Origin of the sequence: Streptomyces sp. NPDC001663, assembly GCF_042893105.1 — a bacterium.
In the GTDB taxonomy this organism is placed as follows: Bacteria; Actinomycetota; Actinomycetes; order Streptomycetales; family Streptomycetaceae; genus Streptomyces.
In genome coordinates this window covers 466,251-694,107 of the sequence record NZ_JBIAUR010000001.1, presented here as the reverse complement: position 1 = coordinate 694,107, position 227,857 = coordinate 466,251, and the positions used below count along the sequence as shown (strand labels likewise).

Here is a 227,857-nt window from a genome sequence, read left to right as displayed (position 1 = left end):
GGGGCGATCTTCGCACCGAACCTCGCGAGCAGCGCCGGCAGCAGTGTCAGCGCGGCCAGCATGTCGATGACCACGACCGCCGCCACGGCCAGGCCCATGCTGCGCAGGAACACGCTGGGGAAGACCAGCAGTCCGGTCAGGCTGACGGCCACCGTCAGCCCGGAGAACAGCACGGTCCGCCCGGCCGCGGCGACCGTCCGGTGCACGGCCTCGGTGACGTCCGCGGTGTGCCGCCGTTCCTCGCGGAAGCGCACCAGCATCAACAGGGCGTAGTCCACGGCCAGTCCGAGCCCCAGCATGGTGGTGACCTGGATCGCGTACACCGAGATGTCGGTGACCTGGCTGAACCCGAACAGCGCCAGGAACGCGCCCGCGATCCCGCTGACCGCGATCACCAGCGGCAGCGCTGCCGCGCGCAGCCCGCCGAACACGACGAGCAGCAGGGCGAGTACGACGGGCAGGGAGATCAACTCGGCGTTCTTCACGTCCTCCTGGGCCCGCTCGCCGAGCTGCTTGCCCAGCAACGGGCCGCCGCTGACGTGGACTTCGGGTGCGTCGATCTGCTTGATGCGGTCCGCGGCCGCGTCCACGGCCTTTTCCTCGGCGTCGTCGTCGAGGCCCCCCTTGAGGGTGACCGGGACGATCAACGCCCGTCCGTCCTCGGCGGTCAGGCCGCGGGTCTTGTACGGGTCCGGCACGGCGGCGACCCCGGCGATACGGCGTACGTCGGCAACCGCCTTCTCCACCTGGCCGCGCAGCCCGGGGTCGGAGACGGCGACGCCCTCGACGACGGCGGTGATCGACTCGCCCGTCGGGTCGACGCGGTCCAGGTACTCGGCGGCGTGCTCCGACTCGGTGCCGGGGACCTCGGGCACGTTGTCGGAGAGCCGCCCGAAGACGCCCGTACCCAGCCCGAAGCCGAGCAGCAGGAAGAGCACCCACAGAAGGATGACGGTCAGCGGGCGGCGGGTCGCCGTCCGGGCGAGTGAGGAGAGCACGGTGCCTCCCGGCGAGTCGTCGGTTCTCAACGCCCTCAGACTCGTGCCGGGGAGGGTGCCGCCGGATCGCCGGAAGGAGCGGTTTCCAGGCCTCGGTCGTGCGGGGGAGGCGGCGGCTCGGCTCACTCCTGAGAGGGAGGCGGCGGGAATCCTGCGAGCCATTGCCGGGTTGACCGAGCAAGGAAGCCGTGATCATGGAGGAGCCCGTATGTCCGAGGAACCCGCTGTCCGCGAACTCCGTCTCGTCGTCACGGCGCCCGACTACGACGAGGCCCTGCGCTTCTACCGCGACGTCCTCGGCCTGCCCGAGCGCGCCGCGTTCTCCTCGCCCGACGGCCGCGTCACCATCCTGGAGGCGGGCCGGGCCACCCTGGAGCTCACCGACCCGAACCACGCCGCCTTCATCGACGAGGTCGAGGTGGGCCACCGGGTGGCCGGACACATCCGGGTCGCCTTCCAGGTCGCCGACTCCACCGACGCCACGGCCCGCCTCGCCGCCGCCGGGGCCGAGGTCCTCGCCGAGCCGACGCGCACCCCGTGGAGCTCCCTGAACTCCCGCCTGGAGGCCCCGGGAGCCCTCCAGCTGACCCTCTTCGAGGAACTCGGCGGCTAGGAGGTACCGGGCGTCACGAGCCCCGTCTCGTACGCGCAGATCACCGCCTGCACCCGGTCCCTCAGGCCCAGCTTGCTCAGCACGTTGCTGACATGCGTCTTGACGGTGTGCTCGCTCACGAAGAGCGTCGTGGCGATCTCGGCGTTCGACAGCCCGCGGGCCAGCATCCGCAGGGTCTCCACCTCGCGCGCGGTCAGGGCGTCCAGCCGCTCGGGGGTCACTTCGGTGGTGGCCTCCTCCCGGCGGCGCTTCACGATGTCCGCGACCAGCCGCCGGGTCACCGTCGGCGCGAGCAGGGAGTCGCCGGCCGCGACGACCCGTACGGCGTGCACGAGGTCGTCGCGGCGCACGTCCTTCAGCAGGAAGCCGCTCGCGCCCGCGTACAGCGCTTCGTAGACGTACTCGTCCAGGTCGAACGTCGTCAGCATGACGACCTTGCAGCAGGACTGCGCACACACCCGCCGGGCCGCCTCCAGCCCGTCCATCACCGGCATACGGATGTCGAGCAACAGCACGTCGGGCGTGTGCTGTTGGACGGCGGCGACCGCTTCGGCGCCGTCCCCGGCCTCGGCGACCACCTCGATGTCCTGCTGCGCCTCGAGGATCATGCTGAAGCCGCTGCGGACCAGTTCCTGGTCGTCGGCGACGACCACCCGGATGCTCACCCCAGCGCCGCCTGCCGATCGGACACCGCGGGCAGGCGTACGAGGACACGGAAGCCGCCGTCCGGTCCGCGCCCGGCCTCCGCGCTGCCCCCGCACGCGGCGGCCCGCTCCCGGATGCCGATCAGCCCGTGCCCGCCGCCCGGTGCCGTAGGGCCCCGTCCGTCGTCCGTCACCGTCAGGGTCAATTGGTCCTCATCCCAGTCGAGTTCGACGGTCGCGCAGGAAGCGTACGCATGCTTCACGGTGTTGGTCAGGGCCTCCTGCACCACACGGTAGGCGGCGATCTCGGCGTCCGCGGGCAGGGGGCGCGGCTCGCCCGTCGTACGCAACTCCACGCGCAGACCGGTGGATTCGGCGACCTGGCGCACCAGAACAGGCAGCGCCGCCACGCCCGGCTGCGGTGAAGTCCCGTTGCGCTGCTCCTCCTTGAGGACGCCGAGGATGCGCCGCAGTTGCGCCATCGCGTCGCGCCCGGCCGCCGCGATCGCGTCGAACGAGGCCTCCGCGCGCTCCGGATCACTGCGCACGACCACGGGACCGGCCTCCGCCTGGACGACCATGAGGCTCACCGCGTGCGCCAGGATGTCGTGCATGTCCCGGGCGATCCGGGCGCGTTCCTGGACGATGGCCCGCGCCGTGTCCGCGGCCCGCTCCCGCTCCAGGCGCCGGGCCCGGTCCTCCAACTCCGCGGTGTAGGCCCGCTGGACGCGGGCGAGCCATCCGAGTGCGTAGGCGCAGGCGATGCACAGCAGATGGAAGGCGTACTCGAAGGGCCTGGCGTGCTCCTTGTGCTGCATGGTGACGGAGACCCCGATCACCCACCCGACCAGCATCATGCGCCGCTGCCAGGGCAGGCCGCGGGCGGCCATGGTGTAGAGGACGACCAGCCCGCCGTACATCACGTCGGGTGGCGGCGCGTGGTAGACGGCCATGGCGGGCGTGGCCGCCGACACGGTGTAAGCGGTCGCGAGCGGCGCCCGCCGCCGCCACACCAGCGGCACCGCCGTGGCTGCACCCAGCAGCCAGCCCTGCCAGGTGAGCCGGTCGTCCCCCTCGTCGGGGAAGAGCCACTGCAGCGAGACCGCGAACAGCACGAGCGCGGCGAGGGCGGTGTCGACGACGTACGGATTCGCCGTGCGCAGGCGTGCGGCGACCTGCGTGAACCAGGGCGGCGGGGACATGGGCGGCTCCTGAAGGAGAGAACCGTTCCAGTATCACGAGCGTCCCGGGGACCTGCCTCGCCGGTGAGAGGGATATCCGGTGCTAGTCAGCGGAGCACAGCGGACCGGCCCCGCTTTGTCACCCTTTAACTATCAGTGCTCACCTACTCGTCCGTAACCTCGCGGCTCCCACTCACCGTGCAGAAGGGACTTTGTGATGGTGAAGAGGAGAGCCGCACTGCTCGGGGCCGGAGCACTCCTGGGCGGGCTGTTGGCCGTGCCGGCCGTGACCGCGTCGGCCGGGACGAGCGGGTCGTGCACCGACGCCGACGCCGCGATCTACCGGCCGCCGGCGACCGCGAGCGCCGCACCGGGCGAGGTCGTCGCCTGCCGCCGCGTCGACTCGCTGCCCATGATCGGCACCGGCACCCCGGTCGACGCCTGGAAGGTGCAGTACGGATCCACCGACGGCCACGGCCGCAAGGACACCGCCGCCGGCACCGTGATCGTGCCCCGGGAGGCGTGGCAGGGCACGGGCGAGCGGCCGCTCGTCGCGTTCGTGCCCGGCACCCTCGGCATCGGACCGCAGTGCGCCTTCTCCAAACAGCTCGCCGGCCAGTACCAGGACGCCTACGAGGGACCGAACATCGCCGCGCTGCTCAAGGCCGGCTTCGCCGTCGCGGCCACCGACGGCGCCGGCTACCTCGACGGCCAGGTCCACCCGTACGTCTCCGGCGCCGACGCGGGACACGCCGTGCTCGACATGGTGCGCGCCGCGACCAGGCTGCCCGGCAGCGGAGTCGGCCCGGAAGCACGGGTCGGGATCTGGGGCTACTCGGAGGGCGGTTCGGGGAGCCTGTGGGCCGCGCAGCTCGCCAAGTCGTACGCACCCGAAGTGCACGTCGTGGGCGTCGCGTCCGGCGGTGTGCCGGGCGATCTGAAGCAGGTCGGCAACTCGCTCAACGGCGGGGCGTTCGCCGGTTTCCTGGTGGACGCGGTGATCGGTCTGTCGGTCACCCACCCGGACATGCCGTTCGACGGACTCCTCAACGACACGGGACGCAAGGCGGTCAAGGACGCCGAGTCGCTCTGCGCGGTCGGCACGGTCGCGCGCTTCGCGGGCGCCCGCGTCGAGAACTACACCAAGGACAGGCTGACCCTCGACCAGCTCTACGCCCTGCGCGGCCCCGACGGCACCACCTGGGGCCGGATAGCCGACGGCAACAAACTCGGCGTCGGCGTGGGTCGGTCGGGTTCCGGCGCCCGCTACGAGATCGGCTTCCCGGTCCTGCAGTACCGCGGCATCTTCGACGAGGTGATCCCCGCCGAGACCGGCCAGGGCACGCGCCGGGCGTACTGCGACGCGGGGATAGCGACACAGTGGAAGTCGTACGCCGGCGACCATCTCCTCGGCGACCCGCAGTCGATCGGCGACTCGGTGACCTGGCTGGCCGACCGGTTCGCGGACAAACCGATGCGCGGAAACTGCTGAGCAGTCCCTACGGCACCTTCGCCGGCCGCCACCCCAGCGCCCGCGAGATGCCGAGCGCCGCAAGCCGCACCGCGGGCACCAGCACCGGTACCTGCGCGTCGGCTTGCGGCACCACCACCGACACCGCGGCGAGAACCGCCCCGCCCGGCCCTCGTACCGGGGCGGCCACCGACAGGGCGTCGTCGGTGACTTGACGGCTGCTCACGGCAACTCCCGTGCGCCGCACGTCCGCCAGCACCCGGCGCAGCCGTACCGGCTCGGTGATGGTGTACGGCGTGAACGACGCGAGCGGGCCCGCGCAGTACTCCTCCTGGAGGTCCGAGTCGGAGTGCGCGAGCAGCGCGAGTCCGACCCCGGTGGCGTGCAGCGGCCAGCGCGCCCCTACGCGGATGTGGACGCCGACCGCGCTGCGACCGGAGATCCACTCGATGTAGACGACCTCCCCGCCGTCCCGTACTGCCAGCTGCACGTTCTCGTGGGTCGCCTCGTACAGGTCCTCCAGATACGGCAGCGCGAGCTGCCGCAGCGCGAGGCCGCGCGGCGCGAGTGCGGCGACCTCCCACAGCCTGAGCCCGACGTGATAGACGCCGGAGTCGTCCCGCTCCAGGGCGCCCCAGTCGGTCAGGGCGCCCACCAGCCGGTGCGCGGTGGTGAGGGTGAGTCCGGCCCGGCGGCTGATGTCCGTCAGGGACAGCGCCGGGTGCTCGTGGTCGAACGCGGCGAGCACGGCCAGCAGCCGGTCGGGCGCGGAGCGGACGGTCATCGCCGGGTGCCTCCCCCCATCAGCCGAGCCCGTCCTCCGCGATGCGCAGCAGCAGGGCGTGCAGGGACTCGCGCTCGGCCGCGTCCAAGGGGCCGAGGAGTTCGTTCGTCACGCGCAGGCCGGCCTCGTCGGTGTCGCGCAGGAAGGCGCGGCCGTCCTCGCTGAGTACCACGATGCGGCTGCGGCGGTCGTCGGGGGAGGGGCGGCGCTCGGCGAAGCCCAGCTTCTCCAGGTCGTCGACCAGGCCGACGATGGCGCTCGGGTCGTAGCCGAGCCGGGTGCTCAGCTCGCGCTGCAGGGCACCGTCGGAGGTGGCGAGGAAGCGCAGCACCGCGTAGTGGCGCAGCCGCAGCCCCGACTCCTGCAGGAACGTGTTGAACAGCTGCCCGGAGCGCAGCCCCAGGCGGTACAGGAGGTAGCCCGTGTCGGCGTGCAGCCCGCGCATCCAGGGCTCGTCCGCGTCGATCCGGGCTGCGTTCGTGGCGTGCTGGCGGGTGATGGCGGGCTCCCTGGTCTCGGCCCCGGAGGGCGAAGTGCTTCGTGCAGATTCCAGCATGTCTCACCCGTAGGTCATCAACAACTATTGACGTCAACAATTATTGCTCTTAGCTTCGATCTCGAAGCCGCACCACCCGCATCAGCTCGTGAAGGGACCCACCCGTGTCCAGCATCGATCTCTCCGGCAAGGTCGCCGTCGTCACCGGCAGCGGCCGGGGCCTCGGCCTCGCCTACGCGCACGCCCTGGCCGCCCACGGCGCGTCCGTGGTCGTCAACGACGTCGACGAGGCCGTGGCCGAGGCGGCCGTGAAGTCCATCACCGAGGCGGGCGGCACGGCCGTCGCCGAGGTCGTCCCGGTCGGCACGACCGAGGCGGCGGACCGGCTGGTCAACAGGGCCGTCGAGGAGTTCGGGCGGCTGGACATCCTGGTCACCAACGCCGGCATCCTGCGCGACAAGGTGCTGTGGAAGATGACCGACGACGACTTCGACGCGGTGATCACCACCCACCTCAAGGGCACCTTCACCTGCGCCCGCGCCGCCGCGGTCCGCATGCGCGAGCAGAGCGAGGGCGGCACCCTGATCCTGGTCGGCTCCCCGGCCGGCCAGCGCGGCAACTTCGGGCAGACGAACTACGCCGCCGCCAAGGCCGGCATCGCCGCCTTCGCCCGCACCTGGTCGATGGAGCTGGGCCGCGCGAACATCACCGTCAACGCGATCGTGCCGGTCGCCGCGACCGCGATGACCGAGACGATCCCGGCCTTCGCGCCGTACGTCGAGGCCCTGAAGAACGGGCAGCCCTTCCCGGACTTCCTGCGCAAGGGCGAGGGCTTCGGCACCCCGGAGGACTGCGCGGCCCTGGTCCCCTTCCTGGCCTCCGAGGCCGCCCGCTCCATCACCGGCCAGGCCATCGGCATCGGCGGCGACAAGGTGGCACTCTGGTCGCATCCGCAGGAGATCAAGACGGCGTACGCGGACGGCGGCTGGAGCCCCGAGACCCTGGCCGACGTCTTCCCCACCTCGGTCGGCGCCGAGCTGCAGAGCGTCGGCATCCCCGCCCCGAAGTTCCCGGAGGCCTGACCATGACGACGACCCTCAACGTCGAGGAACTCGTCGCGATCGACGTCCACACCCACGCGGAGGTGTCCTCCAAGGGCCACTCCTCCCTGGACGACGACCTGCACGACGCCTCCTCCGCCTACTTCAAGGTCGAGGGCAAGCGGAAGCCGACGCTTCAGGAGACGGCCGCCTACTACCGGGAGCGGAAGATGGCCGCCGTGATCTTCACGGTGGACGCCGAGTCCGCGACCGGCACCCCGCCCGTCCCGAACGAGGAGGTCGCCGAGGCCGCGGCCGCCAACTCCGACGTCCTCATCCCCTTCGCCTCCATCGACCCCTTCCGCGGCAGGGCGGGCGTGAAGCAGGCCCGCCGTCTGGTCGAGGAGTACGGGGTGCGGGGCTTCAAGTTCCACCCGAGCATCCAGGGCTTCTTCCCCAACGACCGCTCGGTGGCGTACGACCTCTACGAGGTGATCGAGGAGACGGGCACGATCGCCCTGTTCCACACGGGCCAGACGGGCATCGGCGCCGGAGTCCCGGGCGGGGGCGGCATCCGCCTGAAGTACTCCAACCCCCTCCACGTGGACGACGTGGCCGCCGACTTCCCGCACCTGAAGATCATCCTGGCGCACCCGTCCTTCCCCTGGCAGGACGAGGCCCTCGCCGTCGCCACGCACAAGCCGGGCGTGCACATCGACCTGTCCGGCTGGTCGCCGAAGTACTTCCCGCCGCAGCTCGTGCAGTACGCGAACACGCTGCTGAAGGACAAGGTCCTCTTCGGCTCCGACTTCCCCGTCCTCACCCCCGACCGCTGGCTCGCCGACTTCGAGAAGCTGCCGATCAAGGACGAGGTCAAGCCGAAGATCCTCAAGGAGAACGCCGCCCGCCTGCTCGGGCTGACCAAGCCATAAGGGGCCGGACATGCGCAATGAGGGACTGGGGTCGTGGCCCGCACGCCGGGCCCGCAAGACCCCGCACCGCACCGCCCTGATCCATGGCGGCACCCCGCTCACGTACGCGCAGCTGTACGACCGAACCACCCGCCTCGCCCACGCCCTGCGCGCCCGGGGCATAAGGCGCGGCGACCGCATCGCCTACCTCGGCCCGAACCACCCCTCCTACCTGGAGACCCTGTTCGCCGCGGGCACGCTCGGCGCGGTCTTCGTACCGCTCAACACCCGCCTCGCGGGCCCGGAGATCGCCTTCCAGCTCGCCGACTCGGGCGCGAAGGCCCTCGTCTACGGGCCCTCGCACACGGGCCTGGTCGCCGGTCTGCCCGGCAACACCGACGTCCGTGCGTACGTCGAAGTGGGCGCCGACTACGAGGAGGCGGTGGCCTCCGCGGCGACCGACCCCATCGACGAGCCGGTCGTCCCCGACGACACCTGCATCATCATGTACACATCGGGGACGACCGGCCGCCCCAAGGGCGCGATGCTCACGCACGGCAACCTGACCTGGAACGCGATCAACGTCCTGGTCGACACCGACCTGATCGCCGACGAACGCGCCCTGGTCTCGGCCCCGTTGTTCCACACGGCGGGCCTGAACATGCTGGCCCTGCCCGTGCTGCTGAAGGGCGGCACCTGCGTCCTGGTCGAGGCCTTCGACCCGAACGCGACCTTCGACCTGATCGAAGAGCACCGGATCACCTTCATGTTCGGCGTGCCGACCATGTTCGAGCAGGTGGCCCGGCACCCGCGCTGGCCGGACGCCGACCTGTCGTCGTTGAGGATCCTGACCTGCGGCGGCTCCCCGGTCTCGACACCGCTCATCGCCGCCTACCAGGAGCGAGGGCTCACCTTCCTCCAGGGCTACGGCATGACGGAGGCGTCCCCCGGCACGCTGTTCCTGGACGCGGAGCACGCGGTCAGCAAGGCCGGTTCGGCGGGTGTGCCGCACTTCTTCAGCGACGTTCGCGTCGTACGGCCGGACTTCGCGCCGGTCGACGTCGACGAGACCGGCGAGGTCGTGGTCCGCGGACCGCACGTCATGCCCGGCTACTGGGGACTGCCCGAGGAGACGGCCGCCTCCTTCGCCAACGGCTGGTTCCGCAGCGGGGACGCGGCTCGGGTCGACGAGGACGGTTACGTCCACATCGTCGACCGCATCAAGGACATGATCATCTCCGGCGGCGAGAACATCTACCCCGCAGAGATCGAGGACCTGATCCTCTCCCTCCCCGACATCGTCGAGTGCGCGGTCATCGGCGTACCGGACGAAAAGTGGGGTGAGGTGCCGCGCGCGGTCGTCGTGCCCCGCGAGGGCGCCTCGGTCGACCCCGACGAGGTGCTGGCCTCGCTGGCCGGACGCCTCGCCAAGTACAAGATCCCGAAGTCGGTGGTGCTCGCGGACGAACTCCCGCGCACCGCCTCCGGGAAGCTCCTCAAGTCCCGCGTGCGCAAGCGCTACGGCACGAACTGACACCCTCAAGGAAAAGGTCACTCATGAGCGTCACCGTCAACGGCATCGAGGAACTGAAGAAGCTTGCGGGCAGCGACCTGGGCACCAGCGAATGGATAGAGGTCACCCAGGAGCGCATCAACACCTTCGCCGACGCCACCGGCGACCACCAGTGGATCCACGTGGACCCGGAGAAGGCCGCCGAGGGCCCCTTCGGCGCCCCGATCGCCCACGGCTACCTCACCCTCTCCCTCTTCATCCCCCTGTTCACCGAGCTGCTGGACGTCCAGGGCGTCACCACGAAGGTCAACTACGGCCTGAACAAGGTCCGTTTCCCCTCCCCGGTGAAGGCCGGCTCCAAGATCCGCCTGGTCGGCAAGCTGGCGGACGTGGAGGACGTGCCGGGCGGAGTGCAGATCACCGTCGACGGCACCATCGAGATCGAGGGCGGCGCCAAGCCGGCCGCCGTACTGCAGAGCCTGTCCCGCTTCTACGCCTGATCGGCGCGGACCGGCACCACATCGAGAAGGCGTTTCGCGGCGTCCTGCGCGAGCGGCGTGAGCCGGTCGTGCACCGTCCGGAACGTCTTCTCGGCGTGCTCGGCCGGCCAGTCGTCCGGCAGGTGCCGCACCGGCAGCCGCGGATCGCGGCGGATGATCCGCAGCCACTCCATCTGCAGGCGCAACCGCAGCGCGAGCGCCTCGTCGGGGTCCGGCAGCCGTGTCTCCCACGGCTGCCAGCGTCGTACGAACTCCTTGTAGCCCGCGGCGAGTTCGGTCAGCTCCCAGGTCTCCTCGATCATCGCGCCGATGTCCGTGCCGGCGTCGGCGTGCGCGCGGAAGACCTTCACATGGGCGGCGAGCCCGAGCTCGGTCACCAGCTCCGACACGTCGACCTCGCCCGGCGCGATCCACAGGCCGCCGAACAGCGGACCGAAACCGCTCCAGGTGAGCTTGGAGCGCAGGTCGTGGCGCTGGCGCTGCCAGGACTCCGGGAGGGAGAAGCCGAGCAGGGTCCAGGTGCCGTCCCAGTTCCGGTTGACGGCGCCGGTGTGCCAGATGCGGCGTTCGCCGTCACGCAGCACCGCCGTCGAGTGCTCGGTCAGGCCGAAGTACATCCTGCGGCCCTCGCGCTGCCGGCGCAGCAGCCCGCGGTTGACCATCCGGGTCAGTGTCGAGCGGGTCGCCTGCTCGCCGACCCCGAGGCGCTCGAAGACGTCGATCACACTGCCCGAGTACACGCAGACGTCCCGCCCGAGCACCTGGTCGCCGAGGAAGGTGAGCAGAAGGGACTGGGGCCGCAATGACTCTTCACCGGTCATGCGGCCCACCGTACGACGCGTCCGATCAGTTGGTGACTTGCCGGTACGAGTACACGGTCGTCGCCAGCGCGCATGCGCCCGGCGGGATGACCTCCGCCCGCAGGGTGCCGGTCTTCACCTCGTAGTCGACTCCCTCCGCCTCGAAGGTGCCGTCCGTGCACAGGCTGCGCTGCGGCAGGCCGAACAGGGCCTTCACCGAGCCGGTGATCGGCTGCCCGTCCAGCTTGTGCGGGAGGTCGACCTGGAGGAGCGGGCGGCTGAACGGGAACAGCTGACCCGAGGCGTCGTCCGAGGCACACACCAGCCGGGTGCCCGTCACGAAGTCGCAGCCCTGGATGTTGCGCACCGGCTTGTCCAGGGTGATCTGCCAGGCCTCCTTCAGATCACCGCCCTTGGGCGGGGTGGACGGGTTGAGCAGCGGGGCGGGAAAGACCTGGAGTCTGTTCTGGTCGCCCCACTCGCCCGACACCAGCCACTGCGCGTCGGGCGAGACGGTCGCGAAGGAGTTGTTGACCTTCTCGCCCGGGTTGAGCCGGTGCACGTACTCATAGCGCTTCCCGGCCGGTGTGGTGACCGCGAACATCTTCGACGTGGCCGCGTCGGCGCCCTGGTAGGCGTCGAAGGTGTAGCCGCGCGCGATGTCCGGGTCACCGACGTGGTTCCAGCCCTTGATTCTCAGGTCCAGTGGGATGTCGGCGAGGCCGCGGTGGAGGAGCGAGCCGTTCGCACGGCTCGCCAGCCCCTGTCCGCCGCCCAGCGTGTCCGTGTACGACGTACCGGTCTGCACCCAGTGGGTTTCGCCGGATGCGAAGGCGCTGGAAGCGCTGAGGGTCAGAGCACCGAATAACGAGGCCAGAAGGACGAGATGACGCTTCATCAGGCACCTGCCACGTCGACGAATACGGGGTTCGAATAGAACCACGTATCCGCCCACGGGTCACCGTTTCCGGGCTCGTGCGGAATCGGCCCGTTCGGGTCGATCGAGGCACCCAGATAGCCCGTGCCATGGCGCTTGCCGTCGCTGCCGCGCAGCCGGACGTAGAAGGACTCGTCCCCAGCGGTCAGCGGGATGCGCAGGGTGTACGTCCCCTTCCGGCCGGACACGTCCTTCGTCTGTACGACCTTGGTGTCGGGCGCCTTCCACGTGTCGCGGTCGGTCACGGTGCCGCGCACCGCGCCCCGGATCACGTCCACGTGCGCCAACTCGGGCAGGATGCCCTGGGGGTTGGCCCGCGAGGCGGTCGTGACGGTGACGTAGAGCGTGATCTTCTCGCCCTTGCGGACACGCAGCCGCCCGCCCAGCGTCACGCCCCGGCCGGCGTCGCAGTCCCGCTTCAGCCGGACGTCGAGTCCGTCGAGCAGATGCCCGTGGTCGAGCCAGACGCGGCCGGCGCGCAGGCCCGCCATCACGGCGCGGTAGCCGTAGCGGGTCACGCCGACGTGGGTGCGGCTGAACTCGCCCGGCCAGAAGTCGCTGCCGGGCTGCGGGGTGTCGGTGTTGACCGGGTCGGGGAGCTTGCCGGTGTTGTCGAAGTTCTGCCCGGCCGGCCAGTCGCCGTTCTTCCAGGTGTCGAAGACGGTGCGGTGGTTGTCGGAGTTGGTGGTGATCGTGAACAGCCGGCCCTCGGCGAGCATCGAGTCCCACAGGCCGCCGACGGTCGCGGTCGCCCAGTCGAAGCCGCCGTAGGTGAGGTAGGCGTCGGCCGGGTAGCCCGCCCAGGACTGTGCGGACGGCTTGTTCTCGTACTCGCCGCGGATGGAGGTGGAGCTGCGCCAGCCGGGGATCGCCGCGCCCTGGGCGCCGGGTGCGCCCTCCATGCCGATCATGATCTCGGGGGCCGCGTCCCGCCAGTTGCGCATCTCGTGCGGGGAGTCGATGCCGAGGCGCAGGGGGTGGTTGGCGAGGACGAGGACGTCGTCGACGTAGCCCGAACGGCGCTGCTCGGCCAGCCACTTGATCGCCTTGACGGCGTGGGCCTCGTTGCGGGCGGTGTCCGTGCCCGTCGCGGAGCCGTCGGTGTAGCCGAGGAGCTTGCCGTCGTAGGCCAGCTCGAACCGGGTCAGCAGGTCCGTCTCGCCCGGACCGGGCGCGGCGAAGACCGTGCAGTGCTCGGCGGCCGGGATGTACCACTCCAGGCCCTGGAAGATCAGCTGGCGCGGGTTCTCGGCGCGGGCCTTGAGGATCTCCTTGTGCTCCAGCGCCGCGCCGTAGTAGGCGTGCCCGAAGTTGGAGTGCTCGTTGAACACCATCCAGTCCAGGCCGTACTTGGCGGCGGCCTGGGCCTGCTGGCTGAACGTGTACTTGGCGTCGTGGCTGTAGACGGAGTGCACGTGGTGGTCGCCGACGAGATAGGCGAGGCGCGGGTCGTCGCCGCCGAAGCCCCGGTCCGGGGTGGCGGCGAGCGCGGGGGTGGCCGCCGACCCGAGGGCGAAGGCGGCGCCGAACAGGCCCGCGCGGCGCATGAGTTGGCGTCTCGACACGCCCTGTGCGTCCAGGGCCGCGGGAGAGACGGACGGGTCGGCCCAGGCGGGCAGCTGCTGCTCGGTCATGATCTTTGGGAGTCCTCTTCGAGGCGTCAGTGGTTCATGAAGGAGGTGACGGGCAGCGCCCGCGAGACGATCCGGACGTCGCCGAGGCGGCCGTGCAGGATCTGGTCGATCTTCCCCGCGTACTCGTAGCCGCCGAGCAGCCACGGCAGCCCGACCGAGGTGATGCCGATCGCGGAGGCCTTGGGGTTGCGGACGACCGGGCAGCCCTCGACGTACAGGGTCGTGTGCCTGCCGTCGTTGACGACCGCCAGGTGCCACCAGGTCTCCAGCGGGGTCTCCTGGCCCCAGTTGGTGGCGATGCCCTCCTGGTTGAGCGGGCGCATCGCCCACTGCGGCTCGCGGTCGTTGGACAGCGACAGCGTGGCGATCGGCTCGTCCGGGTCGTCGGCGGTCTTGCCCGCGGCCCCGCCCGTGCCGGTGCGGCTGACGACGCCGGACCAGGCGTTGTGGTCGGGGTCCCAGTCGGCGGGGAGGCGGTAGAACGCCTCGATGGTGTAACCGCCCCTGAACGTCGCCGAGTTGAGCGGCGCCCCGTCGACCGTCTTCAGGTACGCGCCCTTCAGCGGCGACTTGTAGCCCCGGAACTCCAGGCTGCCGTGGCCGGGTTGGTCGGGGTGGTGGTCGGACGACCAGTTCAGGGCGCCGCCGCCCACCGTGACCAGGGCGAGGTCGTTGCCGCGCCCGGACAGGTCACGGACGGTGCCGCTGACCGCCGCACCGTCGTCGTGGCCGTCGAAGCGCCAGTAGGCGACCGTGCCGGGGATGACGACCTTGGACGCGGGGCGGGCCGGACGGGCGGGCACCGGGGCGAAGCCGGCGAAGCGCTTCTCGAAGTCGATCTCCACCGAGAAGCGGTCCGCGTCGCCGCTGAGCTCGATCTCCTGCCGCTCCAGCTCGTTGATGCCCTTCGCGGCCCTGCCGAGGATCCACGGGGAGATCGTCTCCACGTCGATGACGCCCCGGTCCAGGTCGAAGCGGTAGAGGCGGATCATCGCCGCGCCGCCGAAGTAGCGGTTCTGGTAGTTGGTGAGGTGCAGGTGCACCTCGTTGCCCGCCGCGTTCTTGCGGGTCGCGCGGCCGGCGGGCCAGTAGTGGCCGTTCAGGGTGAGGAAGATCTGGTCGTGGTCCTCGACCAGCTGGTCCCACAGCTGCTGGCCGTACGTCGACAACTGGTCGTCCTCGAGGACCAGTTCATGCGTGGTGAGGATGACGGGCGTCTTCGGGTGCTGCGCGAGGACGTCCTTCGCCCAGGCGTACCCCTTCGCCGACAGCCGCCAGTCCAACGCGAGCACCAGCCATTCGCGGCCCGCCGCCTTGAACAGGTGGTAGGTGTTGTAGCCGTCCGAAGAGGCGCCGCCGAAGGTCGACCCGCCCTTGAACCGCTGGGGTCCGAAGGCGTCCAGGTACGGCGTCGAGCCGCGCTGGTCGTCCGTCGACGACCTCACGTCGTGGTTGCCGGCCAGGACGCTGTAGCCCACGCCCTTGCGGTCCAGCAGCCCGAACGCCTCGCTGATCGCGGCGAACTCGTCCTTGGCGCCGTTCTGGGTGAGGTCGCCCAGGTGGGACAGGAAGACGATGTTCTCGTCCTTGCCGTGCTCCAGCAGGTAGCGCAGGGACGCCTCGACCGGCGCCTTGTCGATGCTGGGCCCGTCGAAGAGGTACTGGGTGTCGGGCATCACCGCGAGCGTGAAGCGGCGGCTGTCGGCGTCCGGCCGCCAGCTGCTCCTCTCGGCCGCTTCCGCTGCGGCCGGCAGCGCGACGCCGGCTGTGGCGGCGGTTGTGGCGGCGGCGCCGAGCAGCGCGGTCGCGCGCAGGAAACTGCGTCTTCCGGCACCGGCCTGGGCGGCCTCGCCCTGGTTGTGGTCATGCGAAGTGCACACGTGTGCTCCGTGGGATGTGACATGTCACATGTGACATACGACAGGAAGGCGGGGGGTTCTACAGAACGCGCAGGGTCCAGCTCCAGCGATGGACGCCCGGTGCGATCCGGTACTCGGGAAAGGTGTCGGGCCCGCACGACGCCGTGCCCAGCCCTCGGTGCGCCGCGTCGATGTGCACCACGCACCCGGAGCGCGGCACCAGCTCGTCATGGTGCGAGGTGGCCGTCAGATCCTCCGCGCGATGCCGGGTGACCGAGACCTGGCGCGGTTCGTCCAGCACGACCGCGAGACCGGTGGCGTCCGGCGCCGACAGCGTGAAGTGCCGTACGCCGTGCCGGCCGCCGCTCTCCTGCGGACGCAGGTAGGGGGTGAACAACTTGTCTACGGGCAGGGCGTGATGGCCGACCGGCGCGCCCGCGCTGCGGTCGGGATACGACTCCCAGGGGCCCTGCCCGAACCACTCCAGCAGATCCAGCCCCGACACCGTCTCGAAGACCGTGCCGACCCGCGCCACGTCGTCGAACTCGTCGGGCAGCTCGGCCTCCTCGTCGATCAGGATGCCGCCCTCGACCGGCGTGAACACCTGCCGGTGCCGTACGACGCCGACCGTGCCGGCGTACTCGGCGTCCACCGTCACCCGGCCGCCGTCCTGCCGCACCGACACCGCCTTGCGGACCAGCGAGTCCAGCCCCCAGGTCCGCCAGTGCACCGCCATGCCGCCGAGCTCGTCGTTGTCCGTGGGCGCACGCCACAGGGACAGCGTGGGGGCGGCGGTCAGCAGGGGGTGGACCAGGAGGCCCTCGTCGTCGAGCTCCACGGCGCCGTCCACGGGGACGTCCCAGGACACGGAGGGCCCGCGCAGCCGGACCTGCGGTGCGCACACCTCGGTGCCGCGCGGCGCCCACGGCTGGTCCTCCGCCGTCGTCACGCGCAGCGTCAGCCAGGCCTCGCCGCCGTCGCGGGGCAGCTCGAAGGGGAGCGGCACGGCGGCCGTCTCGCCGGGCCGCAGCGCGGGCAGTTGGGCGGGCGCGGTCAGCGTGCGGCCGTCGGCCAGGGACAGCCGCCACTCGCCGGTCAGCCAGTCCAGGCCCCGGAAGTGCTGGTGGTTGCCGAGGACGATGCCCTCGTGCTTGAAGCACTCGATGCGCACCGGCGCCGCGATCTCCCGGTGCTCGTACAGCGCCGGCTTCGGGGTGCGGTCGGGGAAGACGACCCCGTCGGCGATGAACGCGCCGTCGTGGATGGTCTCGCCGAAGTCGCCGCCGTACGCCCAGCGGTGGCCGGGCGCGGCGACACCGTTGTCATACAGCCCGGCGCCCGCGCGCCCGACCGGTCTTCCGTCGCTCACGCGTTGCAGAATTCCGTGGTCCCAGAACTCCCAGATGAACCCGCCCTGAAGACCTGGCGTTGACTCGATGGCCGCCCAATGGTCCGCGAGCGTGCCGTTGCTGTTGCCCATCGCGTGCGAGTACTCGCACTGGATGAGCGGCCTGGTCTGCTCGCCCGACAGGGCGTGCGCGACACAGTCCTCCAAGGGCGCGTACATCGGGCAGGCGATGTCGGACACGTCGTCGGTCGCCGCCCAGTCGAGCTTGGCCGCACCTTCGTACTGGATCGGCCGCGTCGGGTCGTGCCGCCGCACCCAGCCCGCCGCCGCGTCGTGATTGGCGCCGTAGTCCGACTCGTTGCCCAGCGACCAGATGATGATCGACGGGTGGTTCTTGTCCCGCAGCACCATCCGCGAGACCCGGTCCACGAAGGCGTTCAGATAGCGCGGGTCGTCGGCGATCTCGTGCGCGTGGTCGTGCGACTCGATGTCGGCCTCGTCGACGACGTAGAAGCCGAGCTCGTCGGCGAGGTCGTAGAGCGTCGGGTCGTTCGGGTAGTGGGAGGTGCGGATCGCGTTGAAGCCGAAGCGTTTGAGCAGGATCAGGTCGGCGCGCATGTCGTCGTACGACACCGTGCGGCCCGTCAGCGGGTGGAAGTCGTGCCGGTTGACGCCCCGGATGAACACGCGCTCGCCGTTGACGAGCAGGTCCCGTCCGACGATCTCGACGTCGCGGAAGCCGATGCGGTGGTGGGAGGAGTCGGCAACGGTGCCGTCCGCGCGGTGCAGACGGACGGTGAGGTCGTACAGCTCGGGCGTCTCGGCGTTCCAGGTGCGCACCTCGGGGACGGTGGCGTGGATGCGGGCCTCGCCGAGGAAGTCGGAGACGCGGTCGTCCTCGGCGTTGGCCCGGTCGAACTCCCGGTCCTGCACGAGGAGTTGACCCTCGAGCTCGCCGCTGACATACCACCCCTCGGGCAGCGCCCCGCGCGCGTCCCGCACCTGGCAGTCGATCCGCAGCTCCCCGTCCTGCCGCGCCCGCACGGTCACGTCGGCGAGGTGCAGGGGATCGCCGGCGTAGAGCAGCACCGACCGTGTGATGCCGCCGTGCCACCACTGGTCCTGGTCCTCGATGTGCGAGGCGTCCGACCACTTCACGACGGTCAGGCGTACGACCGACTGCTCACCGGGACGCACCACGTCCGTGAGGTCGAACTCGGCGGCCAGATGGGAGTCCTTGGAGATGCCGACGGGCCGCCCGTCCACATGCACCAGCAGCACGCTCTCGGCGGCCCCGACCTGCAGCACGATCCGGCGTCCGGCCCACTCGACGGGGACGTCCACCTCGCGCTCGTAGACGCCCGTCGGATTGGCGGCGGGGGAGCCGGGCGGGAACTCGGGGAACGGCATACGGACGTTGGTGTACTGCGGCAGGTCGTCGGTGCCCTGCAGGGTCCAGACGCCGGGGACGTGCGCCGACGACCAGTCACCGCCGACCGGCGCGTCCGGAGCAGGCAGCAACTGGAAACGCCAGTCGCCGTCCAGGGAGAGGGCTCCGGAGCGCCGGTCGACGGCGTTCATGGGCAGGCGCCCGAACGAGGTCAGTTCGGGGGCCGCCCAGGGGCGCAGGGCGAGGAGTGCGTCGGTCATGACCCTTCCGAAGTGGATGGTGGTGTGCGGGAGTCGGAGCTGAGGAGGACGCTGCCCTCGAGGCCCCAGACGGGGTCGACGGTGATGCCGAGACGGTCCAGAACGGTGGGGGCGATGTCGATGAGGCGAGGCGTGTCCAGCTGGGTGCCGCCGGGGACGCCGGGCCCGGCGAGGACGACGAAGACCTCTCGCTCCGCCCGCGTGTCGCCTCCGTGGCCGCCGTTGTCGAGATGCCCGTGGTCCGTGGTGACCACCACGGACCACTGTTCGTCGGCGCGGGCGGGGTCCGAGCGCCGGGCGTCGATCGCCTCCAGCAGCCGTCCGAGATGGGCGTCCTGGGCGAGGAGGGCGTCGTCGTAGGCCGGGCTGAGGGGGCCCGTGGCGTGGCCGGCCTCGTCGGTGGCGCCGAAGTACACGAAGACGACGTCCGGGTCGTCCTTGGTGAGCCAGCGCAGGGCGGTGCGGGCGACGCTGCGGTCCGCGGACCGGTAGCCGCGGAACTCGCCGTTGTAGCGCACACGCCGGCCGATGGCTCGGCCGAGAGTGCCGCGGCGGACCAGTTCCGGCCAGGACACCGCGGCCGCGGTGCGCAGACCGGGCCGCGTGCCGGCGGCGCGGCTGAGGAAGTCGGGGTAGCGGGCGTAGTCGGCACCGGCGAAGTCGTTGCCGGTCACCCCGTGACGGTCGGGCCAGACCCCGGTCAGGATGCTCGACCAACCGGGGCCGGAGTCGGTGTAGGCCATGCTGGTCGACGGCCCGTTCCCGGCCTGGCCGTCGACCTCGCCGTAGGGCAGCAGACTGGTGCCGAAGGCGCCCGCGGCCATCAGGCCGTGCAGCACGGGTGCCGTGGACGGTGAACGGGTCAGCCGGTCGAAGCGCAGCCCGTCCATCCCCACCACCAGCACCTTGCCGCGCCCGGGCAGTCCTCCGCCGGCTTGCGTCACTGTGCACCTCCCTCTCGCGATGCCGGTTTCAGCTGCCCTGTACCGCTCCTTCGGTGGCGCCCGCGATGAACCCGCGGGCGAAGATGCTGAACACGATGACCAGCGGAAGCGCCGCCATCAGCACACCCGCCATGACCATGCTGTAGTCGGTGGTGTGGCCGACGTTGAGCTGGGCCAGCTCCACCTGCAGCGTCACATGGCCGGGGTTGGTCAGCACGACCAGCGGCCAGATGTAGTCGTTCCAGCAGTTGACGAAGGCGTAGATGGCGAGGAACGACAGCGCGGGCCTGATCATCGGCAAGGCGATGTTCCAGTACTGGCGGAAGAACCCGGCGCCGTCGATGCGCGCGGCGTCGAGGAGTTCGTCGGGTACGCCGTTCTGGATGTACTGGTGCAGCCAGAAGATGCCGAAGGCGTTGGCGAGGGACGGCAGGGCCAGCGCCTTGAGCATGCCCACCCAGCCGATCTTCGACATGAGGATGAACTGGGGCAGGATCGCCAGCTGCAGCGGCAGCATCATGAACAGCAGCAGCGTGCCGAAGAGCAGCTTGCGCCCGGGGAAGTCGAACTTGGCGAAGGTGAAGGCCGCCAGCGAGTCGACGAACAGCACCAGGACGGTGGTGACGGTCGCAACCATCACCGTGTTGAGCATCGACCCGAAGAAATCGATGGTGTTCAGCACATGCCGGATGTTCTCCAGCAGATGGGAGCCGAAGGTGAACTTCGGCGGGCTCTTGTAGATGTCCTGGGTGGTGTTGGTCGCCATGACGATCGTCCAGGCGAAGGGGAAGACCGAGATCAGGACGGCCACGACGAGGATGATGTGCGCCGTCAGGCCCTTGGGGCGGCGCAGCCTCCTGCTGCCCGTGGCCGGCCGAGCGGTGTCCACTGCCGTCATGCCTTCCTCCCTCGTGTGGTGATGCGCCAGTTGACGGCGACGAGGATGATGATCAGTACGAAGAAAGCCCACACGATGGCCGCGCCGTAGCCGTAGTCGTTGTTGAGGAAGGCCGACTGGTAGAAGTACAGCAACGTGGTCAGGCCTGCCTGGCCGGGGCCGCCGAGGTTCGCGTTGGCGGCGTTGCTGCCGAACAGGACCTGGGGTTCGCTGAAGCTCTGCAGACCGTTGATGGTCGAGATGATGACGGTGAACAGGATGATCGGCCGCATGATGGGGATCGTGATCTGGAAGAACGTGCGGATGGGTCCCGCACCGTCCATCTTCGCCGCCTCGTAGATCGAGTTCGGTATCGCCTGCAGACCGGCCAGGTAGATGATCATGTTGTAGCCGGTCCACTGCCAGGTCATCAGCAGCGCGATGACCAGCTTGATCAGCCACGGGTTGCTCAGCCACGGAACCGGCGAGATGCCGACCATGCCCAGGATCGCGTTGACCAGACCGAAGTTGTTGCTGAACACCGCGCCGAAGAAGATCGCCACGGCGACGATCGAGGTGACGTTCGGGACGTACAGCGCGATGCGGTAGAAGCCCTTGAAGCGGCGCACCGAGTGCAGCAGCGTCGCCAGCATCAGGGCGCCGAAGAGGGTCGGCACGGTGGACAGCACCCAGATCACCAGGGTGTTGCGGATCGACAGCCAGAAGACCGGGTCGTCCCACAGGAACCTGAACTGCTGCAGGCCCACGAACTGCATGGTGCCCATGCCGTCCCAGCGCTGGAAGGCCAGATACAGCGAGTAGAAGACGGGGAAGAAGGAGAACGCGGCGAAGATCAGGTAGAACGGCGAGATCGCCAGGTACTGCCGCCAGTACGACAGCGGCCCGCGCCGCCTGGGCCGAGCGGAGCCCGCGGGCGGTGTGCGCCGCGGGCGGAACCGGGCCGGGCCCGGCCCGCCGAGGCGCTGTGGCACCTCGGCGGAGCCGGTGACCGGAGGGGACGACACCTCAGCTCACCCCCTGCCTGCGGGCGATCTGCTTGGCCTGGCTGACCGCGTCCTTCCAGGCGTCGTCGGGCTTCTTGCCCTTGGCCTCGATGTTGGTCAGTTCCGTCTTGTAGGGGGCCATCACAGCGGCGTCGGCCGGGGCCTCGTACGCGATCGGCACGGCCTTGGCGGCCGGCCCGAAGACCTCGATGATCTTCTGTCCGCCGAAGAAGGCGTCGGGGCCCGTCATGGCCGGCATGGTGTAGGCGGCCGGGGCGGCGGGGAAGATGGCGGCGTCGGTGAAGCCGCGGGCGTCGTTGGCGGGGCTGAGGATCCAGCTGATGATCTTGAACGCCTCTTCGGGGTTGCGGCACTGCTTGGGCAGGGCCAGGTACGAGCCGCCCTGGTTGGCCGGTCCGACGGGCATCGCGCACACCCGCCACTTGCCCTTGGTCTGCGGAGCGGCCTGCTCGATGTCCAGCGCGTGCCAGGCCGCGCCGAGCTCGGTGAGGAGGGTCTTGCCGACGGCGGCGTTCCAGGTGTTGTCGTTGATCTTGGCGTCGAGGCCGAGGGTGTAGGGGCGCACCGACGTGGTCCATGCGGCGCGGATGTGGTCCTGGTCGCCGATGAAGTGGTTGTTCTTGTCGATGAACCGCTCGGTGCCCTGGCCGACGGTCATGTCGAACATGGAGCCGATGTTGTTGACCAGGTAGGTGCCGGGGTTCTTCTTCTGCAGCTCGGTGCCGAGCGTGAAGTAGTCCTCCCAGGTCTTGACCAGGGCGGCGACCTTGTCGGGGTCGGTGGGCACCCCGGCCTTGGCGAAGAAGTCCTCGCGGTAGAAGAGTGCGGTGGGGCCGATGTCGATCGGGAAGCCGATCTGCTTGCCGTCCTCGGTCTGGGCGAGCTTGGTCTTCCAGTCCAGGTACTGGGACGAGAGCTTCTTGAAGCCGAGGTCGTTCAGGTCGAGGAAGCGGTCGGCGTTGGGCAGGAAGGACGCTATGTCCTCGCCCTTGATGCCGGTGATGTCGGGCACGGAGGTGCCCGCGGCGATGGTGGTGGTGAGCTTCTGCTTGAAGTCGCCGCCGATGGAGGCGGAGGTCAGCTTGACCGTGCTGCTGAAGTGGGTCTTCGCCTCCGCGACCACCTTGTCGCTGAGCGCGCCGCCCCAGTACCACAAGGTGAGGTCCTTGCCGTTCTTGGTGCCGCCCGATCCCGAGCTGCCGCCGCATGCGACGGTCAGGCCGGACGCGGCCGCGGTGAGCGCGGCGGCCTGGAGGAAGCCTCTACGAGAAAGGTCCACGGGTCACTCCTGTTGTTCCTGTTCGAGGTGCTGAGGGGCTTGAGGGTCAGTGCAGCCGGTCGGAGGCGCGTGGGCCGACGAGCGTGTGAGGGGCGGGCGGGGTCACCGGCGCGTACCGCACCGGCGGGCCGACGTTCACCGGGAGGCGGTCCGGCAGGAAGCCGTATGCGTGCTTGAGGTCGGGGTCGGTCAGGGAGTGCCACCAGCGGTCGACGCCGTACCAGCCGGGGGCGGCCAGCGCCCCGCCGTGGTGCCGGACGGACAGGCCCGCGGCGAGGACGGCGAACCGCAGCCGTTCCTCCAGGGGCCAGCCGCCGAGCGAGGCCGCTACGAAGCTCGCGCCGAAGACGTCACCGGCGCCCGTCGCGTCCAGGACGTCGACGTCGAGGGCCGGGACCTCCGCGTACTCGCCCGTCACCTGGTCGACGGCGACCGCGCCGTCCCCGCCCCGGGTGACCACGGCCACCGGCACCAGCTCGGAGAGCGTGCCGAGAGCCGCGACCGCGCTGTCGGTGCGGGTGTAGGCCATCGCCTCGGTCTCGTTGGGCAGGAACGCGTGGCACAGCTTCAGCTGGTCCAGGAGGTCCGTCGACCACTCCTGGGTGGGGTCCCAGCCGACGTCGGCGTAGATGTGCGTGCCGTTCGCGGCGGCCTTGGCGAGCCACTCGCGGGGTTCGGCCTCGATGTGCACGAGGGCCGTGCGCGCCTCGGGCGGGTCGCCCATCAGCGCGTCCTGCGAGTACGGGGGTTCCTGGCCGTGGGTGACGAGTGCACGGTCGTTGCCGTGCGCGAGCGAGACGGTGACGGGGGTGGGCCAGCCGTCGGCGGTGCGGGAGAGCGAGAGGTCGACGCCTTCCTGGTCGTCGAGGACGTCACGGCAGTACTCGCCGTAGAAGTCGTCGCCGAAGACCGTGGCCAGCGAGGTGCGCAGGCCGAACCGGGAGGCGGCCACCGCGAGGTTCGCGATGCCGCCGGGGCCGCAGCCCATCCCGCCCGTCCAGATCTCCTCACCCGGTGTCGGAGGCTTTCCGAGCCCGGTGAGGACGAGGTCGTAGAAGAGCAGCCCGGTCAGGAGCACGTCGGGCCTGTCGTCGTCCACGCGAACAGCCTCTCGTCAAAACTCGTCATTTTCGATGACGGGAATCGTGCGCTGATCCACGAGATTGGTCAATACCCGAGCAGAAGTGAGCATGGAAATGATTGAAGATGACGAGTAGTGTGCAGCGCGTGCTGGCAGAACGACGACACCAACTCATCCTGCGGGCCCTGCGCTCCGGCGGTCCCGCGGCAGTGACCGACCTCTCAGAGCAGCTGGGTGTGAGCCCCGCCACGATCAGGCGCGACCTGGTCAAGCTCGAGGAGGACGGCCTGCTCACGCGTGTGCACGGCGGCGCCGTCGTGGAGGAGGGCGACCAGCCCTTCGCCGAGGTCGCCGAGGTGCGCGTGTCCGAGAAGGACGCGATAGCCGAGCGCGCCGCGGCGATGGTCAGGGACGGCCAGTCGGTGCTGCTCGACATCGGCACCACCGCCTACCGCCTGGCCCGCCAGCTGCACGGCCGCCGGCTCACCGTGATCACCAGCAACCTGGTGGTCTACGAGGAGCTGGCGGACGACGAGGGCATCGAGCTGGTGCTGCTCGGCGGCATGGTCCGCCGCGAGTACCGCTCCCTGGTCGGCTTCCTCACCGAGGACAATCTGCGTCAGCTGCACGCCGACTGGCTCTTCCTCGGCACCAGTGGAGTGCGCCCCGGTGGGCAGGTGATGGACACGACGGTCGTCGAGGTGCCGGTCAAGCGCGCCATGATCAAGGCGAGCGACAAGGTCGTGCTGCTCGCCGACGCGGCGAAGTTCCCGGGTACGGGGATGGCGAAGGTCTGCGGTCCCGAGGACCTGGACGTGGTGGTGACGAACGCGTCGGCCGATCCGGCGACCCGCTCCTCCCTGGAGGAGGCGGGCGTCGAGGTGGTCGTGGCAGGAAAGGTGCAGGCGTGAAGCTGACGATTCTGGGCGGCGGCGGGTTCCGGGTGCCGCTCGTGTACGGGGCGCTGCTGGGCGACAGAGGCGAGGGCCGGGTCACCGAGGTCGTCCTGCACGACCTGGATGCGGGCAGGCTGTCCGCGGTGACCCGAGTCCTCGCAGAGCAGGCCGCGCAGGTCGCCGACGCCCCCGAGGTCACGGCGACGACCGACCTCGACGAGGCCCTGCGCGGCGCCGACTTCGTCTTCTCCGCGATCCGCGTCGGCGGCCTCGAGGGCAGGGCGAACGACGAGCGGGTGGCCCTGGCGGAGGGGGTCCTCGGCCAGGAGACGGTCGGCGCCGGCGGCATCGCCTACGGTCTGCGCACCGTCCCGGTCGCCGTCGACATCGCCCAGCGCGTGGCCCGGCTCGCGCCCGACGCCTGGGTCATCAACTTCACCAACCCGGCGGGCCTGGTCACCGAGGCCATGTCCCGCCACCTCGGCGACCGCGTCATCGGCATCTGCGACTCGCCGGTCGGCCTCGGCCGCCGTATCGCCCGGGTGCTCGGCGGGAACCCGAAGGAGGCCTGGATCGACTACGTCGGCCTCAACCACCTCGGCTGGGTCCGCGGCCTGCACATCGCAGGGCGTGACGAGCTCCCGCGGCTGCTCGCCGACCCCGACCTGCTCGGCTCCTTCGAGGAGGGCAAGCTCTTCGGCGTCGAGTGGCTGCAGTCCCTCGGCGCGATCCCGAACGAGTACCTGCACTACTACTACTTCAACCGCGAGGCCGTCCGCGCCTACCAGCAGGCCGAGAAGACCCGCGGCGCCTTCCTGCGCGACCAGCAGGCCCATTTCTACGAGGAGATGCGCAACCCCGGCGCCCAGGCGCTCGACGCCTGGGACCGCACCCGCGCCGAGCGCGAGGCGACGTACATGGCCGAGAACCGGGAGACCGCGGGCGCCGGCGAACGCGACGCCGACGACCTCTCCGGCGGCTACGAGAAGGTCGCCCTCGCCCTGATGCGGGCCATCGCCCGCGACGAGCGCACCACCCTGATCCTCAACGTCCGCAACCGCAGCACCCTGTCCGTACTGGACACCGAGGCCGTCATCGAGGTCCCGTGCCTGGTCGACGCCAACGGCGCGCACCCGGTCGCCGTCGCCCCGCTGCCCGACCACGCCACCGGCCTGGTCTGCGCGGTGAAGGCGGTCGAGCGCGAGGTGCTGGCGGCCGCCGAGTCCGGCTCCCGTACGACCGCCGTGAAGGCGTTCGCGCTGCATCCGCTGGTGGATTCCGTGAACGTGGCCCGACGGCTGGTCGAGGGCTACACCGACGTCCATCCCGGGCTGGCGTACCTTAAGTAGACGCGCCGCCGGAAAGCGCTTTCCCCCTCTCTCGGCTCCCTGGTTTTCTGGAGACTTCCCATGCACGACGAACGCCGCCGGATCGAGGAGCGCGCCGAGCGCCTCCACAACCAGCGCATCAAGCCCGCGATCTACGCGGCCACCGTCCCCCTGACGGTCGAGGCCTGGCAGGCGCCGGGCGAGCCGGTCTCCTTCGAGGAGGCCGCGGCCGCCCCGTACAAGCCCTTCGCGATGGACACCCCGTGGGGTCCGCCCTGGGGCACGACCTGGTTCCGGATGCGCGGGCAGGTGCCCGCCGAGTGGGCCGGCAAGCGCGTCGAGGCGGTCATCGACCTCGGCTTCGTGGGCGACTGGCCGGGCAACCAGGCCGAGGCCCTGGTCCACCTCACCGACGGCACCCCGCTGAAGGCGGTCAACCCGCTCAACCAGTACGTGGCCATCGCCAACCCGGCGACGGGCGGCGAGGAGATCGACTACCTGGTCGAGGCGGCCTCGAACCCGGACATCCTGGCCAACAACTTCTCCGAGCCCACGCTTCTCGGCGACGTCCTGACGGCCGGCGACAAGCCGCTCTACACCTTCCAGCGCGCCGACCTCGCCGTCCTGGACGAGGAGGTCTGGCACCTCGACCTGGACCTCCAGGTGCTGCGCGAGCTCATGGTCCATCTCGCCGAGCACGAGCCGCGCCGCCACGAGATCCTGCACGCCCTGGACCGGGCCATGGATGCACTGGACCTGGACGACGTCTCCGGCAGCGCCGCCGCCGTCCGCGAGGTGCTCGCCCCCGTCCTGGCCAAGCCCGCGCACGCCAGCGCCCACACCGTCTCCGGCGTCGGCCACGCGCACATCGACTCCGCCTGGCTGTGGCCCATCCGCGAGACCAAGCGCAAGACCTCCCGCACGTTCTCCAACGTCACCTCGCTCGCCGACGAGTACGACGACTTCATCTTCGCCTGCTCCCAGGCCCAGCAGTACGAGTGGGTGCGCGACAACTACCCCAAGGTCTGGGCGCGCATCCAGGAGTCCGTGAAGAAGGGCCAGTGGGCGCCGGTCGGCGGCATGTGGGTCGAGTCCGACGGCAACCTGCCCGGCGGCGAGGCCATCGCCCGCCAGCTCGTCCACGGCAAGCGGTTCTTCATCGAGCACTTCGGCATCGAGACCAAGGGTGTCTGGCTGCCGGACTCCTTCGGCTACAACGCCGCCTACCCGCAGCTCGCCAAGCTCGCCGGCAACGAGTGGTTCCTCACCCAGAAGATCTCCTGGAACCAGACCAACAAGTTCCCCCACCACACCTTCTGGTGGGAGGGCATCGACGGCACCCGCATCTTCACCCACTTCCCGCCGGTCGACACCTACAACGCCCGCTTCAGCGGCGAGGAGATGGACCGCGCGGTCCGCAACTATGCGGAGAAGGGCGCCGGTACGCGCTCGCTGGCCCCCTTCGGCTGGGGCGACGGCGGTGGCGGCCCCACCCGCGAGATCATGGAACGCGCCCGCAGGCTCGCCGACCTGGAGGGCTCGCCCAAGGTCGTCGTCGAGCATCCCGACGAGTTCTTCGCCAAGGCCCGCGCGGAGTACGAGGACGCCCCGGTCTGGAACGGCGAGCTCTACCTGGAGCTGCACCGCGCCACCTACACCTCCCAGGCCCGCACCAAGCAGGGCAACCGGCGCTCCGAACACCGCCTGCGCGAGGCCGAGTTGTGGGCGACGACGGCCGCGCTGCACGCGCCGGGCTACTCCTACCCGTACGAGAAGCTCGACCGGCTGTGGAAGACGGTCCTCCTCCACCAGTTCCACGACATCCTGCCCGGCTCGTCGATCGCCTGGGTGCACCGGGAGGCGGAGGCCGAATACGCCCGTGTGGCAAAGGAGTTGGAGGAGCTGACGGCCGAGGCGGTCGCCGCGCTGGGCGGTGGCTCCGCTCGTGTCTTCAACACCAGCCCGTTCGACCGGGCCGAGGTCGTGCGTACCGCCGAGGGCGCGCCGGCCTACGTCGAGGTGCCCGCGAGCGGCAGCGCTGTCGTCGGCGCCGAGCCGGTGCCGGACCCCGTCACGGTGAGCGGCCGGGTGCTCGACAACGGCCTGGTACGGGTCGAGGTCGCGGAGGACGGCACGCTGGCCTCCGTGCGCGACCTGCGTGCCGGCGGCCGTGAAGTCCTCGCGGACAAGGGCAACCTGCTGCGCCTGCACACCGACCTCCCGAACTACTGGGACGCCTGGGACATCGACAAGCACTACAAGAACCGCTACACGGACCTGCTGGATGCCGAGTCGGTCACGGTCGTCGAGGAGGACCCGCTGCTCGGCGCGATCCGCGTGGAGCGCAGTTTCGGCAAGGGCTCGAAGCTCACCCAGACGATCACCCTCCGGGCCGGCAGCCCCCGTATCGACTTCGAGACCGACATCGACTGGCACGAGGCCGAGAAGATCCTCAAGGCCGGCTTCCCGGTCGACATCCGCGCCCCGCACTCCTCCGCCGAGATCCAGTTCGGCCACATCCAGCGGCCCACGCACACCAACACCAGCTGGGAGGCGGCCCGTTTCGAGGTCTCCGGCCACCGCTGGGTGCACATCGCCGAGCCCGGCTACGGCGTCGCGGTCATCAACGACTCGACCTACGGCCACGACGTCTCCCGCACGGTCCGCGAGGACGGCGGTACGACGACCCGGGTCAGCCTCAGCCTGGTCCGCGCCCCGCGGATCCCGGACCCGGAGGCCGACCAGGGCAAGCACCGCTTCACCTACTCCCTCCTGCCCGGCGCGAGCATCGACGACGCGATCGCCGAGGGCTACGCCCTCAACCTCCCGCTGCGGCTGGCGGATTCGGCGGGTGCGCCGGAGCCGGTCGTCTCGGTCGACGGCGAGGGCGTGACGGTCGAGGCGGTCAAGCTCGCGGACGACGCCTCCGGCGATGTCGTCGTACGGCTCTACGAGTCCCGCGGCGGCCGCGCGACAGGCGTGCTGCGCACCGGCTTCCCGCTCGCGGGCGCCCAGGTGACCGACCTGCTGGAACGCCCGCTGGAGGACGCGGAGATCGCCGATGGCGGTGTCTCCGTCGTGCTCCGTCCCTTCCAGATCCTGACGCTCCGTCTGCGGAGGGCCTGACCCGTGGCCATGCAACCCTGGTTCACCGACGCCAAGTTGGGGATCTTCATCCACTGGGGCATCTACGCCGTGGACGGCGTCCAGGAGTCCTGGTCGTTCTACGACGACATCGTGCCGCACGACCAGTACATGTCCCAGTTGGAGCGCTTCACCGGCGCCAAGTACGACCCGAAGGCGTGGGCCGACCTGTTCGCCCGCGCGGGCGCCAAGTACGCGGTCCTGACGAGCCGTCACCATGACGGCGTGGCCCTGTGGGACACGGAGTACGGCGACCTCAACCTCGGCAAGGACTACCTCGGCCCCTATGCCGAGGCCCTGCGCGAGAAGGACCTCAAGGTCGGCTTCTACTACTCCCACTCCGACTGGAACCACCCCGACTACGCGTCAACTCGCAAGCCGGGCCGCCCGCCGGAGCAGGAGGACAACCGCTACTCCGAGGTCGCTGCCGAGGACGAGGACCTGGCGGCCTGGGAGCGGTTCATCGCCTACCGCGACGGCCAGATCCGGGAGTTGGCCTCGCGCTACCGGCCCGACCTGATGTGGTTCGACGGCGAGTGGGACCGCAGCGAGGAGCAGTGGCGCATCCCGGAGTTGGCCGCGCTGATCCGGTCGTACGTCCCCGACGTCGTCTTCAACGCCCGTATGCTCAGCGAGGGCGACTACGCGACTCCGGAGCAGGGCGCGCCGATCGTGCCGCCGGAGGGCCCCTGGGAGCTGTGCCTGACGATCAACGACTCGTGGGGCTACCAGCACCAGGACCACAACCACAAGTCGCTGTCCCAGCTGATCCGTTACTTCACGGAGACGATCGGCGGGGGCGGCAATCTGCTCCTCGACGTCGGCCCCATGGAGGACGGCACCATCCCGCAGCCGCAGGTCGAGCGGCTGGAGGGGCTGGGGGAGTGGATCCGGGGGCACGCGGAGGCGGTGTACGGGACGGTGCGCGGCCTCCCGGCGGGGCACCACTACGGGCCGAGCACCCTCTCCGCAGACCGCCGCACGCTCTACCTCACCCTGTTCGACATCCCGCGAGCCGAGATCGGCGTCCGGGGCCTGGCCACGGGGGTCCGCAAGGTCAGGGTGGTGGGCACCGGCACCGAGCTCGGCCACCGGGTGGTCGGTGGGCTGCACGACGCGGTGGGTGTGCTGTGGATCGATCCTCCGGCGGAGGCGGACCTGGACCCGTACGCCACCGTACTGGCCGTCGAGTTGGACGGGGAGCTGGAGCTGTACCGGGGGTCGGGTCGCTTCTGACGGCCACTCACATGTAGCCGTCCCGGCTCTGGTCGCGCTGCCGACGGGCTTCCCCGCGGGTTCGTACGAACTCGGTGAGGGGAGCCCGTAGCGCGTAGATGGCGACCAGCGCGGTCGCGACACCGCTTGCCGTGATGAGCCAGTCGTTCATCGAGTCGATGCGGTGCGACCACGTGTTGTGCACGGTCAGATGGATCTTGATCGGGGGGTGCAATGTGTCCAGGGCAAGGTTCGAATCGCCCTGGTACGTCGTGACGGTGAGCGCGAGGTCGTAGTCGCCCGGCTCGTCGGCGGAGACGCTCCACTGCCACGCCGCGTCCTCGCCGGGCTGGGCGATGGCCTGTTCGGACCCGTCGCCCAGCAGCACGATCCGCACTTGCCTGCTCCCGGAGGCGAGCGTGGCACCCTCTTCTCCGCCCACCTGGAACGCCCGGGTCACCAGGGCGGCCTGCGCCGCCCTGCCCGACTTCTCTCCCCGCGCGGTGAGCCGTACGTCGTAGGTCAGGCTCTCACCGACGTTCACGGAGACGGCGGGGTCGTACGCGAGGGATCCGTCGAAGAGGTGCTTGCGGTCGTTGACGATCGAGGCCTGTAAGTCCGCCTGCCGGGGCCGCTGTTCCACGTCCTCGGGCCCCTTGTTCGCGCCGTCCGGCACACCACAGGAGGCGAGGAGCGCGACGAAGCCGAGAGCGAGGAGGAACGACAGACACCGGCCTGCAGTGGTGACCCTTCTCCTCACTCCTGCGCCGCCCCCGTATACCGTGCCGTCGAGCCGCGGGAAGGCCCCCGCGGCGGGTCGGTTCAAGATTCTTCCCGCCGCGGGGGCCCGGGCGCCAGCCCTTCTTCCAGCCTCCTCAGTTGCTCCTCAGCCGGTGAACCCGGCCGTGATCGAGGTGAACTGCCAGTTGTTCTGGCTGATTCCGGAGCAGTTGCTCACCACGCCGCCGCCCGGGCACGGCCGGTCGCGGTTGACCGACCAGAAGGCGAGACGGGCGATGTGGTGGCTGTTGGACCAGTCCTTGATCTGGGTCCAGATCGCCGGGGTGGTGTTCTCCTGCTGGTCGGACAGGCCGTTCATGCCGGAGATGCCGATGTGGGAGTACGCGGTGGCGTCGTCCCAGCCGAACGTCGACTTCAGCTTGGCCTTCAGCCCCTCGGCCGCGTTGACGGTGTTGCCGTACATGTCGGAGCCGCCGCCGAAGTCGAACGGCATGATCGTGAAGACGTCGATGTTGGCGCCGAGCGACTGGGCCTGCTCGATGAGCCGGTTGCCGTAGTACGTCGGGCCGGTGGTGGACGTCCCGAAGGTGACGATGGTCTTCAGGCCGGGGTTGTTGGCCTTGACCGTCTTCAGGGCGGTGAGGATCTTGGCCTGTACGGCCTCGTTCTCGAACTCGTCCGTGTTCTCGATGTCCATGTCGATCGCCTTGAGCGAGTAGGCGTCGATCACCTTCTGCAGGGCTCCGGCGAGCGCGCTCGCGGAGGAGCAGTTGGCGCCGAGCTTGCTGCCCTGCCAGCCGCCGAACGACGGCACGATGTCACCGCCGGCGGAACGGATCTGGTTGATGGCGGTCTGGTCGACCCCACCGGTCAGCGCCCGGCTGCCGTCCCAGGCAGGGGTGCAGCCACCGGAGTCGAGCACGAACGCCATCGTGAACCACTTGATGCCGGTCGCGCTCATCACGGTGCTCGGACTCGGCGGATCGCCCCAGCCCTCGTACAGATACGGCGCGGCCTGCTTGAAGCCGGTCCCGCCACCGCCGCCCGCGTCGGTCGTCACGGACACGGAGTTGGAGGCGCCGGAGGTGTTGCCGGCTGCGTCCCGCGCCTTGACGGTGAAGGTGTAACTCGTGCTCGGCGAGAGCCCGCTGACCGTGGCCGAAGTACCCGACACGGTAAGGACGTTGTTGGAGCCGCTGTAGATGTCGTAGGACGTGACACCCACGTTGTCCGTCGAGGCGTTCCACTTCAGCGACACGCTCGACGACGTCTTGCCCGTGGAGGCCAGCCCGGTCGGCGCGGTCGGCGCCTGAGTGTCCGAGCCGCCACCGCCGCCGGGCCCGTCGAGGCTGATGTCGTCGGCGTAGTAGGTCCCCTGGGCGTACCAGCCGTGGACGTAGATCGTGGCGCTGGTCTGCGAGGCGCCGGTGGTGAAGGAGACCGACAGTTGGCTGTACGCCGACGGGGAGGTCGTCCAGGTCGAGGCGCCGCCGCTCACGCCGAGGTAGACGTAGGAGCCGCGCACCCAACCGGTGAGGCTGTACGCGGTGTTGGGCTGCACGGAGACGGTCTGCGTGCACTGGGCGTTGTCGCTGTCCGTCACCGCCCCCCGCAGGGCCTTGGAGCCGCCGTGCACGGGGGAGGAGACGACCGAACCGAGGTTCCCGGTGCAGGACCAGGGCGACAGGCTGCCCGACTCGAAGCCGGGATTGGTCAGGACGTTGGCCGCTTGGGCCGTACCCGGAAGGGCGATGGCTCCGGCGAGCGCGAGTGCGGCGGAGCCGAGCAGTGCGAGTAGCCGACGTCTGGAACGTCTGAGTGTGTTGCGCACGCGATCTCCCTGAAGGAATGGGGGTGTTCGGGAGTGCAGAGAGAAGTGCAGAGAGGTGCGCAACCAAGTTGGTATGGACCAATTCCGATGTCAAGATGCTGCGGCGAAATTGGTCCAGACCTCGTTCGGAGCCGGGGCTGCTCAGAAGGGGAATCGCTGCATGGACAGCGCCCGTGCCTCCTGCCTCCGTTCGCCACCGCCCCAGAACTGGTCGATGACCACGCCGATGAGCTCGTCCGCGCAGAACACGGGCGCACCGAAGATCTCGTCCTGCGCCCTCCATCGATGGTCCACCGGGACCTTTATGGTCATGGTGACGGCGTTGGGGCTGTACAGGGACGCCTCGGTGGTGACCTGCGCGCGCAGACCACCGTCCTCGTCCACGGCCTGCGCAATCCTGACCGCGCTGTCCCGCGGCGGGAGTTGCACCTCGCTGATGCGCAACTCGCGGACCGCCGGGCTCGGTTGACGGGAGCCGATCCGCAGCAGCGCGCAGCGCACCGCAGGATTCGGGTAGGCGCTGACCGTGCCGCGGCCGGGATCGTTGTCCCACGGCTGCTTCCAGACCAGTTCGGCAGGTTGCCAGTCGAGTGAGTGCGTGGCCGCGGGCGAGGACTGCCCGACGTAGAGCTGGGCGTCGGACTGCCTCGCGGTGTCCGTGACGGCGGTGAGGACCAGGCCTTCACGGACGAGTAGACCGGTCCAGAAAGGCCTGTCGTGAGCTGCCCTGGCGTGGGGGACGCCAAGATCCCGGTCTCCGAGGCGAGCCCTGACCGCCACGATGCTCTCCACGTACATGTCCGTCCCCCTCACCCGGAGCCCGCGCACCTTCGACGCGCGAACCCCGGGCGGGGTTCCGGCAGTTGGGTGGTTACGCGGGTGCGGCGGCGGGGGTGCCGGCCTCCGCGGCGGTCTCCTGGACGGGCTCCGCCGTAGGTGCCGGAACGGCGGGCAGCAGGGTGCCGGCCTCCGGCTCCTCCATCCGCTGCTGCGGCAGCGAAACCGCGCGCAGCGGCCGAGGTCCGGAAACCACCGTGTAGTCCTGCCCGAGGAACGGCGGCGTCATCTCGCCCGGGTCCTCGCCCAGCGCCAACTGCACAGCCGCCCAAGGGGCGTTGACCCCGCACAGGGACAGCTGGTGCAGCCCGCCGGCGGGTCGCGTGTTGACGTCCATCAGGACCGGGTGGTCACCGAACATCCGGAACTGGATGTTGGACAGGTAGTGCAGCCCGAACCCCTCCGCGATCCGCCGCGCCGGCTCCAGCCACTGCTCGTGCAGCGTGAACCCGCGCCGACGGCCGTTCTTGGTACGGCCGATGGCGAGCCGCACCCGGTTGTCGGGGCCGGTGAGGCAGTCCACCGACACCTCCGGCTGCTCGAGCCGCGGCATCACGATCCAGTCGACCGGCTCGTCGGCCTGCTTCAGCGCCTCCACGACCAGATCGAGCGGCACGTACGGGCTCGGGAACCCGTTGAGGTGAACCATCGAGAAGGGGGCGCGCGTGATCACACGGAAGCCCACCCCGCCCGCACCGGACGCCGGCTTGAAGCACGCCTTGTGCCCGCCCGCCTCCAACTCCTCCACGGCGGCGACGAGTTCGTCCGCGCCGCGCACCCGCCACCACGACGGCACCGGCACGCCGATCGCCTGCACGGCCTCGTAGGCGATCACCTTGTCCTCGAAGACGGCCACGCCCTCCGGCGGCGGCGCCAGCAGCGCCGTACCGATCGCCTCGAAGTCCGCGCGGTGCGCCACGATCGCCGACTGGTGCAGCCGGGGCACGAACACGTCGATACCGCGGCGCCGGCACTGGGCGAGGGCGTACTCGACATACCCGGCCGGGGACAGGCCCTCCGGCTCCAGCTCGGCGGTGTCGGCGGCGGCCAGCACGGGGGAGTCGGCGTCCCCGTGCGTCGCATGGATCTCCACGGCCCGATCGCTGGGATTTCGCCGCAGCTGATCCATGAAGAACACGTTCTCCGCGTACGTGCGGTTGAGCCAGACGCGTACGCGAGAGACCATGCAGGGCCGTCCTTTCACGGTTCGCGGGCACGGCAGAGCAGCCCGTGCCCGGGCAGGGGAGTTTGTGGGTCACCAAACCGCCCCTGTGTGAAGGGAGTTCGTCTTCGTGGCGGTGGTGTTAGGGCGATCATACGGCTTCCGAGGGGCCGCGCGTGCAACGTACGTGTTACGGATTTTCCGGTCCGTCGGCCTCCTGGCCCGACCCGGGCGGGGTCGCCTTGTCCCGGAGCCGTGAAATGTGCTGTCGTGTTCCCCGTCCGTGAGTGCGCAGGGCGGACGGGCAGGCTGGGCGGAGGGGGCGAGAGGTGACGTCGACGGCCGGTGGGACCGGACAGCTGCTGGCCATCAGCGATCTGCACATCGGGTACCCCGAGAACCGCGCCCTGGTCGAGCGCATGCGCCCCGAGACGGACGACGACTGGCTGCTCGTCGCCGGCGACGTCTCGGAGAGAGTCTCCGACATCCGCTGGGCCCTGAAGACCCTCGCGAGCCGCTTCCGCAAAGTGATCTGGGCGCCGGGCAACCACGAACTGTGGACCCACCCGAACGACCCCGTCACCCTCCGCGGCGTCGCCCGCTACGAGCACCTCGTCGCCCAGTGCCGCGAACTCGGCGTGACGACGCCCGAGGACCCCTACCCCCTCTGGGAGGGCCCCGACGGCCCCGTGGCCGTCGCACCGCTCTTCCTCCTGTACGACTACTCGTTCCTGCCGGAGGGCTGCACCACCAAGGCCGAGGGGCTGGAGTACGCGCACGGCACCGGCATCGTCTGCAACGACGAGTTCCTGCTGCACCCCGACCCCTACCCGTCCCGCGAGGCATGGTGCCGGGCCCGGGTCGCCGAGACCGAGCGCAGGCTCGCCGCACTGCCCGACGACCTGCCCACCGTCCTGATCAACCACTACCCGCTGGACCGGCACCCGACCGAGGTCCTGTGGCACCCCGAGTTCGCCATGTGGTGCGGCACCGATCTGACCGCCGACTGGCACCGCCGCTTCCGCGTCGAGACCATGGTCTATGGACACCTCCACATCCCGCGGACCACCTGGCACGAGGGCGTCCGCTTCGAGGAGGTGTCCGTCGGGTATCCCCGCGAGTGGCGGAAGCGGCCGCAGCCGCCGGGGCGTCTGCGCCGTGTGCTGCCTGAGGAGGTCGGGGTCGGGTGATCGAGGAGCTGCTGCCGGACGAGGTGGTGGCCGTGGAGGTGCACGGCGACGACGGGAGCGAGCCCGCGCCGCTGTACCCCGAGGAGGCGGCCGTCGTCGCCCAGGCCGTCGAGAAGCGCCGCCGCGAGTTCGCCCTCGTGCGTGCCTGCGCCCGGCGCGCCATGGACAAGCTCGGCGTCCCGCCGCAGCCGCTGCTGCCCGGCGAGCGCGGCGCACCGAGCTGGCCCGCCGGGCTGGCCGGCAGCATGACCCACTGCGACGGCTACTGCGCCGCCGCCCTGGTCCGCGCCGCCGACCTGGCCTCCCTCGGCATCGACGCCGAACCCCATCTGCCGCTCCCGGAGGGCGTCCTGGACGCCGTGTCCCTGCCCGCCGAGGCCGTCAGGCTGAGCCGCCTGGCGGCGGACCACCCCGCGGTCGCCTGGGACCGGCTGCTGTTCAGCGCCAAGGAGTCCGTCTACAAGGCGTGGTTCCCCCTCACCGGCCTGTGGCTGGACTTCACCGAAGCCGACATCGAGCTCTCCGTCGCCCCCGGCGAACGGCTGCACGGCACCTTCCACGCCGAACTCCTCGTCCCGGGCCCGCTGGTGGGCGGCCGGCGCCTCGGCCACTTCGAGGGCCGGTGGACCGTCCAACGCGGCCTGGTGGCGACGGCGGTGACGGTGCCGCACACCGCCTGAACTCCCGGTCCTCGCCCGTCATGGCTCCGGGCACCACATCTGCAGCAGCCGGAAGAACTCCTCCTCGTTCCCCGTCAGTCCCGCGTCCGCCAGGGCCTGTTCCGCCTCGGCGAGCACGGAGGGCGGCACGACAGGTGGTCGTGCGGTGCCGGGCGGGCCGTCGAAAGCGGCTCGTACGGTGTGCAGCAGCCGCAGGTAGGCCTGTACCGCGGTGCGCTCGCGATCGGTCAGTACGGCAGTGGGCATCGGTCGGCTCTCCCCGTCTCGGCGACTTCGGTCACGCACCCGAAAAGGGGCGCAACTCCAGCTTGCCGCCCGCCACTGACAATCGGCTGTGACCACGGGCGGCGTCGCCCGCTTAGCGGAGGCGAAACGTCCACGAAATCCCTTGTGGGAAAGCAGTCCTACGCTGGAAGGGAAGGGCTTTCGGCCGCTTCGGCGGCCATGGAGCGGGGAGGCAAGTGCGTGGTCGACGTCCCGCACCGCCGTCCCGGGCGCGCCGTACGGCTGCGTCCGGTGGGCGACGGTGAACTCGAGTTGCAGTACCGCGTGGTGCACGGCTACCGGCGTGCCTTCCGCATGGCCGGCGAGGGACCGGCGCTGGTGCTCATCCACGGCATCGGGGACTCCTCGGCGACCTGGGCCGAGCTGATCCCCGACCTCGCCCGCACCCACACCGTGATCGCCCCCGACCTGCTCGGCCACGGCGCCTCCGACAAGCCGCGCGCCGACTACTCGGTGGCGGCGTACGCGAACGGCGTGCGGGACCTGCTCACCACGCTCGGCATAGAGTCCGCGACGCTGGTCGGGCACTCGCTGGGCGGCGGCGTGGCCATGCAGTTCGCCTACCAGTTCCCCGAGCGCACGGAACGGCTCATCCTGGTCAGCGCCGGCGGCGTCGGCCGCGAGGTCAACCCCATGCTGCGGCTGGTCTCGCTCCCCGGCGCCCACCTGATGCTGTCCACCCTCCGGCTGCCCGGCATGCGGCTCCAAGTGAGCCTGGCGATCCACCTGATGAAGATGCTGGACACCGACCTCGGTCTGGACGCCCGCGACCTGGTCAACCTCGTCGACGCCCTGCCCGACGAGACCTCCCGCAACGCCTTCATCCGCACCCTGCGCGCGGTCGTCGACTGGCGCGGACAGGTCGTCACCATGCTCGACCGGTGCTATCTCACCGAGGGCATGCCGACCATGCTGCTGTGGGGCGACCGGGACAGCGTGGTGCCCGTACGGCACGCCTACGGGGCGCACGAGGCGATGCCGGGCAGCAGGCTGGAGATCTTCGAGCAGGCCGGCCACTTCCCGTTCCACACCGACCCCGCGCGCTTCGTCTCCCTGGTCGAGGAGTTCACGGCGACCACGGCCCCGGCCGACTGGAGCCGCGAACACTGGCAGGAACTTCTGGTCGAGGGCCGTCCCGGCACCAGCGCGGGACGGCCGGACACGGCGCGTAGTCGGGCGGTGGAGCGGGATCTGCGGGAAGCCAGTGAACGCAGTGCGACGTGACATGGCACTGTGCCGCCGGTGCAGTGGTATGTCACATACCACTGCAGCCCCGACCGCCCCGCCCTCAGCCCTGCGACCCCAGATACCCCAACGAAGCCTCGATCCGCCCCGCCAGATGATCCCTCTGCACCGGCCCCCGCAACCCCGACCCCGCCAGCCACGTACGGCACTTGCTGGCCAGCAGCAGGCCGAACGTCTCGGCCTCCTGCTCCTCGGCGAGGTCGAAGCGGCTGCGGGCGGCCACCCTGCGAACGGTGGCCCCCAGGTCCGCGTCTTCGCTCAGCAGCCGGGCCGCGACCCTGGCGCCCTCGACGTGGTGGCCGCAGTGCCCGGCCTTCATGTGCCACAGCTCGTGGCCGAGGATCACCAACTGGTGGTCGGGCGCGGTCCGTTCCTCGATCACGACGAGGTCCTGGTCGGCCATGTCGAGCCACAGCCCGCTCGCGGTGCCGCTCGGGAAGGCCGCCGTACGGAAGTGGACGGGCCGGCCGCGGCGTCTGCTCATCGCGGCGCACAGGGCGCCGTAGAGGGCATCGGGCCGTGCCGGTGCGGAGAGGGTGAGCTCCGCGACCAGTTCGCCGCACAGGCGGCGCATTTCCTTACCGATGCCCACAGTTCTCCCCAGGCTCACGACTCGGGCCGCTTGACGCTTTCCAGGAGCATGTCCAGCCACTCCGCGACCTTGTCGCGGTGCTGGTCGGTGGGCAGTTGGGCGGCCCGCCAGGCGATCCCGCGGACGCCGTGGTCCTGCAGCAGCCGCTCCAGCGGGTCGTCGGCCACGGCGGCGGCCTCCCGTTCGGCAAGCCTTTGCAGGAGTTCCTGCTCCACGCCCTGCAGGGCGCCGGTGAGGGCCTCGGGGTCTTCGGCCGTGAGGAATCCGGCGTGCACCCGGAAGAAGCGCTGGATGGCGTCGCAGTGCTCCATGGTGGGGCGCCGGTCGCCGTTGATGAGGGCGCCGGCCTGCTGGCGGGACATGCCCGCGCCGTCGGCGATCTCCTGCTGGGTGTACTTGCGCCCGTTGGGCTTGAGCCGGGTGCGCCGCAGCAGCTGCAGTCGCTGCAGGAACCGTGCCTGGACATCGGGCTCGCCCGCGGGGCGGCCGCTCAGCAGGGCCTTGGCCACGGGCTCGGGGACGCCGGAGGCGGCGGAAAGACGGCCGGTGTCGAAGACCTCCGCGTGCGGCACGCCGAGCCGGTCGGCGAGCGCGGTGACGCGAGCGACGGCGGCCGGCAGCGCCGCGGTCGTCCCCGTGGTGCCCGGACTCTCGAAGCCATCCGTCACCGACAGATCTCCCACGTTTCTCACAGGCTTTTCACAAGCGGTTGCCGTGAACTCGACGGAGATTACCGGGTAGTTCGAACTCACATCCAGGTGTCGCCACAACTGTGGCCAATTTCAGCCGTCAACAGGCACGAAATGCCACGATAGTTGACACGACTCGCGTCCGGGCCGCAGGATCAAGGCGCCGCGTGAAGGCCGCATAGGCAAGAGGGGTGACCTCCCGATGGCGTATCAGGCAGGAGGGCAGCGGTCGGCACCGCGGCCCGTCCCCGAGAGTCTCGAGGCCCAGGCGTATCTACAGGACTACGCGGCCCTTCTGGAGTCGGTTCCTTTTCCCTCCGTCGTCCTGGACCACCGTTGGGACGTCGTTCTCTCGAACAATGCTTTCGCGTCACTTTTTCGCGAAGTGGGCCCGCATCCGACGGCCATGCCGGGTGACAACTTCCTGAGATTCGTGCTGTTCCACCCGGATGCGGCCACGGTTCTCGGTGAGCACGAGTCGAGCTGGTGTCTGCCCGTGCTGGCGCACTTCGCGGCCGCGGTGGAGCGCTACGGCCACGACCACGGGCTGCAGGCCATCCGCCGGGACATCGCCCAGGACCCGATCATGGAGGCCGCCTACCGGCAGGGTCTGCCGCACTGGATCCGTGCGGTCGGCGAGCAGGCCGTGGAGCACGACGGCGCCGTACGACCCCTGCTGCACCCCGATCCGCGCTGGGGTGCCACCGACTGCCGGGTCGTGGACGAGACCCCGAGGACCCTGCGGGACATGGGGTACACGCGGATGACGCTGGTCCTGCGAGACCGGCCCCCGGCTCGCCGGACACGGCATGCGGCAGCACACCTGAGGGTGGTTCCGGCCCCCGGGAACTGACCCGTACCGGCGTCGGCGTCAACGCGCGGAGACCACCAGCACGAGCGGGATGTCCCGGCAGGGGACCAGCCGCAGTCCGCGGTACCGAGCGGGCCGCCCACGTTCCAGTACGGCCGCGAAGTCCGGCCCTTTGGTGAGGGATCCGGCGAGATGGGCGGGGTCGGCGGAGGCGGTCACCCGTCCGCGGGCGTTCACCAGATGCGCCGGTCCGGGCAGCCGGCGCAGCATCGGCATCACGGCCGCCTCGAAGTGCCGTAGATACACATCGGCCGCGGCCACCCCGGCGAACCGTCCCTGCATCGCGACCGGCGCGGACAGCGTGAGGCTGTACTCGTCGGAGCAGAGGTAGTCGACGTAGGGTCCGGCCACCGCGCGCTCGCCGGTGTCGCGGGGGAGGGCGAACCAGTCCCAGTGCGTGTAGTCCGCGTACGCCGACTGCTCGGGATCGAGGTCGAGCAGCAGCGGCCGTACGTCACCGTCCGAGCCGCTCTGCCACCACTCCAGCCAGGCCGGTACGTCGGTGAGTAGCCCCGGTGCGGCGACGAAGCCGACGCCGGACACCAACTCGTTCCGGGCGAGGCGCAGATGGAGCCCGGGGCGCAGTGCGGCGAGGTCCACGGTGGCGGGGCGGCGGCCCTCGGCGGCCACCCGGGCCAGCAGGTCCGCCGTGTCGGCGCGGGTGGCGGCGACGGCGTCGAAGACGCTCTCCAGGGCGGAGCGGACCCCGGCCGCGACCGACTCCTCCGGTGCCGTGCCGACTGCTGCCGTCGCGAGGCTCATGGCTGCCCTCCAGCGGACGGGGACCGGACGCGGCGCGAGCGTGGACTCCGTGGCTACAGGGTCAGGCGCAGAGTGATGAGCCGCGCCGTGGAGTCCTGGACGCACCGCTCGGCCAGTTCCCTGGCCGTTTCGTGGGCCCCATCCTGCACGGCCGAGATTACGGAGCGGTGACGGTCTGCCACCTCTTCACGATATTCGTCGTCCCCGAGCACAAGACACAGCAGCGCCCCGATCTCGGTCTGCAGCGCGACCTGTTCCCGGGTGAGGCGCGCCGACTGCGCGGCGGCGGCCAGCTCCACGTGGAAACGGCCGTAGACGCGACTGCGTGCCGCCGCGTCCTCCGCGTGCGTCAACTCCTCGGCCGTACGGCGGAGTTGTACGAGGTCGTCCGGTTCCGTGCGCTCGGCGGCGAGGCGGGCCGCCGTACCGGACAAAGCGGCCCAGTGGTCGCCGAGGTCGCGCAGTTCCTCGGTGCTCCAGCCGCGCAGGCGCGCCCTGAGGCGGTCCTCGCCGGGGACCTCGGGGAGGGACACGAAGGAGCCGCCGCCGCGGCCGCGGCGGGTGGTGACCAGGCCCTGCTGGCGAAGGGCCATGAGCGCCTCGCGCAGGGTCACGGTGGACACCCCGAGCTGGCCGGCCAACTCGCTCTCGCCGGGCAGCTGCTCCCCGTCGGCGAGCAGTCCGAGCTCGATGGCGTCGCCGATCCGGCGGACGACCGCGTCGACGCGCGCCCGGTTGTCCACCGGGGTGAAGACGGCTCTGCGCGCGCCGCCGTTCATCTGCTGCTGCTTCACGGCCATCACCTCGTGCATTGACTCAAGCTTTACCCTAAGGGGGCCTTGAGCTTTGAACTATGACTTCATATCTTTCCGTGCAACGTAGCAACGTACGAGAACGCCAGAAAGGTTCCCGTCCATGGAGGGAATTGCGATCCGGCTGCAGGATCTGCGGAAGTCGTTCGGGGAGACGACCGCCGTGGCCGGGATCGACCTGGAGATCCGGGACGGCGAGTTCTTCTCGATGCTCGGCCCCTCCGGCTCCGGCAAGACCACGGTCCTGCGCATGATCGCCGGGTTCGAGATCCCCACCGCGGGCCGCATCGAACTGGCCGGCCAGGAGGTCACCGGCCTCGCCCCCTTCGAGCGGGACGTGCACACCGTCTTCCAGGACTACGCGCTGTTCCCGCACATGACCGTCGAGCAGAACGTCGCCTACGCCCTCAAGATCCGCAAGGTGCCCAGGGCCGAGCGCCTGGTCCGCGCCCGCAAGGCCCTCGCCGAGGTCCGCCTCGAGGGCTTCGGCAAGCGGCGTCCCGCCCAGCTCTCCGGCGGCCAGCGCCAGCGCGTCGCCCTCGCCCGCGCCCTGGTCGGCCGCCCCCGTGTGCTGCTGCTCGACGAACCGCTCGGCGCCCTCGACCTCAAGCTGCGCGAGCAGATGCAGGTCGAGCTGAAGGCCCTGCAGCGCGAGGTCGGCATCACCTTCGTCTTCGTCACCCATGACCAGGAGGAGGCCCTGACGATGAGCGACCGCATCGCCGTCTTCGACCAGGGCCGCATTCAGCAGGTCGGCACCCCCGCCGAGATCTACGAACGCCCCGCGACCCCCTTCGTGGCGTCCTTCGTCGGCACCTCCAACCTGCTCGAGGGCGAGTCCGCCCAGCGCGTCGTCGGCAACCCCGGCATCTACAGCATCCGGCCCGAGAAGATCCGCGTCCTGAAGGAGTCCGCGGAGGCCGACCAGCCGGACCACGCCACCGCCACCGGCACCGTCGCCGAGGTCGTCTACCTCGGGGACGCCACCCGCTTCCTGGTCGACCTCGACGCCGGCGGCCGCCTCACCGCGCTCCAGCAGAACCTGGAGACCTCCGCCGAGGACGTCGCCGCCTACCGCGGCACCCGGGTGCGACTGCAATGGCACCGCCGCCACACCGTCCAGGTCCCCGACACCCGCTGAAGCCCTTGTCCCGTAGGGAGAACGTCGTGCGCCCCACCCGAATGCTCCAGGTCGCGGCTTCCGCAGCCGCCCTGCTCCTCGCCGCCACCGCCTGCGGATCCTCCGACAACGGCGGCGGTTCCTCGGCCACCGGCCTCAACCCCCCTGATCTCAAGGCGCAGTCGAAGCTCGGCAAGTCCGAGGGCAAGGTCAACCTGATCGCCTGGGCCGGCTATGTCGAGGACGGCTCCAACGATCCCAAGGTCGACTGGGTGACCCCCTTCGAGAAACAGACCGGCTGTCAGGTCAACTCCAAGGTCGCGGCCAGCTCCGACGAGATGGTCAAACTGATGAAGACCGGCGAGTACGACGCCGTCTCCGCCTCCGGAGACGCGTCCCTGCGCCTCATCGCCTCCGGCGACGCGGCCCCCGTCAACACCAAGCTCGTACCCAACTACAAGGACATCTTCAGCGGCCTGAAGAACGGCAGTTGGAACTCGGTCAAGGGCCAGATGTACGGCATCCCGCACGGCCGCGGCGCCAACCTGCTGATGTACAACACGCAGAAGGTCACCCCTGCGCCCACCTCCTGGTCCGCCGTCTTCGACGACGCCTCGAAGTACAAGGGCCACGTCACCGCGTACGACTCGCCGATCTACATCGCCGACGCCGCGCTGTATCTCAAGGCCACCAAGCCCGAGTTGAAGATCAAGGACCCGTACGCCCTCGACCAGAAGCAGTTCGACGCCGCCGTCGCCCTGCTGAAGAAGCAGAACGCGGACATCGGCGAGTACTGGAGCGACTATCTCAAGGAGATATCCGCCTTCAAGAGCGGCGACTCCGTCGTCGGTACGACCTGGCAGGTCATCGCCAACCTCACCGCCGACGAGGGCGCCAAGGTCAAGGCCTTCGTGCCCAAGGAGGGTTCGACCGGCTGGTCCGACACCTGGATGATCTCGGCCAAGGCCAAGCACCCCAACTGCGCCTACCAGTGGATGAACTGGATCGTCTCCCCGAAGGTCAACGCCCAGGTCGCCGAGTACTTCGGCGAGGCGCCCGCCAACTCCAAGGCCTGCGAGCTGACCAGCGACAAGAACTTCTGCAACACCTACCACGCGGCCGACGAGAGCTACTGGAAGAACATCGCCTTCTGGAACACGCCCATCGAGCAGTGTCTCGACGGCCGCACCGACGTCAAGTGCGTGCCGTACGCCAAGTGGGTCCAGGCCTGGACCGAGATCAAGGGCTGAACCCGACATGACCGTCTCCGCGCAGGCCGCCGTTCGGGACTCCGCAGGACCCGTACGGCGGCTCGCCGGGGCGCTGCACCGCCGCCCCCGGCTCAGGCTGACCCTGCTGCTGACCGCTCCGCTGCTGTGGCTGGCCGTGCTCTACCTCGGCTCGCTCGCCGTGCTGTTCGTCTCCGCGTTCTGGACGACCAACTCCTTCACCTCCGAGGTCGTGAAGGTCTGGTCGACCGACAACTTCCGCGAGCTGTTCACCACGCCGGTCTTCCGCCAGGTGATCCTGCGCAGCGTGGTCGTGGCGCTCGCGGTCACCGCCCTGTGCGTGGTGATCGCCTTCCCGGTCGCCTTCTACACCGCACGCGTGGCGAAGCCGAGGTGGCGCCCGCTGCTGGTGGTCGCCATCCTCACTCCGCTGTGGGCGAGTTACCTGGTCAAGGTGTACGCCTGGCGGCTGATCCTGTCGGAGGGCGGGCTGGCCGACTGGATGCTGAAGCCGTTCGGGCTGAGCGGGCCCGGCTTCGGCCTCCCGGCCACCGTCCTGACCCTGACCTACCTCTGGCTGCCGTACATGATCCTGCCGATCCACACAGCGCTGGAGCAGCTGCCCGCCAACTTGCTTGACGCATCTGCCGACTTGGGCGCCAAGGGCTGGCGCACCTTCCGGTCGGTGGTGCTGCCGATGGTGCTGCCGTCCGTCGCCGCCGGATCGATCTTCACCTTCTCGCTCAGCCTCGGCGACTACATCACCGTGCAGATCGTCGGCGGCAAGACCCAGCTGATCGGCAACCTCGTCTACTCCAACATCGAACTCAACCTGCCCATGGCCGCCGCACTCGGCACCGTCCCGGTCGTCGTCATCGTCGTGTACCTGCTGGCGATGCGCCGCACGGGAGCGCTGAGCAGCCTCTGAAAGGCGGTGGTATGTCACATGCCACTCTCCCGCTCCGCGCGCATCGCGCTGCGCATCGCCGCCGGACTCGGCTTCGCCGTGATCTACGTCCCGCTGCTGCTCGTCCTCGTCAACTCCCTCAACCCGGACCGCAGCGCGAGCTGGCCGCCGCCGAGCCTCACCGTCCACTGGTGGTCCGTCGCCTGGCACAACGCCGGGGCGCGGGAGGCCCTCTGGGTCTCCGTCAAGGCGGGTCTCGGCGCCACCGCCATCGCCCTGGTCCTCGGCACGCTGATCGCCTTCGCCGTGGCCCGCCACCGGTTCTTCGGCCGGGACGCCATCTCCTTCGTGGTCGTCCTGCCGATCGCCCTGCCCGGCATCGTCACGGGCATCGCCCTCAACTCGGCCTTCGGGACCGTACTTGCGCCGCTCGGCGTGGGTCTCGGCCTGTTCACCGTGGTCGTCGGGCATGCCACCTTCTGCATCGTCGTCGTCTTCAACAACGTCGTCGCCCGGCTGCGCCGCACCGCCGGCTCCTACGAGGAGGCGGCGATGGACCTCGGTGCGAACACCTTCCGCGCGTTCGCCGACGTCACCTTCCCGCTGGTGCGCTCGGCGCTGTTCGCGGGCGGACTGCTCGCCTTCGCGCTCTCCTTCGACGAGATCGTGGTGACGACGTTCACGGCGGGGCCGGGCATCGAGACACTGCCGATCTGGATCTTCAACAACATGACCCGGCCGCAGCAGGCGCCGGTGGTGAATGTGGTGGCGGCCGTGCTCGTGTTGCTTTCCGTGATTCCGATCTACGTGGCTCAGCGGCTGTCGGCGGACACGGCGACGGGGAGTCGGGTGTGAGCCGGCGCGCAGGGGGTGCGCGCACTGTTTCCAGGATCAGTGGTATGTGACATAGTACTGGCGTGAGTCAGCCACTGACCTGCGATGTCGTGGTCGTCGGAGCCGGCATGACAGGCGCCGCCTGCGCCCTCTACGCGGCCCGCGCCGGCCTGGACGTCGTCGTCGTGGACCGCGGCCCCGTGGCCGGCGGCACCACCGGGGCGGGGGAGGGCAACCTCCTCGTCTCCGACAAGGAACCCGGCCCGGAGCTCGACCTCGCCCTCCTGTCGAACCGCCTGTGGCACGAACTGGCCCTGGAATTCGGCGAGTCGATCGAGTACGAGGCCAAGGGCGGCGTGGTGGTGGCCACTTCACCCGGCGGCCTCGCCACGCTGGAGGACTTCGCCGACCGGCAGCGAGCCGCCGGAGTCACCGCCACCTCGGTCGCGGGCGACGCCCTGTACGAGCTCGAGCCCCATCTCGCACCCGGCCTGCCCGGCGCCGTGCACTACCCGCAGGACGCCCAGGTCATGCCCGCCCTGGCCGCCGCCCACCTCCTCCGTGTCTCGGCTGCGCGTCTGTTCACCGGCCGGACCGTGACGGACGTCCTGCGCACGGCCGACGGGACGGTACGCGGGGTGCGCACGGACCGGGGTGACATCCACAGCCCAGCCGTCGTCAACGCGGCCGGCACCTGGGGCGCCGACCTCGCCGCCCTCGCGGGCACGAGCCTGCCCGTCCTCCCGCGGCGCGGCTTCGTCCTCGTCACCGAACCGCTCCCGCGCATGGTCCACCACAAGGTGTACGCCGCCGACTACGTGGCCGACGTGGCCAGCGACTCGGCCGCGCTGCAGACCTCGCCGGTCGTGGAGGGCACGGCGGCGGGGCCGATCCTGATCGGCGCGAGCCGCGAACGGGTCGGCTTCGACCGGTCCTTCTCGCTGCCGGCCCTGCGGGCCCTCGCGGCGGGCGCGACCCGGCTCTTCCCCTTCCTGGCCGACGTCCGTGCCATCCGCTCGTACGCCGGCTTCCGCCCGTACATGCCGGACCACCTGCCCGCCATCGGCCCCGACCCCCGCGTCCCCGGCCTCTACCACGCCTGCGGGCACGAGGGTGCGGGCATCGGACTCGCCCCCGGCACCGGCCACTTGATCGCGCAGACGCTGACCGCGAAGACACCGGACCTGGACCTGGCCCCGTTCCGCCCCGACCGCTTTCCCGAGGAGGTCACGTGAGCTCCCCACTGGACCTGGCGCGGGCCCGGCCGGGCCCGGCGTTCACGGTCACGCTGGACGGCCGCGAGATCGAGGCACTGCCCGGACAGACCGTCGCCGCCGCGCTCTGGGCGGCCGGCATCACGTCCTGGCGCACCACCCGCGGCGAGGGACGCCCGCGCGGTGTCTTCTGCGGGATCGGCGTCTGCTTCGACTGCCTGGTGACGGTCAACGACCGCCCCAACCAACGGGCCTGCCTCGTCCCCCTGCAGCCGGGCGACGCCATCCGCACACAGGAGGGGACCGGCCACGATGACTGACCGACCGCACCTCGCGGTGATCGGCGCGGGCCCCGCGGGCCTCGCCGCGACCCTGGCCGCCGCCGCGCACGGCGTCCGCGTCACGCTGCTCGACTCCGCCGCGGAGGCCGGCGGCCAGTTCTACCGTCAGCCCGCCACCGAGCTGCACGCCCGCCGCCCGCAGGCGCTGCACCACGAGTGGCGGACCTGGGAACGACTGCGGGACGGCCTCCGAACCCACCTACAGGCAGGCGCTGTGAGTCACTTGACGGACCATCACGTCTGGTTCGTGGAGCGGCGGCCCGACGGCGTCACCGCGCACGCGCTGCTCGGCCCCGAGCAGGAGGACCCGGTGACGGTGCACGCTGACGCCGTGCTCCTCGCCACCGGCGGCTACGAGAAGGTGCTGCCCTTCCCCGGCTGGACCCTCCCGGGCGTCGTCACCGCGGGCGGTGCCCAGGCCATGCTGAAGGGCACGCTCGCGGTCTCTGGTCGCACCGCCGTCGTTGCCGGCACCGGACCGCTGCTGCTGCCGGTCGCGACCGGCCTCGCCGCGGCGGGAGTGGACGTGGCGGCGCTCGTCGAGTCCACCGACCCCAAGGCCTTCGTACGACGGACCCGGGCGCTGGCGGCACAGCCGGGCAAGCTCGCCGAAGGGGCCCGGTACGCCGCCCGGTTGGCCCGCCACCGCGTACGCACCCTCGCCCGGCACACCGTCGTCGAGGCGCACGGCAGCGAACGCCTGGAGGCGGTGACCGTCGCCGCCCTCGACGCCGAAGGGCACATCCGGCCCGGCACCGAGCGCCGCATCCCCTGCGACACCCTCGCCGTGGGCCACGGCATGCTCCCGCACACCGATCTCGCCGAGACCCTCGGCTGCCGCCTCGACGGCCTGAACGTCCACGTCGACGACGAGCAGCGCACCGACGTGCCCGGCGTCTGGGCCGCCGGGGAGACCACCGGCATCGGCGGCTCGGCCCTCGCCCTGGCCGAGGGCCACATCGCCGGACGCTCGGCCGCGGCCCGCCTCCAGGGCACCGCACCCGACCCGCACGCATGGGCCACGGCCGCCAGGTCCCGCACTCGGCTGAGGGAGTTCGCCACCGCGCTCGACTCCGTGTACACCCCGCCCGCCCACTGGACCGAGCAACTCACCGACGACACCGTCGTCTGCCGCTGCGAGGAGGTCACCGCAGGCGCCCTCCGCGAGGCCGTCGCGGACCTCGGTGCCGGCGACGTACGCACCGCGAAGCTGTTGACCCGGGCCGGCATGGGCTGGTGCCAGGGCCGCATGTGCGCACCCGCGGTCGCCGCACTCGCCGGGTGCCAACTCACCCCGTCCCGGCGGCCGTTCGCGCGCCCCGTACCCCTCGGCGTCCTCGCCCGCGAGCACACCCACCCCACCGATGGAGGCCTCTCATGACCGACCACCGTCCCTGGCGCGGCGTCCTCGTCGCCACCGCGCTGCCCCTGAACGACGACCTCTGCGTCAACTACGACCGGTACGCCGAGCACTGCGCCTGGCTCGTCGAGAACGGCTGCGACGGTGTCGTCCCCAACGGCTCGCTCGGCGAGTACCAGGTGCTCACCCCCGAGGAGCGTTCCAAGGTCGTCGAGACCGCCGTCGCCGCGGTCGGCGGACAGCGGGTCATGCCCGGTGTCGCCGCGTACGGGTCCGCGGAGTCCCGCCGCTGGGCCGAGCAGGCGCGGGACGCGGGCTGTGCGTCCGTGATGCTGCTGCCGCCCAACGCCTACCGCGCCGACGAGCGTTCGGTTCTCGCCCACTATGCCGAGGTCGCGAAGGCGGGCGTGCCGATCGTGGCGTACAACAACCCGATCGACACCAAGGTCGACCTCGTTCCCGAACTCCTCGCGAAGCTCCACGGCGAGGGGTACATCCACGCCGTCAAGGAGTTCTCCGGGGACGTCCGCCGCGCCTACCGGATCGCCGAACTCGCCCCGGAACTGGACCTGTTGATCGGCGCCGACGACGTCCTGCTGGAGCTGGCGATCGCGGGCGCGAAGGGCTGGGTGGCCGGATACCCCAACGCTCTGCCCGCCGCGAGCGTCGAGCTGTACCACGCGGCCACAGACGGCGATCTGGCCACCGCGAACCGCCTCTACCGGCAGCTGCACCCGCTGCTGCGCTGGGACTCGCAGGTCGAGTTCGTGCAGGCCATCAAGCTCTCGATGGACGTGATCGGACGGCACGGCGGCAAGGTCCGGCCGCCGCGCATGCCCCTGCTGCCCGAGCAGGAGGCCGCCGTCCGGGCCGCCACCGAGAAGGCCGTCGCCGCCGGACTCGCATAACGGAGGAACGACCATGCGCAGCAGACTCGTCCTGCACGCCGTCGACTCGCACACCGAGGGCATGCCCACCCGTGTGATCACCGGCGGGATCGGCACCATCCCCGGCGCGACGATGAACGAGCGACGGCTGTACTTCCGCGAACACCGCGACGACATCAAGCAGTTGCTGATGAACGAGCCGCGCGGCCACTCCGCGATGAGCGGCGCGATCCTCCAGCCGCCGAGCCGGCCGGACTGCGACTGGGGTGTCGTCTACATCGAGGTCTCCGGCTATCTTCCGATGTGCGGTCACGGCACGATCGGCGTCGCCACCGTCCTCGTCGAGACCGGCATGGTCGAGGTCGTCGAACCGGTCACCACCATCCGCCTGGACACCCCGGCCGGGCTCGTCGTCGCCGAGGTGGCGGTGGAGGGCGGCGCGGCCAAGGCGGTGACGTTGAAGAACGTGCCGTCGTTCTCGGTCGCGCTCGACCGCAAGGCGACGTTGTCCGACGGGCGGTCAGTAACATATGACATGGCATACGGCGGCAACTTCTACGCCATCCTCCCCCTGGAGCAGTTCGGCCTCCCCTTCGACCGCTCCCGCAAGGACGAAATCCTCGCGGCGGGGCTGGCGTTGATGGACGCCATCAACGCCGACGACGAACCCGTCCACCCCGAGGACCCGTCCATCCGCGGCTGCCACCACGTCCACCTCTACGCCCCCGGTTCCACCGCCCGCCTCTCCCGGCATGCGATGGCCATCCACCCCGGCTGGTTCGACCGCTCGCCCTGCGGCACCGGGACGAGCGCGCGCATGGCGCAGCTGCACGCACGCGGCGAACTGCCGCTGCACACCGAGTTCGTCAACGAGTCGTTCATCGGTACCCGCTTCACCGGCCGGCTGCTCGGCACGACCGAGGTCGCGGGCCGCCCCGCCGTGCTGCCCAGTTTCACCGGCCGCGCCTGGATCACCGGAACCGCCCAGTACCTGCTGGACCCACAGGACCCGTTCCCGGCGGGATTCGTGCTCTAGGCGGCCCCGATAATGTCCGGTGACCCAAGGAGGACGATCACCATGGCCGTGCGGAACCGACCGGCTCTGCCTCATCTCGGCGGCAGGAAACCCAACTTCCGGGAACGGCTCGTGGACGTGCTGCGGGCCGCGCTGATCACCGGTGAACTGCGCGCCGGCGAGGTGTACTCGGCGCCGTCCCTCGCCCCCCGCTTCGGGGTCTCCGCGACCCCGGTGCGCGAGGCGATGCTCGAGCTGGTGAAGGAGGGCATGGTCGACATCGTCCCGAACAAGGGCTTCCGGGTCACCGAGGTCTCCGAGAAACAGCTCGACGAGTACACCCACGTCCGGTCCCTGATCGAGATCCCCACGACCGTCGCCCTCGCGACCACCGCCGACCCCGATGACCTGGAGGCGCTGCGCCCGCTCGCCTTGGAGATCGTCAGCTCGGCCGCGAGAGGCGACCTCATCGACTACGTCGAGGCGGACCTGCACTTCCACTCCGGTCTGCTCGCCCTCGCCGGCAACGAGCATCTTGTGGAAGTCGTACGGGACTTGCGGCGCCGTTCGCGGCTGTACGGACTGACCGCCCTGGTCGAGGCGGGGCGGCTGGACGCCTCCGCCAGGGAGCACCTCGAACTCCTCGACGCGCTGCTCGCGCGGGACGAGACGGCCGTGCGCGAGGTGATCACGCGGCACCTCGGCCACGTCCGCGGTCTGTGGGCGGCCCGCAGGGAAGAGTGACGCATCTACGCAAGCGGCTTGCGTTTCTTGCGCTATTCTTGCGGTCATGACGCGACGACTTGCTGAGGTGGCGAAGAAGGTCGGGGTCAGTGAGGCCACGGTCAGCCGGGTGCTCAACGGCAAGCCCGGGGTCTCGGACGCCACCCGGCAGGCGGTGCTGTCCGCGCTGGACGTCCTCGGCTACGAGCGGCCCACGCAGCTGCGCGGCGAGCGCGCTCGGCTCGTGGGCCTCGTCCTGCCCGAGCTGCAGAACCCGATCTTCCCGGCGTTCGCCGAGGTGATCGGCGGTGCCCTCGCCCAGCTCGGACTGACGCCGGTGCTGTGCACGCAGACCAAGGGCGGCGTCTCCGAGGCCGACTATGTGGAGCTGCTGCTGCAACAGCAGGTCTCCGGCGTCGTGTTCGCCGGCGGTCTGTACGCCCAGGCCGACGCCCCGCACGACCACTACCGGCAGCTGGCCGAGCGGAACATCCCGGTGGTGCTGGTCAACGCGTCCATCGACGACCTCGGCTTCCCGGGCGTCTCCTGCGACGACGCGGTGGCGGTGGAGCAGGCCTGGCGGCACCTCGCCTCGCTGGGACACGAGCGGATCGGCCTGGTGCTGGGACCGGCCGACCATGTGCCGTCGGCGCGCAAGCTGGCGGCGGTGCAGGCCATGGGGGAGCTGTCCGACGATCACGTCGTCCGGGCCATGTTCTCGATCGAGGGCGGTCACGCGGCCGCCTCCCGGCTCATCGACCGGGGTGTCACCGGCATCATCTGCGCCAGCGACCCCCTGGCGCTCGGCGCGATCAGGGCCGCCCGCCGCAAGGGCCTGGCCGTCCCGTCCCAGGTGTCGGTCGTCGGCTACGACGACTCGGCGTTCATGAACTGCACCGAGCCCCCGCTCACCACCGTCCGCCAGCCCATCGAGGCCATGGGCAGGGCGGCCGTGGAGTTGTTGAACACGCAGATCAACGGCAGTGCCGTAACCCCCGAAGAGCTGCTGTTCGAGCCCGAGTTGGTAGTCAGGGGGTCGACCGCACAGGTGCCTCGTTCCTGAGATCCAGTCATCTGTCAAATAATTTCAGATTGCGCGCGACATCTTGCGGACCGATGTCGTCGGTGCTTGAGTGTGCCCCGCCCACCGCTCCTGTCCAGAGGGGTCCACCGATGAGAAGCACCGGGTTCCGCCGTACCTTCGTCGCGCTCAGCGTCTGTTCTCTTGCCCTCGCCGCGTCCGCCTGCGGGTCGGGCGACGACGACTCGGCGAGCGGCAAGACCCGCATCACGGTCAACTGCATGCCGCCGAAGAGCGCCAAGGTCGACCGGCGGTTCTTCGAGCAGGACATCGCCTCCTTCGAGAAGCAGAACCCGGACATCGACGTCGTCGCCCACGACGCCTTCCCCTGCCAGGACCCCAAGACCTTCGACGCCAAGCTCGCCGGTGGGCAGATGGAGGACGTCTTCTACACGTACTTCACCGACGCCAAACACGTCGTCGACATCAAACAGGCGGCCGATCTCACGCCGTACATCAAGGAGTTGAAGAGCTACGACACCATCCAGAAGCAGCTGCGCGACATCTACACCGTCGACGGCAAGGTCTACGGCATCCCGCGCACCGGCTACTCGATGGGCCTGATCTACAACCGCAAGCTCTTCGAGAAGGCCGGACTCGACCCCGACCAGCCTCCGGCCACCTGGGACGAGGTCCGCGCCGACGCCAAGAAGATCGCCGCACTCGGCAACGGCACAGTCGGATACGCCGACTACAGCGCCCAGAACCAAGGCGGTTGGCACTTCACCGCCGAGCTCTACTCCCAGGGCGGCGACGTCGTCGGCGCCGACGGCAAGAAGGCCACCATCGACACCCCCGAGGGCCATGCCGTCCTGCAGAACCTGCACGACATGCGCTGGACCGACAACTCGATGGGCAGCAAGCAGCTCCTCGTCATCAACGACGTGCAGCAGATGATGGGTTCGGGCAAGCTCGGCATGTATCTGTCCGCGCCGGACAACATCCCGATCCTGGTGAAGGAGAAGGGCGGCAGCTACAAGGACCTCGCCCTCGCTCCGATGCCCGGCGGCAAGGGCACGCTCATCGGCGGCGACGGCTACATGTTCAACAAGCACGACACGCCCGCCCAGATCCGCGCCGGCCTGAAGTGGCTGGACCACATGTTCCTCACCCCGGGCACGGGCTTCCTCGGCGACTACGCCCGCGCCAAGAAGGCCGACGCCCCGGTCGGCCTGCCCGAGCCGCGCCTGTTCACCGGCGCTGCCGACGCCAAGGACCAGCAGGTCAAGAAGGCCAACGCCAATGTGCCCGTGGGGAATTACCAGTCCTTCCTCGACGGCAACCACGCCCTCCAGCTGAAGATCGAGCCGCCCGACGCCCAGCAGATCTACTCCGTCCTCGACGGCACCGTCTCCGCCGTCCTCACCAAGAAGGACGCCGACATCGACCAGCTGCTGAAGGACGCCTCCGGCAAGATCGACAGCATCCTGGCGCGGGGCTGACGATGACGAAGACGGCCGAGCGGCAGTCGGTCGGCAAGGTCGCCGTCCACCCCGTTCAGGCGCCGCCTCCGGCAGGGGACCGGAGGCGGCGCCGCCTCGCCGACCAGGCCCGTGCCTATGCCTTCCTCCTCGGCGGCCTGATCTGCTTCGCCCTGTTCTCCTGGTACCCGGCGATCCGCGCGGTCGTGATCGCCTTCCAGAAGTACACGCCGGGCGCACCGCCCGAGTGGGTCGGCACCGCCAACTTCACCCGTGTCTGGCACGACCCGGAGTTCAGCGCAGCCTGGCGCAACACCCTCACCTTCACGCTCCTCGCCCTGCTCATCGGCTTCGCGATCCCGTTCGTGATGGCCCTCGTCCTCAACGAACTCCGGCACGCCAAAGCCTTCTTCAGGGTCGTGGTCTACCTGCCGGTGATGATCCCGCCGGTGGTCAGCGCACTGCTCTGGAAGTGGTTCTACGACCCCGGAGCCGGCCTCGCCAACGAGGCACTGCGCTTCCTGCACCTGCCGACCTCGAACTGGTCCAACGGCGCCGACACCGCCCTCATCTCCCTTGTCATCGTGGCGACTTGGGCCAACATGGGCGGCACCGTCCTGATCTACCTGGCCGCCCTCCAGTCCATCCCCGGCGAGCTGTACGAGGCGGCAGAGCTGGACGGCGCGAACCTGCTCCAGCGCATCCGGCACGTGACGATCCCGCAGACCAGGTTCGTCATCCTGATGCTGATGCTGCTTCAGATCATCGCGACGATGCAGGTGTTCACCGAGCCGTTCGTGATCACGGGCGGTGGTCCGGAGAACGCCACGGTCACCGTCCTCTACCTGATCTACAAGTACGCCTTCCTCTACAACGACTTCGGTGGCGCCTGCGCGCTCAGCGTGATGCTTCTCGTGCTGCTCGGCGTGTTCTCGGCTCTCTATCTGCGGCTCACGCGCACCGAGGGGGACGTATGAGCACCCGGACCCTCGTCTCGCCGGCGACCCTGGCCCGCCCGCGCGGCAAAGCCGCTTACTGGACGGTGTTCACCACCGTCGTCCTGCTCTTCGCCCTCGCCTTCCTCTTTCCCGTCTACTGGATGGTGACCGGCGCGATGAAGTCGCCGGACGAGGTGGCGCAGACGCCGCCCACCGTCATTCCCGAGCACTGGCACCTCGGCGGCTACACCGACGCCTGGGACCTGATGCAGCTGCCGCAGCACCTGTGGAACACGGTGGTCCAGGCTGCCGGAGCCTGGGCCTTCCAGTTGGTGTTCTGCACGGCCGCCGCCTACGCCCTGTCCAAACTGCGGCCCGCCTTCGGCAAGTTGATCCTCGGCGGCATCCTCGCCACGCTGATGGTCCCGGCCCAGGCCCTCGTCGTACCGAAGTACCTGACCGTCGCCGATCTGCCGCTGATCCACACCAGCCTGCTCAACGACCCCCTCGCCATCTGGCTGCCGGCGGTCGCCAACGCCTTCAACCTGTATCTGCTCAAGCGGTTCTTCGACCAGATCCCGCGCGATGTGCTGGAGGCCGCCGAGATCGACGGCGCGGGGAAGCTGCGCATCCTGTGGTCGATCGTGCTGCCCATGTCGCGGCCGGTGCTCGGCGTCGTGTCGATCTTCGCCCTGGTGGCCGTGTGGCAGGACTTCCTCTGGCCGCTGATGGTCTTCTCCGACACCGACAAGCAGCCCATCAGCGTGGCACTCGTCCAGCTGTCGCAGAACATCCAACTGACCGTGCTCATCGCGGCGATGGTGATCGCCAGCATCCCGATGGTCGCCCTGTTCCTGCTCTTCCAGCGGCACATCATCGCCGGGATCAGCGCGGGCAGCGCCAAGGGCTGACGCCCTCCCTCCGACAGAAAGGCAAGCACAGTGGGACAGCCCCGCCATGCCCTCAAGGAGTGGTGGCGCTCCGCCGTCATCCACCAGGTGTACGTCCGCAGCTTCGCCGACGGCGACGGCGACGGCACCGGCGACCTCGCGGGCGTCCGCTCGAAGCTGCCGTATCTCGCCGAACTCGGCGTGGACGCCCTGTGGTTCAGTCCCTGGTACCTGTCGCCGATGAAGGACGGCGGCTACGACGTCGCCGACTACCGCGCCATCGACCCGGCCTTCGGCACGCTCGCCGAGGCGGAGAAGCTGATCGCCGAAGCCCGGGAGCTGGGCATCCGCACCATCGTCGACATCGTGCCCAACCATGTCTCCGACCAGCACCCGTGGTTCAGGGCCGCGCTCGCCGGCGGCCCGGAGCGCGAGCTCTTCCACTTCCGGCCCGGCCGCGGAGTGCACGGCGAACTCCCGCCCAACGACTGGACGTCCCAGTTCGGCGGCCCCGCCTGGACCCAACTGTCCGACGGTGCCTGGTACTTGCACCTCTTCGCCCCCGAACAGCCCGACCTGAACTGGGCCCACCCCGCCGTCCGCCAGGAGCACGAGGACATCCTGCGCTTCTGGTTCGAGCGAGGTGTCGCCGGAGTACGCATCGACTCGGCCGCACTCCCCGCCAAGGACCCCGCCCTGCCGGACTTCGTCGAGGGCCGTGACCCGCACCCCTACGTCGACCGCGACGAACTCCACGACATCTACCGGTCCTGGCGTGCGATCGCCGACGAGTACGACGGTGTCTTCGTCGGCGAGGTCTGGCTCCCCGACAGCGAACGCTTCGCCCGCTATCTGCGCCCCGACGAACTGCACACCGCCTTCAACTTCGCCTTCATGACCTGCCCTTGGGACGCCGACAGGCTGCGTACGTCCATCGACGAGACGCTCGCCGAGCACGCACCCGTGGGCGCCCCCGCCACCTGGGTGCTGTGCAACCACGACGTCACCCGGACGGTCACCCGCTACGGCCGTACGGACACCGGCTTCGACTTCGCGACCAAGGCCTTCGGCACCCCGACCGACCTCGCCCTCGGCACCCGGCGTGCCCGCGCGGCCGCCCTGCTGTCGCTCGCCCTGCCCGGCGCCGTCTACGTCTACCAGGGCGAGGAGTTGGGGCTGCCCGAGGCCGAGATCCCCCGCGACCGCATCGAGGACCCGATGCACTTCCGCTCCGGCGGCACCGACCCGGGCCGCGACGGCTGCCGGGTTCCCCTGCCCTGGGAGGCGGACGCGCCGTACTCGGGCTTCGGTTCCCGCGCGGAGCCGTGGCTGCCGCTGCCCGAGGACTGGGCGTCGTACGCGGTCGACCGGCAGGCCCAGGACCCCGGTTCGATGCTGAGCCTCTACCGTACGGCGATCACGATCCGCCCCGTCTTCGGCGACGGCCCGCTCACCTGGCTGCCCGCACCCGACGGCGTCCTCGCCTTCGCCCGCGCCGAGGGCGCCGTCCTGTGCGTGGTCAACCTCGCGGAGACTCCGGCCGACCTGCCTCCGCGCACTCAACTGCTCCTCGGCAGCGGCCCGTTGACCCCGGACGGCCGTCTGCCGAAGGACACCGCGGTCTGGCTGCGCGCCTGAGCGCACACCACGTCCGCGCCCCACCGCACCACCCCGCTATCCCCGCACCCCCACCCCGAAGGGATCAGCACATGCACAGGTCCAGATCTGTCAGGCGCATGCCAGCAGTCGGCGCGGTCGTCGCTCTCTCCGCCGGCATGGTCGTCACCCTCGCCCCTGCCGCCCACGCAGCCTCCGGCGCCACCCTCCCCTTCACCTCCGTCGAGGCCGAGTCGGCGAGCACCACCGGCACCAAGATCGGCCCCGACTACACCCAGGGCACCCTCGCCTCCGAGGCCTCCGGACGCCAGGCGGTACGGCTCACCTCCGGCCAGCGCGTCGAGTTCACCGTGCCGCGCGCATCGAATGCCGTGAATGTCGCCTACAGCGTCCCGGACGGCCAGTCCGGCACGCTGAACGTGTACGTCAACGGCACCAAGCTCGCCAAGACACTCCCGGTGACCTCCAAGTACTCGTACATCGACACCAGTTGGATCGCCGGCGCCAAGACGCACCACTTCTTCGACAACGCCCGTCTCCTGCTCGGCCAGAGCGTCCAGGCGGGCGACAAGGTCGCCTTTGAGTCGACGGGCACCCAAGTCACCGTCGACGTCGCCGACTTCGAGCAGGTGGCCGCGGCCGCCACCCAGCCCGCCGGCTCGGTCTCGGTCGTCTCCAAGGGCGCCGACCCCAGTGGCAGCGGCGACTCCACGCAGGCCTTCCGGGACGCGATCTCCGCCGCCCAAGGGGGAGTGGTCTGGATCCCGCCGGGTGACTACAGGCTGACGTCCTCGCTCAGCGGCGTGCAGAACGTCACCCTCCAGGGCGCCGGCAGCTGGTACTCGGTCGTGCACACCTCCCGCTTCATCGACCAGTCGAGCTCCTCCGGGGGCGTCCACATCATGGACTTCGCGGTGATCGGCGAGGTCACCGAGCGCGTCGACTCCAACCCGGACAACTTCGTCAACGGATCGCTGGGGCCGAACAGTTCGGTCTCCGGCATGTGGCTGCAGCACCTCAAGGTCGGCCTCTGGCTGATGGGCAACAACGACAACCTGGTCGTCGAGAACAACCGCATCCTCGACACCACCGCCGACGGCCTCAACCTCAACGGCAACGCCCGCGGGGTCCGCGTCCGGGGCAACTTCCTGCGCAACCAGGGCGACGACGCGCTCGCCATGTGGTCGCTGTACTCACCCGACACGAACAGCAGCTTCGAGAACAACACCATCTCGCAGCCGAACCTCGCCAACGGCATCGCGATCTACGGCGGCACCGACATCGCGGTGAAGAACAACCTGGTCTCCGACACCAACGCCCTCGGCAGCGGCATCGCGATCTCCAACCAGAAGTTCCTCGACCCCTTCTCCCCGCTGGCCGGCACCATCACGGTCGACGGCAACACGCTCGTGCGCACGGGCGCGATGAACCCCAACTGGAACCATCCGATGGGCGCGTTGCGCGTCGACTCCTACGACAGCGCCATCAACGCGACCGTCAACATCACCAACACGACGGTCAGCGACAGCCCGTACAGCGCCTTCGAGTTCGTGTCCGGCGGCGGACAGGGCTATCCCGTCCGCAACGTCACCGTGGACGGTGCGACCGTGCGCAACACCGGCACGGTCGTCGTCCAGGCCGAGGCCCAGGGCGCGGCCACCTTCCGCAACGTCACGGCGACGAGCGTCGGCGCCGCCGGCATCTACAACTGCCCCTACCCGGCGAGCTCGGGCACCTTCACCCTCACCGACGGCGGCGGCAACTCCGGCTGGAGCAGCACCTGGTCGGACTGCTCGACCTGGCCGCAGCCCGGCCAGGGCAACCCCGACCCGGATCCGAACCGCAACCTGGCCAAGGGCCGCCCGGCCACCGCGACCGGCTCCCAGGACGTCTACACGCCCGGCAAGGCGGTCGACGGCGACGCCAACAGCTACTGGGAGTCCACCAACAACGCCTTCCCGCAGGCCTGGACGGTCGACCTGGGCTCGGCGTACGCGGTCCGGCGGCTGGTGCTGAAGCTGCCGCCGTCGTCCGCCTGGGGTGCGCGCACGCAGACCATCACGGTGCTGGGCAGCACCGACGGCTCGAACTACTCGACCGTGGTCGGCTCCACGGGCTACCGGTTCGACCCGGCGACCGGCAACACGGCCACCGTCTCCCTGCCCGACGGCACCAACCTGCGCTACCTGCGTCTGTCCGTGAGCGCCAACACCGGCTGGCCCGCAGGCCAGTTCAGTGAGGTGGAGGCGTATCCGACTTCGTGACCGCGTCCTGCACGTCCCCGCGCTTCGCCGCCTGGATCTGCTCGTACACATGGGTCCGCAGCTCGGCGAAGCGCGGGGCGACCCGCGTGTGCAACTGGTCGCGCTCGTCGGGCAGATCTACCTTCAGCTGCTCCTGTACGACGGTCGGGGAGGCGGACAGCACCACCACCCGCTCGCCCAGGTACACGGCCTCGTCGATGTCGTGCGTGACGAACAGGATCGTCATACCGCGCTCCCGCCACAGCCGCCGTACGAGATCCTCCAGGTCCGCGCGTGTCTGCGCGTCGACCGCCGCGAACGGCTCGTCCATCAGCAGGACATCGGGCTCGTACGCCAGCGCCCGCGCGATGGCGACACGCTGCTGCATACCGCCGGACAGTTGCCACGGGTAGGCCCCCACGGCGTCCGCGAGCCCGACCGATTCCAGCGCGTCCGCGACCAGCTCCTTGCGGCGGGACTTGCTCAAGTCCTTCTGTTTCAAGGGGAGTTCGACGTTCTCGCCCACCCGCATCCAGGGGAACAGACTGCGCCCGTACTCCTGGAAGACGAAGGCCATCCCGGGCGGCGGGCCGCTCACCGGCTTTCCGGCGAGCTGCACTTGGCCGGACGTCGGTGCGAGCAGTCCGCCGACGCACTTCAGCAGGGTCGTCTTGCCGCAGCCCGACGGGCCCACGAGGCAGACCAGTTCGCCCGCCTCGACCGTGAAGGTGAGGTCGCGCACCGCCTCCACACGGCGGCCGGACCCCTCGTAGACCTTCCGCAGGCCGCGTACGTCGAGCATGGACCGCCCTTTCACGAGGACCGCCGGGTGGACGCGCGCAGTCCGTGGTACCAGCCGAGCACCCGGCGCTCGACGACCTGGAACACGACGGAGAGCAGGAACCCGAGCAGACCGAGGACGAGGATGCCGGTCCACATGCCGGGTATGGCGAAGCTGCGCTGGAACTGGACGACGGTGAAGCCGATGCCGTTGCTGGCCGCGAACATCTCGCTGATGACCATCAGGATGATGCCGATGGACAGGGCCTGGCGCAGGCCCGCGAAGATCTGCGGACTCGCCGAGCGCAGGACCAGGTTGCGCAGCCGGGCGACGCCCGTGATGCCGTAGGAGCGGGCCGTCTCCAGCATCACCGAGTCGACCGCGCGCACCCCCTCGACCGTGTTGAGCAGGATCGGCCAGACGCAGCCGCTCGCGATCACGACGATCTTCATGGTGTCGCCGATGCCCGCGAACAGCATGATGATCGGCACCAGCACGGGCGGCGGCACGGCCCGCAGGAACTCCAGGACCGGTTCGCACACCGCGCGCACCCGCCGGTAGGAGCCGATGAGCGTGCCGAGCGCGACGCCGACGACGGCCGCCGCCGCATAGCCGGCCGAGAGCCGGAGCAGACTCGGCCACACGTCCGTGCGCAGGCGTTCGGCCGTCCAGACGTCCGGGAAGGTGTTCAGGATCGTGCGCAGGGGAGGCCAGAAGGGGTCGGTGCTACCGTCGGACGCGGCCCACCACACGGCGACCAGGATGGCGGGCAGGGCGACCACGAACAGCAGCCGCAGCAGCAGACCCCTCACACCGCCACCTCCCCGCGCACCGACTGGTGCCACGCCAGAGCCCGCCGCTCCACCGTACGCGCGCCGACGTTGATGAGCAGCCCCAGCAGCCCGGCGACCACGACGAGCGCGTACATCTCCGGCACGGCCTGCGAGGTCTGCGCGACCGCGATCCGCGCACCCAACCCCGGTGCACCGATGACGAGTTCGGCGGTGATGGCGAGGATCAGCGCCACCGCCGCGGCGAGCCGCACGCCCGTCATGACGTACGGCAGCGCCGTCGGCCACAGCACATGGCGCACCCGGGCCCAGGTGCCGAGGCCGTACGAACGCGCCGTCTCCTCGGCGACCGGGTCGACGTCCTGGACGCCGTACAGGGTCTGGATGAGGACCTGCCAGAAGGAGGCGTAGACGACGAGTAGCAGCACCGACTTCAGTTCGGTGCCGTACAGCAGCACCGCCAGCGGGATCAGGGCGACCGAGGGGATCGGGCGCAGGAACTCGATCGTCGAGGCCGTCGCCTCGCGCAGATACGGCACGATCGAGATCACCACGCCGCAGGCGACACCCGCGCCGACCGCGATCGCGAGGCCGATCGCCCAGCCCGTCAGGGTGTCGCCGAGCGCCGTCCAGAACGCGCCGTCGGTGAGTTCGTCCCACAGGGCGGAGGCGATACGGCTGGTCGGCGGGAAGTAGGCCTCCTTGACGAGGCCGAGCCGCGGCACCGCCTCGCCCAGGGCGAGGAAGGCCGCGAGCCCGGCCGCACCGAGTGCGGCGTTCGCACCCCTCACGGCAGCAGCGCGTCCAGGTCGGGCGACTTCTTGAAGAACCCGAACTCCTCGCCCAGCTTCGCCTGCGTCTCGATGGAGGCGCGGTTCGGCTCGGCCGGCCACTTCGGCAGGGTGATATCGGCCAGGAGCGACGCCGGGACCTTCGTGTACGTGGCGACGATCTCGCGGGCCTCGTCCGGGTGGGCGTTCGCGTAGGCGAGGGACTCGGCGGTGGCCTGCTGGAACTTCTTGACCACGGCCGGATTCTTCTGCGCGTACTGCTGCGACGTGAAGTACATGCCGACGGTGAGGTCGGGCGCCACGTCGACGAACGAGGCGGCGATCTCGCGCCCGCCCTGTTGCCTGATGGTGGTGAGCGCGGGTTCCACGGCCAGGGCGGCGTCGATCTGCCCCTTGTCGAGCGCTGCGGGCATCTGGTCGAAGGGCATCTCGACGAGCTTCAGCTTGTCCGGGTCGCCACCCGCCTTCTTCACCGACTCCCGCACCGACAACTCGGCAATGTTCTTGAGGGTGTTGACGGCGACCTTCTTGCCCTCGAGGTCCTTCGCCGTCCTGATCGGGCTGTCCTTCTTCACCAGGGTGGCCACGAAGTCCTTGCCGGCGACGCCGGTCGAGGCGTTGCCGTTGGAAATCGCCTTCAGGGCCACGCCGTTGGACTGGGCGACCATCAGGGAGAACACATTGGAGAACCCGAACTGGTTCTGGCCGGAGGCCACGGCGGGCACTATGGCGGCGCCGCCCGCGGCGAACGACACCGACAGTTTCAGGCCCTGCTTCTTGTAGAAGCCCTTCTGCTGGCCCAGGAAGAGGGGGGCGACATCGACGATGGGGATGAGCCCCACCTTGACCGTGGTGGTGCCACCGGACGACGCGCTCCCGCTCGACGAATCGTCATCGGACGAGCCGCAGGCCGTCGCGGCGGACAGTAAGGCGCCGGCAGCGAGACCGGCGAGCAGACGACGCATGGCTCCTCCTGTGCAGACAACGGTGTTCCGACAGGCTGTGCGCGCACCGCACAGTAATGCCCAACTGGCGTGCAGGGAACCTAGAGCCACACATCCTGCGCGGTCAATGGCTCGGCTGACGAAATTGTTGACACTTTGGAGGAGCCTTGCGGCGGGCGCGTCAGAGGTCGAGGACGAGCCTCCCTCCGCGGCAGCGGGACACACAGATCATCATCGTCTCGCCGGCCTCCCGCTCCTCGTCGGTGAGTACCGAGTCCCGGTGGTCCGGGGTGCCTTCGAGGACGTCGGTCTCGCAGGTGCCGCAGGTGCCCTCGGTGCAGGAGAACAGCACCTCGACGCCTGCGGCGCGCACGGCGTCGAGCACGGAGACGTCCGGCGTGACCGTCACGGTGCGGCCGCTCTGCGCGAGCTCGACCTCGAACGCGCTGTTCTCGCCCACCTGTTGGGCCTTCGGGGAGAACCGCTCGACCCGCAGCCGCTCGGCCGGGCAGCGCCCCTCGACCGCGTCCAGCAGCGGCCCGGGACCGCAGCAGTAGACGAGCGTGCCGTCGGGGATGGCGTCCAGCACGGAGGCGAGGTCCAGCAGACCCGTCTCGTCCTGCGGGGCGACGGTCACCCGGTCGCCGTACCGCCCCAACTCCTCGGTGAAAGCTATGGAGTTGCGGGTACGGCCGCCGTACAGCAGCGTCCACTCGGCGCCCGCAGCCTCGGCCGCGGCCAGCATCGGCAGGATCGGGGTGATGCCGATACCGCCCGCGATGAAGCGGTAGCGAGGTGCGGACTCCAGCCGGAAGTGGTTGCGCGGCCCGCGCACCCGCAGCTTGTCGCCCGGCCCCAACTGCTCGTGCACATGGGCGGATCCGCCCCGCCCGTCCGGCTCGCGCAGCACCGCGATCCGCCACACCGAGCGGTCCGCGGGGTCACCGCACAGCGAGTACTGCCGCTCCAGCTCCGGCCCGAGCACGACGTCGACATGGGCGCCCGGCTCCCAGGCCGGCAGCTCCTCGCCGAGCGGGTGGCGCAGGGTGAGGGCGAGCACGCCGTCGGCCGCGAACTCCCTGCGGTCGACGACGAGTTCGGCTTCGTACACGCTCATGAGCTGTTTCCTTGAGACTCGTGCCCTCGCGGCTGGTGTCCTTCGGGGTGGGCGAGCATCCACTCCCACATCTCGATCGGGTCCTGGGCGCTGTGCTCGGCCCCGCAGTGACAGGTGCCGTGCAGGATGTCGGTGCCCGGCAGCCAGTCGATGCGGTAGATCTCGCCGGTGGGGCTGCTGCTCACAGGACCTTCTCCACGGGCTTGTCGCCCTCCTCGACGAGGCGGGTGAGGATGCGGCGGGCGGCCAGGCCGCCGGTGTCGATGTTGATGCTCAGCTCCTGGTAGCCGGTGCGCTCCGTGCCGAGCGTCTTCTGCAGCAGGTTGAGCGCGTCGACGTCCTGCATGACAACGGTGTGGTTGTTGCCCCTCAGGAACTCGGTGACCTCGTCATTGTCGGTCGCCCAGTCGCGGGAGACCATCCAGAAGTCGTACACCTTGCCGTCGGAGGACGGCGTGATCGCGTACGTGATCTCGGTGTGGAAGCCGTTCGGGTCGCTGCCGTCGGCCTCCGGCAGCACGCCGACCGGCGCGATGCGGCTGTGCAGCAGATACAGGCAGGGGGCGTGGTACTCGATGTCCTGCCAGCGGGTGATCCGGCCCTCGATGCCGGTGGACTTGGCGTAGAACGGCGGGCACTCGGCGTCGTCCATGTGCCGGCTGACCCGCACGATGCCCGCGCCCTCGTCGACCTCGGTGGTGATCGGCGTCTCGGCGACCTCGGGGGTGCCGATGTAGCCGCCGTGCAGATAGGTCTCGTGGGAGAGGTCGAGGAGGTTGTCGACCAACAGGCCGTAGTCGGCGTCGATGGGCTCCATGCCACGGACGGTGACCCAGCCGGGGGAGTCGAGGTGCCCGGCCCGCGGAATGGTGTCGGCGTCGGCGAGCGCCGGGTCGCCGATCCACACCCACACCAGGGAGTCCTGCTCGACCACGGGGTACGAGGCGACCCGGGCGGTGCGCGGGACGCGCTTCTGACCGGGTACGTACACGCAGGTACCCGTCGTGTCGTACGTGAACCCGTGGTACCCGCACACGAGTCGGTCGCCGTCGAGCCGGCTCGGCTTCTCGTGCAGCGGGAACCGGCGGTGCACACAGCGGTCGGCCAGCGCGACCGGGGTGCCCTCCTCCTCGGTCCGGTAGAAGACGAGGGGCTCACCGAGGATCGTCCGACCCAGCAGCTCCTCGCGCCCGACCTCATGGCTGTAGGCGGCGACGTACCACTGGTTCCTGGCGAAGGCAGTGATGTGAGGCATGGCGATCCCGTCCCTGAGAGCGGGGCGTCGTCGCCCCGCGTGCCGTGGTTGGATTCAGATTCGTGACGGGGGACACAGCCCGGCAAGGCCGCTTCCGTCAGACGGAAGGGTCGGCCGGCCGGGTGCTGCGCAGATAGGCCAGTACCGCGAGCACCCGCAGGTTCACGTGTGCCCGTTCGTGGCTTTCCGGGTGGGGCAGGCCGAGCTTCTGGGAGATCGAGGTGACGCGCTTTTCGATGGTCTTGAGGCTGTAGCTGAGCCGCCCCGCGATCGCCCCGTTGGACTGACCCTCGGCCATCAGCGCCAGGATCTGCCGCTCCACCGGGAGCAGCGGCGCCAGCGGATCCGACGTCCGGGGACGTGTGAGCACGCGCTGGACGACGTCCGGATCCACGACGACCTCGCCCGACGCCACCCGCTTGATGGCGTCGACAAGCCGGTCCGCGTCCCGCACCCGGTCCTTGACGAGATAGCCCACCGCCTGGTCGGCCGCCGTCAGCAGGCGCATCGCGTACGAGGTCTCGGCGTAGTGCGAGAGCACCAGCAGACCGACGGAGGGATGGTCGGCCCGGATCCGCTCCGCGGCCTGCAGGCCCTCGTCGCGATGGGTCGGCGGCATACGGATGTCCAGCACGGCCACATCGGGTGGATCGGCGGCGACGGCCTGCAGCACCTCGGGCAGGGAGGCGACCTCCGCGGTCACGGTGAAGCCGCGCGCGGTGAGGATCTCGGCCAGCATCTGCCGCAGCAGCCCGGAGTCCTCCGCGATCACGATCCGCATGGCAGCTCCGCGACCAGACGGGTGCCCGCACCGGGCGCACTGTCCACGCGAAGCCGTCCGTCGAGCGCGCCCACCCGGTCCTCCAGTCCCCGAAGTCCCGTGCCCCGTACGGGATCCGCGCCGCCGACGCCGTCGTCGGCGATCTCGACGAGCAGCCGGTCGGGGCCGTCCGTCACCTCGACGCGCACCTGGGACGCGTGCGCGTGCTTGTACGTGTTGGCGAGGGCCTCGGTGATGATGAAGTAGACGGCCCGTTCCAGGTGTTCGGGCCTGCGACGGTCGGGAATCTCCGCCAGCAGGGGCAACGGCGCGCGCTCCGCCAGCGCTTCGACGGCGGCCGCCAGCCCCTGTTCCGCGAGGGCCGGCGGATGGATCCCCTCGGCCAGCGCGCGCAGTTCGGCCAGGACCTCCGTCAAGTGGGCGGCGGCACGGGCGAGATCGGTCCGCTCCCAGTCGTCGTCGGCAGCTGCCGGAGTCCCCCGGGCCCGGTCCACCAGCATCGAGATGGCCAGCAGCTTGTGCTGGACGCCGTCGTGCAGATCGCGCTGGATGCGCCGCCGTTCGGCGTCGGCCGCCAGCACGACCCGGGCCCGCGAAGCACGGATCTCCGCCAACTGGGCGCGTTGCGCGGCCAGCAGCCGGGCGTTGTCCAGGGCGAGTCCGGCCGCGGCCAGCACCGTGTCGACCAGCGGCCGCTGTTCACGCAGCGCCGGATCGTGGACGACGAGCGCGAGCGGCTCGCCCCGCCGGACGACGGGCGTGACACAACGGCCGTCCCGCGGCGCGGTGTCGGCCCTCGAGCCGTCCGCGCGCACATAGCGAACACCCGGATGCTCCGGTGCCTCGGGGCGCGGGAACCACAGCTCCAGAGCGGGGTCGCCGAGCGCCTCGGCGATGGCCGCCCGTACGTCCTCCGGCTCGGCGGACTCCTCCAGTCGTACGACGAGATCGGCGACCCGCACCCGGGCCATGCGCACCCGCACCAGCCCGCCCGCCAGCGCGACCGGCGTGACGATCATGCCCACGGCGTACCCGAAGAGCGTGAGCCGCTGTACGGCGTGCGGTGCGTCGAGCATCGCCGCGACCGCGCCCGCGGCGACCACAGCGCCCAGCGCAAGCATCGTCATCCACACCGGTGCGTACGCGCGCCGCACGGGCCGCCCGGCCGTGGACCAGCGGCGCACCACAAGCGCGGCGGTCAGTACGGTCAGTGTGAACACGAGGACGCTGCCGATAGGCGCCCAGACCGAGTAGCGCGCGTGCGGATCGCCCCACATCTGCGGCTGCGGCGGGTACTCGGCCGCGTACCGCACGCCCTGGGTCACCAGCGGCATGGTGTACAGCAGGGCGACCACCCAGCGCTCGTACCGGTTGTAGAGCCGCCCGGCGGGCAGCGCCAGCACCAGATGGCCGATGGCGGCGTACGTGAGGTGGTAGCCGCAGAAGCCGATCGCGAACAGCACGGCACTGTCGCTGAGTTGAAGGTCGCCGATGTACCACGTGAAGCCGACCAGGATCATCAGCGGGCCGGTGCCGTTGGCCGGCCTGCGCAGTCGCAGCACGACCCCGCACACCACGAACGACACACCGGCCAGCTGCACCGGAAGCCACAGCCACGGCGGATAGGGCGCGACACGCCAGGTGATGACCACGGCTGCCGAGGCGACAAGAACCCCCGCCACCCCCAGCGCCACGGGGGCGAGCGACCGGCTCGGATCCCGGTCCTCCCCCCATGGCCAGGCAGTGGCGGCTGTCGGGACGACGCCTGCCGCCGGCATGCCCTCCATTGTGCCGACCGGAGGGAAAACCCGCCGCCCTTCGGAGGGTTGACCCCGCAGAGACGCAGGCGGGCCGCTGCCAGTCTGGGACTGCACCACCGCACAGCACACAGAACACCACGGGGGAGAACCAACCATGCGAGTCAAGCTCTTGATGGTCTCGGCCGGCGCCGCACTGGTCATGGCACTGACGGCCTGCGGCAGTCCGGACCCGGACAAGCCGGCCGACCCGCCCGGGATCGCACAGGACGACCCGGGCGACGGGGGAGCGGACACGTCGTACGACGAGGGGACGGGGGACGGCGATGCGCCGTACGGCGGCTCGGGGGACGCCGACTCGTCGTACGGCGTGCCCGAACAGCAGGTACCGGACGAGTCGCTGGGCGAGGAGCTCGACGACTTCTACCAGCGCCAGCAGATCGAGGACGACCTCGACGTCGACCCTCAGGGCCTCTCCGACCACATGTACGACAACTTCCAGCACAACATGGGCAATTACCAAGGCTGGTGACCGCTGCGCCGGCGGTCTCCAGGCCCGTCCCAGGTCTGGAGGCCGCCGATGCCCGCACCGCAGGCGGACGAGCCCGGACAGCCCGGCACCGCCGAACTCCTCGAACTGATCGCCCCGGCCCTGCTGCCCGGTGAAACGGTGCGGATCCGGCTCTACGGGGCGGTGGTACCCCACGCTCTCGCCGGTGCCCTGTGGGGCAGCCGGTCACGCTGGGGTACCTTCGCGCGCCGACGGTCCCGGCCGGTCTTCCTGGCGCTCACCCAGCATCGCCTCTTCCTGCTCGGCCCCGGGCCGCCGCACTCGGGTTGGGCCGACCCGGCCGGGAGCGTGCTGGTGGAGGCGTTCCGTGTCGGCAGGGGCGGGACTAGCAGGCTGCGGCTCCGACGTGTGGCCGCACCGGAGCGGCCCGTCCTGATCTGCGTCGAGGCCCGCTGGCGCACCCAAGCGGCACGCCTCGCCGCCGAGTTGCCGTCCGCGACCCCCTTCACCCTGCCGGACTGAGTCGCGCCGCACCTCACGTACCGACGACTTTCACACAGACGCCACCAGACCCTTCCCTGACGTTTGGTGCTCTTGGAACACTCGCTCCGCGCGCAATCCGTCACATCCGGCCGGCCGAACACCCTCAAGGCGAGAGGTCCTTCACCCATGCCCGAAGTCAACCGGCGCCGATTCCTGCAGGTCGCGGGCGCGACCACAGCCTTCACGGCACTGTCCAACAGCATCCAGCGTGCCGCCGCGCTGCCGGCGAACCACCGCACGGGGTCCATCGAGGACGTCGAGCACATCGTCGTCCTGATGCAGGAAAACCGTTCCTTCGACCACTACTTCGGCACACTCAGAGGCGTCCGCGGCTACGGCGACCCGCGCCCGGTGACCTGGCCGAACGGCAAGGCCGTCTGGCACCAGACGGACGCGAACGGCAAGGAGATCCTGCCCTTCCACCCCGACGCCGACGACCTGGGCATGGCGTTCCTCCAGGACCTCCCGCACGGCTGGAACGACGGACATGCCGCCTTCAACGGGGGCAAGTACGACAAGTGGGTCCCGTCCAAGGGGTCCACGACGATGGCGTACCTGACCCGTGACGACATCCCGTTCCACTACGCGCTCGCCGACTCCTTCACCATTTGCGACGCCTACCACTGTTCGTTCATCGGCTCGACCGACCCGAACCGCTACTACATGTGGACGGGCTACACGGGCAACGACGGTCAGGGCGGCGGCCCGGTCCTCGGCAACGACGAGGCGGGCTACGGCTGGACGACCTACCCCGAGCGGCTGGAGAAGGCCGGCGTCTCCTGGAAGATCTACCAGGACGTCGGCGACGGCCTCGACGCAGGCGGCTCCTGGGGCTGGATCCAGGACGCCTACCGCGGCAACTACGGCGACAACTCGCTGCTGTACTTCAACCAGTACCGCAATGCCCAGCCCGGCGACCCGCTGTACGACAAGGCCCGCACCGGCACAGACGCCCGCAAGGGCGAGGGCTTCTTCGACCAGCTGAAGGCGGACGTCAAGGGCGGCAAGCTGCCGCAGATCTCCTGGATCGTCGCCCCCGAGGCCTTCACCGAGCACCCCAACTGGCCCGCCAACTACGGTGCCTGGTACATCGCCCAGGTCCTCGACGCGCTCACCTCCTCGCCCGAGGTGTGGGCGAAGACGGCCCTGTTCGTCACGTACGACGAGAACGACGGCTTCTTCGACCACCTGGTCCCGCCGTTCCCGGCCGGCTCCGCGGCGCAGGGCAAGTCCACGGTCGACCCCGCCCTCGACCTGTTCAAGGGCGACAGCAGCCACCCGGCCGGTCCCTACGGACTCGGTCAGCGCGTGCCGATGCTCGTCGTCTCGCCCTGGAGCAAGGGCGGTTACGTCTGCTCCGAGACGCTCGACCACACCTCGATCATCCGGTTCATGGAGCACCGCTTCGGCGTGCACGAGCCGAACATCTCGCCCTGGCGGCGCGCCGTCTGCGGCGACCTGACCTCCGCGTTCGACTTCTCCCACAAGGACACCAAGCCGGTCGCCCTGCCCGGCACCGACGGCTACCAGCCGCCGGACCACAACCGCCATCCCGACTATGTGCCGACCCCGCCGGCGAGCGGTGTCCTGCCCAAGCAGGAGCGCGGACTGCGCCCGGCGCGGCCCCTCAAGTACGCGCCGTACGTGGACGGTTCGGCGGACACGGCCGCCGGGAAGTTCACGCTCACCTTCGCCTCGGGGGCGAAGGCCGGCGCCGCCTTCCTGGTGACCTCCGGCAACCGCACCGACGGGCCGTGGAGTTACACCACCGAGGCCGGCAAGACCGTCGCCGACACCTGGAACTCGGCGTACTCGAAGGGCTCGTACGACCTGGCCGTGCACGGCCCGAACGGCTTCCTGCGCGTCTTCAAGGGCAACAACAAGACCGCCGGGCCCGAGGTCACCGCCCGCCACAGCGGCGACGACATCGAGCTGACCTTCACCAACAAGGGCTCGGGCACGGCCCGTCTGAAGGTGTCCGGCGGCTACGGATGCAAGCCGCAGACCATCACGGTCCGCCCCGGCGCCACCGTCAGGCACACCGTCGACCTCGCCGCGAGCCGGCGCTGGTACGACCTCACCGTCACCTCCGAGGCCGATGCGGCGTTCCAGCGGCGATTCGCCGGACATGTCGAGAACGGGCGGCCCGGGGTGAGCGACCCGGCGATCATCTCCCGGTGAAATGGGGAGTAAATCCTGGTGAATACCGTGTCGCAGGGGGTGGTCAGGGGTTGGTGGGGCCAGGGTAGTGTGCCCCGGTGACCACGCAATCGAACACACCTGCAGGCTGGTACCCGGATCCGCACGGAGCGCCCCAGACCCTCCGCTACTGGGACGGCACCCAGTGGACCCAGCACACCAACCCGGACCAGCAGCAGGCGCAGGCTGCCCAGCAGCAAGTACCGCAGCACGTCCCGCAGCAGGCCGCGGGACCCGACCTGCGGGTTCAGCGTCAGGTGCAGCAGGAGGCCGGGGTCGCCGCGGGCGGCCCCGGCGGCGGCACCCTGTTCAGCGAGCCGGTCCTGGTGGTCAACCAGAAGGCCAAGCTGATCGAGGTGACCAACGAGTACAAGGTCATGGATCAGAACGGCAACCAGATCGGCTCGGTCACCGAGGTCGGGCAGAGCGCGCTGAAGAAGGTGCTGCGCTTCCTCTCCAGCCTCGACCAGTTCATGACGCACAAGCTGGAGATCCGCGACGCCTACGGTCAGCCCCAGTTGCTGCTGACCCGGCCCGCGAAGTTCTTCAAGTCCCGGGTGATCGTGTCCCGTCCGGACGGCTCGCCCGTCGGCGAGATCGTCCAGGAGAACATGATCGGGAAGATCAACTTCGCGATGAACGTGAACGGCCAGAAGGTCGGCGCGATCAAGGCGGAGAACTGGCGGGCCTGGAACTTCGCCATCGTGGACCACGCCGAGAACGAGGTCGCCCGGATCACCAAGACCTGGGAAGGCCTCGCCAAGACGATGTTCACCACCGCGGACAACTACGTCCTGCAGATCCACTACCAGTTGCCCGAGCCGCTGCTGAGCCTCGTCGTCGCGACGGCCCTGACCGTCGACACGGCACTCAAGCAGGACTCGCGCGGCCTCGGCTGACCCTCGGGGTCCGACCGTCACAGCGCCGTGAGGTGCCCCGGCTCCGGCTGTCGGGGCACCAACGGGTTTTCCAGCAGCGCCGTTTCGGGCTCCAGAGCCAGTACGGCCGCCACCGGGTGCTCCTCGTCCACGAGGGCCACCTCGGGCGTCGCCCGGGTCAGCAGCACCACGCCCCAGGACGCCAGTCCCGCTCCCGCGAGCGCGAGGAGCACGCCGGCCGCCCCGCCCTGCAGCCGCTCGCCGAGCAGTGTGAGTCCGATCACCGCGGCGGCCATCGGGTTGGCCAGGGTCACCATGGCGAGCGGTGCGCCCAGGCCGCCCTGGTAGGCGGTCTGCGACAGCAGCAGTCCGCCCGTCGCGAAGGCCGCGACCAGCAGTGCCACGCCGATCACCTGCCAGCTCAGCAGCGAGCCGGAGCGGTCCGTCGCGGCCACCGTCACGGTCTGCGTGAGCGCCGAGGCGACACCGGAGGCGAAGCCGGACGCGCTCGCGTGCCGCAGCCCCGGCCGGGCTCCGGGCCGGGCCAGCATGCCGATCAGCGTCGCGGTCACGCCCGCGACCGCCAGCGCCTGGGGTGCGCTCAGCACCGTCTCGGGCGCGTGCCCGGACGCCGTGACGAGGATCGCGGACAGGCCGAGCAGTGTGAGTGCGGTGCCCCGCCACTCGACCGCGCTGACCTTCCGCCCGGCGATCCGCGCCCCCATGGGCACCGCCGCGACCAGGGTGAGCGCACCGAGCGGCTGCACCACGGTCAGCGGACCGTACTTGAGGGCGACGACGTGCAGCAGCGCGGCGGACGCGTTGAGCAGGACCGACCCCCACCAGGCGCCCGCCTTCAGCATGTGCGCCAGGCCCGAGCCGGGGTTGCGGGAGGCCAGCCGCTCCTGGGCGACCGCGGCGGCCGCGTAGGCCACGGCGGAGAACAGGGACAGGGCGACGGCGAGAAGGGTGGCGCTCATCGGCCCGCTCCTACCAGGACGTTGTCTTCGGCGACGGGGGCGAGCTGCTCGCTGCCGCGCCCGGCGGTGGTGACCGTGCGGTGCGGCCGGTGGATCAGGGCGAGGGCGGCGCCGAGCATGGCGGTCGCCACGATCGCGTCGAGCCAGTAGTGGTTCGCCGTGCCCACGATGACCAGCAGCGTCACCAGCGGGTGCAGCAGCCACAGCCAGCGCCAGCGGGAGCGCGTCGCCGCGATCAGGCCGATCGCCACCATCAGGGCCCAGCCGAAGTGCAGCGACGGCATCGCCGCGAACTGGTTCGAGAGGTGGTCCGAGGACGGCGGCCCGTAGACCGACGGGCCGTACACGTGCGCCGTGTCGACGAGCCCCGTGGCGGCCAGCATCCGCGGCGGCGCCAGCGGGAGGACGAAGGGCAGCACCAGGGCCGCGGAGGTGACCATGGCGAGAACCCTGCGGGCCCACACGTAGTGCGCGGGGCGCCGCAGGTAGAGCCAGACCAGGAAGGCCGCGGTGGCCGGGAAGTGCACCGTCGCGTAGTAGGTGTTCGCGATGTGCACGAGCATGTCGCTGTGCAGCAGCACCGACTGCACCGAGCCCTCGCCGGGCAGATGGAGCGTCCGTTCCAGGTCCCACACACGGTGCGCGTTGTGCAGCGCCTCCCCGGTGTGGCCCGTCGCCAGTTGGCGGCCGAACTTGTAGACGAGGAAGAGCCCTGCGACGAGCAGGAGCTCACGGACGACCGGAGGCCGCGCTATCGCGCCGGTCTCCCCTTCTGCTGTTGCAGGCTCGGTGCGGGCATTCATCCCCCGGCCCCTTCGCTGACGTGGTGCTTGTGCTGGTGCGAGTGATGACTCGGGCCGTGGCCCGAACTCATCGGTACGCGTCCGTCCCGAAACGAAAGCGTTCCGATACGGCAGTGTACCGATACGCCGACGTTCCGGTACACTGGCGTATCGATTGAGGTACGACACACTGGAAGCCGGGAATAAAGCGCGAATAAAGCCGGCACTCGGAGTGAGGGAGAAGAGCAGATGACGTCGCAGGCCGCGGACGGACCGGAGACGGTCGCCGCCTCGCGCCGCTCCAAACTCACGCGCGAGCGTGAGCAGGAGTTCTTCGACGCCGTGCTCGAGCAGATCCGCGAATGCGGATACGAGGCCGTCACCATGGAGGGAATCGCCGCCAGCACCCGCTGCAGCAAGTCCACGCTGTACCGGCAGTGGAAGACGAAACCCCAGTTCGTGGTGGCCGCCCTGCGCTCCCGCCGCAAGGCCCGCTTCGGTGGCATCGACACCGGATCGCTCGCGGACGACCTGCGTGAGGCGGCACGCGCGGTGGGCCGGTGGTCGACGAACGACACCAAGCTGCTGCAGGCCCTCGGGCACGCCGTCACCCAGGACGTGGAGCTCGCGAAGGCGCTGCGGGAGGCGCTGGTCGACCCGGAGATCGCCGCACTGAAGGAGATCCTGCGCCGCGGGGTCGAGCGCGGCGAGATCGTCGCCGACCATCCGGCGCTGGAGTACATCCCGGCGCAGATGTTCGGCGTCGTACGCGCCCGCCCCGTCGTGGACGGCGAGTACGCAGACCCGGACTACCTGGTCCGTTTCGTGGAGGCCGCCGTGCTGCCGGCACTCGGTCTCAGCTGAGAATCAGGCCGCCGTCCATGGGATGACTGGACGGTGACCTGCTCGCGCCGCACCGTGGGGACGGGGGCGGCGCGCACCCCCCGGCCGGGTGGGGCTCCTCTTGAGCGGAGAGGCGCCCCACCCGGCCGACAGGTGTTCAGACCTTCTGGCCGTTGCCGCTGCCGGTCGACACCTTGATGCCCTGGGTGATCGTGTCGATGATCGACTGCTTCTCGCCGACGTCGACGCCGAAGCGGACCACGACGATCTGCGAGGACTCGGCGGGGGACGGGAAGGCGAGCGACTCGACATAGCCATCGGCGCCCTTGCTGGTGATCGCCTTCCAGCGGACCAGGTAGCCCTTCTGCCCGGCGACGGTCACCGCCTTGGAGTCCAGCACCTGGTGCGAGGTGATCGAGCCGTATGTCTTGCCGCCGTAGGACTGCTCGGCGTTCGCCTCGATGTCGGCCTTCGCGACCGCCTCGGCCGTGCTGCCCGCAGTCTTGAGGACCGCGGCCAGGGTCGACGATGCGCCGCCCTTGGTGCAGGTCTGGGAGGTGTCGCCCGGGCACTTGTAGGAGTCGTTGGACGTGACCTGCGCGCCCGCCGCGTACTCCTGGCCGTACCAGTCCTGCGGGATCGGGATGCTGATCCCGGACAGTGCGTCCGTCACCGAACCGCTCTCGATCTTCGGCGCCTCGGACTGGCCGGGAGCGGGCGACTGGGAGCCGCCCGAGCCCCCGGATCCACCGGACCCGCCGTTGCCGCCGGGACCGCCCTGACCGCCGCCCGAGCCGCCGGGACCGCCCTGGCCGCCGGTGCCGCCCGGCCCCTGCTGCGAGGTGGCGTTGCCGCCCGAACTGTCGTTGCCCGCCAGCGCGTACACACCCACACCGATGCACGCGAGGACGACCACCGCCGTGCCGACGGCGATGCCCGTGCGCAGACCGCGCCGCGGAGCGGCCGGCGGCTGGGCGGGAAACCCCGGGTACGTCGGATAGGCCGCATACGCCGGGTCGGCCGGACCGGCCCCGGCGGTCGGCGCCTGCGCCGGGGGACCCCATACGGCGGCCGAGCCCGCGGGACGGGTCTGCTCCGTCCATGCCTTGCCGTCCCACCAGCGCTCGGTGGCGGGACCCTCACTTGTCTGCCCGGGGTCGGGATACCACCCGGGAGGAGTCACCTGCGTCATGCCCCCACCGTATGAGGCGTCGGTGAAAGAGGGATGAGAGGATCCCGGTCTCAGGCCACCACCAGCCGTTTCGGCGGATTTGCACCCGGCGCCGGCAGCCGCAGCCCCGCCCGGCCGGGTGTGATCGAGCCGAGCACGCTCGCATGCCGCGCCCCGGTGCTCGCAGGCTCGGTGCCCGCCAGACCGTGCGCGGTCAGAAAGCCGAGCACGGCGAAGGCGTACGCCTCCTTCGCGTCCGACGCCAGCCCCAGTTCGTCGGAGGTGCGCACCGCGACCCCCGGCAGCCGCTGCCCCAGCATCCCCATGAGCACCGGGTTGCGGATCCCGCCGCCGGAGACGATCACCTCGCTGGCGCCCAGCGCGCGCACCGCGTCCGCGACCGTGCGGGCGCTGAGCATGGTCAGGGTGGCGACCACGTCCTCGGCCCTGAGCGTCCCGAACCCGGCCAGCGCGTCCCGCAGATAGCCGAGGTGGAACAGCTCCTTGCCCGTCGTCTTCGGCGCGGGCAGCGCGTAGTACGGCTCCTGCAACAGCCGCTCCAGCAGCGGCTCGTGGACGGTGCCGCGAGCGGCCAGCGCGCCGTCGACGTCGTACGCGAACCGTCCGCCGCTGAACCCGCTCGCCGCCGCGTCGATCAGCGCGCACGCGGGCCCGGTGTCGAAGGCCGTGCCGTCCGGTGCGGTGAGGTTGGCGATGCCGCCGAGGTTGAGGGCAATTGGGGTGCCCGGACGGCCGCGCAGCCACAGCAGGTCGACCAGGCTGACCAGGGGCGCGCCCTGACCGCCGGCCGCGATGTCGCGCGGCCGGAAGTCGGCGACGACCGGCAGCCCGGTCGCCTCGGCGATCCAGGCCGGCTGCCCGAGCTGCAGCGTGCCGTGCACCTTGCCGCCGTCGGCCCAGTGGTAGCCGGTCTGTCCGTGCGAGGCCACCAACTCGGCCTCCCCGTGGCACAGTTCGCGGTCGGCCCGGACGGCCGCCGCGGCGAAGGCCTGCCCGATCTCCGTGTCGAGCCGGCACACCTCGGCCAGCGAGGTGGCCGACGGCGGCAGCGCGGCCCCGAGCGCCTCCCGCAGCTCCTCGTCGTAGGCCTCGCTCACCATCCCGAGCGGCTTCAGTACGAGGCTGTCGTCGGCGAGGCTCAGGTCCGCTGCCGCCGCGTCGATGGCGTCGCAGGACGTGCCCGACATCAGGCCGATCACCCGCATGCGCTCAACTCGCTTTCCGTTTCGGTGCCTTGGTCAGGGCGAGCACGCTCACCGCACACGTCGCCGCCGCGTAGTACCCAGGGATGTCGACGTTCCCCGTCCGCTTCACGGTTTCCGTGATGATGAGCCCGGCACAGCCCGAGAACACGGCATTCGACAGGGCGTAGGCGAGTCCCAGGCCCGTGTAGCGCACGTTCGTCGGGAACAGCTCCGAGAGCATCGCCGGTCCCGGACCCGCCATCAGCCCCACCACGGCACCCGCGCCGAACACCGCGGCGCCCTTCACGGCGTGCGAAGTCCCGCCGTCCTGAAGGAGGTTGAGCAGCGGCAGCGCGAGCACCACCACGAGCAGCGCGCCCGTCAGCATCACCGCCCGCCGCCCGACCCGGTCGCTGAGCAGCCCCGCCGGCACGATCGTCACCGCGAAGCCCAGATTCGCCAACACGGTGGCGATCAAGGCCTGTTGGAAACTCGCGTTCAGCGTGCTCTGCAGATACGACGGCAGCACGACCAGGAAGGTGTACCCGGCCGCCGCCCAGCCCATGATCCGCGCGGCACCCAGCGCGATCGCGCCGACGACCTCGCGCACCGGCGGACGTACGACCTCCGCCTCCTCCCGGAACGCGGGCGTCTCCTCCAGCCGCAACCGCAGCCACAGCGCCGCCAGTCCCATGGGCAACGTCAGCAGGAACGGCACCCGCCAGCCCCAGTCGCCCAGTTGCCGCTCGGTGAGCACGGTGGCCAGCAGCGCGGCCACCCCCGCCCCGCCCAGCAGCCCCAGCGCCACCGTGAACGACTGCCACGACCCGTACAGCCCGCGCCGGCCCGGCGGCGCGAACTCCGTCATCACCGCCACCGCGCCCCCGAACTCCCCGCCCGCGGACAGCCCCTGAAGCACCCTCAGAAACGTCAGCAGCCACGGGGCCAGGGCGCCGACCGTGGCATACGTCGGCAGCGCACCGATCAGCGTCGTCGCACCCGTCATCAGCAGGATCACCAGGATCAGCACCGGCCGGCGCCCGATCCGGTCGCCGAGCCGCCCGAACAGGGCCGCCCCGACCGGCCGGAAGAAGAACGCCAACGCGAACGACGCATACGTCCTCACCAGCGCCTCGACCTCGCCGCCGCCCTCCGGCGTGAAGAACCGCGCCGCGATGACGGTCGCGAAGTAGCCGTAGACCCCGAACTCGTACCACTCGACGAAATTGCCCACCGAGCTCGCCGCGAGCGCTCTTACCGCAGACGGCTCCCGCGTGGCCCGGCGTTGTCCGGAAAACAGCGTCATTTCAGCGCCTTTTGACTGTCGGTCACCTTCACACAGGCAGATCACAGGCCTGGCGCGTCGCCCGCCCGAACTCCCTGTCACCCATCACGGCAACAGGTACCCGGACCGGCCTCCACTTGCGCAATCGGGCCGCTACGCTCGAGATCTGTACGTCGTTCGGGCGACTTGGGGAGGTAGCGGGATGACGGAGGTCAGGCCCACGGAGGCCGCCTCGGACTCCCTGTGGGAGCGCGAAGAGGAAGTCGCCGCCGTCGGGCAGGCGATCGACACCCTGTGCGCCGACCGCTCGTCCTCGGGCAGCCTGCTGATGGTCCGGGGCGAGGCGGGACTCGGCAAGACGGCCCTGCTGGCCGAGACCCGCCGCATCGCCGAGCGCCGCGGCTGCACGGTCTGGTCGGCCCGCGGCGGCGAGACCCTCAGGTCCGTCCCCTTCAACGTCGTACGGCAGTTGCTGCAGCCCGCACTGGTCTCGCTGATGCCCGAGGAGGCCCGTGAGTACCTCGGCGACTGGTACGACATCGCCGGCCCCGCCCTCGGCATAACGGAACCGGGCGAGCGCCAGGCCGACCCGCAGGGCGTGTGCGACGGCCTCGTCGCCGCCGTACGCAGGCTGGCCCGGCGCGACTGGCCGCTGGTCCTGCTGATCGACGACGCGCACTGGGCCGACCAGGAGACCCTGCGCTGGCTCGCCGCCTTCGCCGAGCGGCTCGACGACCTGTCCGTCCTGGTCCTGGTCGCCCGGCGGCCCGGTGAGGTAAGCGGCGAGAGCGCCCGCCACCTCGAGGCGATCGCCGCCGCCGCAGGGCGCCCCGACGCCACCCTGAGCGCCCTCACCCCGGACGCCACCGCCGGCCTCACCCGCGCCACCCTGGGCCCGCACGCCGACGCCCCGTTCTGCCGCGAGGTCTGGGCCGTCACCGGCGGCAACCCGTACGAGACCGTGGAACTCCTCGCCAAGGTCCAGGACAGCGAACTGGAGCCGACCGAGGGCGCCGCCGCGGAACTGCGCGCCCTGAACCGCTCGGCCCGCGGCGGCGGCCTCGTCGCCCGCCTCGAGGAACTCGGCATCGACGCCACCCGGTTCGCCTGGGCCGCCGCGATCCTCGGCACCGGCATCTCCGTCGGCCTGGTCGCCAAGCTCGCCACCATGGGCCACGACGACGCACAGCGCTGCGCCGAACTGCTGCAGGGCGCCCGCATCCTCACCGAACCCGACCCGGCCAGCGCCCAGGCCGACACCGGCGACCTGGAGTTCGTGCACCCGCTGATCGCCTCCGCCGTCTACAACTCCATCCCCGACGCCCTGCGCACCGCCATGCACGGCATCGCCGCCCAGGTCGTCACCGACTCCGGCCTCGGCGCCGCCATGGCCTCCCGCCACCTCCTCCAGGTCCACCCGGACGACGACGAGGAACTCGTCGAGCAGCTGCGCGAGGCAGCCGGCGAACACCTCGCCGTCGGCGCCCCCGACGCGGCCCGCCGCTGCCTCGAACGCGCCCTGCTGGAACCGCCCGTACCCGAGGCCCACGCGCAGGTCCTTTACGAACTCGGCTGCGCCACCCTCCTCACCGCGCCCGCCGTCACCATCGACCACCTGCAGACCGCGCTCGCCATGCCCGGCCTCGACGGCGACACCCGCGTGGACGCCGTCTTCCGCCTCTCCCAGGCGCTCCTCCACAACGACCAGCTGGAGGAAGCGGTCCGCACCGTCGAGGCGGAGGCCGCCCGGCACGAGCAGGGACCCGCCAAACTCCGGCTCCAGGCCGTGCACTTCATGTGGGAGGGCATCTACGCCGGCGAGGCCATCTCCCCGGGCCGCTCCGAGCGCCTCACCGCACTCGCCGCCACCTGCACCGGGCGCAACAACTCCGAGCGCGCCCTGCTCATGCTGCGCGGCTTCGACGCCCTGATCCAGGGCGAGAACGCGGAGGAGGTCGTCGAAGCCTGCGACCGCTCCCTCGTCAACGGCCGCCTCGCCCCCGGGCTCGGCTGGACCGACACCGAGTGGGGCATCGAACTCCTGCTGATGCTCGCCAACTCCTACGCCTACACCGACCGCCTCGACCGCGCCGAGAGCCTCTACAACGAGGCCCTGCGCGCCTACGAGTCGGCCGGCTGGAGCGGCGGCCACCTCGCCCTCGCCCATGCCTACGTCGGCCTCGGGCACCGCAGGCGTGGGCGGCTCAGGGACGCCGAGTCCTCCCTGCGGGAGTCGCTGCGCCTGGCCGAGCGGGTCGGGCGCGGGCTGCCGCTGTACTGGACGGCGACCTGCAACCTCGTCGATGTCCTGCTCTGCCGCGGGCATGTCGACGAGGCCTGGGCGATCGCCGAGCAGTATGGCTTCGCGCCGCCGTACCCCTCCACGATCGTGATGCCGGATCCGCGGTCCGTGCGTGGTCGGCTGCTGCTCGCTGTCGGCCGTACCCAGGAGGGCATCAACGAGCTGGAGGAGGCCGAGAAGGCGGCGGCCGCGCGCGGGCATCACAATCCGGTGGTCGTGCCCTGGGCGCTCGACCTCGCCCGTGCCCTCGCCACGGAGGATCCGGCCCGGGCGGGGCGGCTCGCCGCGGATGCGCGGCGGCAGGCCGAGCGGTTCGGTACGGATACCGCCATCGGGGAGGCGCTTCGGTGTGCTGCCGCGTTGGAGACGGGGCAGCGGGCCGTTCGTCTGGCGGCTCAGGCCGTTGCCTACCTGGAGGCGTCGCCCTGTCAGTACGAGCATGCGGCGGCTCGGGTGGAGTACGGCATCGCTGCGCGGTCGGTTGCCGAGCTCAATCGGGGGCTTGCGCTTGCTCGGTCGTGTGGGGCGGACGGGTTGGTGGGGCAGGCTCGAGAGGTGCTCGAGAATGGGCGGGGGTTGCGCTGAGATTGACCGGTCGCGCAGTTCCCCGCGCCCCTGAAAGCCAAAAGCCGCTACAGCGCCAGGAGTTGGTCTGTGACCGTTGACAGGCGTTTCTGTACCTCGCGGTCGTACGTTGCCTCGTGTGCTCGTGAGCGACTTGTGCCGTCGAAGTAGCCGCCCGTTCCCAGGTCCTGGGTCGCCAGGGCCAGTACGCCAGGGGCGCCGTCCGCCACCGTGTTCCAGGGGGTCACCCCGCCCTCTCGGACCATCGCGGTGTCCATGAAAGTCGCCGGGTGCAGGACGTTCACCGCGACGCCCGTGTCGGCCAACTCCTCGGCCAGGGCGAACGTATGGGCCGCCAGGGCGAACTTGGCGCGGCGGTAGGCCGCGAAGCCGTCGTAGGCGCGGCGGAACTCGATGTCGTCGAAGTCGAGGGGGTCCTGGCCCACCGAACCCACGTTGACGATTCGGGCCGGTGTGTTCGCGCGCAGGACGGGCAACAGGGTGCGGGTCAGTACCACCGGTGCCAAGTAGTTGACGGCCAGGCGGAGTTCGTGGCCGTCGGTGCTCAGCTCGCGGCCCGCTCCCGGCGCGCCCGCTCCCACGCCCGCGTTGTTGATCAGGACATCGAGGTCGGGGTGTGCGTCGGCCACGTGCGCGCCCAGTTCGCGCACCTGCGTCAGCGAGGCCAGGTCGGCGACGAAGCCCTCGGCGTCGCCCTCGGTGCGCAGCTCCTCGACCAGCTGCTGCGTACGGCGCGGGTCGCGGCCGTGCGCGAGGACGACGTGGCCGGAGCGGACCAGTTCGAAGGCGACGTAGCGGCCGAGACCGGAGGTGGCGCCGGTGATCAGAATGGTGGACATGCCTCCACCGTAGGCACGCGGCGGAGGCATGTGCGAGGTGCTGCTGAAGCTACTACCAGCAGGGTCACCCTTCCGCTTCGGCCTCTTCCGCCAGGACGCGCTGCGCAGCCGCGAACGCCGAGTTCGCCGCCGGTACCCCGCAGTACACGGCCGTCTGCAGCAGCACCGCGCCGATCTCCTCGGGCGTGAGGCCGTTGCGCCGGGCCGCCCGGACGTGCATGGCCAGCTCGTCGTAGTGGCCGTGTGCGACCAGCGCGGTCAGTGTGATCATGCTGCGCTCGCGGCGGGAGAGCGTCGGGTCGGTCCAGATCTCGCCCCAGGCGTAGCGCGAGATGAAGTCCTGGAAGCGGGCGGTGAAGGGGGTCTGGCGGGCCTGGGCCCGGTCGACGTGCGCGTCGCCGAGCACCTCGCGCCGCACCTCCATGCCCCGCTTGGCGCCTCCGTCGAGGTGCGCCCGCAGCGCCGTCAGTACGGCCTCGGGGCACTGCGCGGGCGCCAGGTGCGCGCAGCCCGGAAGCTCGACGAGCGTGGCGCCGGGCACGGCGTCCGCGATCTCCCGCAGATGCGGGGGCGGTGTGGCCTTGTCCTCGCGGCCGGCGATCAGCAGTGTGCGCGCGGAGATCTCCGGGAGCCGGTCGCGCACGTCGAAGGCGGCCAGCGCGTCACAGCAGGCGGCATACGCCTCCGGATCGGCGTCCGCCTGGTCCCGGACCAGCTCCGGCACGGTGAAACCGGGCGTGAACCAGCGGGCGGGGGCGCTCTCCACGAGCGTGCCCAGGCCCTCGCGCCGCACCAGCTCGGCCCGCTCCTCCCACGGCTTGGACCCGTTGAAGTGCGCCGACGAGCAGATCACGGCCAGTGACGACACGCGGTCCGGGTGGTGCAGGGCGAGATGCAGACCGACGCCCCCGCCGAGGGACACACCGGCGTATGCGAACCGCTCGATGCCCAGCGAGTCGGCGAGCGCGAGCACCAGGTCGGCGATGTCGCCGATGGTGGCACCGGGCTTGATCAGTCCGGGCGCGGATCCGCCGTGCCCCGGCAGGTCCCAGCGGACGACCCGGTGGGTGATGGACAGCTCGGGCGCCACCTTGTCCCACAGGGCGTACGACGTGCCCAGCGAGGGCCCGAGCAGCAGCGGGGGAGCGGAAGAGGGCCCCTCGGCACGGTGGTTGAGGAGTGTGTCGGTCAACGTCGCTCCAGGGCACGGTCGGTGAGGGCTCCGGCGGAGCCGGTGTATCGGGCGGGGTCGGTGAGCTCGTCGAGGTCGAGGTCCTTCAACTCGGACTCTTCGGCGAGGAGTTCGGCCAGCGAACGGCCCTCGGTGTAGGTGCGCTTGGCGAGGTCGGTGAGCAGAGCCTTCGCGCGGGCGCGGCCCAGCACCGGGGCCAACTCGGCGGACAGCCGCTCGGACACGATCAACCCGTGGGTGCGGCCCAGGTGTTCACGCATGGCATCGGCGTGGACCCGTAGTCCCTCGGCGAGTTCGGCGGCGTCCCGGGCGGCCCCGCCGACCAGCCGCAGCAGATCCCTCAGCGGCTCCCACTCGGCGTGCCAGGCCCCGGCCGGCCGCTCGTCCTCGGCGGCCAGCGACCCGTACAGCGTGGCCGCGAGCTGCGGAGCCCGCCGGGCAGCCGCCGCGATCAGCGTGGACCGTACGGGATTCGCCTTGTGCGGCATGGCCGACGAACCGCCGCCGCTGCCCTCCGCGACCTCGGCGATCTCGGTACGACCGAGGACCAGCACGTCCGCGGCCGCCTTGCCCAGCGCCCCGGCCGCGAAGGCCAGGCACCCGGCGAGATCGGCGATCGGCGTGCGGAGCGTGTGCCAGGGGAGCGGCGACTCCTGAAGCCCGAGTTCGCGCGCGAAGGCCGCCGTGAGCGCCTGTGCGTCCGCTGCGCCGTACACGGTGAACGCCGCCAACGTCCCTGCTGCACCGCCGAGTTGGGCGGGCAGCGAGTCCCGTACGGCCTTGATCCGGTCCCGGGCGTCGAGGGCGAGCGACCGCCAGCCGGCCGCCTTCAGCCCGAACGTCGTCGGTACGGCGTGCTGGGTGAGCGTCCGCCCCGGCATCGCGGTGTCACGGTGGTCGGCGGCCAGCCGGGCCAGTGCTCGTTCGGTACGGGCGAGGTCGGCGAGGATCAGGTCCAGGGTGCGCAGGGCAACCAGCATGGTCGCCGTGTCCATGATGTCCTGGCTGGTCGCGCCCCGGTGGACGTACGGCCCGTACTCCTCGCCGACCGCCTTCGTCAGATCGGCGACCAGCGGGATGACGGGATTGCCGCCGCCGCGGGCGCGCTCGGCCAGCGACCGTGCGTCGAAGCGGGCGGCGTCGGCCGCCTCGGTCACCGCGGTCGCCGCCTCGGACGGCGCGAGGTCCAGGGTCGCCTGGGCGCGGGTGAGTGCCGCCTCCGCGTCGAGCAGGGCCTGCAGATAAGCCCGGTCGCCGGTCGCGGAGGCGGCGGGGGAGCCTGCCCACCCGGGGGCGAGCAGGCCGGTGTCGTCGGAATCGACAGAAGTCACTGGAACTCCAGGAAGACCGTCTCGCCTTCGCCCTGAAGGCGGATGTCGAAACGGTATGTGCCCTTGCCGTCGTCCTTCGCGATCAGCGTGTCGCGTCGCTCGGCGGCCAGCCGGGCGAGCAGCGGGTCGGCGGCCAGCGCCGCTTCGTCACCGGGCAGGTAGATCCGCGTGTACAGGTGCACCAGCAGCCCGCGCGCAAACACGCACACGCTGATGTACGGCGCGCTCTGCCCTCGGGCGCCGGGCCGCAGCGTACGCGCGTACCAGTGGCCGTTGGCGTCCGTCTGGATACGCCCCCAGCCGGTGAACTCCACGCCGTTGCGGCCCAGGTAGCCGCCGCTCGCCGGGTCGCGCCGGATCGAGCCGTCGACCTGCGGGAGGTTGCTGTCGGGGTCCGCGCCCCACAGCTCGACGAAGGCGTCCGGCAGCGGATTGCCCTCGCCGTCGGTGATGTACCCCTGAACGGTGATCGTGTCCGGGTGGCCGACCGGGGCGATGTCGCCGCCGCCGGGGAAGGGCAGGGCGTGGCCGTAGAAGGGGCCGACCGTGTGCGACGGGGTCGGGAGCACGGTCTCCGGGCGGCTCGTGTCGATCTTCGTCATGGCAGGTCAGCGCCCTTCTTCGATCCAGGTGGCGTTCGGCCCGTCGAGCACGATGTCCCAGTGGTAACCCATCGAGAACTCCGGCACGGACAGGTTGTGGTCGTACGTCGCGACCAGCCGCTGCCGGGCCGCGTCGTCCGTCACCGACTGGATGATCGGGTCGTACGGGAACAGCGGGTCGCTCGGGAAGTACATCTGCGTCACGAGCCGCTGGGTGAACGCCGTGCCGAAGAGCGAGAAGTGGATGTGCGCCGGCCGCCAGGCGTTGAGGTGCTGACGCCACGGGTACGGGCCGGGCTGGATGGTCGTGAACTCGTACTGGCCGTCGTCGCCGGTCAGCGTACGGCCGACGCCGGTGAAGTTCGGGTCCAGCGGGGCGTCGTGCTGCTCGCGTTGGTGGGCGTATCGACCGGCCGAGTTGGCCTGCCAGATCTCGATGAGCTGACCGCGGATCGGACGGCCGTCGCGGTCCAGCAGCCGCCCGGAGACGGTGATCCGCTCACCGATCGGCTCTCCGTTGTGCTGTTTGGTGAGGTCGTTGTCGATCTCGGTGATGTCGCGCTCGCCGAAGGCGGGGGAGGCCAGCTCCACCAGCTCCGGGTCCTTGCTGACGTCGATCGAGATCGGCGGCTGCTTGGGGTGACGGAGGACCGAGGAGCGGTACGGCGCGTAGTCGCGGCGTGGCTGGTGCTCGACGGGCGCGCCGTCGGCGATGCGCTTCTCGTACGCGGCGTGCTCGGCCGCGATCTCCTGGTCGATGTCGTGCTGCGTGAGAGTCATGGGGATTCCTCGGGGGTCTTAACGTTCGAGGACGAGGGCGAGGCCCTGGCCGACGCCGATGCAGAGGGTGGCGATGCCGACACCGCTGCCCTTGCGGTCGAGTTGGTGGGCGACGGTGCCGGCGAGGCGGGCACCGGAGGCGCCCAGCGGGTGGCCCAGCGCGATGGCGCCGCCCTGCGGATTGAGGATGGCCGGGTCGAACTCGGGCCATTCGGCGACGCAGCCCAGCACCTGGGCGGCGAAGGCCTCGTTGAGCTCCAGCACGTCCAGGTCGGCAAAGGTCTTGCCGGCCTTGGCGAGGGCGCGGTTGACGGCCTCGACCGGGGCCAGCCCGAAGTAGTGCGGGTCGAGGGCGTTCACGCCGGTGGCGGAGATACGGGCGAGCGGCTCGCGGCCGGTGGCGCGCAGGCCCTCCTCGTCCACGAGCAGCAGGGCGGCCGCGCCGTCGTTGAGCGGGGAGGCGTTGCCGGCCGTCACGGTGCCGTGCTCGGTGCGGAAGGACGGCTTGAGCCTGGCCATCGCCGCCAGGGAGGCGTCCGCGCGGACGGATTCGTCGGCGGCGACGAGCACCGGGTCGCCCTTGCGCTGCGGCACCGGCACGGGTGCCAGTTCGGTGTCGAAGAGCCCGGCCTCCTGGGCCTTGGCGGCCTTGTGGTGGGAGGCGAGGGCGAACTCGTCCTGCTGCTCGCGGCTGATTTTGTGCTTGTCGGCGATCAGTTCCGCGGACTCGCCGAGCGGGATGGTCCACTGCGGGTCCATCTTCGGGTTGACCATGCGCCAGCCCAGGGTGGTCGAGTACAGCTCGGCGTGGGCGGCAGGGAAAGGCTTGTCCGACTTCGGCAGGACGTACGGGGCGCGGGTCATCGACTCCACCCCGCCGGCCACGGCGATCGAGGCGTCGCCGACGGCGATGGCGCGGGCGGCCTGGATGACCGCCTCCAGGCCGGAGGCGCACAGCCGGTTGACCGTCACGCCGGGCACCGAGGTGGGCAGGCCGGCCAGCAGGGCGGCCATGCGGCCGACGTTGCGGTTCTCCTCGCCGGCCCCGTTGGCGTTGCCGAAGTACACGTCTTCGATCCGGGACGGCTCCAACTGCGGTGTTCGGGCGAGGAGTTCGCGGATCGCGTGGGCGGCCAGGTCGTCCGGGCGGACCGAGGCCAGGGCGCCGTTGTAGCGGCCGATCGGGGTGCGCACCGCGTCGACGATGTAAACCGTGTTCACAGCAGGCCCTCCGCGACAGTCAGCTTGGCGTCGGTCTTGGCGATGACCTCGTCCACGGCCACCCCGGGCGCGACCTCGGTCAACACCAATCCATCTTGTGTCACGTCGATCACGCCCAAATCGGTGATGACACGGTTCACACACGCCTTGCCGGTGAGCGGCAGCGCACACTCCTCCAGGATCTTCGGCGAGCCGTCCTTCGCGGTGTGCGTCATCACCACGATCACCGTGCGGGCCCCGTGCACCAGGTCCATCGCGCCGCCGATCCCCGTGATCAGCTTCCCGGGGATGGCCCAGTTCGCCAGGTCTCCCTTCGCGGACACCTGCATCGCACCGAGCACCGCGACATCGATGTGCCCGCCGCGGATCATCGAGAACGACAGCGCGGAGTCGAAGAAGGAGGCACCCGGCAGGACGGTCACCGTCTCCTTCCCGGCGTTGATCAGGTCCGCATCGACGGCGTCCTCGGCCGGATACGGGCCGGTGCCCAGGATGCCGTTCTCCGACTCCAGGATCACCTCCACCCCCGGCGGGAGGTAGTTGGGGATCAGCGTGGGCAGGCCGATGCCCAGGTTGACGTACTGCCCGTCCGCCAGCTCGCGCGCGGCCCGCGCGGCCATCTGTTCGCGTGTCCAGGCCATCAGCTGCTCACCGTCCGCTGCTCGATCTTCTTGTCGGCCGCCTGCTCGGGCGTCAGGGCGACCACCCGCTGCACGAAGATGCCCGGCAGGTGCACCGCATCCGGATCGATCTCACCCGGCTCCACGAGTTCCTCGACCTCGGCGATGGTCACCCGCCCGGCCATCGCGGCCAGCGGGTTGAAGTTGCGGGTGGACTTGTTGAACACCAGGTTCCCGTGCCGGTCCCCGCGCGCCGCCCGCACCAGCGCGAAGTCGGTCCGGATGCCCCGCTCCAGCACGTACTCGGTGCCGTCGAACTCCCGCACCTCCTTCGGCGGCGAGGCCAGCGCCACCCCACCGGAACCGTCGTAGCGCCAGGGCAGGCCGCCCTCCGCCACCTGCGTCCCCACCCCGGCCGGGGTGAAGAAGGCCGGGATCCCCGCCCCGCCGGCCCGCAGCCGCTCCGCGAGCGTGCCCTGCGGGATCAGCTCCACCTCCAGCTCCCCGGCCAGGTACTGCCGCGCGAACTCCTTGTTCGCCCCGATGTAGGAGCCGGTCACCCGGGCGATCCGCCCCGCCGCCAGCAACACCGCAAGCCCGGTCTCCATCGCCCCGCAGTTGTTGGAGACGACGCCGAGGCCGGTCACCTCGCGCTCGTACAGCGCCTGGATCAGCACGTTGGGTACACCGCTCAGCCCGAATCCGCCGACGGCGAGTGTCGCGCCGTCCGGCACATCGGCCACCGCCTGCGCGGCTGTGGCGACCACCTTGTCCATCCGTGAAGCTCCATCCCGTCCGAGCGCCCGGCCTCAATGAATTAATCAGGGCACTGAGTATTTCGGTGAAGTTTCCTTCACGCTGCCACTGGAAGGGTGTGACGTCAAGACCCTATGGAAGTGCAAGGTCAGCGATGTGTGCAGGGCTGCAGACAGTCCAACGGCCGACAGGTATCGTTCAGTGCACCGACCAATTCGACCGCAGGGAGCGCACATGGCAGCGGTGGACCTCACCACCCACCCCGGGCATCTGGCCCGGCGGCTGCAGCAGGCCCACTACCTGCTGTGGAACACGATGGTCTCGGAGGAGATCACCTCGCCCCAGTTCGCGGTCCTCAACGCGCTCGTCGCCGAGCCGGGCCTGGACCAGCGCACGGTGGGGGAGCGGGTGGGGCTCGACCGGTCCACGATCGCCGAGGTGATCAGCAGGCTGGGCAGGCGCGGCCTGCTCGACAAGGTGCGCGACCCGCAGGACGGCCGCCGTTTCCTGCTGCGCCTGACCGACGAGGGCATACGCACCCACCGCAAGCTGACCGTGCGCACGGCCCGGATGAACCAGGTCTTCCTCGCGCCGCTGTCCGGCGACGAGCAGGCGGTGTTCTTCGACCTGATCCGGCGGGTCGCGGACGCGGCCGAAGGGCTCCGCAACCCGGCGGAACCCCTCGTGGCGCATAGGTGAGCGCGCAGCGGTGAGCACACCGGGGTGATCAGCCTGCCTTCGCCAGCACCACCCACACCTGCCCCTTCGCGAAGTTCACCGGCTTGCCGTCCGGCGTCGTGAAGTCCGTCCCGTCCGTTGCCTGCTCCCGCTTCCAGTCGACGTCGTAGACCCGCCCGTCGCGCAGGACCTCCGCCCTCCCGGACCCCACCGTCTCGGTGTACGGCGTGTTGTTGCCCAGGAAGTCGTGGAAGTCGGACTTGCGCACCTTCACGTGCTGCACGACGACGGTCGCCGGTGCCACCTCCTTCCCGTCGGGCGACACCGTGGGTGTCCCGTCCATCGCGACCAAGTAGCTGTGCTTGGTCGGGGACCAGGTGAAGGTGAAGCGGGCCGCCGGGAAGCGGACCGTGCGGCTGGTCTCCGGTTTGCCGCCCGCGGGTGCGGCGCCGTAGTGGAAGCCGTTCGTCAGGGCGGCCGCGCCAGGGGGCGACGACATCAGTCGGGCGGGGCGCAGGTAGAGGTTGTGGGGTGCGGCCTTGTCGGTGCCGCGGAAGTAGGCGTCGGACGCCTTGCCGGGCGGCTCCGCCTGCAGCGGGGCCCTGTCGATGAGTGGCAGCAGTTTGCCCTGCGCTCCGGAGAAGGCGAGCGTCGGGTCGTCGTACTGGCGCAGCAGCTCCAGATCCGACTCGCGGGCGCTGCGTACCGGCCCGACGACCTGGGGCAGTGTCGTCGCGTACACCGCCATCAGACGGCTGAGCCCGCCCTCGACCTGCTCGGCGTAGACGACGTCCGCCGTGTTGAGCCCGGTCTGGGGCCGGGCCGCGGGTGCGTTGTCGATCTTCACGGCGAGCACGGAGGCGCCGGTGGGGCTCTGGTCCGGGACGGGCGTCTGCAGCCGGCCGCGTCCGTCCTCCGCCGGGCCGTTCCCTCCCGTGCAGCCCGCGGCCAGGGCGGCCGTCATCGCGGCGGCCAACAACGCCACCGTCATCGACGCCCGTCGCGGGCGTGCCTTGCGTCGCGTGCTCACCTTGGCCATCACATCCCGTGTCAATGATTGTGCGCTTATTCGTTCATTGATGGCCATACCCGCTCGGTTCTGGTTGCGCGCGTTGAATCCGCGGATCCGGCTCTCATCCCCGCTTCGGCTCGGGGCGCTCGGGTACCCGGGCGGCACCGCAGGACCGGACGCACCGATGCGACGGAGGGAGCGTCACGCGATGAAGGCTGTGACCTGGCAGGGCAAGCGGGACGTACGGGTCGAGGACGTGCCCGATCCGAAGATCGAGGAACCGACCGACGCGGTCATCCGGATCACGTCGACGGGGCTGTGCGGTTCCGATCTGCATCTGTACGAGGTGCTCACCGCGTTCATGACGCCGGGGGACATCCTCGGACACGAACCGATGGGCATCGTCGAGGAGGTCGGTGCCGGGGTGCCGGACCTCGCGGCGGGCGACCGGGTCGTCGTGCCGTTCCAGATCGCCTGCGGCGACTGCTGGATGTGCCTGACCGGGCTGCCCACACAGTGCGAGACCACGCAGGTGACCAGCGAGGGGATGGGTGCCGCCCTGTTCGGCTACACCCGGCTGTACGGCGCCGTACCGGGCGCCCAGGCCGAGTATCTGCGGGTGCCGCAGGCCCAGTTCGGCCCGATCAAGATCCCGGAGGGGCCGCCGGACGACCGCTTCCTCTACCTCTCCGACGTGCTGCCCACCGCCTGGCAGGCCGTCTCCTACGCCGGCATCCCCCAGGGCGGCAGCGTCGCCGTGCTCGGCCTGGGACCGATCGGCGACATGGCCTGCCGTGTCGCCCAAGTGCGGGGCGCCGGGCGCGTGTTCGGCGTGGACCTGGTGAACGCGCGGCTGCGCAGGGCGAAGTCGCGGGGTGTGGAGGTGTACAACCTCAGGCACTTCGACAACGAGAAGGAGCTGATCGAGGCGATCCGCGACGAGACCGACGGCCGCGGCCCCGACGCCGTGATCGACGCGGTCGGCACCGAGGCCCACGGCAGCGCTGCCGCCCGGCTGGCCCCCCAGCAGGCCTCGGCCCTGCTGCCCAGGAGGATCAGCGGACCGTTCGCGGAACGCTTCAGCGTCGACCGGCTCGCCGCTCTCCACACCGCGATCGAGCTGGTGCGCCGCGGTGGCACGCTCTCGCTCACCGGTGTCTACGGCGGCATGGCCGACCCGCTGCCGATGCTGACGATGTTCGACAAGCAGATCCAGATCCGGATGGGTCAGGCCAATGTCCGCCGCTGGAGCGACGACATCCTGCCCTACCTCACCGACGAGGACCCGCTCGGCGTCGACGACTTCGCCACCCACCGGCTGCCGCTGACGGACGCCCCGCACGCGTACGAGATGTTCCAGAAGAAGCAGGACGGCGCGGTCAAGGTGTTGATGCACCCTTGAGCCACCCCTGAGCCACCCCTGAGTCAGGGACTCCCGAGGATCTCGTCCAGGTCGTAGCGCACCGGCTCCTCCAGCTGGCCGTACGTGCAGCTCGCCGGGGTCCGGTCCGGGCGCCAGCGGCGGAAGCGGGCCGTGTGCCGGAACCGGGCCCCGTTCTCCATGTGGTCGTACGCCACCTCGGCCACCCGCTCCGGCCTGAGCGGCACCCAGGACAGGTCCTTCTTGCCCGACCAGCGGCTGGGCGCGCCGGGCAGCCGGGCCGTCTCGTGCGCGGCCTCGTCGGACCAGGCCGCCCAGGGGTGCCCCTCGGCGTCCTCCATCCGCAAGGGCTCCAGCTCCTCGACCAGCTCCGCGCGCCGCTTCATGGGGAACGCCGCCGACACGCCCACGTGCTGCAGGGCGCCCCGGTCGTCGTAGAGCCCGAGGAGCAGTGAGCCCACGATCGGGCCGCTCTTGTGGAAGCGGTAGCCCGCTACGACCACGTCCGCCGTGCGCTCGTGCTTGATCTTGAACATGGCGCGCTCGTCCTGGAGATAGCGCCCGGTGAGCGGCTTGGCGATGACGCCGTCCAGGCCCGCCCCCTCGTACTGCTCGAACCAGCTCTGCGCCACGTCGATGTCGGTCGTCGCCGGCGCGAGGTGGACGGGCGCGGTGACGTCGGCCAGCGCCCGCTCGAGCAGCGCTCGCCGGTCGGTCAGCTCCACGTCCAGCAGTGACTCGTCCGCCAGCGCCAGCAGGTCGAAGGCCACGAAGGACGCCGGGGTCTTCTCGGCGAGCATCCGCACCCGGGAGTCCGCCGGGTGGATGCGCTCGGTGAGCGCGTCGAAGTCGAGGTGGCCCTCTCGGGCGATCACGATCTCCCCGTCCAGCACACACCGCTCGGGCACCCGCTCCTTCAGAGCTACGACGACCTCGGGAAAGTACCTGGTCAGCGGCTTGCCTGTGCGGCTGCCCAGCTCGACCTCGGACCCGTCACGGAACACGATCGCCCGGAACCCGTCCCACTTCGCCTCGTACTGCATGCCCGGCGGGATCTTCGCCACCGACTTGGCGAGCATCGGCTTCACGGGAGGCATCACCGGGAGATCCATGCTTCCGATTCTGCTCGCATACACCACTTGTCGCCCGGTATGCGAGGTTTACGAGGTGTGCCTACCGTTGCCGTATGGGTGAAGCGGTGGAACTGGAGGCGGGCGGCCGCACGGTCCGGCTGTCCAGCCCGGACAAGATCTTCTTCCCCGAGCGCGGTTTCACCAAGCTGGACCTCGCCCGGTACTACATCGCCGTGGGCCCCGGCATCCTGCGCGCCCTGCGCAACCGGCCCACCACCCTGGAGCGCTACCCGGACGGGGTGAACGGCGAGAACTTCTTCCAGAAGCGGGCGCCGAAGAACATGCCCGACTGGATCCCGACCGCCCACATCACCTTCCCTTCCGGCCGCAGCGCCGACGAGATGTGCCCCACCGAGGAGGCCGCAGTCCTGTGGGCCGCCCAGTACGGCACGCTCACCTTCCACCCCTGGCCGGTGCGCCGCGACGACGTCGACCGTCCCGACGAACTCCGCATCGACCTCGATCCGCAGCCCGGCACCGACTTCGACGACGCCGTACGGGCCGCTTTCGAACTGCGGGAGGTGCTGCGGGAGTTCGGCGACCTGCGTGGCTTCCCCAAGACCTCCGGCGGCCGCGGGCTGCACGTTTTCGTGCCGATCGAACCGCGCTGGACCTTCACCCAGGTCCGGCGCGCCGCCATCGCGGTGGGCCGGGAACTGGAACGGCGGATGCCGGAGCAGGTGACCATCAAGTGGTGGAAGGAGGAGCGCGGCGAACGCATCTTCGTCGACTACAACCAGACGGCCAGGGACCGCACGATCGCCTCCGCCTATTCCGTACGACCCCGCCCGCACGCCCCCGTCTCGGCGCCCCTGAGCTGGGACGAGGTCGGCACCGCGCACCCGCAGGACTTCGACATCGCGACCATGCCCGCGCGCTTCGCCCGACTCGGCGACGTGCACGCGGACATGGACGACCACCGCTTCTCGCTGGAGGCGCTGCTCGAACTCGCCCGCCGTGACGAGCACGACCACGGCCTGGGCGATCTGCCGTATCCGCCGGAGTACCCGAAGATGCCGGGCGAGCCCAAGCGGGTGCAGCCGAGCCGGGCGAAGAAGGAGGCGCCCCCGGCGAAGACCGAGGCGCCTCCTCCGGACGCTACAACTCCTTGATCCGGATGTCCCGGTAGGAGACCACGTCCGTCGTGCTGTGCACCTGCAGTCCGATGTAGCCGGAGGCGAACCGCCGCCCGTCCGTGCCCGGGTCGTCCGAGCGCGGCGGGTAGAAGACCTGGCCGCCGATGTTGTCGAACTCGTTGATCAGCACGCCGTTGCGGTAGACCGAGTAGTGCTGGTCGACCACACGGATCTCGTAGTCGTTCCAGGTGCCCTTCTGGGTGACGCCGGCACCGGCGAGCCCGACCCGGTCGAAGCCGTAGATCGAGCCCGTCTTGTACATGTCGCCGTCGGGCCGGTCGAGCACCTGCACCTCGTGCCCGTACTTGATGGCGACCCACTCGGGCCGTGACTCCTCCGGGTGGTCGTGGACCCACGGGAAGTGCACGAGCACACCGGAGTTGGCGTTCCCGGTCCCTGGTGCGTCGTCCCGCCACTGGAGCTTCAGCGAGAAGTCGCCGTACTTGCGCTGCGGGAACCACAGCATGCCCAGGCCGTCCTTCGCGGTGCCGCTGGTGATCGATCCGTCGGCGTTGAGCCCGAACGAACCGCCGCCCACCTGCTCCCACTTGGCGAGGGAGTCCGCGCTGCCGTCGAAGATCTTCCGGTAGCCCTCGGTCTGGCCGGGCTTCCCGATCCCGGACTGGCGGGCGGCCTTCTGGATGGCGTCGTACTCGCGCTGGTCCACGACGCCTTCCTTCAACAGCCGGTCGAGGACCGTCTTCACGTGCTTGAGGAACAGCGCGTGGGACGTCCACTCCTTCTCGTCCTCGATCAACTCGTTGATACGGCAACGGTTGTTGGCGACCCGGTTCGGTACCCCCGAGTCGACCGTGCCGACGATGACCGTCAACCGCTCGTCGTATTCGGGGCAGTTGGGAGGCGGCACCGGGCTCGACACCAGGGTGAAGCTCACGGTGCGGGCCGAGGCGGTGTTGCCCGCCTTGTCGGTCGCCCGGTACGCCACCGTGTGCGCGCCCGAACGGTCGACGATCACCGGGGCGGTGTAGGCGAGGTATGGTCCGCCGTCGAGCGAGTACTCGATGCGGTCGACACCCGACCCGCCCTCGTCGGTTGCCGTCACGGTCACCTTGGCGCTGCCCACATAGGCCCCGTCGGAGTTCTTCGTGCCCTCGACGGTCACCCCCGTCACCGGCGGTGTGGTGTCCTGCGCGGGCGCCGACACGACCGTGAACCCGACGCTCTTCTCCGCGGACACGTTGCCCGCCTTGTCGGTGGCCCGGTACTTCACGGTGTGCGAACCGAGCTGATGCACCATCACGGGGGCGGTGTACGGGGTCCAGGCCCCGGAGTCGACCGCGTACTCGATCGTGTTGACCCCGGACCCGGTGTCGGAGGCGGCGACGGTGACCGTCGCCATGTCGAGGTAGGCCCCGTCGGCGTTCCGTTCACCGCTGACCGTCGCCGAGGTGTCCGGCGCGGTCGTGTCGTCCGACGGCGGCGCCACGACCGTGAACCCGACGCTCTTCTCGGCCGATACGTTGCGCGCCTTGTCGATGGCCCGGTAGCGCACCTTGTGACTGCCGACCTGATCGACGACGACCGGAGCGGTGTACGGCTGCCAGGCGCCGTCGTCCCCCATCGCGTACTCGACGCGGTCCACGCCGGAGCCGCCCGCGTCGCTCGCGCTGATCGCCACGCTCGCCGAACCGACGTACTGGCCCTGCGAGTTCTGCGTGCCGCTCACGGCGGCCGACGTCTCGGGAGCCGTCGTGTCCTCGCCGCCGCCCTCGGTCACGACCAGGGTGCCCTGCATCTGCCCGTGGCCGGGGATGGTGCAGTGGTAGAAGTACCGGCCGGGCGTGAGCGTGACCTCGGCGGTGTGGCGGCCGCCCATGTCGTCGTTCGGGTTGGCGAGGATGTTCAGCTGGACGTCGTTGTTGTACTCGGGGTCGGACGTCACGAACGTCAACGTGTGTGGCATTCCGGTGGTGTTGCCGGTCGCTGCGCTGTTCTCGAAGACGATCGTGGCCGTGCCCGCGACCGCTGTCGTGGGCGCCGAGAGGTACTTGGTGATGTCGTCACCCGCCGTCCAGGTGAGCACCTGGGCCGCGGCCCGCGTGGGCTGTTCCGGCTGCGCGCCGGCCGTCGTCTGCAGCCCCAGCATCATCAGTACGGCGGCCAACAGGGCCGTCAGGACTCTTCGTTGCCGCATCACTGCCCTCCCCTCGCCAGCTGGTCGGCGGCAGGAGTCGGCCCGCCGCCGGTGTAAGTGACCCGCCACAGCGCCGACTTGGCGTCCGAGGTGAAGAAGCCGCGCCCGTAGTCGAGGACGTACAGCGCCCCGTCCGGACCGAACTTCCAGTCCATGAGGTTCTTGATGCCGTCGTTGCCGATCGGCACGATCTTCTTCAGCGTCTCGGAGTGGACCGGCAGTCCGCCGTCGCCTTGAGTCTTCGGATCGGTGATGACCGCGTTGCGCGGCTGGTCGGCGTCGTAGAAGTCGCCGACGAACCACTTGCCGTCCCAGTACGAGGGCCATTTGGTCTCACTGGTGCTCGCCGCGTCGTAGCGGTACACCGGTCCGTTCATCGCCGCCTGGCCGCCGCCCTTGAGCCACGGCAGCAGATAGGTGGCTTCCGCCTGCTTGTACGAGGGGATGCCGTTCGCGTCGCGCGGGTAGTCCGGGGCGCCGCCCTGGGGCGAGTACCAGATGTTGTTGCCGGTGACCGGCGGGAGGTTGACGAGACCGTCGTTGTTCGGCGACTCGTTCTTCGGGTGATCGCAGTCGTACCAGCCCAGCGGCTTCGAGGGATCCGGGAGATTGCGGTCCCGGTAGGGCTGCTTGTTGCCCATGCAGTACGGCCAACCCCGGTTGCTCGCCCTGGTGATGGCGGCGAACGTGTCGTACTTGGCGGGACCCCATGTCGTGGAGGGCGCCGAGGCGTCGGGACCGACCCAGCCCGCGTACAGGACGTCGGACTTCTTGTCGACGAAGATCCGGGCGGGGTTCCTGACGCCCATCACATAGATCTCACCGCGCGTCTTGCCGCCGCCCTCGTCGGTCTCCTTGCCGGTGAAGAGGTTGCCCTCGGGGAGCGTGTACGTCCCGTCGGCTTCCGGGTGGATGCGCAGGATCTTGCCGTTGAGGTTGTTGGTGTTGCCGGCGGTGCGGCGCGCGTCCGCGAAGGAGACGCCCTTGTAGCTGGGCTGCGGGTTGTTGCCGGAGTAACCGTCGCTGAAACCGCTGGAGTTGTTGTCGCCGGTCGCGATGTACAGGTTGCCCCTGGAGTCCCAGGTCATCCCGCCGCCCGCATGGCAGCAACTGTGCACCTGCACCGGCCACTTGAGCAGCACCTTCTCACTGCCCAGGTCCAGCTTGTTCGTGGCGAGGTCGAGCGTGAAGCGGGAGACCCGCCGCTCGGCCATCTGTGTGTCGCGGTTGAGCTGCGAGTGGGGTGTGTAGTGCAGGTACACCCACCCGTTCTGCTCGAACTTCGGGTCGAGCTCGATACCGAGGAGTCCCTCCTCGACCTTGGTCAGCTCGTCGCCGCCGCCCTTGTTGCCGAAGACGGTCAACTCGCCTGCCAGAGTGACCTTCTTGGTCTTCGGGTCGTAGACGTGGATCTGGCCCTTGCCCTTGCCGACGTCCGGGTTGTTCCAGTCGGTGACGACCGGCTGGGAGGAGTCCGCGCCGCCGCGGCCGATGTAGAGCACACGTCCGTCGGGCGCCGTCACCAGGCCGTGCGGCTCGCCGATCTGGTCGTTCTGGCCGGGCTGGTTGGGCTGAGTCAGCCGCTCCGCCTTGTAGTTGGCGTTGATCGTCGCCTTGCAGTCGGCCTGCACCAGCCGCGTCGTCCACAGCAGCGCACCGCGCAGATGGTCGCGGAAGTCCGTCTCGTCGTACGAGGACACCGTGCCGCCCATGCCCGTGTAGAAGGACCGACCGCCGTCGTAGTCCCGGCACCAACTCACCGGATGATCCCAGCCGTTGGCGCTCGCGCCGGGCTTGTAGGTCGACTCGCGCACCCGCGCCACGGTGTGCACGTCACCGGACGGGTTCTTCGCCCAGTTGAACCACTGGTCGGGTCGCTTCCACTGCAACGGCAGGCTCTTGGTCGCCGGATGCTGCCGGTCGCCCACCTCAACCACCGCACGCTGTACGTCGGTTGGACTGGAGGCTGCGGGCCGGGCGCCGACCAGACCGGTGAACCAGTCGGAGTACGGCTCCGCACGTGCCGCGTCATGGATGCCGACGAACCCGCCGCCGGCCTCCATGTAGGCCTCGAGCCCCGCCTCCTGCTCCGGATCGAGGACGTCTCCGCCGCCGGTCAGGAACACGATGGCGTTGTAACGCCCCAGCCGGGTCTCGTCGGTGAAGACCGAGGCGTCGTCCGTCGCCTCGACCTTGAACCGCTGTTTCTCGGGCCCCGTCAGACCGATCTTCTCGATCGCCTCGACACCGGCGTTCACGACCGGCGACTCGTCCCCGGCCGCCGCGGAACCGTAGAAGATCAGCACCCGTACATTCGCGCCGCCCGGCGGCGACTTGACGGACATCGTTGTCAGGGATGGTTCCGGGGCCGGGCGCGCGTTGGCGACGGGACCCGAGAGCAGTCCCGCCCCCAGGACCCCCGCCGTGACGGTGGCCGCCCAGGCCCGTCTTCTCGCTTTTCCTGTGCTCAACCCTCGTAAGTGCATGGGCACCTCCTCGGTCACAGCAACAACGCCAAGGAAGCTAGACCCCTTTGCGTGACTCGCCAATACCTATGACCGCAATGGCACAAACTTTGTCCTGTGTGTGGATAAACCGCCTCGAGGCCGGTACCGTCTCACAGGTTCATCACAGGTACGTCTCCGCAATTCCCGTATCGACGTGGGGAGTTCTGCATGGACAGACGCCGATTCGACCGGCGGCACGTGCTGTTGGGCGGTGCGGCCGTCGCGACATCGTTGTCCCTGGCGCCGGAGGCCGCGAGCGCGTCCGCTCCGGCGAGGACCGCGCCGGCCGGGGGAGAGGTCAAGCGCGTCAAGCTGTACGCCGAGAAGCTCGCCGACGGGCAGATGGGCTACGGCCTGGAGAAGGGCAAGGCCTCGATCCCGGGGCCGCTCATCGAGCTCAACGAGGGCGACACGCTGCACATCGAGTTCGAGAACACGATGGACGTGGCGGCGAGCCTGCACGTCCACGGGCTGGACTACGAAATCTCCAGCGACGGAACGAAGTTGAACAAGAGCGACGTCGAGCCCGGCGGCACCCGCACCTACACCTGGCGCACCCATGTTCCGGGCCGGCGGTCCGACGGCACCTGGCGGGCGGGCAGCGCCGGCTACTGGCACTACCACGACCATGCGGTCGGCACGGAGCACGGGACCGGCGGGATCAGGAAGGGCCTGTACGGTCCGGTGATCGTGCGCCGCAAGGGAGACGTACTGCCGGACACGACGTACACGATCGTCTTCAACGACATGTCGATCAACAACAGGCCGGCACACTCCGGGCCGAACTTCGAGGCCACGGTGGGCGATCGGGTCGAGTTCGTGATGATCACCCACGGCGAGTACTACCACACGTTCCACATGCACGGTCACCGCTGGGCAGACAGCCGCACGGGCATGCTGACCGGCCCCGACGACCCGAGCCAGGTGATCGACAACAAGATCGTGGGTCCGGCGGACTCCTTCGGCTTCCAGGTGCTCGCGGGGGAGGGCGTCGGGGCGGGCGCGTGGATGTACCACTGCCACGTCCAGAGCCACTCCGACATGGGGATGGTCGGGCTCTTCCTGGTGAAGAAGGCGGACGGCACGATTCCGGGGTACGAGCCGCACGAACACTGAGAGCGCTCTCTCCATGCTCGTCCGCCCGGGGCTATCCTGATCCGCACCCAGGCAGGAGGAGCCCCAAGTGACCGACACCGCACCGCGCCCCACACTGGAGGCCGTGGCTGCCCGGGCGGGCGTGTCCCGGGCCACCGTCTCCCGGGTGGTGAACGGCGGTGACGGGGTGCGTGAACCCCTCGTCGCACGGGTGCGGCGCGCGGTGGAGGAGCTCGGATACGTGCCGAACCAGGCGGCGCGCAGCCTGGTGACCAGGCGGCACGACGCCGTGGCCGTGGTCATCGCCGAACCGGAGACCCGGGTCTTCGCCGACCCCTTCTTCGCGCTGCAACTGCGGGGCATCAGCAAGGAGTTGACCGCCCACGACAACCAGCTCGTGCTGCTGCTCACCGAGGGCCGCGACGACCACGCCCGGGTCGGCCGCTATCTCGCCGGAGGCCATGTCGACGGCGCGCTCGTCTTCTCGCTGCACCTCGACGACCCGCTGCCCGGGCTGATCCAGCACGCCGGTGTGCCCACCGTGTTCGGCGGGCGGCCCGGCTGGAGCGACGGCCGCAGCGGTGTGGTGTACGTCGACAGCGACAACCGCGGCGGTGCCCGCGAGGCCGTGCGCCATCTCGTCGGGCTCGGCCGCACCCGTATCGCGCACATCTCCGGCCCCCTCGACCAGACGTCCGCGGCGGACCGGCTCGACGGCTTCCGGGACGTCATGGTCGACGCCGACCCGCGGCTGATCGTCGAGAGCGACTTCACGCCGGCGGGCGGTGAGCGGGCGATGCGGGAACTTCTCGGCCGCCGGCCCGACCTGGACGCCGTGTTCGCCGCCAACGACCTCACCGCCGCGGGTGCCCTGCGGGTGCTGCGCGAGCAGGGGCGGCGCGTGCCCGAGGACGTCGCCGTGATCGGCTTCGACGACATGCTGCCCGTCGCCGAACAGGCCGACCCGCCGCTCACGACCGTCCGTCAGGACATCGAGGAGATGGGCCGGCTGATGGCCCGCCTGCTGCTGCGCCGCCTCGACCGCCGCAACGCCGGCCCGGACGCCGGAGACGCACCGTCCAGTGTGGTCCTGCCGACCACGCTGGTACGGCGCGTCTCGGCGTGAGCGCCCCCCTGACACCCCTCAGGTCTGCGGCGGCGCGCTCTTGATGATGGCGAAGCGGGCGCCGTACGGGTCGGCCAGTTTCGCGAAGCGGCCTACTCCCTCGATGTCGGTGGCCGGGACGCGGACCGTGCCGCCCAGTTCCTGTGCCTTGGCGACCGTGGCGTCCGCGTCGGTGACCTCGAAGTACGGCAGCCAGTACGCGCTGTCCTCCGACGGGTCGTCGACCAGCGGGACGACGCCGCCGAACATGGAGTTCTCGTCGCCCCCGGCGGGGTTGAGCGTGGTGTACGTGCCACCCGGGAAGGGCACTGCCGCGGTCTCCAGGCCGAGCGTCTCGTGATAGAACCAGGCGGCCGCGGCGATGTCCGGTGTGTAGAGCTCCACCCAGGACAGGGAATTGGGTTCGTTCGCCACGTCGACGCCCTTGGTCCGCCCCGGCTGCCAGATGCCGAACGGCACGCTCGCCTTGTCGGCGAGGATCGCCATGTGTCCCTCGCCCATCACGTCCATGGGCTGCATGAGCACGCTGCCGTGCGCCTGCTCGGCCGCCTTGGCGGTGGCTTCGGCGTCCGCGCTCTGGAAGTACACGGTCCAGGACGGCGGGCCCTGCTCTGGCGTGGTCTGCATGCCGCCGGCCACGGTCTTCCCGTCCAGCTGGAAGAAGCCGTAGCCGCCGGCATCCGGTCCCGCCGACTGGAACCGCCAGCCGAAGAGACCGCCGTAGAAGGAGATGGCGCCGTCGATGTCGGATGTGCCGACGTCGATCCAGTTCGGCGCGCCGTTGACGAAACGGGTGGTGAGCATCGTTGCCCTCCTCGGAAGGGTCCCGTTGTCTGCACTGCCGAGTCTTGCACCGCCCACTGACAATCGCTGCCGGAGCGTCATGGGGGACTGGAGGGACCTTCTTCCGCGCGCCGCCGTGCGCCGCCGGGCGCGTGCACGTCACCATCAGGGTGGCCGGGGGCCCCGGGGAGCGGCGTTGATCGCGCGTTGATCGAACGTTTTTCGCCGCCCGGCACGATCTCGCCCATGCACATCGACACGATCACCCCGGCCGACCTCGCCTGGCAGGCTCAGGCGCTGTGCGCGCAGACCGGGGCGGACTTCTTCTTTCCCGAGCCGGGCAGCTCGGTGCGCGAGGCGAAGCGCATCTGCGGCCTGTGCGAGATGCGCCCCGCCTGCCTGGAGTACGCCATGCAGAACGACGAGCGCTTCGGCGTCTGGGGCGGCCTGTCGGAGAAGGAGCGGCTGGAACTCAGGCGGACTACGCACTGACGCGCAGCGCCCCACAGCGCGAGGAGCCGGCCCGGCAGCCCTCAGGCCGCCCATGGAGTGCCCGGTCAGGACCCTGCGGTGCCGCTGCCCCCGGCCGACCCCGTCACGGTCTCCTCGACGGCGTCCGTCAGGCTCCCGCCCGCGCCGCCATCCGCGCCTTGCGTGCCGCGAGCTTCTCGTCGAACTTCAGGGCCTCCGCGTCGAGGCCGCCCATGTACAGGCCGAGTTCGTCCTGGGCCTTCTGCCCCTCGGGGCCGAGGCCGTCGATCTCCATGACCTTCAGGAAGCGCAGGACCGGCTGCAGCACGTCGTCGTGGTGGATGCGCATGTTGTAGACCTCGCCGATCGCCATCTGCGCGGCGGCCCGCTCGAAGCCGGGCATGCCGTGGCCGGGCATCCGGAAGTTGACGATCACGTCGCGCACGGACTGCATGGTGAGGTCGGGCGCGAGCTCGAAGGCCGCCTTGAGGAGGTTGCGGTAGAAGACCATGTGCAGGTTCTCGTCGGTCGCGATGCGGGCCAGCATGCGGTCGCAGACCGGGTCGCCCGACTGGTGGCCGGTGTTGCGGTGCGAGACGCGGGTGGCGAGCTCCTGGAAGGCGACGTAGGCGACGGAGTGCAGCATCGAGTGGCGGTTGTCCGACTCGAAGCCCTCGCTCATGTGGGCCATGCGGAACTGCTCGAGCTTGTCCGGGTCCACCGCGCGCGAGGCGAGCAGGTAGTCCCGCATCACGATGCCGTGCCGGCCCTCCTCGGCGGTCCAGCGGTGCACCCAGGTGCCCCAGGCGCCGTCGCGGCCGAAGAGCGAGGCGATCTCGTGGTGGTAGCTCGGGAGGTTGTCCTCGGTGAGGAGGTTCACGACCAGGGCGATGCGGCCGAGCTCGGTGACCTTGGACTGCTCCTTGTCCCAGGCCTCGCCGTCCTCGAAGATACCGGGGAAGTTACGGCCGTCCGACCAGGGGACGTACTCGTGCGGCATCCAGTCCTTGGCGACCTTCAGATGCCGGTTGAGTTCCGTCTCGACCACTTCTTCCAGTGCGTACAGCAGCTTGGCGTCGGTCCAGACGGCGGGGCTACCGAGGTGCGGGGAAGTGATCGTCACGGGATCTCCAGGGGGACGAGCAACAGAAAGGGACAAACCGGCGAGCGGTGCCGGAACTTACGCAAGCGTAGGCTACGAAACCGTAGGTTACGTTGCCGTAGGTTAAGTAGTGCGTAAAGATCCCTGATCAGGCCACGTTTCCTGGGGCTTCCAAGGACATGCCGGAAGCCCCAGGACCCGCAGGTCCCGGGGCTGAAAGGGTGATCCGCTCGCTCGTCAGGCGTACAGATCCCTGAGGCGCACCGAGAGGCATGTCACACAACCCTCGAGCTTCTCGAACTCGCTGATGTCCACCACTACCACCTCGAAACCGAGGTCGGTCAGCAGCTCCGCCGACTTCGGGGCGCTCGCCGCCATCAGCAGCTTGCTGCCGCCCAGGAGCACCACGTGGGAGCCGGCCTCCTCGGGCACCGACAGGAAGCGCGGGAACAGCGAGGGCCGGTCCACCTTCGGGATGTGCCCGATCACGGTCCCGTCGGGCAGCGCGGTGACCGCCGACTTCAGGTGCAGCACCTTGCTGACGGGTACGGCGACGACCTGCGCCCCCAGCGGCTCGAAGGCGGCCCGCAGCTGCTGGACGCCGGCCGCGTTGGTACGCCCGCCCCGGCCGACGTAGATCGTGTCACCGACCTTCAGCACGTCGCCGCCGTCCAGGGTGCCCGGCTCCCAGATCCAGTTCACCGAGCAGCCGAGGCGGGCGACGGCCTCCTCGACGCCCACCGTCTCGTTGCGCCGGGAAGAGGCGCCGGGGCGGGTGATCAGGGCGACGTTCTTGTACATGACCACGGTGTCCTCGACGAACACCGAGTCGGGGCAGTCGTCCTCCGGATCGACCTCGACCGTCTCCCAGCCGTGCTCGCGCAACGCCTCGACGTACGCCTCCCACTGCTCGACCGCGAGCTCGGCGTCGACCTTCTCCCGCTCGATGTGGGTGACCAGCCCTTCGGCGAGGCGGGGGCTCGGGCGGCGGACGAGGGCCTTCTTGCTGGGCACGAGGGGGACTCCGAATCGAAGGGACGGCAGACCGGGCGCCCGTGAAACGACGCCCGGTCCGCCATCATGCAGCGCCGATCCACGACGACAAAACCCTCGTTGCCCAGCTGTGGCCCTCCTGAGATGCGCTACCCGATCTCCTCCGGGGCCGTTTCGCTCAGTTCGCCGTCCAGCAGCAGCCACCGTGTGATCCCGATCGACTCCAGGAACGGCAGGTCGTGACTGGCCACGATCAGCGCCCCCTCGTACGACTCCAGGGCCGTGGTCAGCTGCCGCACGCTCGCCATGTCCAGGTTGTTCGTGGGCTCGTCGAGCATGAGCAACTGCGGGGCCGGCTCGGCCAGCATCAGCGCGGCCAGGGCCGCCCGGAAGCGTTCGCCGCCGGACAGGGTCGCCGCCTTCTGGTCGGCGCGGGCGCCCCGGAACAGGAAGCGGGCCAGCCTCGCCCGGACCCGGTTGTTGGTGGCGCCCGGCGCGAACCGGGCCACGTTCTCGGCGACCGACAGCTCGCCGTCGAGCACGTCGAGCCGCTGCGGCAGGAAACGCATCGGCACGTGCGTGCGTGCCTCGCCCGACACCGGCGCCAGCTCTCCGGCGATGGTGCGCAACAGCGTCGTCTTGCCCGCGCCGTTGCGCCCGATCAGCGCGACCCGCTCCGGTCCGCGCAGATCCAGCCCGCCCGCCACGCGCGCGCCGTACGCGAGCTCCAGGTCCAGCAGGGTGAGTACCTCACGGCCCGGCGGTACGGCCGTGTACGGCAGGTCCACGCGGATCACGTCGTCGTCCCGTACGGCGTCCACCGCCTCGTCGAGCCGTTCCTTCGCCTCGCTGAGCCGCTCCTCGTGCATGATGCGGTGCTTGCCCGCGGACTCCTGCGCCGCACGCTTGCGTGCCCCCATGACGATCTTCGGCTCGCGCTTCTGGTCCCACATCTTCTGCCCGTACCGCTTGCGGCGGGCCAACTTCATCTGGGCGTCGGCCAGTTCGCGCTTCTGCTTCCTGAAGTCGGCCTCCGCGACCCGCACCATCCGCTCGGCCGCCTCCTGTTCGGTGGCGAGCGCCGCCTCATAGGCGGAGAAGTTGCCGCCGTACCAGGTGACCTCCCCGGAGTGCAGATCGGCGATCTGGTCGACGAGGTCCAGGAGTTCGCGGTCGTGGCTGACCACGACCATCACTCCCGGCCAGGACTCGACGGCCGCGTACAGCCGCCTGCGTGCGTACAGGTCGAGGTTGTTCGTCGGCTCGTCCAGGAGCAGCACGTCCGGGCGGCGCAGCAGCAGTGCGGCGAGCCGCAGCAGCACCGACTCGCCGCCCGAGACCTCGCCGATGGTGCGGTCCAACTCGATGTGCCCGAGCCCGAGTTCACCGAGTGTGGCAAGGGCGCGTTCTTCCACGTCCCAGTCGTCGCCGACCGTCTCGAAGTGCTCCTCGGCCACGTCGCCCGCCTCGATGGCGTGCAGCGCGGCCCGCTGCGCGGCGATGCCGAGCGCCTCGTCGACGCGCAGCTGGGTGTCGAGCGTGACGTTCTGCGGGAGGTAGCCGACCTCGCCCGCGACGCGGACGGTGCCGTCGGCCGGGGCGAGCTCCCCGGCGATCAGCTTCAACAGGGTCGACTTCCCCGAGCCGTTGACGCCGACCAGCCCGGTCCTGCCGGGGCCGAAGGCGACATCGAGGCCCTCGAAGACGGCGGTGCCGTCGGGCCAGGTGAACGACAGGGACGTACAAGTGATGGAAGTAGACATGCGGGCCTCGCGGTTGCTCGATGCGGAAGGGGGCAAACGCGTATCGAGACACCGGCAACCAAAGGCGGAGAGGAGAGCCCTGGGGCAGCAGGCGGGGCACGAGAAAGGCCCTGCTCCGTCGGGACGGCTCGAATGCCGAGGTCGCACGCAGCGCACACACCTCATGTGTGTGACGCGGTGTCTCAGGACCTCAGACGAGCAACGTCCTTCTCCGATCGACGGCAACAGAACCGCTGTACACCGTAGGAAGCGGCTCGGGGCCTGTCAACGAATTAACGTGATCCCCGACCTCACCGTACGAAGGAGGCCTCGTGCCCAACGGCTCGCTCTCCCTGCCCGCCCGGCTCTACCTGCTTGCCTGGGACACGAACAGGACCGAGGTCACCGGCGCCGCCCGCCTCCCTCATCTGGTGCGGGCCGGCGCCCTCACCGAACTGGCCCAGCGCGGCCTGCTCGTGGACGAGGACGGCATCGCCACGCCCGCCGACATGGACTCCCTCACCGGGGACACCGCCCTCGACGGGCTGCTGGAGCTGGTCCGCGAGTCGCGGCCGCACCGGTGGCGGACCTGGGTGACGCTGCACGCGCGCGTGACCCTGGACGCGGTACGGGAGCAGCTGACCGCAGCGGGCTACCTGCGCGCGGAGAAGAAGCGGGTGCTCGGCGTCTTCCCGAGCGTGGAGCACGTACTGGAGCAGGGTGCCCTCGTGGACGCGCTTCAGGAGGAGGCACGGCGGGTCCTCGAGGGGCCGGTGCCGGTCTCGGAGGTCTCAGACCGGGACGCGGCCGTGGTCGCCCTCGCCGCCGCGGCGGAGCTGCGCACCGTGCTGCCCGGCAAGGACCGCAAACGCCACAAGGCACGCGTGGATGCACTGACCGAGCGCAGCGGGGCGGCGGCCCCGGCGCTGCGGAAGGTCGTCACCGAGGTGCACACGGCGCTGATCGCCGCGGTGACGACGGTGGCCGTGACGGCGGGCGACTGAGGCTGCTCTGGCGCTTGACGTACATGTCGGATTCCTGCCAGCTCCCGCCCCGCTGCGGCTGCTTGAGTGAGCCGCATGACGACCGAGAAACCTCTGCGCGACCGTGCCCTGGCCTTCCGCTCCCTGCACGTCCCGGGCAGGCCGCTCGTCCTGCCGAACGCGTGGGACACCACCAGCGCCCGCCTGATCGAGGACGCGGGCGCCGCCGCGGTCGCCACCACCAGTGCGGGCCTCGCCTGGGCCCTCGGCTCGGCGGACGGCGACCGACTGGACCGCGACCGCGCCCTGGCCGCCGTCGCGGACATCGCCGCCGCGGTCGACGTGCCCGTCAGCGCGGACATCGAGAGCGGTTATGCGCGGGACGCGGCGGGCGTCGCCGACACTATTCGCGCGGTACTCGCGGCGGGCGCGGTCGGCGTGAACATCGAGGACGCGCTGTACGAGGCCGGGACGGGCCCGTTGCGTTCCGTCGCCGAACAGGCCGAACGCATCGCCGCCGCCCGCGAGGCCGCCGACGCGGAGGGCATACCGCTGTTCATCAACGCCCGGATCGACACGTTCCTCAGGGGCGCGGGGGAAGTGGACCTCACTCTGGAACGGGCCGCCGCCTTCCGCACCGCGGGCGCCGACGGGATTTTCGTCCCCGGTGCCGTCGAACCGGGAACACTCGAACTCCTCGTCGACGGAATCGACGGCCCGCTGAACGTGCTGGCAGGGCCCGGCGCCCCGCCGGTCGCCGAACTGTCCGCGCTCGGCGTCGCGCGCGTGAGCGCCGGTTCAGCCATCGCACAGGCAGCGCACGCCCTGGTCCACCGCGCCGCACGGGAGCTACTGCAGGCGGGAACGTACGAGACGCTGTCCGACGGCCTCGACTACGGAGAGCTCAACAAACTGCTGGCGTTGCGCTGACCAGGCCTGAAGGGGCGCACCCCCTTGGGAACGCTAGGCGTCCCGCATGAGCTCCGCCAGGTCATGATCAAGGTCCAGCTGCAGATGCTCCAACCCGACGGGCACGAGGTCGCTCGTCGCGCCGAGGAACCGGCGTATGTCCTTCGAGTGGACGTGCACGACGGCGGTGCCCTCGGGGGCATGAAACTCCAGGACGGTGCGGTCGTAGCCGTACGGCCGCACCCTTACGTCGCCGTGACCCTCGGGCCCCTCCAGGCCGGCCAGGAGGAGGTCGCGCGCGAACGTCCAGCAGACCTCCACGCCCTCCAGGGTTGCCGGAGCGGGGAAGGTCATGCGGACCGCGAACGGATCGCTGCGGTCGTAGTGCAGCTTCGCCGGGATGCTCGGCATACGCGGCGCGGCGGCGACGAGGCGGGCCTCCACGGGCTGCTCGATGACGGTGGACAACGCCTGCTCCCTTGTGACGGCTGGACGGGCTTCGGGTGAATCGGGCGGGGCACTGCTAGAGACGCCGGAATCAGCCAATCCGTGCACCCGAAATTCGAGTGACCTCCGTCACCGCGTTCATGCACGGGAGTGACGAGGCCCACCTCCCGTGTCCCGACGGGCAGTTGTGGCGATCCCGCCATCTGGACGGCGTACAACGCGTCGGCTAGCTTCGCCCGCCATGAGGCGTATGGGGAACACGCGACGAATGAGACGTACGTTTCGCACGGTGGCCGCGGGGGCGGTGTGCTCGGCGGCGCTGGCCGCCCTGACCGCCGTACCGGCGCAGGCGCACGAGCCGGAGCACCGGGCGCCGCACTGGGAACTGAAGGACACCGGCGCGAGCGCGGTTCGCTTCCGGGGGCTGTCGGCCGTGAGCCGGGACACCGCATGGGTGGCCGGCACCCAGGGCACCGTGCTGCGCACCACCGACGGCGGGGCGAGCTGGCGGAACGTCTCGCCGCCCGGCGCCACCGATCTGCAGTTCCGGGACATCGAGGCGTTCGACGCGCGGCGCGCGGTGGTGCTGGCCATCGGCGAGGGCGAGGCCTCCCGCGTGTACCGCACCGACGACGGCGGCGAGACCTGGACCGAGTCCTTCCGCAACACCGACGCGAAGGCCTTCTACGACTGCCTCACCTTCTTCGACCGCCGCCACGGCCTGGCGATGAGCGACCCGGTGGACGGCAAGTTCCGCATCCTGTCGACCAGTGACGGCGGCCGCTCCTGGAAGGTCCTCCCGAGCGACGGGATGCCGGCCGCCCTGGACGGCGAGGCGGGCTTCGCGGCGAGCGGACAGTGCCTGGTCGCCTCCGGCCCGTCGGACGTCTGGCTGGCCACCGGCGGCGGTGCACGCGCGCGCGTGCTGCACTCCCGCGACCGCGGGCTCACCTGGACGGCCGCCGACACGCCGATCCCGGCGGGCGACCCCGCCAAGGGCGTCTTCGCGCTCGCCTTCCGCGACCGCACCCACGGCCTCGCGGTCGGCGGCGACTACCGCCCCGACCAGGCCTCACCGCAGGCCGCGGCGGTCACCGGCGACGGCGGCCGCACCTGGCGGCCCGCCGCCGAGCCGCCGCCCGCCTACCGCTCCGGCGCCGCGTGGCTCCCGCACAGCCGCACCGTCGCGCTCGCGGTCGGCCCCACCGGCACCGACCTGACCACCGACGGCGGCCGCACCTGGCAGACCGTCGACACGGGCTCGTACGACACCGTGGACTGCACGGCGGACCTGGGCTGCTGGGCGGCGGGGGAGCAGGGGCGGGTGGCTCGCCTGGAGCTGTGACGCATGGGGCTCGATTGCGGGTACTCGGTCGCTGACTGCGAGAGGAGTGAGCGAACATGCCGCGTGGTTCGAGCCCCAAGCGGGAACGCCAGTACGAGCACATCAAGGAGAGCGCGCAGGACCGGGGAGAGAGCAAGAAGCGCGCCGAGGAGATCGCCGCGCGGACGGTGAACAAGGAGCGCGCCCGGTCCGGCGAGTCCAGGTCCGCCAGCCGTAGCTCCACGAAGGACATGTCGTCCGGCAAGCGCGGCGGTCAGCGGTCCGGCCGGGGCTCCCAGGGCCCGACCCGCGACCAGCTGTACAACGAGGCCAGGCAGCGCGGCATCGAAGGCCGTTCGAACATGAACAAGGACCAGCTGCAGCGCGCCCTGGCCGGCAAGAAGAGCTGACGCCGGGTCAGTCGAGCGTCTCGCGGTACGGCTCCAGGACCGGTGCCGTCTTCACGGCGACGAACTCGGTGATGCGGTACGTGCACACGCCGCCGGTCGAGAAGGGGTCGCCGGCGGCGATCTCCGCCACGCGCGCGGGGTCCTCCGCGACGGCCAGGATCACCCCGCCGTCGCGGGGGTTCTTGCGCCCGGCGGCGAGGAACACGCCCTTCGCGAACTGCTCGTCGAGCCACGCCCGGTGGGCGTCCAGCAGCGCGTCGACGGCCTCGAGCGGGGCGGTGTAGGTGAGCTCCAGCACGAACATGATCGCGAGCCTACGCCGTCGGTACGGGGCCGTACGCTCGTCCCCATCATGACGACCGTACGCATCCCCGCGGGCTGGCCCGCGACCGAGGAAGAGGCCCGCACCGTCCAGGACGAGCTGCGCGGACGCGTGGTGCTCGACGAGCCGGGACCGCCGCCCGGCACGGGCCATGTCACCGGTGTCGACGTGGCCTACGACGACGAGCGGGACGTCGTCGCGGCCGCGGCGGTCGTCCTGGACGCGGCGACCCTCGAGGTCGTCGCCGAGGCCACGGCCGTCGGCCGGATCTCCTTCCCCTACGTCCCCGGCCTGCTCGCCTTCCGCGAGATCCCCACGGTCCTCGCCGCCCTCGACGCCCTGCCCTGCCCGCCGGGCCTGGTCGTCTGCGACGGCTACGGCCTGGCCCACCCGCGCCGCTTCGGCCTCGCCAGCCACCTCGGTGTCCTCACGGGCCTGCCCACGATCGGCGTCGCCAAGAACCCCTTCACCTTCACGTACGACGACCCGGCCGCCCCGCGCGGCAGCACGTCACCGCTCCTCGCGGGTACCGAACAGGTCGGCCGCGCCCTGCGCACCCGCGAGGCCGTCAAGCCGGTCTTCGTCTCCGTCGGCCACCGCACGGACCTCGACAACGCCTGCGCCCATGTACTGGCCCTGACCCCGAAGTACCGCCTCCCGGAAACGACCCGCAGGGCGGACGCGCTGTGCCGTAAGGCGTTGCGGGAGGCGACTGCGCCGAGACAGCCGCTCGCCGACCTGGCGGCGGCCGACCGCACCCGATCGTGGGGACGCACCGTGTTCGAGCGTCAGCCCGACCCGGTCACCTGGGCGGGCCGCGTGCTCGAGGCGGCGGCCGACCGACCGGGCCGGACACCGGAGATCGAGGCCGCGTTGGAGCTGGCGGCCGACCGGGACCGGTGGAGCCGCGGACGCGAAGTGTTCGAGCTGGTCCGCGGAGGCCGGGCGGAGGAGCAACTCCCGCAGGAGCAACGGATCCTGTTCCGCCTCGCTGAGCTGGTGGGCAAGGTCGCTCACAACGCGGCCGGGCCTCCTCCGTTCTTCGACCACCACGCCGGGTGGCAGATCGGCCCCCTCGCCTGGCAGCTCGCCACCGCGGCGCACGACCCCGCCGTACGGGACCGGATCGCGGACGTGCTCGGGGAGTGGCCGCCGGAGCCGCTCGAGGGGGGACCTGAGTACCTGGACTGAGTACCCGTACGGATGTGGGCACATGGCCGCTGTCGGCAGGCTGTGCCGCATGACGACGCACCGCATGACCTCGCACCGCGCCCCGAAGCCCCTCGCCGACCCCAACCGTCCCGTCGAGCGTGCCGTGACGGCTGCGCTGATCCTCGCCGTGCTGGCGGGGCTCGGCTGGATCGGCGGGATGATCTACACCATCGCGGGATGGTCGGTCTAGGCCCCGACGGCCGCCGACTGAACATGCAGGGGGCCGAGCCGAGTGCTGCAATGGCTGAAGGGGCTGATTTTCCGGCTGCGCTCCGGGCGACCGACGCCCGAGGTGTGACCGCGTTCCAGTCACCTTGAGGAGTGGCCATGCAGCAGGACATCGGGGACATGGGACCCGTCGACTACCTGATCGTCGAGTTTCCCGGCAGCCGTATGACGGGTGAGGGCCTGCCCCTGCTCGTCGATCTGGTCGAGCGCGGTGTCATCCGCATTCTCGACCTCGTGTTCATCCGCAAGGGCACCGACGGATCGGTCGAGGTGCTGGAACTGCGGCAGGTGGGCGATGAGGTCGATCTGACCGTGTTCGAGGGAGCCTCGTCGGGGCTGCTGGACCAGGGCGACCTGGACGACGCCGGTGCCGCGCTGGCGCCCGGCAACTCCGCCGCCGTCCTCGTGTACGAGAACGTCTGGGCCGCGCCCCTCGCCCGTGCGCTGCGGCGCAGCGGGGCCGAGATGGTGGCGAGCGGCCGCATCTCCGTGGACACGCTGCTGGCGTCTCTGGACGCCGCCGAGGCGACGACGTCCTCCGGTGGAGCCGCCCGGTGAGACCGGCCTCCGCCACCGCAGCGCCACCCCACGCACGGAGCACAGGGAGATGAGTGACATGCCAGGACTCCTTCGCGGCGTAGCCCGCACGGCCGTGGTCGCGGGGACGGCCACAGCGGTGTCCAACCGCGTCTCGCGGCGGCAGGCGGGCCGCTGGGCCGAGCAGGACCGCGAACGGCAACCCGCCTACCAGCAGGACGTCGCGCCGCCCGCACCCGCCGCGCCTGCGCCCGCGGCGTCGGAGCCGGCTGCCGACGACATGACCCGCAAGATCGATCAACTGAAGCAGCTCGGCGATCTCAAGGCCCAGGGAGTGCTCACGGAAGAGGAATTCGAGGCCCAGAAGCGCGTGCTCCTCAGCTGACGCGGAACGGCGAGAGCGTCAACTGGCCAGCTCGTAGATGCTCTTTCCGGCCAGCCACAGGCCGATCACGATGCTGCCGTACACGATCGCCTGTTCCGCGTGGCCCTGCATCCACGAGCGGAGTTCATGCAGCCTGCGTCGGGCCGATTCAGGCTTGAGCACCACGTACACCTCGGCGGCGAGCAGACTGGCGGTCGCGATGACGCAGAACGCGATCAGTACCAGCCAGGTCGTGGGGTCGGAGCCGTCGGCTTCCACCACGGTCACGGCCCCGGCAGCGACGAGTCCCCACGGCTGGAGAACGATGGCAAGCCCCGCGGCCGGCCAGATCGCGCCGCGGTCGATCCGGGCGGTCAGGGACGAGGACTTGCCCTGCGACGACGAGGCGGCGGTGGCGGACGGCTCGTGGTGAACGGGCCTTCGGCGTCGGTGGAGGCCGTACGCGAGCAGCGACACTCCGATGGCGACCTTGATCGCGAGGTTCACCGTGGACGGCGGCGACCTCGGCTCCGGAGGCTTCCCGCCGGTCAGTGTCAGGACCAGAGCGATCACCGCGACGAAACACACCATCCATCCCGCGATGAAGGCGAGCCCCGTCCGTACGCCTCTCGCAGACGCCACCACCAGGACGAACGCCATGAGCGGAAGAGGGTCCAGCGTGATGGCAAGAGCGATGAGCAGGAGGTCGAAGACCATGGGCTATCCCATCAGGCACCGTACGCTTCGAGCCTATGCAGGGCTGTAACCCGCCGCATTTCGTCTCGGGTGAGCCGCACGCGTCCATTGTGCGCCCCTTTGCGCGGCAAGGTGCCGTGGCCCGTTTCGTCGCGCACTCTGGAACGGGAAGGAGCGGCGCGATGGGGACTGGCGGCTGATGCGGCGCGAGGGCACGGGCGAGGGCGGGCGCTCGTCACGGTGGCGTGATCGTTCACGGGAACTCACGGCCCGTCTGAAAGCCGTCCACGCGCGGCTGGAGACACGATTCCCGGTCATCACGGGACTCGTCGACCGCATCGTGTCGGTGAACATCTTCGACTCCGCCACCCGCATCGCGGCGCAGTGCTTCCTGACGGCCGTCCCGTTGCTGCTCGTGCTGAGCGCGTACGCGCCGGAGACACTGCAGGACCAGGTCGTCAAATCGATCAGCACCGTCTTCGGACTGACCGGGCAGGCGAAGTCCGAGGTGAAGCACGCCTTCGCGCCCCCCGACGACGATCTGCGCCAGGCGATCGGCGTGGTGGGCGGGCTGATGGTGCTGCTGTCGGCCACCGCGGTCAGTCGCGCGGTGCAGCGGCTGTGCCGACGGGCCTGGCTGCTGCCCCGGGGCGGGACGAAGCTCGCTCCGTGGAGGTGGCTCGCATGGATCGCCCTGTGGCTCGGCGCACTGGTCGTGCAGGGGCTGGTGCACGACGGGTTCGGCCTGGGGACGTGGCTGGCGTTTCCGCTCGTCCTGGTCATGCAGGCGGCCATGTGGTGGTGGACCCAGCATCTTCTGCTGGGTGGCGTCGTCCGCTGGGCGCCCCTCCTGCCAGGGGCCGTCCTCACGGCGGTCGCGGTCGGCTGTTTGTCCGTGACCGCACACTTCTACATGCCACGAGCGCTCAACCGGGCACTGGGCGACTACGGTTCCGCGGGTTCGGTCTTCGTCCTGCTGTCCTGGCTGATCGTCGTGTGTGCGGCCGTCGCCGGCTGCCTCAGCGTGGGCGCCGTACTGTCCCAGGAGCCCTTCCTGAGGCGCCGCCTCGGAACCCCGACGTCGCCACCCGGACAGGGCACCGCTCCGGACCCCCTCGCGCCACGGGAGTCCTGAGCGCCCGGCGAGAGCGCGTCGCGGAACGACGCCGTGTCAGGCGCGCCGGTCCCGCTCGCGCCTGCGGCCTCTGCAGTCCGAATTCACCGGCTCGACGCCACCCGAAAGGTGATCCCCGCCCGCCGCAGCCGTTCCGTGAGCGCGTCGCCCATCGCGACCGCCGTGGTGACCTGGCCGGCCGTCGGCGGAAGGTCGTCGAAGGCCAGCGACAGGGCCGACTCGGCGAACATCTTGGCCGTCTCGTCGTAGCCGGGGTCGCCGCCCGCGACCTCCGTGAGCACCCGCCGGCCGCCGCCCTCGCCGACGAAGCGGACCTTGAACCAGCTCTTCGCACGCTTCTGCGGGCTCGGCCCGTCCCCGGGCTTGAGCCGGTCCGACAACCAGCGCCGGGCAGGCGGCAGTTGGGCGGCCGCGAACACACCGCCCGCGGCCGCGATCCCGCCCACCGCGAACGGCAGGTGCCGCACCGCCGCGTAGTGCCGGTAGCGGAAGTCGGGGCCGTAGCGCTCCAGGGCCTGCGCGGAGCGGCGCACGATCTGCGGGTCGATCGTCGGCAGCGGCAGCGCCCACGCGCCGACCTCCTTCGCGAACCGCGGCGCACCCGTGGGCGCGGTGGCCCGCCTGCCCACCAGACGCGGCTCGTGCCGCTTCCGGTCCCGCTCGGCGGCCCACATCGGACGCACCCGCGAGAACTGGTTGAGCGCCGACGCGAACGTACCGCCCGAGAAGGTGGCGTCGGCGGTGACGAATCCGTCGACCGTCAGGGGTACGCCCTCCGGGAGCTGTCGCACGGTGAAGTACGCGCCCAGGTCGTGCGGGACGGAGTCGAACCCGCAGGCGTGCACCAGGCGCGCGCCCGTCTCACGCGCGCGTGCGTCGTGCCGGACGTACGTCAGGTCCACGAACTCGGGCTCACCCGTGAGGTCCAGATAGTCCGCCCCCGTGTCGGCGCAGGCGGCGACGAGCTCCTCCCCGTACGTCACGTACGGGCCCACCGTCGTGGCCACCACGCGCGCGTGCTCGGCGAGTTCGCGCAGCGAGGCCGGATCGGACACGTCCGCCCGCAGCACCCCCACCTTCTCGGCACCCGGCAGCCGCCCGCGCAGCCGCTCCAGCTTCTCCTCGCTGCGGCCCGCGATCGCCCAGCGCAGCCCGTCGGGCGCGTGCGCGGCGAGGTACTCCGCGGTGAGCGCACCGACGAAGCCCGTGGCTCCGAAGAGCACGATGTCGTACGGACGGTCCGCCCTGTTCAGCCTGTTCATGACACCCCTCGCTCCGCAGCACGCGCCGTTGTCGGTGGCCGAGGCTAGCGTGAGGAGTGCGGAGCCCGACGACGAGCCCGGAGGTAAGCGGTGTCCGTGCCGAAGAACGCCCTGAAGAAATGGGAGAAGGTGCGCGAGTTCGCCCTCGGACTGCCGGGCGCCGCCGAAGAGTTCCCGTGGGGCGAGTCAGTCGCGAAGGTCAACAGGAAGGTGTTCGTCTTCCTCGGCGTCGACGACGGCACCTATCCGCTGGGCGTCACGGTCAAGCTCAAGGGCGAGGAGGCCCACGCCCACGCCCTGACCGCCCCGGGCGCCGAACCCGCCGGATATGGCCTGGGCAAGGCCGGCTGGGTCCGCATTCCGCTGGAGGAGACGGGTGCACCGGCGGCGGAGCTGCTGTGCGACTGGGTGGAGGAGAGCTACCGCGTGATCGCGCCCAAGCGGCTGATAGCCGAGCTGGACGGGCAGTGAGACCCTGATTGTCTAAGCGCTTGCTCGTTCAGGTCTTGTGTCCAGTGGAACAGGTTCTTAGCATCACTGGTGTTACATCAGTTGTGTCACGCCAATGGGGGCTGCATGACAACGGCAACGACGCCAGGACAGGGCCCGCTGACCGGCGTGCGCGTACTCGAGCTGGCCGGTATCGGACCGGGCCCGTTCGCCGCCATGCTCCTCGCCGACCTGGGCGCCGACGTCGTGCGCGTCGACCGGCCCGGTGGCCCGGGGCTGGCGATCAACCCCGAGTACGACGTCACCAACCGCAACAAGCGCTCGGTGATCATCGACCTGAAGGCCCCGGACGGCGCGGCCCGCGTCCTCGACCTCGCCGAATGCGCCGACATCCTCATCGAGGGCTACCGTCCCGGTGTCGCCGAACGGCTCGGCATCGGCCCCGAGGCCTGCCACGCCCGCAACCCGCGGCTCATCTACGGCCGGATGACCGGCTGGGGCCAGGACGGCCCGCTCGCCCAGCGCGCCGGCCACGACATCGCGTACATCGCGCTCACCGGCACCCTCGGCATGATCGGCAGCCCCGGCGAGCCGCCGCCTGCTCCCGCCAACCTCCTCGGCGACTACGCGGGCGGCTCCCTCTACCTCGTCGTCGGCGTCCTCGCCGCCCTGCACCACGCGCGCGCGGGCGGCATCGGCCAGGTCGTCGACGCCGCGATCGTCGACGGCACCGCCCACCTCTCGGCGATGATCCACGGCATGCTCGCGGCCGGCGGCTGGCAGGACCGGCGCGGCGCCAACCTCCTGGACGGCGGTTGCCCGTACTACGGCACCTATGAGACGGCCGACGGCAAGTACATGGCGGTCGGGCCACTGGAGCCGCAGTTCTACGACGAGTTCGTACGACTCCTCGACCTGCCGGAGCACGCCGAGGCCCGCAAGGACTGGACCCGCTGGGGCGACCTGCGCGAGGCCGTCGCCGCCCGCTTCAAGTCCCGCACCCGGGACGAGTGGACGTCCGTCTTCGACGGCACGGACGCGTGCGTGGCCCCCGTGCTGTCGCTGCGCGAGGCCCCTCAGCACCCGCATCTCGCGGCCCGCGGCACCTTCACTGGCCACGGCGGCATCACCCAGCCCGCACCCGCACCCCGCTTCTCCGCGACCCCCACGGCCGTACGGACCGGCCCCACGCAGCCCGGCGCCGACACCACCGACGTGGCACGCGACTGGGACGTACCCGACCTCCTGAAAGGCCTTGAATGAAGCGGCAGATCTTCGCCCCCGAGCACGACGCGTTCCGCGAGACGGTGCGCGCCTTCCTGGCCAGGGAGGTGCTGCCGTATTACGAGCAGTGGGAGAAGGACGGCATCGTCTCCCGCGACGCCTGGCGCGCGGCCGGCAAGCAGGGCCTGCTCGGGCTCGCCGTGCCCGAGGAGTTCGGGGGCGGCGGCACCTCCGACTTCCGCTACGCCACCGTGCTGGCCGAGGAGTTCACCCGCGCGGGTGCGCCCGGGCTCGCCCTCGGTCTGCACAACGACGTCATCGGCCCGTACCTCACCGGCCTCGCCACTCAGGAGCAGAAGCGGCGCTGGCTGCCCGGCTTCTGCGACGGCTCGATCATCACCGCCATCGCCATGACCGAACCCGGCGCCGGCTCCGACCTCCAGGGCATTCGTACGCACGCCGAGGACCGCGGCGACCACTGGGTGCTGAACGGCTCCAAGACGTTCATCTCCAACGGGATCCTGGCCGACCTGGTGATCGTCGTCGCGAAGACGACGCCGGAGGGCGGCGCCCACGGGCTGTCGCTGCTGGTCGTCGAGCGAGGCACGGAGGGCTTCGAGCGCGGTCGCAACCTCGACAAGATCGGCCAGAAGGCGCAGGACACGGCCGAGTTGTTCTTCCGCGACGTGCGCGTGCCGAAGGAGAACCTGCTGGGCACGCTCAACGGCGCCTTCGGCCACCTGATGACCAACCTCGCGCAGGAGCGCCTGAGCATCGCCGTCTCAGCGATCGCCGCCGCCGAGCACCTGCTGGAGATCACCACCGAGTACGTCAAGGAGCGCGAGGCCTTCGGCCGGCCGCTCGCGACCAAGCAGCACATCCGCTTCGAGATAGCCGAGATGGCCACCGAGTGCGCCGTCACGCGCGCGTTCCTCGACCGCTGCGTCGAGGACCACTCGGACGGCACGCTCGACGCCGTGCACGCCTCCATGGCCAAGTGGTGGGCGACCGAGCTGCAGAAGCGGGTCACCGACCGCTGCCTCCAACTGCACGGCGGCTACGGCTACATGACCGAGTACCCCATCGCCCGGGCCTTCACCGACGGCCGTATCCAGACCATCTACGGCGGGACCACCGAGATCATGAAGGAGATCATCGGCCGTTCCCTGCTCGGCTGAAGCCCCTACTTGCTCGGCTGACCCTCATCCCCGAAAGGCTTTCCAGTGAGCACCGAAGCGTATGTGTACGACGCGATCCGCACCCCGCGCGGCCGCGGCAAGGCGAACGGCTCCTTGCACGGCACCAAGCCCATCGACCTGGTCGTAGGACTCATCCACGAGATCCGCGACCGCTTCCCCGGCCTGGACCCGGCCGCGATCGACGACATCGTGCTCGGCGTCGTCGGACCGGTCGGCGACCAGGGCTCCGACATCGCCCGCATCGCCGCGGTCGCAGCCGGCCTGCCGGACACGGTGGCCGGCGTACAGGAGAACCGCTTCTGTGCGTCCGGTCTGGAGGCCGTCAACATGGCCGCCGCCAAGGTCCGTTCGGGCTGGGAGGACCTGGTCCTCGCGGGCGGCGTGGAGTCCATGTCCCGGGTGCCGATGGCCTCCGACGGCGGCGCCTGGTTCAACGACCCGATGACCAACCTGGCCGTCAACTTCGTGCCGCAGGGCATCGGCGCCGACCTGATCGCCACCATCGAGGGCTTCTCGCGCCGGGACGTCGACGAGTACGCGGCTCTCTCGCAGGAGCGGGCGGCCACGGCGCAGAAGGAAGGCCGCTTCGACCGCTCCGTCGTCCCCGTGAAGGACCGCAGCGGCCTCGTCGTCCTCGACCACGACGAGTTTCCGCGCCCGGGTACGACCGCCGACTCCCTCGCCAAGCTGAAGCCGTCCTTCGCGGACATCGGCGACCTGGGCGGCTTCGACGCCGTGGCGCTGCAGAAGTACCACTGGGTCGAGAAGATCGACCACGTCCACCATGCGGGCAACTCCTCCGGCATCGTCGACGGCGCCTCCCTGGTCGCCATCGGCTCCAAGGAGGTCGGCGAGCGCTACGGCCTCACCCCGCGCGCGCGGATCGTCTCCGCCGCCGTCTCCGGCTCCGAGCCGACCATCATGCTCACCGGCCCCGCGCCCGCCACCCGCAAGGCCCTCGCCAAGGCCGGGCTGACCGTCGACGACATCGACCTCGTCGAGATCAACGAGGCCTTCGCGGCCGTCGTCCTGCGCTTCGTGCGCGACATGGGCCTGTCCCTGGACAAGGTCAACGTCAACGGCGGCGCGATCGCCCTCGGCCACCCGCTCGGCGCGACCGGCGCGATGATCCTCGGCACCCTCGTCGACGAACTGGAGCGCCAGGACAAGCGGTACGGCCTCGCGACCCTCTGCGTCGGCGGCGGCATGGGCATCGCCACCGTCGTCGAGCGCATCTGAACACCCGGCGGAACCAAGAGACTTCAGAGACTTCTACGGAGACCCTCGTCATGACTCAGAGCACCACCATCCGCTGGGAACAGGACCGCACCGGCGTCGTCACCCTCGTCCTCGACGACCCGAACCAGTCCGCGAACACCATGAACCAGGCGTTCCGCGACTCCCTCGCCGTGATCACCGACCGGCTGGAGGCCGAGAAGGACTCCATCCGCGGCATCATCTTCACCTCCGCCAAGAAGACCTTCTTCGCCGGCGGCGACCTGCGCGACCTCATCCGGGTCACCCCCGAGACCGCGCAGGACCTCTTCGACGGCGGCATGGCGATCAAGCGCAACCTGCGCCGCATCGAGACCCTGGGCAAGCCGGTCGTCGCCGCGATCAACGGTGCGGCCCTGGGCGGCGGTTACGAGATCGCCCTCGCCTGCCACCACCGGGTCGCGCTCGACACCTCCGGCACCAAGATCGGCTGCCCGGAGGTCACCCTCGGCCTGCTCCCCGGGGGCGGCGGCGTGGTCCGTACGGTCCGCCTGCTGGGCATCGCCGACGCGCTGCTGAAGGTGCTGCTGCAGGGCACCCAGTACAACGCGCAGCGCGCCCTGCAGAACGGCCTGGTCGACGACGTGGCCGCCACCCCGGACGAACTGCTCGCCAAGGCGCGCGCGTTCATCGACGCCAACCCCGAGTCGCAGCAGCCCTGGGACAGGCCCGGCTACCGCATCCCGGGCGGCACACCGGCCAACCCCAAGTTCGCGGCCAACCTGCCCGCCTTCCCGGCCAACCTGCGCAAGCAGACGAACGGCGCGCCCTACCCGGCCCCGCGCAACATCCTCGCGGCGGCGGTGGAAGGCTCCCAGGTCGACTTCGAGACCGCGCAGGTCATCGAGGCCCGCTACTTCGTGGAGCTGGCCGCCGGCCAGACGTCCAAGAACATGATCCAGGCGTTCTTCTTCGACCTCCAGGCCGTCAACTCCGGCGCCAACCGTCCCAAGGGCGTCGAGCCCCGCCAGGTCCGCAAGGTCGCCGTCCTCGGTGCCGGGATGATGGGCGCGGGCATCGCCTACTCGTGCGCCCGCGCGGGCATCGAGGTGGTCCTGAAGGACGTGTCGGCGGAGGCGGCCGCGAAGGGCAAGGCCTACTCCGAGAAGCTCTGCGCCAAGGCGGTCTCCCGGGGCCGTACGACCCAGGAGAAGGCGGACGCGCTGCTGGCGCTCATCACGCCGACGGCCGACCCCGCCGACGTCGCGGGCTGCGACGCGGTCATCGAGGCCGTCTTCGAGAACCCGGAGCTCAAGCACAAGGTCTTCCAGGAGATCCAGCACATCGTCGAGCCGGACGCACTGCTGTGCTCCAACACCTCGACCCTGCCGATCACCGCGCTGGCCGAAGGCGTCGAGCGCCAGGCCGACTTCATCGGCCTGCACTTCTTCTCGCCCGTCGACAAGATGCCGCTCGTCGAGATCATCAAGGGCGAGCGGACGGGCGAGGAGGCCCTTGCCCGCGCCTTCGACCTGGTCCGCCAGATCAAGAAGACACCGATCGTCGTCAACGACTCACGTGGCTTCTTCACCTCCCGCGTGATCGGCCACTTCATCAACGAGGGCGTCGCCATGGTCGGCGAGGGCATCGAGCCCGCCTCCGTCGAGCAGGCGGCGGCCCAGGCCGGCTACCCCGCCAAGGTGCTCTCCCTGATGGACGAGCTGACGCTCACCCTTCCGCGCAAGATCCGCAACGAGTCCAAGCGGGCCGTCGAGGAGGCGGGCGGCACCTGGCCGACGCATCCCGCCGAGGCCGTCATCGACCGCATGGTCGACGAGTTCGGGCGCACCGGACGCAGCGGGGGAGCGGGCTTCTACGAGTACGGGGAGGACGGCAAGCGGGCAGGCCTGTGGCCCGGGCTGCGCGAGCACTTCACGCGCGAGGGCGCCGAGATCCCGTTCAAGGACATGCAGGAGCGCATGCTCTTCTCCGAGGCGCTCGACACGGTCAAGCTCCTGGAGGAGGGCGTCCTGACCTCGGTCGCCGACGCCAACATCGGCTCCATCTTCGGCATCGGCTTCCCCGGCTGGACGGGCGGCATCCTGCAGTACATCAACGGCTACGAGGGCGGCCTGCCGGGATTCGTGGCACGCGCGCGTGAGCTGGCAGAGCGGTACGGGGAGCGGTTCGAGCCGCCCGCGCTGCTGGTGGAGAAGGCGGAGAAGGGGGAGCGGTTCTCGGACGCGTGACGCCTGCTTCTCGAACGCCGGTCAGGCATTTTCAGCCTGTCCTGCGTTCGAGGACGAGGCCGTTCATACCGCTGAGCGACACGGCCCACTTGCCCCCGGGCCACGGGGACCCGCACGCTGACCGGCGAGCCGGTTCGCAAGGTCCCCGTCCCGAGGAGCCCCCCATGGGATACCGTCCCGCCCTCGCCGTCCTGGACATCCTGCGCGGCGAGGGCGTGGACCGCGTCTTCGGCAACCCCGGCACCACCGAACTCCCTTTCCTGGCCGCGCTGGCGGACGCCCACGGCAGCCCCGAGTACGTGCTCGGCGTCCACGAGGGCGCCGTGGTCTCCATGGCCGACGGGTACGCGCGCGGCACCGGACGGCCCGCGTTCGTGAGCCTGCACATCGCCGCCGGGCTCGCCAACGGGCTCATCGGCCTGCTCAACGCCCGCCGCTCCCGCACCCCCCTCGTCGTGACGGCCGGCCAGCAGGACCGCCGCCACCTCCAGCAGGACCCCATGCTCTCCGGCGACCTCATCGGCCTCGCCACGCCCGCGGTGAAGGCGACGTACGACGTCCAGCACGCCCGTGACCTGCCGCTCGCCCTGCGCCGCGCCTTCGCCCTGGCCGTACGACCGCCCGCCGGACCGGTGTTCCTCTCCGTGCCCATGGACGTGCTCGGCGAGGAGACGGAGGTCGAGGTCCCGGCCCGCACCCCCGCACCCCCACCCGCACCGGCCGCCGGCCTGGAACGCGCCGCCCACCTGCTCGGCGTGGCCGCCCGCCCCGTGATCGTCGCCGGCGACGGCGTGGGCCGCGAGGACGCGCTCGGTGCGCTCGTGCGTACGGCGGAGGCGTGCGGCGCGGTCGTCCACCACCAGCCCATGGCCGACTGCCTCAACTTCCCCACCACACACCCCCTCTATGCCGGGATGCTGCCGCCCCGTCACGACGCGATCCGGGCCGCCCTCGCCGAGTACGACACCGTGCTGATCGCCGGAGCGCACGCCTTCACGCCCCACCACTACACGCCCGGTCCCGCGCTGCCGCCCGGCCTCACCGTGGTCCAGCTCGACTCGGACCCGCACGAGATCGGCCGCAACTTCCCGGCGGCCGCGGGACTCGTGGGCGCGCTCGCCCCCTCCCTCCACCGCCTGGGCGAGCTTCTGCGCGACCGCGTCCCCGCCCACACCGCCAAGGCCCGCATCCTGCGCGCCGGCGAGCGCCACACCGCCGACCGCGACCGCGCCGAGTCCGCCGCCCGCGCCGCCTACTCCCCGGCCCCGCTCGCCCCCTGGGCCGCCGCGCACGCCGTCGCCCGCGGCCTGCCCCCCGACGCCGTGGTCGTCGAAGAGGCCATCACCGTCGGCCTGTTGCTCCGCCGCCTCGTCCGCCTCGACCGCCCCGGCAGCTACCTTCACACCGTCGGCGGCGGCCTGGGCTGGGGCATCGGCGCTGCCGTCGGCCGCTCGCTCGCCGAGCCCGGCAGGCCGGTGGTCGCCGTCCTCGGCGACGGCTGCACCCTGTTCGGCCTGCAGGGACTGTGGAGCGCGGCACGTCAGGCGGTCCCCGTCCTGTTCGTCGTCATGAGCAACGGCGCCTACCGCACCCTCCAGGACACCTACGAGGCGACGGGCGGCACGGGCGTCTGCCCCGGCACCGACCTGGGACAGCTGGACTTCACCCAGGCGGCCCGCTTCTTCGGCGTCGACGCGGTACGCGCGGCCGACGCGGACCACCTGCGCGAACTGGTCGCCGGGTCGGGCGAGTTGACCCGGCCGCTGCTGGTCGACGTACCGCTTCGGCAGTGATCGTCACTGGCCTCGGCGCGCGGGATTCACAGTTGCCCACGCCTTGTCACCCACCCGTGTGGCGACCACCATCGATCCATGACGGACGGTCAGCTGCCGAAGTCGGTGCTCGCGCGCGGGGTACTGCTGCTGCGTGCCTGCGGTGACTGCGACACCGCCCTCAGCCTCAATGAGCTGGCCCTGTGCACGGGGCTGCCGAAGCCCACCGCGCACCGTCTGCTCGGCGAACTGGTCCGGCTCGGTCTGGTCGAGCGCACCGAGGAGGGCAGCTACCGCATCGGGCTCGGGCTGTTCGTGCTGGGCCAGGCGGCGCCGACGGTGCGGGAACTGCGGGACGCGGCGCTGCCGTACCTCGGCGACCTGCACGAACTGACGCAGGAGAACGTGCACCTGGCCGTCCCCGACGGCGCCGACACCCTCTTCCTGGAGAAGGTCACCGGCCGCCGCGCCACCCCGATCGTCTCCCGCACCGGAGGCCGGCTGCCCGCCCACTGCACCGCCACCGGCAAGGTGTTCCTCGCCCAGGACCCGCGCCCGCCGCACCGTACGCTGCCGCGTCTCACCCCGCGCACCCTGGTTCTGCCCGGCCAGCTCGCCCGCGACCTCGCCCTGACCCGAGCCCGAGGCTACGGCGTCAACCTGGAGGAGGCCGAGGTCGGCATCTCCGCGGTCGCCGCCCCGATCTACGTCCGCGACCACGGCCCCCGCCCCGTCGCCGCGATCTCCGTCACCGGCGGCACCCGCCGCCTCGACGTCGACCGCGTCGGCGCCCGGGTGTGCGCGGCGGCCAGAGCCCTGACCCGCAAGCTCTCCGCGTGACCCGTCACGCCCGGTTCTCTCACCCCGACTCCGGCACCGTCTGCTGCATGGCCACCGCCAGCGCATGCTCCGTCAGCCGCTCCCCGTGCACCTCCTCGGTGATCCGACAGCGTACGAAGACCAACACCCGGTCGCACACCTCCGTCAGCTCCGCGAGGTCGGTGGACGCGATCAGGACGGCTGCGCCGCCCGCCGCCAACTCGCCCACGATGCGGTGCATTTCGGCCCGTACGCAGACGTCGACGCCCCGCGTGGGATCGTCGAGCACCACGATCTTCGGTTCCGTCGCCAGCCACTTGGCGAAGACGAGCTTCTGCTGGTTGCCGCCGGAGAGGCGGGCCACGATGTCGTAGGGGCCGCCGCGCAGCCGCAACCGCTCGGTCAAGTCGGCCGTGCGGCGCACCAGTTCGGACCGAGAGGGCAGTACGCCGCCGCGGCCCAGCGCCAGCCAGCTCACCGTCGTCGTGTTCTCCCACACCGTCCGGTCCGTCATCAGCCCGTACCGCTTGCGGTCGCTCGGCACGAAGGCGACGCCCGCCCGGATCGCACCCCGAAGGGAGCGCGGCAGCCCGCGGCCCGCGATGTCCACCCGCCCCGCCGAGATCGCCGTACGCCCGCACACCACCGCCAAGGCGCTGAGATGCCCCGCACCCTGCAGCCCGGCGACCCCGACCACCTCGCCCGCCCGCACGGTGAAGGTCACGTCCGTGAGCTCCCCGGGCACGCTCACCCCGGACAGCACCACCGGCGGCGGCAGGTCGACGACCGCCCGTTTCCGGCGCGCCGGCTGCTTCGGGCGCCCGCCCAGCATCGCCGTGACCAGCTCGGGCACGTCGACCTCCGTCCGGCGCACCCCGGCCAGCGCGACCCGCCCGTCCCGCAGGACCGTCACACGGTGCGCGAAGCGCATCACCTCGTCCAGGAAGTGGGTGACGTACAGGACGGCGATGCCCCGCCCGGTGAGGGTGCGCAGGACCCGTTCGAGCCGGTCGACGGCGGCGGCCGGGAGCGCGGAGGTCGGCTCGTCCAGGATCAGCAGCCGGGGGCTGCGCAGCAGTGCCCGCGCGATCTCCGTCAACTGCTGGTCGGCCAGGGGAAGTTCACCGAGCTCCATGCCGAGGTCCACGTCCAGGCCCAGCTCGGCCAGGACCGGCCGGGCCGCCCGGTCCATCGCGCCCCGGTCGAGCAGGCCGAAGCGCCGCGGTGGCCCCTGCGGGAAGAGGTTCTCGCGGACGGTCAGGTCGGGGAACAGGCTCAACTCCTGGGAGACGACGGCGATCCGGGTGTCCCGGGCCGACCGCACCGCCCCTTCATCGGCAGCCAGAGCGCCCGACACGATCCGGACGAGCGTCGACTTGCCCGCGCCGTTCTCCCCGACCAGCGCGTGCACCTCACCGCCCCGCAGCCGGATGCCGACCCCGTCCAACGCCCGTACACCGCCGTACGACTTGACCAGTCCCTGCGCCACGAGGATGTCGCCGTAGGTCATCTCAGCGGGCGTCCTTCAGGGGCTTGATGTTGGCCTTCTGGTCACCGAGGAGCTTGTCGATCGTCGGCTTGTACCAGTCGTAGGCCGCATCGGAGGACTTCTGGCGGGCGATGATCTCGTCGATGTTGGAGGAGTCGACGACACCGCCGGGGGAGAGGAACCAGCCCTCGGGCAGTTTGCCGTCCTTGTTGCGGACCGAGTCGATCAGTATCGCGGTGGAGAGATAGCCCTTGAGGAAGTGCTGCGGGTCGATGGTGACGAAGTTCGAGCCGTCCTTCACCGCGTCCAACGTCTTGGGGTCGACGTCGAAGCCGGCCGTCAGCCACTTGCCCTTCTCCGCCTTCTTGATCTTGGCGAGGTTGTAGCTGTCGGCGTCACCCACGCCGAGGAAGGCCAACGCCCTCGGGTGCGCGTTCACTTGAGCGGACCAGGAGCTGTAGTTCTGCCCGGGGTCGCTGTACGTCTGGAAGGGGCCGAGCACCTTGACGTTCGGCGCCTGCTTCTTGAACGTGTCCGCGATGCCCTTCGCCCGGTTGTCCAGCACCGGCGTCCCGGGGTTGGGCACACCGATGACGATCTGGCCCTCCGGGTCGGAGCCCAGCCGCTTCAGCGCCTCCTTCGCCATCAGCTCGCCGAGCGCGTAATTGTCGTTCCCCACATAGAAGTCGACCTTGCTGCCTTCGGTGGGCGAGGTGTCCAGGGCGACGATCGGGATGCCCTTGTCGACGGCCTGCGCGGCGGGCCGGGTGAAGATCGGCGGGTCGAGGTTCTCCAGGACGATGCCGTCCTTCGCGCGCGCGGTGAGGTTCTGGAACAGCTGCACCTCGGCCGGCCCATCCGTGTTCGGCGGCCCTACGGCCTTGAAGTTGACGTTCCCCGCGTGACTCGCGGCGCTCTCCGCGCCGAGCACCATCTCGTGGGCGAAGTTGAGGGAGATGTTGGCGACCGCGATGCCCATGTTCAGCTTGTCGCCCTTGCCGCCGGGGCTGTTGTCGCCGCAGCCCGCGGCACCGAGCAGCACCAGAGCGCCGAGCACCGCGGCGGTCGTACGGAGTCGGGGATGCATCACGGCCTCCAAGAGCCTTGCGCAGGCGGGGTGTTCACTTGCGTCGGCGTCCGGTGCGCCGCAGTGCGCTGTCGGCCGCGACGGCGACGAGGATGACCCCGCCGGTCGCGAACGACGTCCAGTTGATGGGGACTTCGAAGAACACGAGCCCCGAGGCCACGACCGAGAGGATCATCGCGCCGGCCACCGCGCCGACGACCGAACCGCGTCCGCCGGCCAGCGGGGTGCCGCCGATGATGCACGCGGCGATCGCCTGCAGCTCGTAGCCCTGGCCCAGGGTCGGGTCGCCGGCGCCGTAGAACGCGAGGGCGAGCGCGGCGGCGCACGCCGTGGTCAGCCCGGACAGGGCCAGGGCCTGCACGCGGGTGCGGACGACCGGGATGCCGCTGAACGCGGCGGCGTCGGGATTGGACCCGATCGCCCGCACCCGGGCCCCGAAACGGGTGCGGGCCAGCACCACGGCCAGCACGACGGCCACCACGAGCAGCACCCACAACGCGAAGGGCACCCCGCCGGGGTCGCCGCCCGCCACCGTGAAGAACGAGTTGTCCAGCGGCAGATCGGTGATCTGCTTGCCGTCGGCGAGCGCGAGCCCGACGCCCCGGTACAGCATCAGCGTGCCCAGCGTCACGATGAACGACGGCAGCGCGAGCAGCGTCGTCACCAGCGCGTTGAACACGCCGGCCGCGATCCCGGTCAGCAGCATCACCGGCACCGCGAGCCACGGATTCAGCCCGTCCCGCACCAGCAGTGCCCCGACCACCAGGCACATCGCATAACTGCCGCCCACCGACAGGTCGACCTCGCGCATGGCGAGCGCGAAGACCATCCCGCACGCCATCAGCGAGATGTAGACGGAGTTGTGGGCCGTGGAGAGCAGGTTGTCGGTGTCCAGGAAGTCCGGGTACGGGATGCCGATCCCGGCGATCAGCAGCCCCAGCACGAGCAGCACACCCAGCTCGTCCCGCACCAGCCGCCGGGGCAGCGGACCGATCCGGCGCAGTCCGCCACCCTGATCGCGGGCGCGCTCGGCGTCGTCCACGGCACGCTCGGTCTCGGTCATGCGACACGGCTCCCGTACGGCTGGTGCCAGGCCTGGCTGCGGCCCGTCTTGGCGTCGCCCCGCAGCGTCGGCCCCAGGGCCGCGAGCGGCAACAGACCCGTTTCAGCGAGTGAAATGCGCCCTTGTGGAGTCCCTGAGGGGTCATCACACTCGCCCCATGGAGACGCGTACCGCCCTGGTGACCGGAGCGGCACAGGGCCTCGGGCAGGAGTTCGCCGTCGCGCTCGCCGGGCGCGGCTACCGGGTCGCCGGCCTCGATCTCGATCCGCAGCCGGAGACCGCCGGGAAGATCCTCGATTACCTGGAGCTGGTCGGCGACGTCACCGACGAGGAGCAGGTACGGGCCGGACTGGAGCGCGTCATCGACCAGTTCGGCACGCTGCACGTCGTGGTCAACAACGCCGGCGTCTACCCCGCGAAGCCCTTCGAGGAGACGACCGCCGAGGAGTGGCGGCGGATCATGCGCGTCAACCTGGAGGCCCCGTTCCTGGTCACGCAGGCCGCGCTGCCGTACCTGAAGGCGGCCGGGTGGGGCCGTATCGTCAACATCGTCTCGGCGGCCGTGTACACCGCGCCGCCCACGATGGTCCCGTACGTCGCCTCGAAGACGGGCCTGATCGGCTTCACCCGTGCGCTGGCCGCGGCCCTCGGCCCGTACGACATCACCGTCAACGCGATCGCACCCAGCATGGTGCGCACCGCCACCGCCGAGCGGACGGTCGGCGCGGACGGCGGCTTCGAGTCCGTTCGCTCCGGGCAGGTCGTGCGGCGCACCCAGGAGACGTCCGACCTGGTCTCGACGCTCCTGTACGTGGTGGACGAGGGCAGCGGCTTCCTGACCGGGCAGACGCTCAACGTGTCAGGCGGATCGGCCTTCGTCTGACCCGCCCTCGGGAGAGCCCGCGCCGGACTCCGACAGCCACTGATGCACCTCTTCCTTCAGCGAGCGCTGAAAGGTCGTCAGCAGCGCCTGCACCACGATCGGCTCCATGTGCGCGGACAGGGACTTCACGTCCTCCTCGGCCCGCTCGGACACCTCGCCCCGGAACAGCTGCGACAGCTCGTGCGCCGCGGCCCGCGAGTGTGCGATCAGCACCTTCCGCGCGGCGAGGATCGCGTCCTGGGACAGCGGTACGTCGAGCAGCTGCACGGCGAGCCGCAGCAGGCCCGCGTCGATGCGGTACGTGTCCCCGTCGGGCCGGACCACGCCCATGGCGGTGAGCCGCTCGACGTCGTCATCGCCGAGCGGCCGCCCGGCCCGGCGCTGCAGCTCCGCGGCCGTCACCGTCTCGACGCTGTCCGGAGCCCAGGAGGCCACCACGGCACGGTGGATCGCCAGGTCGTGATGGCTCAGGCCGGGCGGCAGCTGCTCCATGTAGCGCTCGATCGCCGCCAGCGTCATGCCCTGGAGCTGCAGCTCCTCGATGAGGGCCAGCCGGGCCAGGTGCTCGCTGCCGTAGTGGCCCACCCGTCGCGGACCGATCACCGGCGGCGGCAGCAGCCCCTTGGTGCCGTAGAAGCGCACCGTGCGCACCGTGATGCCGGCTCGCGCGGCCAGTTCGTCGATCGTGAGCGTCGGCTCCTCGGCGTCGGTCGTCATGTGCAGCAGTATCGCTGTCACACCAGTACTGCGAAACCCGGTTCGAGGGGCCGGTGGGGCCTGTGAGAAGTGCCGCTCTGTGATCTATGCCATCGCATACGCCCCGGTGCCGGGGGAAGGTGCGCCGTGGTCTGCGCCTTCCACCGAGCGCGCCGACCGAGTACGTCCGGACACCCGAGCGCGACCCGCTCGGGCGCACCAGAGAGTGAACCACCTGTGAGCAAGGACGCCGTGCACACGGCACAGGCCGCCACCCGGACCGACGCGGCCCAGGCGCCCGCGGACGCGGGCGACGCCGGCTACAGCAAGGACCTCAAGGCCCGCCACGTCAACATGATCGCCATCGGCGGCGCGATCGGCACCGGCCTCTTCCTCGGCGCCGGCGGCCGCCTGCACAACGCGGGCCCGGCCCTCGCGCTCGCCTACCTCGTCTGCGGCATCTTCGCCTTCTTCGTGGTCCGGGCACTCGGCGAACTGGTCCTCTACCGCCCCTCCTCCGGCTCCTTCGTCTCGTACGCGCGCGAGTTCCTGGGCGAGAAGGGCGCGTACGTCGCCGGCTGGATGTACTTCCTCAACTGGTCGACGACCGGAATCGCCGACATCACGGCGATCGCGCTGTACACGCACTACTGGAGCATGTTCACCAGCATCCCCCAGTGGGCGCTGGCCCTCGCCGCCCTCGCCGTGGTCCTGGCCGTCAACCTGATCTCCGTGAAGATCTTCGGCGAGATGGAGTTCTGGTTCGCGATCATCAAGGTCGCCACGCTCGTCGGCTTCATGCTGATCGGCATCTTCCTGCTGGCCACGCAGCACCAGGTGGGCGACCAGACGCCCGGCCCGAGCGTGATCACCGACCACGGCGGCGTCCTCCCGCACGGCGTGATGCCGGTGGTTCTCGTCATGCAGGGCGTGATCTTCGCGTACGCCGCCCTGGAGCTGGTCGGCGTCGCCGCGGGCGAGACCGCGGAGCCGGAGAAGGTCGTCCCGCGCGCGGTGAACTCGATCATGTGGCGTGTGGGCCTCTTCTACGTCGGCTCGGTGGTCCTCCTGGCCCTCCTCCTGCCCGGCTCGGTGTACTCGGCCGACGAGAGCCCCTTCGTCACGGTCCTGTCGAAGATCGGCGTCGAGGGCGCGGGCGACGTCATGAACCTGGTGGTCCTGACGGCGGCGATGTCCTCCCTGAACTCGGGCCTCTACTCCACGGGCCGCATCCTGCGCTCGATGGCCATGGCGGGCTCGGCCCCGAAGTTCACGGCCCGCATGAACCGCAGCCAGGTCCCCTACGGCGGCATCCTGCTGACCTGCGCGGTGTGTGTGCTCGGCGTCGGCCTCAACTACCTCATGCCGAGCCAGGCCTACGAGATCGTGCTGAACGTGGCCTCGCTGGGCATCATCTCGACCTGGGTGATCATCATGATCTGCCACCTGGTCTTCGTCCGCCGGGCGCGCGCGGGCCTGGTCACCCGGCCGTCCTTCCGCCTCCCCGGCAGCCCGGTCACGGAACTCACCACGATCACCTTCCTCCTCGCCGTCCTCGCCCTGATGTGGAACGACCCCGAGGTCGGCCGCAAGACCCTCCTCCTCATCCCGGTGATCGCCGCGATGCTGGTGGCCGGCTGGTATGCCGTCCGACGCCGGGTCGGCCGCGCCGAGGACCGCGAACTGACCGAGCTGACGAAGTAGCCCGCGAGGCCCGGGACGGACAGCCAGGGGCCGTTGTCAGTGGCGGCGTCTACGGTGGCGTCATGTCGGAGATCATCTACATCCGGGGTGACGCCACCGTTCCATCGGTGAAGGGCGTCAAGGTGATCGCCCATGTCTGCAACGACATCGGGGGATGGGGAAAGGGCTTCGTCCTGGCCATATCGCGCCGCTGGCCGGAGCCCGAGGCGGCGTACCGCGCCTGGCACCGAAACCGCGCGGCGAACGACTTCGGGCTTGGCGCGGCCCAGTTCGTGCAGGTCGAGCCGTATGTGTGGGTGGCCAACCTGATCGGGCAGCGCGGGACACGGACCGGCAGCAAGGGCGTCCCGGTGCGGTACGAGGCGATCGACGCGGCCCTGGCCAAGCTGGCCGACAAGGCGCTGGAGCTCGACGCCTCCGTCCACATGCCGCGGATAGGGTGCGGCCTGGCCGGCGGCAAATGGTCCCGGGTCGAGCCCCTCGTCACCGAGCGGCTCGTGAAGCGGGGCATCATGGTCACCGTCTACGACCATGGGGAGACCGGAAGTTGAGCCGTGACACCGACGTCCTCGTGCTCGGCGGTGCGGGCGTCGACACCATCGTGTACGTGCCGGAGCTGCCGCTCCCGTACGCCGACAGCTACATGATCGAGCGCGGTATCCGCACCCGCGCCGGACAGACCGGCGACTTCGTGGCCCTGGGCCTCACGGCCCTCGGCCTGCGCGTCCACCACCTCGACATGCTCGGCGACGACCCCGAGGGCGACCTGGTCCGCGCACTGCACCGGGACAACGGCATCGCGCTGACCGCCGTCCCCCACCCCGCCGGCACCAAGCGCGCCGTCAACCTCGTCGGCCCCGACGGCAGACGGCTGTCCCTCTACGACGCGAGCCGCACACTCGGCGAGGACCGTCTGCCCGAGCCCCTGGTCCGCGAGCTGGCCGAAGCGAGCCGTCACGCCCACGTCTCGATCACCCAGCCCTGCGCCCAGGCCCTGCCCGTACTGAGAGAGTCCGGCGTGACCCTCTCCACCGACCTGCACAACTGGGACGGCGAGAACCCCTACCAGGAACCCTTCGCGCACGCGGCGGACGTCGTCTTCCTGTCCACGGCCGCCCTGACCGACGCCGAGCACACCATGCGCCGTCTCGCCGAGCACGGAAGGGCCCGGGTCGTCGTCGCCACCGCCGGCGCCGAGGGCGCGTACCTGCTGACCGACGGCAAGGTCACCCACATACCGGCGGTGCCACCGCAGACACCGGTCGTGGACTCCAACGGCGCGGGCGACGCCTTCGCGGCGGCCTTCCTCTTCGGCTGGCTGAACGACGAGCCGCCGCACCGCTGTGCCCAGTACGGCACGCTCGCCGGCGCGTACGCCTGCACGGTCCCGTCCACCGAGACCGCCGCCCTGACCCGCGACGAACTCCTCACCCGCGCCGCCGACCTCTACGGCAGCCCGCGCTGACGTCGGCTGTACGTGACCATGGCCGTTGCCGAGCCCATCACCCACGCGACGGAGAGGGCCAGCACGAAGAGCCACAGCCCGAACCCGGCGTCCGGCTTGCTGCTCACCGGCCACACCAACAGGGCCGCGGGGCCGACGGCGACGAGAGGGCCCAGCACCCACCAGGTCAGATAAGTACGCGCAATCTCACGGCCGTTGAGCGGTGTCTCCTCCAGCACCGCGAACTGGGTGCTGGATTTGTTGACCGTCCCGGCCGTCGCGTGGACCGTCCTGCCGACCTTCAGCCGGTGCCGACGCAGCGGCATCACCGGCAGGTCGAACAGCACACCCCACTCGGTGGCGTAGTGGCTGCCGTCGCGATTGCGATGGCTGTAGCCGAGGTACTTGGTGCCGATCCCGTTCCACGTGGACATGTCGCGTGCCCCCGTCAGGCCTGTCTGCGCCGAGCCACGGTCAGCCCGACCGCACCCACGATGGCGACGGGCGCGCCCAGCAGGGTGAACAGCGGTACGCCACCGATCAGGCCGATGGCCAGCAGCACCGCCCCGACGAGAACCAACGCCCTCCACAACGCCAGACCACTACCGGCGTTCTGTGTTTGCGACACAGCTTCTCCCCCCGCTCCTCGCACACCGTGTCCCCCCAGAGCGATCTCGCATCAGACAGGTGTGCCGCTCAGAACAGGAGCTTCCCAGCCAAGACCACGAACCACGCCTGAAACCGCGTAAATTTTCGACAATCCCGAAGCGTGCGGCCCGGGGCAACCACCCCGGGCCGCACGGGAGTTGACCTGCGCTCAGTCGTCAGTGCGCATGCACGTCGTTCGTCGCCTCGATCTTCTTCCACGACTTCGGCTGCGCGGGCGCCGTCGACGCCTTCGCGATCGAAGCGGAACTCGCCGCCGGAGCGGTCGGCTTCGTCGGCTGGAACAGCCATGTGTCGAAGAGCGCGGACAGCGACTTCCCGGACACCTTCTCGGCGTACGCCTCGAAGTCGGCGACGGACGCGTTGCCGTACGCGTGCTCCTGCGGCCAGCCCTTCAGGATGGCGAAGAACGCGTCGTCCCCGACCGCGTTGCGCAGCGCCTGCACAGCCACCGCGCCCCGGTCGTAGACAGCGCCGTCGAACTGGTTGTCCGGACCCGGGTCACCGGGCTTGACGGTCCAGAACGCGTCGTCGGCCGGATGCGAGGCGTACACATAGTCCGCGAGCTCCTGCGTCGTGCCCTCGCCCTCGTGCTCGGACCACAGCCACTGCGCGTACCGCGCGAAGCCCTCGTTGATCCAGATGTCCTTCCAGCCCTTGAGCGACACCGAGTCGCCGTACCACTGGTGCGCCAACTCATGCACGACCACAGAGGTGTTGGAGCCGTTCGCGAACTGCCGCGGGCTGTAGTACACGCGCGTCTGCGTCTCCAGCGCGTACCCGGTGGTCGTGTTCGGCACGTACCCGCCGGCCGAACTGAAGGGATACGGCCCGAAGTAGCCGCTGAGCCAGTCGACGAGCTCCCCGGTCCGCTCGATGCTCGCCCGCGCTGCCCCGTCGTTGTCGCCGAGGTCCTTGCTGTAGGCGTTGACGACCGGAATGCCACCCTCGGAGGTACTGGTGGTGATGTCGAACTTGCCGACCGCGAGGGTGGCGAGATAGGTCGCCTGCGGCTTGTTCTCCCGCCAGTTGTAGCGGGTCCAGCCGAGCCGTGAACTCGTCGACTGCAGCAGGCCGTTGGAGATGACCTGCGTGCCGTCCGGCACGGCCACCGACACGTCGTAGGTCGCCTTGTCGAGCGGGTGGTCGTTGCTCGGGAACCACCACCAGGCCGCCTCGGGTTCGTCCGCCGCGACCGCCCCGTCCGGGGTGCGGTGCCAGGTGTTGAAGCCGTACGCGCTCTTCGTGGACGGCACCCCGCTGTAGCGGACGACCACGGTGATCGGCGTGCCCTTGGCCAGCGGTGTCTTCGGCGTGACCACCAGCTCGTGCTGGCCCGAGGTCGTGAAGCTCGCCTTGGCGCCGTTGACCCGCACCTCGCTGACGTCGAGCAGGAAGTCCAGGTCGAAGCTCGACAGGTCCTGCGTGGTCTTGGCGAGGATCGTCGCCGTACCCGCCAACTCGTCGGTGGCGGGCTGGTATTGCAGACGCAGATCGTAGTGGGAGACGTCGTATCCGCCGTTGCCGTAGGCCGGGTAGTAGGGGTCGCCGATGCCCGGAGCGCCAGGGGACCAGCTCGCGGCCGACGCCGGGATCGCCAGCATCAGGGACGCCGCAGCGAGTGCGCCCGGCGCGATGATTCTGCGGTGCACGAAAGCTCCAAGTCGTAGGGTCTCGAAGTCTGTTCGGAGCCTATTCAGTCCCTGTGTCCCCGGGCATGTCCATGGCCCCACGTGTCACACGATCGCCATTCGGCCGTCATGAGCGATGCCGTGCCATGCGCCTTATCCAGCCACCCTCGCCCCACCTGGCCTTTTACTGCCCTCTTCTGCACGGGAGTTGACCGATGTAGCGTCCCGCGCATGCCGATACGCATGCGCTTCACGACCTGGAGAACGCTCGCGACGGCGGTCGTCGCGGTCCTCATGGCAGCCTTCCTGACCCCGGCGGTCGCCCACGCCGCCCCGCAGAAAACGCGGGAGAGCAGACCCGTCTACTCCTACGCCAACGCCATCCGCGAGGCCGTATGGGTGGACACCGGACTCGACTGGGACGGCGACGGGAAGACCGACCGCGTCGCCGCCGACATCGTCCGCCCCCGCGAACCCGCCCAGCAGGGCCGCAAAGTGCCCGTCATCATGGACGCCAGCCCCTACTATTCCTGCTGCGGCCGCGGTAACGAGAGCCAGAAGAAGACGTACGACGCCAACGGCAACGTCGTCCAGATGCCGCTCTTCTACGACAACTACTTCGTCCCGCGCGGCTATGCCTTCGTCGGCGTCGACCTGGCCGGCACCAACCGCTCCGACGGCTGCGTCGACGTCGGCGGCCGCTCCGACATCCAGTCCGCGAAGGCCGTGATCGACTGGCTGAACGGGCGGGCCAAGGCGTACACCAGCCGCACCGGAACCGTTCGCGCCAAGGCGAGTTGGACCAACGGCAGGACAGGCATGATCGGCAAGAGCTGGGACGGCACCATCGCCAACGGCGTCGCCGCCACCGGCGTCAAGGGCCTGAAGACCATCGTCCCGATCAGCGCCATCTCCTCCTGGTACGACTACTACTTCGCCAAGGGCGCCCCGCTCTACGACTCCGGCCCCGACTGGCTCTCCAACTACGTCGACAGCCCCGACGCCCAGGCCAAGTGCGCCGCCGTACAGAAGAAGCTCGTCGACGAGGCGCCGCGCACCGGTGACTGGACCTCGCTGTGGACCGAGCGGGACTACGTCAAGGACGCCGGCAAGGTGAAGGCGAGCGTCTTCCTCATCCATGGCATGCAGGACCTCAACGTCCGCACCAAGCACTTCGGCCAGTGGTGGGACGCCCTCGCCAAGAACGGCGTGGAGCGCAAGATCTGGCTCTCCCAGACCGGTCACGTCGACCCGTTCGACTTCCGCCGCGCGACCTGGGTCGACACCCTGCATCGCTGGTTCGACCACGAACTCCTCGGCTACGACAACGGCATCGACCGCGAGCCGATGGCCGACATCGAACGCCACCCCGACCAGTGGGTCACCTCCCAGTCCTGGCCCCCGCGCGGCACGGCCGCCACGACCCTGCGCCCGGCCACCGGCACCCAGTCCGGCGTCGGCGCCCTCGGCCTCAGCAAGGGTGACGGCACCGAGACCTTCACCGACAACCCGCAGCTGAGCGAGACCGACTGGGCCGCACAGATCGACAAGTCGACCCCCGACAAGGCCGGCTTCATCACCAAGCCGCTCACCCACGACCTGCGCCTGTCCGGCTCCTCCAAGGTCACGATCACCGCGACCCCGACCACCCCGACGGCCCACCTCTCCGCCGTCCTGGTCGACCTCGGCCCCGACACCATCCGGGACTACGCCGACGCGGCGGAGGGCATCACCACGCTCACCGACCGCACCTGCTGGGGCGCGAGCACCTCCGGCGACAGCGCCTGCTTCAAGAACACCCAGGCCAAGAAGGCCGACGTCGACTACACGGTGTTCAGCCGCGGTTGGGCCGACCTCGGCAACTACGCCTCCGACCTCAAGGGCGTCCCGCTCACCCCGGGCAAGGCGTACACCATCACCCTCGACCTCGCGGCCACCGACCACGTCGTCCCGGCCGGGCACCGCCTCGCCCTGATCGTCGCGGGCACCGACAAGGACCTCATCGACCCGCCGGCCGACAAGCCGACGCTCACCCTGGACCTGTCCCGCACCTCGGCCCGCGTCCCGCTCGTCGGCGGCGCGCCGGCCTTCGCCCGCGCCACGTCCGGCGGCACGGCGTCCGCGGCTCCCTCGGCCACGACCCTGGACGGCGTACGTTCTCCGAACGGCATCCACCGCGTCCCGGAAGGAGCCCAGTGATCCGCGCCTTCACCGCAACGGCAGCCGCCCTGCTCGCCTCCCTCGCCTCGGCACCGGCGGACGCCTCCGAGTCCCCGCCGCGCACCGGCTTCGAGGAGACGAACGGCGCCCGCTGGACCGGCGAGTCCGAGGAACAGGAGTTCCTGGCGCGCGTCGACAGGGCGAGCGCCAGGGTCTCCGTCGCCCGCATCGGTACGACGAAACAGGGCCGCCCGCTCCAACTGGCCCGTATCGGCTCCCACTTGGCTCCGAACAGGGTCCTGCTCGTCTGCAGCCAGCACGGCGACGAACCCTCCGGCCGCGAGGCCTGCCTGACCACGATCCGCGACCTGGCCTACGCGACGGACCGGCAGACCCGCCGCTTCCTGGACCGCACCACGGTGTTCGTCGTGCCCACCGCCAACCCCGACGGCCGCGCCGCCGACACCCGCGGCAACAGCGACGGCGTCGACGTCAACCGCGACCACCTCGCCCTGCAGACCGCGGAGGCGCGTGCCATGGCCACCGTCCTGCGCGACCAACACCCGGACGTGGTCTACGACCTGCACGAATACACGCCCACCCCCAAGTACTACGACAAGGACCTCTTCGACCTCTGGCCGCGCAACCTCAACACGGACGAGACGGTCCACGACGAGGCCGAAACGCTGTCCCAGGAGTACGTCCGCCCCGCCGCTGGGCGCGCCGGCTACACCACCGGCACGTACGGCATCTGGACCGACCCGGTGACCGGCGACCCGATCAAGCAGACCGCCGGTGACGGACAGGAACGCATCCTGCGGAACATGTCCGGTGTGAAGCACGCGGTCGGGCTGCTGATCGAGAGCCGCGTCGACCCGCTGACCGACGTCGACGAGGCGGCCAACAACAGGCGCCGGGTGGACTCCCAGCTCGCCGCCCTGGACGGCCTGTTCGACTTCACGGACGAACACCGCGCACAGGTCGAGACGGCCACCGGCACCGCCCGCCACGCGGGCTACGCCGACTCCGGCCCGATCTATCTCGGCGGCGCCGACAACGACCCGCCCGAACCGTCCGAGGTGATCCAGGACCCGCCCTGCGGCTACCGGCTCACCGACGACCAGTACACGGAGGTGAAGGACGAACTCGCCCTGCACGGAGTGAGGTCGTGGGGCGGCTACGTCCCCCTCCGACAGCCCCTGCGGGCCCTGGTCCCCCTGCTCCTCGACGCGCGAGCGCCCTACCACCTCACCTCGGGCGAGCCGGTGACCGACTGCTGAACCGCGTACTCACCCGGAGGCGGCCGGAACAGCCAGCCCGGCCGCCTCCACCGCACACCCCCAGGCCACCGTCACCCCACCCCCACCGTGACCGTAGTTGTGCACCAACACCCGCCCGTCCGCCAGCAGTTCACGCTCCAACCGGACCGCGTCGCGCGCCGGCCGCAACCCCACCCGATGCTCCAGCACCCGCGCCCCCGCGATCTCCGGCCGCAGCGCAGCACACCGCCGTACGATCGCCTCGGCCACCGCAGGATCCGCTTCCGTCGACCATGCGTTCTCGTCGGCGGTTCCGCCCAGCAACAGTCGCCCGGGCTGCGGGAAGAAGTACGCCATCTCCCCGTCGCGGCCGGTGGAGCCGAGCCAGGTACTGATACCGGGGTTCTCCACCACGACCAACTGACCGCGCACGGGGTACACCGAGGCATCCGGCACCAGCTCGCGCGCCCCCAGCCCCGTGCAGTTGACGACGACCGGCGCGTCGACCTCCGCGAAGCCGCCGACCGCACGTTCCTCGATCACCCCGCCCGCCTTCATCAACCGCTCCCGCAGCCACGGCAGATGAGTCGACATGTCGATGAGCGGCAGCCGAGCCCAGAGCCCCGACCCTGCGTACTCCTGGGCCGTCGACGCCCGCAGCCCCGGAATCCGCGCGGCAGCCCATGCCGCGTCATTGTCCAGCTCGGTTTCACCCATTACACCTTCGACCATGCGTACGCCGGTCGACTCGGCCCGCGTCGCCAACTCCTCGTACACATCCAGGGATTGCAGCGCCCACTCGCGCGCCGCCGCGATCGGCTCGATGTGGTAGGGCCACCACAGCGCGCCCGCAACCGCCGAGGTGGTCCGCTCGACGGGATCCCGCGTCCACACCCGCACCCGTACGCCCCGCTCGGCGAGGACGACAGCGGTCGTGAGGCCGATGACTCCGCCGCCGACCACGATGACATCGTTGTTCAGTCCGCTCTCCACGTCCGGACCGTAGCGGAATGCCCCATGCCGTGCGCAGATCGCTTCCACTGCGGGAATACTCACAGCATGTCTGCCGAGTACGCGACCTTCGGCCTGGCACCGGCGATGCGTGCCGGTGGAGTCCTCGCCAACGGTGACTACCAGGTTCACCGGGACTTCGTGGACTTCATCGTCGACGGACGTCCGTTGCTCTTCCAGCTCTCCGACCTCGACGCCGTCTCCCCACTCGCCTCCGACGTCCCACCCGCGATCTTCACCGAACAGGTCCGCAGCCTCCTCCTGGAGGCGGAGCCGCCGCTTCCGGACGGCCGCTACGTCATCTACGGCTGCCCCGAGTGCGCCGATCTGGCCTGCGGCGCCGTCACCGCGGTCATCGAGCGGGACGGCGAGGACTACATCTGGCGGGACTTCGCCTGGCAGACCGAAGAACACGCCGACATGGAACTGAACGGCTACCACGGCATAGGGCCGTTCCGCTTCCACGGCACCGAGTACCGCGAGGCGCTGGCATCCCTCCTCGACGGCGAAGCGCCGGGCACCCGCCGCCGGGTCCTCCTCATCGGCGCCCGCGTCGCCCTGCTCGCCAAGCTCGCCGCCGCCCTGCGCACCATCGGCATCGGCGCCGACATCGCCCACGACACGAACGGCGTCCACGCCGACGAACTGCGCGGCTACGGCGCCGTCGCCTTCGGCCGCGCGATCACCCAGGAGGAACGCGCCGCCGTACGCCGCGCCTTCGAGCAGGCGGGCGTCGAGGTCGCGTACGTCGAGGGCCTCGCCCCGATCGTCCCGTTGCTGGTCGCCCAGATCGAACACGCCCTGGACCGCAGTCCCGCGGAACAGCGCCGCCTGACCCGCCTGGTGGCGGCCGACGGCGAGGCGGGCGTCGAGGTCACCTCCCCCTGCCGGGTCCGCCTCACCGCGTACCGCCTGGACCGCCTGTACCGCACCCACGCCCACGAGGTCTTCGACGGCGTCCTGGAACCGGGCCGTCACCGCATCGCCCTGGATGCCAAGGCGGTGAAGGGGGAGTCCTTCGTGGTGGCACGGACGGCCGGGAGCGTGCTGGTGGAGGCGATGGCTCGCTGAAGACGCTGAGGCAGGGTGCAAGCGAGGGCCGTTAGGATCAGCTCCCTGATGACTGCCACCCTCGTCGCCAAGAACCTCGCCGCCGGGCACGGCGACCGCTCCCTGTTCTCCGGGCTCGACCTCGTCGTCGCGCCCGGCGATGTGATCGGGCTGGTCGGTGCCAACGGCGCGGGCAAGTCCACCCTGCTCAGGATGCTCGCGGGGCTGCTCGCGCCGGAGCAGGGCGAGCTGCGCCTCTCCCCGCCGGCCGCGACCGTGGGCCATCTCCCGCAGGAGCCGGAGCGCCGCCCCGGCGAGACCGTCCGCGAGTTCCTCGCCCGCCGCACCGGCGTCGCCGAGGCCCAGCGCGTGATGGACGAGGCCACCCAGGCCCTGGTCGACGGCGCACCCGGCGCCGACGACGCGTACGCGACCAGCCTGGAGCGCTGGCTCGACCTCGGCGGCGCGGACCTGGAGGAGCGGGCGGAGGAGGTCGCCGACTCCCTCGGCCTCGCGGTCGATCTGGACCAGCCGATGACGTCCCTGTCCGGCGGCCAGGCGGCAAGGGCCGGCCTCGCCTCCCTCCTCCTCTCCCGCTACGACGTCTTCCTCCTCGACGAGCCGACCAACGACCTCGACCTGGACGGCCTGGAACGCCTCGAGCGCTTCGTGTCCGGTCTCCGCGCGGGCACCGTCGTCGTCAGCCACGACCGCGAGTTCCTCACCCGCACGGTCACCAAGGTCCTCGAACTCGATCTCGCCCAGCAGCAGATCACCCTCTACGGCGGCGGCTACGAGGCCTACCTGGAGGAGCGGGACGTGGCCCGCCGGCACGCCCGCGACGACTACGAGGAGTACGCCGACAAGCGCGCCGCCCTCCAGGACCGCGCCCAGATGCAGCGCTCCTGGATGGACAAGGGCGTCAAGAACGCGCGCCGCAAGGCGAGCAACGACAACGACAAGATCGGCCGCAAGTTCCGCAGCGAGGCCAGCGAGAAGCAGGCCGCCAAGGCCCGTCAGACCCAGCGCATGATCGAACGCCTCGATGTCGTCGAGGAACCCCGCAAGGAGTGGGAACTGCGCATGGAGATCGCGTCGGCCCCCCGCTCGGGCGCCGTCGTGGCCACCCTGCGCGATGCCGAGGTCCGCCGCGGCGACTTCACCTTCGGCCCGGTCTCCCTGCAGATCGACTGGGCGGACCGGGTGGCGGTGACCGGCGCGAACGGCGCGGGCAAGTCGACCCTGCTCGGGGCCCTGCTGGGCCGCATCCCGCTGGCCGCGGGCGCAGCCGCCCTCGGCTCCGGCGTCCTCGTCGGAGAGGTCGACCAGGCCCGCAAGCTCTTCCACGGCACGCAGGCCCTGCTCGACGCGTTCTGCGCCGCCGTCCCGGACACCGAGCCGGTCGAAGTCCGCACCCTGCTGGCCAAGTTCGGCCTGAAGTCCGACCACGTCCTGCGCCCGGCGGCGAGCCTGTCCCCGGGCGAACGCACACGTGCCGCCCTGGCACTGCTGCAGGGCCGAGGCGTCAACCTCCTGGTCCTGGACGAACCGACCAACCACCTCGACCTGCCGGCCATCGAGCAACTGGAATCGGCCCTCGACTCCTACGAAGGCACGCTCCTCCTGGTCACCCACGACCGCCGCATGCTCGACGCGGTCCACGTGACCCGTCGACTGGAAGTGTCGGCGGGCAAGGTCACCGAACGCTAGAGCTCGACCGGGGACAGGGAGGGGCCATGGGCAGCTCGGCGAAACGGCCGGCTGTGCGGATCGCGCACGAACAGGACGTCATCGCGCGGATGCGCGGGACGCAGGACCGGATCGCGGACGCGATCACCGCCTTCGCCGGGACCATGGCATTCGTGTACCTGCACGCCCTGTGGTTCACGGTGTGGATCGTGTGCAACGAGGGCGCGTTCGGCAAGGGGGCCGTTTGGGACCCGTATCCCTTTGGCCTGCTCACCATGATCGTCAGCCTGGAGGCGATCTTCCTCTCGACCTTCGTCATGGTGAGCCAGAACCGCCAGGCCGCCCGCGAGAACGTACGCGCCGACCTCGACTTCGAGACCAACGTGCGCTCGGAGGTGTGGGCCGTCCACATGGGCCGAGCGCTGGGCGTCGACCCCGTGGAGGTCGAGCGGCGTGTCCAGGAGATGCTCGCGGAGAACCGCGCCCGGATGAACGGCACCACCCGGCCCCCCGAGGCGAGCTGACAGCCTGCCTCGACCGTCATGCGCCTCGGCGCAGACACGTTGCCAGCCCCGGGTAGTCGACGACGAGTCCGTCACCGTCGAACTCCAGGTCACTGCGGTATTCGCCGGAGGCGAACCGGACCTGCCCGCCGCCGTTCGTGCGCCCGAGATGGGTGTAGCTCTGCCGCGACGGCCGTACGACCAGACCCGGCACGGACACCCACGCCATCAGGAACTCCCGCTCGCCGGGCGCCAGATGGATACCGTGCCGGAGCACCGGCATGGTGTTGGTGAGCGGGCACAGCCCGAGATCGCAGTCGAGCGCCCGGTCGACGCCGGGCAACCGCTCACCGTCCGCGGTCCACCGGCCCTGCCCGTCGTGCCGCAGATCGAGACTGCGAACCCCGGCCTCCGTCTCCGCGGTGACCCTCAGCCGCCGCGTCACGAACCGCTCGGAGGTCTCCAGCTCGTACGAGACCCAGTAAGGCTCAGGAACGATCCCGACGGCCCGCCCACGCGCCCGCAGCACACCTTCCCCGAGCTCGACCCAGGCGGTCTCGAACCCCCGACTCTCCAACACTTCCCAGGTGACGGCGCGCGAAGTGACCATGCCTTCACCCTAGGCCTGAAGGTGGGCGCTGCGCGCCCACCTTCAGGGGCGCCATTCCCCGCGACCTCTCGGCCCGAGCCCTCAGCGCCTGCCGTTCTTCGGATCCAGCAATCCGGCCCGGCGCAGAGCGTCGGCCATCGCACTGTTGGCCGGCGGCGGCGCCTGACGTGAACCGCCGCCCTGACCACCCCGGCCGCCGCCCTGGCGCTGCTGCTGCCGCTGCTGAGGCGGACGCCCACCCCGCTGCCGACGCTCACCGCCGCCCTGCTGACCCTGCGGAGCCGCCTCGTCATCGAGCCGCAGCGTCAGCGAGATCCGCTTGCGCGGAATGTCGACCTCGAGAACCTTCACCTTCACGATGTCCCCGGGCTTCACCACATCCCGCGGGTCCTTGACGAACGTCTTCGACATGGCCGATACGTGCACAAGACCGTCCTGGTGCACGCCGACGTCGACGAACGCCCCGAAGGCCGCCACATTCGTGACCACCCCCTCCAGGACCATCCCGGACGCCAGGTCGGAGATCTTCTCGACGCCCTCCTTGAAGGTGGCCGTCTTGAAGGCGGGCCGCGGGTCGCGCCCGGGCTTCTCCAGCTCCTTGAGGATGTCGGTGACGGTCGGCAGACCGAACGTCTCGTCCACGAAGTCGTTCGGCTTCAGCGACCGCAGCACGCCCGAGTTGCCGATGAGCGAGGCCACCTCCTGTCCGGACGTCTTCACCATCCGCCGCACCACCGGGTACGCCTCCGGGTGCACGCTGGACGCGTCCAGCGGGTCGTCGCCCCCGCGGATCCGCAGGAAGCCCGCGCACTGCTCGTAGGCCTTGGGGCCGAGCCGCGCCACCTTCTTCAACTCCGTACGGGACTTGAACGGCCCGTTGGCGTCGCGGTGCGACACGATGTTCTCGGCCAGGCCGGAGGTGATGCCGGAGACCCGGGCGAGCAGCGGGGCCGACGCCGTGTTGACGTCCACGCCCACGCCGTTCACACAGTCCTCCACCACCGCGTCCAGTGAGCGCGACAGCTTCACCTCGGACAGGTCGTGCTGGTACTGGCCGACACCGATCGACTTGGGGTCGATCTTCACCAGCTCGGCCAGCGGGTCCTGCAGCCGCCGCGCGATCGACACGGCGCCGCGCAGCGACACGTCCATGTCGGGCAGCTCCTGCGAGGCGAACGCGGACGCCGAGTACACCGACGCTCCCGCCTCGGAGACCATCACCTTGGTGAGGTTCAACTCCGGGTGCCTGGTGATGAGTTCACCGGCGAGCTTGTCGGTCTCACGGGACGCCGTGCCGTTGCCGATCGCGACCAGCTCGACCGCGTGCTCCTTCGCCAGCCGGGCCAGCTTGGCGATCGCCTCGTCCCACTTGTTGGCGGGCACGTGCGGGTAGATGACGTCGGTCGCCACCACCTTGCCGGTCGCGTCGATGACGGCGACCTTCACACCCGTACGGAAGCCGGGGTCCAGGCCCAGCGTCGAGCGTGTGCCGGCCGGTGCGGCGAGCAGCAGGTCGCGGAGGTTCGCGGCGAAGACGCCGACCGCCTCGTCCTCGGCGGCCGTGCGCAGCCGCAGCCGCAGGTCGATGCCGAGGTGCACCAGGATGCGCGTGCGCCAGGCCCAACGGACCGTGTCCGTCAGCCACTTGTCGGCGGGACGGCCGCGGTCGGCGATCTGGAACTTCGCGGCGACGATGCCCTCGTACGAGGACGGACCGTCCGTGGGCTCCTCCGGCTCCAGGACGAGGTCGAGGACCTCCTCCTTCTCGCCGCGCAGCATGGCGAGGATGCGGTGCGAGGGCAGCTCGGTGAACGGCTCGGCGAAGTCGAAGTAGTCGGCGAACTTGGCGCCCGCCTCCTCCTTGCCCTCACGCACCTTGGCGGCCAGCCGCCCGCGCACCCACATGCGCTCGCGCACTTCGCCGATCAGGTCGGCGTCCTCCGAGAACCGCTCGGTCAGGATCGCCCGGGCGCCGTCGAGGGCGGCCTGCGGATCGGCCACGCCCTTGTCGGCGTCGACGAACGCGGCGGCCGCGGCGAGCGGATCGACCGTCGGGTCGCCGAGCAGCCCGTCGGCGAGCGGCTCCAGCCCGGCCTCGCGCGCGATCTGCGCCTTCGTACGCCGCTTGGGCTTGTACGGCAGGTAGATGTCCTCGAGCCGCGCCTTGGTCTCGGCGGCGCGGATCTGCGCCTCCAGCTCCTCGGTCAGCTTGCCCTGCTCGCGCACCGAGTCGAGGATCGCCGCCCGGCGCTCCTCCAGCTCCCGCAGGTAGCGCAGCCGCTCCTCGATCGTGCGCAGCTGCGCATCGTCAAGCATCTCGGTCGCTTCCTTGCGGTAGCGGGCGATGAAGGGCACCGTCGAACCGCCGTCCAGCAGCTCCACGGCAGACTTGACCTGCCGCTCCCGTACGCCGAGCTCCTCGGCGATCCTGCCTTCGATGGACCCTACTTCGATGGATCCGGGTGTCGTCACGATCCCGTACCGCCTTCTCCACTGAGGTTGCGCCGCAATTGTGGCAGGTGGCACCGACAGTCGGGGATCAGGGCGCCCCACCGGCGGGGCGAGGCGGCGGTATCAGGCCCGGCGGCCCCGCGCCGAGCCGGAGGCTCCGCCGAAGAGCCGGGCCAAAGCGCGGAAGGGCAGGGTCACCACGGTGGCGATCGCGCCACCTGTCTGCCGCAGCACGTCTGCAATCGCACGGAACACGAGATTCCTCTTTCCTCTCCCGGCCACGGTGACCGGGAGAGGCCCGGGTACCCGGCTCTGCTCAGCTCTTGCCGATCAGATCCGCCGGGAAGCCCCCCGCGCCCACTGCGGCCCCCGTGAACACCGCCGCGAGCTCCGTCAGCCGCGCGACGCCCTCGGCGCCCAGATGCTCGTACGGCGCCCGGTCCAGACGGTCGGTCTCCGCCTCTATCCCGGCCCGCAGCGCGACGCCCTGCTCGGTCAGTTCGCCGTCCGCGTCCAGCAGCCCGCGCCCGCGCAGCCGCCCGGCGGCCGCGTCCCACTCCTCCTGGCTCCAACCCCGGCTGCCGAAGACCCACTTGGGCGTCATGCCCTTGCCGGTGGCGGTGTGGGTCACGACGGCCTCCAGTCCGTCAAGTCCCGCCGACATCAGGACCGCGAGGTGCCCGTCGCCACGGTGCTCGCGCAGCAGCGTCGCGGCGTGGAAGTAGGCCAGGTGCGGCTCCTCGGGGACCGGGAGATCGGCGTGCGCGGAGTACAGCGGCCGGGCGGAGCGGGTGCAGGCCTCGGTGGCCCGCAGGGCGAGCCGGGCGGCCTCCGCCATCTCGTCGGACGCCACGGCCTCGTCGCCCAGCAGCCGTCGCAGGGTCGCGTCGACGGCACGCGCGCGTGCCGCCAGCACCTGCTCGGGGGAGGCGACCGACCACACGGCGGGCACATGCCGGGCCACGAGCTCGTACTTGTAGTTGTAGAAGGTCGCGGTCACGGTGCCCGGCCCGACAGGCCCCATCGCCGCCGCGCGCACGGCGAAGTTGACGGCCCTGGGGTGCGTGATACCGAGGGCGCCCAGCTCCGTGCCCAGGTCGGGCGAGAAGTAGAGCGTCGCGTGCAGGGCGTTGAGGACGTTGTGGCAGCGCCGGCCGGCGCGCGGCTCGAGGGCGAGAGTCATGACGAGGACGTTACCGACTGGTTGGTACGTGATCCAAGGGTGGGCACCGGATGGCAGGAAAGGTGGGGTGCTCGTCATTGCGGCCATCCCCGCCCCCGCCAAGAATCGATGGCATGGCGCAGCGAACAGTCCTGATCGTCCTCTTCGACGGCGTGCAGAGCCTCGACGTCACGGGCCCCTTGGAGGTCTTCGCCGGGGCCGAGAAACACACCCCGGGCAGCTACCGCATCCGTACGGCCTCCCTGGACGGCGCCCCCGTGCGCACCTCCAGCGGCCTGACCCTCGTACCGGACGAGCCCCTGACCGAGGCCCGGGACCCGCACACGCTCCTCGTCCCCGGCGGCGAGGGCACCCGCCGCACCGGCCGTGACGCACGCCTGACCGACTGGCTGCGCGAGCACGGTCCCCGCGCCGAACGCCTCGTCTCCGTCTGCACCGGCGCCCTCCTGCTCGCCGAGGCGGGCCTGCTGGACGGCCGCCGGGCCACGACCCACTGGGCGCACTGCGCCAAGCTCGCCCGTGACCATCCGGCCGTCGAGGTCGACCCGGACCCGATCTACATCCGCGACGGACAGGTGGCCACCTCCGCCGGCGTCACCTCCGGCATCGACCTCGCGCTCGCCCTGGTCGAGGAGGACCTGGGCCGCGAGACCGCCCTCGCGCTCGCCCGCCACCTGGTCGTCTTCCTGCGCCGGCCGGGAAACCAGGCGCAGTTCAGCGCCCAACTGGCCGCCCAGACCGCCCGGCGCGAGCCGCTGCGCGAGGTCCAGCAGTGGATCACCGAGCATCCGTCCGGCGACCTGAGCGTGGAGTCCCTGGCCGAACGCGCCGCCCTCTCGCCCCGCCACTTCGCCCGCGCCTTCCAGGCGGAGACCGGCATGACGCCGGGCCGCTACGTCGACCGCGTCCGCCTCGAACACGCCCGCCGTCTGCTCGAGGACACCGCCGACGGCGTCGAGGAGATCTCCCGCGCCAGCGGCTACGGCACCCCGGAGGCGATGCGCCGCGCCTTCGTCAGAACGCTCGGCGCGGCACCCGCCGAGTACCGGCGCCGGTTCCGCCCGGCACCCGCCCACTGAGCACCCGTCAACTCAAGGGGGAACCCATGCAGTTCGCGATCGTCCTCTACGACCGCTTCACCGCTCTCGACGCCGTGGGGCCGTACGAGACCCTCGGCCGGCTGCCCGATGCCGAGACCGTGTTCGTCGCCGAGCGGACCGGCCCGGTCCGCAACGACAACGGGAACCTCGCCCTGACCGCCGACAGGACCCTGGCCGAGGTGCCGAACCCCGACGTCGTGGTCGTTCCCGGTGGCCCGGGGCAGACCGCGCAGATGGACAACAAGGTGCTCCTCGACTGGATCCGCACCGCCGACGCCACCAGCACCTGGACGACGTCGGTGTGCACCGGCTCCCTGCTGCTCGCCGCCGCGGGCCTGCTCGAAGGCCGCCGCGCGACGTCGCACTGGCTGGCTCTCGACGAGCTGAAGAGGTTCGGCGTCGAGCCCACGGGGGAGCGGGTGGTGACGGACGGCAAGTACGTCACCGCTGCCGGGGTCTCCTCCGGCATCGACATGGGGCTCGCCCTGCTCGGCCGGATGGCGGGCGACTTCGTGGCGCAGGCCGTACAGCTGGGCATCGAGTACGACCCACAGCCGCCCTACGACGCCGGAGCCCCGCAGAAGGCGCCGGCGGACGTCGTGGAGCTGATGCGGTCGAGGAGCCGGTTCATCCTCGGTCAGGAACCGTCCACGTGAACCGCGGCTGACGGCGCTCCAGAAACGCGGCGACCCCGTCCGCGGTGTCGCCGCTGCCGCGCATCTGCTCCGTCCAGTACACGTCCCGGTCGGTGCGCCCGTTCGCGAACTCCTTCGCCGCGGCCTGGGTGAGCTGCGAGCGGGAGGCCAGGATCCGGGTGAACTCCAAGACCCGCTTGGCGAGTTCACCCTCGGGCAGCACCTCGTCCACCAGGCCGGTGCGCAGCGCCCGCGCCGAGTCGATCAACTCACCCGAGAACAGCAGGTACTTGGCGGCCGCCGGACCCACCAGCGACACCAGCCGCCGGGTGGAGGACGCCGGATACACGATCCCGAGCTTCGCAGGCGTCACCCCGAACAGCGACCCCTCCGCGGCGAACCGCAGATCGCAGGCCCCCGCGAGCTGCGCCCCGCCGCCCACACAGTGCCCGCGGATCACGGCCAGTGTCGGCTTCGGAAAGGCGGCGAGGGAGTCCTCGGCGCGCACGGCCAGCCCCTGCGCGTCCTCCGGCGACCCCTGCAGCGTGGAGATGTCGGCCCCCGCGCAGAACGTCCCGCCCTCCCCGGTCAGCACCAGCGCCCGTACGTCCGGGTCGGCCGCGAGGGTGTCGAGCAACGGCGGCAGGGCGGCCCACATCGCGGCCGTCATGGCGTTGCGCTTGGCCGGGTGGTGAATGACGACGGTGGCGACCGAGTCGGCGACGTCGTGCAGCAGCTGGGGCTCCATGGGCCGGATGCTAGCCGCCCCGCCGGGCGGGTGATCAAGGACGGAAGGGCGAGAGTTACGACACGTGCGCAGGGGGTAGCTCGCCCGCGAGGACGACGTCCGGAACGAATCGGGCGAGGGTGCCGTCAAACCCGTACAACCCGAATAGTTCGCGAAGTCGGCTGAAGGGGAACAGGAGCAGTCCCACAACTGACCGTGTCATACGCCAACGGTCATAAGTGCTCGATACCTGCTGACTTCTGTTCAGTCATCCGGGGCGGTGCGGGTCGTTACCAACACTCAGACGTGTGGTGACAATCGAGCGCAAGGGTGGCGACCGGACGATGGAGAACCACGGGCGCGGGTCCGGCCCACGCCCAGAAGGCGGCGCGGACGAGCCCCTCGACCCGGGGCCCGCGCAGCCACTGCCGTACGAAGGTGTCTGGCGGTTCACAGCTCCCGCCGCCGACGCCTCGGTCCCGCAGGCGCGACATGCCGTACGGGACCTGCTGTACCGCCAGGGCGTGCCCATCTCCGACGACCTGGTGCACGGACTGCTGCTGATCGTCTCGGAGCTGGTCACGAACGCCGTCCGGCACGCGGCGCTGCTGTCGCCGATGCTCGCCGTGGAGGTTGCCGTCGGCGCCGAGTGGGTGCGGGTGTCGGTGGAGGACAACCACCCCTACCGCCCGACCGCTCTGGAGACCGACCACAGCGGCGAGGGCGGCCGGGGGCTGCTCCTGGTCAGCGAGGTGACCCGGGAGGCGGGCGGTGTGTGCGACGTCGAGCACACGGCGAGCGGCGGCAAGGTGATCTGGGCCGCTCTCCCGCTCAAACCCGTGCGGGTCCTCTGAGGGGGGTCACCAGCCGGCGGACGGGCCGGTCAGCTCCCTGACCGCGGGGCGGGCCGCGTCCAGCACGGTCATGAACCAGGACGAGAAGGTGTCCTTCGCGTGCCGCTCCGCCAGTTCCGCGGGGGTCACGAAGGCCGTCGCGCCGACCTCCTCCGGGTCCGGCCGCAGCGGTGACTGCACCATGCCGACGAAGAGGTGGTTGTACTCCTGCTCGACCAGGCCCGAGTCCGGGTCCGGGTGGTTGTAGCGGACGGTGCCCGCCTCGGCGAGCAGCGACGGGGAGACCCCGAGCTCCTCGTACGTCCGCCGGGCCGCCGCTGCGAAGGGGGACTCGCCGGGGTAGGGGTGGCCGCAGCAGGTGTTGGACCACACGCCGGGGGAGTGGTACTTGCCGAGCGCCCGCTGCTGGAGCAGCAGCCGGCCGTGCTCGTCGAAGAGGAAGACGGAGAAGGCGCGGTGCAGCTGCCCCGGCGGCTGGTGGGCGGCGAGCTTCTCCGCGGTGCCGATCGTGACGCCGTTCTCGTCGACCAGTTCCAGCAAAATCGCGTCTGCGGTGCCGTTCGACGGACTGTGCGTCGCGGTGGCAGGTGTGATCGGCATACCCATCCTTCACATCGGTCTTCGCGCCCCAAGTGTGCCGCACGAATCCGGCACTCCCGGCACTTCACGGCACGCCCGCATGTCCCGCGCGCGGCGCGGACCACGGCCGTCACCGGTTGAAGACCGGAAGAGGGGCCCGATAGTTGATCGTGCCCTTCGTGGTCGGCGGGGAACCGTCCCGGGCAGCGCTGTGAGGCTTAACGACGCAGGGTCGCGCCGGACGGCTGCATTCCGGCCATGAGGCGCCTCACCTGCCTCAATGGCACAGTTTCGCCTCGTGTTCCGCGTGCCCGACCGGTTCCAGCTGGAAGGTGCAGTGCTCCACGTCGAAGTGGCCGCCCAGGCACTCCTGGAGCTCGTGCAGCATCTTCTCGTGGCCGATCGCGCTGAGGACGTCGGAGCGCACGACCACGTGCGCGGAGAGCACCGGCATCCCGGAGGTGATCGTCCAGGCGTGCAGGTCGTGGACGTCCTCGACACCGTCCAGGCCGAGGACGTGGGCCCGCACCTCCGCCATGTCGACGCCCCTGGGGGCCGCCTCCAGCAGCACGTCCAGCGTCTCGCGCAGCAGCTTGAAGGTGCGCGGCACGATCATCAGGCCGATGACGAGCGAGGCGATCGGGTCGGCGGCCTGCCAGCCCGTGGCCAGGATCACCAGCGCCGAGATGATCACCGCGAGTGAACCCAGCGCGTCCGCCGCCACCTCCAGGAACGCCCCGCGCACGTTCAGGCTGTCCTTCTGGCCGCGGACGAGCAGCGTGAGGGAGATCATGTTCGCGACCAGACCGATCGCGCCGAAGACGATGGTCAGCCCGCCCGCGGTGTCGGCCGGCGTGATGAACCGCTGGATCGCCTCGTACAGGACATAGCCGCCGACCCCGAGCAGCAGCAGACAGTTGGCGAGCGCGGCGAGGATCTCGGCGCGGGCGTACCCGAAGGTGCGGTTGCCGGTCGGCGGGCGGTTGGCGAAGTGGATCGCGAGCAGCGCCATGCCCAGCCCGAGTGCGTCGGTCGCCATGTGCGCGGCGTCCGCGATCAGCGCGAGCGAGTCCGCGAGGACACCGCCGACGATCTCGACGACCATGACGGTGAGCGTGATCGACAGCGCGACGCGCAGCCGCCCGCGGTAGGCCGCCGCGGCCGTGCCGGTGGGCGGCGCGTGCGTGTGCGCATGCCCGTGATCGTGCCCAGCCCCCATGACAGCCGCCCTCCTGTGTTCCGCCCGGGATCACAGTGAACTACGGGTGGGGGGTATCGGGCAACGCGGCACTGAACACCGTTGTCATGTGCCCTGACCTGCGGAAACGATGCGCAGGTCAGGGCACCCTCAGCTACTTTCCGTGATGCAGCTGCCAGCCCCGCCAGGCCGACTCGACCATCTCCCGCACCCCGCGCCGGGCTTTCCAGCCGAGCTCCTCGGCGGCCCGGGCGGCGGAGGCGACCGCGCACGGCGCGTCCCCCGGGCGGCGTCCCTCGACGACGGGTGTGCGCCGGTCGCCGGTCACCTCGCCGATGACCGTGATCAGTTCGCGTACGGAGACGCCCTCGCCGCGCCCGATGTTCACCGTGAGATCGCCGCTGCGGCCCTCGAGCCGCCGTGCGGCCGCCAGATGCGCCTCGGCCAGGTCGGCGACGTGGATGTAGTCGCGGATGGCGGTGCCGTCCGGCGTCGGGTAGTCGTCGCCGAAGATCCGCGGGGCCTCGTCGTGGGTGAGCCGGTCGAAGACCATGGGGACGATGTTGAAGACGCCCGTGTCGGCCAGCTCGGGCGCCGCCGCGCCCGCCACGTTGAAGTAGCGCAGGCACACCGTCGCGAGGCCGTGCGCACCGCCCGCCGCCCGCACCAGCCACTCCCCGGTGAGCTTGGTCTCGCCGTACGGGTTCACCGGCGCGCACGGAGTGTCCTCCGTGATCAGCTCCACATCGGGGTTGCCGTACACGGCCGCCGACGAGGAGAACAGGAACTTCCCGATCCCGGCCCCGGCCACCGCCTCCAGCAGCGTCGCGAGACCGCCGACGTTCTCCCGGTAGTAGCGCGTGGGCTGCGCCACGGACTCGGCGACCTGCTTGCGCGCCGCGAGATGTACGACACCGGTCACGCCGTACTCGGCGAAGACTTTCCGCAGCAGCTCGCCGTCGAGCGTCGAGCCCTCGACGAGCGGGACCTCCGCGGGCAGCCGCGCGGGCACCCCGGCCGAGAGGTCGTCCAGCGCGACGACGCGCTCCCCGGCGCCGGCCATCGCCCGCGCCACATGGGCCCCTATGTATCCCGCTCCGCCTGTGATCAGCCAAGTCATGGTCGCCCACCCTATGTCGACCCCGCCCCGCGGCCCCCAATGTCCGGGATGCCTGATCTGGTCCGCGCGGTTTGTGGCCGGAGCCCCGGATCACCGATGATGATCGCGGCAAAGGCCGGTGGAGACGGCGTTGATCGGCCCGTGAACGGGCGGTGAACACCGCTCTCCGGGCATCCGATAGCCTCTGCCGACATGCCGCCCGCCTGGTGCAGCCAAGGGGCGCCCCCACCATGCACATGACCGGCGCCGGCGCGTCGGCACCTCAGGGAGTGAGTTCGGTTGTCGACCGCCATCCTCACCGGTCAGCCGGTCCCCGGATCGTCGATCGAGGGCGATCTGCGGTCCCTCGGCTTCGACGTCCGGGTCGCCTCCGACGCCGCCGACGCCGAGACCCTGCTCGCCCAGGTGCCGGGCGGTGAGCGGGTCGCCGTCGTCGACGGCCGCTTCGTCGGCCACCTGCACGCCCTGCGCCTCGGCCTCACCGACCCGCGCTTCGACCTCGCCGCGATCCCCGGCGCCGTCACCGCCCAGTCGGCCGGACGTCAGGCCCTGACCCGGGCGATGGCCCGCGAGAGCTCGGCGAGCGGGGGAACCGCCGTCGCGGTGGACAGCCTCGCCGACCGCGTCGTCACCGCCCTGGACACCGACGGCGCCGACGTCCACCGCCCCGAACTCGGCAGCCTGGTCGCCGTCGTCCCCGCCGACCCGCAGTCCCGCAACGAGGCCCGGCAGGCCGTGGCGAACGTCGACGACGAAGCCGTACGCCTCAAATCCGCCGTGAAGTCCCGCGACGGCTTCTTCACCACGTTCTTCATCAGCCCGTACTCCCGCTACATCGCCCGCTGGTGCGCCCGCCGGGGCCTGACCCCGAACCAGGTCACCACGGCCTCGCTGCTCACCGCACTGATCGCGGCGGCCTGCGCGGCCACCGGCACCCGCGGCGGCTACATCGCCGCGGGCGTCCTGCTGATCGCCTCGTTCGTCCTGGACTGCACCGACGGCCAGCTCGCCCGCTACTCCCTGCAGTACTCCACGCTCGGCGCCTGGCTCGACGCGACCTTCGACCGCGCCAAGGAGTACGCCTACTACGCGGGCCTCGCCCTGGGAGCGGCCCGCGGCGGCGACGACGTATGGGCCCTCGCCCTCGGCGCGATGATCCTGCAGACCTGCCGGCACGTCGTCGACTTCTCCTTCAACGAGGCCAACCACGACGCCACTGCCAACACCAGCCCCACCGCCGCCCTTTCCGACAAGCTGGACAGCGTCGGCTGGACGGTCTGGGTCCGGCGCATGATCGTGCTGCCGATCGGCGAGCGCTGGGCGATGATCGCGGTGCTCACGGCGGCCACGACCCCTCGGATCACCTTCTACGTCCTGCTCATCGGCTGCGCCTTCGCCGCGACGTACACCACCGCGGGCCGGGTGCTGCGCTCGCTGACGCGCAAGGCCCAGCGCACCGACCGGGCGGCGCAGGCGTTGGCGGACCTCGCGGACAACGGCCCGCTCGCCTCCCTCGTGGCGCGTGCCACACGGGTCCGCCTCGGCGCCCCGCTGCTGGTGGCGGCGGCCGGCACGGCCGTCCTCGCCGTCTCCCTCTTCTCCGGGGTCACCTGGGCACCCGTCGCAGGCGCCGTCGTCTACACGATCACCGCCGGTCAGGCGCTGTACCGCCCCCTCAAGGGCGCCCTCGACTGGCTCGTCCCGCCGCTGTTCCGGTTCGCCGAATACGGCACTGTCCTGGTACTGGCGGCCAAAGCAGACGTGAACGGAGCCCTTCCTGCGGCTTTCGGCCTGGTGGCGGCCGTCGCCTACCATCACTACGACACGGTGTACCGCATCCGCGGCAACGCCGGAGCGCCCCCGGCCTGGCTGGTGCGCGCCGTCGGGGGGCAGGAGGGGCGGACGCTGCTCGTCACCGTCCTGGCCGCCGCGCTCACCGCCTCGCAGTTCAAGGTCGCGCTCACGGCGCTCGCCGTGGCCGTCGCCCTGGTGGTGCTCGTCGAGAGCATCCGCTTCTGGGTGTCCTCCGGGGCTCCCGCCGTACACGATGAAGGAGAACCCGCATGATCGGCCTCGTGCTGGCGGCCGGCGCCGGACGGCGTCTGCGCCCCTACACCGACAGCCTTCCCAAGGCTCTGGTGCCGGTGGGGCCCGCGGGCATAGAGGGCGAACCCACGGTTCTGGACCTGACCCTCGGCAACTTCGCCGAGATCGGCCTGACCGAGGTCGCGATCATCGTCGGCTACCGCAAGGAGGCCGTGTACGAGCGCAAGGCCGCCCTGGAGCAGAAGTACGGCCTCAAGCTCACCCTCATCGACAACGACAAGGCCGAGGAGTGGAACAACGCCTACTCCCTGTGGTGCGGCCGTGACGCCCTCAAGGACGGCGTGATCCTCGCCAACGGCGACACCGTCCACCCGGTCTCCGTCGAGAAGACGCTGCTCGCCGCCCGCGGCGAGGGCAGGAGGATCATCCTCGCCCTGGACACGGTGAAGAACCTGGCCGACGAGGAGATGAAGGTCGTCGTCGACCCCGAGAAGGGCATGACGAAGATCACCAAGCTGATGGACCCCGCCGAGGCGACCGGCGAGTACATCGGCGTGACGCTCATCGAGGGCGACGCCGCCCCCGAGCTGGCCGACGCCCTGAAGGCGGTCTGGGAGACCGACCCGCAGCAGTTCTACGAGCACGGGTACCAGGAGCTCGTGAACCGCGGCTTCCGGATCGACGTGGCGCCGATCGGCGACGTCAAGTGGGTCGAGATCGACAACCACGACGATCTCGCCCGCGGACGGGAGATCGCGTGCCAGTACTGACGAGGCTGATTCCCTCACCGCTCGTCGTGGACATCCGCCCGGGTGCCCTCGACGACCTGGCCGGTGTGCTCGCCGACGAGCGGATCTCGCACTCCGGCCGGCTCGCCGTAGCGGTGAGCGGCGGCTCGGGCGCGAAGCTGCGCGATCGGCTCGAGCCGTCGCTGCCTGGCGCGACCTGGTACGAGGTCGGCGGCGGCACCCTGGACGACGCGATCCGGCTGGCCGGCGAGATGAAGGCCGGTCACTACGACGCGGTCGTCGGCCTGGGCGGCGGCAAGATCATCGACTGCGCCAAGTTCGCCGCGGCGCGCATCGGCCTGCCCCTGGTCGCCGTGCCGACGAACCTCGCGCACGACGGCCTGTGCTCGCCGGTCGCGACCCTGGACAACGACGCGGGGCGCGGGTCGTACGGTGTCCCGAATCCGATAGCGGCAGTCATCGACCTCGATGTCATCCGCGAGGCACCGGTGCGCTTCGTGCGCGCGGGCATCGGCGACGCGATCTCCAACATCAACGCGATCGCCGACTGGGAGCTTGCGAACCGCGTCAAGGGCGAGAAGATCGACGGACTGGCCGCCGCCATGGCCCGTCAGGCCGGTGAGGCCGTGCTGCGGCACCCGGGCGGCGTCGGCGACAACAACTTCCTGCAGGTGCTCGCCGAGGCGCTGGTCCTCACGGGCGTCGCAATGTCGATCTCCGGAGATTCGCGCCCCGCCTCGGGTTCCTGCCACGAGATCAACCACGCCTTCGACCTGCTGTTCCCCAAGCGTGCCGCGAGCCACGGCGAGCAGTGCGGCCTCGGCGCCGCCTTCGCCATGTACCTGCGCGGAGCCCACGAGGAATCGGCCTACATGGCCGAGGTGCTCCGCCGGCACGGGCTGCCGGTGCTCCCGGAGGAGATCGGCTTCACCGTGGACGAGTTCGTCCGCGCCGTGGAGTTCGCCCCGGAGACCCGGCCCGGCCGCTACACGATCCTCGAACACCTCGACCTGAAAACCGACCAGATCAAGGACACCTACGCCGACTATGTCAAGGCCATCGGTAGCTGAACTCCGCCCGGTCGTCCACCCCGCAGGGGTCAAGGACCGGCGCAGCGGTGAGCACTGGATGGGACGCCTCTACATGCGTGAGGTGTCCCTGCGGGTCGACCGCTACCTGGTGAACACCAGGGTCACGCCCAACCAGCTCACGTACCTGATGACCGTATTCGGCGTGCTCGCGGCCCCGGCACTGCTGGTGCCCGGCATCCCCGGGGCCGTGCTGGGCGTGGTCTGCGTCCAGATGTATCTGCTGCTGGACTGTGTCGACGGCGAGATCGCGCGCTGGAAGAAGCAGTACTCGCTGAACGGCGTCTACCTCGACCGCGTCGGCGCCTACCTCACCGACGCCGCTGTCCTCGTCGGCTTCGGCCTGCGCGCCGCCGACCTGTGGGGCGGCGGCCGTATCGACTGGCTGTGGGCCTTCCTCGGCACGCTGGCCGCGCTCGGCGCGATCCTGATCAAGGCCGAGACCGACCTGGTCGGCGTCGCCCGGCACCAGGCCGGGAAGCCCCCGGTGCAGGAGGCCGCCGCCGAGATGCGCTCCTCCGGCATGGCGCTGGCCCGCCGGGCCGCGGCCGCCTTCAAGTTCCACCGGCTGATCCTCGGCATCGAGGCGTCCCTGCTGATCCTGGTCCTGGCCTTCGTCGACCAGGCCCGCGGCGACCTGTTCTTCTCCCGGCTCGGTGTCGCGGTGCTGGCCGGTATCGCGCTGCTGCAGACCCTTCTGCACCTGGTGTCGATCCTTGCGTCGAGCAGGCTGAAGTGAGCACGCCCATGAAGGTCGGCGCGGTGATCATCACCATGGGCAACCGCCCCGACGAGCTCCGCGCGCTCCTCGACTCGGTCGCCAAGCAGGACGGCGACCGTGTCGAGGTGGTCGTGGTCGGCAACGGCTCACCCGTCCCGGACGTCCCCGACGGCGTCCGCACCATCGAGCTGCCGGAGAACCTCGGCATCCCCGGCGGCCGCAACGTCGGCATCGAGGCCTTCGGCCCCAGCGGCCGCGACGTCGACATATTGATGTTCCTCGACGACGACGGCCTCCTCGCGGGCCACGACACCGCCGAGCTGTGCCGCCAGGCCTTCGAGGCCGACCCCAGGCTCGGCATCATCAGCTTCCGCATCGCCGACCCCGACACCGGGGTCACCCAGCGTCGGCATGTCCCGCGCCTGCGCGCCGCCGACCCGATGCGCTCCTCCCGGGTCACCACCTTCCTCGGCGGCGCCAACGCCGTACGCACCCAGGTCTTCGCCGAAGTCGGCGGCCTCCCGGACGAATTCTTCTACGCCCACGAGGAAACCGACCTGGCATGGCGGGCCCTCGACGCGGGCTGGATGATCGACTACCGGTCCGACATGGTGCTGTACCACCCGACGACCGCGCCCTCGCGGCACGCGGTCTACCACCGCATGGTCGCCCGCAACCGCGTCTGGCTCGCCCGCCGCAACCTCCCCGCGCTCCTCGTCCCGGTCTACCTCGGGGTCTGGATGCTGCTCACCCTCGTCCGCCGCCCCTCGCGGCCCGCCCTGAGGGCGTGGTTCGGCGGGTTCCGGGAAGGCTGGACCACTCCGTGCGGGCCGCGCAGGCCCATGAAGTGGCGTACGGTGTGGCGGCTGACCCGACTGGGCCGACCCCCTGTGATCTGACAAGCTCGTTCCTGTGAGCCATCGGACCCGAGGCGGGTCCCGGATTCATGCCAAGCCCGCACAGGCTGCGCATCCAGAAGACGAAAGTTTCCCCCTGTGAGTGAGACAACGCACGACGCCACGGTCGCCCTGAGCGCGTCCGTGTCGCCCGACGAGGGCCTCGCGGCGCCCCAGCTCGCCGCCAAGTACGGGCTGACCGTGAGCGGTGCCCGGCCGTCCCTCGTCGAGTACGTCCGCCAGCTCTGGGACCGGCGTCACTTCATCCTCGCCTTCTCGCGGGCGAAGCTGACCGCCCAGTACAGCCAGGCGAAGCTCGGTCAGCTCTGGCAGGTGGCGACGCCGCTGCTGAACGCGGCCGTCTACTTCTTCATCTTCGGCGTCATCCTGAACGCCAGCCGGGGCATGTCCAAGGACGTGTACATCCCGTTCCTGGTCACGGGCGTGTTCGTGTTCACCTTCACGCAGAGCTCGGTGATGGCGGGCGTACGCGCGATCTCCGGCAACCTCGGCCTGGTCCGCGCGCTGCACTTCCCGCGCGCCTCGCTGCCGATCTCCTTCGCGCTGCAGCAGCTCCAGCAGCTGCTGTTCTCGATGATCGTGCTGTTCGCCGTGGCGATCGGCTTCGGCAGCATCCCGGACCTGTCCTGGCTGCTGATCGTCCCGGTGCTGGCCCTGCAGTTCCTCTTCAACAGCGGCCTCGCGCTGATCATGGCCCGCGCGGGCGCCAAGACCCCGGACCTGGCACAGCTGATGCCGTTTGTCATGCGTACGTGGATGTACGCGTCCGGCGTGATGTTCTCCATCCCGATCATGCTGGCCGACAAGCCGCAGTGGCTGGCGACCGTCCTGCAGTGGAACCCGGCCGCGATCTACATGGACCTGATGCGCTTCGCGCTCATCGAGGACTACGGAGCGGAGAACCTCCCCGACCACGTCTGGGCGGCCGCGGGCGGCTGGGCGGTCCTGATCGCCCTCGGCGGCTTCGTGTACTTCTGGAAGGCGGAGGAGAGGTACGGCCGTGGCTGAGAACCAACAGGAAGACCGCATTCCCACGGTCATCTCCGACGAGCTGCACATCGTCTACCGCGTCCACGGCGCCAAGACCGGCAAGGGCAGCGCCACCGCTGCCCTCAGCCGCATCGTCAAGCGCGGCGAGGAGCGCGGCGTGCGCAAGGTGCACGCCGTCAAGGGGGTCTCCTTCGTCGCCTACCGCGGTGAGGCCATCGGCCTCATCGGCTCCAACGGCTCCGGCAAGTCGACCCTGCTGCGCGCCATCGCGGGCCTCCTCCCGGCGGAGAAGGGCCGCGTCTACACCAACGGCCAGCCCTCGCTGCTCGGCGTCAACGCGGCCCTGATGAACGACCTGACGGGCGAGCGGAACGTCATATTGGGCGGGCTCGCCATGGGTATGACCCGCGAGCAGATCAGGGAGCGCTACCAGGCGATCGTCGACTTCTCCGGCATCAACGAGAAGGGCGACTTCATCACCCTGCCGATGCGCACCTACTCCTCCGGCATGGCGGCCCGTCTGCGCTTTTCCATCGCCGCTGCCAAGGATCACGACGTCCTGATGATCGACGAGGCGCTGGCGACCGGTGACCGCAAGTTCCAGAAGCGCTCCGAGGAGCGCATCCGTGAGCTGCGCAAGGAAGCCGGCACGGTGTTTCTCGTCAGTCACAACAACAAGTCGATCCGGGACACCTGCGACCGCGTCCTGTGGCTGGAACGCGGCGAGCTGCGCATGGACGGGCCGACCGAAGAGGTCCTCAAGGAGTACGAGAAGTTCACGGGCAAGTAGTCCACCCCGACCTGGACACACTGGCCAGAACGCTTCGCGGGGCCCCGCCGGAACTGTTCCGGCGGGGCCCCGCGTCTGCAAAGGAAACGTCAACTCGGTTTCGCTCAAGGAATCTTGACGCCAATCGGTGTGTTGTTGTGATGTGCAGGACACCCCAGGGATCCTCGCTGCGTTGTACAACGTAAGCTGTACCGGTCCCGAAACGCGGCAAGTGGGGCGATAATGCGCGACACCCTCAAGCGGGACAACCGTGCGGACGGCCGGGCGGCGTGTCCGAAATAGTGCGTATTGGGTCGGCAGTGTAGAACGGGAGATGTGACGGCAATGGCTACGGAAACTCCCCAGCTCCACGCAGCATGTGCCGTCCCCGCCCCGGGCAGTCCGCGGTGACGGGAACCGGCACGTCGCGCGCCGGTGATCCGGAGCGCGACACGCTCGACAAGGCCGCGGGCGAGAACTTCCCCGTGGCACCTTTCTTCCTGCCCAGGGCCTGGCGCGACGACCTCATGGCGGTGTACGGATTCGCCCGCCTCGTCGACGACATCGGCGACGGCGACCTGGCCCCCGGCGGCGCCGACGCCCGGCTGCTCGGCGTGTCGCCCGAGGACGCCGAGGACCGGCTGCTGCTCCTGGACGCCTTCGAGACCGATCTGAACCGCGTCTTCGACTCCACCCCCCGCCACCCCCTGCTCCGCCGCCTCCAGCCGACGGTCCGCCGCTGCTCGCTCACCCCCGAGCCTTTCCTCGGCCTGATCGCCGCCAACCGCCAGGACCAGCTGGTCAGCCGGTACGAGACCTACGACGACCTGGTCGCCTACTGCCAGCTGTCGGCCAACCCCGTCGGCCGCCTGGTCCTCTCGGTCACCGGCACCTCGACCCCGGAGCGGATCCGTCTGTCCGACGCGATCTGCACGGCGCTCCAGATCGTCGAACACCTGCAGGACGTGGCCGAGGACCTCGGCCGCGACCGGATCTATCTGCCGGCCGAGGACATGAAGCACTTCCATGTTCAAGAGGCAGATCTCGCCACGCCCACCGCGGGCGCATCGGTGCGCGCACTGGTTGCATACGAAGCAGAACGCGCCCGGAATCTCCTGAATGAAGGCGCCCCTCTGGTGGGTAGCGTCCACGGCAGGCTGAAGCTGCTGCTCGCGGGGTTCGTGGCGGGGGGAAGGGCGGCGATCCGAGCGATCGCCGCCGCCGAATACGACGTACTTCCCGGCCCGCCGAAGCCCGGCAAGGTGCAGCTGCTGCGCGAGGTGGGCGTGACTCTGCGAGGAGAGGGGTGATCCGGACCGTGGAGTTGGAACAACACGTGTCCGCACCGGTACTCGCCGCCTACAGCTACTGCGAGGCCGTCACCGGACAGCAGGCCCGTAATTTCGCGTACGGGATCAGGCTGCTGCCGACGCCCAAGCGCCGCGCGATGTCGGCGCTGTACGCGTTCTCCCGGCGCGTCGACGACATCGGCGACGGCGCGCTGGCCGACGACGTCAAGGCCGCGAGACTCGAGGACACCCGGTCGCTGCTGACCCGGGTGCGCGAGGGCGCGGTCGCCGAGGACGACATCGACCCCGTCGCGGTCGCACTCGCCCATGCCGCGGAGACCTTTCCGATCCCGCTCGGCGGCCTGGACGAGCTGATCGACGGCGTGCTCATGGACGTCCGCGGCGAGACCTACGAGACCTGGGACGACCTCAAGGTCTACTGCCGCTGCGTCGCGGGCGCCATCGGACGGCTCTCGCTCGGCGTGTTCGGTACGGAACCGGGGGCGCGCGGCGCCGATCGCGCGCCGGAGTATGCCGACACGCTCGGGCTCGCGCTGCAGCTCACCAACATCCTCAGAGACGTCCGCGAGGACGCCGAGGGCGGCCGCACCTATCTGCCCTCCGACGACCTCGCGAAATTCGGGTGCTCGGCCGGGTTCAACGGCCCGACCCCACCGGAGGGCTCCGACTTCGCGGGCCTCGTGCACTTCGAAGTGCGACGGGCCCGCGCCCTTTTCGCCGAGGGCTACCGACTGCTTCCCATGCTCGACCGGCGCAGCGGCGCGTGTGTCGCCGCCATGGCCGGCATCTACCGCCGGCTGCTCGACCGCATCGAGCGCGACCCGGAGGCCGTCCTGCGCGGCCGGGTCTCGCTGCCCGGCCGGGAGAAGGCGTACGTCGCCGTCCGCGGGCTGTCCGGCCTGGATGCCCGGCATGTGGCACGGAGGACCGTCAGGAGGCGCGCCTGATGGACAAAACGGTCCAAGGTGATTCCACCGGAGAAAAGCGGCACGCAACCCTCCGGGTAAGGACGGCGTCCCTGACTGCGACGGCCTGCCGTGCACGGTTCAACCACGGCGGTCACGCAGGGGAGGGTGCGCGATGAGCGACGGCACGCAGTCCGAGGGGCTGGCTGCTGACACCCGGGGACGATCCGGGCGGGACGCCGTCGTGGTCGGCGGCGGGCTCGCCGGCATCACCGCCGCACTCGCGCTCGCCGACGCGGGCGTCCGCGTCACCCTGATCGAGGGCAGGCCCCGGCTCGGTGGCCTCGCCTTCTCCTTCCAGCGCGGCGAACTGACCGTCGACAACGGACAGCACGTCTACCTGCGCTGCTGCACCGCCTACCGCTGGTTCCTCGACCGCATCGAGGGGACGGCGCTGGCGCCGCTGCAGGATCGTCTCGACGTGCCCGTACTCGACGTCGACAAGCCCGAGGGGCGGCGGCTGGGCAGGCTGCGGCGCGACGCCCTGCCCGTACCCCTGCATCTGGGGCGCAGCCTGGCGACGTATCCGCATCTCTCGCTCGCCGAGCGGGCCAAGGTGGGGCGTGCCGCGCTCGCGCTCAAGGGGCTCGACCTCGCCGATCCGAACCTGGACACGCAGGACTTCGGCAGCTGGCTGACCGCGCACGGTCAGTCGGCGCGTGCCATCGAGGCCCTGTGGGACCTGGTCGGGGTCGCCACCCTCAACGCGGTCGCGGGCGACTCCTCGCTGGGGCTCGCCGCGATGGTGTTCAAGACCGGTCTGCTGTCCGACCCGGGCGCGGCCGACATCGGATGGGCGCGCGTCCCGCTGGGCGAACTGCATGACCGTCTCACCCGCAAGGCGCTCGACTCCGCGGGCGTCCGTACCGAGGTCCGTACACGCGTCACCTCCATCTCTACTGACGAAAACGGGCGCCTACGCGTTCAGGTTCCCGGCGAGCGGCTGGAAGCGGACGCCGTCGTGCTCGCCGTACCCCAGCGCGAGGCCCATGACCTGCTGCCGGAGGGCGCGCTCGACGCCCCCGAAAAACTTCTGGAAATCGGCACCGCGCCGATCCTCAACGTGCATGTCGTCTACGACCGCAAGGTGCTGGAGAAGCCGTTCTTCGCGGCCCTCGGCACCCCGGTCCAGTGGGTCTTCGACCGCACCGACGCCTCCGGACTGCGCGAGGGCCAGTACCTCGCACTGTCCCAGTCGGCCGCGCACGACGAGATCGACGAGCCGGTCGCCGAGCTGCGCGAGCGCTACCTGCCCGAGCTGGAGCGGCTGCTGCCCGGCGCGCGCGGTGCAGAGGTGAAGGACTTCTTCGTGACCAGGGAGCGCACGGCGACGTTCGCTCCCACCCCCGGCGTCGGGCGGCTGCGGCCCGGCGCCCGCACCAAAGCCCCCGGCCTCTACCTGGCCGGAGCGTGGACCGCCACTGGGTGGCCCGCGACCATGGAGAGTGCGGTCCGCAGTGGTGTGAGTGCGGCGGACGCCGCGCTGAGCGCCCTGGGCCGGCCCCGCCCGAGTCACCTCTTCGAGTTCGAGGAGGCGGCGTGATGCTCGATCAGCATGCGGCAGGTCCCCGCACTTCCGGTACCGCAACAAGAGGAGAGACTGTGCCCACTGTGCCCCCGGCCGAGACGGCTGCCGACGCGGTGGACGTGACCGCGCTCCTGGAGCGCGGCCGGACCCTTGCCACACCGGTACTGCGGGCGGCCGTGGAACGCCTGGCCCCTCCCATGGACACCGTTTCCGCCTACCACTTCGGCTGGATCGACGCCGACGGCAACCCCGCGGACGGGGACGGCGGCAAGGCCGTGCGCCCCGCCCTCGCGGTGCTCTCGGCCGAGGTCACCGGCGCCGCACCCGAGGTCGGCATCCCGGGCGCCGTCGCCGTCGAACTCGTCCACAACTTCTCCCTCCTGCACGACGACCTGATGGACGGCGACGAACAGCGCCGCCACCGCGACACCGTCTGGAAGGTGCACGGCCCCGCCCAGGCGATCCTCGTCGGCGACGCCCTGTTCGCCCTCGCCAACGAGATCCTGCTGGAACTCGGGACGGTCGAGGCCGGCCGCGCCACCCGCCGCCTCACGACCGCCACCCGCGCCCTGATCGACGGCCAGGCGCAGGACATCTCCTACGAGCACCGCGACCGCGTCAGCGTCGAGGAGTGCCTGGAGATGGAGGGCAACAAGACCGGCGCCCTGCTCGCCTGCGCCAGCTCCATCGGCGCGGTGCTCGGCGGCGCGGACGGCCGCACCGCCGACACCCTGGAGAAGTACGGCTACCACCTGGGCCTCGCCTTCCAGGCCGTCGACGACCTGCTCGGCATCTGGGGCGACCCGGTCTCCACCGGCAAGCAGACCTGGAGCGACCTGCGCCAGCGCAAGAAGTCCCTGCCGGTCGTGGCCGCGCTCGCGGCGGAAGGTCCCGCCGCCGAGCGGCTGGGCGAGCTCCTCGCCGCCGACGCCAAGAGCAGCGACTTCGAGAACTTCTCCGAGGAGGAGTTCGCGGCCCGCGCCGCCCTCATCGAGAAGGCGGGCGGCCGCGAGTGGACCGCCGAAGAGGCGCGTCGTCAGCACACCATCGCCATCGAAGCCCTGGACGCCATCGACATGCCCGACCGGGTACGGGCCCAGTTCGCGGCGCTCGCCGACTTCGTCGTCGTACGAAAGAGATGATCACTATCGGTCGAACAACCCTTGCGTAGTCGCCGGCCGGTGCCACGGGCACCAGGACAGCACCGGCCGACGGCGGACCCACAGCAGCACGACTCGCACGACTGCACGAAGGGGAAGCCATGACAGCGACGACCGACGGAAGCACCGGGGCTCTACCGCCCCGAGCTGCCTCGGCCAGGGATACCGACAGCACGAGCCCCGTGGCGGCGGGGGTCCGCGATGCCGCCGTACGCGCCGTCCAACGCTCCACCGACTTCCTGCTGTCCCAGCAGGACGCCCAGGGTTGGTGGAAGGGCGACCTCGAGACCAATGTGACCATGGACGCCGAGGATCTTCTTCTACGGCAGTTCCTGGGCATCCTCGACGAGGCCACCGCGCACGCCGCAGCCCTGTTCATCCGCGGCGAGCAGCACGAGGACGGCACCTGGGCCAGCTTCTACGGCGGGCCGGGCGAACTCTCCACCACCATCGAGGCGTACGTCGCGCTCCGGCTGGCCGGCGACGAGCCGGACGCACCGCACATGGCGAAGGCCTCCGCCTGGATCCGCGAGCAGGGCGGCATCGCCGCGGCCCGAGTCTTCACCCGGATCTGGCTCGCGCTGTTCGGCTGGTGGAAGTGGGAGGACCTGCCCGAACTCCCGCCGGAGCTCATCTACTTCCCCAAGTGGGTACCGCTCAACATCTACGACTTCGGGTGCTGGGCCCGGCAGACGATCGTCCCGCTCACGATCGTGTCGGCGAAGCGGCCGGTGCGGCCCGCGCCCTTCCCGCTCGACGAACTGCACACCGACCCGGACAACCCGAACCCGCCCAAGCCCCTTGCCCCGGTGGCGAGTTGGGACGGCGCCTTCCAACGCCTCGACAAGGGCCTGCACCAGCTGCGCAAGGTCGTGCCGCGCAGGCTGCGCAAGGCGGCCATGAACTCCGCCGCCCGCTGGATCATCGAGCGGCAGGAGAACGACGGCTGCTGGGGCGGCATCCAGCCGCCGGCCGTGTACTCGGTGATCGCGCTGTACCTGCTGGGCTACGACCTCGAACACCCCGTGATGCGCGAGGGGTTGGCCTCGCTGGACCGTTTCGCCGTGTGGCGCGAGGACGGGGCCCGGATGATCGAGGCCTGCCAGTCGCCCGTGTGGGACACGTGTCTGGCGACCATCGCGCTCGTCGACGCGGGCGTGCCCGCCGATCATCCGCAGCTCGTCAAGGCGGCGGACTGGATGCTCGGCGAGGAGATCGTCCGGCCCGGTGACTGGGCGGTCAAGCGGCCCCAACTGCCGCCCGGCGGCTGGGCGTTCGAGTTCCACAACGACAACTACCCCGACATCGACGACACCGCCGAGGTGATCCTCGCGCTGCGCCGGGTCCGGCACCACGACCCGGAGCGGGTGGAGAAGGCGATCGGGCGCGGGATGCGCTGGAACCTCGGGATGCAGTCGAAGAACGGCGCGTGGGGCGCCTTCGACGTCGACAACACCAGCCCCTTTCCCAACCGGCTGCCGTTCTGCGACTTCGGCGAGGTCATCGACCCGCCGTCCGCCGACGTGACGGCACACGTGGTGGAGATGCTGGCCGTCGAGGGCCTCTCGCACGACCCGCGCACCCGGCGCGGCATCGAGTGGCTGCTCGCCGAGCAGGAGCCGGACGGCTCGTGGTTCGGGCGCTGGGGCGTCAACTACGTCTACGGCACCGGATCGGTCGTACCGGCCCTTGTCGCGGCCGGATTCCCCGGCTCGCACCCGGCGATCCGGCGGGCCGTGGCCTGGCTGGAGTCGGTCCAGAACGACGACGGCGGCTGGGGCGAGGACCTGCGCTCCTACAAGTACGTCAAGGAATGGAGCGGCAAGGGCGCCTCCACCGCCTCGCAGACCGCGTGGGCGCTGATGGCACTGCTGGCCGCGGGGGAGGAGGACTCCAAGGCCGTCGAGCGCGGCGTCGAGTGGCTCGCGGCCACCCAGCAGGAGGACGGCTCCTGGGACGAGCCGTACTTCACCGGGACCGGCTTCCCCTGGGACTTCTCGATCAACTACCACCTCTACCGGCAGGTCTTCCCGCTCACCGCGCTCGGGCGGTATGTGCACGGAGAGCCGTTCGCCGCCAAACCCGTCGGCAAGGGGGGCTGATGAGCACCCAGCCCGCCCCGGCCCCGCTGCTGATCGCCTGCGCGCTCGGCATCGAGCAGCTCGCGCTGCGCAGCGGTGACCGCAGCGGTGCCGGCGGGCCGGTCACCGTCCTGCGGACCGGCATGGGGCCGAAGGCGGCCGAGCGGTCCGTCGCCCGGGTCCTGGCCGACCCGGCGCTGAGCGAGGCCGCCGTGCTGGCCACGGGCTTCTGCGCGGGGCTCGCCCCCGGCATGCACCCCGGTGATCTGGTCGTCGCCGAGGAGACCCGGGATCCGGACGGAACCGTTCCCTGCCTGGGGACCGACCTACTCGTCAAGGAGCTGGCGCGGGCCGTACCCGGACGCACCGTCCATACCGGACCGCTCACCGGCTCCGATCACGTCGTCCGTGGTCACGAACGGTCGGATCTGCTCACGACCGGCGCGATTGCGGTCGACATGGAATCCGCCGCGACGCTCCTGAGCGCCGTGCGGACGGGCGAGCGCCCGGTTGCGGCCGTACGAGTGGTCGTGGACGCTCCTGAACATGAACTTGTTCGAATCGGCACGGTACGCGGTGGAATATCGGCTTTCCGCGTCCTTCGTGCCGTTCTTCCAGCTTTCTTCGAATGGCACCGTTCTTTGCTGCTCCCCAGGAGGTGAGCCAGATGGCCATGCCGCTGCGTCAGTCCATCAAGGTCGCTACGTACTTGGCTGAACAGAAGCTCCGCAAGCGGGACAAGTTTCCGCTGATCGTGGAGCTGGAACCCCTCTTCGCATGCAACCTGAAGTGCGAGGGCTGCGGCAAGATCCAGCATCCGGCAGGTGTCCTCAAGCAGCGCATGCCGGTCGCACAGGCCGTGGGAGCGGTGCTGGAGTCCGGTGCGCCGATGGTGTCCATCGCGGGCGGCGAGCCCCTGATGCACCCTCAGATCGACGAGATCGTGCGGCAGTTGGTGGCGAAGAAGAAGTACGTCTTCCTCTGCACCAACGCCATGCTGCTGCGCAAGAAGATCGACAAGTTCAAGCCCTCTCCGTACTTCGCCTTCGCCGTGCACATCGACGGGCTGCGCGAGCGGCACGACGAGTCGGTGGCGAAGGAGGGCGTGTTCGACGAGGCCGTGGAGGCGATCAAGGAGGCCAAGCGGCGGGGCTTCCGGGTCACCACCAACTCCACCTTCTTCAACACGGACACCCCGCAGACCATCATCGAGGTGCTCAACTTCCTCAACGACGACCTCAAGGTCGACGAGATGATGATCTCGCCCGCCTACGCCTACGAGAAGGCACCCGACCAGGAGCACTTCCTGGGCGTGGAGCAGACCCGCGAGCTGTTCAAGAAGGCCTTCGCCGGCGGCAACCGCCGTCGCTGGCGGCTGAACCACTCGCCGCTGTTCCTCGACTTCCTCGAGGGCAAGGTCGACTTCCCGTGCACCGCCTGGGCGATCCCGAACTACTCGCTCTTCGGCTGGCAGCGCCCCTGCTACCTGATGAGCGACGGGTACGTGCCGACGTACCGCGAACTGATCGAGGACACCGACTGGGACAAGTACGGCCGCGGCAAGGACCCGCGCTGCGCCAACTGCATGGCGCACTGCGGCTACGAGCCCACCGCCGTCCTCGCCACCATGGGGTCCCTGAAGGAGTCCCTGCGCGCGATGCGCGAGACGGTCTCCGGAAACCGGGAGTGACACGATGACCGCCGTCTCCTTGGGCGTCCCCGAGGTACCGGCCCGTCCGATCGCCGAGCGGCGTGTGTCGCGGCAGATCCATGTCGGGCCGGTGGCGGTCGGGGGCGGGGCACCGGTGTCGGTGCAGTCGATGACGACGACCCGTACGTCCGACATCGGCGCCACCCTGCAGCAGATCGCGGAGCTCACCGCGTCCGGCTGCCAGATCGTCCGGGTCGCCTGTCCGACGCAGGACGACGCGGACGCCCTCGCCACCATCGCCCGTAAGTCGCAGATCCCGGTGATCGCGGACATCCACTTCCAGCCGAAGTACGTGTTCGCGGCGATCGAGGCGGGCTGTGCGGCCGTACGCGTCAATCCCGGCAACATCAAGAAGTTCGACGACCAGGTGAAGGAGATCGCGCGGGCCGCCAAGGACCATGGCACGCCGATCCGGATCGGGGTCAACGCGGGGTCGCTCGACAAGCGGCTGCTCCAGAAGTACGGCAAGGCCACTCCGGAGGCGCTCGTGGAGAGTGCGCTGTGGGAGGCCTCGCTCTTCGAGGAGCACGACTTCCGGGACATCAAGATCTCGGTGAAGCACAACGACCCGGTTGTGATGATCGAGGCCTACAAGCAGCTCGCGGCGCAGTGCGACTACCCGCTGCACCTGGGTGTGACCGAGGCGGGCCCGGCGTTCCAGGGCACGATCAAGTCGGCGGTGGCCTTCGGGGCGCTGCTGTCCCAGGGCATCGGCGACACGATCAGGGTGTCGCTGTCCGCGCCCCCCGCCGAGGAGGTCAAGGTCGGCATCCAGATCCTGGAGTCGCTGAACCTCAGGCAGCGGCGGCTGGAGATCGTCTCCTGTCCGTCCTGCGGGCGTGCCCAGGTCGACGTCTACAAGCTGGCCGACGAGGTCACGGCGGGCCTGGACGGCATGGAAGTTCCGTTGCGGGTGGCCGTGATGGGCTGTGTGGTCAACGGCCCGGGCGAGGCACGGGAGGCTGACCTGGGGGTCGCCTCCGGCAACGGCAAGGGGCAGATCTTCGTCAAGGGCGAGGTCATCAAGACCGTGCCCGAGTCGAAGATCGTGGAGACCCTCATCGAGGAGGCGATGAAGATCGCCGAACAGATGGAACAGGACGGCGTCGCGTCGGGGGAGCCGGCCGTCACCGTGAGTTGAACAGCACGGACCGAAGGGGGCCCGAGCGTGACCATTCTGGAGAACATCCGGGGACCACGCGACCTGAAGGCGCTGTCCGAGACGGAACTCGGTCAACTGACCGAAGAGATCAGGGAGTTCCTGGTGCACGCGGTGGCCAGGACCGGCGGACACCTCGGGCCCAACCTGGGGGTGGTGGAACTCTCCGTCGCACTCCACCGGGTCTTCGAGTCACCCGTCGACCGCATCGTGTGGGACACCGGCCATCAGAGCTACGTACACAAGTTGCTGACGGGACGCCAGGACTTCTCGAAGCTGCGCGGAAAGGGCGGCCTGTCCGGCTACCCGTCGCGTGAGGAGTCCGAGCACGACATCGTCGAGAACAGCCACGCCTCCACCGCGCTCGGCTGGGCCGACGGCCTCGCCAAGGCCCGCCAGGTGCAGGGCGAGAAGGGCCATGTGGTCGCGGTCATCGGTGACGGTGCGCTGACCGGCGGCATGGCCTGGGAGGCACTGAACAACATCGCGGCCGCCAAGGACCGGCCGCTGATCATCGTCGTCAACGACAACGAGCGCTCCTACGCGCCGACCATCGGTGGCCTCGCCAACCATCTGGCCACCCTGCGCACCACCGACAGCTACGAGAAGGTGCTCGCCTGGGGCAAGGACGTGCTGCTGCGCACGCCCGTCGTCGGCAACACCATCTACGAATCACTGCACGGCGCGAAGAAGGGCTTCAAGGACGCGTTCGCACCGCAGGGCATGTTCGAGGACCTCGGTCTGAAGTACGTCGGCCCGATCGACGGACACGACATCGGGGCCGTCGAATCTGCGCTCCGGCGCGCGAAACGCTTCCACGGGCCGGTCCTCATCCACTGCCTGACGGAGAAGGGCCGCGGCTACGAGCCCGCGATCGCCCACGAGGAGGACCACTTCCACACCGTCGGCGTGATGGACCCGCTCACCTGCGAGCCCCTCGCGCCCTCCAACGGGCCTTCCTGGACCTCGGTGTTCGGCGACGAGATCGTCGCGATCGGGGAGGAGCGGGAGGACGTCGTCGCGATCACGGCGGCCATGCTGCACCCGGTGGGCCTCGGCAAGTTCGCCGCGCGGTTCCCGGACCGCGTGTGGGACGTGGGCATCGCCGAGCAGCACGCCGCCGTATCGGCAGCAGGCCTGGCGACCGGCGGTCTCCACCCCGTCGTCGCCGTCTACGCCACCTTCCTCAACCGTGCCTTCGACCAGCTCCTGATGGACGTGGCGCTGCACCGCTGCGGGGTCACGTTCGTCCTGGACCGGGCCGGCGTCACGGGCGTCGACGGGCCTTCCCACAACGGCATGTGGGACATGTCGATCCTCCAGGTCGTGCCGGGGCTCAGGATCGCCGCCCCGCGCGACGCGGACCAGTTGCGGGCACAGCTGCGTGAGGCGGTCGCCGTCGACGACGCGCCGACGCTGGTCCGCTTCCCGAAGGAATCGGTCGGCCCGCAGATCCCGGCGATCGACCGGGTCGGCGGCCTCGACGTCCTGCACCGCGGCCCGGACACGCCCGAGGTGCTCCTCGTCGCCGTCGGTGTGATGGCGCCCGTCTGCCTGCAGGCCGCCGAGCTGCTGGAGGCCCGCGGGATCTCGTGCACCGTCGTCGACCCCCGCTGGGTCAAGCCCGTCGACCCGGCGCTCCCTGGTCTTGCCGCCGAGCACCGGCTGGTGGCCGTCGTCGAGGACAACAGCCGTGCGTCCGGAGTCGGCGCGGCGGTGGCACTGGCCCTCGGTGACGCCGAGGTCGACGTCCCCGTACGGCGGTTCGGCATCCCGGAGCAGTTCCTCGCGCACGCCAAGCGCGGTGAGGTGCTCGCCGACATCGGGCTCACGCCGGTCGAGGTCGCCGGGCGGATCAGCGCGAGCCTGGCCGTCAAGGAGGCCGAGGACACCCTGGCCGTCAAGGAGGCGGCCGAGAGCGGCGAGGCGGCCGCGCCAGTCAAGGAGAAGGCTGAATGACCAAGGAGTTCGACCTCGGCGCACTCTTGGCCGAGCGCGGAGCCGAACGCTACGAGCTGCACGGGAAGTACCTGAACCACCAACTCCCGCGCATGCTCCACACCATCGGCTTCGACAAGGTCTACGAGCGCGCCGAGGGCGCCCACTTCTGGGACGCGGACGGCAACGACTACCTGGACATGCTGGCCGGGTTCGGGGTGATGGGACTGGGGCGCCACCACCCCGTGGTCCGCAAGGCGCTGCACGACGTCCTCGACGCCCAGCTCGCCGACCTCACCCGCTTCGACTGCCAGCCGCTTCCGGGGCTGCTGGCCGAGCAGCTCCTCGCGCACAGCCCACACCTGGACCGCGTGTTCTTCGGCAACAGCGGCACGGAGGCTGTGGAGACCGCCCTGAAGTTCGCCCGGTACGTCACCGGCAAGCCGCGGATCCTGTACTGCGACCACGCCTTCCACGGCCTGACCACCGGGTCGCTGTCGGTCAACGGAGAGTCCGGCTTCCGGGACGGTTTCGCCCCGCTGCTGCCCGACACGGCCGTACCGCTCGGTGATCTCGACGTCCTGGCAAAGGAGTTGAAGAAGGGCGACGTCGCCGCCCTGATCGTCGAGCCGATCCAGGGCAAGGGCGTGCACGAGGCCCCGCCCGGCTATCTGCGAGCCGCTCAGGAACTGCTGCGCAAGCACAAGGCGCTGCTCATCGCCGACGAGGTGCAGACAGGGCTGGGCAGGACCGGTGACTTCTACGCCTACCAGCACGAGGACGGCGTGGAACCCGATCTGGTGTGTGTGGCCAAGGCGCTGTCGGGCGGCTACGTCCCGGTCGGCGCCACGCTCGGCAAGGACTGGATCTTCAAGAAGGTCTACTCGTCGATGGACCGGGTGCTGGTCCACTCGGCCAGCTTCGGGTCCAATGCCCAGGCCATGGCGGCGGGCCTCGCCGTGCTGTCCGTCATGGAGAACGAGCAGATCGTCGCCAACGCCCGCGCCACCGGCGACCAGTTGAAGTCACGGCTCGCGGCGCTGATCGACAAGTACGAGCTGCTCGCCGACGTGCGCGGCCGGGGCCTGATGATCGGCATCGAGTTCGGCAGGCCCAAGTCGCTGAAGCTGCGCAGCCGGTGGACCATGCTGCAGGCCGCGCGCAAGGGGCTGTTCGCGCAGATGGTCGTCGTACCGCTGCTGCAGCGGTACCGCATCCTCACCCAGGTCTCCGGCGACCACCTCGAAGTGATCAAGCTGATTCCGCCGCTGATCATCGGCGAGCAGGACGTGGACCGGTTCGTCGACGCCTTCACGGCCGTGATGGACGACGCGCACAGCGGTGGCGGGCTGATGTGGGACTTCGGCAAGACGCTGGTGAAGCAGGCGGTCGCCAACCGGTAGACGGCCGCGGATCGGTATGCGTCGCGCGGCGCTTTGCCTCTGAGGCAAGAAATTTGCCGCAGAGGCAAACCTCCGGCTGAATGGAGGCATGAGCTCTTCGGAAGCCGAGGCGGAGCTGCCCGTCGTCGCCCCACAGCTCCGCGCACTGCGCCGCCGCGCCTCCCTCACCCTGGAGGCCGCGGCCCGAGCCGCCGGGCTGTCACCTGCCCACCTCTCCCGGCTGGAGACCGGGCAGCGCCAGCCCTCGCTGCCGATGCTGCTCGCGCTGGCCCGTATCTACGGTACGACCGTCTCGGAGCTGCTCGGCGAGACGGTCGCCGACCGGGACGCCGTGGTGCGGGCCGGGGACATGGAACCGACGGCGGCCGGCGGCTGGACCTACTGGCAGGCCGGGGCGCCCGGCCGCGGCATGCAGGCCCTGCGGGTCCAGGTGCCGTACGGCTCCCAGGGCGACATCGTGCGCGTGCACCCCGGTGAGGAGTGGCTGTACGTCCTGACCGGGCGGCTGCGCCTGCGCCTCGGCGACACGACGCATCTGCTCGCCCCGGGCGACAGCGCGCACTTCGACTCGCTCACCCCGCACCGCATCGCCGCGCAGGACGCCGACGGGGTCGAGCTCCTCTTCGTACACACCCTGCTGCAGAGCCCCACGGCCACGCTGTGCCTGGGCCCCACCACTGGAGACACGCCATGAGCAACAGCAACATGGAGGAGAAGTTCCCCCGCGCCCTGTGGGTGCGCCTGATCATCTACATCGCCGTGGGGCATCTCTTCGCGGCCTTCGTCTACCTGCTGTTCGAGGTGGGCGCGAAGTGACCCGCCGGGTCAGTCGAGCAGCCGCTCCCGCAGTTGCTCGCGAAGCTCCGGCGTGACCCCCAGTCCCTGCTCCAGGTAGGCGTCCACGCTGCCCCACGTCTCCTCGATGGTCTCGAAGGCCGCCGCCATGTACTCGGCACGCGCCTCGAAGAAGGGGCTGAGCAGCTCCATGACCTCGGGGGAGTAGGCCTCGGGTGAGGAGCTGCTGCGGCGCACCTTGTAGCGGCGGTGCTTCGCGTTCGACTCCATGTAGTCGGCGACGATCGCCTCGCGCTCGACACCCAGGGTGAGCAGCGTTACGGCTATGGACAGGCCCGCGCGGTCCTTGCCGGCCGCGCAGTGCATCAGCGCGGGCACGCTGTCCTCGGCGAGGGAGCGCAGCACGCGTGCGTGCACGCCGGTGCGCTCCTTGATGATCGTCCGGTACGAACCGATCATGCGGTTCGCCCCCCTGCCGTCGCCGAGGATCTCCCGCAGCTGGTCGATCTCGCCGTCCCGGACCATCTTCCAGAACTCGGAGCCCTCCGCCGGGTCGGTCAGCGGCAGGTTCACATTGCGCACGCCCGACAGCTCGACGTCCGGGCCCTCCAGCTTCTGGTCCGCCGCATTCCGGAAGTCGAAGATCGTGTGCAGTCCCAGGGACGAGAGGAACTCCGCGTCCTCCTCGGTCGCGTGCGCGAGGTGGCCGCTGCGGAACAGCACTCCGTACCGCACCCGCCGTCCGTCCACTGTCGGAAGTCCGCCAACATCACGGAAGTTGCGGACTCCGGCAAGCTCGGGCTCGGTCGACGGGATCTGCTGCGTCACGGGGGCTCCTCCCAGTCCGCCCCCGCCGGCGCGGCTCGTCGACAGGGACTCTCCCGACGATACGACATGGATTCCTTAGGCAATGAGTTGTCCACAGGCGTTGCGAGCGGGCCCCATGGCCCTTGATGATGTTGGCGATTGATCGCACCTGTTCGGATATGTGAGGGCTTGATGCTGGAGATCGCCGACAACGGCCGTACATGGCTCCTCTCCGGGCCGGCCAGTGGCTACGCCGTCCATCTCACCGAGGACGACGAGCTCCTGCACCTGCACTGGGGTCCCCGGATCACGCTCGCGGACGCCGAGGCGCTCGCCGTCCGCCCGCTGCCCGACTACTGGCCCTTCGAGTCCACACTCGACGGACGCGAGGAGTACCCGGTCGAGGGCGGCCCCCGCTTCGTGCGGCCCGCCCTGTCCGTGCGCACCGACGAGCGCCGCGGCACCGAGTGGCGCTTCGAGACGTACGAGGGGGAGGGCGACCATCTGCGGCTCCGCTTCCGCGACGGCGGGCTCGCGATCACGCTGCACTACCGGATGCGGCAGGACGTCGTGGAGCGATGGGTGACCCTCGACAACGACGGGCCCGCTCTGGAGCTGCTGCGGGCCGACCCCGCGACCTGGACCCTGCCCGATCGGGAGGGCTGGCGGCTGTCCCAGCTGCACGGGCGGTGGGCCGCGGAATCCCGGCTGACCGCCTCTCCTCTCACCTACGGTGAGAAGGTCATCGGCAGCCGCCGCGGCCACACCGGGCACCAGCACTTGCCCTGGGTCGCGCTCGACACCGACGCGACCGAGGAGCGCGGCGAGGTCTACGGCTGTGCTCTCGGCTGGTCCGGTTCCTGGCGGATCGCGGTGGCGCAACTCCCGGACGCGCGCGTGCAGATCACCGGCGGCGCCGGCTACGACGACTCCGGGCTGCTGCGCCTGGAGGCGGGGGAGTCGTACACGTCCCCCGTCTTCGCCGGCCTCTGGAGCGACGGCGGCTTCGGCGGTGCGAGCCGCGCCTGGCACGCGTACCAGCGCGCGTACGTCATCCCGGACGCCGACCGGGACCGGCCCGTGCTGTTCAACTCCTGGGAGGCCACGGAGTTCGACATCTCCGAGGAGCAGCAGGGGACCCTTGCGCGCCGGGCCGCGGCGATCGGTGTCGAGCTGTTCGTGGTCGACGACGGCTGGTTCGGCAAGCGCGTCAGCGACCGCGCCGGACTCGGCGACTGGACGCCCAACCCGGACCGGTTCCCGAACGGCCTCAAGCCGCTCGCGGACTATGTGCACGCCCTCGGCATGCAGTTCGGCATCTGGGTCGAACCCGAGATGATCAACCCAGACAGCGACCTCTACCGCGCACACCCCGACTGGGTGCAGTTCCAACCGGGACGAAAGCGGACGGAATTCCGCAATCAGCTCGTACTGAACCTGGCCCGGGAGGACGTCCAGGAGTACCTGTGGGAGCGACTCGACGCGCTCCTGTCCAGCGCCCCGATCGACTACGTGAAGTGGGACTTCAACCGCTGCTTCACCGACGCGGGCTGGCCGGACGAGCCTTACCCGCAGCGGCTCTGGGTCGACCATGTCCATGCCCTGTACGCCCTGTTGGATCGGCTGCGGGCGGCCCACCCCGACGTCGCCTTCGAGTCCTGCTCGGGCGGTGGCGGCCGGATCGACCTCGGGATCATGAGCCGTACGGACCAGGTGTGGACCTCCGACAACACCGACCCGCTCGACCGGCTCGCCATCCAGCACGGCTTCAGCCAGATCCACCCTGCGCGCGTAATGGCCGCCTGGGTCACCGACAGCCCGAACACCCAGCTCAACGGGCGGGTCAGCTCGCTGCGCTTCCGGTTCGTGAGCGCCATGGCGGGCGTACTCGGCGTCGGCGGGGACCTGACTCAGTGGACTGAGGAGGAGCTTGCCGAGGCTCAGGAGTGGGTGACGCTCTACAAGGGGATCCGGCCCCTCGTGCAGCACGGCGACCTCTATCGGCTCCGACCCCCGACGGGTGGACTCAGCGCGGTGCAGTACGTGCGCGGGGACGAGGCGGTTGTCCTTGCCTGGCTCCAGGCTCAGAGCTACGGCGAACCCGTACCGGCGCTGCGGCTGCGCGGCCTCGATCCGGCAGCATCGTACGAATGCCTCGAAACGGGCGAAGTTCACGGGGGTGCCGTATTGCTGCATCACGGACTTCGTACCGGATTGCGCGGTGACCTCGATGCGGCGATCTTCCGGCTGCGTCGCATCTGAGTCGTCTGTCCGAATTGGCGCGTTGATTCTGCTTCATCATCCTTCGTTCCAACTCGCTCTGGAATGAGGTGTGGTGGAGCAGTGTCACGTGAGGAGCGTCATATCCGTGACCGTGCGTGGCCCGTCATGTTCACGTAATTCACATGCTTTACATGGGGGTTTGGGTAAGGAGATGCTCCCGTAATTCACGCTGGGTAACCGCGAATTCCCACAAGGGATCAACAGAATCCCATTCACAGGGAACCGTCACTTGTCCCTTTGCGTCGCGGTCGCTTACGTTCGCCACCAATCCGGACGGACGCCCAATCCTGCCGCCGCCCGGTGCCCGCACAACTCACCCGTGAACGGCAGGAGCGGGGGACCCACAGGTACAACTGCCTGTTCCGGTCTCCGGAACGGCTAGGGGTTAAGTCGCGTCCAAAACGCGGCCGGACATCTCCAGTTCGCACCCGACAGCTCACCTCGTAGGCGCCGGAGAGGAATTCGCCATGCCCGCGAAGGGTAAGCACCGCCGCCCGAAGTCCCAGCGTTTCACTCGCTCCATCGCCGTCGCCGGAACCGGTGGCGCAGCCCTTGCTCTTCCGCTCATGGGCGCCGCCGGGGCCCATGCCGCCACCCCGCAGTCCGCTTCCCAGTCGGTTTCGGAAAAGACCGTCCAGTCCCTTCCGGCCGCCGAGAAGAAGGCGACCGAGAAGAAGACCGCGGGCGTGCGGACCTATTCGGTCCGGGCCGGTGACTATCTCTCGAAGATCGCCGACGAGCAGCACGTCGCCGGCGGCTGGAAGAAGCTCTACTCGGACAACCGCCGGGCCGTCGGCGACGACCCGTCGCTGATCCACCCGGGTCTGAAGCTCACGATCGGCAAGAAGGCCGCGACGAGCACCACCAAGTCCTCGTCCTCCGCCCCGTCGAAGGCCTCTGCGTCGAGGGGCTCTTCGGCGAAGTCCTCTTCCTCCTCGAAGACGACCGCCACGCAGGCCGCCGAAACCACCAGCACCGCGAACGGGTTCACGCTCCCGGTCGCCGGTGCCACCGTCGGCACGGGCTACCACGTGGCCGGCAGCATGTGGTCCAGCGGGTACCACACGGGCGTCGACTTCGTCGTCCCGACCGGCACCTCCCTCAAGGCCGTGGGCGCGGGCACCGTCGTCTCCGCGGGCTGGGGCGGCGCGTACGGCAACCAGGTCGTCATCAAGCTCGCCGACGGCTACTACGCGCAGTACGGCCACCTGTCCCAGCTCTCCGTCTCGGCAGGCCAGACCGTGACCGAGGGCCAGCAGATCGGCCTCTCCGGAGCGACCGGCAACGTGACCGGCCCGCACCTGCACTTCGAGATCAGGACCACGCCGAACTACGGCTCCGACGTGGACCCGGTCGCCTACCTCCGCTCGAAGGGCGTCGGAGTCGGCTGACCCCCCGCCGACCCATCGCCTGACACGCCGCCGAAGGCCGGACCCCGATCCCCGGGTCCGGCCTTCGGTGTCTTCGGCTTTGCGGCGCCATGATCGCTTCATTGCGGTCTTGTGGCGGGTGGTGCAGGGCTGTCGACAGCGAGGGGAAAGTGGGGACACAGTGATCTCCGTAGCGATGCAAGCGCTTTCTAACGCCTTTCGAGGCCTACGGAGGTCCCCGTGCCCGGCGTCGACCGACGCACCGTCATCAAGGGCGCCGCAGCCGCGGCCGCCGCCGCCCAGTTCTCCTGGGCCCGCACCGCCGCCGCGGCGGACGGCTACGACGCCGAACTCCACTGGCTGGAGGGCCAGGCCCCGGACGTCCACGCCGGTGCCACCTGGGGCGTGCCCTGGGCGCGCGGCGCCCACCGGCCGGAGCAGAGGTTCCGGCTCGCGAGCGCGGACGGCGCGGACGTCCCCGTACAGACCTGGATCACCGGCTACTGGCCCGACGGCTCGGTCAAGTGGACCGCGCACGCGATCGCGCCGGACGCTCCGAAGGCGTCGGCGTACCGGCTCACGGCCGGAACTCCCGCCACGCCCGCGCGGAAGGTCACCGTCACCCGCTCCGCCGGACGCGTCGAGGTGTCCACCGGCGTCATCACCGCCGTCTTCGGCGCGAAGGGCTCCGACACGGTCGTCCGCAGTGTCCGACGCGGGACCGTCGAAATCGCGCGGGCCGGTCAACTGGTCGCCGTACGGCAGGAGTCCGTGCGCGAAGGCGCGGACGTCGAGCAGTTCGCCGGTCGTGTCGAGAAGGTCGAGGTGGAGCAGGACGGCCCGGTGCGGGCCGTGGTCCGCGTCGAGGGCCGGCACCGCCGCGGGGGGCGCACCTGGCTGCCGTACACGCTGCGTTTCGTCTTCTTCGCCGGCGCCGAGGCCTTCCGTCTGGTGCACACCTTCGTCTGGGACGGCGAGCAGAAGCCCGGCTCCGACGAGGGCGACTTCCTGCGCGGCCTCGGCATCCGCTTCACGGTGCCGCTCTCCGACCAGCCGTACGACCGGCACATACGGTTCGCCGACTCGGGCGGCGGCCTGTTCGGCGAGGCCGTCCAGGGCATCACCGGTCTGCGCCGCGACCCGGGCCGGGCGGTCCGCGATGCCCAGATCGCCGGCGAGAAGCTGCCGGACACGTCCACCTGGGACACGCGGGTGTCGAGCCGCCTCGCCTACATCCCGAAGTGGGGCGACTTCACGCTCACCCAGCCCACCGCCGACGGCTATGTCGTCCGCAAGCGCACCAAGGCGGGCCACGGCTGGATCCAGGCCGCCGCCGGTCGGCGCGCGGGCGGCTTCGGCTACGTCGGCGGAGCGGGCGGCGGACTCTCCTTCGGGCTGCGGGACTTCTGGCAGCGCCACCCCACCCAGCTCGACGTCCGCGGCGCCGCGAGCGAGGCCGCCGAGGTCACCCTCTGGCTCTACTCGCCCGAGGCCCAGCCCCTCGACCTGCGCTTCTACCACGACGGCCGCGGCCAGGACACGTACGAGAAGCAGGCCGAGGGCCTGGAGATCACGTACGAGGACTACGAACCCGGCTTCGGCACCCCGTACGGCATCGCCCGCACCAGCGAACTCACCTTCTGGGCACTGGAGAAGACACCGAGCGCCGCGGTGCTCGCCGCGCAGGCCGCCGCCACGGCGACCCCGCCGCTGCTCACCGCAACGCCTCAACGGCTCCATGCGGCAGGGGTGTTCGGCGACTGGGCCCCGGTCGACCGCTCCAACGGCGCCCGCAAGGCGGTCGAGAACCACCTCGACGATCTCTTCGCCTACTACCGCGACCAGCGCGAGGACCGCCGCTGGTACGGGTTCCTCGACTACGGCGACGTCCAGCACACGTACGACAACGACCGGCACGTCTGGCGCTACGACGTCGGCGGATTCGCCTGGGACAACTCGGAGTTGGGTACCGACCTCTGGCTCTGGTACCACTTCCTGCGCACCGGCTCGGCCGAGGTCTTCCGGTTCGCGGAGGCGATGACCCGGCACACCGGCGAGGTCGACGTCTACCACCTCGGCAAGTGGGCCGGCCTCGGAACTCGCCACGGAGTGCAGCACTTCGCGGACAGCGCCAAGCAGGTCCGCATCTCCACGGCCGCCAACCGCCGCTTCCACTACTTCCTCACCGGCGACGAACGCACCGGCGACCTGCTGCGTGAACTCGTCGACGTGGAGCTGACGTTCCTCGAGGTCGACCCGCAGCGCAAGGTCCGCACCGACGGCTACCAGCCCGGCGACCGACACGCGCTGTCCGTCGGGTTCGGCACCGACTGGGGCGGGATCTCGGCGGCCTGGCTGACCGAGTGGGAGCGGCGCGGTCCGGGCGCCGAGAAGGCGAAGGCCAAGCTGGTCAACTCGCTGCGGACGATCGCCGCGCAGCCCAACGGCTTCTTCACCGGCGCGGGGCTGCTCGACGCCGACACCGGCAAGTTCGCGATCACGACCGACAAGAGCGTGAACGTCTCGCACCTGAGCGCCGTCTTCGGGCTCGTCGAGACCAACAGTGAGATCGTGTCGCTGCTCGGAGACGAGGAACCCGAGTTCCGGACCGCCTGGCTGAACTACGCGCAGTACTACAACGCCACCGACGCCCAGAAGAAGCAACTCACCGGCTCCACCTGGAAGTCGGCGCTCCCTGCGGCCCACTCCCGCATCACGGCCTATGCCGCCAACCGCAAGGACGACCCGACGCTCGCCAGGCGCGCGTGGAACGAGTTCTTCACCGGCAGCGACACCTACTTCCCCTCCAACGACTGGTCCCGCGTCACGATCAAGACCCCTGCCGTTCTGCGCACCACCGAGGAGATCCCGTGGATCTCCACCAACTCCTCGGCCCAGTGGGCCCTCGCCGCCATCCAGAACCTGGCCCTGATCGGCGACCGGATCCCGTCATGAGACACATGCTGCTGACGGCGTCGGTGGCCGGGGCCCGTCCGGGACCGGAGTTGGCCTTCTACGGCGACTCCATCACCCAGGTCGGCTTCGGGCGGCCGGGCGTGATCCAGACCGGCAACGGGGGAGTGCCTACGGCGTCGACTCCAGGGCGAGTTCGGACCGGCACCGTCCACCCCAGCGCACAGGGCCATCGCAAGGTGGCCGACCGTCTGTTCGCCCTCATCGCAAAGGAGCACCAGTGAACGCCGGCCATCGCCCGACCACGCGCAGAACCTTCGGGGCCCTGGCCGCAGGCGCCGCCCTGGCCGCCCTCGCCCCCGCCGGGACCGCGAGCGCCGCGCCCCGGCACCGTGGCCGTCTCGTCGCCCACGACGACTTCCGCCACGGCCTCGACAAGTGGGCCGTAGAACTGGAGAAGGGCGGCACCGTCACCGCCTCCCGCGGGGTGCTCGAGGTGGACGTGCCCGCCGGCGCGACGGTCTGGTTCAGGCAGCGCCTCGAAGGGCCGTACGTCATCGAGTACACCGCCACGGCCGTCTCGGAGGGCGGGGTCAACGACCGTGTCTCCGACCTCAACAACTTCTGGAACGCCACCGACGTCCGCTCCCCGGACGACCTCTTCGCCACGCAGCGCGGCGGGGCGCTGGCCGAGTACGACTACCTCAAGACGTACTACGTCGGCTACGGCGCCAACACGAACACCACGACCCGCCTGCGCCGTTACGTCGGCGAGGCCGGGGTGCGGCCGCTCGTCTACGACTACACCGAGCCCCTGCTCGTCGCGAACCAGCCCAACCGGGTCCGGATCGTTTCCGACGGATCGACGGTCCGCTGGTGGAACAACGGGCGGCTCGTCTTCGACTACAGCGACCCGGATCCGTACACAAGTGGGCACTTCGCCTTCCGGACCACCTGGAGCCACTTCCGGATCAGCAACTTCGGGGTCTGGCGATTGACCCGTCAACATCCCTGATCAGAGGGTTATTCCGGTCTTGGTGAACACTTTGGAAGTGGTTTATCTCACCGCCCGTCAACCCTTTATTACGGTCGCGTAGGTCACATTCGAAGGTGAATCATGGCCGACGTGGCAGACGATTCGAAGAGTGACAGCAGATCAGTGATCGGGTCGTACGTTGCGGTGGGGGACAGCTTCACCGAGGGCGTCGGCGACCCCGGCCCCGACGGGGCGTTCGTCGGTTGGGCAGACCGGTTCGCGGTACTGCTCGCGGACCGGCGGCCCGAGGGCGACTTCACCTACACGAACCTCGCCGTGCGCGGCAAGCTGCTCGACCAGATCGTGGAGGACCAGCTCACGCAGGCCGTCGAGCTCGCACCGGACCTGGTCTCCTTCTGCGCCGGCGGCAACGACATCATCCGGCCCGGTACCGACCCCGACGAGGTCGCCGAACGCTTCGAGCGGGCCATCGTCCGGCTCACCGAGGCCGTCGGCACCGTCATGGTGACGACCGGCTTCGACACCCGTGGCGTGCCCGTGCTCAAGCATCTGCGCGGCAAGATCGCCACCTACAACGGCCATGTGCGGGCCATCGCCGACCGGTACGGCTGTCCCGTGCTCGACCTGTGGTCCCTGAAGACCGTCCAGGACCGCAGGGCCTGGGACGACGACCGCCTCCACCTCTCGCCCGAGGGGCACACGCGCGTGGCGCTGCGTGCCGGACAGGTCCTCGGCCTGGAGGTGCCGGCCGACCCGGACCAGCCCTGGCCGCCGCTCCCGCCGCGCGGCACCCTCGAGGTCCGGCGGGACGACGTGCACTGGGCGCGCGAGTACCTGGTGCCGTGGATCGGCCGCCGGCTGCGCGGCGAGTCGTCGGGCGACCACGTCACGGCGAAGGGCGCGCTCTCCCCGGACGACATCAAGATGCGGATCGCCTCGGTGGCCTGAACCGACGCCCACGCGGACCGCGACGGGCCGAGCCGAGTTACAGCGGCTCGGCCCGTCGGGCTGAGCGCACGGAACCGCCGGACCTACCATGTCGTCATGGCCGTCGTCCTCTTCGCAGGCATCCCCGTCAACGACTACGAAGCGGCACTGACCTGGTACGAGCGGCTGCTCGGTGGCCCCGCGACGTTCTTCCCGAACGACAAGGAGGCCGTGTGGGAGCTCGCCGAGCACCGGTACGTGTACATCGAGCACCGGCCCGGCCACGGCGGTCACGCCCTGCACACCGTCTTCGTCGACGACCTCGACGCACGGGTCGCGCAGATCGCCGACCGGGGTCTGAGGCCCACGGATCGCGAGACGTACGCGAACGGCGTGCGCAAGGTCACCTATCGGGATCCGGACGGGAACGAGATCGGGTTCGGCGGCGCGCCGCTCTGAAGGCCCGGTACCGCTCCGAGGGCCCCGCGGTCAGGAGGATTCGGACGCGGGCTCTGCGCGCTCCGACGCCGTCAACGCCGCCCGCTCCAGCCCCAGTTCCCGTGCCAGCGCCTCGTCCACCCACTCCTGGGCCCGCGCCCGCGACACCGCGCCCGCGTACGACGTCAGCTGCACCGCGAGCCCGTCCAGCAGGGCCGTCAGGCGCAGGGCCGTGCCGTGCGGGTCCGGGCAGCGGAACTCGCCCGCTGCCACGCCCTCCGCGATGACCTCGGCGAGCGCCGCCTTCCACTGCTTGTCGAGGTCGCGTGTGACCTCCTGCAGCGCGGGTTCGCGCAGCGCCGCCGCCCAGCCCTCGATCCACAGCCGCCAGCCCTTGGCCTGGCCGGTCGGCGCGTACCAGCGCACGGCCGAGCGCAGCCGTCGCAGCGCCGTGGTGCGGCGGCCCAGCAACTTGCGCAGATGTGCCAGGTCGTCCTCGGCCGCGTAGGTGAACGCGGCGGCGACCAGCTTCTCCTTCGTCGAGAAGTGGTACAGCACCAGCGCATTGCTCACGCCGAGCGCCGAGGCCACGTCGGCGATCCTGACCGCCGCCACGCCCCGCGCCTCGATCTGCTCGATGGAGGCACGCAACAGCTCCTCGCGCCGCTCGGCCACGCTCAACCGCACTCTCGCCACGCGGTCACCCTATTCCGTCGCCGCCGACGGTGCCGGGCGAGGTCACTGCCCGACGAGTTCCACGGGGTACAGGTCCGTCCGCGCCACGGCCGCGTCGCGCTCGCCTGCCAGGGCGGTACGGCGCTCGTCGGCCATGAACCCGTCGTAGCCGGCCTGCGAGGCGAACTCGATCAGCTGGATCTCGTCCGGACGGCCGTCGGCGCCGTCGGTTCGGGCGCGCTGCAGCAGCCGCCCGCCGTGCTCGCCCAGCAGGGCCAGCACCTTGTCCTCGTACGCGGCCAGCGCCTCGGCGGCTCCGGGTCGGGCCCACAGCAGACAACACAGTCGAACCGTCACGGTGCCCGACCCTATCCAGAGGTGGGGTCAGTCCGGGAACTGGTAGTCGAACCTGATGCGGCCGTCCCCGTCCAGGACCAGGAAGTCCCGGCCGCCGCCGGTCACTTGCCCTTCCCCGGTGTGAAAGGCCTCCCAGCGGAAAGTGATCACGTCCCGCAGGTGCCGGGCGGCCTCCTGGATGCGGAAGACGTACGTTCCCGGCGCGACGAACTCCTCGTAGGCGCGCGTTACGCGCGCGTGGAGCTCGTCGTGGCCGTGGGCCTCCAGGGCGGCGGTGGTGAAGCCGAGGCCCACCGCCTGCTCGTGCATCTGCTGGGGCGGCAGGAGGATGTGCTGACCCTCCTCGGTCCACAGATCGTGCACGGTCTTGCGTCGGATCTCCGGGTCGGGTTCGTTCCAGAGCCCTATGTAGCGCTCGATCAGGTCCTGCGCGTCGACGGAGGGCATGGCACTCCTCGTGTGGGGTGAGCTGTGTATGCCCTCGACCCTCCCGCCGCCGGCCTCCCGTCTCAATTCCCGGCAGGGTATGGCGCCGCCGCCGTCACCGATACCACCCGAAGCGCTCGGCGATCACCGGCAGTCGGTCCGCGACGATCGCATGCGCGGCCGCTCGCGGAGTCGTCCTGTCGGCCTCCGCGCGGGCCAGCATCTGCTCGGTCAGAGCGCGCATCGAGCGGCGGGTGTGCGTGAACGCCTCGTCGGCGTCCGGGCCGATGTCGCCGAACAGGGTCCACCACCACCAGGCATTCGTACCGGAGTTGACGACTACGTCCGGCAGCACGGTCACCCCGCGCGCGGTCAACAGCTCCTCCGCATCGGGCAGTACGGGCATGTTGGCCGCCTCGACGATCCAGCGGGCGGTGATCCGCTCCTGGTTCGTCGTGTCGATCGCGTACGACACGGCCGCCGGCACCAGCACCTCGGCGTCGGCCGACAGCCAGGCGTCGCCCGGCAGTTCACGGTCGCCGGGGCGCAGGACCGCGCGGTCCACGGTGCCGTAGGCGTCCCGCGCGGCGAGCAGTGCCTCGACGTCGAGGCCCGCCGGATTGGTGATGGTGCCCTTGATGTCGGCGACGGCCACGACGGTGAGCCCCGCGCGCGCGAGGAAGCGCGCCGTGGCCCCGCCCATGGTGCCCAGGCCCTGCACGGCGACCCGGGTTCCCGCATGCGGCACGCCCGCCCGGTCCAGGGCCGCCAGCGCGGACTCGGCGACCCCGCAGCCGCCGACGAGCTCGTCCAGCCCGATGCCGTCCACCTCGACCGCGAACGCGTCCGCGAGCCGCCGCCGCGCCGTCGCCTCGTCGTCGAGCAGCGGATACACGGCCTGGATGGACGACACCAGGCCCGCCTCGGCCGCCGCGCGGTCCACCAGGTCCTGGGTCAGACCGAGATCCTCACCTGTGGTCCAGAAGCTCTCGACGTACGGCTTCATGGCCCGCAGATAGCGCACCAGCAACTCGTACGCCCCCGGGTCCTGGGGGTCGCAGTCGATGCCGCCCTTGGCGCCGCCCAGGGGGACGTAGCGGCCTTCGGGGTTGTAGTGCAGCGCCTCCTTCATGGTCATCCCGCGGGCGAGCCCGGCGACCTCGTCGAGCGTGCAGCCCGCGCGCATCCGCAGCCCGCCGCTGGAGACGCCGCGTACCAGCCGGTCGACGACCAGGAAGCCCTGGCGGCCGGTGAGATGGTCGGTCCAGGTGAGCGACATGAGGGGGGCGGCGGTCATGGGGTCTCCTCGGGGATGACGATCAGGGTGGGACCGGGTGTGTCCAGGGCCTCGGTGAGGGCGCGGCGGAACTCCTCGGGACTGCACGCGCGTGTGCCGTGCCCGCCGTACGCGCGCGCCAGGGCCGGCAGGTCGACCGGCGGCAGGTCGACCGCGGTCGGGGTGTCGCCGCGCGCCGCCATCTCGGCGCGGATCTCGCCGTAGCCGCCGTTGTCGAACACCACTATGGGCAACGGGAGTTGGAGCTGCACCGCGGTGGCCAGTTCCTGCACGGTGAACTGCAGCCCGCCGTCGCCGCCGAGCGCCACCACCTGCCGGTCCGGCCGCGCGACCTTGGCGCCGATCGCCGCGGGCAGGGCGTAGCCGAGAGTGCCGAAGCCGGTCGGGTGGAGGTAACGGCCCCGGGGGCCGAGCGGGAAGTGGGGGAGCGCGCCGTAGTAGCAGCACTGGGCGCTGTCCGAGGTGACGACCGCGTCCTCGGCGAGTACGGAGCGCATGGCGTGCAGATACGGGATCCAGCGCGCGTCGCGTGCGGCGGACTCGGCGTCGCGGGTGGCCCGGAGGGCGGGGATCTCGTCCACCACGCGCGCGTGGCCCGTCACTTCGGGCAGCAGGGCGTCCAGGACGGCACGCGCGTCCCCGACGAGCGGCACGTCCGTCGGCACGCCCGCGTACATCTGGTCCGGGTCGATGTCGATGCGCACCAGCGTGCCGTCGAGCGGGGGCGGGGGAGACCAGAAGTCGGACTCGGCCAGTTCAGTCCCCACGGCGAGGACGACGTCCCGGGCGGCGAGCCACTTCTGCACCGCCGCGCTGTGCAGGGACACGCCGAGGGACAGCGGATGCGTCTCGGCGACGGTGCCCTTGCCGTTGGCGGTGGTGACCACAGGAGCTCCCAGGCGCTCGGCGAGGGCGAGGCAGGCACGCTGTGCGCCGCGCGCGCCGCCGCCGAGGACCAGCGCCGGGCGCCGCGCCTGTGTGAGGGCCCAGGCCGCCTCGCGCACGGCGTGCGGGTCCGGGGCGGCGCCCGGGACGGGCGGGGCAGGGCGGACGCGCCCCGGTGCCTCGGTCGCCTCCAGGAGGTCCAGCGGGACCTCGATGTGCGCGGGCCGCGGCCGACCCGTACGGAACAGGGTGAACGCGCGCGCCACGGCGGCGTCGATCTCGGCGACCGAGGAGACACGGTGGCTGAACGCGGCCACGCCCCGCAGCGCCTCGGTCTGGCTGCGCATCTCGTGCAGCAGCCCCGTCGACAGGCGCGGGTGGCGCAGCGGCATACCCGGGGAGACCACGAGCAGCGGCACGCTGTCCGAGTACGCCTGCCCGACGGCGGCGGCGGTGTTCAGCAGGGCGGGTCCGGTCGTGGTGAGGATCACACCCGGGCGGCCCGTCACGCGCGCGTACCCGTCGGCCGCGTACCCGGCACCCTGTTCATGACGGGGCGTCACATGCCGTATGCCGTAAGGCGCCAGATGCCGGTAGACCTCCAGGTTGTGGGTGCCGGGGATGCCGAAGACGTGCGTCACGGAGTGTGCGTCCAGGGCGCGGACGAGCGCCTCTCCTCCGCTGAGGAACCGGTCCTGTCCCATCACAGGCTCCGGGAGATGACGAGCCGCATGATGTCCGAGGTGCCCTCCTCGATCTCCTCCAGCTTGGCGTCCCGCATCCACTGCTCGACCGGGAACTCGCGCGAGTAACCCCAGCCGCCCAGCGTCTGGACGGCCGCCCAGGTGCAGTACGCGGCGGTCTCGGACGCGGTCAGCTTGGCCATGGCGGCCTCGGCGGTCGCGTCGAGGCCGGCGTCCAGGCGGCGCGCGGCCCGCCAGGTCATCAGCCGGGCCTGCTCCACGCGCGTGCGCATGTCGGCCAGGCGGAAGGCGACCGCCTGGTGCTCGATGATCGGCTTGCCGAACTGGCGCCGTTCACGGGCGTAGTCGCGCGCGTACTCGTACGCGGCCCGCGCCACCCCGGTCGCCGCCGCGCCCAGTACCGTGCGCGAGACGTCGAAGGTCCGCATCAGCCCGTGGAAGCCCTGCCCCTCCGCGCCGAGCCGGTGCTCCTCGGGCACGAAGGCGTCCTGGAAGAAGATCTCCCGGCACACGATCGCGCGCTGACCCATCTTCTTCATCGGCTCGCCGAACGAGACGCCTTCGGTGTCCTTGCGCAGCAGGAACGCGGTCACGCCGCGCGAGCGCTGCGTCGGGTCGGTCTTGGCGAACACGACGTACTGCTCGGCCTCGCCCGCGTTGGAGATCCACGCCTTCTGGCCGTTGAGCCGGTAGCCGCCCTCGGTGCGGTGCGCGGTGGTGATGATCGAGGCGGCGTCGGATCCTGCGCCCGGCTCGGTCGTCGCCAGGGCCGTCATCGGGGTGCCGGGGCCGGCGAGCGGGCTCAGCCACTCCCGCTTCTGCTCCGCGCTGCCCAGCTCCAGGACCGGGTCGGCGAAGAAGCCGTTCGAGCAGAGCAGATTGCCGATGCCCAGGTCGCCGACGCACAGCTCCTCCTGTACGAGGCACTGGGTGAACACGTCGGTGAAGCCGCCCCCGCCGTACTCCTCCGGGAGCATGAAGCCGGTGATGCCCACCTTCGCGGCCTTGCGCCACAGGTCCCACGGCGTCTCGACGTCCGCCTCGTCGACGGCACGCGCGCGTGGGCGTATCTCCTCCCGTGCGAAGGCGCGCGTGAGGTCCACGATGTCGCGCTGCTCCTGGCTGAGCGGGACCAGTTCGGTGGGGAGGTCGGACATGGTGCCTCCATCGGGCCGTGGGGGGATGCTCACCGGCAGGCGATGAATTACTGAATAGTCAGTCAGTATCGGAATCGGGCTCGTGCCGTGTCAATGTCCTGAACGGATCATGGGGGCGGCGCACGGAGGGCCGGGCGTCTCGCCACGCGGCGTGGCGGCACGGTCACGCCGTGGGATTTCTTTGGGCTTTCTTTGGAAAGAGCCCGGCGTAACCCGGACGGCCCCGGTGTTGTCAGAGGGGCAGACCATAATGGAATGCCTCACCGACTCCACCTGGAGGTACCGTGTCCGGTTTCCGTTCCCTGAGCTCCGGGCTCCGCGCGCTGCAGCCCGCGGGCTTCGGCGCGGACCCGAGCGGTGAGCGCCTCGCGCGTATCCGCAGATCGCCCCACTTCAAGGACGGCGTCTTCCAGAATCCCGGAGGCACCGCCCGGACCCGGCCCTCCGGCTCGACGGTGGAGTTCGCGAAGGTCTTCTTCGACAAGGACGAGCGGCCCCGGCGTGCCCCGAAGGGCACGGTGCCCGTGCATGCGACGACACTCGCCGACATCTCCAAGCCGCCCGCCACGGGGCTCCGGCTGACCTGGATGGGCCACTCCAGCGTGCTCGCCGAGATCGACGGACAGCGGGTGCTCTTCGACCCGGTGTGGGGCGAGCGCTGTTCCCCGTTCTCCTTCGTCGGCCCCAAGAGGCTGCACCCGGTGCCGCTGCCGCTGGCCGCGCTGGGCCCGGTCGACGTCGTCGTCATCTCGCACGACCACTACGACCACCTGGACATGCCGACGATCAAGGCACTGGCCGACACGGACACCCTGTTCGCGGTGCCCCTCGGCGTCGGCGCCCATCTCGAGCACTGGGGCGTCTCCGCCGACCGGCTGCGCGAGCTGGACTGGCACGAGGCGACGAAGGTCGGCGGCCTCACCCTGACCGCGACGCCGGCCCGGCACTTCTGCGGCCGCGGGCTGCGCAACACCCAGCACACGCTCTGGGCCTCCTGGTGCGTCGCGGGCGAGGAGCACCGGATCTACCACAGCGGTGACACCGGGTACTTCGAGGGCTTCAAGGACATCGGCGCCGAGCACGGCCCGTTCGACGCCACGATGATCCAGATCGGCGCGTACTCCGACTTCTGGCCGGACATCCACATGACGCCCGAGGAGGGCATGCGGGCCCACCTCGATCTCCAGGGCGGCGAGCCGCACGGCGTGATGATGCCGATCCACTGGGCCACCTTCAACCTGGCGACGCACCCCTGGGCGGACCCCGGCGAGGGCACCGTCGCAGCCGCCCGCGCCACGGGCTCCCGTATAGCCCTGCCCCGTCCCGGCGAGCCCTTCGAGCCCACCGCCGAGACCGTGCCCGCCGACCCGTGGTGGCGCGGTGTCGCCCAGGCTCCGCCGGGCGGCTGGCCGGCCGCGGACGCCCTCACGGAGGCCGTGGTCAAGACGGCGGCCGGCGACGCCGCCGACACCCAGGCCGACGCGGCCGCGGAGGGGAAGACGTCCGAGGGCACGGGGGAGCCCGAGACGGTCCCGGCGGGCTGACCCCGTCCGTGGAGGCCGTGAACCGGCACGACGTGCCGGGGGAGGACCCCGGCGTGAGGCAGCGGCAGGCGGTGACGGTCGGGATCGACCTGGCTGCGAGTGCGCGGCGGACCGCCGTGTGCCGGGTGGTCTGGGGAGACAGGGGCGGTCCGGCGGCGGAGTTCGTCGTGCCGGACGGGGACGAGGACCTGCTGGCGCTGGTCCGGGCCGCCGACAAGACCGGCCTCGACTGCCCGCTCGGCTGGCCGTCGAGCTTCGTGGCGACGGTCCTGGCCCACCACCAGGGGCAGCGGCTCCCGGCCCCGGCCCGGTTCGAGGGACGTGCGGACGGCAGGCCCGGCCTGGACGCGTTGCGATTCCGGCTGACCGACGACCTCACGTGGAAGGCGACCTCGATGCGGCCGCCGCTGTCGGTGTCCACCGATCTGCTCGGGGTCGTGGCACTGCGCGCGGCCCGGCTCCTGGACCAGCTCGGTGCGACGGACACCGCCGTGCCCCGCGACGGCTCCGGACCGGTCGCCGAGGTGTATCCCGCCGCCGCACTGCGGCTGTGGGGCATCCGGACGGCCCGCAGCTACAAGAGCGCCGTACCGGAAGCCCGCGAAGTGCGGGAGCACCTCGTGCGCTCGATCGAGGCGGGCCTCGGGCTGACCCTGCCCGATCCGGTGCGCACGCAGAGCGTCGACAGCCACGACCATCTCGACGCCCTGGTCTGCGCGTTGGTCGCCCGCGCCGTCCTGGTCGGCGACACCCGGTGGCCGCATTCGCCGCAGGAGCGGGCGGCCGCCCGGCAGGAAGGGTGGATCCATCTGCCCGGCGGAGACCTCACCGTCCTGCGGGCCCGTCGACGTTGAACGTGGACTGCCCGGTCCCCGCCCTGGTGACGATGATGTCGGCGGGCTCCGACGAGGGGTTGCTCTCCCGGTGCACGGCGCCCTTCGGCACGTAGACGAAGTCGCCGGGGCCGGCTTCGAGCGTCTGCGAGCCGTCCGGGCCGAACTCCATCCGGAGGGCTCCGGTGAGGACGTAGATCACCGATTCGTGCTCGCCGTGGTGATGCCAGCCGGAGGCCATCCCGGCCTCGGTGCGGACGAATCCCGACCACATTCCCCCGGTGGCGAGCGCCTCCTGCCGGTCCATCCCCGGCGTCGCGGGCCCGGGTCGGCGGTCGCCGGGACGGACGACGTGCACCTCATCGCGTCGAGGATCCATGACGGCTCCTTCCGCTCGGGCCGTCCAGCGGCGGCCACGTCTCATGACCAGGCTAGCCGCGGGCCGCCACCGCGAGTCGAGATCCATGGTGTGATGGCCGCGTGAGCCGTGCCGTCGAAGAGAGCAATCGCCGTATGCTCCGCGCCCGGGACGCCATGGACCGTGCCTATGCCGAGCCGCTGGACGTGCCGGCGCTGGCCCGGATCGCCCATGTGTCCCCGGCGCACTTCACGCGCACCTTCCGGGCCACGTTCGGCGAGACCCCGCACCGCTACCTGCAGCGCCGCCGCGTCGAGCGGGCGATGTTCCTGCTGCGCGAGACCGACCGCAGCGTCACGGACATCAGCTTCGAGGTCGGCTTCGCCAGCCCGGGCACCTTCAGCCGCACGTTCCGCGACATCGTCGGCCGCTCGCCGAGGGAGTACCGCAAGCAGGCCGTGGCCCTGGACGTCCCCACCTGTTTCACGATGGCGTGGATGCGGCCGAGCGCCTGACAGCCTGCTCGTCCTTCGGCCGGCAGAGCAGTTTTGGATAAGTTTTCGCCGGCCCGGGCTCGTAGCGTGATGCACATGTTCACAGCAATCACGCACTCGCAGATCTACGTACTCGACCAGGACGAGGCGCTCGACTTCTACGTCGGCAAGCTCGGTCTGGAGGTCAACACCGATGCCGACCTCGGCTTCATGCGCTGGCTCACCATCAACGTCCCCGGTCAGCCGGACCGCGAGGTCCTGCTGGAGCGGCCCGGCCCGCCGCGGCTGTCGGAGGAGACGGCGGAACAGGTCCGCGAGCTGCTGACCAAGGGCGCCACAGGCGGCTTCCTCATCTTCCGGACCGAGGACTGCCGCAAGACGTACGAGACCCTGAAGGCCAAGGGCGTCGAGTTCACCGAGGAGCCCACCGAGCGGCCGTACGGCATCGACTGCGGCCTCAGGGACCCCTTCGGCAACAGCATCCGTTTCACCCAGCCGAAGGCGTGACACCGCCGCCGCGGTTGACACGGACAGTGACGTTCAGGGGATGACTCCCCAGGGCTCAGGAGGGGCCCGAAACGGTCCGGTCGGGTCGGCGAGCGGACAGATATCGGCAACCGGCAAGGGCCGGGGAGCGATCGCTCCCCGGCCCGCACTTCTGCGCCGTGACCGCTTCTGACCAGCTCTGATCGATCCCTTTTGCAGCGGGACCGCCTGTCCGCTGGGTTTATCGGTCTGTCGTACGAAGCCTCATACCAGAGCGGGACGCTCTGCGTGGGACTTTGTCAACTGCCCACCGCACATGATGCGTTGGCGACTACTGTGAGTGTCCATCGGGCGCCGCATGCCCGAACCGCGCAGCCCGCGCCCCAGGCACCGACGGACCAGTACGACGAGGACACCGATGTCTCACCTCCGCGCACCGGCCCCACGCGCAGACCGCCGCGAGGGCGGACGGCACGGACGGCCGGTCGCCCGCACCGTTCCCTCGCTGCCCGAGACGCACATACGGCCCCAGTTGCTGCGGCTCGCGATCCTGCCGCCGATCGCGGTCGCCCTCAGCGCCTGCGCCGCGGTCCTGTTCACGGTCCGATCCACGGGGGCACGGCCCGGTCTCGTCCTGTGGGGCGTACTCGCGGGCGCCGCCGCGGTGGCCCTCGCGGGCATCCTGATCGCCAGCGTCGCCGCCGACCGTGCCGCCAAGTCGGTCAGCGACCGCATCGCCGCCCTGCGCCGCAGCAGCGCCCGCGGCGAGGCCGACCTGCGCGCCCTCGTCGAATCGCTGCGCCGCGGCGACGCCGTACCCCCGCGCAAGCCGCGCAGCGGTCCCGCCGACGGCGCCGACGACTTCGAACTGCTCGCCGCCGACCTGACCCGCGCCCACGACGGTGCCGTCACCGCCGTCGTCCAGGCCGCCCAGCTCTCCAGCCAGGCGGGCAGCGAGCAGAAGCTCGAGGTCTTCGTGAACCTCGCCCGGCGGCTGCAGTCGCTCGTGCACCGGGAAATCTCGATCCTCGACGAGCTGGAGAACGAGATCGAGGACCCCGACCTGCTCAAGGGCCTCTTCCACGTCGACCACCTCGCCACCCGGATCCGCCGCCACGCGGAGAACCTCGCCGTCCTCGGCGGCGCCGTCTCCCGCCGGCAGTGGAGCAACCCTGTCTCCATGACCGAGGTGCTGCGCTCCGCCATCGCGGAGGTCGAGCAGTACTCCCGGGTCAAGCTCGTGCCCCCGATCGACGGCACCCTGCGCGGCCACGCCGTCGCCGACGTCATCCACCTGCTGGCCGAACTCGTCGAGAACGCAACGGTGTTCAGCGCCCCGCACACCCAAGTCCTGCTGCGCGCCAACCTCGTGACGTCCGGACTCGCCGTCGAGGTCGAGGACCGCGGCCTGGGCATGCCCGTCGCCGAGCAGAAGAAGATGAACGACCTGCTCTCCGACCCCGACCAGGTCAACGTCGCCAGCCTGCTGGCCGACGGCCGCATCGGCCTGTTCGTGGTCTCACAGCTCGCGCGGCGGCACGGCATCAACGTACGCCTCCAGACCAACATCTACGGCGGCGTCCAGGCCGTACTGGTCGTGCCACAGGGCCTGTTGGGCTCGACGCCGGGCGTTCCCGGGGTGGCCCCGCAGCCGCAGGGTGTCATGGGGGTGGGGGGAGCGACGGGGGTGTCCGTGCCGCCGCGCTCCCCGCAGCCACAGCCACACGCGCCGTCCGCGCCCGGACCGGAGACCGGGGCGCGTCGTGTCGTGCCTCCGCCGCCGCGGCGCGCAGAGCAGCGGGAGGCCGCGCGGCCCGCGACCACCATGCCGAACGGCAGCATGGTCAACGGCGGTTCCCACGGCGGCGGTTCTGCCAACGACGACACACTGAACGGCACCACGGCGGGCGGCAGCCGACCGGGACCCCTGCCCGTACGCGGCGCCCACGAGGAGCGGGCCAACCCGGCGGAGGCACTCCCCGGCATCCGGCCCGACGACCGGCGGCTGGTCGCGGAGAACGCGGCCACACCACCCACGCCCCGCACCGGCACCGTCCGCGGCACCATGGGCAAGCCCCAACTCCCGCGCCGCCGCGCCCAGGAGCACATCGCACCCCAGCTCCGCGACGGTCCCGCCCCCCGCCAGGACACCGAGTACCTCGCCGGCCACGACCCGGGCCTGATGGCGGCCTTCCAGCGCGGTATCGGCATGGCGGAGGCCCAACAGCACCTGGAGTCGGATCACAACTGGTCGGCGCAGACGACGTCGGCCCGCATGGACCCGACGCACATGGAGTCGGCCCACATGGAGTCGCCCCATATGGAGTCGTCCCATATGCAGGCGTCGTCACACCCGGATCGCGAGCCCATGACCACCGCCGCCATGGACCAGGCGGCCACGGACACGACCACCGTGCACGCGACCTCGGTGAACATCACGTCCCTGGAGGTGACCCCCATGGACGTACCGCACATGGACCCCGCCCACATAGCCGAGGCACGCCCCGCGTCCGCGCGCGGCATCGACCACCCCACCCGGCACGACGGGAGCGCACCGGCCGGATGACCAACCTCTCCACCCCCGCCCCCACCGCTCCCGCAGACCTTCGTACCTCAAGGAGTCGATCCACCATGGCGAGCGATGCGCCGACCGGCCATGTATCCGATCTCGACTGGCTGATGAGCGGCCTCGTGCAGCGTGTACCCCACACGACCAGTGCGGTACTCCTCTCCTGCGACGGGCTCGTGAAGTCGGTCCACGGCCTCGATGCCGACAGCGCCGACCACATGGCCGCGCTGGCCTCCGGCCTCTACTCCCTCGGCCGCAGCGCCGGGGTCCGCTTCGGCGACGGCGGGGACGTCCGCCAGGTCGTCGTCGAACTCGACTCGACCCTGCTGTTCGTGACCACCGCGGGCTCCGGCACCTGTCTCGCCGTGCTGGCCGGGCGCGAGGCCGACGCGGCGGTCCTCGGCTACGAGATGGCGATGCTGGTCAAGAGCGTCCGCCCCTACCTGGTCACCGCGCCCCGGCAGCACGCCGTCGAACCCTCGGCGATGAGGCCTTGAGCGTGGCGACGGTCGGCGACGGGCCCTGGCTCGACGACGCGGCCGGTCGGCTGGTGCGCCCCTTCACGGTCAGCAACGGCCGCACCCGGCCCAGCATCGCACTCGACCTCCTGTCGCACGTAATGGCCACCGGAGCCACCCCGCTCGGCTATCTCGGCCCGGAACACGCCGAGGCGCTCGAATTGTGCCGCGCGCCCGTGTCGGTCGCCGAGGTCGCCGCCCAACTGAAGCTGCCGGCGGTGGTCACCAAGGTGCTGCTGTCGGACCTCGTCGACTGCGGGGCGCTGACCACCAAGCCCCCCGAGTTCCACCACAACCCGACTGACCGGGCCCTACTGGAGGCAGTGCTCGATGGACTACGACGACAGCTCTGACCCCTTCCCCACCGCACTGAAGATCCTGGTCGCGGGCGGGTTCGGAGTAGGCAAGACGACCTTCGTGGGCGCGGTCAGCGAGATTGCGCCGCTCAGCACGGAGGAGCTGCTCACCACGGTCAGCGCCGCGACCGACAATCTCGACGGGATCGAGAACAAGGTCGAGACGACGGTGGCCATGGACTTCGGCCGCATCACCCTCGACCCGGAACATGTGCTGTACCTGTTCGGGACGCCCGGGCAGGAGCGGTTCTGGTTCATGTGGGACGAGCTCTCCGAGGGCGCGCTCGGCGCGGTCATCCTCGCCGACACCCGCCGTCTGGAGGAGTGCTTCGCAGCCGTCGACTTCTTCGAGCAGCGCGGTCTCGGCTTCATCGTCGCGATCAACGAGTTCGACGGCTCCTACCGCTACGACCCCGAGGAGGTCCGTGCCGCCATAGACCTCGCCCCGGAGATCCCGGTCGTGCGCTGCGACGCCCGGATCTCCAGCTCCGGCGTCCAGACCCTGCTCACCCTTGTACGCCATCTCATCGCCCACGCCCCGGCGCACGCGCCGAGCCACGGCGCCCACATGTGATCCCCGCACACCGCCACGGAGCCCGTATATGACCTGCGTCCACAGTGACGGAGCCCGCCCATGAGGTACGACCCGTCGCGCCCGGCCGGTCGTCTGCTGCTCACCCCCGAGGACAAGGAGGCCCCCGCGCGTGCCCTGCGCCTGAACCGGCTCGGCCTCGGAGAACAGCCGGACCCCGCCCTCGACGCCTACGCGGACCACCTCGCCGAGCTCACCCGGACGCCGTACGCCATGGTCAACTTCATCGACGAACGACGGCAGTTCTTCGCGGGCCTGCACCTCCCGGAGGTGGCACCGGTCGTCGTGGTGAAGGCCGACGGCACCACGCCCGTGCTGGGCCGCGAGCTGGCCCGTGACCACGGTTTCTGTCCCCATGTGGTCGTGCGGCGCAAGGCGCTGGTCCTGGAGGACGTGTGCGACTATCCGCGGTTCGCGGGCAACCCGGTCGTCGACGAGTTCGGCATCCGCAGCTATCTGGGCGCACCGCTCATCGACAGCACCGGCATGGTGCTCGGCACCGTGTGCGTCGTCGATGTGGAGCCGCGCCCCTGGGGCAGGCCCGGCCTGGAGACCATCAAGGCTTCGGCGGCGGAGCTGGTCGCGCGCCTGGAGCGACGGGAGGCCGACGGGCTTCCGCTGCTGTGACGGGGGAGACGGTCACATCGTTAGCCGACCGGTCTAGTACCTACGTACACTTGCTGCGTGGGACGCACCAGTGACGCCAGGCAGAAGATCCTCGGTGCCGCGCGCTCGCTCATCGAGGGGCGCGGCTACTCGGCGCTGGGTGTGGCCGAGATCTGCAAGGTCGCCGGGGTGCCGAAGGGGAGTTTCTACTACTTCTTCGAGTCCAAGGAGGCCCTCGCGCTCGCCGTCGTCGACGAGCACTGGGTGGCCCAACGGCGGGACTGGGAAGCCGTGTTGGGCGGTGACGCGGACCCCTTGCAGCGACTGCGCGGGCTCTTCGAGCAGACCGAGGCCGGCCAGCGCGCCGTCCAGGAGGGCTGCGGCACGGTGTCGGGCTGTCTGTTCGGGAACCTCACCCTGGAGCTCAGCAACCAGACCGAGCCCGTCCGCGGACGGCTGCAGGAGATCTTCGACGCGCAGGTCGACATGGTCGGGGCGGTCGTCGCCGAGGCCCGCGACCGCGGCGAGGTGACCGTGACGGACCCGCGGGAGGCGGCGCGGGCGGTGGTGGCCCAGCTGGAGGGCCAGGTGATGTTCGCCAAGCTGTACAACAGCACCCAGCGCCTGAGCCCGCTGTGGGACAACTGCCGGGCGCTGCTGGGCGTCACCGGCGCCTAGTAGCCGCGCCAGACGTTGTCGAACGCGGCGTCTTCGATGACCTTCCGCTGGCGTACCGCCTCCAGCTCCTGCACCGCGTTCCCGACGGCGGCCAGCACGGTGACCGTCTCATCGGCGAGCTCGTCCGCCGGTTCGTCGCGCATTCCGGCGGCTGCAGCCAGCGCGGCGAGGACGGGTTCGCCCGTCGCCCAGCGCTCCTCGGCCTGCTGCCGGGCCGCCGAGTCGACCAGCTCCGTCCGGCCGGTCCGCAGCGGGATCCGGCGGCCACGCGGCCGGGTGGTCAGCCCGATCCGCTCCAGGTCCTCGACGTAGGCCGAGGACAGCCCGCGGCCCCGGCGCCACAGCCAGTCCTCGACCGACTCGTACGGCTCCTGTCGTACGAGAGCCGCCGCGGCCTCGTCCAACAGGCGGTCGCCCGTGGGGGACTGGGCGCTGGGCAGGATGCGTTCGCCGTCCAGGACGAGGGCCCTGGCCTCGATGAGGTCGAACACCTCGGCTCCCGCGAGCGCGAGCGACAGATCGCCCTGCTCCACCGGCTTGTCGGTCGCCATGTCGAGGGCGACGATCGCGAGGTCCCGTGCGGTGTTCATCAGCGGCTCCACGTCAGTTGGCCGAGTACGGCGCGAGTGCGTCGTCGGATCCGGCCGCGGCGGGCCGGTCGTCCTCGGTCGATTCTCGCTGCCGTAGGGGTGCTGTGTGTCCTACTACGACCATGTGGTGCGGGAAGCCGATCCGCAGTACGGCGGCGGCCGCGGCCGCGACCAGGACCACGAGGGCGGCCAGCAGCAGCGCCCGGTGGTAGCCGTGGTGCAGCAGCGGGGCGACGACCAGCGGGCCGAGGATCTGCCCGACCGAGTATCCGGCGGTCAGCAGGGCGACCGAGCGGGGGAACCGCAGGTGGGCTCCGGCGGCGAGGGCGAGCATGCTGACGCCCAGGAACGTGCCGCCGAACAGCACCGCCGAGACGAGTGCGGCAGCCGTTCCGCCGATCAGGGCGGGCAGCGCGATGCCGACCGCCTGCACCACCAGCGCGGCGAGCAGCAGACCGGGACGGGACCAGCGGCGTCCCAGCCAGGCCCACAGCGCCGGGGACGGCACGGCGGCGAGCCCCACCAGCACCCAGGCGCCGGTCCCGAGCCAGCCGGGGGAACCCTGGCCGATCGCCGCGACCAGGAAGGTTCCGGCGACTATGTAGCCGATGCCCTCCAGGGTGTAGCTCACGAACAGCGCACCGAACCATCGGTGCGTGCGCGGCGCCGTACTCCCGGTCTTCTCGCCGCTCGCGGACGGAGCCCCCTCCGGTCGCAGGTTCCACGATCCGACGGTCAGCAGCGCGGTGAGCGCGGCCGAGGCCCACCAGGCGGCCCGCCAGTCCACGACGGAACGCAGGCCCAGGAGCAGCAGGCCGGACAGTGCGATGCCGGCGCCCACGCCGCCGATGGCCCAGCCGGGCAGGTGCGAGGGGTGTCCGCGCAGGTGGTGCAGGAGCGAACTGGCCGCGACGACGAACACCAGGGCACTCGCCGCACCCGCCAGCAGCCGCAGCAGGCCCCACACGGTGGTGCTGTGGGTGAGGGGCATCGCGGCGAGTGTGCCGGTCAGCAGGACCAGGGACCCGCGCAGTACGAGGCGCGACCGGACCAGCACGGGGGCCAGGATGCCCGCGAGTGCGCCGACGAGATAGCCGACGTAGTTGGCGGTGGCCAGGTTCGCCCCGGCTCCGGCGGACAGGCCCGCCTGCGTGTGCATCAGGGGCAGGACCGGGGTGTAGACGAAGCGGCCGACGCCCATGCCCGCGGCGAGCGCCGCGGCGGCCCGGGCGACATGGGTCCAGGGGGAGGAGGCGCTCACTTCGTACCGTCGTTCCGGCCGGGGTCGTTCGGATGCGACTCGAGCGGGGTGACGCTGAGGCTCATCCACGGGCGAAGCGGCAGGGTGCCGAGAACCTTCTCGTGGAGCTCCTCCTCGTCGGCGGCCCGCCACACGCCGATGCTGCGCAACTCGCCCACGGGGCGCCACAGTCGGGCCAGATTGCCGGTCGCGGCCAGTTCCTTCGCGCGGACGGCCTCGGCGGCCCGCCGCCGGTCGACCTCCTCCTGGCCGGTGCCCTCCGGGACGGTGGTGGTGATCTCGACCAGGAACTCTCGCATGACGCGCTCCGTTCGTCGTTGGTGAGCTCATCGTGCGCCCGTCACCAGCACCGATGCCACGACCGGCTTCCTCGCTGCTGATAGGCGCAGGCTCCCAGTGGCCGCGTAGCATGGCGCCCGTGGAACTGCGCCAGCTGCGGTACTTCGTCGCGGTCGCCGAGGAGCTGAACTTCGGCCGGGCCGCCGAGCGGCTGCTCATCGCGGGCCCCTCGCTCTCCCAGCAGATCAAGGCGCTCGAACGGGACCTGGGTGTCCGGCTCTTCGACCGCGACCGCCGCAAGGTCTCCCTCACCCCGGCCGGCGCCGCCCTGCTCCCGCACACCCGCGCCCTGCTGGACCGCGCCGACGACCTCAAACGCCGGGCCGGCCGCCTGTCCGGCTCCCAGTCGGTACGGCTCGGCTACGTCAACTGGCTTCCCCCGGACCTGACTTCACGTACGGCCGCGGTGGCCCAGGTGCACGTCGACGCATGGGTCGCCCCCTCGCACACCCAGGCCGCACGGGTCGCCGACGGCAGCCTGGACCTCGCCGTGTGCTGGGTGCGCGCCGAGGACCTCGAGCGGCTCGGGCTGCGGGCCCGGCTGATCGGCGCCGACCGGCTCTACGCCGTCGCCAAGGGCGGCGACAGCAACGACGTACCCGACGTGGCGGCCCGGGACACCGACGTCCTCATCGACGACGACCTCACCGCCTGGGCCGCCTGGAACGTGTACGGCGAGGAACTCGCAGAGGCCACCGGCGCCCGCACGGTACGCATCTCGGACGGTGCGATCACCGGGCCCGCCTTCTTCGACCACGTGCGCCGCTGCACCCGCCCCGTCGTCAACTCGCCCAAGGGACAGACCAATCCGCTCCCGCCGGACCTGGTCCGCCGGGAGATCGTCGCACCGAAGGTCTACTGGACCTGGTCCCTGGTCTGGCGCGAGAGCGAGAGCCGCGCCGGGGTCCTCGCCGTCGTCGACGCCCTCAGCGACGGCGTCGGCGACCTCGGCATCAACGCCCCGGACACCTGGCTGCCCGCCGGCGATCCGTACGCGCTCCCGGGCTGATCTGCGCTGGGAGGCTGGGCCTCCCAGACGGTAGGAAGCCGATCCTTCCGTTGCCTGGTGGCCCGACCTACCTTCCAAATAGTCGACCGGTCGGCTAGTACCGGTCAGCCACTTCGGAGAAGGTCACCATGAGCACTCAGAACCAGACGCCGAGCCAGAAGGTCGCGGTCGTCACGGGCGCATCGCAGGGCATCGGCGCCGCCCTCGTCGAGGGCTACCGCAAGCTCGGCTACGCCGTCGTCGCCACCTCGCGCACCATCGCGCCCGTCGACGACGCGGACGTCCTGACCGTCCAGGGCGACATCGCCGACCCGGCGACCGCGGAGCGCGTCATCGCCGCCGCCGTCGAGCGGTTCGGCCGTATCGACACCCTGGTCAACAACGCGGGCATCTTTGTCGCCAAGCCGTTCACGGAGTACACGGGCGAGGACTACGCCGCCGTGACGGGCATCAACGTCGCCGGCTTCTTCCACATCACGCAGCTCGCCGTGCCGCATCTGCTCGCGCAGGGCGGCGGCCACATCGTCAACGTCACGACCAGCCTGGTCGACAACGCGGACTCCAACGTCCCTTCGGTCCTTGCCTCGTTGACCAAGGGCGGTCTGCAGTCCGCCACCAAGTCCCTCGCCATCGAGTACGCCACCCGCGGCATCCGCGTCAACGCCGTGTCGCCCGGCACCATCAAGACCCCCATGCACGCGGAGGAGACCCACGAGTTCCTCGCCGCCCTGCACCCGGTCGGGCGGATGGGCGAGGTCGGCGACATCGTCGACGCCGTGCTCTTCCTGGAGGCGGCGCCGTTCGTCACCGGCGAGATCCTGCACGTCGACGGCGGTATGAGCGCCGGACATTGATGGTCCGTCAGACAACTGCTGAAGGAGTGATCATGACCAGTACGGCAGACGACAAGGCGATCCTCAGCGGCGTCCTCGACCAGTGGAAGTCCGCTGTCGACGGGCACCAACCCGAGCGCGTCGCCTCCCACTTCACCGAGGACGCCGTCTTCCAGGGGCTGCACCCCTACAGCGTCGGACGGCAGGGGATCGCCGAGTACTACGACTCCCAGCCCCTCGGCCTGCAGGCGGCGTACCGCATCCTCGAGACCAGGCGGCCGGCCGACGGCCTCGTCCTCGGCTACCTGGACGTCGAGTTCTCGTTCACGGACCGGCCCGCGCTGCACGTCAAGCTCTCGGTCCTCGTGACCCGCGTGGGGGACGATTGGTACATCAGCCACTACCAGGTCTCCCGCCTCGACTAGGCCGGCCTTCCTGAGCGGCCCGGGGCGCACTGCCAAGGAAGGCCCACCATGACCGACCTGCGCCTCGGTGTCCTCGGCTACGGACTGCGCGGCTCCCTCGCCCGGATCGCCCACCGACCCGGCGGGGGAGCGCGCGTGACCGTCGTCGCCGACCCCGACCAGGCGAGCCGGGAACGGGCCGCCGACTCAATCCCCGGCGTGCGTACGGTCGACGACCACCGCAAGGTGATCGAGGCCCCGGACATCGACGCCGTCCTCGTCCTCACCCCGGACCACACCCACGCCGACCTGGCCTGCGCGGCCCTCCGGGCGGCCAGGCCCGTCTTCGTCGAGAAGCCCCTCGACATCACCGTCGACCGCTGCGACCGCATCCTGCGCACCGCCCGTGAGACCGGCACCCGCCTCTACGTCGGCCACAACATGCGGCACATGCCGGTCATCCGCATGATGCGCGACATCATCGCGCGCGGCGACATCGGCACGGTCAAGACGGTCTGGGTCCGCCACTTCGTCGGCTACGGCGGCGACTGGTACTTCAAGGACTGGCACGCCGAACGCCGGTACACCACAAGCCTGTTGCTCCAGAAGGGCGCCCACGACATCGACGTACTGCACTGGCTGGCCGGCGGATACACCCGGCAGGTGCAGGCGTTCGGCGACCTCATGGTCTACGGCGACAACCCGCACCGCCGGGCACCGGGCGAGCCCAAGACCGCCGACTGGTACACGGAGGACGGCCATTGGCCGCCGCACACCCAGCGCGCCCTCAACCCCGTCATCGACGTCGAGGACGTGTCGCTGGTCAACATGCGCCTGGACAACGGGGTGTTGGCCGCCTATCAGCAGTGCCACTTCACCCCCGACTACTGGCGCAACTACACCGTCATCGGCGACGCGGGCCGCCTGGAGAACTTCGGCGACGGACCCGGGGGAGCCGTGCGGGTGTGGAACTCCCGGCGTTCCGGATACCGGGCGGAGCCCGACGCCGAGTACCCGGTGCCGGACGTCGACGAGGACGCCGAGCACGGCGGCGCCGATCCGCTGATCATCGACGAGTTCCTGCGCTTCGTACGGCAGGGAGGGCGCACCGACACCTCGCCGGTGGCCGCGCGGATGGCGGTGGCGGCCGGGTTCGGTGCGACCGAGTCGCTGCGCGCGGGAGGTGTCGTACGAGAGGTGCCGCCGTTGGACGCGGACCTGGTCGGCTACTTCGAGCGGGGGCAGGTGTGAAGCGGAGCTGCGGTGCGGGTTAAGAAATCCTCGATGGACCGGGGGCGGTGCCGTACGGCAGATTGCTACGCGATTCCACCCCCCTCCCCGGATGCGGGCGGCTTCGGCCTGCCCGCATCCGGGTCCTCGAGCACGGGAGCCGTAGCGTTGAAGGCGCTGGTCAAGGAGAAGGCGGAGCCAGGGCTGTGGCTCGCGGACGTGCCGGAGCCCGCCGTCGGACCCGGCGACGTACTGATCAAGGTGCTGCGCACCGGTATCTGCGGCACCGATCTGCACATCCGGGCCTGGGACGGCTGGGCGCAGCAGTCGATCCGTACGCCGCTGGTGCTCGGGCACGAGTTCGTCGGCGAAGTCGTCGGGACCGGGCGCGATGTCGCGGACATCAAGGCCGGCGACCTGGTGAGCGGTGAGGGGCACCTCGTCTGCGGGAAGTGCCGCAACTGTCTTGCCGGGCGCCGTCATCTGTGCCGGGCGACGGTCGGGCTCGGCGTCGGCCGGGACGGGGCCTTCGCGGAGTACGTCGCCCTGCCCGCCGCCAATGTGTGGGTGCACCGGGCCCCCGTCGACCTCGATGTCGCCGCGATCTTCGACCCGTTCGGCAACGCCGTGCACACGGCCCTGTCCTTCCCGCTGGTCGGCGAGGACGTGCTCATCACGGGTGCCGGTCCGATCGGCCTGATGGCCGCCGCGGTGGCCCGGCACGCGGGCGCCCGCAACGTTGTGATCACCGATGTCAGCGAGGAGCGCCTGGAGCTGGCCCGCAAGATCGGCGTGAGCCTCGCGCTGAACGTGTCGGAGGCTCGGATTGCGGACGGACAGCGGGAGTTGGGGCTGCGCGAGGGCTTCGACATCGGACTGGAGATGTCCGGCCGTCCCGAGGCCATGCGCGACATGATCGCCAACATGACGCACGGCGGCCGTATCGCCATGCTCGGCCTGCCCGCCCAGGAGTTCGCGGTCGACTGGTCGCGGGTCGTCACCTCGATGATCACCATCAAGGGCATCTACGGCCGTGAGATGTTCGAGACCTGGTACGCGATGTCGGTGCTGCTGGAAGGCGGCCTCGACCTGTCGCCCGTGATCACCGGGCGGTACGGCTACGGCGACTTCGAGGCGGCGTTCGCCGACGCGGCGAGCGGCCGCGGTGGCAAGGTCATCCTCGACTGGACTGCGTAACTCCCTTTCGGCGAAGGCATTTTAGGAGCTTCTCCCATGTTCGACTCCGTGCGCGACGACCTGCGCGCCACCCTCGACGAGATCCGGGCCGCCGGCCTGCACAAGCCCGAGCGCGTCATCGACACCCCGCAGTCCGCGACCGTCAACGTCTCCGCGGGCGGCCGCCCCGGCGAGGTCCTCAACTTCTGCGCCAACAACTACCTCGGCCTCGCCGACCACCCCGAGGTCGTCGCCGCCGCGCACGAGGCGCTGGACCGCTGGGGCTACGGCATGGCGTCCGTCCGCTTCATCTGCGGCACCCAGGAGGTGCACAAGGAGCTCGAGGCGCGCCTGTCGGCCTTCCTCGGCCAGGAGGACACGATCCTGTACTCCTCCTGCTTCGACGCCAACGGCGGTGTTTTCGAAACGCTGTTGGGCCCGGAGGACGCGGTCATCTCCGACGCGCTGAACCACGCGTCGATCATCGACGGCATCCGCCTGTCCAAGGCCCGCCGCTTCCGGTACGCCAACCGTGATCTCGCCGATCTGGAACGGCAGTTGAAGGAGGCCGCGGGCGCGCGACGGAAGCTGATCGTGACCGACGGCGTGTTCTCGATGGACGGTTACGTGGCGCCGCTGCGGGACATCTGCGACCTCGCCGACCGCTACGACGCCATGGTCATGGTCGACGACTCCCACGCCGTCGGCTTCGTCGGCCCCGGCGGCCGCGGCACCCCCGAACTGCACGGCGTCATGGACCGCGTCGACATCATCACCGGCACCCTGGGCAAGGCCCTCGGCGGCGCCTCCGGCGGCTACGTGGCGGCCCGCGCCGAGATCGTCGCCCTCCTGCGCCAGCGCTCACGGCCGTACCTCTTCTCGAACACCCTCGCCCCGGTGATCGCCGCGGCCTCCCTGAAGGTGCTCGACCTGCTGGAGTCGGCGGACGACCTGCGCGTCCGGCTGAACGAGAACACCGCGCTGTTCCGCCGCCGTATGACCGAGGAAGGCTTCGACATCCTCCCCGGCGACCACGCCATCGCACCGGTCATGATCGGCGACGCGACGAAGGCGGGTCGGCTCGCGGAGCTGCTGCTGGAGCGGGGCGTGTACGTGATCGGGTTCTCGTACCCGGTCGTGCCACAGGGGCAGGCACGCATCCGCGTGCAGCTGTCCGCCGGGCACTCGACGGAGGATGTGAACCGGGCCGTCGACGCGTTCGTGGCCGCGCGGGCGGAGCTGGAGGGCTGAGCCGGAGCCCACGGGGCATTTGAGACAATCGATCTCATGATCGAAGCGCGGCGGCTGCACATCCTCCGTGCGGTGGCCGACCACCGCACCGTGACGGCGGCTGCCGCCGCGCTGTATCTCACGCCCTCGGCCGTGTCCCAGCAGCTCACGGCCTTGGAGCAGGAGACCGGCCACCGCCTGGTCGAGCGCGGCGCCAAGGGGGTACGGCTGACCCCGGCCGGCGAGATCCTGCTCAGCCACACCAACGCCGTCCTCGCCCAGCTGGAGCGGGCCGAGGCCGAGCTCGCCGCGTACAGCTCGGGTGCCGCCGGCACGGTCACCGTCGCCTCCTTCGCGACCGGCATCGCCCAGGTCGTCGCCCCTGCGGTGGCCCATCTCGCCGAGTCGGCGCCCGGCATCCGCATCCGCGTCCAGGACGCGGAGGGCGACGCCAGCCTGCCGATGGTGCTGGACCGGCAGGTCGACGTCGCGGTCGCGGTCGAGTACCGCGGGGCGCCGCCGGCCGATGATCCGCGCCTGACCCACGTATCGCTGTACGCGGAGCCGTTCGATGCGGTCGTGCCGGTGAGGCATCGGCTGGCCGACGTGAGCGAGGTGCCCTTGGCGGAGCTGGCCAAGGACCCGTGGATCGGCCCTTACCCCGGCAATCCCTGCCATGAGGTGGTCGTCCTGGCCTGCGAGAGCGCCGGATTCCAGCCACGTCTGGAGCACTCCTCGGACGACTTCCGGGCGGTGGTGGCCCTGGCGTCGGCCGATGCGGGCGTCGCTCTGGTCCCGCGGTCGGCGCTGCGGGGCATGGACCTGACCGGAGTGGTCGTACGCCCGGTCGACGGGGTCGCGCCGACCCGCCGGGTCTTCGCGGCCGTACGACGGGGGGCCGAGGAGCATCCGCTGATCCGGCCGGTGCTGGAAGCGCTGGGCGAGGCGGCGCGGGCGTAGGGAACCAGCCACGGGTCGCACGCAGTCTGGGTTGTCATGCGTGTGACGATGATCCTTCCGGCCCTGACCGAGGCGACCAGCCCGCTGTTCCGGCCCATCAAGTACTCGCTGTTCCCGCCCCTGGGCCTCGCGACCCTGGCCGGCTACCTCGACCCCGACGACGAGGTCACGCTCCTCGACGAGCACGTGGAGCGCATCGACCTCGAAGCCCTCGGCACCCCCGACCTGCTGGTGATCCAGCCGTACATCACCTCGGCCCGGCGCAGCTACGAGATAGCCGACCACTTCCGGGCCCGGGGCGTCCATGTGGCCATGGGCGGCTTGCACGTCACCTCGCTGCCCGACGAGGCGGCGGCCCACGCCGACACGATCTTCACGGGACCGGGGGAGGACACCTGGCCGCTGTTCCTGAAGGACTTCCGTGACGGAGTGCCCGCCCGCCGCTACGACTCCAAGCAGCGCACCCTCGCCGGACTGCCGCCCGTGCGACGGGACCTGATCAAGCGTCACCTCTATCTCGTCCCCAACTCCATCGTGGTGTCGCGGGGTTGCCCGCACCACTGCGACTTCTGCTACAAGGACGCCTTCTTCGAGGGCGGCAAGTCCTTCTACACGCAGACCGTCGACGACGCCCTCGCGGAGATCGACCGCCTGCCCGGCCGCCACCTCTACTTCCTCGACGACCACCTGCTGGGGAACCGCCGCTTCGCGGAGGCCCTGTTCGACGGCATGCGCGGCATGGGGCGGCTGTGGCAGGCGGCCGGAACGGTCAACTCCGTACTGAAGCCCGACCTGTTGGAGCGCGCGGTCGAGGCGGGGCTGCGCAGCCTGTTCGTCGGCTTCGAGACCGTCAACGACGCGAACCTCGCCGAGCGCCGCAAGAACCAGAACATCGGCACCGACTACGCGGCAGCGGTACGACGCCTGCACGACGCCGGAGTCATGGTCAACGCCAGCTTCGTCTTCGGGCTCGACCAGGACGGTCCCGACGTCTTCGACCGCACCGTGGCCTGGGCGGTCGAGCAGGGCATCGAGACGGCGACCTTCCACATCATGACGCCGTATCCGTCGACCGGACTGTGGAAGCAGTTGGAGTCCGAGGACCGCATCGTCCACCGCGACTGGGACCTCTACGACACCCGCCATGTCGTCTACCGCCCCAAGGGAATGACGCCCCGTCAGCTGGAGGACGGCTACTGGCGCGCGTACCGCGACTTCTACCGCTGGTCCAACATCTGGCGCGGCTCCGCCGCCCAGCCGGGCCGGCACGAACGGCTGCGGCACCTCGCGTACGCCGGTGGCTGGAAGAAGTTCGAGCCGGCCTGGGACATGCTGATCCGCTCGAAGCGGGTGGTGCGGGCCATGCCGGCGCTGGAGCGGACGCTGGCGGCGTTCGGGGGGAGGGAGTGAGGGGGCCATAGAGGTTCGAGAGGGCCGTGTCTCTGATCTGGGATAGTATCCCTGATATGAAACATGGCGTTGCTGAGGCCGGCCCGGATCCCGTCGACGCCCGGCTCGGTGCCCGGCTGGCCGAGCTGCGGGCCGAACGGGGCTGGTCGCTGGGCGAGTTGGCGGAGCGGAGCGGGGTCAGCCGGTCGACGCTGTCCCGGGCCGAGCGCGCGGAGATCAGCCCGACCGCCTCGCTCCTGAACCGGCTGTGCGGTGTGTACGGCCGCACCATGTCCCAGCTGCTCAGCGAGGTCGAGGCGGAGCCGGCGCTGCTGGTGCGGGCCGCCGAGCAGCAGGTGTGGGAGGACCGGGCCTCCGGTTTCGTACGGCGATCAGTGTCGCCGCCGCATGCCGGGCTGCGCGGCGAACTCGTCGAGGGGCGTCTGACCGCGGGCGCCGACATCGCGTACGACCGGCCGCCCGTACCCGGCCTGGAACAGCACATCTGGGTTCTGGAAGGAGCACTTGAAGTGACGGCACAGGAGGTGGAGCACCGCCTCGGCACCGGGGACTGCCTGCGGCTGCGGGTGTGGGGGCCTACGCGGTTCCGGTGCGCGGGTCCCGAAGACGTGCGGTATGTGCTGGCGGTGGTGCTGCCGTGATCGTGAGCCGTTTGGACTGCGCTGAACTGCACGCGCGCGTGGACGAGTTGGCCGACCTTCTGGTCGACACGGTCGACGGCGGCGCTTCCATCGGCTTCCTATCGCCGCTCGACCGTGCGGCGGCGCTCTCCTGGTGGAAGGAGCGCGCCGCGGGAGTCGCCGCCGGGCAGCTCGGCGTGTGGGTGGCACAGGACGGGGAGCGGGTGGTCGGCACGGTCAGCCTGGCCTTCCCCGACAAGCCCAACAGCAGCCACCGCGCCGAACTGGTCAAGCTGATGGTCCACCGGGACGCCCGCGGGCAGGGCCTCGGCCGCAGGCTCTTGAGCGTTGCCGAAGAGGCGGCAGCCGCGGCCGGCGTCACCCTCCTGCACCTGGACACCGAGACGGACAGCCTCGCGGAGGGCCTCTACCGCTCGGCCGGCTGGACCCGGACCGGCGTGATCCCCGACTACGCGGCGAACCCGGACGGCGTGCTGCGGCCCACGTCGATCTACTTCAAGAAACTGAAGGCCGACGCTCTCACCAGGTAGTTGTCGGCGGCAGCGGCAGGTGATTGTCAGTGGCAGCGGCTACCGTGCGAAGCATGCCGGATGCCGAAGACGTACGCCGTATCTGCCTTGCCCTGCCGGACACGACGGAGAAGATCGCCTGGAGCATGCCCACGTTCCGGGTCGCGGGGAAGATGTTCGCCACGCTGCCCGAGGACGAGACCTCCATCGCCGTGCGCTGTCCCAAGGAGGAGCGCGACGAACTGGTGCTGGCCGAGCCGGGCAAGTTCTGGATCGCCGCCCACGAAGGGCAGTTCGCCTGGGTGAGGGCCCGCCTCTCCGCGGTCGAGGACGAGGACGAACTGCGCGACATCCTCGCCGACTCCTGGCGCCAGGCGGCCCCGCCCCGACTCCTCGACGCCTACCCGGAGTTGGGGCTTCCGGCCGCGGACTGAAAATCCTTCGGGCGTTGTCAGTGCCGGGTGGCATGATCCGGAGATGAGTGTGCCGGGGCGGAGGGGGCTTCGGCTGTCGACTCGGCGTGGGGGTGCGGGGCTCTTGGGGATCGGGAGCGGGGAGGGGAGCTGGACGGGATGACCGGGACGTCATCACAGCCGTCGGAACAGGGAATTGGCGACGGAGACGAGGCTGGGGCCGGGGCAGGGGTAACGGCGCAACCGGGCGGCTCGCAAGGGGCTGTCGGCGGGCATGACATCGTTGCCCAGGCAGTCGGCAGTGAGCCGGTGGCCGGCAAGGGGCGCCAGGCGGGCGTGCGGCCGGTGTGGTCGCGGGACTTCGCATTGTTCTTCGTCGCCCGGGCCGTGGCCCGGCTCGGCGACACCATGCTGCCCGTCGCCCTCGCCGCGGGCCTGCTTCAGCACGGGTACGGGGCGGGCGCTGTCGGCCTGGCGATGGCCGCGACGTCCGTCGCCTTCGCCGGGCTGGTCGTCTTCGGCGGGGTGATCGCCGACCGCTTCAGCACGCGGAAGCTGATGATCGGCGCCGACCTCGTACGCCTCGGTACTCAGTCCCTCGCCGCCGTGCTGTTCTACTCCGGACACGTCGTGCTCTGGGAAGTCTGCGCCATCGGTTTCGTCAACGGCGTTGCGGGCGCCGTGTTCCAGCCCGGCGTCGCCAGTACGGTGCCCCGGCTCGCCTCCGACATCCAGGGTGCGAACGGCGCCATACGCATCGCCGAGTCCGCCGCCCAGCTCGCCGGCCCCGCCCTCGCCGGCGTCCTGGTCGGCTTCGCCTCGCCCGGCGGCGTCTTCGCGGCCCACGCGGCCACGTACGCGGTGAGCGCGCTGTGCCTCCTGCTGCTCCGGCTGCCTCCGCTCACTCCCGGAAGCCGTCCCACGGGACACGGCGGCGGGAGCGCCTTCCGGGCCGATCTGGTCGAAGGGTGGCGGGAGTTCAGAGCGCGCACCTGGCTGTGGGGCGTGATCGCCGTCTGGTGCGTGTACATGATCGCCATCTGGGGTCCGTCCGTTCCGCTGGTGGCGACGGAGGTGGTGCAGCAGCACGGCCCGCGCGCCTACGGCCTGGTCAACTCCGCCCTCGGCGCCGGCACCGTCGTCGGCGGCCTCCTCGCCCTGCGGCTGCGCCCTCGCCGTATGCTGCGGGCCGGCGCGATCTCCCTGTTCGCCTTTGCGGGCTTCCCGGCGACCGTCGGGGCGGGGCTCGGCGTACCGGCCATGGCGGCCGGGGCGGCCGCCGCGGGGGCAGGGATGTCGTTCTGGGGCGTGATGTGGGCCACCAGCGTCCAGACCCAGGTCCCGCCCGACGTCCTCAACCGCATTCACGCGTACGACGTGGCCGGCTCCCTCGCGATGATGCCCGTCGGCCAGGCCCTCGCCGGCCCCGCCGCCTCGGCCATCGGCGCCGACCAGGTCCTCCTCGTCGCCGCAGCGATGAGCCTCGCCATCCCGGTCGCTCTGCTCTCGGTACCGGCGATACGAGGCCTGATACGGGCCGATGCACCGATGACGGGGTCGGGCTCGGAGTCGGGCGCGGGGGTGGTGCGCCGACGGGAGTGCTCTGACAAGGGCGGCGGGTGACCGGGCGGGCAAGGCCGGACGTCTTGGGCTGTGGGAGCGGATGTGTCGCCCTCGCGGTGGACATTCCCCAGCGCTTCTCCCCTCGCCTCACACGCCCGCCGTCACCCGCCGTCCCCCGGCGACAAAGCCACTGATCCGCTCCCGCGACGACAGGGCGTCGAGCCGTGCGCGGCGGCCGTCGACGTGCCGGCAAGGTACGGCTCGACGAGGACGCCGGAGTGCCCCTCGCGGACGGTCCGGAAGTCCTCACCGTCGACCGGGAGTCCGGCTCCAGCCGTCCAGGGTGTCGAGGAGGGCCATGTCGCCGGGCGCCGTGGGTTTACCCGCCGGCGGGCCAGTCGAAGGAGGTGGCGCCCACGTCCTGATGCCCGAGGTCCAGATCGACCTGCGCGCGAATAAAGCGGTGCGTGACCACCGACCCGAGTGCGGTATGGTTTCCATGCACGTTCGGCCGGGGGAAACCCCAGGTCAGACAGGCACCGGGACGTGGCGCAGCTTGGTAGCGCACTTGACTGGGGGTCAAGGGGTCGCAGGTTCAAATCCTGTCGTCCCGACGGTGCGAAGGGTCTTCGCAGGCGAGAGCCTGTGGGGGCCCTTCTTCGCGTAGGTCTGATCCCGGCTTCGGCGTTGAGCGTGCCGCTCATCGGCCCTTTGGGGTTGCAGCGGTTCTTTGTGCAGGCGAAGGTGTGCCGCACCGGTGCGTGCGCGTCCGTATCGCCGCCGGGTCGGGGTCGGGCCATGGCCCGACCCGCCCGCACCATGGAGCGGTGCCCTCCGCGCCGACGGGGGTACACATAGACGCAGCACGTCCCCGAAACTCCTCGCTACGCCGCCAACCTCTGGCCGCACACGATCAAAGTGCAAAGCTGGATTTCTCGTCGCGAGGATGACGCTCTTCGGCCTGGGAACGGTGAGTACGGATGAGCTCGAGTTCCGGCGGTGCCCCGAATCCCAGGCCGACCCGTACCCACAACGGCCCTGCCGTCTCCCGTCGGGAGTTCGACGCACTCTTCGAGGCGGTTCGCACGTGGGGTCGATGGGCCCCGGCCGACCGCGGTGCCTGGAACAGGGTGACCGCGGACCGCGTGCGGCGGGCCACGGACAGAGTGCGGTCCGGGAGGGTCGTCCAGATGGCGGTGCCCTGGAACACCCGGGCCGGCCCGGACAACCGCAAGCCCGCCCTGCACCACATGACCGATCTCGGCGACGTGGAGAGTCCGGAACCCTCCACTCTCAAGGACTTCATCGGCGCCGACTATCACGGCAAGGGCGTCACCCACCTCGACGCGCTGTGTCACATCGCCTACCGGGGGCAGCTCTACGGTGGCCGGACGGCACACGAGCTCGTCGATGCCGCAGGCGCCCGCTTCGGCGCGGTGTCGGCGCTCGGGCCCCTCGTCACGACGGGTGTGCTCCTCGACTTCCCCGCCGTCTTCGGGATCCGCTGGCTGGAGCCGGGACAAGCGGTGCACGCAAACGACATCATCGCTGCGGAGAAGGCGCTCGATGTGACGATCGGCGAGGGCGACGCGGTGCTGATGCGCTCCGGGCATGTCCGTCGCCGCGGGGAACTCGGTTCCTGGGACCCCGACACGGCGAGCGCCGGCTTCCACGTGGACGCCGTACCGCTGCTGGCCGAGCGTGGCATCGCGCTGCTCGGCGGGGACGGCGACAGCGATGTACGTCCCTCGCCCGTGGACGGCGTGCATTCGCCGGTCCACGCGCTGGCGGTGGCCGCGATGGGGGTGCCGCTGCTGGACAACCTCGACCTTGAAGAGCTCTCCGCAGCGACCGCCGAGGCGGGGCGGTATGAGTTCCTGCTCGTCGTGGCACCGCTGAACGTCCCGGGCGGGACGGGCTCGCCCGTAAACCCCGTCGCCATCCTGTGACAACCGACGAGTCCGGTTACCGTGCGTGAGAGTTCTTGCGCATCGTGACTCATATCCCTGATGCCCGTATTCTCGTCAATATCAGATAATTCCGAAATGTGGACTATCTAAGGTGTGAGCGAGGCTGAGCGTGGTTCGGTCCGGCGGCGAACCCATACCCACGGGGCGTGAGACAGAGGGCACGGGACCCGCCCGTTTTCGTGAGCGGTTCATGCAGGGAGAGCCGGTCGACGCGGGTGTGCGCACGTCGATCCTGAATTCCTGGCAGCGGTGCCGGTCCATGGGGCTGTCGCCGGACCAGTCCGACCTTCCCTTCCGGGAGGATTTCGATCCGGACGCCCGGCTCGTCCACGCGGCCGTGCCGGTGCTCGAACGGCTGCAGCTCCGGTTCGCCGGCAGCGCGATGAACATCTCCGTTGCCGATGCGAGCGGGACGGTTCTCCTGCGGCGTTTCGGAGAGACGTCGCTGGCCCGAAGCCTCCCGGCGATTCAGAGCGTCCCAGGGTTCGTGTTCGCCGAGCAGGTCGCCGGTACCAACGGCATCGGTCTCGCCCTGGCGGAGCGGCAACTCATCCGGGTCTACGGTGCCGAGCACTTCGCCGAGCGCTCCCAGGGCAGCGCCTGCCGCGCGCTTCCCGTCCGCGACCCGCTCAGCGGCCGCATCGAGGGCGTCCTGTGCTTCGGCTATCCGCGCAGCGCCGAGGATCCGGAGCTGGACATCGTGATACGCAGGGCGGCCGAGGCCATCGAGCGGCGGCTGCTGGGGCAGAGTTCCGCGCGTGAGCACGCTCTGCTGCGGGCGTACCAGGACACCGCAGCCGAAGCCGCCGTTGGCCTTTACCGCAGGATCGGCGTGGACGAACTGGCCCTCGAACTGCACCCCCGTGACCGGGCGATCATCATGGAGCAGGCCGCCGAACTGATCTCCCGCGCGCAGCGAGCCGCGGTCGAGGTGTCCCTGCCCGACGGCCGGCAAGTCACGCTCGTGAGCCGGCCGATGACCAGCGCCTCCGGAGTGGAGGGCATCGCCATCGAGGCCGTCCTCCCCGCCTCCTCGCAGCGCGCGCCATTCACCGTGCCGGACCGGGTCGACGTGCCGCTGGGCCTCCCCGCCGAGCTTGGCGTCGCCCTCGCCCCCCTGACGTCCACCGTTCCCGGCGTCGCGGCGCCCGGGCATCTCTCCGTCACGGTACCCGGCCAGGTCGCCGCGGGCGGCGAGGGCGTCACGACCGCCGACGTCGACGGCGCGAGGGACGGTCACCTCGACTCCCCGCTTCCCGCGAGAGGGCTCGTGATGGTGGGGGAGCCGCACGTGGGGATGTACGCCTTGGCCGCGCGACGCCGCCTGGAGCTGTTGTCCGAGGCCAGCACCCGTATAGGCACCACCCTGGACGTGCGCCGCACCGCCGAGGAACTCGCCGAGACAGCGGTGCCGCGGTTGGCCGACTTCGTCACCATCGACCTGCCCGAGCCCGTACTGCGCGGCGAGGAGTCCGCCGATCCCCGCAGTGACCTGCGCCGTACGGTGGTCCACGGCATTCGCGACGAACGTTCCTTCCACCCCGTCGGCAAGCAGATCGACTACGGCCCGACCACGCCTCAGCTGCGGTGTCTGACCAGCGGCGAGGCAGTGCTGGAGCCGGACCTGAGGGCCGCCGCGGGCTGGCTCGCGCAGGCTCCCGAGCACACCGAACAGCTGCTGAGCCACGTCCACTCCCTCATCGCGGTGCCCCTGGTCGCCCGCGGTGTCGTCCTGGGCGTCGCCGCTTTCTATCGCTCGCAGGACCCCGCGCCCTTCGGAGACGACGACCGCTCGCTGGCCCAGGAACTCGCCACCCGCGCCGCGCTGTCCATCGACAACGCCCGGCGCTACACGCGCGAACGCACCATGGTCCTGGCCCTGCAGCGCAGCCTGCTCCCGCACGGTCTGCCCGACGAGGACGCCGTCGAGGTCGCCCATCGCTACCTGCCCGCCGAGTCCGACGTCGGCGGGGACTGGTACGACGTCATCCCGCTGTCCGGCACCCGCGTCGGCCTCTTCGTCGGTGACGTCGTCGGCCACGGCATGCTCTCCGCCGCCACGATGGGCCAACTGCGTACCGCCGCACGCAGCTTCGCCGAACTCGACTTTCCCCCGGACGAAGTGCTCACCCACCTCGACAACCTCGTGGGACGCCTGGACCGGGAGGACCCCGCTTCCGACGGCGTCGGCACCATCGGCGCGACGTGTCTGTACGCCATCTACGACCCGACCTCTCAACAGTGCACCATGGCCCGCGCCGGCCACCCCCCACCCGCGCTGGTGCACCCCGACGGCAACGTGTCGTTCCCCGACCTGCCCGCCGGACCCCCTCTCGGCCTCGGGGGCCTGCCCTTCGAAACCGCCGAGATCCACCTCCCGGAAGACAGCCAGCTGGTCCTCTACACCGACGGACTCATCGAGGACCGGCACCGCGACGTCGACGTCGTCCTCGACCAGCTGCGCGGGGCCCTGGCCCACCATCCGGAGCGCTCGCCCGAGGACACCTGTCAGGCGATCCTGGACATCGTGGCGCCCGCCCATCCGTATGACGACGTCGCTCTGCTCGTCGCCCGCACCCACGCCCTCGATCCGGATCGGATCGCCACCTGGGACCTGTCCGCCGACCCAGCACTCGTCAGCGAGGTCCGCGCCTCCGCCACCCGACAGATGGCCCACTGGGGGCTCGACGAAGCCGCGTTCGCCGGGGAACTGATGCTCAGCGAGCTGGTCACCAACGCCATCCGTCACGGTGCCGGGCCCATCAGAGTACGGCTGCTCCACGGCCGCACCCTGATCTGCGAGGTCTCCGACAGCAGCAACACCGCCCCGCACCTGCGCCGGGCGGCCACCACCGACGAGGGCGGCCGCGGCCTCTTCCTCGTCGCGCAGCTGTCACAGAGCTGGGGTACCCGCTACACCCCGGAGGGCAAGGTCATCTGGGCCGAATGCGGGCTCGACGGCGCGTGAGACCCGAGCGCGGCGCTGAGCCGTTGGGGGCACGAGAGACGGCAGATGTCTGATATCTGGCTATGTGTCCGGCTAGCATCGCTCATGACAGTCGGGAACAACTCGCCAGGCCGATCACCGGAGATGTCCGTGGAACCTCTGGTCCGCGTCCGCGGGCTCGCCAAGCGGTTCGGCGGGACCCTCGCGCTGGCCGGGGTCGACCTGGACGTCCACGCCGGCAGCGTCCTCGCCCTTCTCGGTCCCAACGGAGCCGGAAAGTCGACGCTCATCAAGGTGCTCGCCGGGGTCCACCACGCCGACGCGGGGCGGATCACGGTGGACGGGCACCCGCTCGGGAGTCATGCCGCTTCCCGCAGCATGTCCTTCATCCACCAGGATCTCGGTCTGGTGGAGTGGATGTCGGTCGCCGAGAACATCGCCCTGAGCGCCGGGTATCCGCGGCGCGCCGGCCTGATCTCCTGGCGGCGAAACCGAGAGCACTGCGCCGAGGCCCTGCGCATCGTCGCCGGACACCTCGATCCCGACGCACCGATCGCCCGGCTCGCCCCGGCCGAGCGTTCACTGGTCGCCATCGCACGAGCCCTGGCGACTCGGGCGAAGCTCATCGTCCTCGACGAGCCGACCGCCCGCCTCCCCGCCGCGGACTGCGCCCGGCTGTTTCGTGTCCTGCACGCACTGCGCGACCGGGGGCACGGCATCCTCTATGTGAGCCACCGTCTGGACGAGGTGTACGAGGTCGCCGACACCTTCGCCGTCCTGCGCGACGGCAGTCTCGTCAGCCACGGCGCACTGGCGGGCCGGAGCCCTGCCCGTCTGGTGCACGACATCGTCGGCGAAGAGCTGACCGACCGCCACCCCGCCACGGCCCCGGTCCCCGGCCCGGCCGTCCTGACCCTCGACGGCGTACGGACCGCCGGCGCGGGACCGGTCAGCCTGGAGCTCAGGGCCGGGGAAGCCCTGGGACTGGTCGGCCTCTCGGGCGCCGGACACAGGGACCTGGGCCGAGCCCTCGCGGGTTCCCGGCCCCTCCTCGACGGACGTGCCCTTCTCGGCGGCTGCCCGTACAGTCCCCGTACGGTCGCCCAGGCCGTCGGACTCGGTGTCGCCTTCGTGCCCGGTGACAGACAGCAGGAGGGCTGCCTCGCCGAGCTGACCGTACGGGAGAACTTCCTGGCCAACCCCCGGGCGGGAGGCCTGCCGGCGCTGCGCTGGATCAGCCCCCGCCGCGAACGTGCCGAGGTCGCCACCCTGATCGAACGGTTCACGGTGCACCCCCGCGACAGCGAGGCCCCCATCGCCACACTGTCCGGCGGAAACCAGCAGAAGGTCATGATCGGCCGGTGGCTCCGGGTGGGCCTGCGTCTGCTCATCCTCGAGGAGCCGACCGCGAGCGTGGATGTCGGCGCCAAGTCCGCGGTCCACCGCCTGCTCGACGAAGCACTGGCCGGCGGTCTTGCGGTCCTGCTCATCTCCACCGACTTCCAGGAGGTCGTGGACGTGTGCCGGCGCGCGCTGGTTTTCGCCCGCGGGTCCGTGACGGCCGAGCTGAGCGGTCCGGCCCTCACCGTCTTCGGGCTCACCCGTGCGGCTTCGGCCATGCCCCCCTCCGGAACCGCGTCGAGCCCGTGACCCACTCGCCCCGGCCGCGACCGCATCGACAGGGCCGACTGAACCGTCTCGGCCGACGAGGCAGGCCCGGTCTCCCGGCCCGACTGCCCGGCCCGGGTGGGCACCTCATCGGTGCTTACGGCCTTCTGGCACTCACGGCCCTGCTCTTCCTGATCTTCTCCCTCACCCTGCCGCGTACCTTTCCCACCCGGGACACCGTCGACTCGATACTTTCCAACCAGTCGATCCCGGCCGTTCTCGCGCTCGCCGCCATGGTCCCCATCGTGACCGGCGCGTTCGACCTCTCCATCGGCTACGGCCTCGGCCTGGCGCACGTGATGGTGATGCAGCTCGTCGTCAACGTCGGGTGGCCCTGGCCGCTCGCCTGCCTCGCGGTGATCGGCGGAGGGGCGGTCGTCGGCGTCCTCAACGGCGTCATCGTCGAGTTCGGCCGGATCGATTCCTTCATCGCCACTCTCGGGACCGGCAGCATCATGTACGCCGTGACCGGCTGGATCACCGGCGGTGGCCGGATCGTCCCCGGCCCGCAAGGCCTCCCGGTCGCCTTCACCGACATCTACGACTCGAGGTTCCTCGGCCTTCCGGTCCCTGCCTATTACGTGCTCGCCCTCGCCGTCGTCCTCTGGTTGGTGCTGGAGCGGCTGCCGCTCGGCCGGTATCTGTACGTCGTCGGCTCGAACCCGCGCGCGGCCGATCTCGTCGGCATCCCGACCCGCAGGTACAGCGTCTACGCGTTCGCTGCGTCGGGGCTGATCGTCGGCTTCGCCGGTGTGCTGCTCGCCGCCCAGCAGCAGATCGGTAATCCGAGCGTCGGACTGGACTACCTGCTGCCCGCATTCGTCGGCGCCCTTCTCGGCTCCACCGCGATCAAACCAGGCCGCCCCAACGCGATGGGCACCCTCGTCGCCGTCGCTGTCCTCGCCGTGGGCCTCACCGGCATCGGCCAGATGGGCGCCGACTTCTGGACGGTCCCTCTGTTCTACGGCGGCACCCTGCTCATCGCCGTCGGCCTGGCCGGCTACTCCGCGCGCCGCCTGCGCACCGGCACCGTCGCGGCCCGCGATTCACCTGCCGTACCGCCGCAGCCGCCGTCCGCCCCGACGCAGGACGGTGGCGCAGCGGGCGCCCCTCCATGAACGACGCCATGGACACCACCTGAGTGCCTCCGGCCACATCCTCCCGCTCATCCCCGCGAGGAGCTCCCCGTGAACTGCAACCGCAAAGCCACCCCCGGCGCGCTCAAGGCTCGGTCCGTCGCCGCTGGCCTGCTGGCTGCGGCAACCGTCCTTGCGGGCTGCGAACGCGGCTCGTCGAGCGCCCCGGAGGGCTCCACCACGGGACCGAGCGGCTGCCCCGCGGTCCAGGCACGGGCCCAGGCCGCCGTCGGACAGGCGGAGAAGACGGACGTTCCCTGGAACGGACCGACCAGCGGCCCGTCGGCAGTGTCCGGCAAGACCATCGTCTACGTCGCCCAGACCATGACCAATCCCGGCGTCGCGGGCGCTGCGAAAGGGGTGAGCGCAGCTGCACGGGTCATCGGCTGGAACGTCCGGGTGATCGACGGTGGCGGTACCCCCGCCGGCATCCAGGCGGCGATGAGCGAGGCCGTAGCCCTCAAGCCCTCGGGCATCGTCATCGGTGGCTTCGACCCGGGCTCGACCTCACAGCAGGTCTCGCGGGCCGAGGCGGCACGGATCCCGCTCGTCGGCTGGCACGCGGTCGCTGCCCCCGGCCCCAGTCGGCAGCCCAGACTCTTCACCAACGTCACCACCGACGTCGAGGACGTGGCCGGAATCAGCGCGCAATGGGTCATCTCGAACTCGGGTGGCCACGCCGGGGTCGTGCTCTTCACCGACGCCTCGATCCCCTTCGCCAAGAACAAGTCCGAACTGATCAGGAAGGAGCTCCTCACCTGCTCGGGCGTGAAGCTGCTGGCGTACGAGAACATCCCTATCCCGGACGCGAGCAGCCGCACCCCGCGGGAGGTCTCCTCGCTCCTCTCCCGCTTCCAGAGCAGGTGGACCCATTCCGTCGCCATCAACGACCTCTACTTCGCCGATGCCGCCCCGGCCTTCCGCGCGGCCGGTAAGAAGGGCTCCGGCCCGCCCTTCAACATCGGCGCCGGAGACGGCGACCCCTCCGCCTTCCAGCGCATCAACAGCGAGCAGTACGAGGCGGCCACCGTGCCCGAGCCGCTGTCCCTGCAGGGCTGGCAGATCGTCGACGAGTTCAACCGAGCCTTCTCCGGCCGTCCCGCCAGCGGATATGTAGCCCCTGTCCACATCACCACGGCCGACAACAGCGACGGTGCCACGAGCTGGGACCCGTCGGGCTACCGGGAGGCGTACCGGAAGATCTGGGGCACCTAACAGCGGCGTCGGGGACTGGTCAAGGGGCGTACTCGGTGAGCAGGAGTGCGATGTCGTCCATCCTTTCGTGGGACCGGCAGGCATCCTGCAGCAGCCCGTCGGCCAGATCCTCCAGGCGGTCCCCGCCCATGCGGGCCAGCGAGGTCCGGAGCCTGCGGATGCCGGAACCGATGTCCGAGCCGCGCCTCTCGATGAGCCCGTCGGTGTACAGGGCGAGGATCGAGCCGGGCGCGAGGCGCAGCTCCGACTCCGGATAGTCGGGCATGGCCTCGACGCCGATCAGAGGGCCGCCCGGCACGTCCAGGATTTCGGTGCGTCCGTCGGGCAGACGCAGCAGGGGCGGGCAGTGGCCCGCGCGGACGATGCGCACGACCCCCGAGCGAGGGTGGAGGAGGGCGTAGCAGCAGCTGGCGAGCAGTGCGGGGTCGAGGTCCATATGGAGCCGGTTGGTACTGGCGAGGACGTCGCCCGGCCGATGGCCGGCGGTGACGAAGGCCCGCATCGCGCTGCGTAGCTGTCCCATGGCGGCCGCGGCGGCCACGTTGTGTCCCTCGACGTCCCCGACGATCAACGCGACCTCGTCACCGACGGGGATGACGTCGTACCAATCGCCCCCGATGTCCATCCCGCTGGTGCCCGGAACATAGCGCCCGGTGACGCGGAGGCCCGGCAGCGTGGGCAGCCGGTGGGGCAGCAGCGCGTTCTGCAGGCCGCGGGCGAGGGCGTATTCGGCGTCGTAGAGCTTGGCGCGTTCGAGAGCCTGGGCGATCAGGCCGCCCAGCGCGGTGAGGAGGCCGCGCTCCTCGTCGGGGAACCGGTGGACGTCGTCGAAGGCGAGCATGCAGGCGCCGACCGGGCGGTTGGAGGCGATCAACGGCAGGAACGCCCAGGAGTTCGAGTGGCCGACCAGGATCCCGGGGTAGGTCTCGAGGAGCTCCTCACGGGTCTCGACGAACAGCGGGGCCCCGGAGGTCAGCGCGTCCGTCACCGGCAGCCGGGCGTGCAGCGGGGTCCCTTCGTAGCCGGCGAGGAAGCGCTTCGAGTAGCCGCGCTGCGCGAGCAGGTGCAGGCGCCGCTCCTCCACGACGGTGATCGCCAGCTTCTGGCCGCCGAAAGCGGGCAGCAGCTGGTCGGCGACGGCGTCGAACACCTCGTGCGCGGTGACCGCCTCGGTGAGGGCGCTGCCCAGCTGGAGCACGCGGTAGAGGGATCCCAGGCGGGGGGCCGTGGGCGGAGGCGAAAAGGAGACGGGAGGACCCTCCTCCGCGACGAAGGTCCCGGGTCCGGCCCCGTCGGGCAGTGGCTGCCTCACGGGTGCCGCCCATCCCGTCATGCCCTGCCCGCCGGGGTGCAGGGAGAAGACGAGCCACTCGTCGGGTGGGCGGCGGACCAGGAAGGAGACCGGTTGCTGGGAGACCACGGCGGCCCGGTAGCGGTCCTCGTACACGGGATCGGCCAGCCAGGGCAGCACGTCCCAGGGGCGTTGGCCGAGCAGTTCGTCCAGGCGGACCCGGAGCAGACTCTCGAGGCTGTGGTTCGCGTAGGTGACACGCCCGTCCGGGGAGAGCGCGAAGAAGCCGTCCGTGAGCTGCTCGAGCGCCGCCACAGCAGCCATGCCGCTTCCGGAATCGAGCACGGCGCCGACCAGATGGGACGCCGTCCGCGGGTCGTGCGGGATCTCGGGCACCCGACCCCACAGCTCGACGGTGCGAAGCCTCCCGCCGCCATCCCGGAGGCTCACGCAGTGCGCGAGCACATGTCCCTCCTCGACCGCGGCACGTGCGGCTGACCGGAAGCCGGGCAGGTCCGCCGGTTCGATTCTGGCCGCCAGGGTGGCCGCCCGTCCGTCGAACTCGCGGGGCGGAATCCCGAAGATCACGCACAGTTCGTCGTCCGCCGTGAAGGACCCGGTGTCGAGGTTCCAGTCGAACAGGCCCACCCTTATCACCGGAGCGGACGGCAGTGGGACCACCAACGGAGCCGTCCGTTCGTCCCACTCGCCGAGCAGTCGGCGTGCGCTCAGACCGGCGAGTGCGGTGCCCAGACGATCGGCCGCGGAGCGCAGCTGCCGACGCTGCGCCCTCGACAGCCCTGTCCGGTCGGGCCCGGGCGTCCACAACACGGCCATCGTTCCGAAAGTCCGCCTGCCCGCTCTTACGGGCACTGAGGCAGAGCCGAACGGGTAGGGCACGGCGACCGAGAGCTGGGGGAAGCGCCGCATCGTCTCCTCCGCGTCGGTCAGGTGGACCATGCGCCCCGAGCGGTACGCCTCCGCCACCGGAACGCGGCTGTTCACCGGGATCCGACGCCACCCGCCCAGCAGGGAGGGCGGTGTCCCGCACGCCGCGGCCAGGAGGAGCGAGTGATGGTCGCCGGAGAGCAGGAACACACTTCCGGCATGCGCTCCGGTCACCTCCACGGCACCGACGATGGCGCTGACCAGCGCGTCGTCACGCTCGGGCGATTCGCCGACACGCGCGGCGCCGAACGGGTACGAGCTCGATGCCACACCGTCGGCCGACACGTTGCCCTCGATCATTATTGGGTAATTTGTTCCATTTTAGGTCGGCTTACGGCTTCCTGGGGGCGGGTGCCGGGCCGGAACTGGGGTGAGCGGGCGGTTACGGAGCGCAATGTCGGGTGTCATGGAGTGCTGCGCGCTCCTGTCGTCCCGACGGTGCGACCACGAAGGTGGCCGGCCTCAGCTCCGGCCGAGCTGCAGCTCCGCCCACCGGCTGGTCCCGCCGGAGTGCACGTGTACGCCGCACCGTGCCGCCAGCGCGGTGACGATGCCGAGGCCACGGCCGTGCTCGTCCGGGTCGAGAGCCGTAGCCGACAGCCCCGCCGGGGCCAGGGGCCCCATGTCGGTCACTTCGACGCGTACGGCTCTGCACCGGTCCGCCTGGCTTCGCGAGAGCCTCAGCGTCGCCGGGGGCAGGGCGTGGACGAGCGCGTTCGTCAGCAGCTCCGAGGCCACCAGCAGTACGTCTTCGGTGATCTCCGCGGCCAGGTTCCAGTCGGTGAGGACCGTACGTATGCGTCGGCGTACGGCCGAGACGGCTCCCGGGGTGTGCGGCAGGGCGAAGACGTGCTCGACTTCCTCGCGAGGCGCGGCGTCGAGCTGCGCTGGTGTCATGTGTCCTCCTCGGGGAAGCGTTGCGGCCTGGGGCGGGTGTCATGGCACGCTATGGAAGGACATGCGGCCGGTCAACGAACCTCGGTCGGCATTACCGAACGACAGTCCCAAACCGGAAAAACTCGGACTACCATCGCTTCATGGCCGGCCCAGTCCAGTCCATAGAGCGGGCGGCGGCGATCCTGCGTCTGCTCGCCGGCGGCTCCCGTCGGCTGGGGCTGGGAGAGGTGGCGTCGTCGCTGGGGCTGGCCAAGGGCACCGCCCATGGGATTCTGCGCACCCTGCAACACGTGGACTTCGTGGAGCAGGATCCGGCGACCGGAAAGTACCAGCTCGGGGCGGCTCTGCTGCACCTCGGCACCAGTTATCTCGACGTCAACGAACTGCGTTCGCGCTCCATCAACTGGGCCGACGCCCTGGCCGCCCGCAGCGGGGAGGCCGTCCGCCTGGGCACGCCCCTGGAGGGCAAGGTGCTCGTCATCCACCATGTCTTCCGGCCGGACGACACCCTCCAGACCCTGGACGTCGGCGCGCTGCTGCCGTTGCACGCCTCCTCGCTCGGCAAGGTCCTGCTGGCCTTCGGGGCCACGCCCATCGGTCCCCTGCTGGAGGCCGAACCGGAGGCGTACACCCGGCACACCATGGTCCACCGGGAGGAGTTCAACCGGGCGCTCGGCGAGATACGGGAGCTCGGCTGGGGTGCCGAGGTGCAGGAAATGAGCATGGGCGAAGCCGGTATCGCCGCGCCGATCCGGGGACAGGGCGGACTCGTGGTGGGCGCGATCGGGGTGTCCGGCGCCGTCGAGCGGATCTGCGACACCAAAGGCCGGCCCCAACCGGCCCTGATCACCGTGCTGCGGGAGGCGGCACGTGCGATCTCCAGAGACCTGGGTGCGGCCCGCTGGTGAGGCCCCCAGCATCTCCGCGACACATCGGAAGGCAGGGCCGATCATGGTTGACCGGTATGTGATGTCCATCGACCAGGGCACCACCTCCACCCGATGCATCCTGTTCGACCACGGCGGACGTCTGGTGTCGGTCGCCCAGCGGGAGCACCAGCAGTACTTCCCCCGTCCCGGCTGGGTCGAGCACGACGCCGTCGAGATCTGGCGCAATCTCCAGCGCGTCGTACCCGAGGCACTGTCGAACGCCGGGGTGGACGCGGGACAGATCTCGGCCATAGGGATCGCCAACCAGCGCGAGACGACAGTGCTCTGGGACCGGCGGACCGGAGTCCCACTGGTCAGGGCGATCGTCTGGCAGGACACCCGCACCGCCCCGCTCGTCGACGAGCTGAGAAAGGAGCCCGGAGACGAGTTCTTCCTCGAACACTGCTGCCTCCCCCCTTCGACCTACTTCTCCGCACCCCGCATCCGCTGGCTGTTCGACCACGTCGACGGGCTGGAACAGCGCGCGCGGGACGGCGAGGTGCTGTTCGGCACGATCGAGAGCTGGCTGATCTGGAACCTCACCGGCGGTCCTGACGGCGGTCTGCACATCACCGACGCCACCAACGCCAGCCGCACCATGCTCATGGACATCCGGACGCTGACCTGGGACGAAGCACTGATGGACTTCTTCGGCGTGCCCCGCGTGATGCTGCCGGAGATCCGGTCCTCGGCCGAGAGGTACGGCGAGGCCCGCTCCGTGCTCCCCGGTGTGCCCATCACGGCCGCCCTCGGCGACCAGCAGGCGGCTCTGTTCGGACAGACCTGCTTCTCGCCCGGCGAGGCGAAATGCACGTACGGGACCGGCAGCTTCCTGGTGATGAACACCGGCACCGATCTCGTGCGCTCCCGGCACGGGCTCCTCACCACCGTCGCGTACAAGATCGCGAACCAGCCCACGGTCTACGCGCTGGAAGGCCCGATCGCCGTCACCGGCTCGCTGGTCCAGTGGTTCCGCGACCGGCTGGGCCTGATCCACAGCGCCCCGGAGATCGAGACGCTGGCGCGCACGGTCGAGGACAACGGCGGCTGCTACATCGTCCCCGCGTTCTCCGGTCTGTTCGCTCCCCACTGGCGCAGCGACGCCCGGGGCGTCATCGTCGGCCTCACGTCGTACATCACGAAGGGCCACCTGGCCCGAGCCGTCCTGGAGGCCACGGGCTGGCAGACCCGGGAGGTCGTCGACGCCATGAACGCCGACTCCGCGCTCGACCTGAAGCAGCTCAAGGTGGACGGCGGCATGACCTCCGACCACCTGCTCATGCAGATCCTTGCCGATGTGCTCGACGTCCCCGTGGTACGGCCCCTGGTCCACGAGACGGTGTCCCTGGGCGCGGCCTACGCCGCCGGGCTCGCGGCCGGCTACTGGCCGGACCTGCAGGTCCTGCGCCGTAATTGGCACCGGGCCGCGCAGTGGGTACCGGACATGGAGCCCGAACGGCGGGAGTGGGAGTACGAGAGCTGGAAGCGAGCCGTCGAGCGGTCCCTGGGGTGGATCCAGTCGCCGAAACCCTCGTGACGTGTCGGCCCACGAGCTTGCCCGGGCACCGCAAGGGAGCCGTATCGGGCTGTCATGATGACCGTCATGCAGCTGACTCCGGTGGAGGCCACCCTCATCGGCACCACCGCGGGTGCACTGGCCTCGTTCTCCAGCACGCTGCTCATCCAACGGGCCACCCTGGCGCGCGAACGCGAGAACCGGATATGGGAACGGCGCGCGACGGTCTACGAGGACGCGCTCACGTCGGTCAACCGCGGCGAGCGGTTCAGGGCGGGCGTCCTTGAGACGGGTGAGCTGCCCGAGGTGCCCGCGCAGCGGGGCCGCGAGGTGGAGGCGGATCTCGTACTGGCGCGGCTGCGGATCTACGGCTCGCGCCGCGTCGTGAAAGCGCACTTGAGGACCATCGCCGCGATGACGCAATGGATCTCGAGCTTCGCGGCGTGGAAAGAGCAGGCGGCACACGGAAGGACGCCTGTCCGGGATCCGGCCCAGGACCCTCTTTGGGCGGCCGTGCTGCGGGAGGCGGAACGTGCCCAGAGCGCCGATCTCGCATTCGTGGAGATCATCCAGACGGAGATCCAGACCGACATCCAGGCGGACGAGACCGCGCAGCCCCTTCTGTCCCGTCTGCTGTGGTGGCGGCGTCCGTCGTGACGGCGCACCGCAGCCGTGCCACATCGTCTCGATTCGCACCAACCACCGCGCTACGCTTGTCGATTCAGGATCGTGGGCATACTGATCCTGTCGATGATCGGGGGATCACGGGTGGCGTCGGCCGA

The 227,857-nt window shown here is 70.6% G+C and carries 214 protein-coding genes, 1 tRNA gene, 1 pseudogene and 1 riboswitch (2 of these 217 only partly in view); of the genes and pseudogenes, 129 read left to right on the top strand and 87 right to left on the bottom strand.

All coding sequences use genetic code 11. The features are described from left to right. Positions 1–998, bottom strand: partial view of an MMPL family transporter gene (locus tag ACFY1L_RS03320; RefSeq protein WP_388817384.1) — the beginning only. 1,102 nt of this gene lie to the left of the window's left edge; the window shows 998 of its 2,100 coding nt (coding positions 1–998); the start codon lies at positions 996–998; the stop codon falls past the left edge of the window. Positions 999–1,206: 208 nt separating this feature from the next. Here ACFY1L_RS03320 and ACFY1L_RS03315 point away from each other — a divergent pair, with 208 nt between their 5' ends. Then, the gene (locus ACFY1L_RS03315; RefSeq protein WP_388817382.1) at positions 1,207–1,611 is read left to right on the top strand and encodes a VOC family protein; all 405 of its coding nucleotides are present in this window, start codon (positions 1,207–1,209) and stop codon (positions 1,609–1,611) included. Here ACFY1L_RS03315 and ACFY1L_RS03310 read toward each other — a convergent pair. Beyond that, complete coding sequence (locus tag ACFY1L_RS03310) at positions 1,608–2,276, bottom strand: response regulator (RefSeq protein WP_388817379.1); 669 nt, start codon at positions 2,274–2,276, stop codon at positions 1,608–1,610. The two genes, ACFY1L_RS03315 and ACFY1L_RS03310, sit on opposite strands and share 4 nt — an antisense overlap. After that, the gene (locus ACFY1L_RS03305; protein WP_388817376.1) at positions 2,273–3,457 is read right to left on the bottom strand and encodes a sensor histidine kinase; all 1,185 of its coding nucleotides are present in this window, start codon (positions 3,455–3,457) and stop codon (positions 2,273–2,275) included. The genes ACFY1L_RS03310 and ACFY1L_RS03305 overlap by 4 nt, the downstream gene beginning before the upstream one ends. A gap of 196 nt (positions 3,458–3,653) precedes the next feature. Here ACFY1L_RS03305 and ACFY1L_RS03300 point away from each other — a divergent pair, with 196 nt between their 5' ends. Continuing rightward, the gene (locus tag ACFY1L_RS03300; RefSeq protein WP_388817372.1) at positions 3,654–4,928 is read left to right on the top strand and encodes a lipase family protein; all 1,275 of its coding nucleotides are present in this window, start codon (positions 3,654–3,656) and stop codon (positions 4,926–4,928) included. A 7-nt stretch (positions 4,929–4,935) separates the two neighbouring features. Here the strand turns inward: ACFY1L_RS03300 and ACFY1L_RS03295 are convergent, their stop codons facing one another. Next, positions 4,936–5,691 (bottom strand): IclR family transcriptional regulator, encoded by a 756-nt coding sequence (locus tag ACFY1L_RS03295; RefSeq protein WP_388817369.1) that lies wholly within the window; start codon positions 5,689–5,691, stop codon positions 4,936–4,938. Positions 5,692–5,710: 19 nt separating this feature from the next. Beyond that, entirely contained in the window at positions 5,711–6,136 is a 426-nt protein-coding gene (locus ACFY1L_RS03290) for a MarR family winged helix-turn-helix transcriptional regulator (protein WP_388818910.1), read from the bottom strand. Between the two features lie 215 nt (positions 6,137–6,351). Between ACFY1L_RS03290 and ACFY1L_RS03285 the strand changes: the two genes are divergently transcribed. From ACFY1L_RS03285 to ACFY1L_RS03270, 4 genes are read left to right on the top strand one after another with little or no spacing between them, the layout of a single operon-like run. Continuing rightward, on the top strand, positions 6,352–7,269 hold the full coding sequence (locus tag ACFY1L_RS03285; protein ID WP_388817366.1) for an SDR family NAD(P)-dependent oxidoreductase: 918 nt from the start codon (positions 6,352–6,354) through the stop codon (positions 7,267–7,269). Between the two features lie 2 nt (positions 7,270–7,271). Next, on the top strand, positions 7,272–8,159 hold the full coding sequence (locus ACFY1L_RS03280; RefSeq protein ID WP_388817363.1) for an amidohydrolase family protein: 888 nt from the start codon (positions 7,272–7,274) through the stop codon (positions 8,157–8,159). Positions 8,160–8,169: 10 nt separating this feature from the next. Further along, positions 8,170–9,672 carry an o-succinylbenzoate--CoA ligase gene (gene menE, locus ACFY1L_RS03275; RefSeq protein WP_388817360.1) on the top strand — a complete coding sequence of 501 codons (1,503 nt, stop codon included), beginning with the start codon at positions 8,170–8,172 and terminating at the stop codon, positions 9,670–9,672. Between the two features lie 23 nt (positions 9,673–9,695). Beyond that, the gene (locus ACFY1L_RS03270) at positions 9,696–10,151 is read left to right on the top strand and encodes a MaoC family dehydratase (protein WP_388817357.1); all 456 of its coding nucleotides are present in this window, start codon (positions 9,696–9,698) and stop codon (positions 10,149–10,151) included. Here the strand turns inward: ACFY1L_RS03270 and ACFY1L_RS03265 are convergent. The 10 genes from ACFY1L_RS03265 to ACFY1L_RS03220 all read right to left on the bottom strand — a co-directional run bounded on the left by ACFY1L_RS03265 (position 10,142) and on the right by ACFY1L_RS03220 (position 23,603). Then, positions 10,142–10,972, bottom strand: a complete 831-nt coding sequence (locus ACFY1L_RS03265) for a PaaX family transcriptional regulator C-terminal domain-containing protein (protein WP_388817354.1) — start codon at positions 10,970–10,972, stop codon at positions 10,142–10,144. The genes ACFY1L_RS03270 and ACFY1L_RS03265 overlap by 10 nt on opposite strands. 25 nt (positions 10,973–10,997) lie before the next feature. Further along, complete coding sequence (locus tag ACFY1L_RS03260) at positions 10,998–11,849, bottom strand: hypothetical protein (RefSeq protein ID WP_388817352.1); 852 nt, start codon at positions 11,847–11,849, stop codon at positions 10,998–11,000. After that, positions 11,849–13,522 (bottom strand): PHP domain-containing protein, encoded by a 1,674-nt coding sequence (locus ACFY1L_RS03255; protein WP_388817349.1) that lies wholly within the window; start codon positions 13,520–13,522, stop codon positions 11,849–11,851. The genes ACFY1L_RS03260 and ACFY1L_RS03255 overlap by 1 nt, the downstream gene beginning before the upstream one ends. A gap of 26 nt (positions 13,523–13,548) precedes the next feature. Next, a complete protein-coding gene (locus tag ACFY1L_RS03250) occupies positions 13,549–15,402 on the bottom strand; it encodes a LamG-like jellyroll fold domain-containing protein (RefSeq protein WP_388817346.1) in 1,854 nt (617 codons plus the stop codon). Between the two features lie 58 nt (positions 15,403–15,460). Next, complete coding sequence (locus ACFY1L_RS03245) at positions 15,461–18,379, bottom strand: glycoside hydrolase family 2 TIM barrel-domain containing protein (protein ID WP_388817343.1); 2,919 nt, start codon at positions 18,377–18,379, stop codon at positions 15,461–15,463. Then, positions 18,376–19,269 (bottom strand): alkaline phosphatase family protein, encoded by an 894-nt coding sequence (locus ACFY1L_RS03240; protein ID WP_388818907.1) that lies wholly within the window; start codon positions 19,267–19,269, stop codon positions 18,376–18,378. The genes ACFY1L_RS03245 and ACFY1L_RS03240 overlap by 4 nt, the downstream gene beginning before the upstream one ends. Positions 19,270–19,351: 82 nt before the next feature. Further along, positions 19,352–20,221 (bottom strand): carbohydrate ABC transporter permease, encoded by an 870-nt coding sequence (locus ACFY1L_RS03235; RefSeq protein WP_388817340.1) that lies wholly within the window; start codon positions 20,219–20,221, stop codon positions 19,352–19,354. Next, positions 20,218–21,192, bottom strand: a complete 975-nt coding sequence (locus ACFY1L_RS03230; RefSeq protein ID WP_388818905.1) for a carbohydrate ABC transporter permease — start codon at positions 21,190–21,192, stop codon at positions 20,218–20,220. The genes ACFY1L_RS03235 and ACFY1L_RS03230 overlap by 4 nt, the downstream gene beginning before the upstream one ends. Positions 21,193–21,226: 34 nt before the next feature. Further along, positions 21,227–22,504, bottom strand: coding sequence for an ABC transporter substrate-binding protein (locus ACFY1L_RS03225; RefSeq protein WP_388817337.1), 1,278 nt, complete (start codon positions 22,502–22,504; stop codon positions 21,227–21,229). Positions 22,505–22,550: 46 nt separating this feature from the next. Then, a complete protein-coding gene (locus ACFY1L_RS03220; RefSeq protein ID WP_388817334.1) occupies positions 22,551–23,603 on the bottom strand; it encodes a carbohydrate kinase family protein in 1,053 nt (350 codons plus the stop codon). A 128-nt stretch (positions 23,604–23,731) separates the two neighbouring features. On the opposite strand from ACFY1L_RS03220, the gene ACFY1L_RS03215 reads away from it, so the two are divergent. The 4 genes from ACFY1L_RS03215 to ACFY1L_RS03200 are packed head-to-tail and all read left to right on the top strand — an operon-like array spanning position 23,732 to position 30,189. Continuing rightward, positions 23,732–24,496, top strand: coding sequence for a DeoR/GlpR family DNA-binding transcription regulator (locus ACFY1L_RS03215; protein ID WP_388818902.1), 765 nt, complete (start codon positions 23,732–23,734; stop codon positions 24,494–24,496). After that, positions 24,493–25,830 (top strand): 6-phospho-beta-glucosidase, encoded by a 1,338-nt coding sequence (locus tag ACFY1L_RS03210; protein ID WP_388817331.1) that lies wholly within the window; start codon positions 24,493–24,495, stop codon positions 25,828–25,830. Before ACFY1L_RS03215 ends, ACFY1L_RS03210 begins: the two co-directional genes overlap by 4 nt. 60 nt (positions 25,831–25,890) lie before the next feature. Continuing rightward, complete coding sequence (locus ACFY1L_RS03205; protein ID WP_388817328.1) at positions 25,891–28,935, top strand: alpha-mannosidase; 3,045 nt, start codon at positions 25,891–25,893, stop codon at positions 28,933–28,935. Between the two features lie 3 nt (positions 28,936–28,938). Then, complete coding sequence (locus ACFY1L_RS03200; protein ID WP_388817326.1) at positions 28,939–30,189, top strand: alpha-L-fucosidase; 1,251 nt, start codon at positions 28,939–28,941, stop codon at positions 30,187–30,189. A gap of 7 nt (positions 30,190–30,196) precedes the next feature. Here the strand turns inward: ACFY1L_RS03200 and ACFY1L_RS03195 are convergent, their stop codons facing one another. The 4 genes from ACFY1L_RS03195 to ACFY1L_RS03180 all read right to left on the bottom strand — a co-directional run bounded on the left by ACFY1L_RS03195 (position 30,197) and on the right by ACFY1L_RS03180 (position 34,763). Next, a complete protein-coding gene (locus ACFY1L_RS03195) occupies positions 30,197–30,994 on the bottom strand; it encodes a hypothetical protein (RefSeq protein ID WP_388817323.1) in 798 nt (265 codons plus the stop codon). Positions 30,995–31,054: 60 nt separating this feature from the next. After that, positions 31,055–32,740 carry a carbohydrate binding domain-containing protein gene (locus tag ACFY1L_RS03190; RefSeq protein ID WP_388817320.1) on the bottom strand — a complete coding sequence of 562 codons (1,686 nt, stop codon included), beginning with the start codon at positions 32,738–32,740 and terminating at the stop codon, positions 31,055–31,057. Positions 32,741–32,881: 141 nt separating this feature from the next. Further along, complete coding sequence (locus ACFY1L_RS03185) at positions 32,882–33,538, bottom strand: hypothetical protein (protein ID WP_388817317.1); 657 nt, start codon at positions 33,536–33,538, stop codon at positions 32,882–32,884. Positions 33,539–33,611: 73 nt separating this feature from the next. Further along, the gene (locus tag ACFY1L_RS03180) at positions 33,612–34,763 is read right to left on the bottom strand and encodes an ATP-grasp domain-containing protein (protein WP_388817314.1); all 1,152 of its coding nucleotides are present in this window, start codon (positions 34,761–34,763) and stop codon (positions 33,612–33,614) included. Between the two features lie 305 nt (positions 34,764–35,068). On the opposite strand from ACFY1L_RS03180, the gene ACFY1L_RS03175 reads away from it, so the two are divergent. After that, on the top strand, positions 35,069–35,929 hold the full coding sequence (locus ACFY1L_RS03175; protein WP_388817311.1) for a metallophosphoesterase family protein: 861 nt from the start codon (positions 35,069–35,071) through the stop codon (positions 35,927–35,929). Beyond that, complete coding sequence (locus ACFY1L_RS03170; RefSeq protein WP_388817308.1) at positions 35,926–36,609, top strand: 4'-phosphopantetheinyl transferase; 684 nt, start codon at positions 35,926–35,928, stop codon at positions 36,607–36,609. Before ACFY1L_RS03175 ends, ACFY1L_RS03170 begins: the two co-directional genes overlap by 4 nt. Positions 36,610–36,627: 18 nt before the next feature. On the opposite strand, the gene ACFY1L_RS03165 is transcribed toward ACFY1L_RS03170, so the two are convergent. Continuing rightward, the gene (locus tag ACFY1L_RS03165) at positions 36,628–36,855 is read right to left on the bottom strand and encodes a hypothetical protein (RefSeq protein WP_388817305.1); all 228 of its coding nucleotides are present in this window, start codon (positions 36,853–36,855) and stop codon (positions 36,628–36,630) included. A gap of 219 nt (positions 36,856–37,074) precedes the next feature. On the opposite strand from ACFY1L_RS03165, the gene ACFY1L_RS03160 reads away from it, so the two are divergent. Continuing rightward, positions 37,075–38,118 (top strand): alpha/beta fold hydrolase, encoded by a 1,044-nt coding sequence (locus tag ACFY1L_RS03160; RefSeq protein ID WP_388817302.1) that lies wholly within the window; start codon positions 37,075–37,077, stop codon positions 38,116–38,118. A 64-nt stretch (positions 38,119–38,182) separates the two neighbouring features. Here the strand turns inward: ACFY1L_RS03160 and ACFY1L_RS03155 are convergent, their stop codons facing one another. Beyond that, positions 38,183–38,731 carry a toxin-antitoxin system, toxin component gene (locus ACFY1L_RS03155; protein ID WP_388817298.1) on the bottom strand — a complete coding sequence of 183 codons (549 nt, stop codon included), beginning with the start codon at positions 38,729–38,731 and terminating at the stop codon, positions 38,183–38,185. Between the two features lie 14 nt (positions 38,732–38,745). After that, positions 38,746–39,399, bottom strand: coding sequence for a helix-turn-helix domain-containing protein (locus tag ACFY1L_RS03150; RefSeq protein ID WP_388817295.1), 654 nt, complete (start codon positions 39,397–39,399; stop codon positions 38,746–38,748). A 223-nt stretch (positions 39,400–39,622) separates the two neighbouring features. Between ACFY1L_RS03150 and ACFY1L_RS03145 the strand changes: the two genes are divergently transcribed. Continuing rightward, the gene (locus ACFY1L_RS03145) at positions 39,623–40,273 is read left to right on the top strand and encodes a hypothetical protein (protein WP_388817292.1); all 651 of its coding nucleotides are present in this window, start codon (positions 39,623–39,625) and stop codon (positions 40,271–40,273) included. An 18-nt stretch (positions 40,274–40,291) separates the two neighbouring features. On the opposite strand, the gene ACFY1L_RS03140 is transcribed toward ACFY1L_RS03145, so the two are convergent. After that, the gene (locus tag ACFY1L_RS03140) at positions 40,292–41,053 is read right to left on the bottom strand and encodes a cache domain-containing protein (protein WP_388817289.1); all 762 of its coding nucleotides are present in this window, start codon (positions 41,051–41,053) and stop codon (positions 40,292–40,294) included. 53 nt (positions 41,054–41,106) lie between these two features. Beyond that, positions 41,107–41,853: a FadR/GntR family transcriptional regulator gene (locus ACFY1L_RS03135; RefSeq protein ID WP_388818899.1), complete on the bottom strand. Its 747-nt coding sequence runs from the start codon at positions 41,851–41,853 to the stop codon at positions 41,107–41,109. Positions 41,854–41,968: 115 nt separating this feature from the next. Here ACFY1L_RS03135 and ACFY1L_RS03130 point away from each other — a divergent pair, with 115 nt between their 5' ends. From ACFY1L_RS03130 to ACFY1L_RS03055, 16 genes are all read left to right on the top strand, one after another. Beyond that, positions 41,969–43,006 carry an ABC transporter ATP-binding protein gene (locus ACFY1L_RS03130; protein ID WP_388817286.1) on the top strand — a complete coding sequence of 346 codons (1,038 nt, stop codon included), beginning with the start codon at positions 41,969–41,971 and terminating at the stop codon, positions 43,004–43,006. A gap of 26 nt (positions 43,007–43,032) precedes the next feature. Beyond that, a complete protein-coding gene (locus ACFY1L_RS03125; RefSeq protein ID WP_388817284.1) occupies positions 43,033–44,235 on the top strand; it encodes an ABC transporter substrate-binding protein in 1,203 nt (400 codons plus the stop codon). Positions 44,236–44,242: 7 nt separating this feature from the next. Further along, entirely contained in the window at positions 44,243–45,142 is a 900-nt protein-coding gene (locus tag ACFY1L_RS03120) for an ABC transporter permease (RefSeq protein WP_388817281.1), read from the top strand. Between the two features lie 18 nt (positions 45,143–45,160). Beyond that, the gene (locus tag ACFY1L_RS03115) at positions 45,161–45,976 is read left to right on the top strand and encodes an ABC transporter permease (RefSeq protein ID WP_388817278.1); all 816 of its coding nucleotides are present in this window, start codon (positions 45,161–45,163) and stop codon (positions 45,974–45,976) included. Between the two features lie 62 nt (positions 45,977–46,038). Next, positions 46,039–47,190 (top strand): NAD(P)/FAD-dependent oxidoreductase, encoded by a 1,152-nt coding sequence (locus ACFY1L_RS03110; protein ID WP_388817276.1) that lies wholly within the window; start codon positions 46,039–46,041, stop codon positions 47,188–47,190. Further along, a complete protein-coding gene (locus ACFY1L_RS03105) occupies positions 47,187–47,489 on the top strand; it encodes a (2Fe-2S)-binding protein (protein ID WP_388817273.1) in 303 nt (100 codons plus the stop codon). The genes ACFY1L_RS03110 and ACFY1L_RS03105 overlap by 4 nt, the downstream gene beginning before the upstream one ends. Continuing rightward, positions 47,482–48,891 carry an FAD-dependent oxidoreductase gene (locus tag ACFY1L_RS03100; protein WP_388817270.1) on the top strand — a complete coding sequence of 470 codons (1,410 nt, stop codon included), beginning with the start codon at positions 47,482–47,484 and terminating at the stop codon, positions 48,889–48,891. The genes ACFY1L_RS03105 and ACFY1L_RS03100 overlap by 8 nt, the downstream gene beginning before the upstream one ends. Next, positions 48,888–49,778, top strand: coding sequence for a dihydrodipicolinate synthase family protein (locus tag ACFY1L_RS03095; protein ID WP_388817267.1), 891 nt, complete (start codon positions 48,888–48,890; stop codon positions 49,776–49,778). Before ACFY1L_RS03100 ends, ACFY1L_RS03095 begins: the two co-directional genes overlap by 4 nt. A gap of 13 nt (positions 49,779–49,791) precedes the next feature. Then, on the top strand, positions 49,792–50,793 hold the full coding sequence (locus tag ACFY1L_RS03090) for a proline racemase family protein (protein WP_388817265.1): 1,002 nt from the start codon (positions 49,792–49,794) through the stop codon (positions 50,791–50,793). Positions 50,794–50,835: 42 nt separating this feature from the next. Further along, positions 50,836–51,516, top strand: a complete 681-nt coding sequence (locus ACFY1L_RS03085) for a GntR family transcriptional regulator (protein ID WP_388817263.1) — start codon at positions 50,836–50,838, stop codon at positions 51,514–51,516. Positions 51,517–51,562: 46 nt separating this feature from the next. Next, positions 51,563–52,558 (top strand): LacI family DNA-binding transcriptional regulator, encoded by a 996-nt coding sequence (locus ACFY1L_RS03080; RefSeq protein WP_388817261.1) that lies wholly within the window; start codon positions 51,563–51,565, stop codon positions 52,556–52,558. 110 nt (positions 52,559–52,668) lie between these two features. Continuing rightward, positions 52,669–54,018 carry an ABC transporter substrate-binding protein gene (locus ACFY1L_RS03075; protein ID WP_388817258.1) on the top strand — a complete coding sequence of 450 codons (1,350 nt, stop codon included), beginning with the start codon at positions 52,669–52,671 and terminating at the stop codon, positions 54,016–54,018. Positions 54,019–54,020: 2 nt separating this feature from the next. Further along, positions 54,021–54,974, top strand: a complete 954-nt coding sequence (locus tag ACFY1L_RS03070; protein ID WP_388817255.1) for a carbohydrate ABC transporter permease — start codon at positions 54,021–54,023, stop codon at positions 54,972–54,974. Continuing rightward, positions 54,971–55,846, top strand: a complete 876-nt coding sequence (locus tag ACFY1L_RS03065; RefSeq protein WP_388817252.1) for a carbohydrate ABC transporter permease — start codon at positions 54,971–54,973, stop codon at positions 55,844–55,846. The genes ACFY1L_RS03070 and ACFY1L_RS03065 overlap by 4 nt, the downstream gene beginning before the upstream one ends. A gap of 30 nt (positions 55,847–55,876) precedes the next feature. Continuing rightward, positions 55,877–57,463: an alpha-amylase family glycosyl hydrolase gene (locus ACFY1L_RS03060; RefSeq protein WP_388817249.1), complete on the top strand. Its 1,587-nt coding sequence runs from the start codon at positions 55,877–55,879 to the stop codon at positions 57,461–57,463. Positions 57,464–57,561: 98 nt separating this feature from the next. After that, complete coding sequence (locus tag ACFY1L_RS03055) at positions 57,562–59,706, top strand: discoidin domain-containing protein (protein ID WP_388817246.1); 2,145 nt, start codon at positions 57,562–57,564, stop codon at positions 59,704–59,706. Here ACFY1L_RS03055 and ACFY1L_RS03050 read toward each other — a convergent pair. The 9 genes from ACFY1L_RS03050 to ACFY1L_RS03010 form a co-directional block, all read right to left on the bottom strand. Next, on the bottom strand, positions 59,675–60,487 hold the full coding sequence (locus ACFY1L_RS03050; RefSeq protein ID WP_388817244.1) for an ABC transporter ATP-binding protein: 813 nt from the start codon (positions 60,485–60,487) through the stop codon (positions 59,675–59,677). The two genes, ACFY1L_RS03055 and ACFY1L_RS03050, sit on opposite strands and share 32 nt — an antisense overlap. 11 nt (positions 60,488–60,498) lie before the next feature. Beyond that, positions 60,499–61,278: an ABC transporter permease gene (locus tag ACFY1L_RS03045; RefSeq protein ID WP_388817241.1), complete on the bottom strand. Its 780-nt coding sequence runs from the start codon at positions 61,276–61,278 to the stop codon at positions 60,499–60,501. Continuing rightward, positions 61,275–62,048 (bottom strand): ABC transporter permease, encoded by a 774-nt coding sequence (locus ACFY1L_RS03040; protein ID WP_388817238.1) that lies wholly within the window; start codon positions 62,046–62,048, stop codon positions 61,275–61,277. The genes ACFY1L_RS03045 and ACFY1L_RS03040 overlap by 4 nt, the downstream gene beginning before the upstream one ends. Further along, the gene (locus ACFY1L_RS03035; RefSeq protein ID WP_388817235.1) at positions 62,045–63,013 is read right to left on the bottom strand and encodes an ABC transporter substrate-binding protein; all 969 of its coding nucleotides are present in this window, start codon (positions 63,011–63,013) and stop codon (positions 62,045–62,047) included. The genes ACFY1L_RS03040 and ACFY1L_RS03035 overlap by 4 nt, the downstream gene beginning before the upstream one ends. Positions 63,014–63,173: 160 nt before the next feature. Further along, positions 63,174–64,109, bottom strand: coding sequence for a PDR/VanB family oxidoreductase (locus ACFY1L_RS03030; protein WP_388817232.1), 936 nt, complete (start codon positions 64,107–64,109; stop codon positions 63,174–63,176). Continuing rightward, positions 64,106–64,294, bottom strand: a complete 189-nt coding sequence (locus tag ACFY1L_RS03025) for a hypothetical protein (RefSeq protein ID WP_361269603.1) — start codon at positions 64,292–64,294, stop codon at positions 64,106–64,108. Before ACFY1L_RS03025 ends, ACFY1L_RS03030 begins: the two co-directional genes overlap by 4 nt. Then, entirely contained in the window at positions 64,291–65,364 is a 1,074-nt protein-coding gene (locus ACFY1L_RS03020; RefSeq protein ID WP_388817229.1) for a Rieske 2Fe-2S domain-containing protein, read from the bottom strand. The genes ACFY1L_RS03025 and ACFY1L_RS03020 overlap by 4 nt, the downstream gene beginning before the upstream one ends. Before the next feature lie 97 nt (positions 65,365–65,461). Beyond that, positions 65,462–66,145, bottom strand: coding sequence for a response regulator (locus tag ACFY1L_RS03015; RefSeq protein WP_388817226.1), 684 nt, complete (start codon positions 66,143–66,145; stop codon positions 65,462–65,464). After that, positions 66,133–67,923 carry a sensor histidine kinase gene (locus tag ACFY1L_RS03010; RefSeq protein ID WP_388817223.1) on the bottom strand — a complete coding sequence of 597 codons (1,791 nt, stop codon included), beginning with the start codon at positions 67,921–67,923 and terminating at the stop codon, positions 66,133–66,135. The genes ACFY1L_RS03015 and ACFY1L_RS03010 overlap by 13 nt, the downstream gene beginning before the upstream one ends. Positions 67,924–68,059: 136 nt before the next feature. Between ACFY1L_RS03010 and ACFY1L_RS03005 the strand changes: the two genes are divergently transcribed. The 4 genes from ACFY1L_RS03005 (at position 68,060) to ACFY1L_RS02990 (ending at position 72,054) form a co-directional block, all read left to right on the top strand. Beyond that, positions 68,060–68,434: a hypothetical protein gene (locus ACFY1L_RS03005; protein WP_388817221.1), complete on the top strand. Its 375-nt coding sequence runs from the start codon at positions 68,060–68,062 to the stop codon at positions 68,432–68,434. Between the two features lie 48 nt (positions 68,435–68,482). Then, positions 68,483–68,935 (top strand): hypothetical protein, encoded by a 453-nt coding sequence (locus ACFY1L_RS03000; RefSeq protein WP_388817218.1) that lies wholly within the window; start codon positions 68,483–68,485, stop codon positions 68,933–68,935. A gap of 147 nt (positions 68,936–69,082) precedes the next feature. Beyond that, the gene (locus ACFY1L_RS02995; RefSeq protein ID WP_388817215.1) at positions 69,083–71,137 is read left to right on the top strand and encodes a phosphocholine-specific phospholipase C; all 2,055 of its coding nucleotides are present in this window, start codon (positions 69,083–69,085) and stop codon (positions 71,135–71,137) included. A 77-nt stretch (positions 71,138–71,214) separates the two neighbouring features. After that, positions 71,215–72,054: a phospholipid scramblase-related protein gene (locus tag ACFY1L_RS02990; RefSeq protein WP_388817212.1), complete on the top strand. Its 840-nt coding sequence runs from the start codon at positions 71,215–71,217 to the stop codon at positions 72,052–72,054. Positions 72,055–72,071: 17 nt separating this feature from the next. Here the strand turns inward: ACFY1L_RS02990 and ACFY1L_RS02985 are convergent, their stop codons facing one another. Together ACFY1L_RS02985 and ACFY1L_RS02980 are read right to left on the bottom strand one after the other, a co-directional pair. Continuing rightward, positions 72,072–73,013, bottom strand: coding sequence for a hypothetical protein (locus tag ACFY1L_RS02985; protein ID WP_388817209.1), 942 nt, complete (start codon positions 73,011–73,013; stop codon positions 72,072–72,074). Beyond that, positions 73,010–73,816: a phosphatase PAP2 family protein gene (locus ACFY1L_RS02980; protein ID WP_388817206.1), complete on the bottom strand. Its 807-nt coding sequence runs from the start codon at positions 73,814–73,816 to the stop codon at positions 73,010–73,012. Before ACFY1L_RS02980 ends, ACFY1L_RS02985 begins: the two co-directional genes overlap by 4 nt. Positions 73,817–74,044: 228 nt before the next feature. Here ACFY1L_RS02980 and ACFY1L_RS02975 point away from each other — a divergent pair, with 228 nt between their 5' ends. Beyond that, complete coding sequence (locus ACFY1L_RS02975) at positions 74,045–74,659, top strand: TetR/AcrR family transcriptional regulator (protein ID WP_388817203.1); 615 nt, start codon at positions 74,045–74,047, stop codon at positions 74,657–74,659. 136 nt (positions 74,660–74,795) lie between these two features. Here the strand turns inward: ACFY1L_RS02975 and ACFY1L_RS02970 are convergent, their stop codons facing one another. From ACFY1L_RS02970 to ACFY1L_RS02960, 3 genes are read right to left on the bottom strand one after another with little or no spacing between them, the layout of a single operon-like run. Next, positions 74,796–75,830, bottom strand: a complete 1,035-nt coding sequence (locus ACFY1L_RS02970) for a DUF2510 domain-containing protein (RefSeq protein WP_388817200.1) — start codon at positions 75,828–75,830, stop codon at positions 74,796–74,798. Between the two features lie 50 nt (positions 75,831–75,880). Beyond that, entirely contained in the window at positions 75,881–77,035 is a 1,155-nt protein-coding gene (locus ACFY1L_RS02965; RefSeq protein WP_388817197.1) for an anhydro-N-acetylmuramic acid kinase, read from the bottom strand. Positions 77,036–77,039: 4 nt separating this feature from the next. Further along, positions 77,040–78,320 carry an MFS transporter gene (locus ACFY1L_RS02960; protein WP_388817194.1) on the bottom strand — a complete coding sequence of 427 codons (1,281 nt, stop codon included), beginning with the start codon at positions 78,318–78,320 and terminating at the stop codon, positions 77,040–77,042. A gap of 181 nt (positions 78,321–78,501) precedes the next feature. On the opposite strand from ACFY1L_RS02960, the gene ACFY1L_RS02955 reads away from it, so the two are divergent. Then, entirely contained in the window at positions 78,502–81,186 is a 2,685-nt protein-coding gene (locus tag ACFY1L_RS02955; RefSeq protein WP_388817191.1) for an ATP-binding protein, read from the top strand. Positions 81,187–81,233: 47 nt separating this feature from the next. On the opposite strand, the gene ACFY1L_RS02950 is transcribed toward ACFY1L_RS02955, so the two are convergent. The 8 genes from ACFY1L_RS02950 to ACFY1L_RS02915 all read right to left on the bottom strand — a co-directional run bounded on the left by ACFY1L_RS02950 (position 81,234) and on the right by ACFY1L_RS02915 (position 88,547). Next, on the bottom strand, positions 81,234–82,025 hold the full coding sequence (locus tag ACFY1L_RS02950; RefSeq protein ID WP_388817188.1) for an SDR family NAD(P)-dependent oxidoreductase: 792 nt from the start codon (positions 82,023–82,025) through the stop codon (positions 81,234–81,236). A 64-nt stretch (positions 82,026–82,089) separates the two neighbouring features. After that, on the bottom strand, positions 82,090–83,217 hold the full coding sequence (gene pcaD / locus ACFY1L_RS02945; RefSeq protein ID WP_388817186.1) for a 3-oxoadipate enol-lactonase: 1,128 nt from the start codon (positions 83,215–83,217) through the stop codon (positions 82,090–82,092). Further along, a complete protein-coding gene (gene pcaB / locus ACFY1L_RS02940) occupies positions 83,214–84,548 on the bottom strand; it encodes a 3-carboxy-cis,cis-muconate cycloisomerase (RefSeq protein ID WP_388817183.1) in 1,335 nt (444 codons plus the stop codon). The genes pcaD and pcaB overlap by 4 nt, the downstream gene beginning before the upstream one ends. Then, positions 84,545–85,150: a protocatechuate 3,4-dioxygenase subunit alpha gene (pcaG, locus tag ACFY1L_RS02935; protein ID WP_388817180.1), complete on the bottom strand. Its 606-nt coding sequence runs from the start codon at positions 85,148–85,150 to the stop codon at positions 84,545–84,547. The genes pcaB and pcaG overlap by 4 nt, the downstream gene beginning before the upstream one ends. A gap of 6 nt (positions 85,151–85,156) precedes the next feature. Then, positions 85,157–85,930: a protocatechuate 3,4-dioxygenase subunit beta gene (pcaH, locus tag ACFY1L_RS02930; protein WP_388817178.1), complete on the bottom strand. Its 774-nt coding sequence runs from the start codon at positions 85,928–85,930 to the stop codon at positions 85,157–85,159. 18 nt (positions 85,931–85,948) lie between these two features. After that, positions 85,949–87,151 carry a thiolase family protein gene (locus tag ACFY1L_RS02925; RefSeq protein ID WP_388817175.1) on the bottom strand — a complete coding sequence of 401 codons (1,203 nt, stop codon included), beginning with the start codon at positions 87,149–87,151 and terminating at the stop codon, positions 85,949–85,951. Beyond that, positions 87,148–87,792, bottom strand: a complete 645-nt coding sequence (locus ACFY1L_RS02920) for a CoA transferase subunit B (protein WP_388817172.1) — start codon at positions 87,790–87,792, stop codon at positions 87,148–87,150. Before ACFY1L_RS02920 ends, ACFY1L_RS02925 begins: the two co-directional genes overlap by 4 nt. Then, positions 87,792–88,547: a CoA transferase subunit A gene (locus ACFY1L_RS02915; protein WP_388817169.1), complete on the bottom strand. Its 756-nt coding sequence runs from the start codon at positions 88,545–88,547 to the stop codon at positions 87,792–87,794. The genes ACFY1L_RS02920 and ACFY1L_RS02915 overlap by 1 nt, the downstream gene beginning before the upstream one ends. Before the next feature lie 214 nt (positions 88,548–88,761). Here ACFY1L_RS02915 and ACFY1L_RS02910 point away from each other — a divergent pair, with 214 nt between their 5' ends. Then, complete coding sequence (locus ACFY1L_RS02910) at positions 88,762–89,226, top strand: MarR family winged helix-turn-helix transcriptional regulator (protein WP_388817166.1); 465 nt, start codon at positions 88,762–88,764, stop codon at positions 89,224–89,226. A 28-nt stretch (positions 89,227–89,254) separates the two neighbouring features. Here the strand turns inward: ACFY1L_RS02910 and ACFY1L_RS02905 are convergent, their stop codons facing one another. Further along, positions 89,255–90,244, bottom strand: a complete 990-nt coding sequence (locus tag ACFY1L_RS02905) for a DUF3048 domain-containing protein (RefSeq protein WP_388817163.1) — start codon at positions 90,242–90,244, stop codon at positions 89,255–89,257. A 181-nt stretch (positions 90,245–90,425) separates the two neighbouring features. Between ACFY1L_RS02905 and ACFY1L_RS02900 the strand changes: the two genes are divergently transcribed. Continuing rightward, positions 90,426–91,619 carry a zinc-dependent alcohol dehydrogenase gene (locus ACFY1L_RS02900; RefSeq protein ID WP_388817160.1) on the top strand — a complete coding sequence of 398 codons (1,194 nt, stop codon included), beginning with the start codon at positions 90,426–90,428 and terminating at the stop codon, positions 91,617–91,619. Between the two features lie 23 nt (positions 91,620–91,642). On the opposite strand, the gene ACFY1L_RS02895 is transcribed toward ACFY1L_RS02900, so the two are convergent. Beyond that, positions 91,643–92,710, bottom strand: a complete 1,068-nt coding sequence (locus ACFY1L_RS02895) for an ATP-dependent DNA ligase (RefSeq protein ID WP_388817158.1) — start codon at positions 92,708–92,710, stop codon at positions 91,643–91,645. A 74-nt stretch (positions 92,711–92,784) separates the two neighbouring features. Here ACFY1L_RS02895 and ligD point away from each other — a divergent pair, with 74 nt between their 5' ends. Beyond that, positions 92,785–93,843 carry a non-homologous end-joining DNA ligase gene (ligD, locus tag ACFY1L_RS02890; RefSeq protein WP_388817155.1) on the top strand — a complete coding sequence of 353 codons (1,059 nt, stop codon included), beginning with the start codon at positions 92,785–92,787 and terminating at the stop codon, positions 93,841–93,843. On the opposite strand, the gene ACFY1L_RS02885 is transcribed toward ligD, so the two are convergent. Next, entirely contained in the window at positions 93,830–96,022 is a 2,193-nt protein-coding gene (locus tag ACFY1L_RS02885; RefSeq protein WP_388817152.1) for an OmpL47-type beta-barrel domain-containing protein, read from the bottom strand. The genes ligD and ACFY1L_RS02885 overlap by 14 nt on opposite strands. Then, positions 96,022–98,508 carry a ThuA domain-containing protein gene (locus tag ACFY1L_RS02880; RefSeq protein WP_388817149.1) on the bottom strand — a complete coding sequence of 829 codons (2,487 nt, stop codon included), beginning with the start codon at positions 98,506–98,508 and terminating at the stop codon, positions 96,022–96,024. Before ACFY1L_RS02880 ends, ACFY1L_RS02885 begins: the two co-directional genes overlap by 1 nt. 189 nt (positions 98,509–98,697) lie before the next feature. Here ACFY1L_RS02880 and ACFY1L_RS02875 point away from each other — a divergent pair, with 189 nt between their 5' ends. Next, positions 98,698–99,645 carry a multicopper oxidase domain-containing protein gene (locus tag ACFY1L_RS02875; protein ID WP_388817146.1) on the top strand — a complete coding sequence of 316 codons (948 nt, stop codon included), beginning with the start codon at positions 98,698–98,700 and terminating at the stop codon, positions 99,643–99,645. Between the two features lie 67 nt (positions 99,646–99,712). Further along, a complete protein-coding gene (locus tag ACFY1L_RS02870) occupies positions 99,713–100,750 on the top strand; it encodes a LacI family DNA-binding transcriptional regulator (RefSeq protein WP_388817143.1) in 1,038 nt (345 codons plus the stop codon). An 18-nt stretch (positions 100,751–100,768) separates the two neighbouring features. Here the strand turns inward: ACFY1L_RS02870 and ACFY1L_RS02865 are convergent, their stop codons facing one another. Beyond that, positions 100,769–101,554, bottom strand: a complete 786-nt coding sequence (locus tag ACFY1L_RS02865; protein ID WP_388817141.1) for a VOC family protein — start codon at positions 101,552–101,554, stop codon at positions 100,769–100,771. A gap of 225 nt (positions 101,555–101,779) precedes the next feature. Between ACFY1L_RS02865 and ACFY1L_RS02860 the strand changes: the two genes are divergently transcribed. Then, positions 101,780–102,025 (top strand): WhiB family transcriptional regulator, encoded by a 246-nt coding sequence (locus ACFY1L_RS02860; protein WP_388817138.1) that lies wholly within the window; start codon positions 101,780–101,782, stop codon positions 102,023–102,025. Positions 102,026–102,152: 127 nt separating this feature from the next. Here the strand turns inward: ACFY1L_RS02860 and ACFY1L_RS02855 are convergent, their stop codons facing one another. The 3 genes from ACFY1L_RS02855 to ACFY1L_RS02845 all read right to left on the bottom strand — a co-directional run bounded on the left by ACFY1L_RS02855 (position 102,153) and on the right by ACFY1L_RS02845 (position 105,862). After that, positions 102,153–103,127: an acyl-ACP desaturase gene (locus ACFY1L_RS02855; protein WP_388817135.1), complete on the bottom strand. Its 975-nt coding sequence runs from the start codon at positions 103,125–103,127 to the stop codon at positions 102,153–102,155. A gap of 216 nt (positions 103,128–103,343) precedes the next feature. Further along, positions 103,344–104,120: a dimethylargininase gene (ddaH, locus tag ACFY1L_RS02850; protein WP_388817132.1), complete on the bottom strand. Its 777-nt coding sequence runs from the start codon at positions 104,118–104,120 to the stop codon at positions 103,344–103,346. 128 nt (positions 104,121–104,248) lie between these two features. Continuing rightward, a complete protein-coding gene (locus ACFY1L_RS02845; protein ID WP_388817129.1) occupies positions 104,249–105,862 on the bottom strand; it encodes an ABC-F family ATP-binding cassette domain-containing protein in 1,614 nt (537 codons plus the stop codon). 311 nt (positions 105,863–106,173) lie between these two features. Here ACFY1L_RS02845 and ACFY1L_RS02840 point away from each other — a divergent pair, with 311 nt between their 5' ends. Both ACFY1L_RS02840 and ACFY1L_RS02835 read left to right on the top strand, forming a co-directional pair. Then, entirely contained in the window at positions 106,174–106,845 is a 672-nt protein-coding gene (locus ACFY1L_RS02840) for a GPP34 family phosphoprotein (protein ID WP_388817126.1), read from the top strand. Between the two features lie 75 nt (positions 106,846–106,920). Next, positions 106,921–107,754: an isocitrate lyase/phosphoenolpyruvate mutase family protein gene (locus ACFY1L_RS02835; protein ID WP_388817123.1), complete on the top strand. Its 834-nt coding sequence runs from the start codon at positions 106,921–106,923 to the stop codon at positions 107,752–107,754. A gap of 33 nt (positions 107,755–107,787) precedes the next feature. Here ACFY1L_RS02835 and ACFY1L_RS02830 read toward each other — a convergent pair whose 3' ends face one another. Then, a complete protein-coding gene (locus ACFY1L_RS02830) occupies positions 107,788–108,201 on the bottom strand; it encodes an SsgA family sporulation/cell division regulator (RefSeq protein WP_388817120.1) in 414 nt (137 codons plus the stop codon). A gap of 247 nt (positions 108,202–108,448) precedes the next feature. Here ACFY1L_RS02830 and ACFY1L_RS02825 point away from each other — a divergent pair, with 247 nt between their 5' ends. Both ACFY1L_RS02825 and ACFY1L_RS02820 read left to right on the top strand, forming a co-directional pair. Continuing rightward, entirely contained in the window at positions 108,449–109,525 is a 1,077-nt protein-coding gene (locus tag ACFY1L_RS02825; protein ID WP_388817117.1) for a WD40/YVTN/BNR-like repeat-containing protein, read from the top strand. 56 nt (positions 109,526–109,581) lie between these two features. After that, a complete protein-coding gene (locus ACFY1L_RS02820; RefSeq protein WP_388817115.1) occupies positions 109,582–109,914 on the top strand; it encodes a plasmid stabilization protein in 333 nt (110 codons plus the stop codon). 7 nt (positions 109,915–109,921) lie between these two features. On the opposite strand, the gene ACFY1L_RS02815 is transcribed toward ACFY1L_RS02820, so the two are convergent. After that, the gene (locus tag ACFY1L_RS02815) at positions 109,922–110,218 is read right to left on the bottom strand and encodes a YciI family protein (protein WP_388817112.1); all 297 of its coding nucleotides are present in this window, start codon (positions 110,216–110,218) and stop codon (positions 109,922–109,924) included. Between the two features lie 48 nt (positions 110,219–110,266). Between ACFY1L_RS02815 and ACFY1L_RS02810 the strand changes: the two are divergent. From ACFY1L_RS02810 to ACFY1L_RS02795, 4 genes and pseudogenes are all read left to right on the top strand, one after another. Next, positions 110,267–110,950: pseudogene (locus ACFY1L_RS02810) on the top strand (endonuclease V); the annotation flags it as partial. A 541-nt stretch (positions 110,951–111,491) separates the two neighbouring features. After that, a complete protein-coding gene (gene mmpA, locus ACFY1L_RS02805) occupies positions 111,492–111,638 on the top strand; it encodes a morphogenic membrane protein MmpA (RefSeq protein WP_388818896.1) in 147 nt (48 codons plus the stop codon). Between the two features lie 137 nt (positions 111,639–111,775). Next, positions 111,776–112,234, top strand: coding sequence for a DUF6325 family protein (locus ACFY1L_RS02800; RefSeq protein ID WP_388817109.1), 459 nt, complete (start codon positions 111,776–111,778; stop codon positions 112,232–112,234). A gap of 58 nt (positions 112,235–112,292) precedes the next feature. Next, a complete protein-coding gene (locus tag ACFY1L_RS02795) occupies positions 112,293–112,598 on the top strand; it encodes an SHOCT domain-containing protein (protein ID WP_388817106.1) in 306 nt (101 codons plus the stop codon). Positions 112,599–112,616: 18 nt separating this feature from the next. On the opposite strand, the gene ACFY1L_RS02790 is transcribed toward ACFY1L_RS02795, so the two are convergent. Next, a complete protein-coding gene (locus ACFY1L_RS02790) occupies positions 112,617–113,294 on the bottom strand; it encodes a GAP family protein (protein ID WP_388817103.1) in 678 nt (225 codons plus the stop codon). Positions 113,295–113,472: 178 nt separating this feature from the next. Between ACFY1L_RS02790 and ACFY1L_RS02785 the strand changes: the two genes are divergently transcribed. After that, positions 113,473–114,408, top strand: coding sequence for a hypothetical protein (locus ACFY1L_RS02785; protein ID WP_388817100.1), 936 nt, complete (start codon positions 113,473–113,475; stop codon positions 114,406–114,408). A gap of 83 nt (positions 114,409–114,491) precedes the next feature. Here the strand turns inward: ACFY1L_RS02785 and ACFY1L_RS02780 are convergent, their stop codons facing one another. Next, positions 114,492–115,670, bottom strand: coding sequence for a saccharopine dehydrogenase family protein (locus tag ACFY1L_RS02780; RefSeq protein WP_388817097.1), 1,179 nt, complete (start codon positions 115,668–115,670; stop codon positions 114,492–114,494). Positions 115,671–115,760: 90 nt separating this feature from the next. On the opposite strand from ACFY1L_RS02780, the gene ACFY1L_RS02775 reads away from it, so the two are divergent. The 7 genes from ACFY1L_RS02775 to ACFY1L_RS02745 all read left to right on the top strand — a co-directional run bounded on the left by ACFY1L_RS02775 (position 115,761) and on the right by ACFY1L_RS02745 (position 124,619). Then, a complete protein-coding gene (locus ACFY1L_RS02775) occupies positions 115,761–116,141 on the top strand; it encodes an MmcQ/YjbR family DNA-binding protein (RefSeq protein WP_388817094.1) in 381 nt (126 codons plus the stop codon). 105 nt (positions 116,142–116,246) lie between these two features. Beyond that, complete coding sequence (locus tag ACFY1L_RS02770; RefSeq protein ID WP_388817091.1) at positions 116,247–117,383, top strand: CaiB/BaiF CoA transferase family protein; 1,137 nt, start codon at positions 116,247–116,249, stop codon at positions 117,381–117,383. Further along, positions 117,380–118,522 carry an acyl-CoA dehydrogenase family protein gene (locus tag ACFY1L_RS02765; RefSeq protein WP_388817088.1) on the top strand — a complete coding sequence of 381 codons (1,143 nt, stop codon included), beginning with the start codon at positions 117,380–117,382 and terminating at the stop codon, positions 118,520–118,522. The genes ACFY1L_RS02770 and ACFY1L_RS02765 overlap by 4 nt, the downstream gene beginning before the upstream one ends. A 45-nt stretch (positions 118,523–118,567) precedes the next feature. Further along, positions 118,568–119,782, top strand: coding sequence for an acetyl-CoA C-acetyltransferase (locus ACFY1L_RS02760; RefSeq protein WP_388817085.1), 1,215 nt, complete (start codon positions 118,568–118,570; stop codon positions 119,780–119,782). A gap of 50 nt (positions 119,783–119,832) precedes the next feature. Next, positions 119,833–122,007, top strand: a complete 2,175-nt coding sequence (locus ACFY1L_RS02755) for a 3-hydroxyacyl-CoA dehydrogenase NAD-binding domain-containing protein (RefSeq protein ID WP_388817082.1) — start codon at positions 119,833–119,835, stop codon at positions 122,005–122,007. 164 nt (positions 122,008–122,171) lie between these two features. Beyond that, the gene (locus tag ACFY1L_RS02750; RefSeq protein ID WP_388817079.1) at positions 122,172–123,800 is read left to right on the top strand and encodes a thiamine pyrophosphate-binding protein; all 1,629 of its coding nucleotides are present in this window, start codon (positions 122,172–122,174) and stop codon (positions 123,798–123,800) included. Positions 123,801–123,878: 78 nt separating this feature from the next. Then, positions 123,879–124,619, top strand: a complete 741-nt coding sequence (locus tag ACFY1L_RS02745; protein ID WP_388817076.1) for an IclR family transcriptional regulator — start codon at positions 123,879–123,881, stop codon at positions 124,617–124,619. Between the two features lie 19 nt (positions 124,620–124,638). Here the strand turns inward: ACFY1L_RS02745 and ACFY1L_RS02740 are convergent, their stop codons facing one another. From ACFY1L_RS02740 to ACFY1L_RS02730, 3 genes are read right to left on the bottom strand one after another with little or no spacing between them, the layout of a single operon-like run. Then, the gene (locus ACFY1L_RS02740) at positions 124,639–126,108 is read right to left on the bottom strand and encodes a sugar ABC transporter ATP-binding protein (protein ID WP_388817073.1); all 1,470 of its coding nucleotides are present in this window, start codon (positions 126,106–126,108) and stop codon (positions 124,639–124,641) included. 1 nt (position 126,109) lies between these two features. Continuing rightward, on the bottom strand, positions 126,110–127,174 hold the full coding sequence (locus ACFY1L_RS02735) for a sugar ABC transporter substrate-binding protein (protein WP_388817070.1): 1,065 nt from the start codon (positions 127,172–127,174) through the stop codon (positions 126,110–126,112). A 34-nt stretch (positions 127,175–127,208) separates the two neighbouring features. After that, complete coding sequence (locus ACFY1L_RS02730; RefSeq protein WP_388817068.1) at positions 127,209–128,237, bottom strand: ABC transporter permease; 1,029 nt, start codon at positions 128,235–128,237, stop codon at positions 127,209–127,211. 157 nt (positions 128,238–128,394) lie between these two features. Here ACFY1L_RS02730 and ACFY1L_RS02725 point away from each other — a divergent pair, with 157 nt between their 5' ends. Further along, a complete protein-coding gene (locus ACFY1L_RS02725) occupies positions 128,395–129,120 on the top strand; it encodes an SDR family NAD(P)-dependent oxidoreductase (protein ID WP_388817065.1) in 726 nt (241 codons plus the stop codon). On the opposite strand, the gene ACFY1L_RS02720 is transcribed toward ACFY1L_RS02725, so the two are convergent. Further along, positions 129,097–129,837, bottom strand: coding sequence for a MerR family transcriptional regulator (locus ACFY1L_RS02720; protein WP_388817061.1), 741 nt, complete (start codon positions 129,835–129,837; stop codon positions 129,097–129,099). The genes ACFY1L_RS02725 and ACFY1L_RS02720 overlap by 24 nt on opposite strands. Before the next feature lie 216 nt (positions 129,838–130,053). On the opposite strand from ACFY1L_RS02720, the gene ACFY1L_RS02715 reads away from it, so the two are divergent. The 3 genes from ACFY1L_RS02715 to ACFY1L_RS02705 all read left to right on the top strand — a co-directional run bounded on the left by ACFY1L_RS02715 (position 130,054) and on the right by ACFY1L_RS02705 (position 132,985). After that, positions 130,054–131,520, top strand: coding sequence for an amino acid permease (locus ACFY1L_RS02715; protein ID WP_388817059.1), 1,467 nt, complete (start codon positions 130,054–130,056; stop codon positions 131,518–131,520). 62 nt (positions 131,521–131,582) lie between these two features. Next, positions 131,583–132,071 (top strand): Appr-1-p processing protein, encoded by a 489-nt coding sequence (locus tag ACFY1L_RS02710; RefSeq protein WP_388817056.1) that lies wholly within the window; start codon positions 131,583–131,585, stop codon positions 132,069–132,071. Further along, positions 132,068–132,985 carry a PfkB family carbohydrate kinase gene (locus ACFY1L_RS02705; protein ID WP_388817053.1) on the top strand — a complete coding sequence of 306 codons (918 nt, stop codon included), beginning with the start codon at positions 132,068–132,070 and terminating at the stop codon, positions 132,983–132,985. The genes ACFY1L_RS02710 and ACFY1L_RS02705 overlap by 4 nt, the downstream gene beginning before the upstream one ends. Here ACFY1L_RS02705 and ACFY1L_RS02700 read toward each other — a convergent pair. The 3 genes from ACFY1L_RS02700 to ACFY1L_RS02690 all read right to left on the bottom strand — a co-directional run bounded on the left by ACFY1L_RS02700 (position 132,967) and on the right by ACFY1L_RS02690 (position 135,282). After that, positions 132,967–133,398 (bottom strand): hypothetical protein, encoded by a 432-nt coding sequence (locus ACFY1L_RS02700; RefSeq protein WP_388817050.1) that lies wholly within the window; start codon positions 133,396–133,398, stop codon positions 132,967–132,969. The genes ACFY1L_RS02705 and ACFY1L_RS02700 overlap by 19 nt on opposite strands. A gap of 14 nt (positions 133,399–133,412) precedes the next feature. Beyond that, positions 133,413–133,592, bottom strand: a complete 180-nt coding sequence (locus tag ACFY1L_RS02695; protein ID WP_388817047.1) for a hypothetical protein — start codon at positions 133,590–133,592, stop codon at positions 133,413–133,415. A 196-nt stretch (positions 133,593–133,788) separates the two neighbouring features. Beyond that, positions 133,789–135,282 (bottom strand): M1 family metallopeptidase, encoded by a 1,494-nt coding sequence (locus ACFY1L_RS02690; protein ID WP_388817044.1) that lies wholly within the window; start codon positions 135,280–135,282, stop codon positions 133,789–133,791. Between the two features lie 210 nt (positions 135,283–135,492). On the opposite strand from ACFY1L_RS02690, the gene ACFY1L_RS02685 reads away from it, so the two are divergent. Beyond that, complete coding sequence (locus ACFY1L_RS02685; protein WP_388817042.1) at positions 135,493–137,460, top strand: Xaa-Pro dipeptidyl-peptidase; 1,968 nt, start codon at positions 135,493–135,495, stop codon at positions 137,458–137,460. Beyond that, the gene (locus ACFY1L_RS02680; protein ID WP_388817039.1) at positions 137,457–138,701 is read left to right on the top strand and encodes a M14 family metallocarboxypeptidase; all 1,245 of its coding nucleotides are present in this window, start codon (positions 137,457–137,459) and stop codon (positions 138,699–138,701) included. The genes ACFY1L_RS02685 and ACFY1L_RS02680 overlap by 4 nt, the downstream gene beginning before the upstream one ends. A 9-nt stretch (positions 138,702–138,710) precedes the next feature. Here ACFY1L_RS02680 and ACFY1L_RS02675 read toward each other — a convergent pair whose 3' ends face one another. Next, a complete protein-coding gene (locus tag ACFY1L_RS02675) occupies positions 138,711–139,673 on the bottom strand; it encodes an FAD-dependent oxidoreductase (protein WP_388817036.1) in 963 nt (320 codons plus the stop codon). 66 nt (positions 139,674–139,739) lie between these two features. Here ACFY1L_RS02675 and ACFY1L_RS02670 point away from each other — a divergent pair, with 66 nt between their 5' ends. Genes ACFY1L_RS02670 through ACFY1L_RS02660 form a run of 3 tightly spaced genes read left to right on the top strand, consistent with a single transcriptional unit; the run spans position 139,740 to position 142,954 of the window. Beyond that, the gene (locus ACFY1L_RS02670; protein ID WP_388817033.1) at positions 139,740–140,762 is read left to right on the top strand and encodes an oxidoreductase; all 1,023 of its coding nucleotides are present in this window, start codon (positions 139,740–139,742) and stop codon (positions 140,760–140,762) included. A gap of 48 nt (positions 140,763–140,810) precedes the next feature. Continuing rightward, the gene (locus ACFY1L_RS02665; protein WP_388817030.1) at positions 140,811–142,451 is read left to right on the top strand and encodes an ABC-F family ATP-binding cassette domain-containing protein; all 1,641 of its coding nucleotides are present in this window, start codon (positions 140,811–140,813) and stop codon (positions 142,449–142,451) included. Positions 142,452–142,477: 26 nt separating this feature from the next. Beyond that, complete coding sequence (locus ACFY1L_RS02660; RefSeq protein WP_388817027.1) at positions 142,478–142,954, top strand: DUF1003 domain-containing protein; 477 nt, start codon at positions 142,478–142,480, stop codon at positions 142,952–142,954. Positions 142,955–142,970: 16 nt separating this feature from the next. Here ACFY1L_RS02660 and ACFY1L_RS02655 read toward each other — a convergent pair whose 3' ends face one another. The 4 genes from ACFY1L_RS02655 to ACFY1L_RS02640 all read right to left on the bottom strand — a co-directional run bounded on the left by ACFY1L_RS02655 (position 142,971) and on the right by ACFY1L_RS02640 (position 147,177). Next, positions 142,971–143,543: a putative glycolipid-binding domain-containing protein gene (locus ACFY1L_RS02655; RefSeq protein WP_388817024.1), complete on the bottom strand. Its 573-nt coding sequence runs from the start codon at positions 143,541–143,543 to the stop codon at positions 142,971–142,973. Positions 143,544–143,624: 81 nt separating this feature from the next. Continuing rightward, on the bottom strand, positions 143,625–146,015 hold the full coding sequence (locus ACFY1L_RS02650; protein ID WP_388817021.1) for a Tex family protein: 2,391 nt from the start codon (positions 146,013–146,015) through the stop codon (positions 143,625–143,627). A 102-nt stretch (positions 146,016–146,117) separates the two neighbouring features. Then, the gene (locus tag ACFY1L_RS02645; RefSeq protein ID WP_388817018.1) at positions 146,118–146,249 is read right to left on the bottom strand and encodes an LPFR motif small protein; all 132 of its coding nucleotides are present in this window, start codon (positions 146,247–146,249) and stop codon (positions 146,118–146,120) included. 61 nt (positions 146,250–146,310) lie between these two features. After that, complete coding sequence (locus ACFY1L_RS02640; protein WP_388817015.1) at positions 146,311–147,177, bottom strand: hypothetical protein; 867 nt, start codon at positions 147,175–147,177, stop codon at positions 146,311–146,313. Between the two features lie 113 nt (positions 147,178–147,290). Between ACFY1L_RS02640 and ACFY1L_RS02635 the strand changes: the two genes are divergently transcribed. Beyond that, positions 147,291–148,256, top strand: coding sequence for a GlxA family transcriptional regulator (locus ACFY1L_RS02635; RefSeq protein ID WP_388817012.1), 966 nt, complete (start codon positions 147,291–147,293; stop codon positions 148,254–148,256). Positions 148,257–148,282: 26 nt separating this feature from the next. Then, a complete protein-coding gene (locus tag ACFY1L_RS02630; RefSeq protein ID WP_388817009.1) occupies positions 148,283–148,933 on the top strand; it encodes a DJ-1/PfpI family protein in 651 nt (216 codons plus the stop codon). Here ACFY1L_RS02630 and ACFY1L_RS02625 read toward each other — a convergent pair. Continuing rightward, positions 148,905–149,660, bottom strand: a complete 756-nt coding sequence (locus tag ACFY1L_RS02625) for an enoyl-CoA hydratase/isomerase family protein (RefSeq protein ID WP_388817006.1) — start codon at positions 149,658–149,660, stop codon at positions 148,905–148,907. The genes ACFY1L_RS02630 and ACFY1L_RS02625 overlap by 29 nt on opposite strands. Positions 149,661–149,983: 323 nt before the next feature. Between ACFY1L_RS02625 and ACFY1L_RS02620 the strand changes: the two genes are divergently transcribed. Continuing rightward, complete coding sequence (locus tag ACFY1L_RS02620) at positions 149,984–150,493, top strand: ATP-binding protein (RefSeq protein ID WP_388818893.1); 510 nt, start codon at positions 149,984–149,986, stop codon at positions 150,491–150,493. 6 nt (positions 150,494–150,499) lie between these two features. On the opposite strand, the gene idi is transcribed toward ACFY1L_RS02620, so the two are convergent. From idi to galE, 3 genes are all read right to left on the bottom strand, one after another. Next, positions 150,500–151,093, bottom strand: a complete 594-nt coding sequence (gene idi, locus ACFY1L_RS02615; protein WP_388817003.1) for an isopentenyl-diphosphate Delta-isomerase — start codon at positions 151,091–151,093, stop codon at positions 150,500–150,502. A 256-nt stretch (positions 151,094–151,349) separates the two neighbouring features. Continuing rightward, entirely contained in the window at positions 151,350–152,291 is a 942-nt protein-coding gene (locus ACFY1L_RS02610) for a cation diffusion facilitator family transporter (RefSeq protein ID WP_388817000.1), read from the bottom strand. A gap of 133 nt (positions 152,292–152,424) precedes the next feature. Beyond that, positions 152,425–153,390, bottom strand: a complete 966-nt coding sequence (galE, locus tag ACFY1L_RS02605; protein WP_388816998.1) for a UDP-glucose 4-epimerase GalE — start codon at positions 153,388–153,390, stop codon at positions 152,425–152,427. Between the two features lie 279 nt (positions 153,391–153,669). Between galE and ACFY1L_RS02600 the strand changes: the two genes are divergently transcribed. The 20 genes from ACFY1L_RS02600 (at position 153,670) to ACFY1L_RS02505 (ending at position 174,741) form a co-directional block, all read left to right on the top strand. Beyond that, entirely contained in the window at positions 153,670–155,457 is a 1,788-nt protein-coding gene (locus tag ACFY1L_RS02600) for a DUF5941 domain-containing protein (protein ID WP_388816995.1), read from the top strand. Beyond that, positions 155,454–156,206, top strand: a complete 753-nt coding sequence (locus ACFY1L_RS02595) for a sugar phosphate nucleotidyltransferase (RefSeq protein ID WP_388816992.1) — start codon at positions 155,454–155,456, stop codon at positions 156,204–156,206. The genes ACFY1L_RS02600 and ACFY1L_RS02595 overlap by 4 nt, the downstream gene beginning before the upstream one ends. Beyond that, positions 156,194–157,255, top strand: coding sequence for an iron-containing alcohol dehydrogenase family protein (locus tag ACFY1L_RS02590; RefSeq protein WP_388816989.1), 1,062 nt, complete (start codon positions 156,194–156,196; stop codon positions 157,253–157,255). Before ACFY1L_RS02595 ends, ACFY1L_RS02590 begins: the two co-directional genes overlap by 13 nt. Beyond that, positions 157,233–158,012 carry a CDP-alcohol phosphatidyltransferase family protein gene (locus ACFY1L_RS02585; RefSeq protein WP_388816986.1) on the top strand — a complete coding sequence of 260 codons (780 nt, stop codon included), beginning with the start codon at positions 157,233–157,235 and terminating at the stop codon, positions 158,010–158,012. The genes ACFY1L_RS02590 and ACFY1L_RS02585 overlap by 23 nt, the downstream gene beginning before the upstream one ends. Before the next feature lie 8 nt (positions 158,013–158,020). Continuing rightward, positions 158,021–158,893, top strand: a complete 873-nt coding sequence (locus ACFY1L_RS02580; protein WP_388818890.1) for a glycosyltransferase family 2 protein — start codon at positions 158,021–158,023, stop codon at positions 158,891–158,893. Positions 158,894–158,989: 96 nt separating this feature from the next. Beyond that, entirely contained in the window at positions 158,990–159,919 is a 930-nt protein-coding gene (locus ACFY1L_RS02575) for an ABC transporter permease (protein WP_388816983.1), read from the top strand. After that, the gene (locus tag ACFY1L_RS02570; RefSeq protein ID WP_388816980.1) at positions 159,912–160,691 is read left to right on the top strand and encodes an ABC transporter ATP-binding protein; all 780 of its coding nucleotides are present in this window, start codon (positions 159,912–159,914) and stop codon (positions 160,689–160,691) included. Before ACFY1L_RS02575 ends, ACFY1L_RS02570 begins: the two co-directional genes overlap by 8 nt. A 386-nt stretch (positions 160,692–161,077) precedes the next feature. Then, positions 161,078–161,980 carry a squalene synthase HpnC gene (gene hpnC, locus ACFY1L_RS02565; RefSeq protein WP_388816977.1) on the top strand — a complete coding sequence of 301 codons (903 nt, stop codon included), beginning with the start codon at positions 161,078–161,080 and terminating at the stop codon, positions 161,978–161,980. After that, complete coding sequence (gene hpnD, locus ACFY1L_RS02560; protein ID WP_388816974.1) at positions 161,977–162,927, top strand: presqualene diphosphate synthase HpnD; 951 nt, start codon at positions 161,977–161,979, stop codon at positions 162,925–162,927. The genes hpnC and hpnD overlap by 4 nt, the downstream gene beginning before the upstream one ends. After that, a complete protein-coding gene (locus tag ACFY1L_RS02555) occupies positions 162,927–163,064 on the top strand; it encodes a DUF6380 family protein (RefSeq protein ID WP_388816971.1) in 138 nt (45 codons plus the stop codon). Before hpnD ends, ACFY1L_RS02555 begins: the two co-directional genes overlap by 1 nt. Then, positions 163,061–164,488 carry a hydroxysqualene dehydroxylase HpnE gene (gene hpnE, locus ACFY1L_RS02550; RefSeq protein WP_388816968.1) on the top strand — a complete coding sequence of 476 codons (1,428 nt, stop codon included), beginning with the start codon at positions 163,061–163,063 and terminating at the stop codon, positions 164,486–164,488. The genes ACFY1L_RS02555 and hpnE overlap by 4 nt, the downstream gene beginning before the upstream one ends. Further along, positions 164,488–165,615, top strand: a complete 1,128-nt coding sequence (locus ACFY1L_RS02545; RefSeq protein WP_388816965.1) for a polyprenyl synthetase family protein — start codon at positions 164,488–164,490, stop codon at positions 165,613–165,615. Before hpnE ends, ACFY1L_RS02545 begins: the two co-directional genes overlap by 1 nt. Before the next feature lie 119 nt (positions 165,616–165,734). After that, positions 165,735–167,735: a squalene--hopene cyclase gene (shc, locus tag ACFY1L_RS02540; protein WP_388816962.1), complete on the top strand. Its 2,001-nt coding sequence runs from the start codon at positions 165,735–165,737 to the stop codon at positions 167,733–167,735. Continuing rightward, positions 167,735–168,376, top strand: a complete 642-nt coding sequence (locus ACFY1L_RS02535; protein WP_388816959.1) for a 1-hydroxy-2-methyl-2-butenyl 4-diphosphate reductase — start codon at positions 167,735–167,737, stop codon at positions 168,374–168,376. Before shc ends, ACFY1L_RS02535 begins: the two co-directional genes overlap by 1 nt. 5 nt (positions 168,377–168,381) lie before the next feature. Then, positions 168,382–169,404 carry an adenosyl-hopene transferase HpnH gene (gene hpnH / locus ACFY1L_RS02530; protein ID WP_361269876.1) on the top strand — a complete coding sequence of 341 codons (1,023 nt, stop codon included), beginning with the start codon at positions 168,382–168,384 and terminating at the stop codon, positions 169,402–169,404. Positions 169,405–169,408: 4 nt separating this feature from the next. After that, positions 169,409–170,566, top strand: a complete 1,158-nt coding sequence (gene ispG, locus ACFY1L_RS02525; RefSeq protein ID WP_388816956.1) for a flavodoxin-dependent (E)-4-hydroxy-3-methylbut-2-enyl-diphosphate synthase — start codon at positions 169,409–169,411, stop codon at positions 170,564–170,566. A gap of 27 nt (positions 170,567–170,593) precedes the next feature. Next, on the top strand, positions 170,594–172,543 hold the full coding sequence (gene dxs, locus ACFY1L_RS02520; protein WP_388816953.1) for a 1-deoxy-D-xylulose-5-phosphate synthase: 1,950 nt from the start codon (positions 170,594–170,596) through the stop codon (positions 172,541–172,543). After that, positions 172,540–173,925 carry an aspartate aminotransferase family protein gene (locus ACFY1L_RS02515; protein WP_388816950.1) on the top strand — a complete coding sequence of 462 codons (1,386 nt, stop codon included), beginning with the start codon at positions 172,540–172,542 and terminating at the stop codon, positions 173,923–173,925. Before dxs ends, ACFY1L_RS02515 begins: the two co-directional genes overlap by 4 nt. 88 nt (positions 173,926–174,013) lie before the next feature. Further along, entirely contained in the window at positions 174,014–174,619 is a 606-nt protein-coding gene (locus ACFY1L_RS02510) for a helix-turn-helix domain-containing protein (protein ID WP_388816947.1), read from the top strand. Beyond that, positions 174,616–174,741: a DUF6126 family protein gene (locus ACFY1L_RS02505; protein WP_344400340.1), complete on the top strand. Its 126-nt coding sequence runs from the start codon at positions 174,616–174,618 to the stop codon at positions 174,739–174,741. Before ACFY1L_RS02510 ends, ACFY1L_RS02505 begins: the two co-directional genes overlap by 4 nt. A 9-nt stretch (positions 174,742–174,750) precedes the next feature. Here the strand turns inward: ACFY1L_RS02505 and ACFY1L_RS02500 are convergent, their stop codons facing one another. Continuing rightward, positions 174,751–175,548: a tyrosine-protein phosphatase gene (locus tag ACFY1L_RS02500; protein ID WP_388816944.1), complete on the bottom strand. Its 798-nt coding sequence runs from the start codon at positions 175,546–175,548 to the stop codon at positions 174,751–174,753. A 171-nt stretch (positions 175,549–175,719) separates the two neighbouring features. On the opposite strand from ACFY1L_RS02500, the gene ACFY1L_RS02495 reads away from it, so the two are divergent. The 7 genes from ACFY1L_RS02495 (at position 175,720) to ACFY1L_RS02465 (ending at position 184,476) form a co-directional block, all read left to right on the top strand. After that, entirely contained in the window at positions 175,720–177,789 is a 2,070-nt protein-coding gene (locus ACFY1L_RS02495; RefSeq protein WP_388816941.1) for an alpha-galactosidase, read from the top strand. A 305-nt stretch (positions 177,790–178,094) separates the two neighbouring features. Continuing rightward, positions 178,095–178,273: riboswitch (cyclic di-AMP (ydaO/yuaA leader) on the top strand. A gap of 4 nt (positions 178,274–178,277) precedes the next feature. Next, entirely contained in the window at positions 178,278–179,201 is a 924-nt protein-coding gene (locus ACFY1L_RS02490) for a peptidoglycan DD-metalloendopeptidase family protein (protein ID WP_388816938.1), read from the top strand. Between the two features lie 219 nt (positions 179,202–179,420). After that, entirely contained in the window at positions 179,421–182,135 is a 2,715-nt protein-coding gene (locus tag ACFY1L_RS02485; protein ID WP_388816935.1) for a Tat pathway signal sequence domain protein, read from the top strand. Continuing rightward, positions 182,132–182,377, top strand: a complete 246-nt coding sequence (locus ACFY1L_RS02480) for a hypothetical protein (protein ID WP_388816932.1) — start codon at positions 182,132–182,134, stop codon at positions 182,375–182,377. Before ACFY1L_RS02485 ends, ACFY1L_RS02480 begins: the two co-directional genes overlap by 4 nt. Next, complete coding sequence (locus ACFY1L_RS02475) at positions 182,374–183,108, top strand: DUF6250 domain-containing protein (RefSeq protein ID WP_388816929.1); 735 nt, start codon at positions 182,374–182,376, stop codon at positions 183,106–183,108. The genes ACFY1L_RS02480 and ACFY1L_RS02475 overlap by 4 nt, the downstream gene beginning before the upstream one ends. Before the next feature lie 144 nt (positions 183,109–183,252). Beyond that, positions 183,253–184,038, top strand: coding sequence for an SGNH/GDSL hydrolase family protein (locus ACFY1L_RS02470; RefSeq protein WP_388818887.1), 786 nt, complete (start codon positions 183,253–183,255; stop codon positions 184,036–184,038). Positions 184,039–184,134: 96 nt separating this feature from the next. After that, complete coding sequence (locus tag ACFY1L_RS02465) at positions 184,135–184,476, top strand: VOC family protein (protein ID WP_388816926.1); 342 nt, start codon at positions 184,135–184,137, stop codon at positions 184,474–184,476. Between the two features lie 30 nt (positions 184,477–184,506). Here the strand turns inward: ACFY1L_RS02465 and ACFY1L_RS02460 are convergent, their stop codons facing one another. From ACFY1L_RS02460 to ACFY1L_RS02435, 6 genes are all read right to left on the bottom strand, one after another. Next, the gene (locus ACFY1L_RS02460) at positions 184,507–185,151 is read right to left on the bottom strand and encodes a TetR/AcrR family transcriptional regulator (RefSeq protein ID WP_388816924.1); all 645 of its coding nucleotides are present in this window, start codon (positions 185,149–185,151) and stop codon (positions 184,507–184,509) included. Between the two features lie 42 nt (positions 185,152–185,193). Continuing rightward, positions 185,194–185,487 (bottom strand): hypothetical protein, encoded by a 294-nt coding sequence (locus tag ACFY1L_RS02455; protein WP_388816921.1) that lies wholly within the window; start codon positions 185,485–185,487, stop codon positions 185,194–185,196. A 27-nt stretch (positions 185,488–185,514) separates the two neighbouring features. Then, positions 185,515–185,934: a hypothetical protein gene (locus ACFY1L_RS02450; RefSeq protein ID WP_388816918.1), complete on the bottom strand. Its 420-nt coding sequence runs from the start codon at positions 185,932–185,934 to the stop codon at positions 185,515–185,517. A gap of 94 nt (positions 185,935–186,028) precedes the next feature. After that, positions 186,029–187,210 (bottom strand): Glu/Leu/Phe/Val dehydrogenase dimerization domain-containing protein, encoded by a 1,182-nt coding sequence (locus ACFY1L_RS02445; RefSeq protein ID WP_388816915.1) that lies wholly within the window; start codon positions 187,208–187,210, stop codon positions 186,029–186,031. Further along, positions 187,207–188,799, bottom strand: coding sequence for a thiamine pyrophosphate-binding protein (locus tag ACFY1L_RS02440; protein WP_388816912.1), 1,593 nt, complete (start codon positions 188,797–188,799; stop codon positions 187,207–187,209). Before ACFY1L_RS02440 ends, ACFY1L_RS02445 begins: the two co-directional genes overlap by 4 nt. After that, a complete protein-coding gene (locus ACFY1L_RS02435; protein WP_388816909.1) occupies positions 188,799–189,956 on the bottom strand; it encodes an acyl-CoA dehydrogenase family protein in 1,158 nt (385 codons plus the stop codon). The genes ACFY1L_RS02440 and ACFY1L_RS02435 overlap by 1 nt, the downstream gene beginning before the upstream one ends. 284 nt (positions 189,957–190,240) lie before the next feature. On the opposite strand from ACFY1L_RS02435, the gene ACFY1L_RS02430 reads away from it, so the two are divergent. Together ACFY1L_RS02430 and ACFY1L_RS02425 are read left to right on the top strand one after the other, a co-directional pair. Next, complete coding sequence (locus tag ACFY1L_RS02430) at positions 190,241–191,500, top strand: MBL fold metallo-hydrolase (RefSeq protein WP_388816906.1); 1,260 nt, start codon at positions 190,241–190,243, stop codon at positions 191,498–191,500. Positions 191,501–191,553: 53 nt separating this feature from the next. Beyond that, positions 191,554–192,354 carry a DUF429 domain-containing protein gene (locus ACFY1L_RS02425; RefSeq protein WP_388816903.1) on the top strand — a complete coding sequence of 267 codons (801 nt, stop codon included), beginning with the start codon at positions 191,554–191,556 and terminating at the stop codon, positions 192,352–192,354. On the opposite strand, the gene ACFY1L_RS02420 is transcribed toward ACFY1L_RS02425, so the two are convergent. Further along, positions 192,326–192,712 (bottom strand): cupin domain-containing protein, encoded by a 387-nt coding sequence (locus ACFY1L_RS02420; RefSeq protein ID WP_388816900.1) that lies wholly within the window; start codon positions 192,710–192,712, stop codon positions 192,326–192,328. The genes ACFY1L_RS02425 and ACFY1L_RS02420 overlap by 29 nt on opposite strands. Positions 192,713–192,813: 101 nt before the next feature. Here ACFY1L_RS02420 and ACFY1L_RS02415 point away from each other — a divergent pair, with 101 nt between their 5' ends. From ACFY1L_RS02415 to ACFY1L_RS02380, 8 genes are all read left to right on the top strand, one after another. Then, positions 192,814–193,206: an AraC family transcriptional regulator gene (locus ACFY1L_RS02415; RefSeq protein ID WP_361269925.1), complete on the top strand. Its 393-nt coding sequence runs from the start codon at positions 192,814–192,816 to the stop codon at positions 193,204–193,206. 75 nt (positions 193,207–193,281) lie between these two features. Further along, a complete protein-coding gene (locus tag ACFY1L_RS02410; RefSeq protein WP_266963214.1) occupies positions 193,282–193,692 on the top strand; it encodes a VOC family protein in 411 nt (136 codons plus the stop codon). Between the two features lie 397 nt (positions 193,693–194,089). After that, positions 194,090–196,237: an ATP-binding protein gene (locus ACFY1L_RS02405; protein ID WP_388816896.1), complete on the top strand. Its 2,148-nt coding sequence runs from the start codon at positions 194,090–194,092 to the stop codon at positions 196,235–196,237. A 65-nt stretch (positions 196,238–196,302) separates the two neighbouring features. Then, positions 196,303–196,737, top strand: a complete 435-nt coding sequence (locus tag ACFY1L_RS02400) for a roadblock/LC7 domain-containing protein (RefSeq protein WP_388816893.1) — start codon at positions 196,303–196,305, stop codon at positions 196,735–196,737. Positions 196,738–196,739: 2 nt separating this feature from the next. Beyond that, a complete protein-coding gene (locus ACFY1L_RS02395) occupies positions 196,740–197,111 on the top strand; it encodes a DUF742 domain-containing protein (RefSeq protein ID WP_388818884.1) in 372 nt (123 codons plus the stop codon). Further along, positions 197,089–197,688, top strand: a complete 600-nt coding sequence (locus tag ACFY1L_RS02390; RefSeq protein WP_388816890.1) for an ATP/GTP-binding protein — start codon at positions 197,089–197,091, stop codon at positions 197,686–197,688. The genes ACFY1L_RS02395 and ACFY1L_RS02390 overlap by 23 nt, the downstream gene beginning before the upstream one ends. A gap of 60 nt (positions 197,689–197,748) precedes the next feature. Continuing rightward, positions 197,749–198,333, top strand: a complete 585-nt coding sequence (locus ACFY1L_RS02385; protein ID WP_388816887.1) for a GAF domain-containing protein — start codon at positions 197,749–197,751, stop codon at positions 198,331–198,333. A 57-nt stretch (positions 198,334–198,390) separates the two neighbouring features. Next, positions 198,391–198,990, top strand: coding sequence for a TetR/AcrR family transcriptional regulator (locus ACFY1L_RS02380; protein ID WP_388816884.1), 600 nt, complete (start codon positions 198,391–198,393; stop codon positions 198,988–198,990). Here ACFY1L_RS02380 and ACFY1L_RS02375 read toward each other — a convergent pair. Genes ACFY1L_RS02375 through ACFY1L_RS02365 form a run of 3 tightly spaced genes read right to left on the bottom strand, consistent with a single transcriptional unit; the run spans position 198,987 to position 201,140 of the window. Continuing rightward, positions 198,987–199,580 (bottom strand): GPP34 family phosphoprotein, encoded by a 594-nt coding sequence (locus ACFY1L_RS02375; RefSeq protein ID WP_388816882.1) that lies wholly within the window; start codon positions 199,578–199,580, stop codon positions 198,987–198,989. The genes ACFY1L_RS02380 and ACFY1L_RS02375 overlap by 4 nt on opposite strands. Before the next feature lie 13 nt (positions 199,581–199,593). Continuing rightward, positions 199,594–200,781, bottom strand: coding sequence for a YbfB/YjiJ family MFS transporter (locus ACFY1L_RS02370; RefSeq protein ID WP_388818881.1), 1,188 nt, complete (start codon positions 200,779–200,781; stop codon positions 199,594–199,596). A gap of 56 nt (positions 200,782–200,837) precedes the next feature. After that, positions 200,838–201,140 (bottom strand): muconolactone Delta-isomerase family protein, encoded by a 303-nt coding sequence (locus tag ACFY1L_RS02365; protein WP_388816879.1) that lies wholly within the window; start codon positions 201,138–201,140, stop codon positions 200,838–200,840. 110 nt (positions 201,141–201,250) lie between these two features. Between ACFY1L_RS02365 and ACFY1L_RS02360 the strand changes: the two genes are divergently transcribed. From ACFY1L_RS02360 to ACFY1L_RS02275, 18 genes are all read left to right on the top strand, one after another. Further along, complete coding sequence (locus ACFY1L_RS02360) at positions 201,251–202,189, top strand: LysR family transcriptional regulator (protein ID WP_388816876.1); 939 nt, start codon at positions 201,251–201,253, stop codon at positions 202,187–202,189. A 128-nt stretch (positions 202,190–202,317) separates the two neighbouring features. Further along, positions 202,318–203,043 carry an SDR family NAD(P)-dependent oxidoreductase gene (locus ACFY1L_RS02355; RefSeq protein WP_388816873.1) on the top strand — a complete coding sequence of 242 codons (726 nt, stop codon included), beginning with the start codon at positions 202,318–202,320 and terminating at the stop codon, positions 203,041–203,043. Positions 203,044–203,075: 32 nt separating this feature from the next. Further along, positions 203,076–203,447, top strand: a complete 372-nt coding sequence (locus ACFY1L_RS02350) for a YybH family protein (protein WP_388816869.1) — start codon at positions 203,076–203,078, stop codon at positions 203,445–203,447. A gap of 48 nt (positions 203,448–203,495) precedes the next feature. Then, complete coding sequence (locus tag ACFY1L_RS02345; RefSeq protein ID WP_388816866.1) at positions 203,496–204,677, top strand: Gfo/Idh/MocA family protein; 1,182 nt, start codon at positions 203,496–203,498, stop codon at positions 204,675–204,677. Between the two features lie 147 nt (positions 204,678–204,824). Then, positions 204,825–205,853, top strand: coding sequence for an L-threonine 3-dehydrogenase (tdh, locus tag ACFY1L_RS02340; protein ID WP_388816863.1), 1,029 nt, complete (start codon positions 204,825–204,827; stop codon positions 205,851–205,853). A gap of 36 nt (positions 205,854–205,889) precedes the next feature. Beyond that, positions 205,890–207,083 (top strand): glycine C-acetyltransferase, encoded by a 1,194-nt coding sequence (locus ACFY1L_RS02335; protein WP_388816860.1) that lies wholly within the window; start codon positions 205,890–205,892, stop codon positions 207,081–207,083. 36 nt (positions 207,084–207,119) lie between these two features. Next, on the top strand, positions 207,120–208,022 hold the full coding sequence (locus tag ACFY1L_RS02330; protein WP_388816857.1) for a LysR family transcriptional regulator: 903 nt from the start codon (positions 207,120–207,122) through the stop codon (positions 208,020–208,022). Between the two features lie 36 nt (positions 208,023–208,058). After that, positions 208,059–209,432 carry a B12-binding domain-containing radical SAM protein gene (locus ACFY1L_RS02325; protein WP_388816854.1) on the top strand — a complete coding sequence of 458 codons (1,374 nt, stop codon included), beginning with the start codon at positions 208,059–208,061 and terminating at the stop codon, positions 209,430–209,432. Between the two features lie 56 nt (positions 209,433–209,488). Continuing rightward, positions 209,489–210,073: a helix-turn-helix domain-containing protein gene (locus ACFY1L_RS02320; protein WP_388816851.1), complete on the top strand. Its 585-nt coding sequence runs from the start codon at positions 209,489–209,491 to the stop codon at positions 210,071–210,073. Beyond that, positions 210,070–210,603, top strand: coding sequence for a GNAT family N-acetyltransferase (locus ACFY1L_RS02315; RefSeq protein WP_388816848.1), 534 nt, complete (start codon positions 210,070–210,072; stop codon positions 210,601–210,603). The genes ACFY1L_RS02320 and ACFY1L_RS02315 overlap by 4 nt, the downstream gene beginning before the upstream one ends. Positions 210,604–210,656: 53 nt before the next feature. Further along, positions 210,657–211,016, top strand: a complete 360-nt coding sequence (locus ACFY1L_RS02310) for an MmcQ/YjbR family DNA-binding protein (protein ID WP_388816845.1) — start codon at positions 210,657–210,659, stop codon at positions 211,014–211,016. Positions 211,017–211,154: 138 nt separating this feature from the next. Next, entirely contained in the window at positions 211,155–212,618 is a 1,464-nt protein-coding gene (locus ACFY1L_RS02305; protein ID WP_388816842.1) for an MFS transporter, read from the top strand. Between the two features lie 480 nt (positions 212,619–213,098). Continuing rightward, positions 213,099–213,172 (top strand) — tRNA-Pro (locus ACFY1L_RS02300). A gap of 366 nt (positions 213,173–213,538) precedes the next feature. Further along, positions 213,539–214,507, top strand: a complete 969-nt coding sequence (locus tag ACFY1L_RS02295) for a cyclase family protein (RefSeq protein ID WP_388816839.1) — start codon at positions 213,539–213,541, stop codon at positions 214,505–214,507. A 130-nt stretch (positions 214,508–214,637) separates the two neighbouring features. Further along, complete coding sequence (locus ACFY1L_RS02290; protein WP_388816837.1) at positions 214,638–217,496, top strand: SpoIIE family protein phosphatase; 2,859 nt, start codon at positions 214,638–214,640, stop codon at positions 217,494–217,496. Between the two features lie 123 nt (positions 217,497–217,619). Further along, on the top strand, positions 217,620–219,125 hold the full coding sequence (locus ACFY1L_RS02285; protein WP_388816834.1) for a sugar ABC transporter ATP-binding protein: 1,506 nt from the start codon (positions 217,620–217,622) through the stop codon (positions 219,123–219,125). Continuing rightward, a complete protein-coding gene (locus tag ACFY1L_RS02280) occupies positions 219,122–220,261 on the top strand; it encodes an ABC transporter permease (RefSeq protein WP_388816831.1) in 1,140 nt (379 codons plus the stop codon). Before ACFY1L_RS02285 ends, ACFY1L_RS02280 begins: the two co-directional genes overlap by 4 nt. A gap of 69 nt (positions 220,262–220,330) precedes the next feature. After that, positions 220,331–221,494 (top strand): substrate-binding domain-containing protein, encoded by a 1,164-nt coding sequence (locus tag ACFY1L_RS02275; protein WP_388816828.1) that lies wholly within the window; start codon positions 220,331–220,333, stop codon positions 221,492–221,494. A 19-nt stretch (positions 221,495–221,513) separates the two neighbouring features. On the opposite strand, the gene ACFY1L_RS02270 is transcribed toward ACFY1L_RS02275, so the two are convergent. After that, positions 221,514–224,033, bottom strand: coding sequence for a SpoIIE family protein phosphatase (locus ACFY1L_RS02270; RefSeq protein ID WP_388816825.1), 2,520 nt, complete (start codon positions 224,031–224,033; stop codon positions 221,514–221,516). A 162-nt stretch (positions 224,034–224,195) separates the two neighbouring features. Further along, positions 224,196–224,630 carry an ATP-binding protein gene (locus tag ACFY1L_RS02265; RefSeq protein ID WP_388816822.1) on the bottom strand — a complete coding sequence of 145 codons (435 nt, stop codon included), beginning with the start codon at positions 224,628–224,630 and terminating at the stop codon, positions 224,196–224,198. 140 nt (positions 224,631–224,770) lie between these two features. Here ACFY1L_RS02265 and ACFY1L_RS02260 point away from each other — a divergent pair, with 140 nt between their 5' ends. From ACFY1L_RS02260 to ACFY1L_RS02245, 4 genes are all read left to right on the top strand, one after another. Then, positions 224,771–225,538, top strand: coding sequence for an IclR family transcriptional regulator (locus ACFY1L_RS02260; protein WP_388816819.1), 768 nt, complete (start codon positions 224,771–224,773; stop codon positions 225,536–225,538). A 43-nt stretch (positions 225,539–225,581) separates the two neighbouring features. Next, on the top strand, positions 225,582–227,096 hold the full coding sequence (gene glpK / locus ACFY1L_RS02255) for a glycerol kinase GlpK (protein WP_388816816.1): 1,515 nt from the start codon (positions 225,582–225,584) through the stop codon (positions 227,094–227,096). A gap of 66 nt (positions 227,097–227,162) precedes the next feature. After that, positions 227,163–227,732 (top strand): hypothetical protein, encoded by a 570-nt coding sequence (locus ACFY1L_RS02250; RefSeq protein ID WP_388816813.1) that lies wholly within the window; start codon positions 227,163–227,165, stop codon positions 227,730–227,732. 72 nt (positions 227,733–227,804) lie between these two features. Further along, a protein-coding gene (locus ACFY1L_RS02245) for a hypothetical protein (protein ID WP_388816810.1) crosses the window boundary here: on the top strand, positions 227,805–227,857 show its 5' portion. Its footprint extends 823 nt past the window's final position; the window shows 53 of its 876 coding nt (coding positions 1–53); the start codon lies at positions 227,805–227,807; its stop codon lies off the right edge, out of view.

Coding starts and splice junctions, on each gene's coding strand:
- ACFY1L_RS03315 (WP_388817382.1), top strand. CDS start 1,207: ATGTCCGAGGAACCCGCTGTCCGCGAACTCCGTCTCGTCGTCACGGCG.
- ACFY1L_RS03305 (WP_388817376.1), bottom strand. CDS start 3,457: ATGTCCCCGCCGCCCTGGTTCACGCAGGTCGCCGCACGCCTGCGCACG.
- ACFY1L_RS03300 (WP_388817372.1), top strand. CDS start 3,654: ATGGTGAAGAGGAGAGCCGCACTGCTCGGGGCCGGAGCACTCCTGGGC.
- ACFY1L_RS03295 (WP_388817369.1), bottom strand. CDS start 5,691: ATGACCGTCCGCTCCGCGCCCGACCGGCTGCTGGCCGTGCTCGCCGCG.
- ACFY1L_RS03290 (WP_388818910.1), bottom strand. CDS start 6,136: ATGCGCGGGCTGCACGCCGACACGGGCTACCTCCTGTACCGCCTGGGG.
- ACFY1L_RS03280 (WP_388817363.1), top strand. CDS start 7,272: ATGACGACGACCCTCAACGTCGAGGAACTCGTCGCGATCGACGTCCAC.
- menE (WP_388817360.1), top strand. CDS start 8,170: ATGCGCAATGAGGGACTGGGGTCGTGGCCCGCACGCCGGGCCCGCAAG.
- ACFY1L_RS03270 (WP_388817357.1), top strand. CDS start 9,696: ATGAGCGTCACCGTCAACGGCATCGAGGAACTGAAGAAGCTTGCGGGC.
- ACFY1L_RS03265 (WP_388817354.1), bottom strand. CDS start 10,972: ATGACCGGTGAAGAGTCATTGCGGCCCCAGTCCCTTCTGCTCACCTTC.
- ACFY1L_RS03260 (WP_388817352.1), bottom strand. CDS start 11,849: ATGAAGCGTCATCTCGTCCTTCTGGCCTCGTTATTCGGTGCTCTGACC.
- ACFY1L_RS03255 (WP_388817349.1), bottom strand. CDS start 13,522: ATGACCGAGCAGCAGCTGCCCGCCTGGGCCGACCCGTCCGTCTCTCCC.
- ACFY1L_RS03245 (WP_388817343.1), bottom strand. CDS start 18,379: ATGACCGACGCACTCCTCGCCCTGCGCCCCTGGGCGGCCCCCGAACTG.
- ACFY1L_RS03240 (WP_388818907.1), bottom strand. CDS start 19,269: ATGGACGGGCTGCGCTTCGACCGGCTGACCCGTTCACCGTCCACGGCA.
- ACFY1L_RS03235 (WP_388817340.1), bottom strand. CDS start 20,221: ATGACGGCAGTGGACACCGCTCGGCCGGCCACGGGCAGCAGGAGGCTG.
- ACFY1L_RS03205 (WP_388817328.1), top strand. CDS start 25,891: ATGCACGACGAACGCCGCCGGATCGAGGAGCGCGCCGAGCGCCTCCAC.
- ACFY1L_RS03185 (WP_388817317.1), bottom strand. CDS start 33,538: ATGTACGTGGAGAGCATCGTGGCGGTCAGGGCTCGCCTCGGAGACCGG.
- ACFY1L_RS03180 (WP_388817314.1), bottom strand. CDS start 34,763: ATGGTCTCTCGCGTACGCGTCTGGCTCAACCGCACGTACGCGGAGAAC.
- ACFY1L_RS03165 (WP_388817305.1), bottom strand. CDS start 36,855: ATGCCCACTGCCGTACTGACCGATCGCGAGCGCACCGCGGTACAGGCC.
- ACFY1L_RS03145 (WP_388817292.1), top strand. CDS start 39,623: ATGGCGTATCAGGCAGGAGGGCAGCGGTCGGCACCGCGGCCCGTCCCC.
- ACFY1L_RS03140 (WP_388817289.1), bottom strand. CDS start 41,053: ATGAGCCTCGCGACGGCAGCAGTCGGCACGGCACCGGAGGAGTCGGTC.
- ACFY1L_RS03135 (WP_388818899.1), bottom strand. CDS start 41,853: ATGGCCGTGAAGCAGCAGCAGATGAACGGCGGCGCGCGCAGAGCCGTC.
- ACFY1L_RS03130 (WP_388817286.1), top strand. CDS start 41,969: ATGGAGGGAATTGCGATCCGGCTGCAGGATCTGCGGAAGTCGTTCGGG.
- ACFY1L_RS03120 (WP_388817281.1), top strand. CDS start 44,243: ATGACCGTCTCCGCGCAGGCCGCCGTTCGGGACTCCGCAGGACCCGTA.
- ACFY1L_RS03115 (WP_388817278.1), top strand. CDS start 45,161: ATGCCACTCTCCCGCTCCGCGCGCATCGCGCTGCGCATCGCCGCCGGA.
- ACFY1L_RS03100 (WP_388817270.1), top strand. CDS start 47,482: ATGACTGACCGACCGCACCTCGCGGTGATCGGCGCGGGCCCCGCGGGC.
- ACFY1L_RS03095 (WP_388817267.1), top strand. CDS start 48,888: ATGACCGACCACCGTCCCTGGCGCGGCGTCCTCGTCGCCACCGCGCTG.
- ACFY1L_RS03090 (WP_388817265.1), top strand. CDS start 49,792: ATGCGCAGCAGACTCGTCCTGCACGCCGTCGACTCGCACACCGAGGGC.
- ACFY1L_RS03085 (WP_388817263.1), top strand. CDS start 50,836: ATGGCCGTGCGGAACCGACCGGCTCTGCCTCATCTCGGCGGCAGGAAA.
- ACFY1L_RS03080 (WP_388817261.1), top strand. CDS start 51,563: ATGACGCGACGACTTGCTGAGGTGGCGAAGAAGGTCGGGGTCAGTGAG.
- ACFY1L_RS03075 (WP_388817258.1), top strand. CDS start 52,669: ATGAGAAGCACCGGGTTCCGCCGTACCTTCGTCGCGCTCAGCGTCTGT.
- ACFY1L_RS03070 (WP_388817255.1), top strand. CDS start 54,021: ATGACGAAGACGGCCGAGCGGCAGTCGGTCGGCAAGGTCGCCGTCCAC.
- ACFY1L_RS03065 (WP_388817252.1), top strand. CDS start 54,971: ATGAGCACCCGGACCCTCGTCTCGCCGGCGACCCTGGCCCGCCCGCGC.
- ACFY1L_RS03055 (WP_388817246.1), top strand. CDS start 57,562: ATGCCAGCAGTCGGCGCGGTCGTCGCTCTCTCCGCCGGCATGGTCGTC.
- ACFY1L_RS03050 (WP_388817244.1), bottom strand. CDS start 60,487: ATGCTCGACGTACGCGGCCTGCGGAAGGTCTACGAGGGGTCCGGCCGC.
- ACFY1L_RS03035 (WP_388817235.1), bottom strand. CDS start 63,013: ATGCGTCGTCTGCTCGCCGGTCTCGCTGCCGGCGCCTTACTGTCCGCC.
- ACFY1L_RS03030 (WP_388817232.1), bottom strand. CDS start 64,109: ATGAGCGTGTACGAAGCCGAACTCGTCGTCGACCGCAGGGAGTTCGCG.
- ACFY1L_RS03020 (WP_388817229.1), bottom strand. CDS start 65,364: ATGCCTCACATCACTGCCTTCGCCAGGAACCAGTGGTACGTCGCCGCC.
- ACFY1L_RS03015 (WP_388817226.1), bottom strand. CDS start 66,145: ATGCGGATCGTGATCGCGGAGGACTCCGGGCTGCTGCGGCAGATGCTG.
- ACFY1L_RS03010 (WP_388817223.1), bottom strand. CDS start 67,923: ATGCCGGCGGCAGGCGTCGTCCCGACAGCCGCCACTGCCTGGCCATGG.
- ACFY1L_RS03005 (WP_388817221.1), top strand. CDS start 68,060: ATGCGAGTCAAGCTCTTGATGGTCTCGGCCGGCGCCGCACTGGTCATG.
- ACFY1L_RS03000 (WP_388817218.1), top strand. CDS start 68,483: ATGCCCGCACCGCAGGCGGACGAGCCCGGACAGCCCGGCACCGCCGAA.
- ACFY1L_RS02995 (WP_388817215.1), top strand. CDS start 69,083: ATGCCCGAAGTCAACCGGCGCCGATTCCTGCAGGTCGCGGGCGCGACC.
- ACFY1L_RS02985 (WP_388817209.1), bottom strand. CDS start 73,013: ATGAGCGCCACCCTTCTCGCCGTCGCCCTGTCCCTGTTCTCCGCCGTG.
- ACFY1L_RS02980 (WP_388817206.1), bottom strand. CDS start 73,816: ATGAATGCCCGCACCGAGCCTGCAACAGCAGAAGGGGAGACCGGCGCG.
- ACFY1L_RS02975 (WP_388817203.1), top strand. CDS start 74,045: ATGACGTCGCAGGCCGCGGACGGACCGGAGACGGTCGCCGCCTCGCGC.
- ACFY1L_RS02970 (WP_388817200.1), bottom strand. CDS start 75,830: ATGACGCAGGTGACTCCTCCCGGGTGGTATCCCGACCCCGGGCAGACA.
- ACFY1L_RS02965 (WP_388817197.1), bottom strand. CDS start 77,035: ATGCGGGTGATCGGCCTGATGTCGGGCACGTCCTGCGACGCCATCGAC.
- ACFY1L_RS02960 (WP_388817194.1), bottom strand. CDS start 78,320: ATGACGCTGTTTTCCGGACAACGCCGGGCCACGCGGGAGCCGTCTGCG.
- ACFY1L_RS02955 (WP_388817191.1), top strand. CDS start 78,502: ATGACGGAGGTCAGGCCCACGGAGGCCGCCTCGGACTCCCTGTGGGAG.
- ACFY1L_RS02950 (WP_388817188.1), bottom strand. CDS start 82,025: ATGTCCACCATTCTGATCACCGGCGCCACCTCCGGTCTCGGCCGCTAC.
- pcaG (WP_388817180.1), bottom strand. CDS start 85,150: ATGACGAAGATCGACACGAGCCGCCCGGAGACCGTGCTCCCGACCCCG.
- pcaH (WP_388817178.1), bottom strand. CDS start 85,930: ATGACTCTCACGCAGCACGACATCGACCAGGAGATCGCGGCCGAGCAC.
- ACFY1L_RS02920 (WP_388817172.1), bottom strand. CDS start 87,792: ATGGCCTGGACACGCGAACAGATGGCCGCGCGGGCCGCGCGCGAGCTG.
- ACFY1L_RS02915 (WP_388817169.1), bottom strand. CDS start 88,547: ATGGACAAGGTGGTCGCCACAGCCGCGCAGGCGGTGGCCGATGTGCCG.
- ACFY1L_RS02910 (WP_388817166.1), top strand. CDS start 88,762: ATGGCAGCGGTGGACCTCACCACCCACCCCGGGCATCTGGCCCGGCGG.
- ACFY1L_RS02905 (WP_388817163.1), bottom strand. CDS start 90,244: ATGGCCAAGGTGAGCACGCGACGCAAGGCACGCCCGCGACGGGCGTCG.
- ACFY1L_RS02900 (WP_388817160.1), top strand. CDS start 90,426: ATGAAGGCTGTGACCTGGCAGGGCAAGCGGGACGTACGGGTCGAGGAC.
- ACFY1L_RS02895 (WP_388817158.1), bottom strand. CDS start 92,710: ATGGATCTCCCGGTGATGCCTCCCGTGAAGCCGATGCTCGCCAAGTCG.
- ligD (WP_388817155.1), top strand. CDS start 92,785: ATGGGTGAAGCGGTGGAACTGGAGGCGGGCGGCCGCACGGTCCGGCTG.
- ACFY1L_RS02885 (WP_388817152.1), bottom strand. CDS start 96,022: ATGCGGCAACGAAGAGTCCTGACGGCCCTGTTGGCCGCCGTACTGATG.
- ACFY1L_RS02880 (WP_388817149.1), bottom strand. CDS start 98,508: ATGCACTTACGAGGGTTGAGCACAGGAAAAGCGAGAAGACGGGCCTGG.
- ACFY1L_RS02875 (WP_388817146.1), top strand. CDS start 98,698: ATGGACAGACGCCGATTCGACCGGCGGCACGTGCTGTTGGGCGGTGCG.
- ACFY1L_RS02865 (WP_388817141.1), bottom strand. CDS start 101,554: ATGCTCACCACCCGTTTCGTCAACGGCGCGCCGAACTGGATCGACGTC.
- ACFY1L_RS02860 (WP_388817138.1), top strand. CDS start 101,780: ATGCACATCGACACGATCACCCCGGCCGACCTCGCCTGGCAGGCTCAG.
- ACFY1L_RS02845 (WP_388817129.1), bottom strand. CDS start 105,862: ATGTCTACTTCCATCACTTGTACGTCCCTGTCGTTCACCTGGCCCGAC.
- ACFY1L_RS02835 (WP_388817123.1), top strand. CDS start 106,921: ATGACGACCGAGAAACCTCTGCGCGACCGTGCCCTGGCCTTCCGCTCC.
- ACFY1L_RS02825 (WP_388817117.1), top strand. CDS start 108,449: ATGAGACGTACGTTTCGCACGGTGGCCGCGGGGGCGGTGTGCTCGGCG.
- ACFY1L_RS02820 (WP_388817115.1), top strand. CDS start 109,582: ATGCCGCGTGGTTCGAGCCCCAAGCGGGAACGCCAGTACGAGCACATC.
- ACFY1L_RS02815 (WP_388817112.1), bottom strand. CDS start 110,218: ATGTTCGTGCTGGAGCTCACCTACACCGCCCCGCTCGAGGCCGTCGAC.
- mmpA (WP_388818896.1), top strand. CDS start 111,492: ATGACCTCGCACCGCGCCCCGAAGCCCCTCGCCGACCCCAACCGTCCC.
- ACFY1L_RS02800 (WP_388817109.1), top strand. CDS start 111,776: ATGCAGCAGGACATCGGGGACATGGGACCCGTCGACTACCTGATCGTC.
- ACFY1L_RS02795 (WP_388817106.1), top strand. CDS start 112,293: ATGCCAGGACTCCTTCGCGGCGTAGCCCGCACGGCCGTGGTCGCGGGG.
- ACFY1L_RS02790 (WP_388817103.1), bottom strand. CDS start 113,294: ATGGTCTTCGACCTCCTGCTCATCGCTCTTGCCATCACGCTGGACCCT.
- ACFY1L_RS02785 (WP_388817100.1), top strand. CDS start 113,473: ATGCGGCGCGAGGGCACGGGCGAGGGCGGGCGCTCGTCACGGTGGCGT.
- ACFY1L_RS02780 (WP_388817097.1), bottom strand. CDS start 115,670: ATGAACAGGCTGAACAGGGCGGACCGTCCGTACGACATCGTGCTCTTC.
- ACFY1L_RS02770 (WP_388817091.1), top strand. CDS start 116,247: ATGACAACGGCAACGACGCCAGGACAGGGCCCGCTGACCGGCGTGCGC.
- ACFY1L_RS02765 (WP_388817088.1), top strand. CDS start 117,380: ATGAAGCGGCAGATCTTCGCCCCCGAGCACGACGCGTTCCGCGAGACG.
- ACFY1L_RS02755 (WP_388817082.1), top strand. CDS start 119,833: ATGACTCAGAGCACCACCATCCGCTGGGAACAGGACCGCACCGGCGTC.
- ACFY1L_RS02750 (WP_388817079.1), top strand. CDS start 122,172: ATGGGATACCGTCCCGCCCTCGCCGTCCTGGACATCCTGCGCGGCGAG.
- ACFY1L_RS02745 (WP_388817076.1), top strand. CDS start 123,879: ATGACGGACGGTCAGCTGCCGAAGTCGGTGCTCGCGCGCGGGGTACTG.
- ACFY1L_RS02740 (WP_388817073.1), bottom strand. CDS start 126,108: ATGACCTACGGCGACATCCTCGTGGCGCAGGGACTGGTCAAGTCGTAC.
- ACFY1L_RS02735 (WP_388817070.1), bottom strand. CDS start 127,174: ATGCATCCCCGACTCCGTACGACCGCCGCGGTGCTCGGCGCTCTGGTG.
- ACFY1L_RS02730 (WP_388817068.1), bottom strand. CDS start 128,237: ATGACCGAGACCGAGCGTGCCGTGGACGACGCCGAGCGCGCCCGCGAT.
- ACFY1L_RS02725 (WP_388817065.1), top strand. CDS start 128,395: ATGGAGACGCGTACCGCCCTGGTGACCGGAGCGGCACAGGGCCTCGGG.
- ACFY1L_RS02720 (WP_388817061.1), bottom strand. CDS start 129,837: ATGACGACCGACGCCGAGGAGCCGACGCTCACGATCGACGAACTGGCC.
- ACFY1L_RS02710 (WP_388817056.1), top strand. CDS start 131,583: ATGTCGGAGATCATCTACATCCGGGGTGACGCCACCGTTCCATCGGTG.
- ACFY1L_RS02700 (WP_388817050.1), bottom strand. CDS start 133,398: ATGTCCACGTGGAACGGGATCGGCACCAAGTACCTCGGCTACAGCCAT.
- ACFY1L_RS02685 (WP_388817042.1), top strand. CDS start 135,493: ATGCCGATACGCATGCGCTTCACGACCTGGAGAACGCTCGCGACGGCG.
- ACFY1L_RS02670 (WP_388817033.1), top strand. CDS start 139,740: ATGTCTGCCGAGTACGCGACCTTCGGCCTGGCACCGGCGATGCGTGCC.
- ACFY1L_RS02665 (WP_388817030.1), top strand. CDS start 140,811: ATGACTGCCACCCTCGTCGCCAAGAACCTCGCCGCCGGGCACGGCGAC.
- ACFY1L_RS02660 (WP_388817027.1), top strand. CDS start 142,478: ATGGGCAGCTCGGCGAAACGGCCGGCTGTGCGGATCGCGCACGAACAG.
- ACFY1L_RS02655 (WP_388817024.1), bottom strand. CDS start 143,543: ATGGTCACTTCGCGCGCCGTCACCTGGGAAGTGTTGGAGAGTCGGGGG.
- ACFY1L_RS02640 (WP_388817015.1), bottom strand. CDS start 147,177: ATGACTCTCGCCCTCGAGCCGCGCGCCGGCCGGCGCTGCCACAACGTC.
- ACFY1L_RS02635 (WP_388817012.1), top strand. CDS start 147,291: ATGGCGCAGCGAACAGTCCTGATCGTCCTCTTCGACGGCGTGCAGAGC.
- ACFY1L_RS02630 (WP_388817009.1), top strand. CDS start 148,283: ATGCAGTTCGCGATCGTCCTCTACGACCGCTTCACCGCTCTCGACGCC.
- ACFY1L_RS02625 (WP_388817006.1), bottom strand. CDS start 149,660: ATGGAGCCCCAGCTGCTGCACGACGTCGCCGACTCGGTCGCCACCGTC.
- ACFY1L_RS02620 (WP_388818893.1), top strand. CDS start 149,984: ATGGAGAACCACGGGCGCGGGTCCGGCCCACGCCCAGAAGGCGGCGCG.
- idi (WP_388817003.1), bottom strand. CDS start 151,093: ATGCCGATCACACCTGCCACCGCGACGCACAGTCCGTCGAACGGCACC.
- ACFY1L_RS02610 (WP_388817000.1), bottom strand. CDS start 152,291: ATGGGGGCTGGGCACGATCACGGGCATGCGCACACGCACGCGCCGCCC.
- galE (WP_388816998.1), bottom strand. CDS start 153,390: ATGACTTGGCTGATCACAGGCGGAGCGGGATACATAGGGGCCCATGTG.
- ACFY1L_RS02595 (WP_388816992.1), top strand. CDS start 155,454: ATGATCGGCCTCGTGCTGGCGGCCGGCGCCGGACGGCGTCTGCGCCCC.
- ACFY1L_RS02585 (WP_388816986.1), top strand. CDS start 157,233: ATGTCAAGGCCATCGGTAGCTGAACTCCGCCCGGTCGTCCACCCCGCA.
- ACFY1L_RS02580 (WP_388818890.1), top strand. CDS start 158,021: ATGAAGGTCGGCGCGGTGATCATCACCATGGGCAACCGCCCCGACGAG.
- ACFY1L_RS02555 (WP_388816971.1), top strand. CDS start 162,927: ATGGACAAAACGGTCCAAGGTGATTCCACCGGAGAAAAGCGGCACGCA.
- hpnE (WP_388816968.1), top strand. CDS start 163,061: ATGAGCGACGGCACGCAGTCCGAGGGGCTGGCTGCTGACACCCGGGGA.
- ACFY1L_RS02545 (WP_388816965.1), top strand. CDS start 164,488: ATGCTCGATCAGCATGCGGCAGGTCCCCGCACTTCCGGTACCGCAACA.
- shc (WP_388816962.1), top strand. CDS start 165,735: ATGACAGCGACGACCGACGGAAGCACCGGGGCTCTACCGCCCCGAGCT.
- ACFY1L_RS02535 (WP_388816959.1), top strand. CDS start 167,735: ATGAGCACCCAGCCCGCCCCGGCCCCGCTGCTGATCGCCTGCGCGCTC.
- hpnH (WP_361269876.1), top strand. CDS start 168,382: ATGGCCATGCCGCTGCGTCAGTCCATCAAGGTCGCTACGTACTTGGCT.
- ispG (WP_388816956.1), top strand. CDS start 169,409: ATGACCGCCGTCTCCTTGGGCGTCCCCGAGGTACCGGCCCGTCCGATC.
- ACFY1L_RS02515 (WP_388816950.1), top strand. CDS start 172,540: ATGACCAAGGAGTTCGACCTCGGCGCACTCTTGGCCGAGCGCGGAGCC.
- ACFY1L_RS02510 (WP_388816947.1), top strand. CDS start 174,014: ATGAGCTCTTCGGAAGCCGAGGCGGAGCTGCCCGTCGTCGCCCCACAG.
- ACFY1L_RS02505 (WP_344400340.1), top strand. CDS start 174,616: ATGAGCAACAGCAACATGGAGGAGAAGTTCCCCCGCGCCCTGTGGGTG.
- ACFY1L_RS02495 (WP_388816941.1), top strand. CDS start 175,720: ATGCTGGAGATCGCCGACAACGGCCGTACATGGCTCCTCTCCGGGCCG.
- ACFY1L_RS02490 (WP_388816938.1), top strand. CDS start 178,278: ATGCCCGCGAAGGGTAAGCACCGCCGCCCGAAGTCCCAGCGTTTCACT.
- ACFY1L_RS02480 (WP_388816932.1), top strand. CDS start 182,132: ATGAGACACATGCTGCTGACGGCGTCGGTGGCCGGGGCCCGTCCGGGA.
- ACFY1L_RS02465 (WP_388816926.1), top strand. CDS start 184,135: ATGGCCGTCGTCCTCTTCGCAGGCATCCCCGTCAACGACTACGAAGCG.
- ACFY1L_RS02450 (WP_388816918.1), bottom strand. CDS start 185,934: ATGCCCTCCGTCGACGCGCAGGACCTGATCGAGCGCTACATAGGGCTC.
- ACFY1L_RS02445 (WP_388816915.1), bottom strand. CDS start 187,210: ATGACCGCCGCCCCCCTCATGTCGCTCACCTGGACCGACCATCTCACC.
- ACFY1L_RS02440 (WP_388816912.1), bottom strand. CDS start 188,799: ATGGGACAGGACCGGTTCCTCAGCGGAGGAGAGGCGCTCGTCCGCGCC.
- ACFY1L_RS02435 (WP_388816909.1), bottom strand. CDS start 189,956: ATGTCCGACCTCCCCACCGAACTGGTCCCGCTCAGCCAGGAGCAGCGC.
- ACFY1L_RS02420 (WP_388816900.1), bottom strand. CDS start 192,712: ATGGATCCTCGACGCGATGAGGTGCACGTCGTCCGTCCCGGCGACCGC.
- ACFY1L_RS02410 (WP_266963214.1), top strand. CDS start 193,282: ATGTTCACAGCAATCACGCACTCGCAGATCTACGTACTCGACCAGGAC.
- ACFY1L_RS02405 (WP_388816896.1), top strand. CDS start 194,090: ATGTCTCACCTCCGCGCACCGGCCCCACGCGCAGACCGCCGCGAGGGC.
- ACFY1L_RS02400 (WP_388816893.1), top strand. CDS start 196,303: ATGGCGAGCGATGCGCCGACCGGCCATGTATCCGATCTCGACTGGCTG.
- ACFY1L_RS02390 (WP_388816890.1), top strand. CDS start 197,089: ATGGACTACGACGACAGCTCTGACCCCTTCCCCACCGCACTGAAGATC.
- ACFY1L_RS02385 (WP_388816887.1), top strand. CDS start 197,749: ATGAGGTACGACCCGTCGCGCCCGGCCGGTCGTCTGCTGCTCACCCCC.
- ACFY1L_RS02375 (WP_388816882.1), bottom strand. CDS start 199,580: ATGAACACCGCACGGGACCTCGCGATCGTCGCCCTCGACATGGCGACC.
- ACFY1L_RS02370 (WP_388818881.1), bottom strand. CDS start 200,781: ATGGGCGTCGGCCGCTTCGTCTACACCCCGGTCCTGCCCCTGATGCAC.
- ACFY1L_RS02365 (WP_388816879.1), bottom strand. CDS start 201,140: ATGCGAGAGTTCCTGGTCGAGATCACCACCACCGTCCCGGAGGGCACC.
- ACFY1L_RS02360 (WP_388816876.1), top strand. CDS start 201,251: ATGGCGCCCGTGGAACTGCGCCAGCTGCGGTACTTCGTCGCGGTCGCC.
- ACFY1L_RS02355 (WP_388816873.1), top strand. CDS start 202,318: ATGAGCACTCAGAACCAGACGCCGAGCCAGAAGGTCGCGGTCGTCACG.
- ACFY1L_RS02350 (WP_388816869.1), top strand. CDS start 203,076: ATGACCAGTACGGCAGACGACAAGGCGATCCTCAGCGGCGTCCTCGAC.
- ACFY1L_RS02345 (WP_388816866.1), top strand. CDS start 203,496: ATGACCGACCTGCGCCTCGGTGTCCTCGGCTACGGACTGCGCGGCTCC.
- ACFY1L_RS02335 (WP_388816860.1), top strand. CDS start 205,890: ATGTTCGACTCCGTGCGCGACGACCTGCGCGCCACCCTCGACGAGATC.
- ACFY1L_RS02330 (WP_388816857.1), top strand. CDS start 207,120: ATGATCGAAGCGCGGCGGCTGCACATCCTCCGTGCGGTGGCCGACCAC.
- ACFY1L_RS02325 (WP_388816854.1), top strand. CDS start 208,059: ATGCGTGTGACGATGATCCTTCCGGCCCTGACCGAGGCGACCAGCCCG.
- ACFY1L_RS02320 (WP_388816851.1), top strand. CDS start 209,489: ATGAAACATGGCGTTGCTGAGGCCGGCCCGGATCCCGTCGACGCCCGG.
- ACFY1L_RS02310 (WP_388816845.1), top strand. CDS start 210,657: ATGCCGGATGCCGAAGACGTACGCCGTATCTGCCTTGCCCTGCCGGAC.
- ACFY1L_RS02305 (WP_388816842.1), top strand. CDS start 211,155: ATGACCGGGACGTCATCACAGCCGTCGGAACAGGGAATTGGCGACGGA.
- ACFY1L_RS02295 (WP_388816839.1), top strand. CDS start 213,539: ATGAGCTCGAGTTCCGGCGGTGCCCCGAATCCCAGGCCGACCCGTACC.
- ACFY1L_RS02285 (WP_388816834.1), top strand. CDS start 217,620: ATGTCCGTGGAACCTCTGGTCCGCGTCCGCGGGCTCGCCAAGCGGTTC.
- ACFY1L_RS02270 (WP_388816825.1), bottom strand. CDS start 224,033: ATGATCGAGGGCAACGTGTCGGCCGACGGTGTGGCATCGAGCTCGTAC.
- ACFY1L_RS02265 (WP_388816822.1), bottom strand. CDS start 224,630: ATGACACCAGCGCAGCTCGACGCCGCGCCTCGCGAGGAAGTCGAGCAC.
- ACFY1L_RS02260 (WP_388816819.1), top strand. CDS start 224,771: ATGGCCGGCCCAGTCCAGTCCATAGAGCGGGCGGCGGCGATCCTGCGT.
- glpK (WP_388816816.1), top strand. CDS start 225,582: ATGGTTGACCGGTATGTGATGTCCATCGACCAGGGCACCACCTCCACC.
- ACFY1L_RS02250 (WP_388816813.1), top strand. CDS start 227,163: ATGCAGCTGACTCCGGTGGAGGCCACCCTCATCGGCACCACCGCGGGT.